This window comes from Enterobacter sp. ECC_219_Taxon_10, assembly GCF_058354905.1.
In genome coordinates this window covers 4,395,694-4,621,685 of record NZ_CM178005.1, presented here as the reverse complement: position 1 = coordinate 4,621,685, position 225,992 = coordinate 4,395,694, and the positions used below count along the sequence as shown (strand labels likewise).

At 55.7% G+C, this 225,992-nt stretch carries 220 protein-coding genes, 2 tRNA genes and 4 rRNA genes (2 of these 226 only partly in view); 129 read left to right on the top strand and 97 right to left on the bottom strand.

The window, feature by feature from the left end:
• The 7 genes from AC4ICF_RS22025 to AC4ICF_RS21995 all read left to right on the top strand — a co-directional run.
• Positions 1 to 669 carry the 3' portion of an Ig-like domain-containing protein gene (locus tag AC4ICF_RS22025; RefSeq protein WP_316380212.1) on the top strand. The gene continues 4,239 nt to the left of window position 1, outside the view, so 669 of the gene's 4,908 nt are visible here — the last part of the coding sequence; the start codon falls outside the window, past its left edge; it ends in the stop codon at positions 667 to 669.
• A gap of 86 nt (positions 670 to 755) precedes the next feature.
• Positions 756 to 6,143, top strand: a complete 5,388-nt coding sequence (locus AC4ICF_RS22020) for an Ig-like domain-containing protein (protein ID WP_316380213.1) — start codon at positions 756 to 758, stop codon at positions 6,141 to 6,143.
• A gap of 44 nt (positions 6,144 to 6,187) precedes the next feature.
• A complete protein-coding gene (locus AC4ICF_RS22015; protein WP_096928588.1) occupies positions 6,188 to 7,093 on the top strand; it encodes an OmpA family protein in 906 nt (301 codons plus the stop codon).
• Between the two features lie 215 nt (positions 7,094 to 7,308).
• Positions 7,309 to 9,567, top strand: coding sequence for a type I secretion system permease/ATPase (locus AC4ICF_RS22010; protein ID WP_439209917.1), 2,259 nt, complete (start codon positions 7,309 to 7,311; stop codon positions 9,565 to 9,567).
• A complete protein-coding gene (locus AC4ICF_RS22005) occupies positions 9,564 to 10,799 on the top strand; it encodes an HlyD family type I secretion periplasmic adaptor subunit (protein WP_116342823.1) in 1,236 nt (411 codons plus the stop codon). The genes AC4ICF_RS22010 and AC4ICF_RS22005 overlap by 4 nt, the downstream gene beginning before the upstream one ends.
• A gap of 1 nt (position 10,800) precedes the next feature.
• Positions 10,801 to 12,261 (top strand): TolC family protein, encoded by a 1,461-nt coding sequence (locus AC4ICF_RS22000; protein ID WP_316380215.1) that lies wholly within the window; start codon positions 10,801 to 10,803, stop codon positions 12,259 to 12,261.
• Positions 12,262 to 12,311: 50 nt separating this feature from the next.
• On the top strand, positions 12,312 to 12,998 hold the full coding sequence (locus AC4ICF_RS21995) for a response regulator transcription factor (RefSeq protein WP_116342818.1): 687 nt from the start codon (positions 12,312 to 12,314) through the stop codon (positions 12,996 to 12,998).
• A gap of 82 nt (positions 12,999 to 13,080) precedes the next feature.
• Here the strand turns inward: AC4ICF_RS21995 and AC4ICF_RS21990 are convergent, their stop codons facing one another.
• A complete protein-coding gene (locus AC4ICF_RS21990) occupies positions 13,081 to 15,927 on the bottom strand; it encodes a transporter substrate-binding domain-containing protein (protein WP_316380216.1) in 2,847 nt (948 codons plus the stop codon).
• 451 nt (positions 15,928 to 16,378) lie between these two features.
• On the opposite strand from AC4ICF_RS21990, the gene AC4ICF_RS21985 reads away from it, so the two are divergent.
• On the top strand, positions 16,379 to 17,605 hold the full coding sequence (locus AC4ICF_RS21985) for a tetratricopeptide repeat protein (RefSeq protein WP_166712580.1): 1,227 nt from the start codon (positions 16,379 to 16,381) through the stop codon (positions 17,603 to 17,605).
• Here AC4ICF_RS21985 and AC4ICF_RS21980 read toward each other — a convergent pair.
• Positions 17,596 to 17,970 carry a Biofilm associated protein A gene (locus tag AC4ICF_RS21980; protein ID WP_243865752.1) on the bottom strand — a complete coding sequence of 125 codons (375 nt, stop codon included), beginning with the start codon at positions 17,968 to 17,970 and terminating at the stop codon, positions 17,596 to 17,598. The two genes, AC4ICF_RS21985 and AC4ICF_RS21980, sit on opposite strands and share 10 nt — an antisense overlap.
• Positions 17,971 to 18,216: 246 nt before the next feature.
• Between AC4ICF_RS21980 and AC4ICF_RS21975 the strand changes: the two genes are divergently transcribed.
• Both AC4ICF_RS21975 and AC4ICF_RS21970 read left to right on the top strand, forming a co-directional pair.
• Positions 18,217 to 21,774, top strand: a complete 3,558-nt coding sequence (locus AC4ICF_RS21975) for a response regulator (protein WP_316380217.1) — start codon at positions 18,217 to 18,219, stop codon at positions 21,772 to 21,774.
• Positions 21,771 to 22,553: an aminoglycoside adenylyltransferase family protein gene (locus tag AC4ICF_RS21970; RefSeq protein ID WP_316380218.1), complete on the top strand. Its 783-nt coding sequence runs from the start codon at positions 21,771 to 21,773 to the stop codon at positions 22,551 to 22,553. The genes AC4ICF_RS21975 and AC4ICF_RS21970 overlap by 4 nt, the downstream gene beginning before the upstream one ends.
• A gap of 21 nt (positions 22,554 to 22,574) precedes the next feature.
• On the opposite strand, the gene gorA is transcribed toward AC4ICF_RS21970, so the two are convergent.
• Both gorA and AC4ICF_RS21960 read right to left on the bottom strand, forming a co-directional pair.
• Positions 22,575 to 23,927: a glutathione-disulfide reductase gene (gene gorA, locus AC4ICF_RS21965; RefSeq protein WP_116342808.1), complete on the bottom strand. Its 1,353-nt coding sequence runs from the start codon at positions 23,925 to 23,927 to the stop codon at positions 22,575 to 22,577.
• A 71-nt stretch (positions 23,928 to 23,998) separates the two neighbouring features.
• The gene (locus AC4ICF_RS21960) at positions 23,999 to 24,841 is read right to left on the bottom strand and encodes a 23S rRNA (adenine(2030)-N(6))-methyltransferase RlmJ (RefSeq protein ID WP_316380219.1); all 843 of its coding nucleotides are present in this window, start codon (positions 24,839 to 24,841) and stop codon (positions 23,999 to 24,001) included.
• A 177-nt stretch (positions 24,842 to 25,018) separates the two neighbouring features.
• Here AC4ICF_RS21960 and prlC point away from each other — a divergent pair, with 177 nt between their 5' ends.
• Positions 25,019 to 27,061 (top strand): oligopeptidase A, encoded by a 2,043-nt coding sequence (prlC, locus tag AC4ICF_RS21955; protein ID WP_302220503.1) that lies wholly within the window; start codon positions 25,019 to 25,021, stop codon positions 27,059 to 27,061.
• Positions 27,062 to 27,068: 7 nt separating this feature from the next.
• Positions 27,069 to 27,833 carry a 16S rRNA (guanine(1516)-N(2))-methyltransferase RsmJ gene (rsmJ, locus tag AC4ICF_RS21950; RefSeq protein ID WP_316380220.1) on the top strand — a complete coding sequence of 255 codons (765 nt, stop codon included), beginning with the start codon at positions 27,069 to 27,071 and terminating at the stop codon, positions 27,831 to 27,833.
• A gap of 78 nt (positions 27,834 to 27,911) precedes the next feature.
• Here rsmJ and uspA read toward each other — a convergent pair whose 3' ends face one another.
• Positions 27,912 to 28,349: a universal stress protein UspA gene (gene uspA, locus AC4ICF_RS21945; RefSeq protein ID WP_003861223.1), complete on the bottom strand. Its 438-nt coding sequence runs from the start codon at positions 28,347 to 28,349 to the stop codon at positions 27,912 to 27,914.
• A gap of 283 nt (positions 28,350 to 28,632) precedes the next feature.
• Here uspA and uspB point away from each other — a divergent pair, with 283 nt between their 5' ends.
• Positions 28,633 to 28,968, top strand: coding sequence for a universal stress protein UspB (uspB, locus tag AC4ICF_RS21940; protein WP_003861224.1), 336 nt, complete (start codon positions 28,633 to 28,635; stop codon positions 28,966 to 28,968).
• Between the two features lie 43 nt (positions 28,969 to 29,011).
• Here uspB and AC4ICF_RS21935 read toward each other — a convergent pair whose 3' ends face one another.
• Positions 29,012 to 29,419: a hypothetical protein gene (locus tag AC4ICF_RS21935; protein ID WP_316380221.1), complete on the bottom strand. Its 408-nt coding sequence runs from the start codon at positions 29,417 to 29,419 to the stop codon at positions 29,012 to 29,014.
• Between the two features lie 184 nt (positions 29,420 to 29,603).
• Positions 29,604 to 31,103, bottom strand: coding sequence for an inorganic phosphate transporter PitA (pitA, locus tag AC4ICF_RS21930; protein WP_116342802.1), 1,500 nt, complete (start codon positions 31,101 to 31,103; stop codon positions 29,604 to 29,606).
• 228 nt (positions 31,104 to 31,331) lie between these two features.
• Here pitA and AC4ICF_RS21925 point away from each other — a divergent pair, with 228 nt between their 5' ends.
• Positions 31,332 to 32,528: a BaiN/RdsA family NAD(P)/FAD-dependent oxidoreductase gene (locus AC4ICF_RS21925; RefSeq protein WP_163330616.1), complete on the top strand. Its 1,197-nt coding sequence runs from the start codon at positions 31,332 to 31,334 to the stop codon at positions 32,526 to 32,528.
• 54 nt (positions 32,529 to 32,582) lie between these two features.
• Here the strand turns inward: AC4ICF_RS21925 and AC4ICF_RS21920 are convergent, their stop codons facing one another.
• The 5 genes from AC4ICF_RS21920 to AC4ICF_RS21900 form a co-directional block, all read right to left on the bottom strand.
• Complete coding sequence (locus AC4ICF_RS21920; protein ID WP_116342800.1) at positions 32,583 to 34,403, bottom strand: integrin alpha; 1,821 nt, start codon at positions 34,401 to 34,403, stop codon at positions 32,583 to 32,585.
• A gap of 108 nt (positions 34,404 to 34,511) precedes the next feature.
• Positions 34,512 to 35,543 carry a fimbrial protein gene (locus AC4ICF_RS21915; protein WP_316380223.1) on the bottom strand — a complete coding sequence of 344 codons (1,032 nt, stop codon included), beginning with the start codon at positions 35,541 to 35,543 and terminating at the stop codon, positions 34,512 to 34,514.
• The gene (locus AC4ICF_RS21910) at positions 35,543 to 38,059 is read right to left on the bottom strand and encodes a fimbria/pilus outer membrane usher protein (protein ID WP_316380224.1); all 2,517 of its coding nucleotides are present in this window, start codon (positions 38,057 to 38,059) and stop codon (positions 35,543 to 35,545) included. Before AC4ICF_RS21910 ends, AC4ICF_RS21915 begins: the two co-directional genes overlap by 1 nt.
• 36 nt (positions 38,060 to 38,095) lie before the next feature.
• Positions 38,096 to 38,779 (bottom strand): fimbrial biogenesis chaperone, encoded by a 684-nt coding sequence (locus AC4ICF_RS21905; RefSeq protein WP_163330619.1) that lies wholly within the window; start codon positions 38,777 to 38,779, stop codon positions 38,096 to 38,098.
• 55 nt (positions 38,780 to 38,834) lie between these two features.
• Entirely contained in the window at positions 38,835 to 39,392 is a 558-nt protein-coding gene (locus AC4ICF_RS21900) for a fimbrial protein (protein WP_163330620.1), read from the bottom strand.
• Between the two features lie 635 nt (positions 39,393 to 40,027).
• On the opposite strand from AC4ICF_RS21900, the gene AC4ICF_RS21895 reads away from it, so the two are divergent.
• Entirely contained in the window at positions 40,028 to 41,053 is a 1,026-nt protein-coding gene (locus tag AC4ICF_RS21895; RefSeq protein ID WP_316380225.1) for a TerC/Alx family metal homeostasis membrane protein, read from the top strand.
• A gap of 500 nt (positions 41,054 to 41,553) precedes the next feature.
• Here the strand turns inward: AC4ICF_RS21895 and AC4ICF_RS21890 are convergent, their stop codons facing one another.
• Positions 41,554 to 42,216, bottom strand: a complete 663-nt coding sequence (locus AC4ICF_RS21890) for an HAD family hydrolase (RefSeq protein WP_116342789.1) — start codon at positions 42,214 to 42,216, stop codon at positions 41,554 to 41,556.
• 240 nt (positions 42,217 to 42,456) lie between these two features.
• Here AC4ICF_RS21890 and AC4ICF_RS21885 point away from each other — a divergent pair, with 240 nt between their 5' ends.
• A complete protein-coding gene (locus AC4ICF_RS21885; RefSeq protein ID WP_407065507.1) occupies positions 42,457 to 42,984 on the top strand; it encodes an NlpC/P60 family protein in 528 nt (175 codons plus the stop codon).
• A 5-nt stretch (positions 42,985 to 42,989) separates the two neighbouring features.
• Here AC4ICF_RS21885 and AC4ICF_RS21880 read toward each other — a convergent pair whose 3' ends face one another.
• Both AC4ICF_RS21880 and AC4ICF_RS21875 read right to left on the bottom strand, forming a co-directional pair.
• Positions 42,990 to 43,784, bottom strand: a complete 795-nt coding sequence (locus tag AC4ICF_RS21880; RefSeq protein WP_163330665.1) for an SDR family NAD(P)-dependent oxidoreductase — start codon at positions 43,782 to 43,784, stop codon at positions 42,990 to 42,992.
• 32 nt (positions 43,785 to 43,816) lie between these two features.
• Positions 43,817 to 44,698, bottom strand: coding sequence for a LysR family transcriptional regulator (locus tag AC4ICF_RS21875; RefSeq protein ID WP_316380227.1), 882 nt, complete (start codon positions 44,696 to 44,698; stop codon positions 43,817 to 43,819).
• 99 nt (positions 44,699 to 44,797) lie between these two features.
• Here AC4ICF_RS21875 and AC4ICF_RS21870 point away from each other — a divergent pair, with 99 nt between their 5' ends.
• The 8 genes from AC4ICF_RS21870 to arnF all read left to right on the top strand — a co-directional run bounded on the left by AC4ICF_RS21870 (position 44,798) and on the right by arnF (position 52,994).
• A complete protein-coding gene (locus AC4ICF_RS21870; RefSeq protein ID WP_061096823.1) occupies positions 44,798 to 45,304 on the top strand; it encodes a phenolic acid decarboxylase in 507 nt (168 codons plus the stop codon).
• A gap of 323 nt (positions 45,305 to 45,627) precedes the next feature.
• A complete protein-coding gene (arnB, locus tag AC4ICF_RS21865) occupies positions 45,628 to 46,767 on the top strand; it encodes a UDP-4-amino-4-deoxy-L-arabinose aminotransferase (RefSeq protein ID WP_316380283.1) in 1,140 nt (379 codons plus the stop codon).
• Between the two features lies 1 nt (position 46,768).
• Positions 46,769 to 47,752: an undecaprenyl-phosphate 4-deoxy-4-formamido-L-arabinose transferase gene (gene arnC, locus AC4ICF_RS21860; protein WP_116342777.1), complete on the top strand. Its 984-nt coding sequence runs from the start codon at positions 46,769 to 46,771 to the stop codon at positions 47,750 to 47,752.
• Positions 47,749 to 49,731: a bifunctional UDP-4-amino-4-deoxy-L-arabinose formyltransferase/UDP-glucuronic acid oxidase ArnA gene (gene arnA / locus AC4ICF_RS21855; protein WP_192983761.1), complete on the top strand. Its 1,983-nt coding sequence runs from the start codon at positions 47,749 to 47,751 to the stop codon at positions 49,729 to 49,731. The genes arnC and arnA overlap by 4 nt, the downstream gene beginning before the upstream one ends.
• Complete coding sequence (gene arnD, locus AC4ICF_RS21850; RefSeq protein WP_116342773.1) at positions 49,728 to 50,630, top strand: 4-deoxy-4-formamido-L-arabinose-phosphoundecaprenol deformylase; 903 nt, start codon at positions 49,728 to 49,730, stop codon at positions 50,628 to 50,630. The genes arnA and arnD overlap by 4 nt, the downstream gene beginning before the upstream one ends.
• Positions 50,627 to 52,282: a lipid IV(A) 4-amino-4-deoxy-L-arabinosyltransferase gene (gene arnT, locus AC4ICF_RS21845; RefSeq protein ID WP_316380229.1), complete on the top strand. Its 1,656-nt coding sequence runs from the start codon at positions 50,627 to 50,629 to the stop codon at positions 52,280 to 52,282. The genes arnD and arnT overlap by 4 nt, the downstream gene beginning before the upstream one ends.
• A complete protein-coding gene (gene arnE / locus AC4ICF_RS21840; protein ID WP_116342769.1) occupies positions 52,282 to 52,617 on the top strand; it encodes a 4-amino-4-deoxy-L-arabinose-phosphoundecaprenol flippase subunit ArnE in 336 nt (111 codons plus the stop codon). Before arnT ends, arnE begins: the two co-directional genes overlap by 1 nt.
• Positions 52,614 to 52,994: a 4-amino-4-deoxy-L-arabinose-phosphoundecaprenol flippase subunit ArnF gene (gene arnF, locus AC4ICF_RS21835; RefSeq protein ID WP_163330627.1), complete on the top strand. Its 381-nt coding sequence runs from the start codon at positions 52,614 to 52,616 to the stop codon at positions 52,992 to 52,994. The genes arnE and arnF overlap by 4 nt, the downstream gene beginning before the upstream one ends.
• Here the strand turns inward: arnF and acpT are convergent.
• From acpT to AC4ICF_RS21735, 20 genes are all read right to left on the bottom strand, one after another.
• Positions 52,951 to 53,559 (bottom strand): 4'-phosphopantetheinyl transferase AcpT, encoded by a 609-nt coding sequence (gene acpT / locus AC4ICF_RS21830; RefSeq protein ID WP_316380230.1) that lies wholly within the window; start codon positions 53,557 to 53,559, stop codon positions 52,951 to 52,953. The two genes, arnF and acpT, sit on opposite strands and share 44 nt — an antisense overlap.
• Positions 53,560 to 53,561: 2 nt before the next feature.
• Positions 53,562 to 54,791, bottom strand: a complete 1,230-nt coding sequence (locus AC4ICF_RS21825) for a beta-ketoacyl-ACP synthase (RefSeq protein WP_116342763.1) — start codon at positions 54,789 to 54,791, stop codon at positions 53,562 to 53,564.
• Positions 54,788 to 55,519: a 3-ketoacyl-ACP reductase FabG2 gene (locus AC4ICF_RS21820; protein WP_316380231.1), complete on the bottom strand. Its 732-nt coding sequence runs from the start codon at positions 55,517 to 55,519 to the stop codon at positions 54,788 to 54,790. The genes AC4ICF_RS21825 and AC4ICF_RS21820 overlap by 4 nt, the downstream gene beginning before the upstream one ends.
• Positions 55,516 to 55,989 (bottom strand): hotdog family protein, encoded by a 474-nt coding sequence (locus AC4ICF_RS21815; RefSeq protein WP_316380232.1) that lies wholly within the window; start codon positions 55,987 to 55,989, stop codon positions 55,516 to 55,518. Before AC4ICF_RS21815 ends, AC4ICF_RS21820 begins: the two co-directional genes overlap by 4 nt.
• On the bottom strand, positions 55,986 to 57,155 hold the full coding sequence (locus AC4ICF_RS21810; RefSeq protein WP_316380233.1) for a beta-ketoacyl-[acyl-carrier-protein] synthase family protein: 1,170 nt from the start codon (positions 57,153 to 57,155) through the stop codon (positions 55,986 to 55,988). The genes AC4ICF_RS21815 and AC4ICF_RS21810 overlap by 4 nt, the downstream gene beginning before the upstream one ends.
• A 1-nt stretch (position 57,156) precedes the next feature.
• Positions 57,157 to 57,735, bottom strand: coding sequence for a DUF3261 domain-containing protein (locus AC4ICF_RS21805; protein ID WP_116342755.1), 579 nt, complete (start codon positions 57,733 to 57,735; stop codon positions 57,157 to 57,159).
• Positions 57,732 to 60,056 (bottom strand): MMPL family transporter, encoded by a 2,325-nt coding sequence (locus AC4ICF_RS21800; protein ID WP_316380234.1) that lies wholly within the window; start codon positions 60,054 to 60,056, stop codon positions 57,732 to 57,734. Before AC4ICF_RS21800 ends, AC4ICF_RS21805 begins: the two co-directional genes overlap by 4 nt.
• Positions 60,025 to 60,630 carry a LolA family protein gene (locus AC4ICF_RS21795; RefSeq protein WP_316380235.1) on the bottom strand — a complete coding sequence of 202 codons (606 nt, stop codon included), beginning with the start codon at positions 60,628 to 60,630 and terminating at the stop codon, positions 60,025 to 60,027. The genes AC4ICF_RS21800 and AC4ICF_RS21795 overlap by 32 nt, the downstream gene beginning before the upstream one ends.
• Positions 60,627 to 61,049 (bottom strand): acyl-CoA thioesterase, encoded by a 423-nt coding sequence (locus tag AC4ICF_RS21790; protein ID WP_028014706.1) that lies wholly within the window; start codon positions 61,047 to 61,049, stop codon positions 60,627 to 60,629. Before AC4ICF_RS21790 ends, AC4ICF_RS21795 begins: the two co-directional genes overlap by 4 nt.
• 3 nt (positions 61,050 to 61,052) lie before the next feature.
• Positions 61,053 to 62,744, bottom strand: a complete 1,692-nt coding sequence (locus AC4ICF_RS21785) for a glycosyltransferase family 2 protein (protein WP_316380236.1) — start codon at positions 62,742 to 62,744, stop codon at positions 61,053 to 61,055.
• On the bottom strand, positions 62,735 to 63,088 hold the full coding sequence (locus tag AC4ICF_RS21780; protein ID WP_116342747.1) for an ApeI family dehydratase: 354 nt from the start codon (positions 63,086 to 63,088) through the stop codon (positions 62,735 to 62,737). The genes AC4ICF_RS21785 and AC4ICF_RS21780 overlap by 10 nt, the downstream gene beginning before the upstream one ends.
• Positions 63,075 to 64,436: a class I adenylate-forming enzyme family protein gene (locus tag AC4ICF_RS21775; protein WP_316380237.1), complete on the bottom strand. Its 1,362-nt coding sequence runs from the start codon at positions 64,434 to 64,436 to the stop codon at positions 63,075 to 63,077. The genes AC4ICF_RS21780 and AC4ICF_RS21775 overlap by 14 nt, the downstream gene beginning before the upstream one ends.
• Positions 64,429 to 65,016, bottom strand: coding sequence for a COG4648 family protein (locus tag AC4ICF_RS21770; RefSeq protein ID WP_166712542.1), 588 nt, complete (start codon positions 65,014 to 65,016; stop codon positions 64,429 to 64,431). The genes AC4ICF_RS21775 and AC4ICF_RS21770 overlap by 8 nt, the downstream gene beginning before the upstream one ends.
• A 6-nt stretch (positions 65,017 to 65,022) precedes the next feature.
• Positions 65,023 to 65,274, bottom strand: a complete 252-nt coding sequence (locus AC4ICF_RS21765) for an acyl carrier protein (protein ID WP_116342741.1) — start codon at positions 65,272 to 65,274, stop codon at positions 65,023 to 65,025.
• A gap of 10 nt (positions 65,275 to 65,284) precedes the next feature.
• Complete coding sequence (locus AC4ICF_RS21760) at positions 65,285 to 65,542, bottom strand: phosphopantetheine-binding protein (protein ID WP_028014701.1); 258 nt, start codon at positions 65,540 to 65,542, stop codon at positions 65,285 to 65,287.
• Complete coding sequence (locus AC4ICF_RS21755; protein ID WP_316380238.1) at positions 65,523 to 66,338, bottom strand: lysophospholipid acyltransferase family protein; 816 nt, start codon at positions 66,336 to 66,338, stop codon at positions 65,523 to 65,525. Before AC4ICF_RS21755 ends, AC4ICF_RS21760 begins: the two co-directional genes overlap by 20 nt.
• Positions 66,335 to 67,057 carry a beta-ketoacyl synthase chain length factor gene (locus AC4ICF_RS21750; protein WP_316380239.1) on the bottom strand — a complete coding sequence of 241 codons (723 nt, stop codon included), beginning with the start codon at positions 67,055 to 67,057 and terminating at the stop codon, positions 66,335 to 66,337. The genes AC4ICF_RS21755 and AC4ICF_RS21750 overlap by 4 nt, the downstream gene beginning before the upstream one ends.
• Before the next feature lie 65 nt (positions 67,058 to 67,122).
• The gene (locus tag AC4ICF_RS21745) at positions 67,123 to 68,187 is read right to left on the bottom strand and encodes a class I SAM-dependent methyltransferase (protein ID WP_116342736.1); all 1,065 of its coding nucleotides are present in this window, start codon (positions 68,185 to 68,187) and stop codon (positions 67,123 to 67,125) included.
• Positions 68,188 to 68,255: 68 nt separating this feature from the next.
• The gene (locus AC4ICF_RS21740) at positions 68,256 to 68,645 is read right to left on the bottom strand and encodes a lipoprotein (RefSeq protein WP_061096845.1); all 390 of its coding nucleotides are present in this window, start codon (positions 68,643 to 68,645) and stop codon (positions 68,256 to 68,258) included.
• Between the two features lie 313 nt (positions 68,646 to 68,958).
• Positions 68,959 to 70,008 (bottom strand): AI-2E family transporter, encoded by a 1,050-nt coding sequence (locus AC4ICF_RS21735; RefSeq protein ID WP_233003196.1) that lies wholly within the window; start codon positions 70,006 to 70,008, stop codon positions 68,959 to 68,961.
• A gap of 145 nt (positions 70,009 to 70,153) precedes the next feature.
• Here AC4ICF_RS21735 and AC4ICF_RS21730 point away from each other — a divergent pair, with 145 nt between their 5' ends.
• Positions 70,154 to 71,371 (top strand): MFS transporter, encoded by a 1,218-nt coding sequence (locus tag AC4ICF_RS21730; protein WP_316380240.1) that lies wholly within the window; start codon positions 70,154 to 70,156, stop codon positions 71,369 to 71,371.
• 4 nt (positions 71,372 to 71,375) lie between these two features.
• Here the strand turns inward: AC4ICF_RS21730 and AC4ICF_RS21725 are convergent, their stop codons facing one another.
• Together AC4ICF_RS21725 and AC4ICF_RS21720 are read right to left on the bottom strand one after the other, a co-directional pair.
• Positions 71,376 to 71,933: a DcrB family lipoprotein gene (locus AC4ICF_RS21725; RefSeq protein WP_316380241.1), complete on the bottom strand. Its 558-nt coding sequence runs from the start codon at positions 71,931 to 71,933 to the stop codon at positions 71,376 to 71,378.
• 72 nt (positions 71,934 to 72,005) lie between these two features.
• Entirely contained in the window at positions 72,006 to 72,671 is a 666-nt protein-coding gene (locus AC4ICF_RS21720; RefSeq protein ID WP_014885561.1) for a 7-cyano-7-deazaguanine/7-aminomethyl-7-deazaguanine transporter, read from the bottom strand.
• A 167-nt stretch (positions 72,672 to 72,838) separates the two neighbouring features.
• Between AC4ICF_RS21720 and tusA the strand changes: the two genes are divergently transcribed.
• On the top strand, positions 72,839 to 73,081 hold the full coding sequence (gene tusA, locus AC4ICF_RS21715) for a sulfurtransferase TusA (protein WP_008503071.1): 243 nt from the start codon (positions 72,839 to 72,841) through the stop codon (positions 73,079 to 73,081).
• Between the two features lie 63 nt (positions 73,082 to 73,144).
• Here tusA and yhgN read toward each other — a convergent pair whose 3' ends face one another.
• Complete coding sequence (yhgN, locus tag AC4ICF_RS21710) at positions 73,145 to 73,738, bottom strand: NAAT family transporter YhgN (RefSeq protein WP_003861574.1); 594 nt, start codon at positions 73,736 to 73,738, stop codon at positions 73,145 to 73,147.
• Positions 73,739 to 73,915: 177 nt separating this feature from the next.
• Between yhgN and asd the strand changes: the two genes are divergently transcribed.
• The 6 genes from asd (at position 73,916) to glgP (ending at position 84,619) form a co-directional block, all read left to right on the top strand.
• Complete coding sequence (asd, locus tag AC4ICF_RS21705) at positions 73,916 to 75,019, top strand: aspartate-semialdehyde dehydrogenase (RefSeq protein WP_316380242.1); 1,104 nt, start codon at positions 73,916 to 73,918, stop codon at positions 75,017 to 75,019.
• Positions 75,020 to 75,250: 231 nt separating this feature from the next.
• On the top strand, positions 75,251 to 77,437 hold the full coding sequence (gene glgB, locus AC4ICF_RS21700; protein WP_116342733.1) for a 1,4-alpha-glucan branching enzyme: 2,187 nt from the start codon (positions 75,251 to 75,253) through the stop codon (positions 77,435 to 77,437).
• The gene (gene glgX, locus AC4ICF_RS21695; RefSeq protein ID WP_163330636.1) at positions 77,434 to 79,407 is read left to right on the top strand and encodes a glycogen debranching protein GlgX; all 1,974 of its coding nucleotides are present in this window, start codon (positions 77,434 to 77,436) and stop codon (positions 79,405 to 79,407) included. Before glgB ends, glgX begins: the two co-directional genes overlap by 4 nt.
• A gap of 17 nt (positions 79,408 to 79,424) precedes the next feature.
• Entirely contained in the window at positions 79,425 to 80,720 is a 1,296-nt protein-coding gene (gene glgC / locus AC4ICF_RS21690; RefSeq protein ID WP_023333724.1) for a glucose-1-phosphate adenylyltransferase, read from the top strand.
• Positions 80,720 to 82,153 carry a glycogen synthase GlgA gene (gene glgA / locus AC4ICF_RS21685; protein ID WP_061096850.1) on the top strand — a complete coding sequence of 478 codons (1,434 nt, stop codon included), beginning with the start codon at positions 80,720 to 80,722 and terminating at the stop codon, positions 82,151 to 82,153. Before glgC ends, glgA begins: the two co-directional genes overlap by 1 nt.
• Positions 82,154 to 82,171: 18 nt before the next feature.
• Positions 82,172 to 84,619: a glycogen phosphorylase gene (gene glgP / locus AC4ICF_RS21680; protein WP_116342729.1), complete on the top strand. Its 2,448-nt coding sequence runs from the start codon at positions 82,172 to 82,174 to the stop codon at positions 84,617 to 84,619.
• 87 nt (positions 84,620 to 84,706) lie between these two features.
• Here the strand turns inward: glgP and glpD are convergent, their stop codons facing one another.
• Positions 84,707 to 86,215, bottom strand: a complete 1,509-nt coding sequence (gene glpD / locus AC4ICF_RS21675; protein WP_116342727.1) for a glycerol-3-phosphate dehydrogenase — start codon at positions 86,213 to 86,215, stop codon at positions 84,707 to 84,709.
• Between the two features lie 300 nt (positions 86,216 to 86,515).
• Here glpD and glpE point away from each other — a divergent pair, with 300 nt between their 5' ends.
• The 3 genes from glpE to AC4ICF_RS21660 are packed head-to-tail and all read left to right on the top strand — an operon-like array spanning position 86,516 to position 88,501.
• Positions 86,516 to 86,848 (top strand): thiosulfate sulfurtransferase GlpE, encoded by a 333-nt coding sequence (glpE, locus tag AC4ICF_RS21670; RefSeq protein WP_096928555.1) that lies wholly within the window; start codon positions 86,516 to 86,518, stop codon positions 86,846 to 86,848.
• Between the two features lie 47 nt (positions 86,849 to 86,895).
• The gene (glpG, locus tag AC4ICF_RS21665; protein WP_166712536.1) at positions 86,896 to 87,726 is read left to right on the top strand and encodes a rhomboid family intramembrane serine protease GlpG; all 831 of its coding nucleotides are present in this window, start codon (positions 86,896 to 86,898) and stop codon (positions 87,724 to 87,726) included.
• A 16-nt stretch (positions 87,727 to 87,742) separates the two neighbouring features.
• A complete protein-coding gene (locus AC4ICF_RS21660; RefSeq protein ID WP_028014684.1) occupies positions 87,743 to 88,501 on the top strand; it encodes a DeoR/GlpR family transcriptional regulator in 759 nt (252 codons plus the stop codon).
• A 61-nt stretch (positions 88,502 to 88,562) separates the two neighbouring features.
• Here AC4ICF_RS21660 and malT read toward each other — a convergent pair whose 3' ends face one another.
• Complete coding sequence (gene malT / locus AC4ICF_RS21655) at positions 88,563 to 91,268, bottom strand: HTH-type transcriptional regulator MalT (protein ID WP_061096855.1); 2,706 nt, start codon at positions 91,266 to 91,268, stop codon at positions 88,563 to 88,565.
• Positions 91,269 to 91,853: 585 nt separating this feature from the next.
• Here malT and malP point away from each other — a divergent pair.
• Together malP and malQ are read left to right on the top strand one after the other, a co-directional pair.
• Positions 91,854 to 94,247, top strand: a complete 2,394-nt coding sequence (malP, locus tag AC4ICF_RS21650; RefSeq protein ID WP_316380243.1) for a maltodextrin phosphorylase — start codon at positions 91,854 to 91,856, stop codon at positions 94,245 to 94,247.
• 9 nt (positions 94,248 to 94,256) lie between these two features.
• Positions 94,257 to 96,338, top strand: a complete 2,082-nt coding sequence (malQ, locus tag AC4ICF_RS21645) for a 4-alpha-glucanotransferase (protein ID WP_491466133.1) — start codon at positions 94,257 to 94,259, stop codon at positions 96,336 to 96,338.
• An 80-nt stretch (positions 96,339 to 96,418) separates the two neighbouring features.
• Here the strand turns inward: malQ and gntT are convergent, their stop codons facing one another.
• The 3 genes from gntT to gntX form a co-directional block, all read right to left on the bottom strand.
• Complete coding sequence (gene gntT / locus AC4ICF_RS21640) at positions 96,419 to 97,735, bottom strand: gluconate transporter (protein WP_116342718.1); 1,317 nt, start codon at positions 97,733 to 97,735, stop codon at positions 96,419 to 96,421.
• 307 nt (positions 97,736 to 98,042) lie between these two features.
• Positions 98,043 to 98,618, bottom strand: a complete 576-nt coding sequence (gene nfuA / locus AC4ICF_RS21635; protein WP_003861601.1) for a Fe-S biogenesis protein NfuA — start codon at positions 98,616 to 98,618, stop codon at positions 98,043 to 98,045.
• A 61-nt stretch (positions 98,619 to 98,679) separates the two neighbouring features.
• The gene (gene gntX, locus AC4ICF_RS21630; protein WP_316380245.1) at positions 98,680 to 99,363 is read right to left on the bottom strand and encodes a DNA utilization protein GntX; all 684 of its coding nucleotides are present in this window, start codon (positions 99,361 to 99,363) and stop codon (positions 98,680 to 98,682) included.
• 36 nt (positions 99,364 to 99,399) lie between these two features.
• On the opposite strand from gntX, the gene bioH reads away from it, so the two are divergent.
• Together bioH and AC4ICF_RS21620 are read left to right on the top strand one after the other, a co-directional pair.
• On the top strand, positions 99,400 to 100,173 hold the full coding sequence (bioH, locus tag AC4ICF_RS21625) for a pimeloyl-ACP methyl ester esterase BioH (RefSeq protein WP_316380246.1): 774 nt from the start codon (positions 99,400 to 99,402) through the stop codon (positions 100,171 to 100,173).
• A 112-nt stretch (positions 100,174 to 100,285) separates the two neighbouring features.
• Complete coding sequence (locus AC4ICF_RS21620; protein ID WP_023309499.1) at positions 100,286 to 100,555, top strand: YdgH/BhsA/McbA-like domain containing protein; 270 nt, start codon at positions 100,286 to 100,288, stop codon at positions 100,553 to 100,555.
• Positions 100,556 to 100,588: 33 nt separating this feature from the next.
• On the opposite strand, the gene feoC is transcribed toward AC4ICF_RS21620, so the two are convergent.
• From feoC to greB, 5 genes are all read right to left on the bottom strand, one after another.
• Entirely contained in the window at positions 100,589 to 100,825 is a 237-nt protein-coding gene (gene feoC, locus AC4ICF_RS21615; protein ID WP_039263074.1) for a [Fe-S]-dependent transcriptional repressor FeoC, read from the bottom strand.
• Positions 100,826 to 100,836: 11 nt separating this feature from the next.
• Positions 100,837 to 103,155, bottom strand: a complete 2,319-nt coding sequence (gene feoB, locus AC4ICF_RS21610; RefSeq protein WP_116342714.1) for a Fe(2+) transporter permease subunit FeoB — start codon at positions 103,153 to 103,155, stop codon at positions 100,837 to 100,839.
• Between the two features lie 30 nt (positions 103,156 to 103,185).
• Complete coding sequence (gene feoA / locus AC4ICF_RS21605; RefSeq protein WP_006177893.1) at positions 103,186 to 103,413, bottom strand: ferrous iron transporter A; 228 nt, start codon at positions 103,411 to 103,413, stop codon at positions 103,186 to 103,188.
• 338 nt (positions 103,414 to 103,751) lie between these two features.
• On the bottom strand, positions 103,752 to 106,082 hold the full coding sequence (locus AC4ICF_RS21600) for a Tex family protein (protein ID WP_163330644.1): 2,331 nt from the start codon (positions 106,080 to 106,082) through the stop codon (positions 103,752 to 103,754).
• An 85-nt stretch (positions 106,083 to 106,167) separates the two neighbouring features.
• Complete coding sequence (greB, locus tag AC4ICF_RS21595) at positions 106,168 to 106,641, bottom strand: transcription elongation factor GreB (protein WP_014885539.1); 474 nt, start codon at positions 106,639 to 106,641, stop codon at positions 106,168 to 106,170.
• Positions 106,642 to 106,870: 229 nt separating this feature from the next.
• Here greB and ompR point away from each other — a divergent pair, with 229 nt between their 5' ends.
• Positions 106,871 to 107,590, top strand: a complete 720-nt coding sequence (ompR, locus tag AC4ICF_RS21590; RefSeq protein ID WP_001157751.1) for an osmolarity response regulator transcription factor OmpR — start codon at positions 106,871 to 106,873, stop codon at positions 107,588 to 107,590.
• The gene (envZ, locus tag AC4ICF_RS21585; RefSeq protein ID WP_233003202.1) at positions 107,587 to 108,933 is read left to right on the top strand and encodes a two-component system sensor histidine kinase EnvZ; all 1,347 of its coding nucleotides are present in this window, start codon (positions 107,587 to 107,589) and stop codon (positions 108,931 to 108,933) included. The genes ompR and envZ overlap by 4 nt, the downstream gene beginning before the upstream one ends.
• 90 nt (positions 108,934 to 109,023) lie before the next feature.
• On the opposite strand, the gene pckA is transcribed toward envZ, so the two are convergent.
• From pckA to AC4ICF_RS21560, 5 genes are all read right to left on the bottom strand, one after another.
• Complete coding sequence (gene pckA / locus AC4ICF_RS21580; RefSeq protein WP_045259359.1) at positions 109,024 to 110,643, bottom strand: phosphoenolpyruvate carboxykinase (ATP); 1,620 nt, start codon at positions 110,641 to 110,643, stop codon at positions 109,024 to 109,026.
• A gap of 381 nt (positions 110,644 to 111,024) precedes the next feature.
• A complete protein-coding gene (gene hslO, locus AC4ICF_RS21575) occupies positions 111,025 to 111,909 on the bottom strand; it encodes an Hsp33 family molecular chaperone HslO (protein ID WP_161495995.1) in 885 nt (294 codons plus the stop codon).
• A gap of 18 nt (positions 111,910 to 111,927) precedes the next feature.
• Positions 111,928 to 112,329, bottom strand: a complete 402-nt coding sequence (gene hslR / locus AC4ICF_RS21570; protein WP_316380247.1) for a ribosome-associated heat shock protein Hsp15 — start codon at positions 112,327 to 112,329, stop codon at positions 111,928 to 111,930.
• Entirely contained in the window at positions 112,326 to 113,009 is a 684-nt protein-coding gene (gene yrfG / locus AC4ICF_RS21565; RefSeq protein ID WP_014885534.1) for a GMP/IMP nucleotidase, read from the bottom strand. The genes hslR and yrfG overlap by 4 nt, the downstream gene beginning before the upstream one ends.
• Positions 113,010 to 113,076: 67 nt before the next feature.
• Positions 113,077 to 115,212 carry an intracellular growth attenuator family protein gene (locus AC4ICF_RS21560; protein WP_163330646.1) on the bottom strand — a complete coding sequence of 712 codons (2,136 nt, stop codon included), beginning with the start codon at positions 115,210 to 115,212 and terminating at the stop codon, positions 113,077 to 113,079.
• A 322-nt stretch (positions 115,213 to 115,534) separates the two neighbouring features.
• On the opposite strand from AC4ICF_RS21560, the gene nudE reads away from it, so the two are divergent.
• On the top strand, positions 115,535 to 116,095 hold the full coding sequence (nudE, locus tag AC4ICF_RS21555; RefSeq protein ID WP_008503041.1) for an ADP compounds hydrolase NudE: 561 nt from the start codon (positions 115,535 to 115,537) through the stop codon (positions 116,093 to 116,095).
• A gap of 88 nt (positions 116,096 to 116,183) precedes the next feature.
• Here nudE and mrcA read toward each other — a convergent pair whose 3' ends face one another.
• Positions 116,184 to 118,736: a peptidoglycan glycosyltransferase/peptidoglycan DD-transpeptidase MrcA gene (gene mrcA, locus AC4ICF_RS21550; RefSeq protein ID WP_116342705.1), complete on the bottom strand. Its 2,553-nt coding sequence runs from the start codon at positions 118,734 to 118,736 to the stop codon at positions 116,184 to 116,186.
• Between the two features lie 120 nt (positions 118,737 to 118,856).
• Here mrcA and AC4ICF_RS21545 point away from each other — a divergent pair, with 120 nt between their 5' ends.
• The 12 genes from AC4ICF_RS21545 to trpS all read left to right on the top strand — a co-directional run bounded on the left by AC4ICF_RS21545 (position 118,857) and on the right by trpS (position 128,825).
• A complete protein-coding gene (locus tag AC4ICF_RS21545; protein WP_491466132.1) occupies positions 118,857 to 119,633 on the top strand; it encodes a DNA utilization protein HofM in 777 nt (258 codons plus the stop codon).
• Entirely contained in the window at positions 119,630 to 120,124 is a 495-nt protein-coding gene (locus tag AC4ICF_RS21540) for a PilN domain-containing protein (RefSeq protein WP_316380248.1), read from the top strand. Before AC4ICF_RS21545 ends, AC4ICF_RS21540 begins: the two co-directional genes overlap by 4 nt.
• Positions 120,125 to 120,127: 3 nt before the next feature.
• Positions 120,128 to 120,583 carry a HofO family protein gene (locus AC4ICF_RS21535; protein ID WP_316380249.1) on the top strand — a complete coding sequence of 152 codons (456 nt, stop codon included), beginning with the start codon at positions 120,128 to 120,130 and terminating at the stop codon, positions 120,581 to 120,583.
• The gene (locus AC4ICF_RS21530; protein ID WP_163330650.1) at positions 120,573 to 120,977 is read left to right on the top strand and encodes a HofP DNA utilization family protein; all 405 of its coding nucleotides are present in this window, start codon (positions 120,573 to 120,575) and stop codon (positions 120,975 to 120,977) included. Before AC4ICF_RS21535 ends, AC4ICF_RS21530 begins: the two co-directional genes overlap by 11 nt.
• A complete protein-coding gene (hofQ, locus tag AC4ICF_RS21525) occupies positions 120,889 to 122,127 on the top strand; it encodes a DNA uptake porin HofQ (protein ID WP_316380250.1) in 1,239 nt (412 codons plus the stop codon). The genes AC4ICF_RS21530 and hofQ overlap by 89 nt, the downstream gene beginning before the upstream one ends.
• Positions 122,128 to 122,413: 286 nt before the next feature.
• Positions 122,414 to 122,935, top strand: coding sequence for a shikimate kinase AroK (gene aroK, locus AC4ICF_RS21520; protein ID WP_003861630.1), 522 nt, complete (start codon positions 122,414 to 122,416; stop codon positions 122,933 to 122,935).
• A gap of 57 nt (positions 122,936 to 122,992) precedes the next feature.
• Positions 122,993 to 124,081 carry a 3-dehydroquinate synthase gene (gene aroB / locus AC4ICF_RS21515; protein ID WP_116342694.1) on the top strand — a complete coding sequence of 363 codons (1,089 nt, stop codon included), beginning with the start codon at positions 122,993 to 122,995 and terminating at the stop codon, positions 124,079 to 124,081.
• Between the two features lie 92 nt (positions 124,082 to 124,173).
• Positions 124,174 to 125,475, top strand: a complete 1,302-nt coding sequence (gene damX, locus AC4ICF_RS21510) for a cell division protein DamX (RefSeq protein ID WP_316380251.1) — start codon at positions 124,174 to 124,176, stop codon at positions 125,473 to 125,475.
• 67 nt (positions 125,476 to 125,542) lie between these two features.
• A complete protein-coding gene (dam, locus tag AC4ICF_RS21505) occupies positions 125,543 to 126,355 on the top strand; it encodes an adenine-specific DNA-methyltransferase (protein WP_166712515.1) in 813 nt (270 codons plus the stop codon).
• A 41-nt stretch (positions 126,356 to 126,396) separates the two neighbouring features.
• The gene (gene rpe, locus AC4ICF_RS21500; RefSeq protein WP_024907923.1) at positions 126,397 to 127,074 is read left to right on the top strand and encodes a ribulose-phosphate 3-epimerase; all 678 of its coding nucleotides are present in this window, start codon (positions 126,397 to 126,399) and stop codon (positions 127,072 to 127,074) included.
• A complete protein-coding gene (gph, locus tag AC4ICF_RS21495; protein ID WP_116342688.1) occupies positions 127,067 to 127,828 on the top strand; it encodes a phosphoglycolate phosphatase in 762 nt (253 codons plus the stop codon). Before rpe ends, gph begins: the two co-directional genes overlap by 8 nt.
• Positions 127,821 to 128,825: a tryptophan--tRNA ligase gene (trpS, locus tag AC4ICF_RS21490; protein ID WP_116342686.1), complete on the top strand. Its 1,005-nt coding sequence runs from the start codon at positions 127,821 to 127,823 to the stop codon at positions 128,823 to 128,825. Before gph ends, trpS begins: the two co-directional genes overlap by 8 nt.
• A 108-nt stretch (positions 128,826 to 128,933) precedes the next feature.
• Here the strand turns inward: trpS and cysG are convergent, their stop codons facing one another.
• The 3 genes from cysG to nirB form a co-directional block, all read right to left on the bottom strand.
• Positions 128,934 to 130,307 (bottom strand): siroheme synthase CysG, encoded by a 1,374-nt coding sequence (cysG, locus tag AC4ICF_RS21485; RefSeq protein WP_316380252.1) that lies wholly within the window; start codon positions 130,305 to 130,307, stop codon positions 128,934 to 128,936.
• A gap of 135 nt (positions 130,308 to 130,442) precedes the next feature.
• Complete coding sequence (nirD, locus tag AC4ICF_RS21480; protein ID WP_116342682.1) at positions 130,443 to 130,769, bottom strand: nitrite reductase small subunit NirD; 327 nt, start codon at positions 130,767 to 130,769, stop codon at positions 130,443 to 130,445.
• Positions 130,766 to 133,309, bottom strand: a complete 2,544-nt coding sequence (gene nirB / locus AC4ICF_RS21475; protein WP_320719759.1) for a nitrite reductase large subunit NirB — start codon at positions 133,307 to 133,309, stop codon at positions 130,766 to 130,768. Before nirB ends, nirD begins: the two co-directional genes overlap by 4 nt.
• Positions 133,310 to 133,548: 239 nt before the next feature.
• On the opposite strand from nirB, the gene AC4ICF_RS21470 reads away from it, so the two are divergent.
• A complete protein-coding gene (locus tag AC4ICF_RS21470) occupies positions 133,549 to 134,865 on the top strand; it encodes a cytosine deaminase (RefSeq protein ID WP_302221013.1) in 1,317 nt (438 codons plus the stop codon).
• 3 nt (positions 134,866 to 134,868) lie between these two features.
• Here the strand turns inward: AC4ICF_RS21470 and tsgA are convergent, their stop codons facing one another.
• Positions 134,869 to 136,053 carry an MFS transporter TsgA gene (tsgA, locus tag AC4ICF_RS21465; protein ID WP_316380254.1) on the bottom strand — a complete coding sequence of 395 codons (1,185 nt, stop codon included), beginning with the start codon at positions 136,051 to 136,053 and terminating at the stop codon, positions 134,869 to 134,871.
• Positions 136,054 to 136,331: 278 nt separating this feature from the next.
• On the opposite strand from tsgA, the gene ppiA reads away from it, so the two are divergent.
• The 4 genes from ppiA (at position 136,332) to argD (ending at position 139,495) form a co-directional block, all read left to right on the top strand.
• On the top strand, positions 136,332 to 136,904 hold the full coding sequence (gene ppiA / locus AC4ICF_RS21460; protein WP_116342674.1) for a peptidylprolyl isomerase A: 573 nt from the start codon (positions 136,332 to 136,334) through the stop codon (positions 136,902 to 136,904).
• A gap of 105 nt (positions 136,905 to 137,009) precedes the next feature.
• Positions 137,010 to 137,594 carry a putative adenosine monophosphate-protein transferase Fic gene (locus AC4ICF_RS21455; protein WP_116342672.1) on the top strand — a complete coding sequence of 195 codons (585 nt, stop codon included), beginning with the start codon at positions 137,010 to 137,012 and terminating at the stop codon, positions 137,592 to 137,594.
• A gap of 30 nt (positions 137,595 to 137,624) precedes the next feature.
• Entirely contained in the window at positions 137,625 to 138,188 is a 564-nt protein-coding gene (gene pabA, locus AC4ICF_RS21450) for an aminodeoxychorismate synthase component 2 (RefSeq protein ID WP_192983698.1), read from the top strand.
• Between the two features lie 86 nt (positions 138,189 to 138,274).
• Positions 138,275 to 139,495 carry a bifunctional acetylornithine/succinyldiaminopimelate transaminase gene (argD, locus tag AC4ICF_RS21445; RefSeq protein ID WP_233003211.1) on the top strand — a complete coding sequence of 407 codons (1,221 nt, stop codon included), beginning with the start codon at positions 138,275 to 138,277 and terminating at the stop codon, positions 139,493 to 139,495.
• On the opposite strand, the gene AC4ICF_RS21440 is transcribed toward argD, so the two are convergent.
• Positions 139,492 to 141,579 (bottom strand): YccS/YhfK family putative transporter, encoded by a 2,088-nt coding sequence (locus AC4ICF_RS21440; protein WP_116342665.1) that lies wholly within the window; start codon positions 141,577 to 141,579, stop codon positions 139,492 to 139,494. The two genes, argD and AC4ICF_RS21440, sit on opposite strands and share 4 nt — an antisense overlap.
• 57 nt (positions 141,580 to 141,636) lie before the next feature.
• On the bottom strand, positions 141,637 to 142,269 hold the full coding sequence (gene crp / locus AC4ICF_RS21435; protein ID WP_000242758.1) for a cAMP-activated global transcriptional regulator CRP: 633 nt from the start codon (positions 142,267 to 142,269) through the stop codon (positions 141,637 to 141,639).
• Between the two features lie 311 nt (positions 142,270 to 142,580).
• Between crp and AC4ICF_RS21430 the strand changes: the two genes are divergently transcribed.
• The gene (locus tag AC4ICF_RS21430; protein WP_116342663.1) at positions 142,581 to 142,985 is read left to right on the top strand and encodes an OsmC family protein; all 405 of its coding nucleotides are present in this window, start codon (positions 142,581 to 142,583) and stop codon (positions 142,983 to 142,985) included.
• A gap of 66 nt (positions 142,986 to 143,051) precedes the next feature.
• On the opposite strand, the gene AC4ICF_RS21425 is transcribed toward AC4ICF_RS21430, so the two are convergent.
• From AC4ICF_RS21425 to AC4ICF_RS21415, 3 genes are read right to left on the bottom strand one after another with little or no spacing between them, the layout of a single operon-like run.
• Positions 143,052 to 143,921 (bottom strand): phosphoribulokinase, encoded by an 870-nt coding sequence (locus AC4ICF_RS21425; RefSeq protein ID WP_116342661.1) that lies wholly within the window; start codon positions 143,919 to 143,921, stop codon positions 143,052 to 143,054.
• Between the two features lie 30 nt (positions 143,922 to 143,951).
• A complete protein-coding gene (locus AC4ICF_RS21420; protein WP_013099053.1) occupies positions 143,952 to 144,170 on the bottom strand; it encodes a YheU family protein in 219 nt (72 codons plus the stop codon).
• Positions 144,167 to 145,189, bottom strand: a complete 1,023-nt coding sequence (locus AC4ICF_RS21415) for a hydrolase (RefSeq protein ID WP_302221003.1) — start codon at positions 145,187 to 145,189, stop codon at positions 144,167 to 144,169. Before AC4ICF_RS21415 ends, AC4ICF_RS21420 begins: the two co-directional genes overlap by 4 nt.
• 228 nt (positions 145,190 to 145,417) lie before the next feature.
• Between AC4ICF_RS21415 and mdcA the strand changes: the two genes are divergently transcribed.
• The 8 genes from mdcA to mdcH all read left to right on the top strand — a co-directional run bounded on the left by mdcA (position 145,418) and on the right by mdcH (position 152,466).
• Entirely contained in the window at positions 145,418 to 147,073 is a 1,656-nt protein-coding gene (gene mdcA / locus AC4ICF_RS21410) for a malonate decarboxylase subunit alpha (protein ID WP_316380255.1), read from the top strand.
• Positions 147,073 to 147,930, top strand: coding sequence for a triphosphoribosyl-dephospho-CoA synthase (locus tag AC4ICF_RS21405; RefSeq protein WP_316380256.1), 858 nt, complete (start codon positions 147,073 to 147,075; stop codon positions 147,928 to 147,930). Before mdcA ends, AC4ICF_RS21405 begins: the two co-directional genes overlap by 1 nt.
• A 9-nt stretch (positions 147,931 to 147,939) precedes the next feature.
• Positions 147,940 to 148,239 (top strand): malonate decarboxylase acyl carrier protein, encoded by a 300-nt coding sequence (mdcC, locus tag AC4ICF_RS21400; RefSeq protein ID WP_316380257.1) that lies wholly within the window; start codon positions 147,940 to 147,942, stop codon positions 148,237 to 148,239.
• Positions 148,232 to 149,065 (top strand): biotin-independent malonate decarboxylase subunit beta, encoded by an 834-nt coding sequence (locus tag AC4ICF_RS21395; RefSeq protein ID WP_316380258.1) that lies wholly within the window; start codon positions 148,232 to 148,234, stop codon positions 149,063 to 149,065. Before mdcC ends, AC4ICF_RS21395 begins: the two co-directional genes overlap by 8 nt.
• Entirely contained in the window at positions 149,065 to 149,865 is an 801-nt protein-coding gene (gene mdcE, locus AC4ICF_RS21390) for a biotin-independent malonate decarboxylase subunit gamma (protein WP_316380284.1), read from the top strand. The genes AC4ICF_RS21395 and mdcE overlap by 1 nt, the downstream gene beginning before the upstream one ends.
• Positions 149,866 to 149,990: 125 nt before the next feature.
• The gene (locus tag AC4ICF_RS21385; RefSeq protein ID WP_316380259.1) at positions 149,991 to 150,950 is read left to right on the top strand and encodes an AEC family transporter; all 960 of its coding nucleotides are present in this window, start codon (positions 149,991 to 149,993) and stop codon (positions 150,948 to 150,950) included.
• Between the two features lie 2 nt (positions 150,951 to 150,952).
• Entirely contained in the window at positions 150,953 to 151,570 is a 618-nt protein-coding gene (locus AC4ICF_RS21380) for a malonate decarboxylase holo-ACP synthase (RefSeq protein ID WP_316380260.1), read from the top strand.
• Complete coding sequence (gene mdcH, locus AC4ICF_RS21375) at positions 151,570 to 152,466, top strand: malonate decarboxylase subunit epsilon (protein ID WP_316380261.1); 897 nt, start codon at positions 151,570 to 151,572, stop codon at positions 152,464 to 152,466. The genes AC4ICF_RS21380 and mdcH overlap by 1 nt, the downstream gene beginning before the upstream one ends.
• Positions 152,467 to 152,507: 41 nt before the next feature.
• On the opposite strand, the gene AC4ICF_RS21370 is transcribed toward mdcH, so the two are convergent.
• Both AC4ICF_RS21370 and AC4ICF_RS21365 read right to left on the bottom strand, forming a co-directional pair.
• A complete protein-coding gene (locus AC4ICF_RS21370; RefSeq protein ID WP_163330664.1) occupies positions 152,508 to 153,440 on the bottom strand; it encodes a LysR family transcriptional regulator in 933 nt (310 codons plus the stop codon).
• A gap of 15 nt (positions 153,441 to 153,455) precedes the next feature.
• On the bottom strand, positions 153,456 to 155,360 hold the full coding sequence (locus tag AC4ICF_RS21365; RefSeq protein ID WP_116342641.1) for an ABC transporter ATP-binding protein: 1,905 nt from the start codon (positions 155,358 to 155,360) through the stop codon (positions 153,456 to 153,458).
• Positions 155,361 to 155,498: 138 nt separating this feature from the next.
• On the opposite strand from AC4ICF_RS21365, the gene kefG reads away from it, so the two are divergent.
• The 4 genes from kefG (at position 155,499) to slyD (ending at position 158,748) form a co-directional block, all read left to right on the top strand.
• Entirely contained in the window at positions 155,499 to 156,050 is a 552-nt protein-coding gene (kefG, locus tag AC4ICF_RS21360) for a glutathione-regulated potassium-efflux system ancillary protein KefG (RefSeq protein WP_014885493.1), read from the top strand.
• Entirely contained in the window at positions 156,050 to 157,855 is a 1,806-nt protein-coding gene (gene kefB, locus AC4ICF_RS21355) for a glutathione-regulated potassium-efflux system protein KefB (RefSeq protein ID WP_316380262.1), read from the top strand. The genes kefG and kefB overlap by 1 nt, the downstream gene beginning before the upstream one ends.
• 13 nt (positions 157,856 to 157,868) lie before the next feature.
• On the top strand, positions 157,869 to 158,069 hold the full coding sequence (locus AC4ICF_RS21350; RefSeq protein WP_013099038.1) for a YheV family putative zinc ribbon protein: 201 nt from the start codon (positions 157,869 to 157,871) through the stop codon (positions 158,067 to 158,069).
• A 94-nt stretch (positions 158,070 to 158,163) separates the two neighbouring features.
• On the top strand, positions 158,164 to 158,748 hold the full coding sequence (gene slyD, locus AC4ICF_RS21345; protein ID WP_023331458.1) for a peptidylprolyl isomerase: 585 nt from the start codon (positions 158,164 to 158,166) through the stop codon (positions 158,746 to 158,748).
• A gap of 51 nt (positions 158,749 to 158,799) precedes the next feature.
• On the opposite strand, the gene AC4ICF_RS21340 is transcribed toward slyD, so the two are convergent.
• Positions 158,800 to 159,018, bottom strand: a complete 219-nt coding sequence (locus tag AC4ICF_RS21340; RefSeq protein ID WP_008503009.1) for a protein SlyX — start codon at positions 159,016 to 159,018, stop codon at positions 158,800 to 158,802.
• Between the two features lie 238 nt (positions 159,019 to 159,256).
• Here AC4ICF_RS21340 and fkpA point away from each other — a divergent pair, with 238 nt between their 5' ends.
• The 11 genes from fkpA (at position 159,257) to bfr (ending at position 167,460) form a co-directional block, all read left to right on the top strand.
• Positions 159,257 to 160,078, top strand: a complete 822-nt coding sequence (gene fkpA / locus AC4ICF_RS21335; RefSeq protein WP_116342637.1) for an FKBP-type peptidyl-prolyl cis-trans isomerase — start codon at positions 159,257 to 159,259, stop codon at positions 160,076 to 160,078.
• Positions 160,079 to 160,243: 165 nt separating this feature from the next.
• A complete protein-coding gene (locus AC4ICF_RS21330) occupies positions 160,244 to 160,966 on the top strand; it encodes a helix-turn-helix transcriptional regulator (protein ID WP_014885489.1) in 723 nt (240 codons plus the stop codon).
• Positions 160,966 to 161,352 (top strand): sulfurtransferase complex subunit TusD, encoded by a 387-nt coding sequence (tusD, locus tag AC4ICF_RS21325; RefSeq protein ID WP_116342635.1) that lies wholly within the window; start codon positions 160,966 to 160,968, stop codon positions 161,350 to 161,352. The genes AC4ICF_RS21330 and tusD overlap by 1 nt, the downstream gene beginning before the upstream one ends.
• Positions 161,352 to 161,711, top strand: a complete 360-nt coding sequence (gene tusC, locus AC4ICF_RS21320) for a sulfurtransferase complex subunit TusC (protein ID WP_116342633.1) — start codon at positions 161,352 to 161,354, stop codon at positions 161,709 to 161,711. Before tusD ends, tusC begins: the two co-directional genes overlap by 1 nt.
• A 7-nt stretch (positions 161,712 to 161,718) precedes the next feature.
• A complete protein-coding gene (gene tusB / locus AC4ICF_RS21315) occupies positions 161,719 to 162,006 on the top strand; it encodes a sulfurtransferase complex subunit TusB (protein ID WP_041911943.1) in 288 nt (95 codons plus the stop codon).
• A 124-nt stretch (positions 162,007 to 162,130) separates the two neighbouring features.
• Entirely contained in the window at positions 162,131 to 162,505 is a 375-nt protein-coding gene (gene rpsL / locus AC4ICF_RS21310; protein ID WP_000246815.1) for a 30S ribosomal protein S12, read from the top strand.
• 96 nt (positions 162,506 to 162,601) lie between these two features.
• Positions 162,602 to 163,072: a 30S ribosomal protein S7 gene (gene rpsG / locus AC4ICF_RS21305; protein WP_003861706.1), complete on the top strand. Its 471-nt coding sequence runs from the start codon at positions 162,602 to 162,604 to the stop codon at positions 163,070 to 163,072.
• Positions 163,073 to 163,168: 96 nt separating this feature from the next.
• A complete protein-coding gene (fusA, locus tag AC4ICF_RS21300) occupies positions 163,169 to 165,283 on the top strand; it encodes an elongation factor G (RefSeq protein ID WP_029882142.1) in 2,115 nt (704 codons plus the stop codon).
• 69 nt (positions 165,284 to 165,352) lie between these two features.
• Complete coding sequence (gene tuf / locus AC4ICF_RS21295; protein WP_014068448.1) at positions 165,353 to 166,537, top strand: elongation factor Tu; 1,185 nt, start codon at positions 165,353 to 165,355, stop codon at positions 166,535 to 166,537.
• Positions 166,538 to 166,716: 179 nt separating this feature from the next.
• The gene (gene bfd / locus AC4ICF_RS21290; protein ID WP_008503493.1) at positions 166,717 to 166,911 is read left to right on the top strand and encodes a bacterioferritin-associated ferredoxin; all 195 of its coding nucleotides are present in this window, start codon (positions 166,717 to 166,719) and stop codon (positions 166,909 to 166,911) included.
• Between the two features lie 72 nt (positions 166,912 to 166,983).
• Positions 166,984 to 167,460, top strand: a complete 477-nt coding sequence (gene bfr, locus AC4ICF_RS21285; protein WP_233003706.1) for a bacterioferritin — start codon at positions 166,984 to 166,986, stop codon at positions 167,458 to 167,460.
• A 16-nt stretch (positions 167,461 to 167,476) separates the two neighbouring features.
• Here the strand turns inward: bfr and AC4ICF_RS21280 are convergent, their stop codons facing one another.
• From AC4ICF_RS21280 to AC4ICF_RS21225, 12 genes are read right to left on the bottom strand one after another with little or no spacing between them, the layout of a single operon-like run.
• The gene (locus AC4ICF_RS21280; RefSeq protein WP_316380263.1) at positions 167,477 to 168,247 is read right to left on the bottom strand and encodes a prepilin peptidase; all 771 of its coding nucleotides are present in this window, start codon (positions 168,245 to 168,247) and stop codon (positions 167,477 to 167,479) included.
• Between the two features lies 1 nt (position 168,248).
• Positions 168,249 to 168,731 (bottom strand): type II secretion system protein M, encoded by a 483-nt coding sequence (locus AC4ICF_RS21275; RefSeq protein ID WP_316380264.1) that lies wholly within the window; start codon positions 168,729 to 168,731, stop codon positions 168,249 to 168,251.
• Positions 168,724 to 169,863: a type II secretion system protein GspL gene (gene gspL / locus AC4ICF_RS21270; protein ID WP_316380265.1), complete on the bottom strand. Its 1,140-nt coding sequence runs from the start codon at positions 169,861 to 169,863 to the stop codon at positions 168,724 to 168,726. The genes AC4ICF_RS21275 and gspL overlap by 8 nt, the downstream gene beginning before the upstream one ends.
• A gap of 4 nt (positions 169,864 to 169,867) precedes the next feature.
• Positions 169,868 to 170,848 carry a type II secretion system minor pseudopilin GspK gene (gene gspK / locus AC4ICF_RS21265; RefSeq protein ID WP_316380266.1) on the bottom strand — a complete coding sequence of 327 codons (981 nt, stop codon included), beginning with the start codon at positions 170,846 to 170,848 and terminating at the stop codon, positions 169,868 to 169,870.
• Positions 170,845 to 171,423 carry a PulJ/GspJ family protein gene (locus tag AC4ICF_RS21260; protein WP_233003702.1) on the bottom strand — a complete coding sequence of 193 codons (579 nt, stop codon included), beginning with the start codon at positions 171,421 to 171,423 and terminating at the stop codon, positions 170,845 to 170,847. Before AC4ICF_RS21260 ends, gspK begins: the two co-directional genes overlap by 4 nt.
• Positions 171,420 to 171,773, bottom strand: coding sequence for a type II secretion system minor pseudopilin GspI (gene gspI, locus AC4ICF_RS21255; RefSeq protein WP_439209913.1), 354 nt, complete (start codon positions 171,771 to 171,773; stop codon positions 171,420 to 171,422). Before gspI ends, AC4ICF_RS21260 begins: the two co-directional genes overlap by 4 nt.
• Complete coding sequence (gene gspH, locus AC4ICF_RS21250) at positions 171,770 to 172,270, bottom strand: type II secretion system minor pseudopilin GspH (RefSeq protein ID WP_316380268.1); 501 nt, start codon at positions 172,268 to 172,270, stop codon at positions 171,770 to 171,772. The genes gspI and gspH overlap by 4 nt, the downstream gene beginning before the upstream one ends.
• Positions 172,271 to 172,272: 2 nt before the next feature.
• Positions 172,273 to 172,716 (bottom strand): type II secretion system major pseudopilin GspG, encoded by a 444-nt coding sequence (gene gspG / locus AC4ICF_RS21245; RefSeq protein ID WP_233003699.1) that lies wholly within the window; start codon positions 172,714 to 172,716, stop codon positions 172,273 to 172,275.
• A 9-nt stretch (positions 172,717 to 172,725) separates the two neighbouring features.
• Positions 172,726 to 173,925 carry a type II secretion system inner membrane protein GspF gene (gene gspF / locus AC4ICF_RS21240; protein ID WP_439209919.1) on the bottom strand — a complete coding sequence of 400 codons (1,200 nt, stop codon included), beginning with the start codon at positions 173,923 to 173,925 and terminating at the stop codon, positions 172,726 to 172,728.
• Positions 173,925 to 175,397 carry a type II secretion system ATPase GspE gene (gene gspE, locus AC4ICF_RS21235; protein WP_316380269.1) on the bottom strand — a complete coding sequence of 491 codons (1,473 nt, stop codon included), beginning with the start codon at positions 175,395 to 175,397 and terminating at the stop codon, positions 173,925 to 173,927. Before gspE ends, gspF begins: the two co-directional genes overlap by 1 nt.
• A complete protein-coding gene (gene gspD, locus AC4ICF_RS21230) occupies positions 175,394 to 177,373 on the bottom strand; it encodes a type II secretion system secretin GspD (RefSeq protein ID WP_316380270.1) in 1,980 nt (659 codons plus the stop codon). Before gspD ends, gspE begins: the two co-directional genes overlap by 4 nt.
• Positions 177,374 to 178,042, bottom strand: a complete 669-nt coding sequence (locus tag AC4ICF_RS21225; RefSeq protein WP_316380271.1) for a type II secretion system protein N — start codon at positions 178,040 to 178,042, stop codon at positions 177,374 to 177,376. It lies immediately after the preceding gene.
• 37 nt (positions 178,043 to 178,079) lie between these two features.
• On the opposite strand from AC4ICF_RS21225, the gene AC4ICF_RS21220 reads away from it, so the two are divergent.
• The 33 genes from AC4ICF_RS21220 (at position 178,080) to AC4ICF_RS21060 (ending at position 195,012) form a co-directional block, all read left to right on the top strand.
• Positions 178,080 to 179,537, top strand: coding sequence for a peptidoglycan-binding domain-containing protein (locus AC4ICF_RS21220; protein WP_316380272.1), 1,458 nt, complete (start codon positions 178,080 to 178,082; stop codon positions 179,535 to 179,537).
• Positions 179,534 to 179,938, top strand: coding sequence for a type II secretion system protein GspB, cryptic system variant (locus tag AC4ICF_RS21215; RefSeq protein WP_316380273.1), 405 nt, complete (start codon positions 179,534 to 179,536; stop codon positions 179,936 to 179,938). Before AC4ICF_RS21220 ends, AC4ICF_RS21215 begins: the two co-directional genes overlap by 4 nt.
• Before the next feature lie 244 nt (positions 179,939 to 180,182).
• The gene (rpsJ, locus tag AC4ICF_RS21210) at positions 180,183 to 180,494 is read left to right on the top strand and encodes a 30S ribosomal protein S10 (RefSeq protein ID WP_001181005.1); all 312 of its coding nucleotides are present in this window, start codon (positions 180,183 to 180,185) and stop codon (positions 180,492 to 180,494) included.
• A gap of 32 nt (positions 180,495 to 180,526) precedes the next feature.
• Positions 180,527 to 181,156 carry a 50S ribosomal protein L3 gene (gene rplC, locus AC4ICF_RS21205; RefSeq protein ID WP_003863274.1) on the top strand — a complete coding sequence of 210 codons (630 nt, stop codon included), beginning with the start codon at positions 180,527 to 180,529 and terminating at the stop codon, positions 181,154 to 181,156.
• Positions 181,157 to 181,166: 10 nt separating this feature from the next.
• Entirely contained in the window at positions 181,167 to 181,772 is a 606-nt protein-coding gene (gene rplD, locus AC4ICF_RS21200; RefSeq protein ID WP_000424395.1) for a 50S ribosomal protein L4, read from the top strand.
• Positions 181,769 to 182,071 (top strand): 50S ribosomal protein L23, encoded by a 303-nt coding sequence (rplW, locus tag AC4ICF_RS21195; protein WP_000617546.1) that lies wholly within the window; start codon positions 181,769 to 181,771, stop codon positions 182,069 to 182,071. Before rplD ends, rplW begins: the two co-directional genes overlap by 4 nt.
• Positions 182,072 to 182,088: 17 nt before the next feature.
• Positions 182,089 to 182,910, top strand: coding sequence for a 50S ribosomal protein L2 (gene rplB, locus AC4ICF_RS21190; RefSeq protein ID WP_000301859.1), 822 nt, complete (start codon positions 182,089 to 182,091; stop codon positions 182,908 to 182,910).
• A 16-nt stretch (positions 182,911 to 182,926) separates the two neighbouring features.
• Entirely contained in the window at positions 182,927 to 183,205 is a 279-nt protein-coding gene (gene rpsS / locus AC4ICF_RS21185) for a 30S ribosomal protein S19 (protein ID WP_001138117.1), read from the top strand.
• A gap of 14 nt (positions 183,206 to 183,219) precedes the next feature.
• Positions 183,220 to 183,552 (top strand): 50S ribosomal protein L22, encoded by a 333-nt coding sequence (gene rplV, locus AC4ICF_RS21180; protein WP_002919773.1) that lies wholly within the window; start codon positions 183,220 to 183,222, stop codon positions 183,550 to 183,552.
• A 17-nt stretch (positions 183,553 to 183,569) separates the two neighbouring features.
• Positions 183,570 to 184,271 (top strand): 30S ribosomal protein S3, encoded by a 702-nt coding sequence (gene rpsC / locus AC4ICF_RS21175; protein ID WP_000529945.1) that lies wholly within the window; start codon positions 183,570 to 183,572, stop codon positions 184,269 to 184,271.
• Positions 184,272 to 184,283: 12 nt separating this feature from the next.
• Complete coding sequence (rplP, locus tag AC4ICF_RS21170) at positions 184,284 to 184,694, top strand: 50S ribosomal protein L16 (protein ID WP_002919759.1); 411 nt, start codon at positions 184,284 to 184,286, stop codon at positions 184,692 to 184,694.
• Positions 184,694 to 184,885 carry a 50S ribosomal protein L29 gene (rpmC, locus tag AC4ICF_RS21165; RefSeq protein WP_003863282.1) on the top strand — a complete coding sequence of 64 codons (192 nt, stop codon included), beginning with the start codon at positions 184,694 to 184,696 and terminating at the stop codon, positions 184,883 to 184,885. The genes rplP and rpmC overlap by 1 nt, the downstream gene beginning before the upstream one ends.
• Positions 184,885 to 185,139: a 30S ribosomal protein S17 gene (rpsQ, locus tag AC4ICF_RS21160; protein ID WP_008503489.1), complete on the top strand. Its 255-nt coding sequence runs from the start codon at positions 184,885 to 184,887 to the stop codon at positions 185,137 to 185,139. Before rpmC ends, rpsQ begins: the two co-directional genes overlap by 1 nt.
• 166 nt (positions 185,140 to 185,305) lie before the next feature.
• The gene (gene rplN / locus AC4ICF_RS21155) at positions 185,306 to 185,677 is read left to right on the top strand and encodes a 50S ribosomal protein L14 (RefSeq protein WP_002919748.1); all 372 of its coding nucleotides are present in this window, start codon (positions 185,306 to 185,308) and stop codon (positions 185,675 to 185,677) included.
• A gap of 10 nt (positions 185,678 to 185,687) precedes the next feature.
• Entirely contained in the window at positions 185,688 to 186,002 is a 315-nt protein-coding gene (gene rplX, locus AC4ICF_RS21150) for a 50S ribosomal protein L24 (protein ID WP_003863287.1), read from the top strand.
• Between the two features lie 14 nt (positions 186,003 to 186,016).
• Positions 186,017 to 186,556: a 50S ribosomal protein L5 gene (gene rplE, locus AC4ICF_RS21145; protein ID WP_001096202.1), complete on the top strand. Its 540-nt coding sequence runs from the start codon at positions 186,017 to 186,019 to the stop codon at positions 186,554 to 186,556.
• A 14-nt stretch (positions 186,557 to 186,570) separates the two neighbouring features.
• Entirely contained in the window at positions 186,571 to 186,876 is a 306-nt protein-coding gene (rpsN, locus tag AC4ICF_RS21140) for a 30S ribosomal protein S14 (RefSeq protein ID WP_003863291.1), read from the top strand.
• A gap of 30 nt (positions 186,877 to 186,906) precedes the next feature.
• Entirely contained in the window at positions 186,907 to 187,299 is a 393-nt protein-coding gene (rpsH, locus tag AC4ICF_RS21135; protein ID WP_006178918.1) for a 30S ribosomal protein S8, read from the top strand.
• A gap of 12 nt (positions 187,300 to 187,311) precedes the next feature.
• Entirely contained in the window at positions 187,312 to 187,845 is a 534-nt protein-coding gene (rplF, locus tag AC4ICF_RS21130; RefSeq protein ID WP_003863296.1) for a 50S ribosomal protein L6, read from the top strand.
• Positions 187,846 to 187,854: 9 nt separating this feature from the next.
• Complete coding sequence (rplR, locus tag AC4ICF_RS21125; protein WP_003863297.1) at positions 187,855 to 188,208, top strand: 50S ribosomal protein L18; 354 nt, start codon at positions 187,855 to 187,857, stop codon at positions 188,206 to 188,208.
• A 14-nt stretch (positions 188,209 to 188,222) separates the two neighbouring features.
• On the top strand, positions 188,223 to 188,723 hold the full coding sequence (rpsE, locus tag AC4ICF_RS21120; RefSeq protein WP_003863299.1) for a 30S ribosomal protein S5: 501 nt from the start codon (positions 188,223 to 188,225) through the stop codon (positions 188,721 to 188,723).
• A gap of 6 nt (positions 188,724 to 188,729) precedes the next feature.
• The gene (gene rpmD, locus AC4ICF_RS21115; protein WP_003863301.1) at positions 188,730 to 188,909 is read left to right on the top strand and encodes a 50S ribosomal protein L30; all 180 of its coding nucleotides are present in this window, start codon (positions 188,730 to 188,732) and stop codon (positions 188,907 to 188,909) included.
• Positions 188,910 to 188,912: 3 nt separating this feature from the next.
• The gene (rplO, locus tag AC4ICF_RS21110; protein ID WP_014885468.1) at positions 188,913 to 189,347 is read left to right on the top strand and encodes a 50S ribosomal protein L15; all 435 of its coding nucleotides are present in this window, start codon (positions 188,913 to 188,915) and stop codon (positions 189,345 to 189,347) included.
• Between the two features lie 7 nt (positions 189,348 to 189,354).
• On the top strand, positions 189,355 to 190,686 hold the full coding sequence (gene secY / locus AC4ICF_RS21105; protein WP_003863305.1) for a preprotein translocase subunit SecY: 1,332 nt from the start codon (positions 189,355 to 189,357) through the stop codon (positions 190,684 to 190,686).
• Positions 190,687 to 190,717: 31 nt separating this feature from the next.
• Entirely contained in the window at positions 190,718 to 190,834 is a 117-nt protein-coding gene (gene rpmJ, locus AC4ICF_RS21100; protein WP_000868187.1) for a 50S ribosomal protein L36, read from the top strand.
• A 146-nt stretch (positions 190,835 to 190,980) separates the two neighbouring features.
• A complete protein-coding gene (gene rpsM / locus AC4ICF_RS21095; protein ID WP_013099021.1) occupies positions 190,981 to 191,337 on the top strand; it encodes a 30S ribosomal protein S13 in 357 nt (118 codons plus the stop codon).
• Positions 191,338 to 191,353: 16 nt separating this feature from the next.
• On the top strand, positions 191,354 to 191,743 hold the full coding sequence (rpsK, locus tag AC4ICF_RS21090; protein WP_003863312.1) for a 30S ribosomal protein S11: 390 nt from the start codon (positions 191,354 to 191,356) through the stop codon (positions 191,741 to 191,743).
• Between the two features lie 32 nt (positions 191,744 to 191,775).
• Positions 191,776 to 192,396, top strand: coding sequence for a 30S ribosomal protein S4 (rpsD, locus tag AC4ICF_RS21085; RefSeq protein ID WP_004868345.1), 621 nt, complete (start codon positions 191,776 to 191,778; stop codon positions 192,394 to 192,396).
• Positions 192,397 to 192,421: 25 nt separating this feature from the next.
• Positions 192,422 to 193,411 carry a DNA-directed RNA polymerase subunit alpha gene (locus AC4ICF_RS21080; RefSeq protein WP_002919219.1) on the top strand — a complete coding sequence of 330 codons (990 nt, stop codon included), beginning with the start codon at positions 192,422 to 192,424 and terminating at the stop codon, positions 193,409 to 193,411.
• Between the two features lie 40 nt (positions 193,412 to 193,451).
• Positions 193,452 to 193,835 carry a 50S ribosomal protein L17 gene (rplQ, locus tag AC4ICF_RS21075; protein ID WP_001216368.1) on the top strand — a complete coding sequence of 128 codons (384 nt, stop codon included), beginning with the start codon at positions 193,452 to 193,454 and terminating at the stop codon, positions 193,833 to 193,835.
• 107 nt (positions 193,836 to 193,942) lie between these two features.
• Entirely contained in the window at positions 193,943 to 194,311 is a 369-nt protein-coding gene (locus AC4ICF_RS21070) for a DnaJ family domain-containing protein (protein WP_316380286.1), read from the top strand.
• A gap of 2 nt (positions 194,312 to 194,313) precedes the next feature.
• The gene (zntR, locus tag AC4ICF_RS21065) at positions 194,314 to 194,739 is read left to right on the top strand and encodes a Zn(2+)-responsive transcriptional regulator (protein ID WP_316380274.1); all 426 of its coding nucleotides are present in this window, start codon (positions 194,314 to 194,316) and stop codon (positions 194,737 to 194,739) included.
• A gap of 57 nt (positions 194,740 to 194,796) precedes the next feature.
• Complete coding sequence (locus AC4ICF_RS21060; RefSeq protein ID WP_316380275.1) at positions 194,797 to 195,012, top strand: alternative ribosome-rescue factor A; 216 nt, start codon at positions 194,797 to 194,799, stop codon at positions 195,010 to 195,012.
• Here AC4ICF_RS21060 and mscL read toward each other — a convergent pair whose 3' ends face one another.
• From mscL to def, 5 genes are all read right to left on the bottom strand, one after another.
• Positions 195,013 to 195,423 (bottom strand): large-conductance mechanosensitive channel protein MscL, encoded by a 411-nt coding sequence (mscL, locus tag AC4ICF_RS21055; RefSeq protein ID WP_014833515.1) that lies wholly within the window; start codon positions 195,421 to 195,423, stop codon positions 195,013 to 195,015.
• A gap of 145 nt (positions 195,424 to 195,568) precedes the next feature.
• The gene (gene trkA, locus AC4ICF_RS21050; protein WP_014885463.1) at positions 195,569 to 196,945 is read right to left on the bottom strand and encodes a Trk system potassium transporter TrkA; all 1,377 of its coding nucleotides are present in this window, start codon (positions 196,943 to 196,945) and stop codon (positions 195,569 to 195,571) included.
• A gap of 22 nt (positions 196,946 to 196,967) precedes the next feature.
• Positions 196,968 to 198,254 carry a 16S rRNA (cytosine(967)-C(5))-methyltransferase RsmB gene (gene rsmB / locus AC4ICF_RS21045; protein WP_316380276.1) on the bottom strand — a complete coding sequence of 429 codons (1,287 nt, stop codon included), beginning with the start codon at positions 198,252 to 198,254 and terminating at the stop codon, positions 196,968 to 196,970.
• 52 nt (positions 198,255 to 198,306) lie between these two features.
• A complete protein-coding gene (gene fmt, locus AC4ICF_RS21040) occupies positions 198,307 to 199,254 on the bottom strand; it encodes a methionyl-tRNA formyltransferase (protein WP_316380277.1) in 948 nt (315 codons plus the stop codon).
• A gap of 25 nt (positions 199,255 to 199,279) precedes the next feature.
• A complete protein-coding gene (gene def / locus AC4ICF_RS21035) occupies positions 199,280 to 199,789 on the bottom strand; it encodes a peptide deformylase (protein WP_006812188.1) in 510 nt (169 codons plus the stop codon).
• Between the two features lie 129 nt (positions 199,790 to 199,918).
• Between def and dprA the strand changes: the two genes are divergently transcribed.
• From dprA to AC4ICF_RS21005, 6 genes are read left to right on the top strand one after another with little or no spacing between them, the layout of a single operon-like run.
• The gene (gene dprA / locus AC4ICF_RS21030) at positions 199,919 to 201,043 is read left to right on the top strand and encodes a DNA-protecting protein DprA (protein WP_316380278.1); all 1,125 of its coding nucleotides are present in this window, start codon (positions 199,919 to 199,921) and stop codon (positions 201,041 to 201,043) included.
• Positions 201,015 to 201,488 (top strand): DUF494 family protein Smg, encoded by a 474-nt coding sequence (gene smg / locus AC4ICF_RS21025; protein WP_008503477.1) that lies wholly within the window; start codon positions 201,015 to 201,017, stop codon positions 201,486 to 201,488. Before dprA ends, smg begins: the two co-directional genes overlap by 29 nt.
• A 26-nt stretch (positions 201,489 to 201,514) precedes the next feature.
• Positions 201,515 to 202,069 (top strand): DNA topoisomerase family protein, encoded by a 555-nt coding sequence (locus tag AC4ICF_RS21020; protein ID WP_116344084.1) that lies wholly within the window; start codon positions 201,515 to 201,517, stop codon positions 202,067 to 202,069.
• A complete protein-coding gene (gene tsaC, locus AC4ICF_RS21015; protein ID WP_166712485.1) occupies positions 202,062 to 202,634 on the top strand; it encodes an L-threonylcarbamoyladenylate synthase type 1 TsaC in 573 nt (190 codons plus the stop codon). Before AC4ICF_RS21020 ends, tsaC begins: the two co-directional genes overlap by 8 nt.
• A 4-nt stretch (positions 202,635 to 202,638) precedes the next feature.
• Positions 202,639 to 203,457, top strand: a complete 819-nt coding sequence (aroE, locus tag AC4ICF_RS21010; RefSeq protein WP_316380279.1) for a shikimate dehydrogenase — start codon at positions 202,639 to 202,641, stop codon at positions 203,455 to 203,457.
• Positions 203,454 to 203,702, top strand: coding sequence for a DUF1488 family protein (locus tag AC4ICF_RS21005; RefSeq protein ID WP_116344081.1), 249 nt, complete (start codon positions 203,454 to 203,456; stop codon positions 203,700 to 203,702). The genes aroE and AC4ICF_RS21005 overlap by 4 nt, the downstream gene beginning before the upstream one ends.
• Here AC4ICF_RS21005 and AC4ICF_RS21000 read toward each other — a convergent pair.
• Positions 203,678 to 204,232 (bottom strand): gamma carbonic anhydrase family protein, encoded by a 555-nt coding sequence (locus AC4ICF_RS21000; RefSeq protein WP_316380280.1) that lies wholly within the window; start codon positions 204,230 to 204,232, stop codon positions 203,678 to 203,680. The two genes, AC4ICF_RS21005 and AC4ICF_RS21000, sit on opposite strands and share 25 nt — an antisense overlap.
• 473 nt (positions 204,233 to 204,705) lie before the next feature.
• Between AC4ICF_RS21000 and AC4ICF_RS20995 the strand changes: the two genes are divergently transcribed.
• From AC4ICF_RS20995 to rrf (AC4ICF_RS20970), 6 genes are all read left to right on the top strand, one after another.
• Positions 204,706 to 206,245, top strand: a 16S ribosomal RNA gene (locus tag AC4ICF_RS20995).
• Positions 206,246 to 206,330: 85 nt separating this feature from the next.
• A tRNA-Glu gene (locus tag AC4ICF_RS20990) sits at positions 206,331 to 206,406 on the top strand.
• 182 nt (positions 206,407 to 206,588) lie between these two features.
• Positions 206,589 to 209,492, top strand: a 23S ribosomal RNA gene (locus AC4ICF_RS20985).
• Positions 209,493 to 209,564: 72 nt separating this feature from the next.
• Positions 209,565 to 209,680: ribosomal RNA gene (rrf, locus tag AC4ICF_RS20980) — 5S ribosomal RNA — on the top strand.
• 14 nt (positions 209,681 to 209,694) lie between these two features.
• Positions 209,695 to 209,770, top strand: a tRNA-Thr gene (locus tag AC4ICF_RS20975).
• Between the two features lie 43 nt (positions 209,771 to 209,813).
• Positions 209,814 to 209,929 (top strand): 5S ribosomal RNA (gene rrf, locus AC4ICF_RS20970).
• The 16S, 23S and 5S rRNA genes sit together here with 2 tRNA genes alongside, the layout of an rRNA operon.
• A gap of 106 nt (positions 209,930 to 210,035) precedes the next feature.
• Here rrf (AC4ICF_RS20970) and AC4ICF_RS20965 read toward each other — a convergent pair.
• The 7 genes from AC4ICF_RS20965 to AC4ICF_RS20935 all read right to left on the bottom strand — a co-directional run bounded on the left by AC4ICF_RS20965 (position 210,036) and on the right by AC4ICF_RS20935 (position 219,451).
• Positions 210,036 to 210,794 carry an amino acid ABC transporter ATP-binding protein gene (locus AC4ICF_RS20965; RefSeq protein WP_014885454.1) on the bottom strand — a complete coding sequence of 253 codons (759 nt, stop codon included), beginning with the start codon at positions 210,792 to 210,794 and terminating at the stop codon, positions 210,036 to 210,038.
• Between the two features lie 7 nt (positions 210,795 to 210,801).
• Positions 210,802 to 211,905, bottom strand: coding sequence for an amino acid ABC transporter permease (locus AC4ICF_RS20960; protein WP_316379829.1), 1,104 nt, complete (start codon positions 211,903 to 211,905; stop codon positions 210,802 to 210,804).
• A 9-nt stretch (positions 211,906 to 211,914) separates the two neighbouring features.
• Entirely contained in the window at positions 211,915 to 213,096 is a 1,182-nt protein-coding gene (locus AC4ICF_RS20955; RefSeq protein WP_316379830.1) for an amino acid ABC transporter permease, read from the bottom strand.
• A gap of 67 nt (positions 213,097 to 213,163) precedes the next feature.
• On the bottom strand, positions 213,164 to 214,189 hold the full coding sequence (locus AC4ICF_RS20950) for an amino acid ABC transporter substrate-binding protein (RefSeq protein WP_116343552.1): 1,026 nt from the start codon (positions 214,187 to 214,189) through the stop codon (positions 213,164 to 213,166).
• A gap of 472 nt (positions 214,190 to 214,661) precedes the next feature.
• The gene (locus AC4ICF_RS20945; RefSeq protein WP_008502867.1) at positions 214,662 to 214,883 is read right to left on the bottom strand and encodes a lipoprotein; all 222 of its coding nucleotides are present in this window, start codon (positions 214,881 to 214,883) and stop codon (positions 214,662 to 214,664) included.
• A 303-nt stretch (positions 214,884 to 215,186) separates the two neighbouring features.
• Entirely contained in the window at positions 215,187 to 218,300 is a 3,114-nt protein-coding gene (locus tag AC4ICF_RS20940) for an efflux RND transporter permease subunit (protein ID WP_491466131.1), read from the bottom strand.
• Positions 218,301 to 218,311: 11 nt separating this feature from the next.
• The gene (locus AC4ICF_RS20935; protein WP_116343550.1) at positions 218,312 to 219,451 is read right to left on the bottom strand and encodes an efflux RND transporter periplasmic adaptor subunit; all 1,140 of its coding nucleotides are present in this window, start codon (positions 219,449 to 219,451) and stop codon (positions 218,312 to 218,314) included.
• A 384-nt stretch (positions 219,452 to 219,835) separates the two neighbouring features.
• Between AC4ICF_RS20935 and envR the strand changes: the two genes are divergently transcribed.
• The gene (envR, locus tag AC4ICF_RS20930) at positions 219,836 to 220,552 is read left to right on the top strand and encodes an acrEF/envCD operon transcriptional regulator (protein WP_316379831.1); all 717 of its coding nucleotides are present in this window, start codon (positions 219,836 to 219,838) and stop codon (positions 220,550 to 220,552) included.
• On the opposite strand, the gene AC4ICF_RS20925 is transcribed toward envR, so the two are convergent.
• The 6 genes from AC4ICF_RS20925 to prmA all read right to left on the bottom strand — a co-directional run.
• Entirely contained in the window at positions 220,468 to 222,549 is a 2,082-nt protein-coding gene (locus AC4ICF_RS20925) for a putative bifunctional diguanylate cyclase/phosphodiesterase (protein ID WP_316379832.1), read from the bottom strand. The two genes, envR and AC4ICF_RS20925, sit on opposite strands and share 85 nt — an antisense overlap.
• 141 nt (positions 222,550 to 222,690) lie before the next feature.
• The gene (locus AC4ICF_RS20920) at positions 222,691 to 222,855 is read right to left on the bottom strand and encodes a DUF2556 family protein (protein WP_014885446.1); all 165 of its coding nucleotides are present in this window, start codon (positions 222,853 to 222,855) and stop codon (positions 222,691 to 222,693) included.
• 179 nt (positions 222,856 to 223,034) lie between these two features.
• Positions 223,035 to 223,331, bottom strand: coding sequence for a DNA-binding transcriptional regulator Fis (fis, locus tag AC4ICF_RS20915; protein WP_000462905.1), 297 nt, complete (start codon positions 223,329 to 223,331; stop codon positions 223,035 to 223,037).
• Between the two features lie 23 nt (positions 223,332 to 223,354).
• The gene (dusB, locus tag AC4ICF_RS20910) at positions 223,355 to 224,320 is read right to left on the bottom strand and encodes a tRNA dihydrouridine synthase DusB (protein WP_008502861.1); all 966 of its coding nucleotides are present in this window, start codon (positions 224,318 to 224,320) and stop codon (positions 223,355 to 223,357) included.
• A gap of 330 nt (positions 224,321 to 224,650) precedes the next feature.
• A complete protein-coding gene (locus AC4ICF_RS20905; RefSeq protein ID WP_316379833.1) occupies positions 224,651 to 225,391 on the bottom strand; it encodes a carbonic anhydrase in 741 nt (246 codons plus the stop codon).
• 138 nt (positions 225,392 to 225,529) lie between these two features.
• A protein-coding gene (gene prmA, locus AC4ICF_RS20900; protein WP_233002698.1) for a 50S ribosomal protein L11 methyltransferase crosses the window boundary here: on the bottom strand, positions 225,530 to 225,992 show its 3' portion. The gene runs 419 nt beyond the window's last position; only the last 463 of its 882 coding nucleotides appear in the window; its start codon lies off the right edge, out of view — the gene reads right to left on this strand; it ends in the stop codon at positions 225,530 to 225,532.

Sequence of the window (225,992 nt, the reverse complement as noted above, 5' to 3'; positions counted from 1 at the left end):
CAGACGGTGAGTGCTTTCCTCAGCAACCGTAACGTCCCGGTGTCGTTTACCAGCCCGGATGATACACCGGTTTACCGGATGGAGATCCACCACGAGGAGCAACCAACAAGCACCGGGTTTGGTTTCAGCATCGATAACCTGGTGGTGAGCGGAACGGCGAAAACCGTCACCCCGGGTGAGTTCCTGGCGGATAACCAGGGCGATGTCTGGTACGGGGACGCAGCGGACAACCTGTATCAGGTTGCGGACGTGGCCAGCCTGACCGGTGCGGTGATTCAGGGTGGAGAAGGCACCGACACGCTGAAGCTGCTGGGGGCGGATCAGCACCTCGACCTGAGCGCGTTGACCCACCCTGTCCAGTCAGTGGAAGTGTTCGACATTACGGGAACAGGCAACAACACCCTGACGCTGAGTGCGGGGGATGTGCTGGAAAACGCCACGCAGAACCTGTTCCACGACAACGACTTCAACCAAATGATGGTGAAGGGCGACGCGGGGGACACGGTGAATCTGAGCGACCTGCTGCCGAACGGTATGGACCCGGGTAACTGGACCGATGGCGGGACGGTGAATGTTGGGGGAGTGGAGTATCAGTCTTATCAGATGGATAGCCTGAATACCGAGATCCTCGTTCAGATGGGAGTCACGGTCACGCTACAGAACCATTAATTGATGCCAGGAAAGTGAGGCTCCTGCACCGGAGCCTCCAGAACGTTTTAGACCAAAACATAAACAGAATTCATTTGGAAAATTGTATGAAAAAGACCATTACTTCTAACAACAATACCGAAAATATCGCCGCAATGGCGACATTGCCACCGCTGCCGACAGACGTTTTACTGTGGAACGACTACCAGTTCCCGCGTGAAATTCACAACGGCGATCCGAGCGAAGATAACACTCCAACCTTTAGCGGTAAGGGTGAGGCGGGCATGACGGCGGTGATCGACCTCGGTGGCGGTCAGAGCGTTCGCGTACCGGTCAGTTCAGAAGGTATCTGGAGCTGGACCCCTGCGCCTGCGCTGGCTGACGGGTCTTATACCTGGTCAGTCGCTCTGGAAGACAATCAGGGCAACCGCGGTCCGTCTACCCCGCCAATCAGCTTCACCATCGATACGGTAGGTAATGCGGTCTCCATCAGCCACGCTGAAGATAACACCGGTACGCTGACCAACCCGCTGGCAAGCGGCAGCAGCACGGATGATGTTAACCCGGTTATCGTGGGGACGGCGACGCCGGGCTCCCTGGTGACCCTGTACGTTGATGGCGAACCTGTTGGCTCGATGACCGCTGATCCGGTCACCGGCGAGTGGGCGATTGAGATCAACCCGGCGCTGGAATCGGGTAAAACCTACGAAATCACCGCGGGCGAGTATAGCGGCCCAGGCGAAATCCCTGCGCCGACGCGTCCGTTCCTGTTGACGGTAGATACCGTTGTGCCGACCGGCACCTTCGATCGTATTGAAGACAACGAAGGCCGTTATAAGGGTGATGTGGCCAACCCGGGCGTGACCGATGACACCACCCCAACCCTGCACGGTACCGGCCGTCCGGGGGATATCGTGTTCGTGCGCAACGGCAGCGACATCATTGATTCAGTCACTGTTCGCCCTGACGGCAGCTGGGAATACACCCTGCCTGAGCAGACGAACGGCACTGCGCTGGACGTCAGCGTGGTCTTCCGTGGCCCGACCGGTGTGGAAAGCGCACCGACCGCACCGTGGAAGCTGGTGATTGATACTGAAGCACCAAACAAACCGATTATTGGCGACGTCGAGGACGACCAGGGTCCGGATGTCGGCCCTATTCACAACGGTGACACCACGGATGATTCGCAGCCGGTATTCAGCGGCGAAGGCGCCGTGCCTGGCGATACCGTTGAACTGATTGTTGATGACGAAGTCGTGGGGACCGCGATTGTCGGTGACGACGGTAAATGGGAAGTGACCCCGGAGAAACCGCTGCCGGAAGGCGAACATGAAGCGGTAGTCGTGATCACCGATCCTGCGGGCAACGCCAGCGAGCCGTCCGATCCGATCGACTTTATCGTCGACACGCAGCCGCCGGCAAAACCGACGATCGATACCGTTTATGATGACGCAGGTCAGCATACCGGCAATATCGCTAACGGTGGTATTACGGACGACAGCACCCCGGACTTTACCGGTACAGCCGAGAAGGGCAGCCTGGTGTTTATCATTGTGAACGGGAAAACCGTTGACTCTGTGACCGCTGACGCCTCAACCGGGATCTGGACCTGGACGCCAGCACTGGGCATGGCCAACGGCCATTACGATGTCACCGTTGTGGCGCAGGACAAAGCGGGGCTGCGTTCCGAGCCGTCTGATGCGTTCTCGTTTGACCTGCTGGCGGGCGGTATTCCGACGGCTCCGGCCATTACTGACGTGATCGACGACGTTGACGCGCACGTGGGTACGGTACAAAACGGCGGCATCACGAACGACGCACGCCCGACCATTACCGGTACCGCACAGGATGGCACCACGGTCTATCTGTACGATGGCACTAACCCGGATCCGATCGGCAGTGCCGTGGTAACAGCTGGCCGCTGGACCATTGACTTTGATTCTGATCTGCCGCAGGGCGAGCACCGCTTCCGTGCCGTGGCCGAAGACAGAACCGGTAACCGCGGTCCGGAAACCGGCGAGTGGGTGATTATTGTCGATTCCGTTGATCCGCTGGCACCTACGGACATTGAGCTGTGGGACGACTTCGGCACGCCGGGTCTGATCGCCAATGACGACACCACCGATGACAACACCCCAACCTACCGTGGTAAGGGTGAAGCGAACGGTACCGCGATTATCGATCTGGGTAACGGTACTACCGTGCGCGTACCGGTAGACGAGAAAGGTAACTGGAGCTACACCCCAGCACCTGCGCTGGCGGATGGCGACTATACCTGGAAAGTCTCTATCGAAGACAAAGCAGGTAACGTGGGTCCGGCTTCTGACCCTATCCACTTTATCGTGGATACCAGCCGTAACGGTGTTTCCATCAGCCACGTTGTGGACGATCAGGGCGACTTCGTCGGTAATCTGGGCAGCGGTAGCCACACTGACGACACGACCCCAACAGTGGTGGGCCATGCGACGGCGGGTGCCCTGGTGAAAGTGTACGTTGATGGCAAATACATCGACAGCGTGCGCGCTGACGCCGTAACCGGTGCATGGCAGTACACCCTCAGCCCGGCGCTGACAGCGGATGCAACCTATAAGATCACCGCCAGCGAAGACGCAGGCGCAGGTGAGAGTGCACAAACCGCACCGTTCGAACTGACGCTGGATACGCGTGTGCCGACAGGTTCTCTGGATCGCGTCGCGGATGACGTGGGTCTGGTTCAGGGCGATCTGGCGAACCCGGCCGTGACCGATGACACCACCCCAACCCTGTACGGTAAAGGTGTGGCAGGTGATGTGGTGTTTATCTACGACGGTACCCGACTGCTTGACTCCGTCACCGTAGGGCCAGCAAATACCTGGAACTACACGCTGCCACAGCAGAACAACGGCACTGAGCTGTCTCTGACAGCGGTATTCCAGAGCCCGACCGGCGTGAAGAGCGCACCAACGGCTGCGTGGAGCCTGACCATTGATACCGAAGCGCCAAACGCGCCGGTTATTACCGGCTCCTGGGATGATGTCCAGGGCGGTGTATATAACGGTCTGGTGGGTAATGGCGGTGTAACCAACGACAGAACGCTGGATTTACGCGGCACGGCGGAAGCAAATAGTGTTGTTTACATTGTGATCGATAACTATGGCACTGTTGCGGGTTCCGTGACGGCGGATGCGAAAGGTAACTGGGCATTCCCTGTCACGACTAACTACAACCAGCAGTACGACTTCCATGCGTACTCTGTCGATCCGGCGGGCAACCGTTCAGTGGACTCTGCGAAGTTCTCGATTACAGTTGATACGGTCAATAACGCACCTGTCATTACCGGCTCCTGGGATGACGTTCAGGGCGGTGTGTATAACGGTCTGGTGGGTAACGGTGGCGTAACCAACGACAGAACGCTGGATTTACGCGGCACGGCGGAAGCGGGCAGCGTGGTGTATATCATCAACCCGGCAAACGGTGGGGTGCATGGTTCAACCACGGCGGGTGCGAATGGACAATGGTCTTTCCCGCTGACCACCAACTATAACCAGACGTATAACTTCCAGGCTTACTCTGTTGATAAAGCCGGGAACCGTTCGGAGAACTCCACCAACTTCGCGATTACCGTGGATACCGTGGTGGCCGCACCGAACGTAACGGTTATCTCTGATAACGTGACCGGCGGTAAAGTCGGTAACCTGGTTGACGGAGATCGTACTAACGATAACCGTCCGACCATTACCGGTAATGGTGCCGAAGCGGGTGCGAAGATTGAGATCGTGCTGGCGCTGGGTAACCAGGGATGGACGAGCGGTACAAACCTCGTCTACACCACCACGGCCAAAGCCGATGGTACCTGGAGCCTTGAAATTCCGAAGGCATTGCAGGATGGCACCTGGTACTTCCGTGCTAATCAGACTGACCTGGCGGGCAACAAGAGCGCTCTGGGGAACCAGCACTATGTTGTTGTCGATACCGTGGCTGCCGCGCCGAACGTAACGGTTATTACTGATAACGTGGCGGGCGGTAAAGTCGGTAACCTGGTTGACGGAGATCGTACTAACGACAACCGTCCGACCATCACCGGTAACGGTGCGGAAGCGGGCGCGAAGATCGAAATCGTGCTGGCGCTGGGTAGTCAGGGGTGGACGAGCGGTACAAACCTCGTTTACACCACCACCGCCAAAGCGGACGGTACCTGGAGCCTGGAAATTCCGAAGGCATTGCAGGATGGAACCTGGTATTTCCGTGCTAATCAGACTGACCTGGCGGGCAACAAGAGTGCTCTGGGTAACCAGCACTATGTAGTGGTTGATACGGTTAACGCAGCACCGACCATTACCAGCGTGATGGATAACGTCGGGAATGAAACCGGCAATGTTGCCAACCTGGGTAAAACGGATGACAGCACGCCAACGTTGAACGGTACGGCGGAGGCAGGCAGTACGGTCTATATCGCCGTGAATGGTGGCACCTACTCGACCACCGCCTCGGCGACGGGTAGCTGGAGCTTTACACCGTCTGCACTGCCGCTGGGTAACCATACCTTTAGCGTCTTCTCGATTGATCAGGCGGGTAACAGGAGTGCGGGTGTTTCCCGTAGCCTGACGGTAATCTCACCGAAAACAAGTGGCTTTGAGGACTTTAATGCGCTGACCCCACAGAGCTATGGGAAGGGGCTGGTTACACTGGCGAGTGGTCTGAAATTTACGTTAAGCGATAACTATTATCCGGGTTACGGTGGTTCAATTTATCAGTGGGGTGTAGGGAATAGCCGTAAACTGGCACTGACCGGTGATATCACCATGCATTTTGATGGTGTGAATGCGGTAAGCATGAAGCTTTCCGGTGCAAACGACTCAATTCAATCGAGTGTCGTGAAATCCACCTTCATTGTCTACGATACTGCAGGCAAGGTGATTTCATCCGGGTATCTGCCTTCTGGGGAAGCGACCTTCTCCGCCACCGCACCAGCGGGACGCGAGATTGGCAATATTGTCTTCCATATGGGGCGTGGGGCCAGCAGTGGTCTGTCGGGCGGTGGTAATACCATCAACACCGATCAGTACATGATTGATGATGTTCGCTGGACGGTTAACACCACCCGCACTGCCTCCAGAAGCATGATGATGAGCACGGAAGAGCAGCATGACGACAACACCCATGCCGTCAGCACGCTGAACGGTCATGAGATCAATCTGGATAACCTCCAGCACAAGACCATTGATCTGACCAACAGCAAGCAGGACAAGCTGAATATCAGTCTGAACGACGTGCTGACTCACGCTGAGAAAGATCTGTTTATCGCCGATGGCAATAAACAGATGATGGTTCAGGGTAACAAAGGTGATGTTGTGAACCTGAGCGATCTGCTGCCAGACAACAGCGATCCGGGTAACTGGACCAATGCAGGCAACGTTAAAGTTTCCGGCGTGGAATATCAGGTTTACCAGGTGGAAAACCTTGATGTTGAACTGCTGGTGCAGAACGGCGTCACCGTCAACGTGAATAATCACTAACTAAAACTTTTCCAGGCCCCCGGGAGGGGGCCTGTGGAGGATTTATGACTTTTTTCAAGACCTCTTTATTCGCGGCGCTGTTTACTACCTCCGCATTTGTTATCCACCCGGCGCTGGCGGCGGAGAATTTTGGTAAGACCTATCAGCCTGTCGCTCCCGTCGGCCAGACGCAGACGCAGGTGGTTTACTACCGTGATGCCAGCAACACCGCAGGTGGCGCAGCGCATATTTATGTCGATAACGAATTCCACGACGCACTGCTGCCGGGCGGCTATACCGTTTTCTGTCTGGCGCCGGGCAAGCATAATCTGGGCGCGTACCAGAATGATGCACCGCAGTATCGCGGCAAAGAGCAGGGCTACAACGTCGAGATGAGCGGCGGCCAGACCTATTTCGTGCGCGTCAGCTCAACCATGAATGCGGTGCCGGAAGCCCGTACGCGCGAGCAGGCGGAAAAGGATCTCGCTGGTCTGCGTGAGCAGACGCACGTGCTGTCCCGTGCCTCAAGCGTAGAGGCCTGTAAGAACCTTGCGCCACAGTACAAAGATTACACCCTCTCGGGCGATGTGATGTTCCGCTTCGGTAAGGGAAATGAGAAGGGCGTTTCCGCTCAGGGTCGCCAGGCAGTAAAAGATCTGGTGGCGACGATCAAACGTGAAAACGTTGAACTGAAACAGATCCAAGTGATCGGCCACACGGACGCCATCGGCAGCGATCGTAGCAACTATGCGCTTGGCCTGAAGCGCGCGCAGACTGTCCGCACCATGCTGGCTGAAAACGGTCTTCCGGCTCGCCTGATGACGGCGACCAGCGTGGGCAGCAATGAGCCTGTAGTCAATGACTGTGACGCCTCGAACAAGAGCGCGTTGATCTCCTGTCTGTCGCCTAACCGCCGTGTTGTGGTACGCGTAAGCGGCGATCAGAACGTGACTGCTCCTGCGCAGAAATAATCGCTAAACCCTGCCTTCCCGTAACGGGAGGGCACCATCTTTTCCCCCTGTTTCCTCTCTAAAACCTGTTTCGTGACAAAAAATAACCAGTTCCATTGAGACAGGTCTCATTAAGGCAAGACCATTCCGCGTGACAGAATATTCCTAATTCATCTCAAAAAGTCATTTTATCTTTTTGATTTAACTGTCTTTTAACAACCAGGAACACGCGAATTATGGAATCCTCAATGGCCAATACCCAGGAGGAACAGCTGCACACTATCGCCCGTGATACCCGACTCAATGACGACACTCTGCTCAGAAGCATTGCCTGGCTGTCCGATCATTATGGTCTGGGTAAGAGCGACGATGTCTTGCTGGCTGGTCTGCCTGTTGAACAAACTCTCACACCCTCTTTAGCGCTTGATGCGCTTAAAAATGCCGGTATCACCGGGGGGCTCATCAAGCGTAATAGTGCGGAACTGCCCGAGCAGGTTTTCCCCATGATTCTGCTGCGCAAAGGTGCGGGCGGCATGGTGCTGCTTGCGCGCGAGCGTCGTAAAAATGCCGACGATAAATGGGATCTGTTCTACTCCCTGATCATGCCGGAAGTGGGCGACGAGCCGGTTGAGCTGAACCATGAGGCGCTCAGCGAGCTGTATGTCGGTTATGCCATTGCGGCGAAACCAACTGCGCGCATTGACAGCCGGGTCAGCGATATCGCGCCGCCGCAACCAAAAGGTCACTGGCTGTTCAGTACCCTGTGGCGCTATCGCAGCTACTACCGCAGCGCGGCGCTGGCGTCGGTGCTGGTCAACGTGCTCGCGCTGGCAACGGTATTCTTCACCATGAACGTGTATGACCGCGTTATCCCTAACCAGGCCTTTACGACGCTCTGGTCGCTGGCGGCTGGCGTACTGGTGGCGATGGTCTTTGAGGCCATTACCCGTACCGTGCGGGCGCATCTGCTCGACACCGCCGGCAAGAAAGCGGATTTGATTGTCGGCAGCGTTCTGTTCCGTCAGTCGCTGGCGGTCAAAATGGAGCATAAACCGGCCTCCTCCGGCTCGTTTGCCAACCAGCTGCGCGAGTTTGAATCCGTGCGTGACTTCGTCTCATCAGCCACCCTGGCGGCCATTGCCGACTTACCTTTTGTGCTGCTGTTTATCAGCATTATTTTTGCCATCGGCGGTACGCTGGCCTTTATTCCAATGCTGATGTTGCCGATGATCCTGATCGTCAGCCTGCTTATCCAGTGGCCGCTGGCGAAGGTAATGAAAGCCAGCCTGCAGGAAGCCTCGTTAAAGCAGGGCGTACTGATTGAATCCATTGAAGGCATGGAAACCCTGAAATCGGTCGGCGGTGAATCCTGGATGCAGAGCCGCTGGCAGAAATTCAGCGCCATGCAATCTTCCAGCGCGGCGGCGTCAAAACATTATTCGACGCTGGCGATGAACTCGGTGAGTTTCCTGCAGCAGCTGCAGACGGTGATGCTGATCGTCACCGGTGTATACCTGATCGATGCCGGTAACCTGACCCAGGGTGCGCTGATCGGTACCGTGATGCTGGCGGGTCGCGTGACCGCGCCATTAAGCCAGGTGATTGGTTTAGCCGTGCGTTATCAGCAAGCGAAAGCCGCGCTGGGCTCGCTGAACAGACTAATGGAACACCCGACCGATCGCAGCAGCGACATTGATTACATCAAACAGCCTGAGCTGAATGGCGATATTGAGCTGAAAGGCGTGACCTTCTCCTACCCGGCACCGCCGATGCAGCCGAACCCGGAGATCCTCAAAGGGGTCAACCTGACGATCAAACCGGGCGAGCGCGTGGCGATTGTCGGTAAAATTGGCAGCGGTAAATCGACCCTGCTGCGCATCATCGCGCGCCTTTACACCCCGGTGAAAGGGCAGCTCTTCAGCAGCGGTCTGGATGTGAACCAGATTGAGCCCTCCGACTGGCGTAATAATGTGGGCTTTGTCGGCCAGGAAGCGCGCCTCTTTTACGGCACCCTGCGTGAAAACATTATGATTGGCCGTCAGAACGCCTCCTCTGATGAATTCCTGCACGTGCTGCGTCTGACGGGGCTGGATCAGATTGCAGCGCGTCACCCGCGCGGTATTCACATGCCTGTTGGTGAGCAGGGCAACAGTTTGTCCGGCGGCCAGCGTCAGCTGGTATCACTGGCGCGTACGCTGCTGGCGAAACCAAATCTCTTGCTGCTGGATGAACCGACCAGCGCGATGGATTCCCAGACGGAAGCCCTTTTCTTACAACATCTGAAAGTCGCGACCGCCGGACACACGCTGGTGGTGGTTACCCATCGCCCGTCGCTTCTGGCGCTGGTCGATCGCATGGTCATTATTGATGACGGCAAAATTGTGGCCGATGGTCCTAAACAGCAGGTGCTGGCCGCTCTGAACGGCGCACCCGCAAACGACAGTACCCCTGCAAAAGCCGCTACAGGAAAACAGCCCGTGGAGGCCAGCGCATGAAATTCTTAAAACGTAACAACAGCAAGGCATTATCCGCGCGTGATGCCGCCTGGATGAGCGATATCCAGGAAGCGCTATTCTCCCAGACCACGCCAAAGTCGCGCCTGGTGCTATGGCTGATTCTGGTGGTGTTCGTCGGGTTTTTAACCTGGGCGCATTTCGCCAAGGTGGAAGAGATCACCAAAGGCGACGCGAAAATCGTCTCGAAAAGCCGCGAGCAAATTATCCAGAGCCTGGAGGGCGGGATTCTCGAAGAGCTGAACGTCCGTGAGGGTGACATTGTCGAGCCGGGGCAGGTACTGCTGAAAATAGACCCGACCCGCGCCCAGTCCAGCTATCAGGAGACGCTGCGTAAAGTGGTGGCGCTGGAAGCGACCGTTAACCGCCTGCGTGCAGAGGCCTACGGCCTGCCGCTGACGTTTAGCGACCGGGTGAAACAGTACCCTTCCGAAGTGGACCTGGAAACCCGCGCCTACAACAGCCGCAAACAGGCGCTGGAAGAAGGGGTGGCCTCGCTCGAGAAAAGCTACCGCCTGGCGCAAAACGAAATTGCCATGTCCGAGCCGCTGGCCGCGCGCGGCCTGCTCTCAGAAGTGGAGCTGCTGCGTATGCGTCGTCAGGCGAATGACCTGCAATCGCAAATTGTCGAGCGTCGTAACCGCTATCAGGCGGATGCCAACGCCGAGCTGATTCGCCAGGAGCTGGATCTGGTGCAGGCCGAAGAGAGCCTGACAGGACGTGCCGACGTGGTGAGCCGGACAACCATCTCCGCGCTGGTAAAAGGCACCGTGAAAAACGTGCGTGTCACCACCATCGGCGGCGTTATCCAGCCCGGTGAACACATTATGGAAATCGTGCCGCTGGAAGACCAGCTGCTGGTTGAAGGGAAAATCAAACCGTCTGACGTCGCCTTCCTGCATGCCGGATTACCGGCAATGGTGAAAATCACCGCATACGATTTCGGCATCTACGGTGGCCTGAAAGGGCACGTGTCTCTGGTCAGCCCGGATACGCTGAAGGATGACGCCAAAGCCGCCGCTGGCCGCCCTGACGACACCTATTACCGGGTGATGGTATTAACTGACAGCAGCACGCTGAATGCGGGCGGTAAATCTCTGCCTATCATTCCCGGCATGATTGCCACGGTTGAAATCCGTACCGGTGAAAAAACCATTCTCGATTATCTGTTGAAACCTATCTTCAAAGCGAAGGAAGCGTTCCGCGAGCGTTAATATGAAAAGTAACTCTATTTTTATGCAGCACCGCCTGGCGGCGCTGTTAACGGCCGCGGCTTGCCTGGCATCGGCTAAAAGTACCGCCAATAGTGACGGCTTATTAGCCTTTGCGCCTGATGCCCCTGCGGTAAAATCTCGCATGGTGATGGCCTCGACACCGCCCGCACCCGCTGCGCCGTTAGTGGAGCAGGCGCCGGTGACACACGCGGCCGCCGCGCCGAAACGTGATAATACGGCCCGCACGCCCAGCGAAAGGGAAATTCGCGCCCTGTTTAATGATGCGGTGAATACCGCGCTCAGTATCAGCCCCGAAGTGCGCGGCGCAAATTACAATACGGAAGCGGCAGAAGCGAATGTTGACGAAGCGAAAGGCCAGCGCTGGCCGCAGATTGATGTCGGCACCCGTTCCAAAAGTTATCAGTTTGGTGGTGGTGAGCGTCGCTACAGCGACAGCCGACCGGCGGTCACCGTGAATATGGCGACCACACTGCTCGATTTTGGCCGCACCAGTAACACCATCAAAAGCCGTGAAGCCCTGCATGACGCGGCGAAAAATAACGTCGATGCCCAGGCGGAAGAGATCGCCTGGCAGGTCAGCAGCGCGCTCATCGAACTGAGCAAGCAGCGCCAGATCATCAGCCTGAGCCAAAAGTATGTGGCCCGCATGAATGAGCTGGTCAACATGCTGGACGGGATCGTGAAGGTCGATCAGGGGCGCCGCAGCGAGCTGACGCAGGCTCGGGGGCGCTTGCTTCAGGCGCAATCATCTCTGGACACGGCCGTCTCACGTGCGCGAGATACTGAAATTACCCTTAACCGCCTGCTGGGGGACAAAAAAGTACCCCTGCCTACGGCGACGACCTGGAACCTGAAACCGGGTGAACTGACGACACAGCTTTCGGCCATCGACACGCATCCGACGATTCGCCAGGCTCAGGCGGAGACCGCGTCGGCGCTGGCGGATGCGGATGTCGCGCGCTCGGCCTCTTACCCGACAGTGACCTGGAACGTGGGCAAAAGCACCGGGCGTGACGAACTGGGGCGTGAACAGTCCTGGGAGACGGGTGTGAACGTGAGCTGGCCGATTTTCCGCGGCGGTTCTCAGCGAGCCGCTGCACTCTCTGCCGCGCGTCGTGCGGACGCCAGCAGAGAAACCATAGAAAAACAGTTACGCGATTTGGATAACCGCGTGCGCGCGGCGGATCAGGACGCCCGCAGCATGCTGGAACGCGCTGAGTTGTACCATGACTTAGCCTTTGAATCCGATCGCATTCGCCATGATTTCTTCGATCAATGGTACCACCTTGGCAGACGAACCCTGCTGGATGTGCTGAGTGCAGAAAGTGATTATTACGGTAACCAGGTTGCAGAAGCCACCAACCGCTTTGACGCTTACGCTGCTATTTTTCGTAGTTATGCCAGTGCGGGAACATTATTGCAGTGGCTGAGAAAGCAGTAATCAGCCATTTTTATAATGACCCACACAGCAGGCACAGAAAGAGAGTGCAGATGAATCAGTATTCAGGAAAGAAAATTTATATCGCCTTACTCGACGATCATCCGATTGTCCGCAAAGGGCTGGAAATTATTTTCAGCCAGGAGCCGGATTTCGAACTGAAGGGCAGCTTTGCCAGCCGCATTGATCTGATTAACTTTTTACGTACCAACCGGATTGATGTGCTTATCCTCGACTATTTGCTCGGGGATGAAGACATTGACGGATTGCCGATGATTAAGCAGTTAATGAGCAATTTTCCCTGGCTGAAAATTTTGATCTCATCGACGCTGGAAAATACCGCCATTGTTCGTATGGCGCTGAAGGCAGGCGTGCGCGGGCATATCGGCAAAAGCCGTGACGCCTCGGAAGTGGTGGATGCCGTGCGCCGCGTGGCGGCTGGGCATATCTGCCTTTCCGAAAGCATGGAGAAGGAGTTTTATCTTATCTCCGAGCCATCTGCATCCGGTGACGCTGAAGATGAACAGCATGTAATTGACGGCATTGGCCGTCTGGACCAGCTTTCTGCCCGGGAACTGGAGGTGTTACGCCTTTTCCTTTCCGGTATGTCGGTGCTGCAAATTTCTGAGAAGTTCAGCCGGAGCCGCAAAACGGTTAGCGGCCAGAAGAAATCCGCAATGAAAAAGCTGGGCGTGAAGACCGACCCGGAACTGTTCCTCTGGCACGACCAACTGCTGTGAGTGTTGTCCGGCGGCGCTACGCTTGCACGGGCCTACAATAAATCGTTCAATTAATTGATATTATTGTCGATTGTAGGCCAGCTCAGCGCGGCGCCACCCGGCAAGAAGTACTGTTACGCAGCGCCGTCGCCAGATCGCTAATAGAGCACGGCTTAAACAGACAATCGTTCATTCCCGCCTGCAAACACCGTTCCTTAATCTCATGCATCGCATTGGCGGTAAAACCAATAATCCATGCCGGTGTCCGGCCCTGCTCACGCTCAGCGTTACGCATCATGCCCGTTAGCTGATAACCGTTGATGCCCGGCATATTGCAGTCGGTGATAACCACATCAAAGGCAGTATCGGCCCAGATTTTGAGGGCCTCATCGCCACCGGAAGCCAGATGCGCGTGCTGCCCCAGCCAGGCCAGCTGTTTGGCCAACAGGATGCGGTTTGCGGGATTGTCATCCACCACCAGCACGTTAAGCGCCGGTAACTTTTCATCTTCCGCATCAGGCTGGGCAGGCGGCGTAACGGCACGGGTAACTTTAGGCAGGGAGAAGGTCGCCCTGACGGTGGTACCGACATGCTTTTCGCTGGCGAGCGTGAGCGTGCCATTCATGCTTTCACAGATGGTTCGGCTGATATATAACCCAAGGCCGGTGCCCGCCCGACGATTGTCCGCCTGGCTGAATGGCTTAAAGAGTGCGGCCTGCTGGCTGGCATCAATACCGATACCGCTGTCCTGCACCTCAATGACAAACTGGATGTTATCGGTGCCGGGCTCCACACGCTGCGATAAGGTCAGCGTCACGCTGCCGCGGTCGGTAAACTTGATGGCGTTGCTGAGCAGGTTGGAGAGCACCTGCTTAATACGCAACGGGTCGGCATAGACCTCATACAGCGCCTCTGTCGGGAAGACCTTATTCAACTGGATATTTTTTTCTATCGCCACGCCCTGGAACACCCGCATCATGTTGTCGATGAGTTTGCCGAACTGCACGGGTTCCGGGTTAAAATCGAGATGCCCTCCCTCGATACGGGAGATATCCAGGATATCGCCAATCAACCCCACCAGACCCTCTGCCGAGTCGTAGGCGACTTCCAGCGCCTGAAGATCGTGCTCGCCCTTGCGCCCTTTTTTCAGAACGATGTCCAGCATGCCGATAATGGCGTTCATCGGGGTGCGGATCTCATGGCTCATGGTTGACAGGAACACCGATTTTGCCCGGTTAGAGTCTTCGGCGCGATCTTTCGCCTCGCTCAGTTCCGCCAGCAGCGATTCACGTTCGGTCAGCATCTCGCGCAGCTGGGTGAGCTGCTCGTTCAGTTGCCTGCGCAGCGCCGCTTTACGCACAATCTGCCGACGTAAATAGAGCGCCCATCCCAGCGCTAATAGCACCAGAACGGCGCTGAAGACACCCGTGGCAATCAGCACTTCGCGATAGCGATACCAGAAGCTGTCGACCACCACCAGCTCGTTGGGTCGCCAGCGGTTCGCCAGGTTTTCCATCTCAATGGGTGAGATACTCAGCAGGACTTTATCCAGAATGCTCTGCAGTTCCGGGCTTGCCAGGCCAACGCCAAAGGAGATCCAGGCGGGGGAGTCGCCAACAATCGAAACCACCTTCAGCTTGTCCTGAAAATTGGTGTAGATCTGGTAATCCGTCATCACCAGAATACCTATTGCCGCGTCGGCATCGCCGTTGGTGATGCTGGCGAGCAGCTGCGATTCATTGCCCACGTGAACAATTTTGATCTCCGGGTAACGTTCGCGCACCAGCTGCTCCACGCCGATGTTTTTCACCAGCGCCAGGCGTTTGCCGCGCAGGTCGGCCAGCGTGTTAATGTCGTTACGTGAGGATGATGTGGCAAGAGCAAACGCGCTGCGTAAGTAGGGCCGCGTGAAGAGGACCTGACCCTTGCGCGCCTCGCTCGGCGTCACTGACGCGAGCATGTCAGCCTGCCCGTGGTTGACCTGGGCTATCAAATCATCGGTGGTATTGCCGGTCTCAAAGCTAAAGCGCAAGCCGGTGCGCAATGACACCACGGAGAAGAGATCCGCCACTACCCCGCGCAGCATCCCCTTGTTATCGATAAAGGAGACCGGGGCGGCATTATCCTGGCTGTAGATGAGCACGTTCACCACCGGATGCCGGGCGATCCACGTTTTCTCCTGGTCGGTAAAGACCAGCGACTTGGTTCCCTGTGCAATATCGACCCGATCGGGCTGCCAGCGGCGATAGAGATCCAGCTTTTCCTCTTCGGGTACCGCGCGGATGGTCGCGTTAATCAACTGGTTAAGCAGCGGGTTATTCTGGCTCAGGGCGAACCCCACTTCACGGTTGGGCAGCCGCGAGATGCGATCGATATGAATATTGTTTAAATAGTTTCGGCTCAGCGAATAGCTGTTACCGAGATAGGCGCGTGAATGCCCAAACGCCACGGCGCTCAGCGCTTCCTGATAGCTGTCAAACAGGCGAAAGCGCGCGTTGGGATAGGCCGCTTTCACCTGTGCCAGAGGCAGGTAGTCCCGGACCATCGCGACGTCGGTGTTAGCAAGGTCGTCCGCGAGAGGCTGGGTATCCCGGTCGTTCGCCCCCAGCACCGGTTTATCGCTGGCATAGGGCGTTGAGAAGACAAATGCGTCGTTGGCGTCAAAGGCGGAGACAGAGGGGATAAGATCGATATCACCGCGCGCCAGCGCCTGCCACAGCTCTTCCTGCGAGTCGTACATTTTAACCTGCACCGGCAGATTAAGCTGCCAGGACACCAGGCCGAGATAGTCGGCGCTCAGCCCCTCATATTCATGGCGTATGTTGCGCATGCCGAAAGGAGGCACGTCATAACGTGTGATACCCACCGTCAAGTTTTGCATATGCTTTAGCAGCGTTGCCTGCTCTTCGGTGAGCGGCAAGCGACTCATGCCCTCAATGGGGGTGCGCATCAGAATCTTATATTCTTCGCTGTGTGCCGGAGGCATCACGAATAAAAATAAAACCAGAAGCAAAAAACGACGAAGGTAGTGACGCATAACTTTTTATAACGCTCCTGAGCATAAGATACTGAAAGTGATATTCTGATTAAACGTTAAAAGCATTGTTATAAGACAAGGCTTGGTTATTATTCTGGCGATTGTGAATAACGAAAAGCACAATGTCTGGTCAGGAACGTTATTATTTCTACGCTATCCTCTCAATACTAATATAAGCGTGCATTTTCGCCTGCTTTTTGCTGCTTAAATCCTGCGCCATCATTGACTGCCGGGAACATCAAGACGGGTCTTGTCGCTTACTTTACAGACGAATGGGAAAATCATACGCACGATTATTTGATTTTGAGCCTGGACAATGCGTCGATCCCTTCAACCTCATTCATCTGCTGCAAAACAAGAAGCAATGCGTCAGACATTTGCTGCCCTGGCGGAGCAGTACCGTCATGCAATGGCCGTGACGGATTATGCAACGGCCTCGCGCTGCTGCGAAAAAGCGCTGGCCGTTCTGCCGCATAATATGTCGGTACAGAGCGATTACGCCCTTAGCCTGATGCGTGAGGGAAAACATGACAAGGCGTACAAAGTCTACCGCAAGATTTATCAGTCGCCCCGTCGTCATGAAGCGTCTGAAACCTGGCTCGATGGCCTGGCGGAACTGTGCGGCCATATGGGCAAAACGGATGAAATGCGCGCGTATGGTCTGGAGTCATTGACCCTCTCTGACCAGCGTTTTCGTCAGGGAACCGCCTGGCCGCTGCCCCAGACACCACCGCCACCTTTTCAGGCGGATTGCCCGGAAAAAAACATTATCGCGTTCAGTCTGTATGGCGATCTGCCGCGCTACTGCGAAACCTTAATTAAAAACATTGAGGCCGCCGCAGAGTTGTTTCCCGGCTGGCGCTGTCGCGTGTATCTGGATGACTCCGTGCCCCAGCACGTCTGGCAGCGGCTGGCGCAGGCGGGTGCCGCGCTGGTGGATATGAGCCAGGAAAAGCGCATCTATCCCACGCTGTGGCGTTTTCTGGTGATGGATGACCCGCAGGTCGAGCGTTTTTTAGTGCGTGACGCTGACTCTCTGCTCTCTGAACGGGAACAGGTTTGCGTGGAAGACTGGCTGCGCTCGCCGTTTTATTTCCACCATATGCGCGACTATTTCACCCATACCGAGCTGTTGCTGGCAGGGATGTGGGGCGGCTGTGGCGGCGCGATCCCAGACGTGGAAGGAATGATGCGTCAGTTTGTGGCGAGCTACCGGGGAAGCGCCCGTTTCACCGACCAGTATTTCCTCAAAGTGGCGATCTGGCCTACGGTCCGGCAGAGCATTTTGAATCATGATGAGATCTTCGCCTTTCACCATGCTCAACCGTGGCCTGCACATCCGCCTGTTCGCTGGCAGACTGAGCACTTCCACGTGGGCAGCAACGCCGGGTTTACCGTGCTGGCGGGGCCGAGCGAGAAAGCCAGCGGTGAAAAGCAGGCTGTCGTATTACGGATTGAGGGGGAGAGCTATCGCTATACGGCGTTGGTGCGTGATGGGCAGTGGCGATTGCCTATCCCATTCTTCCTTGCTGACGGTTTTCGCGCGGGCGAGGTGCAGGTTGAGGTTATTACGCAACCTGATTACGTCTGAGGCGCAACGTCTAGTCCTGTCTGGACCAGTAGCTCCGTCTCAATACCCGAATGGTGATAAACCTCATATTGCACGCCGTTCACGGTAACGGAGCCTCTGGCTTTCATCCATTCTCCTGGCTCTGATTCTGCAGGAAGCAGATCGGACAGATTGACCCGCTGCCCGGGAGGGCCTTTTATCAGTAGCTGCTGATTAACGTCGTCGATAAAAAGACGCTCTTCCCCCTGAATGAAAATATCGCCGAGCGCGATTTCGACCAGTGCAGGAAATTGATCGTCAGTCGCCATCTCTTTATGGGCATCGGCAGTGTTTTCGCCGTGGGCAGTTAACGTGTTATTCATTTTTTGTGGAACCTGTTTACGCATAGCAAATCTGCTGCGTTTTTACCTTCCAGCAGGGGAGGGGACAATAAGTCCGGTCTTATAAAAATCCGCTGACGATAGTTTTTAAAAACAAGACCGACCTTAATCCCGACTTGCCCACCTATTGCTAAAATTCCTGCAAATTATGGCGGTTATCCAGACAATGCAGAACGAAGCGCGGTTGCTAAAATTAACGCTGTGCCAGCCTGCTGATTTCCAGCCCTCACTTTTCAGGGAACGACTCCAACGATGCGTTTTATCACCGCCCGGTTAATTAGCCTTTTTATGCTGCTTTGCAGTATCGGGCAGATTCAGGCCCAGGAACTGACCCTGCAACGCCGCGTGCAGGTCAATGCGCCGCATGTCCAGTTTAGTGGTGACGTGCAGCAATGGCTGAAACACAATCAGACGCTTCACGTGGGCGTCTGGGGGCCGCCGCATCCTCCTCTCAGCGAAGGCATGGGGCACGGACTTTTCAGCGGGATTGCGGCCGATTATCTAGCGCTGCTGGAAGATAGCCTGAAGGTCAACGTCAAACTCCACTATTACAACCAGAGTCGTGATGCTTTCCAGGCGCTGCGTCGCCATGAAATTCAGATGGTGGCGATGTGGAACCCGGAGCTGTGGCCAAACGCCGAACTGGTGACCACGCCGCCATGGCTGCTGGATAAGTCGGTCTTAATGACCACTCGCGAGCGAGCCGATGGCGCGCCTGAAGAGAGCCCAAAGACATTAGGTTTGATGACTGATACCAACGCCAGCCCGGCGCTGCGTCGCCACTATCCCGGCAGTACGCTCCGTTTCCAGTCCTGGTATCCTTCAGCAGTCAGCGCGCTGGCGTTTAAACAGATAGATGCCCTGTGGATTAACCGGGCCAGTGCGGAGTACCTTACCCAGTATCATCAGGCTCAGGGGATACGCTGGCGCTACAGCCCGGCGCTGCCCAATCTGAACATGAGTTTTGGTGTAGATCGCCAGCTGCCGCAACTGGTGGAAGCCATCGACGCGGTCTTCAAACATATCCCCTTAGCCAGCCGTTTGCGTATTACCACCAGTTGGGGGCTTAACCGGAGCTTCGTCATTACCGCCAATCCGCTGGCGCTGGATCGGGAGGAGGAGAACTGGCTGCGTGAGCATAGTCAGATCCAGGTGATTCTGGATAGTCGCCAGCGCCCGCTCTCGTTTCTGGAGGATGGCACGCCAGCGGGTCTGGTGGTTGATCTGCTCAACCAATTTAGCGAGCAGTATGATATTCACTTCACGATATTGACCGCCGGTAGCGACGACGAACTCAACGCGTTAAAGCAGAATAACCCGGATGCGCTGGTGCTCAGGCAGGTGGCTGACGTGTCGCAAAAAACGTCCGCGGCCATGGCGATGACCTCGCCGTTGCTCACCACGCCGGCCGTGGTGGTGATGGATCAGACGATCAAACGACCGGACGATTTTGCCCAGCTGAAGGGTGAAAAGTTGGCGATTATGGCCGACGATCCGCTGCGCCCCTGGCTGGAAACCTGGTATCCTACAATCAAACTGGTGTCGTTGACCCACATGGACGACGCGCTGGCGCGGTTGAAAAAAGGCGAAGTGCGCGGTGTGATCGCGCCGCAGTTTATCGCCAACTACCTGGTAACGCGCCATCATCCCACCCGTTTTCATCTGGCCGTCACGGTGCCTGTCCCCCTCATCGATGTCGTCATTGCCGCGCAAACCGGGACCAGCCAGCCAGTTAATATTCTCAATAAAGCGCTGGCAGATATGCAGCCGCAGGCACTGATGCAGCTGGCGGGTGACTGGCGACAAGCGGCCATCGACAATAGCGAAACCTGGGCGCAAAGTTCATTACTCAATTCTCTGGTCTGGGGCGTACTGCTTCTGCTGGTGGTGACAGGGTGTTGGTTATGGATACAGTATCTGCGCGCCGCGCTTCGCCGTGGCAATGTCTTGCAGCGCCAGCTTACCGAACAGTTACGTTTTACCCAGGCGCTGATCGACGCCTCGCCCGTGGCGCTCTACGTTCGCGATCGTAACGGCCATCTGCTGCGCTACAACCAGGCCTGGGCAGATACCATCGGCCAGCCGGGCGATGCCTTCCAGGGGCAGCCAGTAACCGCGATCGACATGGTAGAACCGGCGGTGCTGGCGAACCTGGAGGCGAAATACCAGCAGGCGTTACAGGATGGGCAACCGCAGAACTGGGCTGACAGTTTTACGATAAACAACCAGACGCGCTACCTGCAGGGCTGGATTGTGCCGTGGCACGACAGCCAGGGTGAAATTGGTGGTCTGATTGGCGGCTGGCTGGATGTCACTGAAAAAGAGCTGCTGATTGCTCAGCTCTCTGAGACCAAAAGTAATCTGGAGCAGGCGATAGGCAGCAAGAATGCCTTTATGCAGACGATGGGGCATGAAGTGCGCACCCCGCTCAGCGTCATCACCGGCCTGCTGGAGATGGAGCTTCAGGCGCTCGATGCGCGGCATGAGCATAATGAAAACCTGAATCTGATTTGGGAATCCTCCCTCAACCTGCTTTCGCTGATCGGCGATATGTTTGACGTCTTCCGTGCAGATAACCCGCAGCTGAACGGAACGATGCGCAGCACGCATCTGCCCCAGTTAATCCACAGTACCGTGGCGCTTTACCGGCAGCAGGCTGAAGCGAAAGGGATCACCCTGAACGTGCTGATCGAGCTCTCTGTCGAGCGTTTTACCACCGATCCGCTGCTGATTATTCGCATCCTCTCCAGCCTGCTGCGTAACGCCATCAAGCATTCGAATGGTCAGGATATTGACGTTGAAGTGTATGAGGGCAGCAAAGAGCCGAATGCCACGACGATCCCGCTGGTCATCGAAGTGTGCGATCGGGGCGAGGGCATTGACGAGCACCTGATTGAGGACATTGCCAGACGAGCGCACCACGTGACGCTGAAATCAGAGTGGACCGACACCGGGTTCAGTTTACCGGCCTGCCTGTATATGGCCCATGCCGCCGGTGCGGAGGTACGTATCGACAGTGAACCGCATGAGGGCTGCGTGGTGAGCCTTCACTTCAACGCGGTGCCTGCCGCCAGCAAAGTGCTAACCCCTCCGCCTGTCGAACATATGCGCAGCCTGCATATTCTTGGGGTCGACGACTATCCGCCAGCACGCCGTGCGCTGCGGCAGCGGCTGGAGTCCTGGGGGCACCGGGTTTCGCTGGCGACACAGGGGGCGGAGGCGCTGTCGATGTGGCAGCAAAATCCTGGCCGCTACGATGTGATTATTACCGACTGCACGATGCCGGAGATGGACGGCTATGAGCTGGCGCAGCAGATCCGTCATACCGAACAGCTTTATGGTCATCCGCCTGTCCCGATATTCGGCCTGACGGCGATGAGCGGCGCAGAAACGGCAGCGCGCTGTATCGATGCTGGTATGAATGAATATCTGGAGAAACCGCTGACGGCGGAAAAACTCCAGACGCTGCTGGATCGTTATTTTGCCGGCAGCAGCGCGAAGCCTGCCCTGGAGAGCGATGCCACGCGGGCGCTGCAGGCCGAAATGGTGGAGGTGAACAGACAGGATGCCAGCCAGTTGACGCAGTGGCTCGCACAGAAAAATCGCGATAAGGTTGGCCGTATGGCGCACCGTATCAATGGTGGCGCAAGGATGATGAGCATGACATCTTTGCAGCAAGCCTGTGAACAGCTGGAAACGGCCTGTAACGACGATCGACCCTGGCAAGAGATTGACCTTCTGGTCAACCGCGTGCTGGAAGAGATAACCCGGTTTAATCAGCAGCTATCGTCAGACGAAGAGGTAGGATGAACGAGCCCCCCTGCGCACAAAAACAGCTACAGAGCGCCTGCGCGCTCATCGAAAGCGTTCTCGGAAGCGAGCTGATGGCAATTCACTTATACGGTTCGGCGATGGACGGCGGCCTGAAGCCGCTGAGCGATATCGACCTGCTGGTCACAGTACGTTCGCCGCTGCGGGATGAACAACGCCATACCTTGATGCAGAAGCTGCTGGCGATTTCGGCCTGGCCCGGCACGTCGGAGATTTACCGGGCGCTGGAAGTAACGGTCGTAGTCTGGTCGCAGATTGTGCCATGGCACTTTCCGCCCGTGCGGGAACTGCAGTTTGGAGAATGGCTACGGGATGATATTACAAACGGGAAATACGAACCGGCGCAGCCCGACCCCGATCTGGCGATTTTACTGACCAAAGCGCGTCAGAACAGTCTCCCTCTGCGGGGAAAAGCGGCCTGCGAGTTGTTCGAGGTTGTACCAGAAAACGATCTGCTGGAGACCTTTCGTCAGACTCTGGCGCTGTGGAGCAGTGCTGACGATCTTAAGGGTGATGAAAGACACATCCTCCTGACGCTGGCGCGTATCGGGTATAGCGTTGAGACGGGTAAGATCGCGGCTAAAGACGAGGCCGCTGCCTGGCTGCGGCCGCAATTGCCCGAAGCTCATGCGAAACTGCTTGAGGAGGCGCGTGCAGAGTATCTCGGGTTGGCCACCGTGGACTGGGCAGAAAAAATGCCGCAGGTTGCGGCATTTGTCCGTGATGTCAAAAAAGCGATACAGGAAAAAATGGCGTAGTGCCATCCTGTAACGCTCTGGTTAGCGCATCGTCACAAACTCTTCCGCCGCCGTCGGGTGGATCGCCACGGTATTGTCGAAGTCTTTTTTGGTTGCGCCCATCTTCAGCGCCACCGCAAAGCCCTGCAGGATCTCGTCCATGCCGAAGCCGATGCCGTGGATGCCGACAATCTTCTCTTCCGGGCCCACGCAGACCAGCTTCATGCGGCACGGCTGGCGGTGGGAGGTAACCGCGGTATACATCGCGGTGAACGCCGATTTATACACTTTCACCTGGTCGTCGCCATACTGCTCGCGCGCCTGCGGCTCGGTTAAGCCGACGGTGCCGATTGGCGGGTGGCTGAAGACCACGGTTGGGATATTGCTGTAGTCCAGATGCTCGTCCGGCTTGTTGTTGAACAGGCGCTCGGAAAGACGACGTCCCGCCGCAACGGCGACCGGCGTCAGCTCAACGGCACCGGTGTTATCGCCGACCGCGTAAATGCCCGGAACGCTGGTGTTCTGGAACTTATCGACGACGATGTAGCCTTTATCGTTGGTTTTCACGCCCGTTACAGCCAGGTTGAAGCTGTCGTTCGCCGGTTCACGACCAATCGCCCAGATCAGGCAATCAACGGTCTGGCTGCGGCCATCTTCCAGCTCAAGCGTCAGGCTGCCGTCCGCGTTTTTCACCACCGCTTTTGGCACGGCATTAGTGTGCAGGGTCGGGCCTTCGGTGTTCATCACTTCGACCAGGGTATCGACAATCAGCGGGTCAAAGCTGCGCAGCGGCGCGTGCTTACGCACGAACAGGTGCGCTTCTGCGCCCAGGCCGTTAATCACGCCGGCCAGTTCCACCGCGATGTACCCCGCGCCAACAACGGCAACGCGTTTTGGCAGGGCAGGCAGCTCGAAGAAACCGTCGGAGTCGATGCCGTATTCAGCGCCCGGAATGTTCGGGTGGCTCGGACGGCCGCCGGTGGCGATCAGGATGTGATCGGCGGTGATCGTCTCGCCGTTCACTTCGATCGTTTTCGCGTCCACAAAGCGGGCAAAGCCGTGGATCACGTCAACGTTATTTTTACCCAGCACGTTGTCGTATGAGGTGTGAATACGGTCGATGTAGGCGGTACGGCTGGCGATCAGCTTGTCCCAGTCGAAGTGATTGATAGTGGTGTCAAAGCCGTAGTCCGGGCCATACATATGGATAGCTTCACGGATTTGCGCCGCGTGCCACATCACTTTCTTCGGTACACAACCCACGTTCACGCAGGTGCCGCCCAGCGCTTTGGCTTCAATCAGCGCACACTTCTGGCCGTACATGGCCGCGCGGTTGATGGAGGCGATGCCGCCGCTGCCGCCGCCGATTGCGATGTAGTCATAATGCTTAGTCATAGCTTTTGTCCTTAATCGTGAATTGCCGCGATTGTATACCTGAAATCAATAGTTTCCACCGATGGCTGCGATTACTCCGGCACGATCCAACTGACGGTGGCGTGGCCTGTACCCGCTGGCACCAGCGTTTTATGCAGCCACGGCAGCACGTTGTTCATCTGCGCTTCGAGCTTCCACGGCGGGTTGATCACAATCATCCCGGAGGCGGTCATGCCGCGCTGGTCGCTGTCCGGGCGTACCGCCAGCTCAATCTGCAGGATTTTGCGGATGCCGGTCGCCTCCAGATCTTTGATCATGCGTTTGATCTGCGCGCGCAGCACTACCGGGTACCACAGGGCGTATGTCCCGGTGGCGAAGCGTTTGTAGCCTTCGTGGATGCCGGTCACCACCGCCTGATAGTCGGTTTTGATTTCGTACGGCGGGTCTATCAGCACCAGGCCGCGACGGGAAACCGGCGGCAGCCTGGCTTTCAGCTGCTGGTAGCCGTCGGATTTTTCCACGCGGGCGCGGCTGTCTTTCTGGAATTCAGAACGCAGCAGCGGGAAGTCGCTCGGATGCAGCTCGGTCAGCTGGAGGCTGTCCTGCTCGCGCAGCAGCTGGCGTGCAATCAGCGGCGAGCCCGGGTAGTAGCGAAGCTGGCCGTTGCGGTTGAAGTGATTCACCACGCCGATGTACGGCTCCAGCTCGGCAGGCAGATCGTCCTGTTGCCAGATGCGGGCAATCCCTTCCATATATTCGCCGGTACGCTCAGCATGTTCGCCGCTCAGTTGGTAACGGCCCGCGCCCGCGTGGGTGTCCAGATAGAGAAACGGCTTCTCTTTCTCTTTGAGCGATTCGATGATCAGGCTCTGAACGGTGTGTTTAAGGACGTCGGCGTGGTTGCCTGCGTGGAAGCTGTGGCGATAACTGAGCATGGGTATTGATATTCCGCTGAATTGACGATTTGCCACAGTTTACAGCAGAACGGCACAGATTACCCGTAGGCCCGGTAAGCGCGGCTATTGAAATCCTCTACACTTAACCCCATTACTGAACAATATGCACAGCGCCGGATGCGCGCTTCATTCACCTATTTCAACAGGACAGCGTTTATGACCAATCCATTACTGACGCCTTTTTCGTTGCCGCCGTTTTCTAAAATCCTCCCTGAGCATGTTGTTCCAGCCGTTACCCGGTCGCTGGAAAACTGCCGTGCGGCGGTAGAAAGCGTGGTTGCGCAGGGCGGGCCGTACACCTGGGAAAATCTGTGTCAGCCGCTGGCCGAAGTGGACGACGTGCTGGGGCGCATCTTCTCCCCGGTGAGCCACCTGAACTCGGTTAAAAACAGCCCGGAACTGCGCGAAGCTTACGAACAAACTCTGCCGCTGCTCTCTGAGTACAGCACCTGGGTTGGTCAGCACGAAGGGCTGTACAAAGCCTACCGTGACCTGCGCGACGGCGACCACTATGCTGAACTGAACACGGCGCAGAAAAAATCCGTCGATAACGCCCTGCGTGATTTTGAGCTGTCCGGTATCGGTCTGCCAAAAGAGAAGCAGGTTCGCTACGGTGAAATCGCCGCGCGCCTGTCCGAGCTGGGCAACCAGTACAGCAACAACGTCCTCGACGCCACCATGGGCTGGACAAAGCTGATTACCGATGAATCCGAACTGGCCGGTATGCCTGAAAGCGCGCTGGCGGCGGCAAAAGCCCAGGCCGAAGCGAAAGAGCAGGAAGGTTTCCTGTTAACGCTGGATATCCCAAGCTATCTGCCGGTGATGACCTACTGCGACAACCAGACCCTGCGTGAAGAGATGTATCGCGCGTACAGCACTCGCGCCTCCGATCAGGGTCCGAATGCCGGTAAGTGGGACAACAGTCCGGTGATGGCGGAGATCCTCGCCCTGCGCCACGAGCTGGCCCAGCTGCTCGGCTTCGACAGCTACGCCGATAAATCCCTCGCCACCAAAATGGCGGAGAACCCGCAGCAGGTACTCGACTTCCTGACCGATCTGGCGAAACGCGCCCGTCCTCAGGGCGAGAAAGAGCTGGCCCAGCTGCGCGCCTTCGCGAAAGCGGAGTTCGGCGTAGACGAGCTGCAGCCGTGGGATATTGCCTACTACAGCGAAAAACAGAAGCAGCACCTCTACAGCATCAGCGACGAGCAGCTGCGCCCGTACTTCCCGGAAAACAAAGCCGTTAACGGCCTGTTCGAAGTGGTGAAACGCATCTATGGCATCACCGCCAAAGAGCGTACTGATATCGACGTATGGCACCCGGACGTGCGCTTCTTCGAGCTGTATGACGAGAAAAACGAGCTGCGCGGCAGCTTCTACCTTGACCTCTACGCGCGTGAAAACAAGCGCGGCGGGGCGTGGATGGACGACTGCGTGGGCCAGATGCGTAAAGCCGACGGCTCCCTGCAGAAGCCGGTCGCCTACCTGACCTGTAACTTCAACCGTCCGGTGAACGGCAAGCCTGCGCTGTTCACTCACGACGAAGTGATTACCCTGTTCCACGAGTTCGGTCACGGCCTGCACCATATGCTGACCCGCATCGAAACCGCAGGCGTTGCCGGCATCAGCGGCGTGCCGTGGGATGCGGTCGAGCTGCCAAGCCAGTTTATGGAAAACTGGTGCTGGGAGCCGGACGCGCTGGCGTTTATCTCCGGTCACTATGAAACCGGCGAACCGCTGCCGAAAGCGCTGCTGGATAAAATGCTGGCGGCGAAAAACTACCAGGCGGCAATGTTCATCCTGCGTCAGCTGGAGTTCGGCCTGTTCGACTTCCGCCTGCACGCGGAGTTTAGCCCGGAGCAGGGCGCGAAAATCCTTGAAACCCTGGCCGAGATTAAAAAGCAGGTTGCCGTTATTCCAGGGCCAACCTGGGGCCGCTTCCCGCACGCGTTCAGCCACATCTTCGCGGGCGGCTACGCGGCGGGCTACTACAGCTACCTGTGGGCCGACGTGCTGGCGGCGGATGCCTTCTCTCGCTTCGAAGAAGAGGGGATCTTCAACCGCGAAACCGGCCAGTCGTTCCTCGACAACATCCTGACCCGTGGCGGGTCTGAAGAGCCAATGGTGCTGTTCAAACGCTTCCGCGGCCGCGAGCCGCAGCTGGATGCGATGCTTGAACATTACGGGATCAAAGGCTGATTGTTACGTGAAGATCTGCTTAGTTGATGAAACGGGCGCCGGAGACGGCGCCTTATCCGTTCTGGCGGCCCGCTGGGGGCTGGAGCACGACGAAGAGAACCTGATGGCGCTGGTGATGACGACAGCGCATCTCGAATTACGCAAGCGCGACGAACCGAAGCTCGGCGGGATTTTTGTCGACTTCGTTGGCGGGGCGATGGCGCACCGGCGCAAGTTCGGCGGCGGTCGCGGCGAAGCGGTGGCCAAAGCGGTCGGCATTAAAGGAAGCTATCTCCCGGACGTGGTGGACGCCACGGCGGGGCTGGGGCGTGATGCCTTTGTGCTGGCGTCGGTGGGCTGTCATGTGCGCATGCTGGAGCGCAATCCGGTGGTGGCCGCGCTGCTCGACGACGGGCTAGCGCGAGGCTACGCAGACCCGGAAATCGGCCCGTGGCTGCAGGAGCGCTTGCAGCTTATCCACGCTTCAAGCCTGACGGCGCTGACCGATATCACCCCGCGCCCGCAGGTGGTCTATCTCGACCCTATGTTCCCGCATAAGCAGAAAAGCGCGCTGGTGAAGAAAGAGATGCGGGTGTTTCAGTCGCTGGTGGGGCCGGATTTAGACGCAGATGGCCTGCTGGAGCCGGCTCGTCAGCTCGCGACGAAGCGGGTGGTGGTGAAGCGTCCGGACTACGCGCCGCCGCTGGCGGACGTTGCCACGACCAACGCGGTGACCACTAAAGGACACCGGTTTGATATTTATGTCCCCTCACCCCAACCCCTCTCCCCATAGGGGCGAGGGGCTCGATCGTTCCCTCTCCCCTATGGGGAGAGGGTTAGGGTGAGGGGTAAGCTAAGGTTTGTGCCTTACTTACTCGTCTTCTTCGTCACGCAGTGGAACAATCAGCATATCCACGTGAACGGTGTTAATCAGCTGGCGCGCGGAAGACATCAGCTTGCTCCAGAAGTCCTGATGGTGTCCGCATACCACCAGATCCATATCGTATTTCTTAATCGCATCAACCAGTACCTGGCCCAGGTCGCCGCTGCCGCTCAGGGTTTCGGTGATTGGATAGCCCGCGTTGGTGGACAGTTCGCTCAGGGCATGGTGAGTCTCTTCGGAGATGCGTTTCTGCATATCGCCGAGATTTACGTCGATCAGACCGGTGTAGAGGTCGGAGTAATTCACATCAACGTGAATCAGGGAGACTTTCGCGTTGTAGGGACGTGCCATGGATACTGCTTTATCAACCAGCACTTTGCTCTCCGGAGAGAGGTCTACCGCGATGAGAATGTGTTTGTAAGCCATAGTGTTACTCCTTCCTTAAGTTATCGATGACTAAATGAGAATGCCGTCGTCTGATACTTTCATTACGGCCCAGTTAAACATATTTTTCAAGCTTTGGTGTTGATAACGATTAACCTTGTGGCAAAAAAATTAACGGATCTCCTACACTATTTAATGAGCCGTTCGGATATTAAAACGCGAACCGGATCGACTTTTGGTCATTCTTTCACTGAACTGTCTGTCAGGGCATTGGGGTGCGGTAGCTCAGGAGCCTTGCTTCGTGGGCGGACGCCGGGGAGGATGTATGATTAGCACCGTCGCATTGTTTTGGGCGTTATGCGTAGTTTGCATAGTGAATATGGCGCGCTACTTCTCATCGTTACGTGCGCTGTTAGTGGTACTTCGTGGTTGCGATCCGTTGCTGTATCAGTATGTGGACGGTGGAGGGTTCTTCACCTCGCATGGACAGCCCAGCAAGCAGATGCGTCTGGTCGGGTATATCTACTACCAGCGCTACCGCGATCATCACGATGAAGAGTTTATCCGTCGCTGCGAGCGTCTGCGTCGTCAGTTCATTTTGACCAGCGCCCTGTGCGGGCTGGTCGTGGTCAGTATGATTGCATTGATGATTTGGCACTGAGCATTACAGCAGGCGGGGTAAGCCCCGCCTTGTTACATCTGGCTCAGGGCTTAACGGAGAACTGGAGATTTGAAACAGTATCCTCAATCGAGATGACCTTCCCGCTATAGGTAATTTTCACTTCTCCGTTTGCATCAATGCTGGCAGAGGTAATTGTGCCTGTACCTTCAATGACCGGATGCTTCATAGCGAGCTGATGGATAATGTCAGTATCTTCCCCTGCTATCTTTTGCGAGAGATAGTAGCGGTAGATTGTTGGCACGGTTGCGCCGCCTTGGTTGTTCACGGTCATATAGAGCCAGACGCGGTCAGATAATTTATAAACGCGTTGAAGTTCATCACTCGCTTGCCGGTTGGGCTGGTGGTTGAGCCAAAAAAATCCAATGACCAGAGCTAAAAGCGATAGTGTCACAAGGCGATGAATCCATTTAGTAGCCGTTTTGAATGACATAATCTGTTTCGTCCGTGGAATGTTTGTCCTGAGATGACTCTCTACTAGGATAATTATTTGTGCAGGGAAAATCTGAACGAATAATGTTCAGATTGTACTGATGACAGCAATGGGTTGAGTAAAACAACAGCCATAAAAAAAGCGGGCCAGTTTCCTGACCCGCTTTTTTGTCGCCTTCAAGCGATTAAATCAGCTTCAACGAAATCCAGTACAGACCGCCAGACAGCAGGATGGACGCCGGAAGGGTGAACACCCAGGCCATCAGAATGTTGGTCACGGTTTTGCGCTGCAGACCGCCGCCGTCAACAATCATGGTACCTGCCACGGACGAGGAGAGTACGTGAGTGGTGGATACCGGCATACCGGTATAGCTCGCCAGACCGATAGATACCGCCGCCGTCATCTGCGCGGACATACCCTGCGCATAGGTCATGCCTTTCTTACCGATCTTCTCGCCGATGGTGGTCGCTACACGACGCCAGCCAATCATTGTACCAATACCCAGTGCCAGCGCGACGGCCATGATGATCCAGATAGGCGCGTACTCGATGGTGTTGAGCATGTCGCTTTTCAGTTTCTTCAGCAGACGTTTGTCGTCAGCATTCACCTCTGGCAGCTTCGCGACTTTATCGGTCACGTCAGAGATGCAGAGCATGATACGACGCAGTTGACCACGCTGTTCAACGGCCAGTTTGTCGTAGCTTTCGATATTACCCAGCATGCCCTTGGCGCGTTCCAGCGCGTTAATCGCGTTAGCCGGATGGCAGTGGAATTCGCCCGGTGCCGTCGTCGCACCTGATTCCGGGGAAGGAATCAGCTGATCAACGCCGGTCGCTTTTTTCAGCAACTCAGGGTGCTGCTGGAAATAGGTCTCAACGTTGTTGACCGCATCACGGGTACGGGTGATTTCGTAACCAGAAGCGTTCATGTTCACCACGAAGCCCGCCGGTGCGACGCCGATCAGAACCAGCATCACCAGACCAATGCCTTTCTGCCCGTCGTTCGCGCCATGAGAGAAGGCCACGCCGATAGCGGAAATGATCAGGGCGATACGCGTCCAGAACGGCGGCTTTTTCTTGCCGTCTTTCTTCTCACGCTCAGCTGGCGTCAGGTGGATACGCGCGCGTTTCTTCGTGTTGCTCCAGTAGCGACGCAGGATGAAAATCAATCCACCCGCAACCACCAGGCCCACGATAGGGGAGATGATCAGAGAGCCGAAAATACCCAGTACTTTAGGCAGGTTCAGCGCATCAACAACCGATGTCCCGGTCATCAGGGCGTTGGTTAACCCGATACCGATAATCGCGCCGATGAGGGTGTGAGAGCTGGATGCAGGCAGGCCGAAATACCAGGTACCGAGGTTCCAGATAATGGCAGCAAGCAGCATTGAGAACACCATGGCAAGGCCATGACCGGAACTCACGTTAAGCAGCAGATCCGTTGGCAGCATATGCACGATGGCATACGCAACGCTCAGTCCGCCCAGGAGGACACCAAAAAAGTTAAATACCGCCGCCATAACGACCGCAAGCTGCGATCGCATTGCGCGAGTGTAGATAACCGTTGCTACTGCGTTTGCAGTGTCGTGGAAGCCGTTGATCGCTTCGTAAAACAGTACAAAAACCAGAGCAAGCAATAGTAAAAGCCCGGTATGTAAATCCAGGCCGGCAAACAAATGTAGCATAGGACGTTACGCCATTTTGAGGACATGAACGCGGCGCATTATCCAGGACAAATGCGCAACGGGCAAAGTGAAATATAGACTTTTTTTGACATACCACCTGATTTGAGAAAAGTGCCTGAAAGGATAATCGTTAAATTTCAATGGAATGGCTTTGTAATATCTTTTTACGCTGGTGTGACCACAGAGGAAACTTTACAATCCGCGGCAGTTAACGAAGAGGGTTTTGACGTGGAAAGGTTTGATGCCGTGGTAATTGGCGCCGGTGCGGCGGGTATGTTTTGTGCGGCGATGGCCGGACAGGCGGGTCGTCGCGTACTGTTGCTGGACAACGGAAAAAAGCCAGGCCGCAAAATCCTGATGTCGGGCGGCGGGCGCTGCAACTTCACCAATCTTTATGTCGAACCCGCGGCCTATTTGAGCCAGAACCGTCATTTTTGCAAATCTGCGCTGGCGCGATATACCCAGTGGGACTTTATCGACCTGGTGGGTAAGCACGGCATCGCGTGGCATGAAAAGACCCTGGGGCAGCTGTTCTGCGACGACTCCGCGCAGCAGATTGTCGATATGCTGGTGGCCGAGTGCGAGAAGGGCGGCGTGGTGATGCGCCTGCGCACGGAAGTGCTGGAGGTGGCTCGCGACGAGCAGGGCTACACGCTGCAGCTGAACGGTGAAACCGTCAGCGCCGATAATCTGGTGATCGCCAGCGGCGGCCTCTCGATGCCGGGTCTGGGCGCGTCACCGTTCGGCTATAAAATCGCCGAACAGTTTGGCCTGAAGGTTCTGCCAACCCGCGCCGGGCTGGTGCCGTTCACGCTGCATAAGCCGCTGCTGGAGCAGCTTCAGACGCTTTCCGGCGTCTCTGTACCTTCAGTCATTACTGCCGAAGACGGGACGGTATTCCGCGAAAACCTGCTCTTTACCCACCGCGGTCTCTCCGGCCCGGCGGTACTGCAAATCTCCAGCTACTGGCAGCCGGGGGAATTTGTTACGGTGAATCTGCTGCCGGACTGCGATCTCGGCGCGTTCCTTAACGAGCAGCGTACCGCGCACCCGAATCAGAGCCTGAAAAACACCCTGGCGATGCAGCTGCCAAAACGTCTGGTGGAATGTTTGCAGGTGCTGGGGCAGATCCCGGACGTGTCGCTCAAGCAGCTTAACAGCCGCGAGCAGGAAGCGTTGGTGGATACGCTAACGAACTGGCGCGTTCAGCCAAACGGCACCGAGGGGTATCGCACGGCGGAAGTGACGCTGGGCGGCGTTGACACGAATGAGCTTTCTTCACGCACGATGGAAGCGCGTAACGTACCGGGGCTCTACTTTATCGGCGAAGTGATGGACGTTACCGGCTGGCTCGGCGGATATAATTTCCAGTGGGCGTGGTCGAGCGCCTGGGCGTGCGCGCAGGCGCTGCAAAACGCGCAATAAATTGCCGGGGAGTCTCCTCCCCGGCAGTGTTGCTCCATTCAGATGATGTAAGAATTAATCCGGGATGATGTAATCCGCAATGCGGAAGGTGACTTTACCCGTCCAGCTGTTATCACGGTAAGAACCAATGGCGAGACTGTCCTGAGTGAAGCCATTGAAGTTCCCGGCCGCAATGGAGGCACCGAATTTTTCATACTGATTTTTACCCCAGTAGACTTTCGCAACACCTTCACTCACCAGCGTATTAATATCGATCATGCCTTCATCATCAGCGTAATCATCCAGGCTTTTACCGCCGTTGATCACATACACGGCGCCGACCTGAGTGCCGCTGGAGTTCAGCGCATTCGGATCGCCAATCACCAGATCCTTCTTACCGTCACCGTTCAAGTCCACATTACCGAGAATGCTGTTCCCGAACCCTGCCAGCTTGCTGCCAGGCCTGTCGGCGTAGATAGCATAGCCATCTCGTACGCTAAATTTTTTGTTGTAGTTCAGCCGGGTGTGCGCCGCATCAAGGAACAGGGATGATGGCAGCTTACTGCCGTCGGTCTTACCTTTGATAATCCAGACCAGCCCGGAACGTTTTTTATCGATACCCATGTCGGCAGGGGCGCTAATCGCAAAAGCGTTATAATGTGTACTCAGGAAGTTACCTAACGGCGTAATGGTGCCGTTATTGGGCTTATCCTGTGTATAGGCGCTATGATCGTTACTCCCTTCACCTCCGCCGGACTGACCGCCAAGGAAAGCTGCCCCCATACCGTGAATGCGGGTTGCCTGCGTCGCGTTTAACGAGGCAATGTCGAGATTCCCCTGGTTGAAGCTGCTGCCGTAGACAAGATAAGCCGTACCGCGCCCATCAGTGCCGCTGTTTTCGGATTTACGGCCTTCATTGACGGATTCCGGGTCGACGATCAGATAATCACTGAAGCCGTCGCCGTTAATATCCCCGACATCGCTGATCTGCTGTCCAAGGTTGTAGTTAAGCGGTTTCTCCGGACCGTTGGTGGCGGTCATCTGCGGACGAATATAGGCGCCGGTTGCGGCAGGGATCTCCCAGTCGCCCAGGTTGTTGCGCTTAATATCGATATTCTGCCACTGGTCGCCTGGCTTTTGGGCGCCGTAGATAATGACCGCGCCGCCGCGTCCGCCAGTGCCTTCGATATCGCCGATAGCGAGATCGACCATCTTGTTAGCCACTGCAGAATTTTTATATTTAATTGGGCCTACCGCGGCGCCAAACCAGCCGCCGGTATTCGCATTGCCTGAAGAATTCACCGTACGGATGCGAATACCCAGGCGAGCGTCGCCGTTGTCGATATCATTGAGGTCAATCTGATTAGAAAGACGCGCGCCTGTACGGTGATGCGGCCCGCCCCAGATAATATAGACCTGATCATGCCAGTGGGAGGCGATAACTAAATCGTCATATCCATCACCGTTAATATCACCAATTTTGCGTACCGCAACGCCCATCCATTTTGTCGTCACTGAGCCGGGCTTATTCGCTTTATTGCTGTGGAAGATTTTAAGCGCGTTTTGCGGATCGAATTCACCTACGTTGTTCACTTCCTGCATGGTTTTACCGCCGGAAGTTCCGAAAATAACGTAGGCAATCCCTTTCGCGCCATCCCCCCAGGGGGCCGTGATCACAATATCTTCGCCCGCGATATGTGTGCCGTTGTCCTTATCGGAAAACTTACCGATAGTGGTCATTGTCATACCGAAATAGTCATTACTCTTTTCACCCTTGATGGCAAAAGGCGCTGAGTAGGGCTCAATATCGCTGGCGATGGCCTGAGATGCCGTGAAGCCTGTACCTAATAAGGCCGCAATGCAAAATGCTATGCGCGTTTTACTTTTTAGTTTCATGCTATATATCCTTATACAAATCCATTTTTAAATACCCGGCAACTCATTTCTATAGCGCTATGAGTTGCAGTGAAATAAGACCTTTCTTTAGTGGATTAAGTTTTTTCTTTATTTGAACTCGAAATCCAGCGTTGATGTGGCTTCAAATTTCCCCGGTTCTGGAGATTTTTCTCCTTGTTGCACGGGCGTAGCTACAATAGTGACATTACCCTCCTGTGTCGGAATGGCCGAACTGCTGCCATCAATTTTATTACCGTTGTGTTCAAGTTTTATCCCTAAATCGTTGCGATCCCCTCCTTCTTTATTACGGGTTCTGATAAAACCAGCGTCATTAAAATCGGAGGTGCGGAATTTAATCTTAGCCTTGCTGACATCCGCTTCGTCATCACAGGTTACGTTGAGCGGAATGCTTTTTTGTTTACTGTTGGCTTCAGGCGTAAATTCATTTGCTGGAATATCACCAAACGGGATGTTAATGGGTTCTCCGCCATTAATCGTACAATTTGGCGGGATAGTAATACTCATTTCAAATCTGAGTTTCACAAATGGTTTAGTGGGATCGAAATCACCTGATTTTTTTCGGGCGTAAACTGTAAGTAGCTCTTGTGCAGGGTATACATGATGGCCTGTGATCTTCTTGGTTAACTTTACTGAAACCGTCCCGCTAGAACCCGTTTTAAACGGATGTTCTTCATTAACATCGTCACAGTCGAGATTCGTTATGTTTTGATTATCTACCCCTGAAAGATTTTGCAAATCAACAGTCGCTTGATTTTGGATAGTACCACCAATGTCTATCCTAAAGCCGATATCAATACCTTTCTCTTCATCAAATGGATAGTAAATAAACTCGCCATTACGTTTACCACTTCCCGATTTCAGCACGTCACTGGTAAATTTAAAGAAGACACTTTCTCTAACGGACGAGTTTTTACAGGAGCATATGCCCGAAAAGTTTTGATTATTATCCCATCCCTCCTGTACAGATCCTGGTATATTTTCGGCAGTGAGATTTTTGCTAATCGGAAAAACGGTTGCTCCGCCAATTGGCCAGCAACTGCCCGGAATATCAGCAAAGGCAGGCGAACCCATCAATCCGCCTGCAGCCAGGCACACGAGTAACGCTAATTTTTTCATCATCAATTCCTTAAATCATTAACGGGTTTTTTGCAGATCTGCGTTAACTGCACAATTCCGCTAATCGTGGGTTCCTGGCCAGAAAGCTGATAGTTAACCTGGCAGCGCTGATTGGGTTTCTTACCCCAGCTCACGTCTAACGTTCCTTTTTCCGCCATCCCTGTGAGGAATACGCTGCCTTCATCACCCACAATGCTGCTGGTGGTGTTTTGAGAAACAACGGCGCCGAACGGAACGGGTTTACCCTGCGCATCTTTCAGGGTCATCATCAGGCGTTTACCCACCGCGGTGGTAAAACGTGCCCGAACGATGGCTCCCCGGGTGGGAACGACTTTATGGCTATTGCTTTCCAGCTCAACATCATCTGGCAGCGTGTCGGGTCTCAGCTGGATTGTGCTCTCCTGATAAGGGGCCAGGTACGGCACCACGGCATATCCCCGGGAGTCGGTACGCACGCCAGCGTGGTTACGGACGCTGACACCTGCGGCATCCGGCGCTTCAACCAGAGCGACCGTTTCACCCAGCGACTGCGCCAGCGTGACGCCATGCGGGTGAACCAGCACGCCGCCTCGCAGGTTATAATTCAGCCGCTGTGCGTCCCGGCTATAGCCATACCCGGCGCCAACCTGCGCATAGCGTCCGCTATAGCTAAGCGATGCATCGCTGCTGTTTGCCTGGCTGCCTGGGTTGATGTTCTGCTGTACGCTCCAGTTCAGGTTATTGTCCTCAAGGGCGCTGCCGCTCAGGGAAACGCTGTGGCCAGGCGAGCGGTTATCTGCTGCGGAGAATGAGTAACCGGCACGTGCAGAGCGGAGCCATTTGTCCAGAGGAACGCTCACGCTCAGGCTGAACAGATTGTCCTGGTTATAGCGACGCTGGTTATCCTCTTTTGTTACGTTCAGATAGTGGCTGTAGTTCAGGCTATAGCTGATACCGTTCCAGCTATTGCCATAGCCCAGCGAGGCAGAGGTCGTGCGTTTTTTGCTGGTGTGGTAATCCTCGCTGACCAGCATGGAGGAGAGGTAGCCGAGGTTGTCTCCCAGATTTTGGTTCAGCGTCAGTTCTGTACGGCTGCGACGTCGCTCCGGGATGGAGTTTTGCGAGTGGTAGCTGCTCAGCGTTTCACCCAGCGTGTAGTAATCGGACGTTGAGTAGCGATAGCCCGCAATCGCAACGTTAGTGCCGGTAGAGAGCAGGTTTTTGTTATAGCGAAGGCGTAGAGACTGCCCCCGGTTTTTCTCTGCATGCTTCGTGGTTGCCCAGGCCTGGGTAATATCAAATGACAGTGCGCCAAAATCACCCATGTTTTTTCCCATGCCAAAGAGCAGGGACTGGTATTGACTGGCGGCCTGCATGCCACCGTATATCGAGGTTTCCCATGGAAGACCGTAAATCAGGCTCCCTTGCGAAAACGGCGCATTCTCAGCATCGCTGCTGCTGGAACGATAGGTGCCGCTAATGACTTCATATTTATATTGTCCTTCCCGCTGCATTACCGCTAACGACGCGTAGGGGACTAAAGAGACTTGCTCGCTGCCATCCGCCTCTTTCACAACCACTTTCAGCTCGCCGCTGCTGCCGAGGTAAAGATCGTTGATGACAAATTCGCCGGGCGGGACATAGCTTTGATAAATGCTGTAGCCATTCTGATAAATGGTGATCTGGGCATTAGTACGGGCGATACCGCGGATTACGGGGGCATAGCCCCGCATGCTTCCCGGAAGCATCTGTTCGTCGGAATAGAGCTGCACGCCGCGAAATGGGGTGCTGTCGAAGACGTCAGAGGTTGAACTATTATCCCCGACAATCAGCTGGCTATTCAGGGCGCTGATATCGCGCTGTAAATAGGTATAGACCGATTCCCAGCGACCGGCTTGCCCCTGGCTATTGCTCCAGGTCGAAAAATTGCGTAAACGCCATGGGCCAACGTTCAGACCCGGACGCAGGCTAAGGTACTGGCTATCGGTTCCCGTCCCGTTATTCGAGGTCCAGCTGGCGCCGCTGTAGTTGTAGCTGAGCGTCAGGCCCGGAATTCCCTGCTCCCGACGCGCGGGATCGATGTAGCCGTGAGCCTGGCTGTCCAGGGCCGCCTGGGGAATGCTAAGTCTTAACGCCTGCTCGCTGAAGTCAAACTCGCTGCTCGCGTGCGGGATTGCCGCCAGTTTTGCACAGCCCTGAGTATCATCCTGCAGCAGCGGGAAGGCAGCCGTTTTTACGCCAAACGACTGAAGCGTCTCCCTGCTAAGGCACGGAGCGAGAATATTTTTATGCTGCGCGTTCTCTTCGAGTCGAAACGTAATATCGCGCGTGTCGATCATTTTATTGTTAAGAAAGAGGTCAACGCGATAAACGCCGGGTGTCTGGCTATCTTTATTCTCAAAGAGAGAAAGGTCGACAGCGGTGCGCGGCGCGCCGCCTGTTTCCAGAAAGGCCGGGTCGAAATAATCACTGGCGTATAGTGCGCTGGGTAATATCCAGGCAAAGCAAAGCGCTGGACGAATGCCCCAAAATATAGTCATGAAAAATACCCCTGCGAGGTTATTGTTTTAAAATTGTTATTCTATTTTTTGTGTGATTAACTGGCTGTTGCCGCCATAATCATTGATATATTTCCATTGTACGGTTGCGTTGTTTTTTAGTTGCGCGTTATTCACAGTGATTTTTTTACTGCTTTTAGGTGCCAGCATATCAATCTCTGACCATTTTTTGTTATTGATCTTCACCTCCGCAAATGAAATGTAATAAGACGAGTTATTGCGTACGATGAGTTCATTATTTTTAACAGACCACTGGACATTCTTGCCAATGTCCCTCGTTTCATCTGCTAAATTCGCCGGGCGGTAAAATAATTTGATTCGGGTATTTACCGCTATCTGGAGTTTGTTGACATCCTCTCTTGAAGAAGACGGGATCGATTTTACGTTGAGCCAGAAAAGCGATTCACGATCCTGCGGCAACGCGGCGCCGTTATAGATAATACGTAGTGCGTTGGCTTTACCTCCATCAAGACGAAATAGCGGTGGCGTCACAATAAACGGGGCTTTGGTACCCTGTGTATCATTGCCTTGTACCCAGCTTTGTACCAGGAAAGGGCTGGCAGTATTGTTTCTGACATTAATATTGCTCTCTTTCTTGTCGGCATTATATACCACTCGCGTATTCGATAAGGTCACACTGGCGTGTGACAAACAAGAGCCCAGGAGCAAGGCCAGCAGCGTCAGGTAGCGTTTCCTTAACATAAAACATCCTTGCGTTCCGGGCTATTATTCATAGCCCGGAACTGAGTTGAGTAGTTTATTTATAGATAATGGTGTAATCCGCAACCGCATCTGCTTTACCGGCGGTCACAGTATCAATGGTCGATTTATAACGGGCTGAATACAGCAGGGTGGCTGTCCCCGTGGTGCCATCACCGGTAATAGGAACAAACTTATTTGGGTTTTCACCCAGTCTCATAGGTGTTCCATCTTCATTCAGGAATTCAATACCCAAACCCGTTGCGGCGTCGGCACCGGTTTTAAGCGCGAGCAGATTGTTATCATTAGAATCATAAGCACCGCCAAATCGTGCTCCGGCTTCTTTAAGAACGGCGGTATCGCAGTTGGACAGATCTATCTGGATGCGGTGAATACCCGCAACGTCACCTTTTTCTTTAAACGCCGAAGACGAGATGGTACCCATTTGAATCGTTGGGTTACCTCCCTGACCATTAATATCGACATCACAGGTGCTCGCGGTAATGGTGCCCGTGAAGTTGATTTGTCCTGCACCCTTACCAGGATCTGCCGCATGGCTGGAAGGACTGGCAGCGGCAGCCAATAATAATCCCATGGCAATGACGGATTTATTCATCTTTAAACTATTCCTTAGTGTGTAAATGTTAGAACATTATTATTTCAGGTTTGTAACTCAACAGAGTTGCTGTGTCCGCGAAACGCGGATATTCCGTTAATGCGAAAAGTTAACGTGGGTATTCAGCATTGCTTACCAGTACGTGTGAACAATTTCCATCGCCAGAAGTCTGAATATATTTCGTAATCAGGTTAACAAGAGATTAAAAAAAATAAAGTGATAACGCTGTGATTTGTCTTTTGTCTCTTTAAAATCAATTGGTTATGATTTTCTTATCAGGGTTTTATCAGCATTTTTTTGTGAGAATTTTACGGCTTATTTACTACTCGCAGAATATTGTGTTCTGCTCTGACAATAAAATTCTCAGAATAATGAAAGAATAATCTACGAAAGAATAATTTGCCTTTCTGAAAAGGACGCATATGAGGGGTCGTCGTAATGCAGGACAGGATGACATCGCGCTATGAGTTTTTTTACTGCTTCTCTCTCTGGCGATTTTAACATCACATTTACATTGTCGGGCCGGTGCGAAGAAGTGTTATTATTATTCTCTTGCCCGGTGATACGGGCGTTTTCTTCTTTTTGTTGCAAACGTTATCTCTGCCAGCGCGCAGATGAATGTTAAGGATAGATTCATGGCTTCTGCTCATCTCGGTTTCCCGACTGAAACCGTTGTTGTCTTTGTGGTGATGGCCGTTGGGGCGATGTTTATCGACCTCTTCATGCACCGTCACGATAAACCTGTTTCGCTCAAAAGTGCGGCCATGTGGTCCGTTTTCTGGTTCTCGATGGCGATGGCCTTCGCCGGGTTTCTGTATATCCACCACGGCGCCGAGATGGCGAGCCTGTTCCTCACCGGTTACGCACTGGAAGAGGTGCTCTCTATCGATAACCTGTTCGTGATGATGGCGATCTTCGCCTGGTTCGGCGTGCCGGATAAGTACCGTCACCGCGTGCTCTACTGGGGCGTACTGGGGGCGATAGTCTTCCGCGGTATTTTCGTGGCGATCGGCACCAGCCTGCTGAGCTTGGGGCCGTACGTGGAGGTCATTTTCGCGCTGGTCGTCGGCTGGACGGCGGTGATGATGCTCAAACGCAATGAAGAGAGTGATGAAGTGGAGGATTACTCCGGGCATCTCGCTTATCGCTTGGTGAAACGCTTTTACCCGGTCTGGCCAAAAATCAGCAGCCACGCCTTTATTCTGACCCAGAAAGAGGTAGATGCGGAGCTGGAGAAGCCGGAAAACCAGGACGTGACGGTAGGTCGCGTGAAGAAGGCGAAACGCTATGCGACGCCGTTGCTGCTTTGCGTGGCGGTAGTGGAACTCTCTGACGTGATGTTCGCGTTTGACTCCGTGCCGGCCATTATTGCCGTGAGCCGCGAGCCGCTGATTATCTACAGCGCCATGATGTTCGCCATTCTCGGCCTGCGTACGCTCTACTTTGTTCTGGAAGCGCTCAAGCAGTATCTGGTGCACCTTGAGAAAGCGGTGGTGCTGCTGCTGTTCTTCGTGGCGTTCAAGCTGGGGTTAAATGCCACCGACCACTTCTGGCACCACGGTTACAGCATTGGCGCGACGGCCAGCCTGTTTGTGGTGTTAGGTGTGCTGGCGCTGGGGATTATTGCGAGCGTGATGTTCCCGGGGAAACGTACTGCCTGATACATCGCTTTTCTCCCTCTCCCTGTGGGTTGAGGGTTCCCCACAAAATAATGCCAGCACGGACGACCCCCTCTCCCTTGAAGGAGAGGGCTGGGGTGAGGGGGAACATACGGCTCAGGTGGTCATTCCGTTCACTTCACGTTCCTTGCTACTCTGTGAGGACATGACCGGTGAACGTGCCAGGGCGGCTCAATCGCCACCGCCCTGGCAACCCGGGCTCCCGGCGGTAAATCGCCGCTTCGCGGTGCCCTCGGCTTATTCCTTTCGGCTTGTCGGGTACGGGCGGAGGCAACGTCCATGTAAAGCCCGCCCTCTCGGCGCATCCCTGCGCCTCGCCCCGGCCTGCAGGAAACGCCTCAGCGATTTACAGCCGGACCAGGGCGTCGCTGCAAGCCATTCATTTTCCTGAAGCAATATTCATCGCTTCGGGTAGAGAAATTACTGGGGAACCCTAAGCCCTGTGGGAAAGGGCCGGATTGAGCGCACCAGACCGCACCTGATTAACCCTTAATCGGCGAATTCCGGCGCTTGCGCGGATGGTGGAAGTGCCGCCAGTGCGGATCCTGCGCCGCCGCCAGCAGTTCGTGGTCGCCGCGGGTGTCTCCCCAGGCGCGCAGATGATAGGCGTTCAGATCGCCGTACACTTTTTCCAGCCTTGCCACCTTCTGGGCGCAGCGGCAGTTATTTCCCGTGATGCGCCCCGTCAGCTTGCCGTCCTTCACTTCCAGCTGCGTGCCAATTAGCTTGATGCCAAGCTTGTCCGCCCACGGCTGGAGCACCAGCGCCGGCGACGCGGAACAGATAGTCACTTCCGCCCCTGAATTCACCTCAGCCGCCACAGCCAGAACCCCTTCGGGGCGCATCAGCTTGTTCCAGTATTTTTCGCAAAAGGCTTCCGCCTGCTGGCGTAGCCAGCGTTCGTCCACGCCCGTCAGGAACGTTTTGATCAGCACTTCCTTCAGCTCATCGCGCGTCAGCTTGCGGCGCACGCAGTGGAGCGTGGGCAGCGCCATGCGCACCAGGCGACCCGCAAAGTAGCGTTTTCCAAAGGCAAAACGCAGGAAAGGGATAAAGCTGTCGTGGTGCGTGAGCGTCCCATCGAAGTCAAAGACAGAGAGCACGCTGGATTTCGCCACCGTCTCGTCGGCAATCATATTGGTCATAAATACGTCTTAGCTGAAATACACATTCTGTCGATCAGTTTACCTGCTTTACCTGAACAGTCCTTACATCACCACCCTTTTTTTTCGCAATCTTGCGATCTGAAAGTGAGTCCAATTTTGGCCTCAATAATGATTGGTGAAAAAATGAGCTATCTATATTATCGCCACATCGAAAGATATTTAGGGGGAACGTTGGCCCCCACAGGTAAGGAAAAATTCACTCTTAGCTCCTGTTCAGATATGACATTCAGATCGCTTATTTCAATCCTCACGTTAAGTTTTGCTTCGTTTTCCGCACTGAGTTTTCAGCTGCCCGCCTCCATGATCTCGGTGAAGAGTGGCTTTGCGGAATCGCCGGTGAAGTCGGCCCTGCTTCACCAGGAGACGGGCCCACTCCTCTCCCGGATACTGGATCAATACCAGAAATGGAAAGGGACCCACTATCAGTGGGGCGGCACCACGCACCGCGGGGTGGATTGCTCCGCGCTCATGCAGCATCTGTTCAGCGATGCGGCGAATCTTCACTTACCGCGCACGACGAGCGAGCAGATCCATCGCGGTGTGCAGGTGGAGCAATACCGTCTGAAGGCGGGAGATTTAGTCTTCTTCCAGACAGGCCCGAACCGCAAGCACGTCGGCGTTTATATTGGTAACAGCCAGTTTATTCATGCCTCCAGCAGCCAGGGCGTAACGGTTTCAACCCTGACTGATGGCTACTGGCAGGATCGTTACATTACCGCCCGTCGTGTCGCGGGCAGCGCGGCCTGACGACATTAAATAATGTCATCAACAACGCCACCGTCGACGCGCAATGCCGCGCCCGAGGTGGCGGAGGCCTGCGTCGAACAGACATAAATCACCATATTCGCCACCTCTTCAACCGTGGCGGCGCGCTGGATAACCGAGCTGGGGCGGTTGGCCATCACAAACTCTTTCGCCAGTTGCTCCAGCGATTTGCCTGTTTTCTCGATCTCATCTTTCATCATTTCAGCGAAACCGTCCGACATCGTCGGGCCCGGCAGCACGCTGTTCACCGTCACGCCGCTTCCCGCCACGAACTTCGCCAGCCCGCGCGCCAGCGAGAGCTGGGCCGTTTTGGTCACCCCGTAGTGGATCATGTCTGCCGGGATATTGCAGGCCGACTCGGAGGAGATAAACACCACGCGGCCCCAGCCTTTTTTCACCATGCCCGGCAGCAGGGCGCGGGAGAGGCGTACGCCGGACATCACGTTGGTCTGCCAGTAGCGTTCCCAGGTTTCATCGTCGGTGCCATAGAAATCCTGCGGGCCGTAAATTCCGGCGTTGTTCACCAGAATATCGACGTCGCTCGCGACCTTCAGCAGGGATTCAACCCCTTCCGCGGTGCTGAGATCGGCAATGGCGGCACGCACCTGCACGCCGGGCACAACCTGCTGCAGCTGCTGAATACCCTTGTTCACCGAGTCGGTGCTGCGGCCATTAACGATCACTTCCGCGCCGCTTTCCGCCAGGCCTCTGGCAATGGCGAACCCGATCCCACCGGTTGAGGCGGTGACCAGGGCCACTTTCCCCGCAAAGTCGATTTTCATCATCAGCTCCTTATCGTTTTAACGTTCGGACCTTAAAGCGTAGCAGGTGATGATGACGGCTCCTGGCTAAAAAGACGCAGCAGCGTCTCGACCTGCTCATCCAGCGGGGCGAGGGTGCGTTTCACGATCAGATGCAGCGGCGTGGCCCGACGAACGCCGTGGCTCAGCGGGAGGATTTTTAGCACGCCTTGCTCCAGCTGGGGCTGAACGCGCTCTTCGGGCAGCCAGCCGTAGCCGACCTGAGAGACGACCGCCTCTATGGCGGCATCAACGGTCGAGAATGTCCACGACTCGCCCGCAGCCCGCGCGGCGTTCTGGCTGTCCGCTATCTGGATAAGCGGCCACGGGCGCAGCATCTCATCACTCAGCGGCGCGTCGAGGCCAAAGAGGGGATGCTGGTGATGCGCGACGGCGACAAAGTCGATATTCATCAGCCATTCGCCGAGCCCGGTAATGTCCTGGCGGCGGGTTAAGACCATCACATCGGCCTCGTTGTTCATGACATCGGCGCGGGTATTTTCAAGCACCTCCGTGAGGCGGACCTGAGTTTGCGGATACTGTTGCTGGAACTGGCGCAGAATGGCGAACAGGCGGCGGCGGGGGAAAATGGAGTCCACCACCAGATCCAACCGCGTGCGCATCCCGTTACGAAGGGTCGCCGCGCGCGTCTCGACGTACGAAAACGCTTTTAGCAAAGGTTTCACCTGGCTGAGAAGCAGTTCTCCGGCCGGGGTTAACACCGCCCGGCGCCCCTCTGGCGCCAGCAGCGCCACGCCCAGCCGCTCCTGCAGCAGCGACAGGTTATAGCTTACCGATGACTGGCTGCGGTGGGTTTCTTCCGCGGCTTTGGCAAAGCTGCCCGCGTCCACCACTTTTTCCAGTAAAGCCCACTGTTCCAGCGTCGTCTTGTGCATAACGTATCTAAATTTTGGATGAATTTGATTAAAACATAGCGTTATTCATTCATTTTTTGAAGGTTTAAGATCGTCTCATCAAAACGAAGGAGACATTTTATGAACACATTCGACAAACACGACTTGAGCGGCTTCGTTGGTAAACATCTGGTATATACCTACGATAACGGCTGGAATTACGAAATTTACATCAAAAATGAAAACACCATCGACTACCGTATTCACAGCGGTCTGGTGGGTAATCGCTGGGTGAAAGATCAGCGGGTGTATATCGTTCGCGTCGGTGAAAGCATCTATAAAATTTCCTGGACCGAGCCAACCGGCACCGACGTCAGCCTGATTGCGAACCTGGGTGACCGACTGTTCCACGGCACCATCTTCTTCCCACGCTGGGTCATGAATAACCCGGAAAAAACCGTCTGCTTCCAGAACGATCACATTCCGCTGATGAACAGCTATCGCGACGCTGGCCCGACCTATCCAACGGAAGTGATTGATGAATTCGCAACAATCACCTTTGTACGCGACTGTGGTGCCAATGATGAAAGCGTGATTGCCTGTGCGGCCAGCGAGTTACCGGAAAACTTTCCCGATAACTTAAAATAAGCGCGACAATTAACTAAAAAGAAAAGTTCCCGGCTATTTCTTCTTTTTAAGAAATAGCCGGGATTTTTTTTGTTTGTTGATGTCTGGTTTAAAATAACATTTTGTAAAAATTGAATTGGATCACGAAATAAATAATTCATAATTATATAAGTGACTGTTTATAAATGAAATGATGGTGTTTTTGTTACATCTGGAATACGCATCTTAATTTTTCCCTAAGAAATGAACGATACCTTGATATGAGTTTATGGTTCGTTGAAATAAACGAACAGGCAATTGGTTAATATCAAGCGCGTGCCATTCTTATTGCAAGGAAATTAATGATGAGTGATTTTTTGCCTTTTTCCCGCCCGTCGATGGGTAATGAGGAATTAGCGGCGTTGCAGGAGGTTTTAACCTCCGGCTGGATCACCACCGGGCCTAAAAATCAGGAACTTGAAGCGGCATTTTGTCAGCAGACGGGGAACCAGCACGCGATTGCCGTCTGTTCGGCGACGGCGGGCATGCACGTCACGCTGATGGCGCTGGATATTGGCCCGGGCGATGAGGTCATTACCCCCTCTCAGACCTGGGTCTCCACGCTGAATATGATCGTGTTGCTGGGCGCCACGCCGGTCATGATCGATGTGGACAAAGAGACATTGATGGTCACGCCGGAAGCGGTTGAAGCCGCCATTACCCCGCGTACCAAAGCGATTATTCCGGTGCATTATGCCGGCGCGCCGTGTGATATCGACGCCATTCATGCCGTCGGCGAGCGTCACGGTATTCCGGTGATTGAAGACGCGGCCCATGCCGCCGGAACGTACTACAAGAACCGTCACGTGGGCTGGAAAGGCACGGCGATTTTTTCCTTCCACGCCATCAAAAACATGACCTGCGCGGAAGGCGGTTTAGTCGTCACGGATAATGCCCGGCTGGCACAGCGGATCCGCAGTCTGAAATTCCACGGTCTGGGCGTTGATGCCTATGACCGCCAGACGCACGGCCGTGCGCCGCAGGCGGAAGTGATCGCGCCGGGGTATAAATACAACCTGGCGGATATCAACGCCGCGCTGGCGCTGGTACAGCTGGGCAAGCTGAAAGAGGCCAATAAACGCCGTGAGGAAATCGCGCAACGCTACCTGCGCGAACTTGCCGATACGCCGTTCCAGCCACTCACCATTCCGTCATGGCCGCACGTACACGCCTGGCATCTGTTTATTATTCGCGTTGATGAAGCGCGCTGCGGGATCTCACGCGACGGCCTGATGGCGGCGCTGAAGGAGAAAGGCATCGGCACCGGCCTCCACTTCCGAGCGGCGCATACGCAAAAATACTATCGCGAGCGCTTTCCTGATGTATCGCTTCCGAATTCGGAATGGAACAGCGCGCGTATTTGTTCTCTCCCTCTTTTCCCGGACATGACTCATGACGACACAACCCGCGTCATTACCGCGCTCCATCAGCTTGCAGGACATTGATATGTTCAGCGCACCGCCTGTACAAAAAGTTTCGGTGGTCATCCCTGTTTATAACGAGCAGGAGAGCCTGCCCGAGCTGATCCGCCGCACCACGGCCGCCTGCGACACGCTGGGCAAAGCCTATGAAATTCTGCTGGTGGATGACGGCAGCAGTGATGATTCCGCGCTGATGCTGACCGAAGCCGCCCAGGCCGAAGGCAGCCATATTGTTGCCGTGCTGCTCAACCGTAACTACGGCCAGCACTCCGCCATTATGGCCGGGTTCAGCCACGTGACGGGCGATCTGATCATCACTCTGGATGCGGATCTGCAAAACCCGCCGGAGGAGATCCCGCGCCTGGTGGCGAAAGCTGATGAAGGCTATGACGTGGTTGGCACGGTGCGTCAGAACCGTCAGGACAGCCTTTTCCGTAAGCTGGCCTCGCGAACCATCAACCGTCTTATTCAGCGTACCACCGGTAAAGCGATGGGCGATTACGGCTGCATGCTGCGCGCCTACCGCCGCCATATTGTCGACGCCATGCTTCACTGCCATGAGCGCAGCACCTTTATTCCGATCCTCGCCAACACCTTTGCCCGCAAGGCAACGGAAATTCCGGTCCTGCACGCCGAGCGCGAGCACGGGGAATCGAAGTACAGCTTTATGCGTCTCATCAACCTGATGTATGACCTCGTCACCTGCCTGACCACCACGCCGCTGCGCCTGCTGAGCGTGTTCGGCAGCATCATCGCCCTGGCCGGGTTTACGCTGTCCGTCCTGCTGGTGGTGCTGCGCCTGGTCTTTGGCCCGCAGTGGGCGGCGGAAGGGGTCTTCATGCTCTTTGCCGTGCTGTTTATGTTCATCGGTGCCCAGTTCGTCGGAATGGGCCTGCTCGGTGAATACATTGGCCGTATCTACAACGATGTTCGCGCACGTCCGCGCTACTTTATTCAACGTGTTGTCCGTCAGGAACACAAAGCATCTCAAGAGGAAACCCACCCATGAAAGCCGTTGTATTTGCCTATCACGATATGGGGTGCGCGGGCACGCTGGCCCTGCTGGAAGCGGGCTATGACATTGCTGCAATCTTTACCCATCCGGACGCGGCGGGAGAGAACCACTTCTTCGGCTCCGTGGCGCGTATCGCCGCCGAGCGTGGTATTCCGGTTTATGCCCCGGACGACGTCAACCACCCGCTGTGGGTGGATCGCATCCGCGCGCTCGCCCCGGATGTCATCTTCTCGTTCTACTATCGCAACCTGATCTGCGACGAGATCTTAGGTTTAGCCGCCAAAGGGGCCTTTAACCTTCACGGCTCTCTGCTGCCCGCCTACCGTGGCCGCGCGCCGCTGAACTGGGTGCTGGTCAACGGTGAAACCGAAACCGGCGTGACGCTGCACCGCATGGTGCACCGCGCGGATGCCGGGGCCATCGTCGCCCAGCAGCGCGTGGCAATCGACGCGGATGAAACGGCGCTTGAGCTGCATCAGAAACTCTGCACCGCGGCGCAAAGCCTGCTGCGTGACGCGCTGCCAGCCATCCTCAACGGCACCTTCAGCGAGACCGGGCAGGACGAAAGCAAGGCCAGCTGCTTTGGCCGCCGCACGCCGGAAGATGGTCGTCTGGACTGGAACAAACCCGCCCGCCAGCTGCATAACCTGGTGCGCGCCGTGACCGACCCGTGGCCGGGCGCGTACAGCTTTGCGGGCGTAAGCAAATTTATCGTCTGGAAATCCCGCGTGCGTGACGACATCCCGGCCGCTAAACCGGGCACAGTCGTCTCCGTCTCTCCGCTGGTGGTGAGCTGCGGCGAGCAGGCGCTGGAGATCGTCACCGGTCAGACCGACAACGGCCTGTACGTTCAGGGCACGCAGCTGGCGCAGTCTCTGGGGCTGGTGGCAGGAGCGCTGATCACCAGCGCGCCGGTGGTTGCCATCAAGCGCCGCACCCGCGTGCTGATCCTCGGCGTGAACGGGTTCATCGGTAACCACCTGACCGAACGTCTGCTCAGGGATGATAACTACGAGATTTACGGTCTGGATATTGGCTCTGACGCCATCAGCCGTTTCCTCAACAACCCGCGCTTCCACTTCGTTGAAGGGGATATCAGCATCCACTCCGAGTGGATCGAATACCACATTAAAAAATGCGACGTGGTGCTGCCGCTGGTCGCCATTGCCACGCCAATCGAGTACACCCGTAACCCGCTGCGCGTGTTCGAGCTGGACTTCGAGGAGAACCTGAAGATCATCCGCGACTGCGTGAAATACGACAAGCGCATCATCTTCCCGTCCACCTCTGAAGTGTACGGCATGTGTACCGACAAAAACTTCGATGAAGACACTTCCAGCCTCGTGGTGGGGCCGATCAACAAACAGCGCTGGATCTACTCTGTCTCCAAACAGCTGCTGGACCGCGTGATTTGGGCCTACGGCGAGAAAGAGGGCCTGCGCTTTACCTTGTTCCGTCCGTTCAACTGGATGGGGCCGCGTCTGGATAACCTGAACGCGGCGCGTATCGGCAGCTCCCGCGCGATCACCCAGCTGATCCTGAACCTGGTTGAAGGTTCGCCTATCAAGTTGATTGAAGGGGGGAGCCAGAAACGCTGCTTTACGGATATCAGCGACGGTATCGAAGCCCTGTTCCGCATCATCGAAAACAAAGATAACCGCTGCAACGGTGAGATCATCAACATCGGTAACCCGGAAAACGAGGCGAGCATTCGCGAGCTGGCAGAGATGCTGCTGGCCAGCTTTGAGCGCCACCCGCTGCGCGATCGCTTCCCGCCGTTTGCCGGTTTCCGCGAAGTGGAAAGCAGCAGCTACTATGGTAAGGGCTACCAGGACGTCGAGCACCGTAAGCCAAGCATCCGCAACGCGAAGCGCTGCCTGAACTGGACGCCGACGGTGAAGATGGAGCAGACCATTGATGAGACGCTCGACTTCTTCCTGCGCACCGTGGAGCTGTCGGAACAGGCCTCATGAAAAAAGTCGGTTTACGCATTGATGTCGACACCTTCAGGGGAACGCGTGACGGCGTGCCCGGACTGCTGGAACTGCTGAGCAGGCACGGTGTGCGTGCCAGCATTTTCTTCAGCGTGGGGCCTGACAACATGGGACGCCATTTATGGCGTCTGGTTAAACCGGCATTTCTGTTCAAAATGCTGCGCTCGCGCGCGGCATCCCTCTACGGCTGGGATATTTTGCTGGCCGGCACCGCCTGGCCCGGCAGACGCATCGGCGCGGGTAATGAAGCGGTGATTCGCGAGGCGGCGCAGCATCATGAGATTGGCCTGCATGCCTGGGATCACCATGCCTGGCAGGCCTGGGCAGGCGTCTGGGATATCTCACGCCTGTCCCGTGAGGTCGAACGTGGAATGCTGGAGCTTGAGGCAATCATTGGCCAGCCCGTACGCTGCTCCGCCGTGGCGGGATGGCGTGCCGACCAGCGGGTGGTCAAAGCCAAAGAGCATTTCGCGTTTCGCTACAACAGCGACTGCCGCGGAACCGGGCCATTTTTGCCGCTGTTAGGCGAAAATCGCTACGGTACCGTGCAAATTCCGGTCACGCTTCCTACGTGGGATGAGGTGGTGGGACGCGAGGTGAAAGCGGAAGAATTTAATCGCTATATTCTGGACCGCATCCATCGAGACGCCGGTACGCCGGTGTATACCATCCATGCCGAAGTGGAAGGGATTGCGTATCAGCATGATTTCGATGCGCTGCTGACGATGGCCGCTCAGGAGGGCATTGAATTCTGCCCGTTGAGCGAGCTGCTGCCGGACGACCTCAGCACCCTGCCCGTGGGCAAAGTGGTCCGTAGTGAACTGGCTGGCCGGGAAGGCTGGCTTGGCTATCAACAAATCGTGAGTCCGGTTCCATGAAAACAGCCCGTTATGGCGTAGCGCTTCTCGCACTGTTTATCGTTTACTACCTCATTCCGGTCGATATCCGTCTGCTGTGGCAGCCCGATGAAACGCGCTATGCGGAAATCAGCCGCGAAATGCTGGCATCGGGTGACTGGGTTGTCCCGCATTTTCTGGGGCTGCGTTACTTTGAAAAGCCGATTGCTGGCTACTGGATCAACAGTATCGGGCAATGGCTGTTCGGGCACACGAACTTTGCCGTACGCGCCGGGTCGATCTTCTCCACGGGGCTCGCGGCGCTGCTGGTTATCTGGATGGCATGGCGGCTCTGGAGGGATAAGCGGACAGCCATATTCTCCGGCCTTATCTTCCTGACCCTGTTTCTGGTGTACGGCATCGGCACGTATGCTGTTCTGGATCCTATTATCACCCTGTGGCTGGTGGCGGCGATGTGCAGCTTCTGGCTGGCGTCGCAGGCCCAAACCGTGGCCGGAAAAGCGGGTGGCTATGTGCTGCTTGGGCTGGCCTGCGGAATGGGGGTGATGACCAAAGGCTTCCTGGCACTGGCGGTTCCGGTGATTGGCGTGCTTCCGTGGGTCATCGCCCGGAAGCGCTGGAAAGAGGTGCTGATTTTTGGCTGGCTCGCGATCCTCAGCTGCGTGCTGATTGTTCTGCCGTGGGCGCTGGCCATTGCGCACCGTGAGCCTGATTTCTGGCGTTACTTCTTCTGGGTTGAGCATATTCAGCGTTTTGCCCAGAGCGACGCACAGCATAAAGCCCCGTTCTGGTACTACGTGCCATTCCTGATCGCCGGCAGCCTGCCGTGGCTGGCGCTGCTGCCCGGCGCGCTGCGTCTCGGCTGGAATGACAGACAAAACGCGGGCGGCGGGTTCTATCTGCTGGGTTGGGTGGTGATGCCACTGCTGTTCTTCAGCATCGCCAAAGGCAAGCTGCCAACCTATATCCTGCCCTGTTTCGCTCCGCTGGCTATCCTGATGGCGCGCTATGCCTGCCTCGCGGCGAAAAAAGGCGCCAGAGCGTTACGCATTAACGGCGGCATTAACCTGGCGTTTGGCGTCATCGGCGTGATGGCGGCGCTGGTGGTTTCGCCGTGGGGGCTGGCTAAGCATCCGGTCTGGACGTCGGTTGAACTGTATAAAGTCTTCTGTGCGGTGGTAGCGTTCCTCATCTGGGCCGCGGTAGGCTGGTTTACGTTCCGGCAGAGCCAGCAGCGCTGGTGGCTGGCGGCGCTGTGTCCAGCAGGCCTGGCGCTGCTGATTGGTTTTGCCATTCCTAACCTGGTGGTGGACTCCAAACAGCCCCAGTCGCTGGTCGATACCGTGCGGGAGCCGTTGAAGGAAAGCCGATTCGTGCTGGCCAATAACGTGGGCGTGGCCGCGGGCCTGGCGTGGGAGCTGAAACGCAATGACATCACGCTCTTTGGTCAGAGCGGCGAGCTGCGCTACGGGCTGGATTATCCCGATGTGAAAGACCGTTTTGTCAGTGAGGACGACTTCGCGCAGTGGCTGGCAACGCATCGTCAGCAGGGGCGCGTGTCGCTGGTGATGCTGCTCTCAAAGCGCGACGATCTTTCACAGGCGAATTTACCGCAGCCGGACAATCTCTATATCCAGGGGCGTCTGGCCCTGCTGGAGTATCTGCCGAAGTGATGACCTGGACCTGGCTCGTACTGGCAAGCCTGCTCAGCTGCGCGGGGCAACTGTGCCAAAAACAGGCCACCCGTCCGGCGAAGGCCGGGCGGCGTGGCGCGCACATCGCGCTGTGGCTTGGCCTGGCAATGTTGGCGCTGGGCGGCGGTATGCTGGTCTGGCTGGTGGTGCTGCAGCGTCTGCCCGTTGGCGTCGCTTATCCGATGCTGAGCCTCAATTTTGTCTGGGTAACGCTGGCGGCGAAGGTCTTCTGGCGTGAGCACGTTGCTGTGCATCACTGGCTGGGAGTCGGGTTCATCATCATTGGGATTATCGTGCTGGGAGGAAGCCTGTGAAAGGCGCGTTCTGGGCGTTATGCAGCGTGCTGTTAGTCAGCGCCGCGCAGCTGTTGCTACGCGATGCCATGCAGGCTCTGCCACCAGTCAGCGATTTTCTGACGTTTATCTCTGCGCTGTGGCACGTCTCGCCCGGCACGGGTGCGCTGCTGCTGGGATTGACGGGATACGTGGCCTCCATGGGCTGCTGGTATCTGGCGCTGCATCGCATGGCGCTCAGCAAAGCCTATGCCTTGCTGAGCCTCAGCTATATCCTGGTATGGGGCGCGGCGATCCTGCTGCCCGGCTGGGGAGAAGGCTTCTCCTGGCGCGGGCTGGCGGGCGTCGGGTTTATTATGCTGGGTGTACTGGTGATTTTCCTGCCCCGACGTGAATAATCGACTCGGTGGTCAGGGTGTAAGGGGTTGCAGTACAGACGGCAAGGCTCAGAGAACCGAGCTGTAACTGGCTGACCGCGTGCGACTGGGCCGTGCTGTCGATGCTGACAATCTGCCAGGCGCTGCCGCCACGCTGTTTCACAATCGCTTCTTTTCGCGTCCAGATACGCCAGAAAGCGGAAAGCCGTTCCTCAGGCGCTTCACGCTCCAGCTCGTCATGCTCTGTCAGGCTGAAAACGGCGTTGGCCAGCGCCTGCCAGTTCTTGCGGGGGCGAATCACTTCGATATCGCAGCCCACTTCACCTTCATCGCTCATCAGTAAGGCGATATCGTCACCGCTATGGCTCAGGTTGAACCACAGCGGATTCCCCTTCTCAAAGGCCGGTTTCCCCTGCTCGCCGTAAATGATGTCGGGGAGCGGGTGAGGGGATAATGTTCTGGCGAGCAGCGTCCGGCCTGCCAGCCAGGAGGCATGTCGTGCACCCGGAGGTGCCCTGTCTGCGAGCGTTGACGCCAGCGGGTCCGCGCAAAGGGTGGAAATTTTTCCCAGTACAAACCGGTACATAGTTACGCCCAGCGTTTAATAATAATCGAGGTATTGATGCCGCCAAACGCGAAGTTATTGCTCTGCAGATACTCGCAGTCAATCTGACGGGCTTCTCCCATAATATAATCTAAAGCCCCGCATTGCTCATCCGGCTGCGTTAAATTGAGCGTCGGGGCAAACCAGCCTTCGCGCATCATCTGCAGGCTCATCCACGCTTCCAGCGCGCCGCAGGCCCCCAGCGTGTGGCCTAAATAGCTCTTCAGCGAGGAAACCGGCACGCTGTCACCATAGATGGCGGCAGTAGCCTGGCTTTCGGCGATATCGCCGCGGTCGGTGGCGGTACCGTGCGCGGAGATATACCCCATATCCCGGGCGCTTAATCCCGCCATCGCCAGCGACTGCTCCATGCAAATCTGCATGGTGTCGCGCTGTGGCTGGGTGATATGGGCCGCGTCACAGTTGGTGGCGAAGCCCACGATCTCACCGTAGATGGTGGCCCCGCGCGCTCTGGCGTGCTCCAGCTCTTCCAGAATCAGGGTGCCTGCGCCTTCCCCAATAACCAGACCATCGCGCTGCGTATCAAACGGCGACGGGGTGGTTTTGGGTTCGTCGTTGCGCTGGCTGGTGGCAAACAGTGTGTCAAACACCGCCGCTTCTGACGGACAAAGCTCTTCCGCGCCCCCCGCGACCATAACGGTCTGATACCCGTGGCGAATCGCCTCCCAGGCGTAGCCTATCGCCTGGCTGCCGGAGGTACAGGCGCTCGACGTCGGGATGACGCGGCCGCGTAATCCAAAGAACAGGCCGGTATTCACGGCGGTGGTGTGCGGCATCATCTGGACATAGGTTGTCCCGGTGATGTTATTGGTGTGCTTTTCGGTGAGCATGGTCGCGAATTCGCTGACCGGGCCGGTGCTACCTGTCGAAGAGCCGTAGGCGATACCGGTTTGCCCGTTGGTGAGCACCGCTTCGCCAATCAGCCCCGCCTGCTCCAGCGCCAGCTCGGTGGCGCGGGTCGACATCAGCGACACCCGGCCCATGGCGCGGATACGCTTGCGGGTATAGTGTTCCGGCAGCGCGAAATCGTCGATCGGCGCGCCCAGCAGGGTGTGCAGACCTTCGTACACCTGCCATTCCGGCATTTTACGCACGGCGTTTTCATACGCCAGCAGCCGGCTGGAAACAGATTGCCAGCTCTCGCCAAAGGCGGTCACGCCGCCCATGCCCGTAATCACCACGCGACGCGTCATAGCATTCCTCCGTTAATGGAAATGACCTGTCGGGTGACGTAGCCCGCAATATCCGACATCAGATAGCTTGCCAGCCCGGCGACCTCCTCAGCCTGGCCAATACGTTTCATTGGGATGATGGACATCGCTTCCTTCAGCGCAGCCTCCTCCATCTCAATCATGCCGGTATCAATCAGCCCCGGGGCAATGCAGTTCACGGTGATTTTGCGTTTTGCCAGCTCGATCGCCAGCGCTTTGGTGGCGCCGATAATGCCCGCTTTTGCCGCACTGTAGTTCACCTGCCCGCGGTTGCCCATCACGCCGGACACGGACGATAAGGTGATAATGCGTCCCCCTTTACGGGTGCCGATCATCGGCATAATGCAGGGGTGAATGACGTTATAAAAGCTGTCGAGATTGGTGTGGATCACGCTGTCCCAGTCGTCTTCACTCAGTGCCGGAAAGGCACCGTCGCGGGCGATCCCGGCATTGCTGACCACGCCATACCATGCGCCATAAGCTTCAATTTCTTGCTCCAGCACCTCGCGGCACTGTTCGCGGTTTCCCACGTCAAACGAGAGTAAACGACCGCTGCCGCCCGCCTGCGTGATGGCGTCCAGCGTCTCCTGCGCGCCTGCGGCATCACGGTGGTAATGCACGCCGACGGTGAACCCGTCAGCGGCAAGCTGGCGGGCGATGGCGCGACCAATGCCTTTGCTGGCCCCTGTGACCAGAACGGAACGACTCATGCGTGGGATCCCTGATTAAAAAGCGATATTAATTCTTCTGCACTCGGCTGGAAGGTGTTGACCCGGCCCGTGGCCAGCGTCTCTTCATCTGCGGAAATCGTACATTCAAAACTGCCGAAGCGTTCGTCCTGCATCAGCAGCTTAACGGTAATGTCCAGCGTTAAGCCTTTGGCGAAACGCCCGCTAGCGCAGACCAGCTCGCGCGCGCCGAGCACCATGCCCAGCGCGATATGCTCTTGCCCCTGCTGCTGACGATGCCAGCCTGACCAGACGCCAACGGTCTGCGCCATCAATTCGAGCGCGTACCAGCCCGGCAGGTCGCCATCGGCATTGAGAAACGGCGCCAGCACGCTTTGCCTGTCAACCGCGATGCGGCAGACCGCCGTGTCGTCCGTGACATTCTCAACGGACCCCAGCAGCATCATCGGCGCCTCGTGCGGCAAATAGGCTTCGGGTGATAGATAGCTCATGACGCTCTCCCCAGCAGAATGCTGGCGTTGTTGCCGCCAAACGCGAACGAGTTAGACAAAATCACCGGCTTTTTCAGGGCGGCGCGCTGGTGCAGCAGGCCGCACGGCGCGAGCGTGTCGTCCGGGGCATAGCGGGAAAAATCCTGCGGCGGCAAGGGCAGATCGCGCGTCAGAATCAGCCAGCTCAGTGCCGCTTCGGTGATACCGGCAGCGCCTAGCGTGTGGCCGGTCAGGTGTTTGGTTGAGCTGCACGGCACGCTCTCCCCGAAGAGATCGTGTACCACCTGCGATTCAATCTGATCGTTGAGCGGCGTGGCCGTGCCGTGCAGGTTGATATAGCCGATGTCGCCCGGCTGCATGCCCGCTTCGTTGAGCGCCTGAGTGATAGCCCTTATCGCCCCTTCGCCCTGAGGATGCGGGGCGGAAATATGGTACGCATCGCTGGATTCGCCCGTCCCGAGCAGCGCCACGCCCGCGGGTTCCCGGCTCAATACCATCAGCGCCGCCGCTTCACCGATGGTGATCCCCCGGCGGTCGCGCCCAAACGGCTCGCAGAGCGTAGGGGAGAAGGATTCAAGGCTGTTAAAACCGTTGACGGGCATTCGGCTCAGGGTATCGGCCCCGCCGACAATGGCGATGTCCACCAGCCCGGCTTCAATCAGGCGTTTGCCGCCAATCATCGCCCGCGCGCTGGAGGAGCAGGCGGTGGAGATCGTATAGGCCGGGCCTTCAAGCTGCAGCCAGTTGGCAAGGAAGCGGGACGGATCGCCCAGCTCCTGCTGCGGATACTGCCATCGCGTGCTGGTCTCGCCGTCGGTCATGCGCCTAACGTGCTCATCGCCTTCATCCAGCCCGGAAGTGCTGGTTCCCAGCACCACGGCCACGCGGTCGCGACCGACGCGGGCGATGGCCTCGTCAATGGTTGACTGAATCTGCGCCAGTGCGGCCAGCAGCAGCTGGTTATTGCGGGTGCGGTGTGCACAGAAGCTGTCCGGGATGGGCGGCAGCTCGCCTTCCACGGCGCCCAGTACCGCTTCGGGTGCTCCCTGCAACCAGCCGGCCCGGGCGTGCATACCCGGCGCCACGCCTGCCGCCAGGTTCGCGGCAATCTCATCAGGCGAGTTGCCCAGCGCGTTGACCATGCCAACAGCGGATATATAGATCATCTCAGTCACCCAGATATTGAATGGTGATGTGGTATTTGAATACGTGTTGCTCGATGCTGATCGGCTCGCGCTTGCCTTTGCGCTGGAGGTAGACAATCTCCGTCACCAGCTTGCCGCTGGCGTTACGCAGCTCGCGCCGATCGCCATTGTCCGTCAGCGTCCAGCCCTTCGGCAACTGCGGCTGCCAGGCGCTAATCGGCCAGTGGCTGAGCATCACGTCGGCCAGCACCTGGCTGGCTGGCGGCAGCTGCGGCACGACGATGGACTGCTCGGTATGAATACCGTTCTCATCGTACGTTGCCAGGAACAGACGGATCCCAACGGAAGAGAGCCCGGCCAGCGTGACCTTATGCGCATCCGCGTTGAGCATCACCAGCAGGGACTGCGTTTGTCCGTTAAAGCTGCCGGTCAGCAGCTGCTGGGAGCTTACCGCCGGGCTGATGCCGGGCGGCGGGAGCGTAACTTTGGTGCCCGGCTGGAGCCAGGCCTGAGGCCGCGTCTCTTTAGTATCGGTCGAATGGCTACAGCCTGCCAGCAGCAGCGCCGCAGCCAGCGCAACGGCGCGATAAACAGCGTTCATTTACGTTTTCTCTCTTTCTTTTCCGGCATCGCCAGCGGGGCCAGCAGGAAGGCGGTGAAAATCCCGCTCACCAGCACAATACCAAAGCTGCTGATGGCCTGGGTGGTGCTGAAGACGAGCATGCCCAGCGTCAGCAGGGTGGTCATCATCGCCAGGGTAATCGCCAGCATCGAGGTCAGCGGCGTACCGCGCGGGTTGCTGAAAAATAGCGTGTAGTTAATGCCAATGCCGAGCACCAGTACCAGCGCCAGCAGTGAAAACAGATTTACCGGGTGGCCCGTTGCGGCCAGGACCGCCAGACCGCAGCTCAGCGACAGTGCGGACGGCACCAGGCTTATCAGTCCCTTACGCCAGCCGAGGCGCAGCATCGCCCCGCAGGCAATCACCGCCAGCGCAGCAAACAGTAGCCCCGTCAGCAGCGTGCGGTAGAGGGCAAAGAGGCTGTCAAAGCTGGCTTTGCGGTCCACCCAGACGACGCCGTCATGGCGCGCGGCCAGCTCACCGAGCGCCGCGCTGTTTTTCGCGCCGTCCACCGGCACCAGCACGCCGCTTTCCCCGCCCGGCAGGGTCAGCCAGAGCAGTCGCCAGCCTTCGCTGGCCGGACTGTTAAGCCACGCGTCCACGCTGACCGGCATGGCGTCCAGATTCGGGGATACGGCGTTGAGCCCGGCGCTTTTCAGCATGTTCGTTACCGCCGGGGCAGCGTCGCGCAGCAGCGTAAGATCGCTTTTCTGGCGGGCCAGCGAGTTCAGCGGCAGGGTACGCCAGCGGGTGAGATCGCCCGCTTTTTGCGCCTCGGCCAGCGCCGGGGTGAAGGCTTCCAGCCGCTCCAGCGTTTGCTGGGGCGAAGCACCGTGCACCACAAACCATTTCTGATCGACGCTTTGGCCGGTCAGGGCGGTAATGGCTTTCTCTTGCGCCAGAATATCTTTTGGCAGCGCCTGCAGCTGGGCGATATCGTCGTCCACCTTCAGGGTGCTCATCCCCGCGGCGGAGAGCAGCGCCAGCGCGACGGGCAGACCAACGGACAGTTTTTTACTGCGTCGCCAGGCGGCCAGCCAGCGCAGCATCAGGACCATAAAGGGAACCGGGCGCACCGGCAGACCCCGGCACAGCCACGGATGCCAGAAAATCACCGTCAGGCAGGAGGCGCTCAGCCCCACGGCGGCGAACACCGCCATCTGGCGGATCCCGGGGAAGGGGGCCAGCATCATAATCAGGTAGGCGGCGACGGTCGTCAGCAGCGCCAGCAGCAGCGCATTGCGTACCTTGGCCAGGCTCTGCCAGGGGGAAAGCTCCGCGCCGTGCACCATCCGTTCGGTCAGGTAGTAGAGCGTGTAGTCTGCGGAAATACCGATGATGCTCATGCTCATCACCAGCGTCATCAGGTGCAGTTCGCCAAAGAGCAGCAGCGTCACCGCCGTGCCCGCCAGCGCGCCGATGGCAATCGAGAGCACGCTCAGCAGCAGCGGGCGCAGAGAGCGGAACACCGCGACGATAAGCAGGAACACCCCAAGCAGGGTGGCGATACCCAGCGTCGAGACGTCGCGTTTGGCCTGCTGGCTGGCGTAATCGCTGTAGAAGACCGTTCCGCGGGAAAGCAGTTGGGCCTGCGGGTAACTCGCTTTCAGCGTCTGTTGCAGCGCGTTAAGCGTCGTCACGAGCCGGTGGGTCTGCTGCATATCAAATGACGAGCCTGCCAGCTCGCCGTGCAGCAGGTACCAGTAGTTCCCCGCCTCATCTTGCGTGACCAGCCAGCCGTCCATCAGCCGCAGCTTCTGGCCGTTTTGCGCCAGGGCGAGCTGCGAGCCGCGCATCAGCATCAGCGGATCGTTTTGCAGCTCTTTGCCGCTGACGCCGGAAAAGGCCGAGTAGAGCTGGGATAAAATCCACTGCGCCTGCGCGTCTCCGCCGTTTTGCAGACGGGCGCGGGTGGCGGGATCGATCAGGCCGTTGCGGTGCTGCCAGAAGAACTCTCCCCAGGCTTTCTGCCCGGCGGCGTCCATCGGGCCTTTAACCTCGCTGAGCGAGTGACTGTTTTGCAGCAGCGTCAGCCACTGCTGCGCCACGCGCGGATCGGGCTCTTTGCCGGGGCTGACCAGCCAGACCAGCTGGCGGTCGAGACGCTGCATAAACCCGTCGTTGAGCGCCGGCGGGATCGCCCCCAGCGTCTGCTTCGGCAGCATGGCCAGCACGCTGCTGTTCAGACGCGCGCCGGGCAGCAGTGACAGCAGCACGCCCAGCAGGATCAGGCATGCCGCGGCCCACAGCAGCGCCGGGCGCAGGGATTTACGGTGCGGCAAAGCGTTGGCGTTCGTCATCGGTCAGGCTGGCGGGCGTCAGTTGGTGGTTTGAAAGAGCGATATCGGTACGGTCGCCCTGCTTGTCGTTCAGGCGAATCGTCTCCAGATAGGTCGCGCCGCCCAGATCGAGGGAGGCAAAAATCTTGTCCAGCGGCGTCGTTTTTGGCGTAAGTACCAACGACCAGCGGCCCGCTCCCAGGTCTTTAAAATCGATGCGGAAGTTCTCTTCCAGCACCTTGCGGTCGGCCTGGAACAGGGCCCGCAGCAGGTGGTTGAACTGGAACATCTGCGGATTATTGTCGGCAGTGATGGTCTGCGGCGGCTGGCCGTTGATCGCCTGAACCATCCGCTTGTCGTCCAGCAGGAGCGTCATCGGAAACGGCGCTTTTTGATCCCACAGCAGGCCACTGTCGCGGGCGATCAGCATCTCGCCCTGCGAGCGCAGCGGCTGCGGCATATCTTTTATCGTGCGAACCTGTTCGAAGTGCGCGCGCACCACGGGCTGCTCGGTGAAGCGCTGCTGCAGTTCATCCAGCGTCACGGCGCTGACCAGCGGGCTGACGAGCAGCGTCAGCAAAGGCAACCATTTCATGGCGTGACTCCCATACGTTCAAACAGTACTGCCGGACTGACAAAGCACATTTCGCGGGTGGCTTCTTCCACCGCCACCTGGATGGTGTACCCGGTGGTGGTGCGCTTGCCGGTCTGCGCATCGAAAATTTGATAGGCAATGCGCAGCCGGTTTTCATACTCTTCAATCTGCGCGCGGACGCGAATACGCTGCTCAAAGGTCACCGCATCGCGGTATTTCACCCGGGTGTCGACGACGGGCCAGACGTAGCCGGAGGCTTTCATCTGGCGATAGCCATAGTCAAACTGATTGAGCAGCGCCTCGCGGGCGATCTCAAAGTAGCGGAAATAGTTACCGTGCCAGACCACGCCCATCATATCGACGTCGTGGAACGGAACGGTGATCTCGACTTCAGTCGTAAAGCGGGGATCGGTCAGCACCCTTTACTCCTTCTCTCTGGACTCTGGCAGATGCCAGAAATCGAAAAAATTAAACCAGTCGAGCGGCGACATCAGGGCGTAATGCTCCAGCCGCTGCGCGTAGCGATCGACGGCATCCTGCAGCGCCTGCTGGCGTTCCCCGCGCGGCAGGATCAGCGGGTCGGCAAACGGTTCGCCGTGCAGGACAAGCTTGCCCTGCTGGCGCAGGGCAAAAATCAGCACCACCGGGCAGCGGAGAATCGAGGCCAGGATAAACGGCCCCTGAGGGAACGGCGCGGGCTGGCCCATGAACCGGCTCCAGATCACGCGCCACTCGCCGCCACGCTGCGGATTCACCGCGATGCGGTCGCCCACAATCGCGACCCATTCTCCGCGCTCAAGCTTCTCTTTGATGGCAATCGCGGTGTCCGGGCCGATGTCGGTGACCGACATTAAATTCACGCCCGCCTGGGGCGCCATTTCGCTCATAATCTGCTTAAAGCGCCGGGCGTTTTCGCTGAAGACCAGGGCATTGATGATCTTGCTGCCGTCCAGCTGGGCCAGCGCCCGGCAGGCCTCTACGTCACCAAGATGCGAGGCCAGCAGCAGCTTGCCCTGCGGCGCCGCGATATTAAGCGTTTCGCGCGCGCCGGGGGCAAAGACCACGTCGCGATTAAACTTCAGCTCGCCGCGCCAGCTGGCAACTTTGTCCAGCATCGCGTTGCCGAAGCGCATGAAATGGAAAAAGCTGTTGAGCCGTGAGGGAACAGGCATGTCCCGCTGCATCAGCACCTGCTTCACGCGTGCAATCCACTGCCGCGAAGCCTGCCGCGCCGGACGCGCGATAAGCCAGTAGACGCCGATCACTGGCCACAGCAGCACGGTAAAGGCCCGCCGCCCCAGCAACTGCCAGACGCGCAGCATCAGGCGCATGCCCCATAGCCCCTTGACCTCGTCCTGCTGCGCCCAGTGCTGGCCGCGTCGACGGAAGAGCAGGCCGGGAATGCGGGGCAGCATGCCGAAGAACAGCCGGGTATGCATCAGGGAGATCCGCACGTTATCTTTTAACGCGTCGAAGTGGGATAACCCGTCCTGCGGGTAGGTCACACGGGTGGGCAGGAAGACGCTGGTGTTGCCCTGCCAGTAGAGACGGACCATCACTTCGGTGTCAAAGTCCATCCGTTTACCGAGCGTTTCACGCGCGGCCAGCCGCAGCGTGGGCGAGACCGGGTAGACCCGAAAGCCGCACATGCTGTCTTTAAGCTGCAGGGATAAGGTCTCAATCCATACCCAGACGTGGGTGACCCAGCGCCCGTAGAGCCGCGAGCGCGGAATGGAATCATCGTAAATGGGCTGGCCGGAAATCAGCGCGTCCGGGTGGCGCTCCGCCAGCGCCAGCAGTTTGGGGATATCTTCAATGGCGTGCTGGCCGTCCGCATCCACCTGCACGGCGTGGGTATAGCCCGCGCGAGCGCACTCCTCCAGCCCCCTGATGACCGCAGCACCTTTCCCGGCGTTTTGCCCCAGACGGATCAGCGTCATATGCGGCTGCTCCGCCGCCAGGCGTTCGAGCTCCTGACGGGTGATCGCTTCGCTGCCGTCATCCACCACCAGGCACGGCAGGCCGAACGGGGCGAGACGTGACAGCACGCTGGCGATCATGGCACCGTGGTTGTAGCACGGGATCAGCACGCAGGGGCGAAAGATCACTGACATAGACGAATTTTCCCGCTGCTGGCGGTATGGCGCTCCGCCCCGGCGTGACGCTGGTAGCTGAAGGTCAACATCTGACGTTCGGCATGCCACTCAAGCACCAGCGTCACCGTAGTTTCCGGCAGCAGAGGGGCCTGAAACTTCACGTTTTGAATGCTGTGAAAGCGGTAACCCGGCGCCAGTAACGTCGTGGCGTAGTGCATGACCCAGTCAAGCTGCGCAACGCCGGGCAGCAGCGGCTGTACGGCAAAATGGCCCTGAAACCAGAACAGAGACGCGTCGAGATGCAAAACGATCTCCAGCTTCTCCGGCTGTGCCTGATGGCGCTCAATTTCATGAATTTTCATGAAATAACTCCTCTAACTGCGCATAGACACGCTTGTTCATACTGTTTACCGGCATCTCATCCACAATCCGCCAGTAGCGCGGCACCGCGACCGGTTCAAGCCACGGCAGCAGAGCGCGACGCCAGGCGAACTCCTGCGCTTTTTTATCCTGCAGCTGCCAGCGCTGACGAACCGCCTCATCCAGCACCAGCAGGGCGCCGATTCCCTGGCGGCCCCCGCGCGTGACCGGCAGCGCAGCCGCTTCGCAAACGCCGTCGAGCTCCAGCAGGCGGCGTTCTATTTCGTTAAGCGAGATGCGCTTTTCTTCAATTTTGACCACCCGCCCGCGACGACCGGCGATGCTGAACAGCCCCTCGCTGTCGAAGTGGAGGATATCGTCCAGCTGGAGTCCTTCAGCCTCATGGATCAGTGGTGACGTGACGCGGCACGCTTCTTCTTCCTGATGGAAGCTTACGCCGGGGAAGGGCAGCCATGGCAGGTTATCTTCCTGGCGATGGCGCCAGGCGAGGATCCCGGTTTCGGTGCTGCCATAAATTTCATCCGGCCAGATGTTAAGCCAGCCAGCGGTGGTTGAGACGTCACGCCAGGGCAGCATTCCGCCCGCGGAAATCAGCATCCTGACGGGCGGCGCGGCCAGCTCAGTATCCAGGCGTTTCAGGAACGCCGGGCTGCTGATGAACAGGTAATGCCTGTCATGAGGAAGGGCGGCCAGTTGCTCTGCGTAATAGAGCATCGCGGCATGCAGCGGCAGGCCAAGCGCCATCGGCAATACAATGCGGAATGTCAGACCGTACAGGTGTTGCGGTACGACGGAGGCGACAACGCTACAGCCAGCCAGACGCGCGCCGAAGCGGTCAGCCAGCAGGCGGGCTTCGCGATCCAGGCTGACGATGTGCTTAATCACCCGACGCGGCGTCCCCGTGGAGCCGGAGGTGAAAAGCTCAACAAAGCGGCTTTCGGCAATATCCGGCAGGGGCATCCAGTGGGCGATCGTCTGATGGCGGGAAGCCACCACAATCAGCTTTCCAGGGTAACCGAGGGGCCTGTCGCTCAGAACGCCGCTAAACAGCGACTGCTGCTCTTCAAGCAGCGAAATACGGCTATGGCCGGGAATGACCGGCGTTTTACCCGCATGCAGCGAGGCCAGCAGCGCAACGATAAACAGGTAGCTGTTTTCAAAGCACAGCGCCCAGCGCTCGCCTTCTTGCTGACGCAGGGTGTCGACCAGCAGGGTCACGTCGTGGCGCAGCTGGCCCAGCGTCCAGGTACGATCGTCAAGCCAGGCGACGGGCGTGTCGTCAGGGCGGGGCGCGTTTAACCACTGGCCCAGCGGAAGGGGGTTAGTCATTGTGCATCTCTTTTTTTATCACCCGTTGACGCACCAGCCACTCTGTCGCCATCAGCGTTCCCATCAGGATGTAAGCCACCATACCGTTCCACAGCGTCCACAGATGCATGTCACCGTGCAGGACGGTAAACAGCGCCATCGCCCCGTTGCCGATGAAAAATCCGCACCAGACGAGGGTCACCTTGTAGGTATAGCGCACACCCTCCGGGGGCAAATTTGGCTCACGCAGGCGCGCCAGCCGTTCGACAAGCGGCATCGCGGTCCAGAGCGAACCCCCGAACACGGCCAGCATCACAAGATTGACGACCACAGGGTAAAACAGCAGCCACTGGTGGGTTTTCAGCAGGTAGCTTGCCGCGCAGAGCGCGATGCCCGCCAGCGCCACGCACTGCACCACATACCGCATCGGGCCGGTGTTCCGCCGCGCCTGTTGCAGCCGCAGCAGCAACAGCAGTGCCATCACGGGCAGCAGCCACGGCAGGCTGTTATGCGTCAGCCCAAATCCAATCAGGAAGGGCCACGCCAGCAGCATCAGCCCCGTCAGAAGGGGGATAACCGGCAACGTCCGTCCACCACGCACGGTGTTTTACTCTTCGCGCAGAAGCTGTTCGACGGCGTCTACCACATCCTGAACGGTACGAACCGATTTGAAGGTTTCCGGCTTGATTTTCTTACCGGTTTTCTTCTGCAGATGGACAATCATGTCCACCGCGTCAATGCTGTCCAGCTCCAGGTCTTCGTAAAGACGGGCTTCGGGCGTAATGTCCTGCGGGTCGATTTCAAAGAGTTTGATCAGAAGGCCGCAGACTTCCTGATAAATGGTTTCTTGTTCGGTCATAGTTCACGTCTCAGGCGCGTTGGGCATGGATAAAGGACGCCAGGGTGGCGACGGAAAAGAAGTGCTGGCGCATCTCCTCGCTTTCGGCAGAAAGCACCACGCCATACTGGTTTTTCACCGCCAGACCGAGCTCCAGCGCGTCGATAGAGTCGAGACCCAGCCCATCGCCAAACAGCGCGGCATCGGTATCAATATCCTCTGCGGTAAGCTCGTCCAGATTCAGCGTGGTGATAATGAGATTCTTAATTTCAAGATAAAGCGCTTGCATCATTAATTCCTGACAAAGATTGAAGGCCTGATGTTAATCGATGCTCCAGATGCCGGTTTAACTGCCTTGCCGCCAGCGCCGGTTCTTGTTCATTTGCATCGTAAAATTCGTCGATGTTCACGCGATCGCGCACATCCACGGTAAAGACAGGTTTTGCGGGCGGTACGTCATACCAGCGGCTTTTTTTATCCAGCAGGTGCTCGCTGCAGTGGATCAGCACGATCCGCAGATCGCTGCGGCAGCGCACAGCGATATTTGCCGCGCCGCGCTGGAGGGCGATAGCCTCACCTGGCCGGGTACGCGTGCCTTCCGGGAAGATTAACAGCGTGTCGCCGTGGGCCAGACGCTGCCGGCTGGCAGCGAGCAGAGGCTCGGCTTCGCTGTTAATCAGGTAATCCGCCGCGCGGATAACGCCGCTGACAAAGGGATTGCGCAGTAACGCGCTCTTCACCAGACAGTCGGTTTCGGGCATCACCGACGCCAGAATCACGTAGTCAATTAGCGTTGGGTGGTTAGCCACCACCAGACAGCCCCGATCGCCGCGAAGCGCGTCAAGATTGTGAATGCGATAGTCCAGCACCCCGGTGCCGCGGGCAACGGTTAAGAAGCCGCGGAAGCTGGCCGCAATGCTGCGGCGCGCCAGGCGACGGCGTTTGGCGCGATCGCGCTGAACAATCAGCAGCAGGTTGAACCAGATCAGCGACAGCAGCAGGCCGCCCGCGCCAAACAGCACGAAGCAGAGTCCGGTCATCGCCAGACGCCATAGCCAGTTGATCCGGGCGGCCAGGCGGTTCATTGGCGCGCCCACTGCCACAGCAGGCGTTCGCCGGGCACCACAAACTGCCGCTCCTCGCGGAGATAGCGTTGCAGGAACATCAGGCTTTGCGGCAGAGTAGGCTCCTCGCCCGTGCTGCCGCTGCGGGTTTCGCACTGCCATTCGCTGCCGGATTCAATCACCAGCGCCAGCGCGTACGGCCAGGTGGGCATCTGCGGCGGCAATGCCGGGTGGTAAAATTCCGGCAGCGTGCCGTCAAAATCCACCAGCAAGACGCGGGAGTAGCCCGCCTGCAGCAGGCTCAGCACTTCACAAAGGGCCTGCTGGAAGGTGTCCAGCCCGGCAGAAATGGATGAAGAGACAACAGGCTGGCGAGCGGTAATAGTAAGATTGCCCACAGCGGAGTTGTGCACGGACATGGCGAAGTCGGTGGGCGAGACGGCCTGACCGGTTGCCAGCGCATGCAGAATACGGTAATTGCGCTCCAGTTCGCCGTGGCGGCTGGAATAGACGACGGCATCAACGGCGTGGCTTTGCAGCATGGCAAGACCAATATCCACCGCCAGCTTACTGCCCGAGTTAAGGCGGCGCGCGGTCATCATGGGTAACGCAGTCAGCCGGGGAAGCGGGGCCGTTGGGTCTATAGTCGACTGCAGGCGCGACCACGCCTGCCACTCTGCGGCATCGCTTAGTCCTGGCGCTCTTGCCTGCCAGTCAATAATGTTCAGTGAAAATTTCATCTACGCGCGTCCGCGGAATACCGTATTCAAAGGGCAGGCTGGGCCACCCGGGCAGCCAGGCTGCGCTATTGTTCACGTTTGGTGCATATTAACAGGGTATGACCTACCCCAAGGTTATCCAGCCGCTGTTCAATGCAGAAGCCCGCCCTCTCCAGGTAGTGATAAAACTTCTCTACGCTGTAAAAACGGCTATTACCATTCGCCATACAGGTGAAATAGAGCGAGGTGGCATTCAGGCTGAAAGCCGCCGCTTCATATTTCTGGGCATCCCAGAAAAGCTCCATGATGCACAACCGTGCGCCTGGCTTCATGACCTGTGCGACGCGCGTCAGCATGGCGACAATCTGATCCGGAGAGAAACAGTCCAGAAACTGGCTCATCCACCAGACGTCGGCATCTCCCGGCAATGCCGCCGGACTAAGCATATCGACAGCATGGAATCCAATACGATGAGAAAAACCTGCTTTTTCGATGTTTTCCTGCGCCAGCGCTATCTGCTGCGGGAGATCGAGGATCGTCACGGCAACATTATCGTCATAGCGGCAGCAGCGTAACGACCATTTACCCGTATTTCCGCCCACATCGTACAATTTTGTCGGCGAGCTTGCGAATATATATGGCAACGCGGCGTCAAAAGCGGCGTCAGAATAGTAGTGATCGAAGGCGAACCAGCTCTCTTTTGCCCGGGCAGGAAGCTGGGATAAGGCCGGATAGATGGTTGGCCAGTCGCCAAACACGGATAATCCGGCCGGTTTTTCTTCCTGCAGGGCGTCGGCCAGGTGAAATAACCCCTGGTAACAGACGTCCTGCGTGAAATCCATATTAACGCGGGTCATGGGATCGTGGAGTAAGAAATGGCCCACTTTCGCCAGGAAATAACGACTTTCTTTCCAGGTAATTATCCGCCCGCTTAATCCCATGTCTAACAATACGCTGACGGCATAGTTGCTCAGGGTACTGTTTTCGGTTATTTCTTCGAGGCTCGCCCCCTTATTACCCTGTTTATCGAGCCAGGCGAGGACACCCGAGTTACGCAGACAAAGCGCGGTCTGAAATAACATCGGAGCAAAAGCGATGCGTTGCGCTTCGGTAATGGCATCCAGGGCGCTGAGCGTGTCCTTTTCGTACATTGTTGCGTAACCTTTCAGGGCAAGAAATGAGGTTATCGGGCCATGTCCGGCCCGACTTTAGAAAAATATTACAGCGCGGCACCCGCAGAGAGATTCAGCTGAATATCGTGGTCGAGGTTGTTCACCCAGCGGTTATAATTTTTGTGAATTTTACCGTCTGCCGCTTTCAGATTCAGGCTACTTTCGTAATTAATTGAATAGCTTGTCGCAGAGTAGGGAATACGTACCTGGACCGAGTGATCGCGTGCCTGCAGACGCCCCTTAATAACGCCCGGGCCCGCTTCCGTCATGATCCAGTCACGCTTCTGGCCTGCTTTCAAAATTGCCGTTTTCACCTGATCGGCAGTATGACCTGCGCTCACGACAGAGTGAACCTGAGCGATTGGGGCGGTACGCGCACAGCCAGCCAGAGCGCCAACGAATACTGCAGCAGCGCACCATTTAACGATCTTTTTCATCAACAACTCCATATCAATAATAACAATTAAAGGTAGTGTTTTTTACAAATAAGTATCACCAGACCTACGGATTAAGTCAGGTGTCTTTTTTAATCAATATTAATGTTTGCATTAGGTTGACGCTAAGGCGGGGTATAATATCACGCAAAATAATTAATCATTCCGTTTTTTTTAATTTGTGTTAAAGCGAAATGTGGGTGAGGTGAATAAAAACGGGAACATATGCCTTAACGCAAATAAAAATACCGCGACGGTGAGCGTCGCGGTAATTAAGGCGTTCTATTGACGGTCTAAGCCTGATGACATAGACAAGTTATCCCGGTAACCGGCTTTTTGGCCGCCCTGGCCCCAGCAGGATCGCCAGCTTGCTGCCCCCTTTGGTGGTTTCCATCCAGATTTTACATACGCTGGTCAGCGGTACCGACAGCAGCATGCCGACCGGGCCCAGCAGCCATCCCCAAATCAGCAACGATAAAAACACCACCAGCGTCGACATGCCCAGCCTGTGCCCCATCATGCGTGGTTCAAGAATGTTGCCCAGCACCATATGCACGACGAGGAAGAGCGCTCCGACCAGCATGCATTCGTAGAAACCGTTAAACAGAAACGCCTGGATCATCGGCGGCACGGCGGAAAGCACCGCGCCAATATTCGGCACGTAGTTCAACAGAAACGCCAGCACCCCCCACATCAGCGCGAACTGTACGTCCATCAGCATCAGCCCCAGCCAGACGATAATGCCGGTCCAGACGCTGAGCAGCGTTTTCAGTGCCAGATATTTGGAGACCCCCTTTAAGGCGCGGTGTAGGCCGGCAATGTGTATTTGCGGGTTATTTAAAGCAAAGCGCAGCTTATAGGGGACGTGGCGGACTTCGAACAGCATGAACACTACCGTCATGACCAGCAGCAGTATGCTAGCCATCGCGCCGGAAAGACCGGTCATCAGCGTGGTGGCGTAGGTCATGACCTTCTCGGAATCCATCCTGCGCAGCATACGTTCGGGTGAGATATGCAGGTTAAGAAAGGGCATCATCTCCTGCAGCGCGATGATTTTACGCGTCAGCTCCTTATTGTACTGCGGCAACATGGTGGAGAACTCGCTCAGCGAGGCCGCCAGTACCCCGAAGAGCGCCGTCAGGCCAATCAGCATCACGATAACCACGATGGTGATGGCCACCGGACGGCTCACGCCCCGGCGTAAAAACCAGGTCACCAGCGGATTCAGAACAATGGCAAAAAACAGGGCCAGCAGGAGCTGGACGATAATGTCAGCGGCAGCATGAATGCCCGCAAGAATAACCACCAGACAGGCGAGCTTTAGTAAGATGTGGAGTCCTGCTTTATCGGGCTGGGGAGCTAACATGCGCGTTCCTTAAGATGATGACCCGATAAGTGTAGTGCCTGGGGGCCGCTTCGTCTGGCGCCGATAATCTGAAAGTCGGGGCTGATTTTCTTATTGCGCCGTGGTAATAGTGAAACACTGTTGCAAAAAATTCAGGTAAACCCCCATGCCCGAAGCTGCCGCCGAACCGGCGCTGAGCGGATTGCGCCTCAATCTGCGTATCGTTTCCGTCGTTATTTTCAACTTTGCCAGTTACCTGACGATCGGCCTGCCGCTGGCGGTTTTGCCGGGCTATGTCCATGACGTGATGGGTTTTAGTGCGTTCTGGGCGGGGCTGGTCATCAGCCTGCAGTATTTCGCCACGCTCCTGAGCCGCCCGCACGCCGGGCGCTACGCCGACCTGTTTGGTCCTAAAAGCATCGTGGTGGTGGGATTGTGCGGCTGTTTCCTGAGCGGCCTGAGCTATCTGCTGGCTGCTGCTGCTGGCGCCTGGCCGCTGGTTAGCCTGGCGCTGCTTTGCCTGGGCCGCATCATACTTGGCATTGGGCAAAGCCTGGCGGGAACCGGCTCGACGCTATGGGGCGTTGGGGTTGTAGGTGCGCCGCACATTGGCCGGGTGATCTCCTGGAACGGGATTGTCACCTATGGCGCGATGGCGCTCGGCGCGCCGCTTGGCGTGGCCTGTTATGCCTTTGGCGGGCTGTATGGATTGTCGCTCACCATTATGGCGGTCGCGCTTGTGGCGATACTGTTTGCGCTGCCGCGCCCGAAAGTGAGGGCCAGCAAGGGCAAGCCGTTGCCGTTTCGAGCCGTGCTGGGGCGCGTCTGGCCGTACGGTATGGCGCTGGCCCTGGCGACCACCGGCTTCGGCGTAATTGCAACCTTCATTACCCTCTTTTACGACGCCAAAGGCTGGGAGGGCGCGGCCTTTGCGTTAACTCTCTTTAGCGGTGCGTTTGTTGGCGCACGCCTGCTTTTCCCGAACGGTATCAACCGCCTGGGCGGGCTGAATGTGGCGATGATCTGTTTTGCGGTTGAGATTGTCGGGCTGCTGTTAACCGGCATAGCCAGCGCACCCTGGATGGCGAAAATTGGTGTCTTCCTTGCAGGGGCGGGTTTTTCACTGGTCTTCCCGGCGCTGGGGGTGGTGGCGGTGAAAGCGGTGCCGCAGCAGAACCAGGGGGCGGCGCTGGCGACCTATACGGTGTTTATGGATATGTCGTTGGGCATTACCGGGCCGCTGGCAGGGCTGGTGATGGCCTGGGCGGGGGTACCGGTGATCTACATTGCCTCGGCAGGTCTGGTTATTCTTGCCTTACTGCTGACGTGGCGGCTAAAAAAATGGCCCCCGGTGCAGGCACCGGAGGCCACGTCATCGTCGTGAAAGGTTACTGGATCACGATGGTGTTAATGATGTTTTCAGCGGCCGTCTGCGCTTTCTGCTGGTCTTCCGCTGGCAGAGTGATCTGCAGGGTCAGCAGTTTGTTATCCACCTTACCCAGCACCACAGAAGAGTAAGCGGTCTGGCCTTTTGCGGAGATGATGCTGTCCAGCTGTTGCAGCTTATGGCCTTTCAGCTCAATGGATTTATTGGTCACCACCTGCAGCTGCGGATCGCGGCCGCGCTGCTGGTCTTCCAGACGTTTGGACAGGACGGCCAGTTCTTCGCTGGTGTCGTCGCCCACAATCACAATGACCGCTTTCTGGCCGGTTGCGTCGGAGTATACGTGCATATTATTCGCCTGGGTGCCCAGCTTGCCGCTCTGGTCAGTCATATCTGCTGGCAGAGAGAAACTGAGTTTGCCATCCATCAGATTCACCGGCTGACCGGTCGCGTTGCTCTCTGCGGATGCGCCCTGAGCAGGCGTTTTCGTGTCGCTGTTATCACAGGCTGCAAGACCCGCAACCAGCAGGCCAATCCCGACATATTTAACCAGATTGCGCATTGACTTCTTCCTTTCGATAAACGGCCATAGCGGCTCATTCGTCCATCTTATCACAACTGATAAAGCGAACCCTTAACCAGCCTGCAATGCCGTGATTTCAGATTTATCTGCCAGCCTTTTCAGCAGCATATTCAGCAGCACGCCGTACATCGGCAGGAAGAACACAATGCTGATGAGCACCTTGAAGCAGTAGTCCACCAGCGCGATTTCCATCCAGTGTTCGGCCATGAACGCATCCGGGCTGCGCCAGAAGGCGATGAAGAAGAAGGCCAGTGTATCGCTCACGTTACCAAACAGCGTGGAGGCGGTGGGTGCCATCCACCAACGGTGATTCTGACGCAGGCGGTTAAACACGTGCACGTCGAGGATTTGCCCCAGCGCGTAGGCCATAAAGCTTGCGGCAGCGATACGGGCAACAAACAGGTTGAAGTGGGTTAACGCCTCAACGCCCTGCCAGCTTCCCATATAAAACAGGGATGACACCACGTATGAAATGAACAGCGCCGGAAGCATGACCGCAAAAATAATGCGGCGCGCCAGCGGTGCGCCAAAGATACGCACGGTCAGATCGGTGGCGAGGAAAATAAACGGAAAACTGAACGCGCCCCAGGTGGTATGAAAACCAAAAATGGAGATCGGGAGCTGCACCAGATAGTTGCTGGAGGTGATCACCAGCAGGTGAAAAAGCGAAAGCCAGAACAACGCTTTTACGCGCTGTGATTCAGAGAACTGCGTCATATTGTGACCTTTTTATACGTTGGGGTGAGGGAACCCAATAAAAACCGCAGCATGATACTGCTTTGGCTGGACATTGCAATGGTTAGTTTTTGCGCAATCGTTAACCTGGTTTGCATTGCCCGCGCCGGGGCGTAAACTACAGCCGTTTTTACCTGACCGAGAAGATCATGACCGACCTGTTTTCCAGCCCAGACCACACCCTTGATGCCCAGGGCCTTCGCTGCCCGGAGCCGGTAATGATGGTACGCAAAACCGTGCGCAACATGCAGACGGGTGAAACGCTGCTGATTATTGCCGACGACCCGGCCACCACGCGCGATATTCCCGGCTTTTGTACCTTTATGGAGCATGAGCTGGTGGCACAGCAGACCGAGGCGCTGCCGTACCGGTATTTGATTCGTAAGGGGTAGGTGGGCTGTCCTCTGCGGCCTGATGCCCTCACCCCGGCCCTCTCCCACGGGAGAGGGAGAAAGTCATCCTTTCATCCACGCCCTGATTCCGTCCAGGAACATCTGCGTCGCCATCATTACCAGAATCAGCCCCATCAGACGCTCCAGCGCGTTCACCCCTTTCTCACCCAGCAGGCGCAGGAACAGGGACGACTGCAGCAGGATAATAAACGTCCCGCCCCAGGCGATCAGCAGGGCAATCACCAGATGGCTCATCTGGTTCGGATACTGGTGCGACAGCAGCATCAGCGTCGCCAGAATCGTCGGCCCGGCGACGAGGGGAATCGCCAGCGGCACAATAAACGGCTCTTCACCCGCGGGCAGGCCGCTGCTGCTGCCTTCCGCGCTCGGGAAAATCATCTTAATGGCGATCAGGAACAGAATAATCCCGCCGGAAATCGAAACGGTTTCGGCACGCAGGTTAAGGAAGGCGAGGATTTTTTCACCGGCAAACAGGAAGATAAACATCACCAGCAGGGCAATAAGCAGCTCGCGGATCATGATCGCCCGGCGACGCTTTGGCTCGGTGTGCTTCAGCACCGACATGAAGATTGGCAGGTTGCCCAGTGGATCCATTATCAGGATCAATAAAACCGCTGCTGAAATGATTTCACTCATGTAAATTATCCCTGAAACTCTCTATGGTTATTATGATAATTAGCTGTATTTCTGATTGCCGGGCAATCATCGATTAATTTCGCTTGCGACTTTGGCAGCATTTTGTAATGTGAAGCATATCCCAGTTCAATACTGGCTTGCACAATCAGCACACACCCTCAGCAGGAAAAAAATGCTATGAAAAACGTTGGTTTTATCGGCTGGCGCGGTATGGTCGGCTCTGTACTCATGCAACGCATGGTTGAAGAGCGCGATTTCGACGCTATCCGCCCGGTCTTCTTCTCCACTTCTCAGCTCGGCCAGGCTGCTCCGTCCTTTGGTGGTACCACAGGCACGTTGCAGGATGCTTACGATCTGGAGGCGCTGAAGGCACTTGATATTATTGTGACCTGCCAGGGCGGCGATTATACCAACGAAATCTATCCAAAGCTGCGTGAAAGCGGCTGGCGGGGCTACTGGATTGACGCGGCCTCTTCGCTGCGTATGAAAGACGATGCCATCATTATTCTCGACCCGGTTAACCAGGGCGTCATCACCGACGGCCTGAATAACGGCGTGAAAACCTTTGTCGGCGGTAACTGCACCGTCAGCCTGATGCTGATGTCCCTCGGTGGCCTGTTCGCGCAGGATCTGGTGGAGTGGGTCTCCGTGGCGACCTACCAGGCCGCGTCCGGCGGCGGCGCGCGCCACATGCGCGAGCTGCTGACCCAGATGGGCCAGCTGCACCACAGCGTTGCGGCCGAGCTGGCAAACCCGGCGTCCGCTATTCTTGATATCGAACGTAAAGTGACCGAGCTGACCCGCAGCGGCGAGCTGCCGGTGGATAACTTTGGCGTACCGCTGGCCGGTGGCCTGATCCCGTGGATCGACAAACAGCTGGATAACGGTCAAACCCGCGAAGAGTGGAAAGGCCAGGCCGAGACCAACAAAATCCTCAATACCGCGTCGGCGATCCCGGTTGACGGTCTGTGCGTGCGTATCGGCGCGCTGCGCTGCCACAGCCAGGCCTTCACCATTAAACTGAAAAAAGATGTGTCTATTCCGACCGTGGAAGAGCTGCTGGCCGCGCACAACCCGTGGGCGAAAGTGGTGCCAAACGATCGCGATATCACCATGCGTGAGCTGACCCCGGCAGCCGTTACCGGCACGCTGACCACGCCGGTTGGCCGTCTGCGCAAGCTTAACATGGGGCCGGAGTACCTCTCCGCGTTCACCGTCGGCGACCAGCTCCTGTGGGGCGCCGCCGAGCCGCTGCGCCGCATGCTGCGTCAGCTGGCGTAATAATTTGTTAACTACCGGGGGTGATTTTCACCCCCTTTTTTTTGCGTAATACATGGAGTAACGCGCGTATGTCTTATTTTTATCAGGAGTCGTGTAGAGCGTTGGCTATGCTTTAAGGAAGAGTCATTTCTTACCTGAGGTTAGGACGGGACTAAGTGGATGCCCGTTCAGGTCACATTAAAGTCGTCCCAGGCGCTAAAAAAGGACGACATAAAAAACAGGATGAATACCATGTCCGATCGTGTGGATAGAGACGTGATTAATGCGCTTATTGCGGGTCACTTTGCCGACCCCTTTTCCGTGCTGGGGATGCACCATACAGAGGCCGGGCTGGAAGTCCGGGCGTTGTTACCGGATGCCACCGAAGTGTGGGTCATCGAGCCCAAAACCGGCCGCAAGGTGGGCAACCTGGAGTGCCTCGACTCTCGCGGCTTTTTCTCGGGCGTCATGCCCCGCCGTAAAAACCCCTTTCGCTATCAGCTCGCCGTTATCTGGCACGGCCAGCAAAACCTGATCGACGATCCCTACAGCTTTGGCCCTCTGCTGAAAGAGATGGATGCCTGGCTGCTCTCCGAAGGCACGCATCTTCGCCCTTATGAAACGCTGGGTGCCCATGCGGATACTATGGACGGAATTACCGGTACGCGGTTTGCCGTGTGGGCGCCTAACGCCCAGCGCGTCTCCGTTGTCGGGCAGTTCAACTACTGGGACGGTCGCCGCCACCCGATGCGCCTGCGCCGTGAGACGGGCATCTGGGAGCTGTTTATCCCCGGGGCGCACAACGGCCAGCTCTATAAATTCGAAATGATCGACGCCCACGGCAAGCTGCGCATTAAAGCCGACCCGTATGCCTTCGAGGCGCAGATGCGCCCGGATACCGCGTCGCTGATATGCGGCCTGCCGGAGAAGGTCGTCCAGACGGAGGAGCGTAAGCAGGCTAACCGCTTTGATGCGCCGATCTCCGTTTATGAAGTGCATCTCGGCTCCTGGCGCCGCCACACCGATAACAACTTCTGGCTCAGCTATCGGGAGCTCGCCGACCAGCTGGTGCCGTACGCCAAATGGATGGGCTTTACCCACCTCGAACTGCTGCCGGTTAACGAGCACCCGTTCGACGGCAGCTGGGGCTATCAGCCCACCGGGTTGTACGCCCCGACTCGCCGCTTCGGCACGCGGGATGACTTCCGCTATTTCATTGATGCCGCGCACGCCGCCGGGCTGAACGTGATCCTCGACTGGGTGCCGGGCCATTTCCCGTCGGACGATTTTGCGCTGGCAGAGTTTGACGGCACGAAGCTGTACGAGCACAGCGACCCGCGCGAAGGCTATCACCAGGACTGGAACACGCTGATCTACAACTACGGGCGCCGTGAAGTCGCGAACTACCTGGTCGGGAATGCGCTGTACTGGATCGAGCGATTTGGCATTGACGCCCTGCGCGTGGATGCGGTGGCCTCGATGATCTACCGCGACTACAGCCGCAAAGAGGGTGAGTGGATCCCGAACGAGTACGGCGGTCGTGAAAACCTGGAAGCGATTGAGTTCCTGCGCAATACCAACCGCATTATTGGCGAGCAGGTGGACGGCGCCGTGACTATGGCGGAAGAGTCGACGGACTTTGCAGGCGTCTCCCGCCCACCGTCATCAGGCGGCCTGGGGTTCTGGTATAAGTGGAACCTGGGCTGGATGCACGACACCCTCGACTACATGAAGCTCGACCCGGTTTATCGTCAGTATCACCACGATAAGCTCACTTTCGGGCTGCTCTACAACTACACCGAAAACTTCATGCTGCCGCTGTCGCACGATGAAGTGGTGCACGGCAAAAAATCCATTCTCGACCGCATGCCCGGCGACGCGTGGCAGAAGTTTGCCAACCTGCGCGCCTACTACGGCTGGATGTTTGCCTTCCCGGGTAAAAAACTGCTGTTTATGGGCAATGAGTTCGCCCAGGGGCGCGAGTGGAACCACGACTCAAGCCTCGACTGGCACCTGCTGGAAGGTGGCGACAACTGGCATCACGGCGTGCAGCGTCTGGTGCGCGATCTGAACCTGACCTACCGCCACCACAAAGCGCTGCACGAGCTGGACTTCGACCCGTACGGCTTTGAGTGGCTGGTGGTGGACGATCACGAGCGCTCGGTGTTTGTCTTTGTGCGTCGCGATAAAGCGGGCAACGAGATCATCGTCGCCAGCAACTTCACGCCGGTGCCGCGTGAACACTACCGCTTCGGCATTAACCAGCCGGGCAAATGGCGCGAGATCCTGAATACCGATTCCATGCACTACCACGGCAGCAACGCCGGCAACGGCGGGCTGGTGCAGAGCGATGCCGTCGAAAGCCACGGGCGACCAAACTCCCTGAGCCTGACGCTGCCGCCGCTTGGCACCATCTGGCTGATGCGGGAGGGAGAATGACGCAGCTTACGGCAGGTAAACCCGAACCGCTCGGCGCGAGCTATGACGGAAAGGGGGTGAACTTCACGCTCTTTTCTGCTCACGCGGAGCGGGTCGAGCTCTGCGTGTTTGACGGGGAGGGTAACGAGCACCGTTACGATTTACCGTCCCGCACGGGAGACATCTGGCACGGTTACCTGTCGGGCGGGCGTCCGGGGATGCACTACGGTTTTCGCGTACACGGCCCGTGGGAGCCCTCTCAGGGGCACTGGTTTAACCCGGCGAAGCTATTGATTGACCCGTGCGCGCACCGCGTGGACGGCGAGTTCAAAGACGACCCGCTGTTCCACGTCGGCTACGGCGAGCCCGACCACCGCGACAGCGCGCCCGTCGCGCCAAAAAGCGTGGTGGTGCACGATCTCTACGACTGGGAAGACGATGCCCCGCCGCGCACGCCGTGGGGCAACACCGTCATTTATGAAGCGCACGTCAAAGGGCTGACCTACCTGCACCCGTCGATCCCCAAAGAGATGCGCGGCACCTATCAGGCGCTTGGGCATCCGACGATGGTCGCTTACCTGAAGCATTTGGGCATCACGGCCCTGGAGCTGCTGCCCGTAGCGCATTTCGCCAGCGAGCCGCGCCTGCAGCGCCTGGGGCTGAGCAACTACTGGGGCTACAACCCGCTGGCGATGTTCGCCCTGGAACCGCGCTATGCCGCGCATCCGGAGAAGGCGCGGGATGAGTTTCGCGACGCGGTGAAGGCGCTCCACGCCGCGGGAATTGAGGTCATTCTGGACGTGGTGCTGAACCACAGTGCGGAAAGCGATCTTGACGGCCCAACGCTCTCACAGCGCGGAATCGATAACCGTAGCTATTATTGGATCAGGGACGACGGCGATTACGAGAACTGGACCGGCTGCGGTAACACCCTCAACCTCAGTCACCCGGCGGTCACGCATTACGCGTACGAGTGCCTGAAATACTGGGTTGAGACGTTCCACGTGGACGGTTTCCGTTTCGACCTGGCGCCCGTGATGGGGCGCACGCCGGCATTCAGCCAGCAGGCGCCTCTGTTTGAGGCAATCAAAAACTGTCCGGTGCTTTCACAGGTGAAGCTTATCGCGGAGCCGTGGGACATCGGTGACGGCGGTTATCAGGTGGGGAACTTCCCGCCGCTGTTTGCCGAGTGGAACGACCACTACCGCGATGCCATCCGCCGCTTCTGGCTGGCGCGCGATCTGTCACTGGGCGAGTTCGCCGGGCGCTTTGCCGGCTCCAGCGATCTCTTTAAGCGCGACGGCAAACGTCCGTCGGCCACCGTCAACCTGGTGACGGCGCACGACGGTTTTACGCTGCGCGACTGCGTTTGTTTCAATCAGAAACACAATGAGGCCAACGGCGAAGAGAATCGCGATGGCACTAACAATAACCATAGCTTCAATCATGGTATAGAAGGATTAGGCGGAAGTCTGGATGTGATCGAGCGGCGACGCGCCAGCGTTCATGCGCTGCTGACGACGCTTTTGCTGTCGCAGGGCACGCCGATGCTACTGGCGGGCGACGAGCACGGCCATAGCCAGCACGGCAACAACAACGCCTATTGTCAGGACAATACCCTGACCTGGCTCGACTGGGGGGAGGCGAACAGCGGGTTGACCCATTTCACCGCGGCGCTGATCCACCTTCGCCAGCAGATCCCCGCCCTTACCGCCGACCGCTGGTGGGAAGAGGGTGACGGCAACGTTCGCTGGCTGAATAAAGACGCGCAACCGTTGAGCGCGCAAGAGTGGCAACACGGCATCACCTGTCTGCAAATTCTGCTCTCGGATAAGTGGCTGGTGACGCTGAACGCGACGGACGACGTCGCAGAGATTGTTTTACCTGACGGGGAGTGGCGAGCCGTTCCCCCCTTTGCCGGAGCGGATAATCCGGTAGTAATGGCTGTCTGGCACGGGCCTGCGCACGGAGTGTGCGTATTCCAAAGATGATAAAAAAGGAGTTAGTCATGGTTAGATTAGAGAAGAACGATCCCTTAATGTTGGCACGCCAGCTACCCTTAAAGACGGTTGCCCTGATACTCGCGGGCGGGCGTGGCACCCGTCTGAAAGATTTGACCATCAAGCGTGCCAAGCCGGCCGTTCACTTTGGTGGTAAGTTCCGCATCATCGACTTTGCGCTCTCCAACTGCCTGAACTCGGGCATTCGCCGCATTGGCGTCATTACGCAGTATCAGTCGCACACCCTGGTGCAGCACATCCAGCGCGGCTGGTCATTCTTCAGCGAAGAGATGAACGAGTTTGTCGATCTGCTCCCGGCGCAGCAGCGCGTTCACGGCGAAAACTGGTACCGCGGCACGGCGGATGCCGTGACCCAAAACCTCGACATCATTCGTCGCTACAGCGCGGAATACATCGTGATCCTCGCCGGGGACCACATCTACAAGCAAGACTACTCGCATATGCTGATCGACCACGTCGAAAAAGGGGCGCGATGCACCGTGGCGTGTCTGCCGGTGCCCGTTGCCGAGGCGACGGCGTTTGGCGTGATGCACGTGGATGCGGACGATAAGATTATCGACTTCGTCGAAAAACCGGCGAACCCGCCCACCATGCCGGGGGATGACACCAAATCGCTCGCCAGTATGGGGATCTATGTCTTTGATGCGGATTATCTTTATGAGCTGCTGGAAGAAGACGACAAAGACGAAAACTCCAGCCACGACTTCGGCAAAGACATCATCCCAAAAATAACCAAAGCTGGCATGGCCTATGCACATCCTTTCCCATTGTCCTGCGTACAGTCCGACCCGAATGCGGAGCCTTACTGGCGCGATGTGGGAACGCTGGAAGCGTACTGGAAAGCCAACCTGGACCTGGCGTCCGTGACGCCCGAGCTGGATATGTACGACCAGAACTGGCCGATTCGTACCCATATGGAATCCCTGCCGCCTGCGAAATTTGTTCAGGACCGCTCCGGCAGCCACGGCATGACGCTGAACTCGCTGGTCTCCGGCGGGTGCATTATCTCCGGTTCGGTGGTGGTGCAGTCCGTGCTGTTCCCGCGCGTGCGTATAAACTCATTCTGTAATATCGATTCGGCAGTCCTGCTGCCGGATGTCTGGGTAGGGCGTTCGTGTCGTCTGCGTCGCTGCGTGATCGACCGGGCCTGCGTCATTCCTGAGGGAATGGTGATTGGTGAAAACGCGGAAGAAGACGCGCGTCGCTTCTACCGTTCTGAAGAGGGGATCGTGTTAGTCACACGGGAAATGTTGCGGAAGCTGCAGATCAAACAGGAGCGATGATGCAGGTTTTACACGTATGTTCTGAGATGTTTCCGTTGTTAAAAACGGGCGGTCTGGCAGATGTTCTGGGTGCATTACCCGCGGCGCAGATCGCCGGAGGGGTAGATACCCGAGTCCTGCTGCCCGCCTTCCCGGATATCCGGCGCGGCATACCTGATGCAAAGGTCGTGACCCGCCGTGAAACGTTTGCCGGACGCATCACCCTGCTGTTTGGGCATTACAACGGCGTAGGGATCTACCTGATCGACGCGCCGCACCTGTACGACCGACCGGGCAGCCCGTATCACGATACGAACCTGTTCGCTTATACCGACAACGTGCTGCGCTTTGCGCTGCTCGGCTGGGTGGGGGCGGAGATGGCCGTCGGGCTGGATCCGTTCTGGCGTCCGGATGTAGTGCATGCGCATGACTGGCACGCCGGGCTGGCGCCTGCATATCTGGCGGCAAAAGGGCATCCGGCAAAATCGGTGTTTACGGTGCACAACCTGGCGTATCAGGGCATGTACTACGCCCATCATATGAATGACATCGATCTGCCATGGTCGTTCTATAACATGCACGGTCTGGAGTTCAACGGGCAAATTTCGTTCCTGAAGGCCGGGCTGTACTATGCCGATCACATTACGGCGGTGAGCCCCACCTACGCGCGTGAAATCACCCAGCCGGAGTTTGGCTACGGTCTGGAAGGGCTGCTGCAGCAGCGCCATCGCGAAGGCCGCCTGTCGGGCATTCTGAACGGTGTGGATGAACAGATCTGGAGCCCGGAAACCGATCTCCTTTTGGCGGCGCGCTATGGCCGCGACTCGGTGGAAGACAAAGCCGAAAACAAACGCCAGCTGCAGATTGCGATGGGGCTGAAGGTCAACGACAAGGTGCCGCTGTTTGCGGTGGTCAGCCGCCTGACCAGCCAGAAAGGGCTGGATCTGGTGCTGGAAGCGCTGCCCGGTTTACTGGAGCAGGGCGGACAGCTGGCGCTGCTCGGCGCAGGCGACCCGGTGCTGCAGGAGGGTTTCCTCGCCGCCGCTGCGGAACATCCGGGTCAGGTGGGCGTGCAGATTGGCTATCACGAAGCGTTCTCGCACCGAATTATGGGCGGCGCGGACGTGATTCTGGTGCCGAGCCGTTTCGAACCCTGCGGCCTGACGCAGCTCTATGGCCTGAAATACGGCACGCTGCCGCTGGTGCGCCGCACGGGCGGGCTGGCGGATACGGTGTCGGATAGCTCCCTGGAAAACCTGGCGGACGGTATTGCCAGCGGGTTTGTCTTTGAAGACAGTAATGCCTGGTCGCTGCTTCGGGCGATTCGGCGTGCTTTCGTCTTGTGGTCCCGTCCATCCCTTTGGCGTTACGTACAGCGTCAGGCGATGTCCATGGACTTTAGCTGGCACGTTGCAGCGCAGTCGTACCGCGATCTCTATCAACGCTTGATGTAACGAGGCGAAGTTACTGATATGAACGCTCCATTTAGCTACTCTTCACCCACGCTCAGCGTTGAGGCGTTAAAGCACTCCATCGCCTACAAGCTGATGTTCACCATCGGGAAAGACCCGGTCATTGCCAACAAGCACGAGTGGCTGAACGCCACGCTGTTTGCGGTGCGTGACCGCATGGTCGAACGCTGGCTGCGCTCAAACCGCGCTCAGCTTTCGCAGGAGACGCGGCAGGTTTATTACCTGTCGATGGAATTTTTGATTGGCCGCACCCTCTCTAACGCGCTGCTGTCGCTCGGTATCTACGACGACGTCAAAACCGCGCTGGAAGAGATGGGGCTGGATTTAGAAGAGCTGATTGACGAAGAGAACGACCCGGGGCTGGGCAACGGGGGGCTGGGGCGTCTCGCCGCCTGCTTCCTCGACTCGCTGGCGACGCTGGCGCTGCCGGGCCGCGGCTACGGTATTCGCTATGACTACGGCATGTTCAAACAGAACATCGTCGATGGCCGTCAGAAAGAGTCCCCGGACTACTGGCTGGAGTACGGCAACCCGTGGGAGTTTAAGCGCCACAATACGCGCTACAAAGTGCGCTTTGGCGGGCGTATCCAGCAGGAAGGAAAAAAGTCCCGCTGGGTAGAAACTGAAGAGATCCTCGCCGTGGCCTATGATCAGATCATTCCCGGCTACGACACCGACGCGACCAACACGCTGCGCCTGTGGAACGCCCAGGCCAGCAGCGAGATCAACCTCGGTAAATTTAACCAGGGCGACTACTTTGCGGCGGTGGAAGATAAAAACCACTCTGAGAACGTCTCCCGCGTCCTGTACCCGGATGACTCCACCTACTCCGGCCGCGAGCTGCGCCTGCGTCAGGAGTATTTCCTCGTCTCCGCGACGATTCAGGACATCCTCAGTCGCCACCATCAGCTGCACAAAACCTACGCCAACCTGGCGGAGAAAACGGCGATTCACCTTAACGACACCCACCCGGTGCTCTCCATTCCCGAGCTGATGCGCCTGCTGATCGACGAGCATAAGTTCAGCTGGGACGACGCGTTTGAGGTGACGTGTCAGGTGTTCTCCTACACCAACCACACGCTGATGAGCGAAGCGCTGGAAACATGGCCGGTGGATATGCTCGGCAAAATCCTGCCGCGCCATCTGCAGATTATCTTTGAGATCAACGACTATTTCCTCAAGACGCTGCAGGAGCAGTATCCGAACGATACCGGCCTGCTGAGCCGAGCCTCGATTATTGATGAATCCAACGGCCGTCGCGTGCGTATGGCCTGGCTGGCGGTGGTGATCAGCCACAAGGTGAACGGGGTGTCTGAGCTCCACTCAAACCTGATGGTGCAGTCGCTGTTCGCCGACTTCGCGAAGATCTTCCCGACGCGCTTCTGCAATGTCACCAACGGCGTCACGCCGCGCCGTTGGCTGGCGCTGGCGAACCAGCCGCTGTCCGACGTGCTGGATGAGAATATCGGCCGCACCTGGCGTACCGATTTGAGCCAGCTGAGCGAGCTTAAGCAGCACATTGATTTCCCGACGGTGAATAAAGCCGTGCGGGAAGCCAAGCTGCGGAACAAAAAACGTCTGGCGGTCTGGCTGGCGATGCACCTCAACGTGGTGGCAAACCCCAAAGCGCTGTTCGACGTGCAGATCAAACGCATCCACGAGTACAAGCGACAGCTGATGAACGTGCTGCACGTGATCACCCACTACAATCGCATTAAGGCCGATCCAACCGCCGAGTGGGTGCCGCGCGTGAAGATCTTCGCCGGAAAGGCGGCTTCCGCTTACTACATGGCGAAGCACATCATTCATCTCATCAACGACGTGGCGAAGGTGGTGAACCAGGATCCGGATATTGGCGACAAGCTGAAGGTGGTGTTCATCCCTAACTACAGCGTCAGCCTGGCGCAGCTGATCATCCCGGCGGCGGATCTCTCTGAGCAGATTTCCACGGCGGGCACGGAAGCGTCCGGCACCAGTAACATGAAGTTTGCCCTTAACGGTGCGCTGACCATCGGCACCCTGGACGGGGCGAACGTCGAGATGCTGGAGCACGTCGGGGAAGAGAATATCTTCATTTTCGGTAACACCACGGAAGAGGTGGAGGCGCTGCGCAGGAAAGGTTACTCGCCGCGTGAGTTCTATGAAGGGGATGAAGAGCTACGTCAGGTTCTGACGCAGATTGCGACCGGCGTGTTCAGCCCCGACGAGCCGGGCCGCTATCGCGATCTGGTGGATTCGCTGATTAACTTTGGCGACCACTACCAGGTGCTGGCGGATTATCGCAGCTACGTGGACTGCCAGGATAAGGTGGATGAGCTATATCGCCAGCAGGAGAAATGGACCAGCGCAGCGATGCATAACATCGCCAACATGGGGTATTTCTCTTCTGACAGGACCATCAAGGAGTATGCCGAGACGATCTGGCATATTGATCCGGTGAGGTTGTAAAAACAAAGCCGGGTGGCGGCTTCGCCTTACCCGGCCTGGTCGATCCCGTAGGCCCGGTAAGCGCAGCGCCACCGGGCATTTTTTCAATTACGACGCCAGCGAAAGCTCACGCTTGCCCGCATGCTGCTGCAGCCATTGCGCCACGCGAGACTGCTGCTCTGCGTTCAGCCACATCCCTTCTTTAGTACGACGCCAGATGGCATCGTCCAGGCGGCGAACCCATTCGTGCTCGACCAGGTAGCGCAGTTCGGCTTCATACAGCTCGTGGCCGAAATGTTCACCCAGATCGGCAAGCGATTTCGCGTCGCCCAGGAACAGCTCGGTATTGCTGCCGTAGGTGCGGGCATAGTGGCGCGCCATCCCTTCGGTAATGAACGGGAAGCGACGGCGCAGCTTCGCGGCGTAATCGTCGCGGTTTCCGCCGATATCTCCACCGGGCAGTACCGCCTCTTTGGTCCACGCCGGGCCAATGCCCTTGTAGTACGGCGCCAGTTTTTCCAGCGCGTGCTCGGCCAGCTTGCGATAGGTGGTGAGCTTGCCGCCAAACACCGACAGCAGCGGTGCCTGACCGTCTACGTCGTGGATATCGAGCGTATAGTCGCGGGTAATCGCCTGCGGCGAGTCAGACTCGTCATCGCACAGCGGACGCACGCCGGAGTAGGTCCAGACCACGTCATCCCGTGACAGCTGTTTCTTAAAGTGCGCGTTATACACTTTGAGCAGGTAGTTCACTTCGCTCTCGTCGATCTCGACGTTCTTCGGATCGCCTTTATACTCCACGTCGGTGGTACCGATGATCGAGAATTCGTCCATCCACGGGATCACAAACACGATGCGCTTGTCTTCGTTTTGCAGAATGTACGCCTGCTTCTGGGTATGCACGCGCGGCACCACAATGTGGCTGCCCTTGATCAGGCGAATGCCGTACGGTGAAGGCAGGTGCATGCCGTCGTCGAAGAACTGCTTCACCCACGGGCCGGTGGCGTTCACCAGGCCGCGCGCTTTCCAGCTGAATTTCTCGCCGGTATCAATGTCTTCTGCTTCCACAATCCACAGGCCGTTTTCGCGGCGTGCGGCGGTCGCGCGGGTCCGGGTTTTCACCTCGCCGCCTTTCTTCTCGACCATCTGCGCATTCGCCAGCACCAGACGCGCATCGTCCACCCAGCAGTCGGAATATTCGAAACCGCGCACGATTTCCGGCTTAAGGACCGATTCTGAGCCAAAACGCAAACCGTTCGAACCCGGCAGGCTGGTGCGTTTACCCAGATGATCGTACATAAACAGACCGATGCGGATCATCCACGCCGGACGCAGGTGCGGGCGGTGCGGCAGGCGGAAGCGCATCGGGATCGCCAGATGCGGGGCCATTTTCAGCAGCACTTCACGTTCGGCCAGCGCTTCGCTGACCAGGCGGAATTCGTAGTGTTCCAGGTAGCGCAGGCCACCGTGGATCAGCTTGGAGCTGGCGGACGACGTCGCGCAGGCGAGGTCGTTAGCTTCCAGCATCAGCACGGATAAACCGCGTCCTGCGGCATCAACCGCAATACCGGCACCGTTGATGCCACCGCCTATCACAATCAGATCTTTGGTTTCCATAACACCCTCATGCACTTTCGTTAAAGCTCAAAAATGTTCGATATCGCTCATAATAGCAAAGGAACGCGCTTTTGGTAACATCAAAAAAACAATTTAGAGTGATATGGATAACATAATGGCGTTTACCCGCCGTCAGGACGTACACTACGGGGTAAAATAGTGCGGTGAAACTTCACCCCCTCACCCTAACCCTCTCCCCTGAGGGGCGAGGGGATGGTTTGCTCCCTCTCCCTTTCAGGGAGAGGGCTGGGGTGAGGGTCAGCAGGCGGCATAAAACCTGAATAAGCGAAAGAGAACACCATGGATCAGTTTGAATGTATTAACGTAGAAGAAGCCCACCAGAAGATGCACCAGGGAAAAGCGGTGCTGGTGGACATCCGCGATCCGCAAAGTTTTGCGATGGGCCACACGCCGGGCGCGTTCCATCTCACCAACGACACGCTGGGCGCGTTTATGCGCGATAACGACTTCGACACGCCGGTAATGGTCATGTGCTACCACGGCAACAGCAGCAAAGGCGCGGCGCAATATCTTATTCAGCAGGGCTACGACGCGGTATACAGCGTCGATGGCGGCTTCGATGCCTGGCATCGTCATTTCCCGGCAGAAGTGGAATACGCGTTTGAGCGCTAATCCCGCTATACTGTTCCCTTTTGTGTGGAAATAAGCGACCGCTGCCCATGTTGATGATCACCTCTTTTACCAACCCGCGCGTCGCCCAGGCGTTTGTCGACTATATGGCGACGCAGGGCGTTATTCTGACCATTCAGCAACATACTCAGACCGACGTCTGGCTGGCCGACGAGAGCCAGGCAGGGCGGGTAAACGAAGAGCTGGCGCGTTTTCTTGAGAACCCTGGCGACCCGCGCTATCTGGCGGCCAGCTGGCAATCCGGCCAGACCGGCAGCGGACTGCATTACAGCCGTTTTCCCTTCCTTGCCACGATTCGCGAGCGCGCGGGCCCGTTTACGCTGCTGCTGATGGCGGCCTGTATTATCGTCTTCATTATTATGAACGTGGTGGGCGACCAGAGCGTAATGATCGCGCTGGCGTGGCCGTATGACCCATCGCTGCAGTTTGACGTCTGGCGCTACTTTACCCACGCGCTGATGCACTTCTCGGTGATGCATATCCTCTTTAACCTGCTGTGGTGGTGGTATCTCGGCGGCATCGTTGAGAAGCGGCTCGGCAGCGGTAAGCTGATTGTCATCACCGTGATTAGCGCCCTGCTGAGCGGCTACGTGCAGCATAAATTCAGCGGCCCGTGGTTCGGCGGGCTGTCGGGTGTCGTCTACGCCCTGATGGGCTACGTCTGGCTTCGCGGGGAGCGCGACCCGGAAAGCGGCATCTATTTACAACGCGGATTAATAGCCTTTGCGTTAATATGGCTAATTGCCGGATGGTTTGATCTGTTTGGTATGTCTATCGCCAATGGTGCGCACGTCACCGGCCTGGCGGTCGGGCTGGCAATGGCGCTTGCCGACACGCTCCATGCGCGAAAACGAACATAATTCTCAGGGATAATTGATGAAACAAACACAACGTCATGACGCCATTATCGAACTGGTCAAAAAACAGGGATACGTCAGCACCGAAGAGCTGGTCGAGCAGTTTGCCGTCAGCCCGCAAACCATCCGTCGTGACCTGAACGATCTGGCCGATCAGAACCGTATTTTGCGCCACCACGGCGGGGCAGCGCTGCCGTCCAGCTCGGTCAACACCTCCTGGCACGACCGTAAAGCCACGCAGACGGCTGAAAAAGAGCGCATTGCCCGTAAAGTGGCGAGCCAGATCCCGAATGGCGCGACTCTGTTTATTGACATCGGCACCACGCCGGAAGCGGTCGCCCATGCCCTGCTGGATCACGAGAACCTGCGCGTGGTGACCAACAACCTGAACGTCGCCAACACTCTGATGCAGAAAGACGATTTTCGCATCATCCTCGCGGGGGGCGAACTGCGCAGCCGCGACGGCGGGATTATCGGCGAAGCGACGCTCGATTTTATCTCTCAGTTCCGCCTCGACTTCGGCATTCTGGGGATCAGCGGCATCGACACCGACGGCTCGTTGCTGGAGTTTGATTACCACGAGGTGCGCACCAAGCGCGCGATTATTGAAAACTCGCGTCACGTGATGCTGGTGGTGGATCATTCGAAGTTTGGCCGTAACGCAATGGTGAACATGGGCAGCATCAGCATGGTGGATGCGGTCTATACCGACGTGATGCCGCCGGCGGGCGTGATGCAGGTAATTAAAGATAATAATTTGCAGTTAGAGTTGTGTTGAAAAGCCTCTCACCCTCTCCCTGTGGGAGAGGGCCGGGGTGAGGGCATCAGGCCGCACAAAACTAAACTCCGTATCCCATCATCTTCAACAGTTGCTGCGCATGCTGCACCGCATCCTGACGGTGCGCCACGCCCAGCTTCTGATACAGATTGCGAATATGCGTTTTGATGGTGGTTGCCGCCACCGCCAGCTCTCCGGCAATCTGCTCATTGCTGTACCCTGAATAGATCAGCCCCAGCACCTGCCATTCGCGCTGGGTGAGCGGGCTGGTGCGGATAAGCTCCGGCACTTCCGGGTGGTTCAGCAGGCGTTCAACGAAGTTCTCATCGAAATGCGCAAACTTGTGACGGTGGTGCTGATTAATCTCGCGCAGAATGCGCTGGGCGCGATGCTGATCCAGCTCCGGCAGCGTGTTCAACTGAATCAGCTGGCGCAGTTGCTGCGCCATCACTTCACCTTCAATCACGAAGTGGCTGATAAACCCGGTGCGGTTCGCCAGCTGCAGGGCTTCCAGCAGCACGCGCTGGGCGTCGTTTTTGCGCCCCGCCTGCCAGTAAAGCTGATTAAGCAGCAGCAGGTTGCGGTTCAGGTCGCTCATCAGGCGCAGGCTGCGGGCGTTTTCGTTTAACTCTTCCAGCACAATTTCGGCAGGCTCAAAGTCACCCAGCAGGATCTGCACGCGGGCGATGTTGCGCCACTGGCTTTGCAGGAAGTGGTTATTGGCAAATTCCGGTTTTGGCGTCTGACGCAGCCAGTTGGCGGCGGATTTTTTGTCCCCCGTCATCTGCCAGTAAATCACCCGCACCTTGTCGGCGTTTGATACCCAGTCGCTGTGGTACTGACCGTTGCCGAGCAGGTTTTCCAGACGGTTAAGGTGATTGCGGGCATTATCCAGATCGCCGCGCGCCAGCGAGCACTGCACCAGCAGAGCCAGACACTGCAGCTGCTGCTGCGGCTGGAAGCCAGAAAGCACGTTCACACCCTGACGGGCGCAGCTTTCTGCTTCATCCAGGCGCGACCATGCCCACAGGAGCTGAGCGCGAATACGCAACAGGAACTCGTGCATCGGCAGCTGTTCCAGGTGCTGTTCACGAATCAGCTGGAACGCTTTTTCCTGATTTTCCCAGGCCGCCTGCAGGAACCCCTGAGCGAATAAAATCTCGCTTTGCTGGATCAGGCTCCACAGCGCGTAGTGCCACACATCATGGCGGCGCGCCATCTGCTCGGTTTGCTGCATCAGCGAAAGGGAACGCGTCAGTTCACCCTTGCAGTGCAGCACTTCGCCGTGCACCGAGGTCGCCACAATCCGGCTGTAAAAATTCGCCAGCGGCAGTTCATCCAGCGCGACCATCGCCAGCCGTTCCGCTTCATCCGCATCGCCGTCGTTAATCGCGACCTGCGCCCGCAGGGCGTTAAATTCGCCATGCAGGGTGATATCCATTTCGCTTTCCATCTCCTGCTCGGCGCGCGCCAGCAGGGTATTCACTTCGCTGTAGCGGTGCTGGCTCTGCATCAGCCAGGCCTGGAGCAGCACCAGACGCGGGTTCTCCAGCAGGCTCTCCCACGGCAGGGCTTTCAACGACTCTTCCAGCAGCGTCAGCTCGCTGTGGTTAAACAGCCCCCACGCGTGGTTAAGCAGGATATCGCGCAGCATGCTGGCGTCACCGGCGGCAAGCGCGTGGTGAATGGCCTCGCTCGGGAAGCCTTGCGCCATCCAGCTTTCGGCGGCGGCGCGGTGGATTTCCGGCAATTCCGTGGCAAGCTCCCACTGGCAGCGCTGGCGCAGGAAGCTGCCAAACAGCGGATGGTAGCTGAACCACTCGCCGGGATCGTCCATGCGCGTCAGGAACAGGCCCTGACGTTCAATCTCTTCCAGCTGCAGCTGGCCGTTTTCACAGCCGGTAACGCGCACAATCAGCGCGTCGTTCATGGAACGCAGCAGGGAACTTTTCAGCAGGAAATTACGGGTCGATGGATCGACGCTGTTCAGCACTTCATCCACCAGGTAATCAGAAAGATGGCTGGCGTTGATGCCGGCCAGACGACGCGCAGACTGGTGCGTCGGGCTGTTGTTTTGCCGGGCAGAGAGGGCAATCAGCTGTAGCGCCGTCGCCCAGCCCGCGACGTCATCACACAGGCGGCTGCTTTCAGCGGCCTCAATCGGCGAGGTCAGGCGGCAGTCGAAGAACTGTTTCGCTTCCTGGTGGGTGAAGGCCAGCTGTTGGCTGCCCACTTCCAGAAGCTGATCGCGCACGCGCAGGTTGGCAATTCCCAGCTGCGGCAGGTTGCGTGACAGCACGACTAAGGTCAGGTTTTCCGGCTGATGACGCAGGAAGAAGCGCATCGACTCGTGGATCACCGGGTTCGTAATCAGATGATAGTCATCAATTACCACGTACAGCGGGCGATGCCATTCGGCCAGTTCGATAAATAGCTGAGAGAAAAGGGAGGACAGGCTGGCGTACTGGCGCTTTTGCACCATCGCTTCACTGGCGACGCAGTGTCCATTGGTTGCCTGTTGAATAGCGGCAATCAGATAGCTGGCAAAACGCTCTTGCTGGTTATCGCCCTCATCAAGAGAGTACCAGCCAAGATCGCTTTTACCTGCGGCCCATTGTGAAATGAGCGTTGTTTTTCCATAACCTGCAGGGCTCGTAACCAGCGCCAGTCGGAAATTATGCGCGCCGGAAAGTTTAGCCAACAGGCGCTCGCGGACCACTGTATGGTCAAGACGAACCGGGCGACTTAATTTAGACGGAATCAACATAGGTTTCACTTCACTGTGGGGAACGAGAGAATTTATTTTTTTTGCGCTTCGTAATTAATAGCTATAAGGTCGGTCAGAAAGAGAACTATTGCAAGTTATGTCTGGCTTTTGTGGCTCTGAATTTGCACTCTGTCACAAAACATTCCGGCCAGTGTCGGAACTTTTTTAAAAAGGCTTTGATGCCGCGTGAATGCTGGCTTGTATGGATGTCACCCGGTCGGGCTGAAACTGGTTTCAGAAAGGTATAATGACGCCGAATTTAATAAACTTCGGGTAAAGTTGAGTGAGATTAATAATCTCCTTAGGTATGAGCCCATTGCTGAAATATTATTCTCCGTAAGCAATCATTTCCGGGCGGATTAATTTCACCCGAAACTGCATTTCATTTCTTTGACATTCTCCCCGGTTACTTTTTTAACTTCCTGGCACGCTACGGCTATGCTCTCAGAGTGGCCTCGATCACACTTTTATGCTCATCCCCGCTACTCCTCCCTGTCTAATCCCCCACGGGAGGAGGAAGAGGTGAAATGAGCCAGGCACACTAGCGCCAACTTGTGTTTTCTTTCTAAAGGATGCCGATCCCCTATGTCACAGCCTACCTTCAACAAAGCTCAATTCCAGGCTGCCCTGACGCGTCAGTGGCAGCGTTTTGGCCTTCATGCTGCAAACGAGATGACGCCTCACCAGTGGTGGCAGGCGGTGAGCGGGGCGCTCGCAGAGCAGCTGGATGCTCAGCCCGTGGCGAAGCCCGTCAAAGGCCAGCGTCACGTCAACTATATCTCGATGGAGTTCCTGATTGGCCGCCTGACCGGCAACAACCTGCTGAACCTTGGCTGGTATCAGGAGGTGGGTGATGTGCTGAAAGAGCACGACATTAACCTGACCGACCTGCTGGAAGAAGAGATTGACCCGGCGCTGGGTAACGGCGGTCTGGGTCGTCTGGCGGCCTGCTTCCTTGATTCCATGGCGACCGTCGGCCAGTCGGCGATTGGCTATGGTCTGAACTACCAGTACGGTCTGTTCCGTCAGTCGTTTGCCGACGGCCATCAGATGGAAGCGCCGGACGACTGGCACCGTAACACCTACCCGTGGTTCCGCCACAACGCGCAGCTGGATGTGCAGGTCGGCATCGGCGGGAAAGTGACGAAGCAGGGGCTCTGGGAGCCGGCGTTCACTATTACCGGAGAAGCCTGGGATCTGCCGGTGCTCGGCTACCGTAACGGCGTGGCGCAGCCGCTGCGTCTGTGGCAGGCGAAGCACGCGCATCCGTTTAACCTGACCAAATTCAACGACGGTGATTTCCTGCGCGCCGAACAGCAGGGCATTGACGCCGAGAAGCTGACGAAGGTCCTCTACCCGAACGACAATCATCTGGCGGGTAAAAAGCTGCGCCTGATGCAGCAGTACTTCCAGTGCGCCTGCTCCGTGGCGGACATTCTGCGTCGCCATCATCTGGCGGGCCGCAAGCTGGCGCAGCTGCCGGACTTCGAAGTTATCCAGCTCAACGACACGCACCCGACTATTGCCATCCCGGAACTGCTGCGCGTGCTGATCGACGAGCATCAGCTGAGCTGGGACGACGCCTGGGCCATCACCAGCCGCACCTTCGCCTACACCAACCACACCCTGATGCCAGAAGCGCTCGAGTGCTGGGATGAAAAGCTGGTGAAAGCGCTGCTGCCGCGCCATATGCAGATCATCAACAAGATTAACGACCAGTTTAAAGCGCTGGTGGAGAAAACCTGGCCGGGCGACAAAGCCGTCTGGGCCAAGCTGGCAGTGGTGCACGACAAACAGGTGCGCATGGCGAACATGTGCGTAGTCAGCGGCTTTGCCGTTAACGGCGTGGCGGCGCTGCACTCCGACCTGGTGGTGAAAGATCTGTTCCCGGAATATCACCAGCTGTGGCCGACCAAATTCCACAACGTGACCAACGGCATCACGCCGCGTCGCTGGATCAAGCAGTGTAACCCGCTGCTGGCCGGCCTGCTGGACAAGACCCTGAAGAAAGAGTGGGCCAACGATCTGGACCAGCTGATCAACCTGGAAAAACAGGCCGACGACGCGAAATTCCGCGAGCAGTACCGTGCGATCAAGCTGGAGAACAAGGTTCGCCTGGCGGAGTTCGTGAAAGTGCGTACCGGGATTGAGATCAACCCGCATGCCATTTTCGACATTCAGATCAAACGTCTGCATGAGTACAAGCGCCAGCACCTGAACCTGCTGCACATTCTGGCGCTGTACAAAGAGATCCGCGAGAACCCGCAGGCCGACCGCGTGCCGCGCGTGTTCCTGTTCGGTGCGAAAGCGGCGCCGGGCTACTACCTGGCGAAAAACATTATCCTCGCTATTAATAAAGTGGCGGCGGCGATCAACAGCGATCCGAAAGTGGGCGACAAGCTGAAGGTGGTGTTCCTGCCGGACTACTGCGTCTCGGCGGCTGAAATGCTGATCCCGGCGGCGGATATCTCCGAGCAGATCTCGACCGCAGGGAAAGAAGCGTCCGGTACCGGGAACATGAAGCTGGCGCTGAACGGCGCGCTGACCGTCGGCACGCTCGACGGGGCGAACGTTGAAATCGCCGAGAAGGTCGGTGAAGAGAATATCTTTATCTTCGGCCATACCGTGGAAGAGGTGAAAGCCATCAAGGCCAAAGGCTACGATCCGGTGAAATGGCGTAAGAAAGACAAAGTGCTGGATGCGGTTCTGAAGGAACTGGAAAGCGGCAAATACAGCGACGGCGACAAGCACGCGTTTGACCAGATGCTGCACAGCATGGACAAACACGGCGGCGACCCATACCTGGTAATGGCGGACTTCACGGCCTACGTTGAAGCGCAGAAACAGGTCGACGTGCTGTACCGCGACCAGGAGGCGTGGACCCGGGCGTGCATTCTGAACACCGCGCGCTGCGGCATGTTCAGCTCTGACCGCTCAATCCGTGATTATCAGGCCCGTATCTGGCAGGCAAAACGCTAAGGAAGCGCGATGGAGAGTAAACGTCTGGACAGTGCCGCGCAGGCGGCGGGAATTAGCCTCAGTTACATCAACGCGCACGGCAAACCGCAGTCTATTGGTGCGGACACCAAAAGACGTTTGCTGGATGCGATGCACAAAACCGACGCGAAAGCGTCGGTTGCCCCGGTGCCAAACGTGAAGGTCTTTACCGCAGGCAAAAAGATGCCGCTGGCGGTGGAGGGGCGCGGCGAGTTTAGCTGGCTGCTCACCACCGAAGAGGGGCATCAGCATAAAGGCCACGCCACCGGCGGCAAAACGTTAAACCTTCCGGCGAAGCTGCCGGAGGGCTATCACAGCCTGACGCTCACCCAGGACGAACAGCGTTTTCACTGCCGGGTGATCGTCGCGCCAAAACGCTGCTATGAGCCGCAGGCGCTGCTTGAAGGCAAAAAGCTGTGGGGCGCCTGCGTGCAGCTCTATACGCTGCGTTCCGACAGCAACTGGGGCATCGGCGATTTTGGCGACCTGAAGAACATGCTGGCATCCGTGGGCGAGCGCGGTGGGGCCTTTATTGGCCTCAACCCAATTCACGCGCTCTATCCGGCGAATCCGGAAAGCGCCAGCCCGTACAGCCCGTCTTCCCGACGCTGGCTGAACGTGATTTACATCGACGTTAACGCGTTAGACGACTTTAAAAACAGCAAAGAGGCGCAGGCGTGGTGGAAGCTTGATACCACCCGGCAGATGCTGAAGCAGGCCCGCGACGCGGACTGGGTGGACTATTCCACCGTCACGGCGCTGAAAATGGCCGCGCTGCGTCTGGCGTGGAAAGGCTTTTCGCAGCGCGATGACGAGCAGATGGCGGCCTTCCGCCAGTTTGTGATGCAGGAAGGCGAAAGCCTCTACTGGCAGGCGGCATTTGATGCGCTGCACGCATATCAGGTGAAAGAGGACGAAATGCGCTGGGGCTGGCCGGTCTGGCCGGAAGCGTATCAGACCGTGGATACCCCTGAAGTCAAAGCCTTCTGTAAAAATCATGCCGATGAGGTGGACTTCTACCTGTGGCTGCAGTGGCTGGCGTACAGCCAGTTTGCTGCCTGCTGGCAGGTGAGCCAGGGCTATAAGATGCCGATCGGTCTGTATCGTGACCTGGCCGTGGGCGTGGCGGAAGGCGGCGCGGAAACCTGGTGCGACCGTGAGCTCTACTGCCTGAAGGCGTCTGTGGGCGCGCCGCCGGATATCCTCGGGCCGCTCGGGCAGAACTGGGGCCTGCCGCCGATGGATCCGCACGTGATGGCGGCGCGCGCCTACGAGCCGTTTATCGACCTGCTGCGCGCGAACATGCAGAACTGCGGGGCGCTGCGCATTGACCACGTGATGTCCGTGCTGCGCCTGTGGTGGATCCCGTACGGTGAAACGGCCGATCACGGGGCGTACGTCCAGTATCCGGTTGACGATCTGCTGTCGATCCTGGCGCTGGAGAGTAAACGTCACCAGTGCATGGTGATCGGTGAAGATCTCGGTACCGTGCCGGTGGAAATTGTCAGCAAGCTCCGCGACAGCGGCGTCTACTCCTATAAAGTGCTCTATTTTGAAAACGACCATGAGAAAACCTTCCGCGCGCCGAAAGCGTACCCTGAACAGTCAATGGCAGTCGCGACGACGCATGATCTTCCTACGCTCAGGGGCTACTGGGAAAGCGGCGACCTGACCCTCGGCAAAATGCTGGGACTGTATCCTGATGAAGAGGTTCTGCGCGGTCTGTATCAGGATCGTGAGCTGGCGAAGCAGGGGCTGCTGGATGCGCTGCATAAGCATGGCTGTCTGCCGAAGCGTGCAGGGCATAAAGCGTCGCTGATGGCGATGACCCCAACGCTCAACCGTGGCCTGCAGCGCTATATTGCCGACAGCAATAGCGCGTTGCTCGGCCTGCAGCCGGAAGACTGGATTGATATGGCGGAGCCGGTGAACGTTCCGGGCACCAGCTATCAGTACAAGAACTGGCGACGCAAGCTGTCCACAACGCTTGAGAAGATGTTTGCCGATGACGGGGTGAACAGGCTGATTAAGGATTTGGATAAGCGCAGAAGGGCGGTGGGTAAGAAGCGGTAGTTTCACCCTAACCCTCTCCCTGTGGGAGAGGGAATAGAATGTAGGCCGGGTAAGCGTCAGCGCCACCCGGCTTTTTTACATCAGACAACCATATTCAACAGCAGCACCCCGACCAGACCACACACCGAAATAATGGTTTCCAGCGCGGACCAGGACTTGATGGTTTCACCGATCGTCAGGTTGAAGTACTCCTTGAACAGCCAGAAGCCAGGGTCGTTAACGTGAGAGAAAATCACGCTACCGGAACCGACGGCGATAACCATCAGCTCGGGGCTTACGCCCGTGGTCGCAATCAGCGGAGCAACGATACCGCCTGCGGTGATCGCCGCAACGGTCGCAGAACCCAGCGCAATACGCAGAACTGCAGCAATAGACCAGGCCATCAGGAGCGGCGACACGTTGGTCTCATGCATCATGGCAGCGATGTATTTGTCCACGCCGCTGTCGACCAGCACCTGCTTGAACGCACCGCCGCCGCCGATGATCAGGAGCATCATGGCAATGATTTTGATGGAAGAGGTCAGCGTGTCGTTGATTTGATCCATTGAACGACCGCGGTTAAGACCGAAGGTGAACATCGCGATCAACACCGCAATCAGCGTTGCCATTACCGGGTCACCCAGGAATTCCGCAACGGACAGGAAAGCATGACCTTTCGGCAGGATCATCTCCGCCACGGCGCGCATCGCCATCAGGATCACCGGCACCAGAGAGGTCCAGACGCTGACGCCAAAGCCCGGCATCTCTTCTTCGGTGAAGGTTTTGGCGCTGTACAGACCTTCCGGGATAGGCTTATCAATGCCTTTCAGGAAGCGGGCATACACCGGGCCCGCCAGAATCACGGTCGGGATCGCCAGAATCGTACCGAACAGCAGGGTTTTACCCATATCGGCGTGGAAGATGGTGGCGATAGCGGTTGGACCCGGGTGTGGCGGCAGGAAGCCGTGGGTCACGGACAGGGCCGCAGCCATTGGCACACCCACAAACAGCAGCGGGATGTTCGCTGCCGCAGCGATGGTAAACACCAGCGGCAGCATCAGCACGAAGCCCACTTCATAGAACAGCGCGAAACCGACGGTAAAACCGGTTAACACCACTGCCCACTGAATGTGCTGTTTACCGAATTTGGCAATCAGGGTGGTGGCAATACGCTGCGCGCCACCGCAGTCCGCCAGCATTTTGCCGAGCATGGCACCGAAACCCATGATCAGCGCCAGGCTGCCGAGCGTGCCGCCGACGCCGGCTTTGATAGAGCTGATAACTTTAACCAGCGGCATCCCCTGCATCAGACCGACTGCAAGTGCCACCAGAACCAGAGCGATAAATCCGTTCATTTTGAAACGGATCATCAAGAGCAGTAATAACACAACACCGATAGCAACGATGACTAATGGCATGATTTACCTGGCCTTTGAATTGTTATGGGTAACGTCATTGTTTCAACGACAAATTCCGATTGTCCCAACTGGGAACAGAGTGGTTAACGGCACTCATACTGATGCCTGCGAAACAGTTAAGTTTAGTCGGCTGTTATAAGGGTGCTGAGTGCCCACGAGAATGATACGGGTAACATATCGCGGTTGAGAATCACCCAGTGAGGCAAAATTTGAATTATGAGACGCAGGTCAACATATCGAGGTGGGAAGGTAAGGGAGGTTGGCCCGGTAAGCGTGGCGCCACCGGGCAATACGGGCGGGTACTGAATTAGTAGTAAGAGTGCTCGCCGCGCTGGTGCTCGGTCAGGTCACGCACGCCTTTCAGTTCCGGGAACTCGTTCAGCAGCTGCTTCTCGATCCCTTCTTTCAGGGTCACGTCGACCATAGAGCAACCATTACAGCCGCCGCCGAACTGCAGGATCGCCAGGCCGTCTTCCGTGATTTCCATCAGGGAAACGCGACCGCCGTGGCCAGCCAGCTGTGGGTTGATCTGGGACTGAAGCAGATACTCAACGCGCTCCATCAGCGGCGCATCGTCAGACACTTTACGCATTTTGGCGTTTGGCGCTTTCAGGGTCAGCTGAGAACCCAGCTGGTCGGTGACGAAGTCGATCTCCGCATCTTCAAGATACGGCGCGCTCAGTTCATCGACATAAGCGGTGAGCTGTTCAAATTTAAGGGCAGTGTCAGTTGCTTCCACAGCATCCGGAGGACAATAAGAGACACCACATTCTGCATTCGGAGTGCCTGGATTGATCACAAACACGCGGATCTGCGTCCCTTCTTCCTGATTTGCCAGCAGTTTGGCAAAGTGCGCTTGTGCAGAATCGGAAATACGGATCATAGCTTTGGCCTAATAGTTGACTAAATTACCTGGGTATAATCATACGCCCATTGAAGAAGGGCTACAAGGTACGGCACAGACACCATACCTGAACCGACGCGGCGCCGCTTTGCAAAAGCAGTCGGGAAAGTTCAGCAACGGTACTGCCTGTGGTGACGACGTCATCCACGATGGCGATATGGAGGCCTTTGACCGGCAATTCAAGGCGAAAGGCGTTTTTCAGGTTCCTTTTGCGAAGCCGGGCGTTGAGCTGATGCTGGATGGCGGTGGCATGTACGCGGGTAAGCGCGCAGGCATCATAGCGACAGCCTAGCCACCGGGCGAGCGGGCGGCAGAGCAGGTCGCTTTGATTATAGCCGCGCCGCCAGTGCCGACGTCGGTATAAGGGGACATTCACCACCCTATCGATTTTCGGCAGAGCGCGGGTTCGTCGCGCCTGTAAAACTGCCAGCAATAGCAGGCGGGCAAGGGGCTGCGCCAGCGAACTCTGGCCGGAAAACTTCAGGGCGTGAATAAGCCCGCTCAGCGGTGGAACATAATCATCCACGGCTACCAGCGCGCTCCACGGCGGGGATTTTTTCAGGCAGCGGCCGCAGGGCAAATAGCGGTTAGCCGCCGGTAAACCACATTGCGGGCAGGTTGTGATACGCCTTGCCAGTGAGCGCGTGCAGACGGAACAGACGCCCCACGCGCTGAGGGCAAGCGGCATTTTGCATAGCCAGCACAAGCCAGGCACTGTTAGCATGTGCAACCTCCATGTGAAAAAAGAGAACAGTAACTGATGAAGACGCTGTGGTGGCAGACCGTAGGGACAGGAAATTGCCATCTTGTGCTGCTGCACGGATGGGGCCTGAATGCGGAAGTGTGGCATTGCATAAGCGAGGAACTTGCCTCGCAATTTACGTTACATCTGGTTGATCTACCGGGCTACGGTCGCAGCCGCGGCTTTAGTGCGATGTCGCTTGATGAGATGGCGCAGCAGGTTGTGGACGCCGCGCCGCAAAATGCCATCTGGCTGGGCTGGAGCCTGGGCGGGCTGGTGGCAAGCCAGATTGCGCTCTCCTGGCCCGAGCGCGTTAAGGCGCTGGTCACCGTGGCCTCGTCGCCATGCTTTAGCGCGCAAGAGGCGTGGCCCGGCATCAAACCTGACGTGCTGGCGGGCTTCCAGCAGCAGCTGAGCGACGATTTCCAGCGGACCGTCGAGCGATTCCTCGCATTGCAGACAATGGGGACGGAAACCGCGCGTCAGGATGCCAGAGCGCTGAAGCAGGTGGTGCTCTCCCTGCCGATGCCGGACGTCGAGGTGCTTAACGGCGGTCTTGAGATCCTGAAAACGGTCGACCTGCGGGAGCCGCTGACTGCGCTGGCCATGCCGCACCTGCGTATCTATGGCCATCTGGACGGGCTGGTGCCGCGCAAAGTGGTTCCACTTCTGGATTCCCTCTGGCCGGACAGCGAATCCCGGGTCATTGCCAAAGCCGCGCATGCTCCGTTTATCTCTCATCCGACGGAATTTTGTTCAGCGCTGGTTGCGTTAAGTCAACGTTTAGACTGATTATTTTCTATCCAGCCTGGAAAAAGTTACACACCGCAACCATACTCCAGATGTCGTTGCGGTTGTTCTGCCTACGATAATCAAAAACAACAATCCTATGGAGAGTCAGGCTATGAAACTTGTTACAGGTATTGTCACTTCTCTGGTTATTGGGTCACTGTCATTTGGCGTTTTTGCGGCGAAAGAGCTGGAAAAAGATAAAGTTGCCGGGATGAATCTGACGAAAATTGGTGAGATTTCTACGTCTGACACCACCGCGCCGATGGATGCAAGAAAAGAGCTGTCGAAGAAAGCGGATGAGCTGGGCGGGACGTACTACGTCGTCACCAGTGCAGAAAAACAGACCAAAAACGTACGCGCTACCGCGGACGTCTATAAGTAATACGATAATGCCGGGCAGCAATGCCCGGCTTTGTTAGCGCAGTGCCCACCATTCCCTGAGGCAGGCCTTTCCTTCCGGGCAGCTTTTACAACTGCCGGAGAGGCAGCCGTCCGCTTCTTCCTGAATCCGCACGGCTTTACCCATCGCTTCCAGGCGTTCCAGCATGGCATCGATCATCGGCTGCGGCGTATGCAGGCTGAGGCTGAGCTGTTTTGCCTCCATCCGCCCCTGAAGCGCCAGCAGGTCACGAACCTGAATCAACGATGCCATCTGGTTTCCTCTTAGTGACAGTCGCCAGCCGGGCTGCTGCAGCAGGTTGCGGCGGTTTTACGATTCGCCAGCAGGTCGATGTCGACGCGGCTGCGTGCCCGGCGTAGCAGACCGAGAATCATTACGTTAAACAGCACAACCGCCAGAATGCAGACCAGGCTGTAGCGCGGGTGCTGGCTGAAGTTAACGGTCTGATAAAACAGCGTCGCCAGCGAGTAAGCGATATTCAGCCCCCACAGGATGGAGAAGCCCATCCAGCCGCGGCTGGACTCGCGGGCAATCGCTCCCATGACGGAGATGCACGGGATATAGAGCAGGACAAAGATGAGATAGCTGTAGGCCGCAGACGCGCTGCCAAACTTCTCGCCCATCACGCCCATGGCACCGGTCGCCATTTCGCCGTCGCCTTTGCTGGCCTCAATCGGGTTCGCCAGCACGCTCAGGCTGAAGGTATCTTTCAGGCTCTGCCAGGTCTCCTCAACGGCACCCAGCAGTTCGTCACCGAGGTGAAACTCCGCCGGGTTAAATTCCTGCTCCTGAATGTTCTCTGCGGTGTAGAGCGTGTTCAGGGTCCCGACGACCACCTCTTTCGCCATCGCCCCGGTGAACAGTCCCACGGTCGCCTGCCAGTTATCTTCCTGCACGCCAATTGGTTTAAAGACCGGCGTGATGACGCGGCTGACGGAGGCGAGGGCAGAGTCGTTGATGTTATCCGCCGTCTGTCCACTCAGGGTGAAGCTGTTCAGCGCGCTCAGGAAAATACTGACAATGACAATCACCTTACCGGCGCGCAGCACAAAGCCTTTCAGGCGCTGCCAGGTCTGGATCGCCAGGCTTTTCAGATGCGGTACGTGGTAGACCGGAAGCTCCATCACAAACGGCGACGCTTCACCACGCATGATGGTGTGCTTGAGCATTAAGCCGGTCAGGATCGCCATCACGATGCCCAGCACATACAGCGAGAAGACCGCCAGCGCGCCCTGCTGACCAAAGAAGGCGGCTGCAAAGACCGCAAAGATTGCCAGACGCGCGCCGCAGGACATAAATGGCGCCATCATGATGGTCATCAGACGTTCACGCGGCGCATCCAGGGTGCGCGCGCCCATCACCGACGGCACGTTACAGCCGAAGCCGACGATCAGCGGGACGAAGGATTTACCCGGCAGACCCAGCGCCTGCATCAGGCGGTCCATCACGAACGCGGCGCGCGCCATGTAGCCGGAATCTTCAAGGAACGAGAGGAACAGATACATCATGCCGATCTGCGGCACCAGCGGCAGCACGGTGTTGATACCGCCGCCGATCCCCTGAGCGAGGAAGATGGTTAGCCATTCCGGGAAGTGCAGGGTGTAACCCAGCCACTGAATACCATGAACGAAAACGGCGACAGAACCCGCGTCAAAAATCGGCTGGAGCGCGCCACCAATGTTAATGGCAAGCAGGAACATCACGTACATCACCAGCAGGAAGATCGGCAAACCGAGGAAGCGGTTGAGCACAATCTTATCCACCGCCGCCGTAAAGCGGCTGGGTTCCGCGGTAAGGGCATTGCTGACCACGTCACAAATTGACGCAATGGCCTGATAACGCGCATCGGCGATGTGCAGCGCCGGGTCGTCCAGCTCGCCGCTGAGACGGGCGAGGGTCACGTCCAGCTTATCTGCCGCATGTCCGGCATAGGCGCGGCTATAGATATCCCCTTCCAGCATCTGCAGGCCGAGCCACAGACGCTGTTTCGCAGGCATATTTTTGTCCATCTCCTGCGCCAGCAGATCGGCTTCGCGCAGCAGCGGCTGGGCGTAGTGCACCAGCTCAACGTCGCGGTTTCCCGCGTGGCGGTCAATCGCCAGCTTCAGCGCGTCGATACCGCGAGCGCGGGTCGAGACCAGCGGAACGACAGGGCACCCAAGGCGCGCAGAGAGGGCATCGACGTCAATGCGCAGCTTTTGTTTCTCTGCAATGTCGAGCATGTTGAGCGCCACGATGCAGGGGATCCCCAGCTCCAGCAGCTGCAGCGTCAGGTAAAGGTTTCGTTCGAGGTTAGAGGCGTCGACCACGTTGATCAGCAGATCGGCATCGCCGCCAAGAATGTAGTGGCAGGCAATTTGCTCATCGAGCGATGTCTGGGATGAAATCGTGGTTAAGGAATAGGTACCGGGAAGGTCGACCAGGGTCACCTGATTGTCCGTTGTCGTGAACTGACCTTCTTTACGTTCAACCGTTACGCCTGCCCAATTTCCCACGCGCTGGCGCGCGCCGGTTAACTGATTAAATAAGGTTGTCTTGCCGGAATTAGGATTGCCAATTAAGCCAATAGTTAATTTTTTCATTGTATTAGACCCACCGAAACCGCTGGCTTGTTAACGGGATAAAGATTCAACTTCAATTAATGCGAGGTCTTTTTTGCGCAGAACCAGATTCACGCGCCGGGTTTCGATATGGACAGGATCGCCCAACGGCGCTACGCGCACGACCTGGAATGATGAGCCGGGCAGCATGCCCAGTGACAGCAGCTTCTGCCGATAGGCCGGGCTAATTTCGCGGGTAAAACCGGTAATTTTCCATGCACTGTCTGGAGTGAATTGCATAATGCCTGATTCCACGAGAGGTTAAATAATCTACACTGCGATGATAATGAGAATAGTTTTTATCAGCAATAATAAAAATGTGACGGGATGTTGTTAATCGTATTAATTTGCGGTCTGATTGACCTTGCTCAATATTTGCTGAATTGCCGGGAAAATGAAAAGAGGGATATTTGTTAACGGGGTGATAATTAGTGGTTTAAATATGGCTGTGCAATCGGTTTCATATATTTCGAGATGTTTTATTCCCCTCACCCCGGCCCTCTCCCCAAAGGGGCGAGGGTGTTAAAGTTCCCTCTCCCCTTTGGGGAGAGGGTTAGGGTGAGGGGGGCGTTGTTGCCTTAGCGTTTCTTACCCATCGCGGCCGCCAGCGCGTCCATCATCGCGCTATTGCCCGCAGGCTGTGCATCACGCCCGCGCGGTTTTGCGGCTTTCGCGGCCGGACGCTGCTGCTCGCGGCCTCCACCGTTGCCGCCACGGCGCGCGTTGGTGTCGCCCGGTTGCTCGTCCAGACGCATGGTCAGGGCGATACGCTTGCGCTGCAGATCCACTTCCAGCACTTTCACCTTCACGATGTCGCCCGCTTTGACCACGGTGTGCGGGTCTTCAACGAACTTGTCGGCAAGGGACGAGATATGCACCAGACCGTCCTGGTGCACGCCGATATCCACAAACGCGCCGAAGTTGGTGACGTTGGTCACCGCGCCTTCCAGCACCATGCCCGGCAGGAGATCGTTCATGGTCTCGATGCCGTCAGCAAAGGTCGCCGTTTTGAACTCAGGACGCGGATCGCGGCCCGGTTTTTCCAGCTCTTTGATGATATCGGTGACGGTAGGCACGCCAAATTTTTCGTCGGTGAAGTCCACCGCTTTCAGGTTGCGCAGGGCGCCGCTGTCGCCCATCAGGTCTTTAAGCGCCTGCTGAGTAGCGGCCAGGATGCGCTCAACAACCGGGTATGCTTCCGGGTGAACGGTAGAAGCATCCAGCGGGTTATCGCCGTGATTGATGCGCAGGAAGCCCGCGCACTGCTCAAACGCTTTCGGCCCCAGGCGGCTCACTTTAAGCAGCTGCTGACGGTTCTGGAACTGGCCGTTCTCGTCACGCCAGGCCACGATGTTCTGCGCCATCATGCGGGTTAAGCCCGCCACGCGGGTCAGCAGAGGAACGGAGGCGGTGTTCAGGTCCACGCCGACGGCGTTTACGCAGTCTTCCACCACCGCATCCAGCTTGCGCGCCAGCTGCGTCTGGCTCACGTCGTGCTGGTACTGGCCCACGCCGATGGATTTCGGGTCGATCTTCACGAGTTCGGCCAGCGGATCCTGCAGGCGACGGGCAATAGAGACCGCACCGCGCAGGGAAACGTCCAGGTCCGGGAACTCCTGCGCCGCCAGCTCAGAGGCGGAGTAGACCGATGCGCCCGCTTCGCTGACGATCACTTTCTGCGCCGTCACTTTCGGGAACTGCTTCTGCACGTCGAGGTAGAAACGCTCGGTTTCGCGTGATGCGGTGCCGTTACCGATGGCAACCAGCTCCACGTTGTACTTCTCGCACAGCGCCGCCACCACGACGGCGGCTTTCGCTGCCTGTCCGGTATGCGGGTAAATGGTGTCGGTGGCGACCAGCTTGCCGGTGCCGTCAACCACAGCGACCTTCACGCCGGTACGCAGGCCCGGATCGAGACCCATGGTGGCGCGCAGGCCGGCAGGAGCGGCCATCAGCAGGTCGTGCAGGTTACGGGCGAAAACGTTAATCGCTTCATCTTCAGCGCGCTCGCGCACGGTGCCCATCAGCTCGGTTTCCAGGTGCATCAACACCTTGATGCGCCAGGTCCAGCTCACTACGCCTTTGCGCCAGCTGTCCGCCGGGGCATTGTTCAGGCGCAGGCCGAGATGGTCGATAATGATCTGCTCGCAGTGGCTCTCTTTCGGCGGCTCGTCAAACTGCGGGTCGGCGTTCAGGGAGAGCTGGAGCACGCCTTCGTTGCGGCCGCGGAACATCGCCAGCGCGCGGTGAGAAGGGGTGGTTGAAATCGGTTCGTGGTGATCGAAGTAGTCGCGGAACTTCGCGCCTTCTTCCTCTTTGCCCGCGACGACGGTAGAGACGATGTGGGCATTCTTCCACAGGTAATCACGCACTTTGGCCAGCAGGGCAGCGTCTTCCGCGAAGCGCTCCATCAGGATGTAGCGCGCGCCGTCCAGAGCGGCCTTGGTGTCCGCGACGCCTTTGTCGGCGTCGATGAATTTCGCCGCTTCGGTGTCCGGGTCGTGAGACGGCTCATTCCACAGCAGGTCGGCCAGCGGCTCAAGGCCCGCTTCGATGGCAATCTGCCCGCGCGTGCGGCGCTTCGGTTTGTACGGCAGATAGAGATCTTCGAGTTCGGTTTTGCTCAGGGTGCCGTTAATGGCGCTTTCCAGCTCGCTGGTCAGCTTGCCCTGTTCGCCGATGGATTTGAGGATCGCCTGACGACGTTCTTCCAGCTCGCGCAGATAGCCCAGACGGGTCTCCAGGTTACGCAGCTGCGTGTCATCCAGACCGCCGGTGACTTCCTTACGATAGCGTGCAATAAACGGCACGGTGTTCCCTTCATCAAGCAGGCGAACGGCAGCTTCTACCTGTTCGGCTCTGGCCTGAAGTTCACCCGCAATAATGCGGCAGAGCGAATCTTTCATCATGGCTTTATCATCTTGTGGGTCAAAATCAGGGGATAGTTATACGGGCTGACACGGCAAAATGCCAGCCGGGGAGGGCGCTCTCGGACTATTTTACGTAGACGATCTCATTGACGTACCAGCTGGCTTCACCGGCTGGGGTTTGAACGACGGCCAGATCGCCCACTTCCTTTTTCAGCAGCGCGCGGGCCATCGGGGAGTCGATGGAGATGTAATCTTTACGACCAAAAATTTCATCGTAGCCGACAATGCGAAAACGCAGGGTGTCACCGTCATCGTTTTCAATTTCCACCCACGCGCCGAAGAACACTTTGCCCTCCTGCTGTGGGGAGTAATCGACAATTTTGAGATTCTCGAGGCACTTCGTCAGGTAGCGAACCCGGCGGTCAATTTCGCGCAGCCGCTTTTTGTTGTACTGGTAATCCGCATTCTCGCTGCGATCGCCCAGGCTGGCCGCCCAGGTCACCTTTTTGGTCACCTCAGGACGCTCTTCGCGCCACAGGTAATCCATCTCTTTCTTGAGTTTCTCGTACCCTTCGCGGGTGATCAGGGGCGTTTTCATGGTGCAGCCTTTAATGCCGGTTAACTGTCTTTGCGCACAATACGTAGCGCACAGTGTAACAGACAGGATTAATAATGATTTATGTGATGAAATGAACAGATAAGCTGCTGTTAAATATGCTTTGTAACAATTTCGACTAGAATTTATACCAGAATTAACTGGTCGAATACGTGCACTTTTTTAGAATACGCTGTTACAAAGACTATCCGAACCTTTGGGAGTACACACAATGCAAGAGAACTACAAAATTCTGGTCGTGGATGACGACATGCGCCTGCGCGCGCTGCTGGAGCGTTATCTGACCGAGCAGGGCTTCCAGGTTCGTAGCGTCGCGAACGCTGAGCAGATGGACCGTCTGCTGACCCGTGAATCTTTCCACCTGATGGTTCTCGACCTGATGCTGCCGGGCGAAGACGGGCTTTCTATTTGCCGCCGTCTGCGCAGCCAGAGCAACCCGATGCCGATCATCATGGTGACGGCGAAGGGCGAGGAAGTTGACCGTATCGTGGGCCTCGAAATCGGCGCGGACGACTACATTCCAAAACCGTTTAACCCGCGTGAACTGCTGGCGCGTATTCGCGCCGTGCTGCGCCGTCAGGCGAACGAACTGCCTGGCGCACCGTCGCAGGAAGAAGCGGTGATTGCCTTCGGCAAGTTCAAGCTGAACCTCGGCACGCGCGAGATGTTCCGTGAAGACGAACCAATGCCGCTCACCAGCGGCGAGTTTGCGGTACTGAAAGCGCTGGTCAGCCACCCGCGCGAGCCGCTTTCCCGTGACAAGCTGATGAACCTGGCGCGCGGTCGCGAATACTCCGCAATGGAACGCTCCATCGACGTGCAGATCTCTCGCCTGCGCCGCATGGTGGAAGAAGATCCGGCGCATCCTCGTTATATTCAGACCGTGTGGGGTCTGGGCTACGTATTTGTCCCGGACGGCTCTAAAGCATGAGGCGAATGCGCTTCTCGCCGCGAAGCTCGTTTGCCCGCACCCTGCTGCTGATCGTCACCCTGCTGTTCGTCAGCCTGGTGACGACCTACCTGGTGGTGCTGAACTTTGCGATCCTGCCGAGCCTCCAGCAGTTTAATAAGGTCCTGGCCTACGAAGTGCGTATGCTGATGACCGATAAGCTGCAGCTGGAGGACGGTACGCAGCTGGTTGTTCCCCCGGCATTTCGCCGTGAAATTTACCGTGAGCTGGGCATTTCGCTCTACTCGAATGAGGCGGCGGAAGACGCTGGCCTGCGCTGGGCGCAGCACTACGAATTTCTCAGCCAGCAGATGGCGCAGCAGCTGGGTGGCCCAACGGAAGTGCGCGTTGAGGTCAACAAAAGCTCGCCCGTCGTCTGGCTGAAAACCTGGCTGTCACCCAACATCTGGGTGCGCGTTCCGCTGACCGAAATTCATCAGGGCGACTTCTCGCCGCTGTTCCGCTACACCCTGGCCATTATGCTGCTGGCGATAGGTGGCGCGTGGCTGTTTATCCGTATCCAGAACCGACCGCTGGTCGACCTGGAGCACGCGGCGCTGCAGGTCGGTAAAGGCATCATTCCTCCTCCGCTGCGCGAATATGGTGCCTCTGAAGTGCGTTCGGTAACGCGCGCGTTTAACCATATGGCGGCAGGCGTGAAGCAACTGGCGGACGACCGTACGCTGCTGATGGCAGGCGTCAGTCATGACCTTCGCACCCCGCTAACGCGTATTCGTCTGGCGACGGAGATGATGGGGGAAGAGGACGGCTATCTCGCCGAGTCCATTAACAAGGACATCGAAGAGTGTAACGCCATCATCGAGCAGTTCATCGACTACCTGCGCACCGGCCAGGAAATGCCAATGGAAATGGCCGATCTGAACGCGGTGCTGGGCGAAGTGGTGGCCGCAGAAAGTGGTTATGAACGTGAAATTGACACTGACCTTCAGGACGGAGAAATTCAGGTTCGTATGCACCCGCTCTCCATTAAGCGTGCGGTGGCTAACATGGTGGTCAATGCGGCGCGTTACGGTAACGGCTGGATTAAGGTCAGCAGCGGGTCTGAACTCAACCGCGCCTGGTTCCAGGTGGAAGACGACGGTCCGGGCATTAAGCCCGAGCAGCGTAAGCATCTGTTCCAGCCGTTTGTGCGCGGCGATAGCGCGCGCAGCACCAGCGGTACGGGCTTAGGCCTGGCGATTGTGCAGCGTATTATCGATAACCATAACGGATTGCTGGAGATCGGTACCAGTGAGCGGGGTGGGTTGAGCATTCGCGCCTGGCTACCGGTACCGGTGACGCGGGGGCAGGTGAAAGAGGGATAGTGCGGTCTGATGCCCTCACCCCGGCCCTCTCCCACGGGGAGAGGGAGAAAACATTAAAAAAGGCAACTTTCGTTGCCTTTTTGCTTTTACCTACAGCTTCGGACCCGCACTCACCAGCGCTTCACCCGCCGGGGTATCGGTATACTTCTCGAAGTTCTCAATAAACAGCTTCGCCAGCGATTCCGCCTTCTCGCGCCACTGCTCCGGCGAACCGTAGGTATTGCGCGGGTCGAGGATACGCGTGTCCACACCCGGCAGTTCCGTCGGAATGGCCAGATCAAACATCGGCAGCGTGAAGGTTTCGGCATTATCCAGTGAACCATCCAGAATGGCGTCGATAATGGCGCGGGTATCTTTGATAGAGATACGCTTGCCGGTACCGTTCCAGCCGGTGTTGACCAGGTAGGCCTGCGCGCCGGATGCCTGCATGCGTTTCACCAGCACCTCAGCGTACTGCGTCGGGTGCAGCGACAGGAATGCCGCGCCGAAGCAGGCGGAGAAGGTTGGGGTTGGCTCCGTGACGCCACGCTCGGTACCCGCCAGTTTGGCAGTAAAGCCAGAGAGGAAGTGGTACTGCGTCTGGCTGGCGGTCAGGCGGGACACCGGAGGCAGCACGCCGAACGCATCCGCCGTCAGGAAAATCACCTTCGTGGCATGGCCCGCTTTTGACACCGGCTTCACGATATTGTCGATGTGGTAGATCGGGTAAGAGACGCGGGTGTTTTCGGTTTTTGACGCATCGTCGAAGTCGATAGAGCCGTCGGCACGTACGGTGACGTTTTCCAGCAGCGCGTCGCGACGGATCGCATGGAAGATATCCGGCTCGGCCTCTTCAGACAGGCGAATGGTCTTCGCGTAGCAGCCGCCTTCGAAGTTAAACACGCCGTCATCGTCCCAGCCGTGCTCGTCATCGCCAATCAGACGGCGTTTTGGATCGGTGGAGAGCGTGGTTTTCCCTGTGCCGGACAGGCCGAAGAATACCGCCACGTCGCCTTTCTCGCCGACGTTCGCCGAGCAGTGCATGGAGGCAATACCGCGCAGCGGCAGCAGGTAGTTCATGACCGAGAACATCCCTTTCTTCATTTCGCCGCCGTACCAGGTACCGCCAATCAGCTGGATACGCTCGGTCAGGTTGAAGGCAATGAAGTTCTCAGAGTTCAGGCCCTGCTCTTTCCACTGTGGGTTGGTGCATTTCGCACCGTTCATCACGATGAAGTCAGGTGTGAAGTCCTGCAGCTCTTCGTCGGTCGGACGAATAAACATATTCTTAACGAAATGCGCCTGCCAGGCCACTTCGGTAATGAAACGCACGGAAAGGCGGGTATCGGCGTTAGCGCCGCAGAAAGCGTCGACAATGAACAGGCGCTTGCCGGAAAGTTGATGGGTGACGAGCCCTTTCAGGTGCTGCCAGGTTTCCGGGGAGAGCGGTTTGTTGTCGTTCTTCCCTTTGCCTTTGTCAGCCCACCACAGCGTATCGCGGGTGGTTTCGTCGCGGACGATATACTTATCTTTCGGCGAACGACCGGTAAAGATACCGGTATCGACGGCGATAGCACCAAGGTTCGTCAACACACCGCGCTCGTATCCTTCCAGTGCTGGATTGAGCTCTTCCTGATACAGCGTATCGTAATCGGGGTTGTAGACGACTTCCTGGACGTCGTGAATACCATAAGCCTTGAGATCTTGCGGGGTTAAACCAGTAACACGCATATCACTGCTCCTTAGCCAATATGTACTGCCTGAAATTGTAGGGTTTTTCTGGGGATGTTAACCGCGACGGGGCTCATAGATTTGTGCATCTGGATAAAACCCTTACTAACGGAAAACGCTGCGACTCCAGTCACAGTGCAGGCGGATTATCGCAGGAATCGCTTTTTGGTTGGGGAAAATGTTCCGAAAAGGTTAAAGACTGGTGATTTTATCGGAAAGAATGTGAATGTAATCGCATACATGTAAGAAAATTACGTAAGAGTTACATTATGAAAACGATTCAGCTTTTGGGGCTGCGCCTCACCCCGGCCCTCTCCCCAAAGGGGAGAGGGGGTTCACGTTCCCTCTCCCCTTTGGGGAGAGGGTGAGGGGGAAAGAGGTTTAGTGAACCTGTGGATCCGCCGGGGAGGCGTTGTTGCGGATCTCAGCGATATCCATCGAATTGAACACGTAGTGCGTACCGCAGTAGTCACAGTGCATATCAATTTCGCCGTCTTCAGCCATGATGCTGTCGATCTCTTCATCCGGCAGGGTTTTCAGTGCGCCAGCGCAGCGCTCGCGTGAGCAGGTGCACTTAAACTCCACGGACTGCGGATCGTACACGGTCACTTCTTCTTCGTGATACAGACGCCACAGCACGTCGGTCGCCGACAGGTTGAACAGCTCTTCCGCTTTGATGGTTTCGGTCAGCGTCGCCAGGTGTTCAAAGTCATTGGTCTGTGCGTCCTGCGCAGGCAGAACCTGGAGCAGCATGCCGCCCGCAGCAGGCTGGCCGTCCACTTCACCGGTGCGGATGAACAGACGCGTTGGGAGCTGTTCGGAGCGCATGAAGTAGTCTTCCAGGCAGGCTGCCAGGGTATCGCCTTCCAGACCGACCACGCCCTGATAGCGTTCACCTTCCTCCGGGGAGATGGTGATCACCAGGTAGCCATTGCCCACCAGCGTTTTGAGGTCTGCATTTTCAGGCACGTCGCCCTGAACGCGCGCTACGCCGCGCATCTGCTGCTGGTTATTGCCGTTGATCACCGCCAGCGTCATCGGGCCGTCACCCTGCAGCTGCACGGTGATATCGCCGGCAAACTTCAGCGTCGCGGTCAGCAGGCTGGTGGCAACCAGCAGTTCGCCCAACAGGGTCTTCACCGGCAGCGGGTAGTTGTGGTTTTCCAGAATCTGTTTCCAGGTTTCGGATACGGTGACCAGCTCGCCGCGCACGGCGAATTGTTCAAACAGATAGCGGTGTAATTGGTCGTGTTGGGCCATTTTCATCTCTCGTGCGGGTGAGGGTTACTCGCTCTCACCGTGTTTAAATTTCATCAGATCGCGGCGCTCTTTTTTATCCGGTCGCCGGTCCGGGTGGGGCATGGTCAGCGCATTCATTTTGCGCGCCAGCGCGGTTTTCTCGCGCTTTTCAACGCTTTCAGGCGTCTCTTCGTAAAGCTGTACGGCTTCCGATGCGGGCCGTCGCTGTTCGGTAATGCCTTTAATCACTACCGTACGTTCGTCGTTGCCCTGGCGCAGCGTTAAGGTGGCGTTCAGCTCAACCAGCTTGCTCGGCTTGCTGCGCTGGCCGTTGTAATGCACTTTACCGCCGTCAACCATCTCGCGGGCAAGGGCGCGCGTTTTATAAAAACGGGCTGCCCACAGCCATTTATCCAGTCTTACCCCGTCTGAGGGCTTTTCTTTCATGGCGTCTCCTTCACGGTTAGTGAGGGGATCATCTGGCGGTAGTCGTTCAGCCCCGGATGGCGCAGATAGCGTTTTTCAGCCAGGCCAGAGTCAGGATTGGTAACACCCAGACAATAGCGAATGCCAAACGTTGCCGCGGAATCCAGAATGGGCTCGCTGTCGTCAATGAACAGTGTGCGTTCCGGCTGCAGGCCGGTCTCTTCCTTCACCGCATGCCACAACCGCTGATCCTCTTTCGGATAACCAAATGTGTGGGTAGAAAGTAATAAATCAAGGTGCGACGCCAGCCCCGTGTGCTCCAGCTTCACGGCCAGGTTATGTGGATGCGCGTTAGTAAGCAAAATACGGCGCTTGCCGCTGGCTTTCAGCGCGTCCAGGAATGGAACCGTATCTTCGCGCAGCACGGCGCGTGGTCCCTGGGCGGTGGTCATGGCACAAATATCCAAACCGAGGCGCTCGCTCCAGTAGTCCAGACAGTACCAGTTTAGCGTATGTTGCACCGCGCTATATTGCGAACGAATGAACGCCTGCGCTTCTGCCGGGGAGATGCCCTGCTGTTCACCATAGGTTTCCGGCACCAGCTTTTGCCAGAAATAGTTGTCAAAGGCGAGATCGAGCAGCGTGCCGTCCATATCCAGCAGAACGGTGTCGACCTGCTGCCAGTCGATATCAAGATGCATAGGGGGGAACTCCAGCCAGAAGAAACGTGCGCGACAGGGTAGCACATCTTGTCGCGCAACGACGTTATCAGATCAGGCTCTCAGAGGAGGGGATCAGCTTAGGATTGAGGCAATTCTCGTAATATTGCTGGATCTCAGCCAGACGCGTTCGCGAGCGCTGGTAGCGGCGCAGCGCCATAAAACCGTTCCAGAAAATGGCGATCAGCATGGCGACCATCAGCAGAGAGGTGCCAATGTAACGCCACAATCCTGCGCTGTCCGGCATCCGGTGCAGGCCGATATGGCGGGTGCCATTAGCGTCTGTGTAGATGCTTGTGACAATCCCTTCGGCACTGAACGGCGTTTGCATCAGCATCTGCGCCAGGCGCTGGAACTGGCTCCACTGCTCCTGCGCCGGGTAGTCGTAAAGCGCAACCTGCGGGTAAGGCTGATCGACCAGGTCGCTGCCTTCATCGCTTGCAATCACAAAGCCGCCCGGCGCCGGGCTGTTGAGCGCCTGAGCCGCCCGGGTGGTTTCGCGCATCATAAACGGCGATGTCGACGTCGCGACCAGGTTATCCAGCGACTCCGCGCTGACCGGACGCAGCAGCACGTTGACGCCATCCAGTCGTCCCGCTTCGGCGCGTTTCACCAGCGAGTCCCAGTCTTTACTGTTCCCGAGGTTAACCAGCGCGTTTTTGAGGCGTACGCACTCATCCTGCGTGGAGCATAAATCCTGGGTTTTCAGAACGATATCGCCAAAATCATCCAGCAGAATCATACCTGATTTCTGAATGGCGGAACGCAGCGCGGGGCTGACGCGTGAGTCATCGTCCGGTTTCGGGTGCAGCTGGCGGTTAACCGTCTGGGTCAGCGCCGTGGCTTTATTCACCACTTCAGATTCCGGCAGCGGCAGCGGCGGCGCGTCGTTCCAGATAATTTGCGAACAGTCGAACGGCATGAACGGCGAGTTCTGGCGCGTGTTCCACGCCCCCGGAGTATGGATGTTACACATCCCGGTGCCCTTCAGGCGCAGCGTATCGCCCACCCGCACGCCCGCTTCATCGAGCTGATTGACGCTGGTCGCCTCGATGGTCTGCGCGCCTTTGATCCACGAAAGGGTAAATTTGATGGGCATATCCAGCGGCACGAAAAGCAGCAGCATGATAAACACCAGCCCGGCGCCGCCGGCGATGACCGTGCTGCGGAGCCAGTGCTGAAGCGGGAAATTTTTCACTTCATCATGCAGAGACAGGAAGCGCCCCTGACGCACAACGTGGCGGTCAAGGTAGATATCAATATCGGTTTTCTGCCCTAAATCCTGCGCAATCCACGGCTGCCAGTGGCGCGGATAGATAAGGTCAATAATACCGAGTGAAATATTGTTGAGATGCTCCTGATCGTTCTCACCGAACAGGCCCCAGCGCTTTGGCGTGCCGCGCAGGCAGTGGATCTCCCGCAGCGAGGTTTTGGTCGGCGGGGCAAAGAGTCCCCACAACCCGGCCGCCAGAAGCAACACTGCGCCACCCGCCAGCCACGGGACAAAGACGTCCGGCGTCAGCAGGCAGACAAAAAAGAGCAGGAAAGCGGCAACGATCAGGATGGCTTCACGAATACCGTCCGGACGACTCAGAGCGTACTCTTCATGCGTTTCCTGACGAATATTCAGCAGTTCAATCTGCTCGGTCTCTTCACCACGAATAGAGGCCTGCGTTGAGCTCGTGCGCTCCAGCGCAAAGCGCGGGGCTTCGTGAAGATAGTCATTCAGGGTATGGCCGTTGAGCGAGATCACCAGCGGCAGCGAATCGGTGTGAATCAGCTCAACGCTGTTTTCGTCGTTAATGTACTGCTCCCAGGAAGGGGGCAGATGCACCTCAACGGAATCAAGGTAGTAGCGCCACTTGTTGGGGTCGTCAGTCGTAATGCCGTAGCGCGTGATGGAGCGCGTCACGCAGAGCACGGTGTCACTTTGCGCGTTCAGCTTAAGCGCGACAGGCGCAGCGGTGGCTCCCGTCGGCCCAGGCGTTAACTGAGAACGGTTCAGCGTTTCGAGATAGTTTTCAACTGCATCGCGCTCGTCTTGCGTGAGCTTACGGGTTGTCGCACCCGCGAAGGCATTTAAAAAGGGCAGCCGGTAGCGACGCTGTACGCGTCGCCTGTACAGCCACCCTGCAATCAATGCGCTGACCAGCATAGCAGCGAGAACAATCAAAATGGTGCTCATGCTTTCCCCATCTTACTTATCTTACAGGTGTAGTCAGTAGCACCTTTACATTGAATGAGAATCTGTGGCTGGCTATCGGCAAGTATGGAGTCGAACTTGAGCATTCTGAAGCGCATCCCAGTGACCGGTGATGATAGCAAAGCCTGCCATGGCGCGATATCAGCAAATTCCTGGAAACATTTCAACCTCTTGACATTTGTTTTGAATTGAGGATTGATCCCTGCTACGTTGCATAAATGTAAATAAAGAACGATTGACATTGCCGAAACCGTGCGGCATATCGCACAATAAAGCCAGTTCACACTGCTAAGACCCCATCAAGATGAGCAAACCACTACAAAAACCCACCATTCTGAATGTTGAAACTGTCGCTAAATCGCGCCTGTTTAATGTCGAGAGTGTGGACCTGGAGTTCAGCAACGGTGTGCGTCGTGTTTATGAACGTATGCGACCCTCCTCGCGCGAAGCGGTTATGATTGTGCCTATCGTCGACGATCATCTGATTTTGATCCGCGAATACGCCGTGGGGACGGAATCTTACGAGCTTGGGTTCTCGAAAGGGCTCATCGATCCGGGCGAAACGGTCTTTGAAGCGGCAAACCGCGAGCTGAAAGAAGAGGTGGGTTTTGGTGCGAACGAGCTGTCGTTCCTGAAAAAGCTGAGCATGGCACCGTCTTATTTTTCCAGCAAAATGAATATCGTGGTGGCTGAAGATCTCTATCCTGAATCGCTTGAGGGAGACGAGCCGGAGCCGCTGCCGCAGGTTCGCTGGCCGCTGGCGCACCTGATGGATTTGCTGGAAGACCCTGACTTTAACGAGGCGCGCAACGTGAGCGCGCTGTTCCTGGTCCGGGAGTGGCTGAAGGGGCAGGGGAGACTGTAGTGGCCTGATGCCCTCACCCTAACCCTCTCCCACGGGAGAGGGAGCAAACACAAAAACGGCAACCCGAGGTTGCCGTTTTGCTTTGTTGTCAGAACAGCTCGTGCGTCTCGCCGTTATCAATAATCTCCGTTCCCACCTCGTGCACCGCCTGCGTGGTTGGCTGCGTGCCCTCAATGAAATATTCGGCGCGGCTATTACCACCGTTTGCGAGCTGACCGGTGCTGCGGTCAATATTGACCGTCACCACGCCCGGCGGCGGCGTCAGCGGCTGCTCCGGCACGCCTTCAAGAACGGATTTCATGTAGGCATCCCAGGCCGGCTGCGCGCTTTTGGCGCCGCCTTCGTAGCCGGAAATCTGATCTTTAATCGCGCCGGATGCCGTGGTACGGCCTAAATCACGGCGATGATCGTCGAAACCGATCCAGACCGACGTCACCACGCCCGGCCCGTAGCCGGAGAACCACGCATCTTTCGAGCTGTTGGTTGTCCCGGTTTTACCGCCGATATCGTGGCGCTGCAGATCGCGCCCTGCACGCCAGCCGGTACCCTGCCAGCCCGGTTCACCGAAGATGTTGGTGTTCAGCGCGCTCTTGATCAGGAACGCCAGCGGCGTGTTGATAACGTGCGGGGCGTACTCCTGCGCGCCGGTTTGCGCCACCAGCGACTGGTTAGCCTGCTCCAGCTGCGGCTGCGGTAAGACGATATTCGGCTGCTCCTGAGACACGGCAGGGTCTTCCATGTCCTTGTTTTCGAGCACCTCGGATTTCGGCGTATTGCCGTAAATGACCGGAATATCACACTCAGGGCAGGCGATTTTCGGCTTCGCTTCAAACAGCACGCCGCCCTGGTCGTTCTCGATTTTACTGATGAAGTACGGGTCAACCAGGAAGCCGCCGTTAGCCATCACCGAGTATCCGCGCGCGACCTGAAGCGGCGTAAAGGAGGCTGAACCTAATGCCAGCGACTCGGTGCGAACGATATTCTGCGCCGGGAAGCCGAAGCGCTGCAGGTACTCTGCCGCATAGTCGACGCCCATCGCGCGCATGGCACGCACCATCACCACGTTTTTCGACTGCCCAAGACCCTGACGAAGACGAATTGGACCGGCGTACTCCGCTGGGGAGTTCTTCGGCTGCCAGTCGGAACCGGCACCGGCATCCCAGCGGGAGATTGGCACGTCGTTAAGAATGCTGGCAAGGGTCAGTCCCTTATCCATCGCAGCCGTGTAGAGGAACGGTTTGATGTTGGAACCGACCTGACGCAGGGCCTGCGTGGCGCGGTTAAATTTGCTCTGGTTGAAATCGAACCCGCCGACCAGCGCCATTACCGCCCCGTTCTGTGGGTTGATAGAGACCAGGGCCGAGTTGACATCCGGTACCTGCGCCAGCCACCAGGCATCGCCAACCTTGCGTACCCAGATCTGCTGCCCGGTCTGTACCACGTCGGTCACTTTGCGCGGCGTTGGCCCCTGCAGGGTGTCTGAACGGTATGGACGCGCCCAGCGAATACCGTCCATACGCAAGGAAACGGACGTGCCGTCCGCCAGCGTCGCAACGGCTTCCTGAGGATCGGCCTGAGTGACCACGGCTGGAAGGAGCGGACCGTATGTTGGCAGCGCTTTCAGCGTGCTGGTGATTTTTTTGCTGTCCCAGGCGCTCTCACCCACTTTCCAGAGCACGTTCGACGGGCCACGATAGCCATGACGCATATCGTAGTCCATCACGTTATTGCGCACCGCGTCCTGAGCCGCCTGCTGCACTTTACGGGTGACGGTGGTGTACACGCGATAGCCGTCTTCATAGGCCTTGTCGCCATAACGACTCACCATCTCCTGGCGCACCATTTCGGTCAGATAAGGGGCAGAGAAAGCGATCTCAGGGGCGTGGTAATTGGCGTCAATAACGTCGTTACGCGCCTGGTCGTACTCGCTCTGGCTGATATAGCCTTCGCTCAGCATACGTGAAAGGACGACGTTACGACGTGAGGTGGCGCGATCGAGCGAGTAGAGCGGGTTGAACGTAGAGGGCGCTTTTGGCAGACCGGCAATGGTTGCCATTTCGCTTAAGGTGAGCTGCTCAACAGGCTTACCGAAGTACACCTGTGCGGCAGCCCCCACGCCATAGGCACGGTAGCCCAGGTAGATTTTATTGAGGTACAGCTCAAGGATCTCGTCCTTGCTCAGCAGCTGCTCAATACGGATCGCCAGGAACACCTCTTTGATCTTACGTGTCAGCGTCTTTTCGGGGCTGAGGAAGAAGTTACGCGCCAGCTGCTGCGTAATGGTACTCGCCCCCTGGGAGGCATGACCGGAGAACAATGCAATGCTTGCGGCACGGAAAATCCCCACCGGATCGACACCGTGGTGCTCGTAGAAACGGCTGTCCTCTGTGGCGATAAAAGCTTTCACCATCACGGGGGGTATTTGGTTTAAGGTCAGCGGGATACGACGCTTCTCGCCATACTGCGCCATCAGTTCGCCATCGGCGCTATAGACCTGCATCGGGATCTGGAGGCGCACATCGCGGAGCGTGGCGACATCAGGTAGCTGTGGCTCAATATATTTGTACAAACCGTAAATCGAGCCTGCTCCCAGCAGAATGCAACAGACTGCAAGGATGAATAAATACTTTACGAACTTCACCGGAGATTTCCCATTTGGTTTCACTTGGGCAGTTTCTAAACAATCGCGCGGTAGTATAAAGGCAAGCCTGATTCATTGATATAGCCGTCAAGGCGACGGGCGATAAGGAGATCGTGAAGCATGGCTTTCAAAACATGGCAAACGGGCGTGCATATTCAACAGGATAGGGTGCTGATTGCGGCGCTGGCCCGGGAGAGAGGCGGCTGGTGCTTACGCCGCTGGTGGGCCATTCCTCTGGCCGAAGGCATCATTCGTGACGGCAAAATTTGTCAGCCAGAAGCGCTGGCCGATGCCTTACGCGGCTGGCGGAAAGCGCTACCGCACTACCACCGGGTGTTTCTCTCCTTCCCTGCTGCACGGACTCTGCAAAAATCGTTGCCCCGTCCAGCACTTGCATTGCGCGACAGCGAGCAGCTCTCGTGGCTGGGGGCGGCGCTCTCGCGCGAACTGGAGATGTCTGCAGAGTCCCTCTGTTTCGACTACACCCAGGACACCTTCAGCAATACGTTCCACGTGACTGCTGCACAAAACAAAGAGGTTGAAACGCTTCTGACTCTGGCGAAAACGCTACGTTTGCGGCTGGCTACCATCACTCCGGATGCCAGCGCGCTGGCGAACCTGCTGCCTGCGGTAGCGCCGACGCAGTGCGTCGCCTGGCGGGATGCGCATCAATGGCTGTGGGCCATGCGCCATCAGTGGGGGCGTCGTTATACCGCTGAAGCAGAAAACGTCACTGAGCTGGCGGCGCTGCTGGCTCTCAGCCAGAACGACATCGCGCTCTTTGATGCCGAACGAACCCCATGGGAAACGCTGCAGCGCTGGCATGCGCTTCTTCCCGAATGCGGGGCTGACTATACCGTCGCGCTGGCGCTGGCCATGAGCGAGGTGCCTGAATGAACATGACCAACTTCCTGCCCTGGCGTCAGCAGCGGCGCGCGCGATGCCTGCGTTTCTGGGGCGGCGTGTTTGCCGGCGCATTGCTGCTCATGCTGCTGGCCGTTTTTAGCGTAAGGATGAACCATCTGGTAACGCTGCGCGCGCTACAGGCTCAACTGGCGGGTACGCAGTCCGTGCAGCGTGGCCTTGTGTCTCGCCAGCGACCCACAGCAGAGGCGCAGAAACCTGCTGGCACGCCGCCGCGCCGCGCATGGCAACGGGTGCTGGAGACACTTTCTGGCGCTATGCCTGCGCAGGTCTGGCTGACAGAGCTGCGTTATCAGCCTCCAGCTCTGATGTTGATCGGATATGCCACGACCCTGCCGGCGCTCTCTGCCTTACGTAATGGGCTGGGGCACATAGACGGCTTTACGACCGGGCCAGAGGGGGAACTCCGGCAGGATAGCCAGGGGCGCTGGATGTTCACTCTGCACCTGAAAAGCGAGGGGTAACGCGTGGACACCTTGTTAGAACGCTGGTGTGAAAGTCGTCCCTGGTGTCGGCTGGTCTGCGGGGGGCTGGCTATTCTCCTGATGGGGCTGGCAGCATCGGGCCTATTACTCCGGCCAGTAGAGCAGCAGTGTGCGGAGCGACAGCAGCAGTTGATCCAGGCCGCGCGGACTAACGCGTCGCTGTGGCCCAACGCCAGTCAGGCGCCGTTTAGCCCGCAAACCCGGACGGCACTGGAGCTAAAGCCCTTTTCACCGCTCGATTTTCAGGGGGAGGGCACAAGGCTCCTTCACTGGAAGCCGTTGCAGAACGGCGGTGAACTGGCGCTGGAGGCGGAGTGGCAGGCGATCCCTTCTCTTTTTTCCCGGCTGGCGCAGCGGGATGTATGGGTCGCTGCTTTTACGCTTTCGCCACAAAGTACGGCGTTACGCCTGCGGCTGGAGCTGGAACATGCGAAATAGCGCGAGATATCTGCTGGTTTGCTCGGCGCTGCTGTTGACCGGCATGCGCGATCCCTTTCGCCCGCCGGATGACCCCTGCGCCACAGCCGAGCTGGCACAGTGGCACTACCGCGGAATGGTAGGAGGGCAGCAGCGCGTTGGCATTTTACAGGATGGGCAACGGCGCTGGCATCGCCTGAAAGCGCAGGAACGTTTCCCGGCGGGCTGGCGGATAACGGCCATCAATGAAACGGAACTGGTTGTTGATGTGGGTGACACATGCGATCCCGAAGAATGGGCGTGGCAACGAGAAGGAAAGGATAAAAATGAAGTTAAGGATAGTGCTGTTGCTGCTGGCGTTCAGCCGCCCGCTGTGGGCCGCCGTGCCAAAGCCGGTCACGCTGGTGGTGGATGACGTGCCGGTGGTTCAGGTGCTACAGGCGCTGGTTACGCAGGAGAACCGTAATCTGGTGGTATCGCCGGATGTCAGCGGCATGCTCTCGCTTAACCTGACGCGCGTCCCCTGGCGGCAGGCGTTACAGACGGTTGTCACCAGCGCCGGGCTCGTTTTGCGTGAGGAGGGCGGTATTTTTTATGTTCATACCGCGGCATGGCAGCGCGAGCAGCGGGAACGTTTAGAGCAGGAGCGGGCGCGTCGTCAACTTGATGCACCGCTGGTCTCAAAAAGCATCCCATTTTCTTATGCGGATGCCGGAGAATTGCAAAAAGCTGCGGAAACGCTCCTGAGTCCAAAGGGGAGTTTATCTGTCGACAAACGCACTAACCGTCTGCTGGTCAGGGATAGCCAGGCGGTGCTGGAGGCGCTGCAGCAGTGGGCGGCTCAGATGGATATTCCCGTCGAGCAGGTTGAGCTGGCGGCGCACATTGTCACCATTAATGAAAAAAGCCTGCGTGAGTTGGGGGTGAAGTGGAATCTTGCCGAGGCCACTGAGGCGGGCAAGGTTGGACAGATCACGACGCTTGGCAGCGATCTTTCTGTGGCCAGTGCTACCACGCATGTGGGGTTTAACATCGGGCGGATTAACGGCAGGCTGTTGGATCTGGAGCTCTCTGCGCTGGAGCAAAAACAGCAGGTCGATATCATCGCCAGCCCGCGGCTGCTGGCCTCGCACATGCAACCGGCCAGCATCAAGCAGGGAAGCGAGATCCCGTATCAGGTTTCAAGCGGTGAAAGCGGGGCGACCTCGGTGGAGTTCAAAGAGGCGGTACTCGGAATGGAGGTCACGCCGGTAGTATTGCCCGGCGGGCGCGTGCGCCTGAAGTTACACATCAGTGAAAACATGCCGGGACAGGTGTTGCAGCAGGCCGATGGCGAAACGCTGGCTATCGACAAGCAGGAGATAGAAACCCAGGTGGAGGTAAAAAGTGGAGAAACGCTGGCGCTGGGCGGAATTTTTTCGCAAAAGAACAAAACCGGCAGCGACAGCGTGCCCGGGCTTGGGAACATCCCCTGGCTGGGACAGCTTTTTCGCCATGATGGAAAAGATAATGAGCGGCGTGAGTTAGTGGTGTTTATTACGCCACGTCTGGTCGGTATTCACTAACGGGTAACGATCCCCGCAATGATTTTGCATTCAGTTTGTTGCAGATGTTTGACGTGGGGCATGAATTAGCATACAAGGAGTACCGATTTGAGTTGGACTTACGTCTTATTACCTTATGCGCCCGGCGCGGTGATTTAATCAGTTGCCAAACAAGCCGGAGTATTGAGATAATTTTTAGTCTGACTCTCGCTCTATTGCATATGAGGTTTCAGTTCATGTCCTGCTACGCCGGGTGTCTGCGAAGCGGGGATTACCATTAACGAATAGTCTTAGTAGTACCGATAAAATGGCAGAGAAACGCAATATCTTTCTGGTTGGGCCTATGGGTGCCGGCAAAAGCACTATTGGGCGTCAGTTAGCTCAACAACTCAATATGGAATTTTACGATTCTGATCAAGAGATTGAGAAACGAACCGGAGCTGATGTGGGCTGGGTTTTCGATGTAGAAGGCGAAGAAGGTTTCCGTGACCGAGAAGAAAAAGTGATCAACGAACTCACGGAAAAACAGGGCATCGTACTGGCAACAGGCGGCGGCTCTGTGAAATCTCGCGAAACCCGCAACCGTCTCTCCGCCCGTGGCGTAGTGGTCTATCTCGAGACGACCATTGAGAAACAGCTGGCACGTACGCAGCGCGATAAAAAGCGCCCGCTGCTGCAGGTTGAAACGCCACCACGCGAAGTTCTGGAAGCGTTGGCCGATGAACGCAATCCGCTGTATGAAGAGATTGCCGATGTGACCATTCGTACTGACGATCAGAGCGCTAAAGTGGTTGCAAACCAGATTATTCATATGCTGGAAAGCAACTGATTCTGGCTTTATATACACTCGCCTGCGGGTAAAAGCATTAAAGGTGGATGTCGCGTCATGGAGAGGATTACAGTTACTCTCGGGGAACGTAGTTACCCTATCACCATCGCGGCTGGTTTGTTTAACGACCCAGCTTCCTTTTTACCACTAAAAGCGGGTGATCAGGCGATGCTGGTCACCAATGAGACGCTGGCTCCGCTTTATCTCGACCGCGTACGCCACCTGCTTGAGCAGGCAGGCGTAAAAGTCGACAGTGTGATTCTGCCCGATGGCGAGCAGTATAAAAGCCTGACGGTGCTCGATACCGTCTTTACCGCATTGCTGCAAAAACCGCACGGTCGCGATACAACACTGCTTGCCCTGGGCGGCGGTGTTGTGGGCGATCTGACCGGCTTTGCGGCCGCAAGCTACCAACGTGGCGTCCGTTTTATTCAAATCCCGACCACGTTGCTGTCTCAGGTCGACTCCTCTGTGGGTGGCAAAACGGCAGTTAACCATCCCCTCGGCAAAAACATGATTGGCGCGTTCTACCAGCCTGCGTCGGTGGTGGTGGATCTCGACTGTCTGAAAACCCTGCCGAAGCGCGAGCTGGCTTCTGGCCTGGCTGAAGTGATCAAATACGGCATTATTCTGGATGGCGAGTTCTTTAACTGGCTTGAAGAGAATATGGATGCGTTGCTGCGCCTGGATGAGGCGAAACTGGCATACTGCATTCGTCGTTGTTGTGAGCTGAAAGCAGAAGTTGTCGCCGCAGACGAGCGTGAAACGGGCTTACGTGCTTTACTGAATCTTGGGCATACGTTTGGCCACGCCATTGAAGCAGAAATGGGTTACGGCAACTGGCTGCACGGTGAAGCCGTCTCGGCCGGCATGGTCATGGCAGCCCGCACCTCTGAACGCCTTGGGCAGTTTAAACCGGAAGAAACGGCACGTATCATTGCACTGCTTGAACGTGCGGGTTTGCCGGTAACCGGGCCGCAAGAGATGTCGGCGCAAGCGTATTTACCCCACATGATGCGCGATAAAAAAGTATTGGCAGGTGAGATGCGTCTTGTACTCCCGCTTGCAATAGGGAAGAGTGAAGTGCGCGGCGGAGTGTCGCACGATGTCGTTCTTGGCGCTATTGCTGATTGCCAGCAGGCGTAACAACTAGAAAGGTCAGGCCACTGTTACCGGTGGTCGTTTAGCTTCAGGCGAAATGCAAAGACGTAGGCATAAGCCTTTGAGTGGGGTGTTAAATGGATGAATTCAAACCAGAAGACGAGCTGAAACCCGATCCCAGCGATCGTCGTACTGGTCGTTCTCGTCAATCTTCAGAACGTGATAACGAGCCGCAGATCAACTTTGACGATGTTGATCTGGATGCAGACGATCGTCGCCCTTCGCGCAGCCGTAACGCGCGTGATGAGCGAGAAGAAGAGGATTATGAGTCCGAAGAAGATTCAATGGACGAACAGCCTGTAGAGCGTCGCCCGCGTAAACGTAAAAAAGCCGCTGCGCAAAAAACGGCCTCCCGTCAGTACATCATGATGGGGCTTGGCGTTCTGGTGCTTGTACTGCTGATTGTTGGCATTGGCTCCGCGCTGAAAGCACCGTCCACCAACTCAACCGAACAAACCGCCTCCGCAGAGAAGAGCATTAATCTCTCCGGTAATGATGCGACGGATCAGGCGAATGGTGCACAGCCAGCGCCGGGTACCACTTCTGCTGAGCAGACTGCCAGCAACACAACGACGCCGCAGGATGTTTCTCTGCCGCCCGTTTCGTCAACGCCTGCTCAGGGCCAGGCCCCTGTCACGCCTCAAGGCCAGCAGCGTGTTGAAGTTCAGGGAGACCTGAACAATGCGCTGATGCAGCCGCAAAACCAGCAGCAGGTTGATAACGTCGTGGTTAACTCTACGCTGCCAACTGAACCTGCAACCGTCGCGCCGATTCACGGTTCTACCGCTCAGCTGCAGACTGCAGCAACGGAAACCAAGCCGCGCCAGACGCAAACTGCAACACGTCCTGAACGTAAGCAGGCTGTCATTGAGCCTAAGCGTGAAACCAAACCTCAGGCCGTGGTAAAAGCGCCTGAATTGAAAGCCGCACCGGCACAGCCGAAACGCACAGAAACGGCTGCAGTAAGCGAACCAGCTAAAGCGCCAGTCACGCAGACTGCGCCGAAAGCGACGGCAACTACAACGGCACCTGCTGCCACCGCTGCGCCTGCCGCAACGGCGACGGCTTCCAGTGCAGCAGCAGGTAAAACCGCTGGCAACGTCGGTTCGCTGAAATCTGCGCCATCTAGCAACTACACGCTGCAGTTGAGCAGTTCGTCTAACTATGACAACCTCAACGGCTGGGCGAAGAAATCGAATCTGAAAAACTATGTGGTTTATCAGACGACCCGTAACGGTCAGCCGTGGTATGTGCTGGTAAGCGGTGTTTACGCTTCCAAAGATGAAGCGAAACGCGCCGTGGCGTCGCTGCCTGCTGATGTTCAGGCTAAGAACCCATGGGCGAAGCCGATTCATCAGGTGCAGGCCGATCTGAAGTAATGTTTAAAGCGCAGGATGCTGTCGGAGCTTTCTCCACAGCCGGAGAAGGTGTAATCAGTTAGTCAGCATGAAAAAAAATCGCGCTTTTCTGAAATGGGCAGGGGGGAAATACCCCCTGCTCGATGATATTAAAAAGCACCTGCCAAAAGGCGAGTGTCTTATCGAGCCCTTCGTGGGCGCGGGATCGGTGTTCCTGAACACCGATTTTTCTCGTTATATCCTGGCGGATATCAACAGCGACCTTATCAGCCTCTATAACATTGTTAAGCTGCGTACCGATGAGTATGTGGAAGAGGCGCGCAAGCTGTTTACCCCAGAGAACAACAACCCTGACGTCTACTACCAGTTCCGCACGGAGTTTAATCAGAGCCAGGATCCGTTCCGCCGCGCGCTGCTGTTCCTTTATCTCAACCGCCATGGTTACAACGGCCTGTGCCGGTATAATCTGCGCGGTGAATTTAACGTGCCGTTTGGTCGCTATAAGCGCCCGTATTTCCCGCAGGACGAGCTGTATCACTTTGCGGAAAAAGCGCAGAATGCAGAATTCCACTGCCTCTCCTATGAAGAGTGTATGGAACTGGCAGGCGTAAATTCGGTGGTTTACTGCGATCCTCCTTACGCGCCGCTGTCTGCGACGGCGAACTTCACCGCCTACCACACCAACAGTTTCAGCCCGGCCGAACAGGCCCGTCTGGCGGAGATGGCGGAAAAGCTGGTCAGCAAAAGAATTCCGGTGTTAATTTCAAATCACGATACCCCTGATACGCGCGAATGGTACAAAGCCGCGAAGCATTTTCAGGTTAAGGTGCGGCGTAGCATTAGCAGCAACGGCGGCACACGTAAAAAGGTGGACGAACTCCTGGCTCTTTATCGCCCCTGAGCCGTTTTGCCCGCCGGTAAATACATTTCAAGGAGATGCGGATGAAACAGTTTTTGATTGCCCCCTCAATTCTGTCGGCCGATTTTGCCCGCCTGGGTGAAGACACGGCTAAAGCTCTCGCAGCTGGCGCAGATGTCGTCCATTTCGACGTTATGGATAACCACTACGTTCCCAATCTGACCATCGGTCCGATGGTGCTCAAGGCGCTGCGTAACTACGGCATTACCGCACCGATCGACGTTCACCTGATGGTGAAGCCTGTCGATCGCATCGTGCCAGATTTCGCCGCAGCGGGCGCCAGCATCATCACCTTCCATCCGGAAGCCTCCGAGCACGTTGACCGCACGCTGCAGCTGATCAAAGAGAACGGCTGTAAGGCGGGGCTGGTGTTTAACCCGGCTACGCCGCTGAGCTATCTGGACTACGTTATGGACAAGCTGGACGTGATTTTGCTGATGTCCGTTAACCCGGGCTTTGGCGGCCAGTCGTTCATCCCCCACACGCTGGATAAGCTGCGCGAAGTGCGCCGTCGCATTGACGAGTCAGGCTACGATATTCGTCTGGAAGTGGACGGCGGTGTGAAAGTGAATAACATTGGCGAAATTGCGGCAGCGGGCGCGGATATGTTCGTTGCAGGTTCGGCAATTTTCGACCAACCGGATTATAAAAAAGTCATTGATGAAATGCGCCGAGAGCTGGCGAAGGTAAGTCATGGATAAATTGCAGGCAATTCGGGGTGTGGCATTCGACCTCGACGGCACGCTGGTCGACAGCGCGCCGGGCTTAACGAGCGCCGTAGACCAGGCGTTGTACGCTCTTGAACTGCCCGTTGCGGGCGAAGATCGTGTTATTACGTGGATTGGCAACGGTGCCGATGTCCTGATGGAGCGCGCGTTAACATGGGCTCGTCAGGAACGCGCGTCGCAGCGTTCCGCGCAGGGTAAACCGAGCGTCGATCACGCCGATATCCCGCAGGATGAGCAGCTGCGTATTCTTCGTAAGCTGTTCGACCGCTTCTACGAAGAGACCGTCGAGGAGGGGAGCTTCCTGTTCCCGGACGTCCTGGAAACCTTGAGCGCGCTGCATGCCAAAGGGATCCCGCTGGGGCTGGTGACCAACAAGCCGACGCCGTTTGTTGCGCCGCTGCTGGAGGCGCTGGATATTGCGAAATACTTCTCCGTGATTGTAGGCGGGGATGACGTGCAGAACAAAAAGCCGCATCCGGAACCACTGTTGCTGGTGGCAGGAAAATTATCCTTAACGCCTGCGGAGCTGCTCTTTGTCGGGGATTCACGTAATGATATTCTGGCTGCCCGAGCGGCTGGGTGTCCTTCCGTCGGATTAACCTATGGCTACAACTACGGTGAAGCCATCACGCTGAGTGAGCCGGACGTTGTGTTCGACCACTTCAAAGATTTGTTGCCCGCACTCGGGCTTTCGCACAGTGAACATCAGGAATTGAATAATGACTAAGCCCATCGTTTTTAGTGGCGCACAGCCTTCAGGTGAATTGACCATTGGTAACTACATGGGTGCGTTACGTCAGTGGGTCAGCATGCAGGATGACTACCATTGCATTTACTGCATCGTCGATCTCCATGCGATTACCGCCCGTCAGGATCCTGAGAAGCTGCGCAAAGCCACCCTGGACACCCTGGCGCTGTACCTGGCCTGCGGTATCGACCCAGAGAAGAGCACCATTTTCGTTCAGTCTCACGTGCCGGAGCACGCACAGCTGGGCTGGGCGCTTAACTGCTACACCTATTTCGGCGAGCTGAGCCGTATGACTCAGTTCAAGGATAAATCCGCGCGCTACTCTGAAAACATTAACGCCGGCCTGTTCGACTATCCGGTGCTGATGGCGGCTGACATCCTGCTGTATCAGACCAACCAGGTGCCGGTGGGTGAAGACCAGAAGCAGCACCTGGAGCTGAGCCGCGATATCGCCCAGCGCTTTAACGCGCTTTATGGCGACGTGTTTAAAGTGCCAGAGCCGTTTATTCCGAAATCCGGCGCGCGCGTCATGTCGCTGCTGGAGCCGACCAAGAAGATGTCCAAGTCTGACGATAACCGCAACAACGTTATCGGCCTGCTGGAAGATCCGAAATCGGTCGTTAAAAAGCTCAAGCGCGCGGTCACCGATTCCGACGAGCCGCCAGTAGTGCGCTACGACGTGCAGAACAAAGCGGGCGTCTCCAACCTGCTGGATATCCTCTCCGGCGTGACCGGGCAGAGCATTCCTGAGCTGGAACAGCACTTCGAAGGCAAGATGTATGGCCACCTGAAAGGTGAAGTGGCAGAAGCCGTTTCCGGCATGCTGACCGAGCTGCAGGAGCGTTATCACCGCTACCGCAACGACGAAGCTTTCCTGCAGAAGGTGATGAAAGACGGCGCGGAAAAAGCCAGCGCGCGCGCGTCCGAAACCCTGAAAGCGGTGTATCAAGCGATTGGGTTTGTGGGCAAACCTTAAGCCTGCTTTGCCGGGTGACGCTAACGCTTACCCGGCCTACGAGATCGTGTAGGTCGGGTAAGGCGGAGACGCCACCCGACAAATACCATCTTGCTTCCGATCTCTGCGTTAGTGATTCGAGAACCAGTTCAGCTTATCGCGCAGTTCAACCACGCGACCCACCACAATCAGCGCCGGGCTTTCGACCTGCTGCGCCAGTTCACCGAGCTGCGTCAGCACGCCATTCACCACGCGCTGCTTGATTGACGTACCGTTTTCCACCAGCGCAACGGGCATATCCGCCTCCATGCCGTGTTCCAGCAGTTTCGCCTGAATGGTGGCGGCCTGGTTTAGCCCCATGTAGAACACCAGCGTCTGCTTTTCAGCGGCCAGATTATGCCAGTCCAGCTCGCAGCCGGTTTTGAGGTGGCCCGTCACCAGACGCACGCTCTGGGCGTAATCACGATGGGTGAGCGGAATGCCAGAGTAAGCTGAACACCCGGACGCAGCCGTTATGCCCGGCACCACGGAGAACGGAATGCCGGCATTGCACAGGGTTTCCAGCTCCTCGCCGCCGCGACCAAAGATAAACGGATCGCCGCCCTTCAGGCGCACCACGCGCTTACCTTTCTGCGCTTCGCGCAGCAGGATCTGGTTAATCTCCTCCTGCGGCACGCAGTGGTAGCCTGCGCGCTTGCCGACGAAGACGCGGTCGGCGTCGCGACGCACCAGGTTCATGATGTCATCGGAGACCAGGCGGTCATAAACCACGATATCCGCCTGCTGGATCTGCTGAAGCCCTTTCAGCGTCAGCAGGCCCGCATCGCCCGGACCAGCCCCGACCAGCACCACTTCACCACGGTGATCCAGCGGCTCGCTCAGCAGCTGCTCGGTCGTCTCTTCCACCGCTTTCGCATCCTGATTGGCCAGCGACTGCGCCAGCCTGTCGTTCACAAAGAATTTTTCCCAGAAGCGACGGCGCTCGCCAACGGTCGAGAAGGTTTGCTTCACGCGGGAGCGAAGCTGCCCGGCGTAATGGGCTATCTGACCAAGGTGCTGCGGCAAAATAGCTTCCAGCTTTTCCCGCAGCAGGCGGGCGAGAACGGGCGAGCGTCCACCGGACGACACCGCAATCATCAGCGGTGAACGGTCGATAATCGACGGCATGATAAAGCTGGCCTCTTTCGGCGCATCCACCACGTTGCAGAAGATACGGCGCGCTTCGCAGGCGTCGCTGACGCGCTGGTTCACTTCATCGTCATCTGTCGCGGCAATGGTCAGCCAGCAGGTATCCAGCAGGGACTCATCAAACTCTCCCTGCACCAGCGTGAGCATCCCTTCCTGAGCCCAGACGTCAAACTGCGGGGCGAAAGTAAGGGCATTGACGGTCAGTCGGGCTCCGGCTTCCAGCAGCAGGCGCGCTTTGCGTTCAGCCACATCGCCGCCGCCCACAAGCAGGCAGTCGCGATGGCGTAATTGACAGAAAATCGGCAGGTGGTCCACGACGTTACCTCACAGCATTCAAGGAGGGGGTAAGAATTGACGTCAGGATAACAGCAGGAATCGTACAGAACATACGGTTTTTCCTGCCGTTACCCATAAGGGGTCATAAGCCTTTCCTATTGAAAAGGTGGAGGGTTACGCTTTGAGCTGCACCTTGCCGTCCTTAACGCGGACGTCGTAGTGCTTCACGGAGAAGCTTTCATCTTCCATGCAGTAACCGTCGCTTAAGCGGAAACGCTGCTTTTTCAGCGGGCTGGCGACCCACAGCTCACCCTGATGCTCGGCAATCAGTCCACGTGAGAGCACGCTGGCCTCGAAGAACGGGTCGATATTGCTGATGGCAAAGACCTGTTCATCGTGGCGAGGGCGGAAAATGGCGACCTGCTCGTTGCCCAGCAGCGCACACACGCCGGTGGCGGGCAGAATATCGTTAATCTCGCAGATGTTTACCCACTGGCTCATGCGTTTTCCTCCACCAGCGTCACCGGAATGCGTTCATACGGTGTTGCCGGGCGATGCTGTTCACGCTCCGGTACAACCTGCACGTTCGGGTCGCGCTGGGTGCTGTTGATAAAGTGTTTGAAGCGCGTCTGCGCCGCCGGGGTGTTGACGGTTTCGGTCCACTCGCAGATCACCGCCTCGCGCAGGCGAGCCATCTCGGCTTCCAGCTGTTCGTTCAGGCCCAGCTTGTCGTCGATGATGACGGACTTAAGGTAGTCGATACCGCCTTCCAGGTTATCCAGCCAGGAAGCGGTACGGGTCAGCTTATCGGCGGTACGAATGTAGAACATCATAAAGCGGTCGAGATACTGGATCAGCGTATCGCGATCGAGATCCGCCGCCAGCAGGTCCGCGTGGCGTGGTTTCATCCCGCCGTTGCCGCACACGTACAGGTTCCAGCCTTTCTCGGTGGCGATGATCCCCACGTCTTTACCCTGCGCTTCCGCACATTCGCGGGTACAGCCGGAGACGCCGAACTTCATTTTGTGCGGGGTACGGATGCCTTTGTAGCGGTTTTCCAGCTCAACGCCGAAGCCCACGCTGTCGCCGACGCCGTAGCGGCACCAGGTGCTGCCCACGCAGGTTTTCGCCATTCGCAGCGCTTTGGCATACGCGTGGCCGGTTTCGAAGCCTGCTTCTATCAACTGACGCCAGATTTCCGGCAGATCATCCTTCTGCGCGCCAAACAGGCCGATACGCTGGGAGCCGGTGATTTTGGTGTACAGATTAAATTCACGGGCGATACGGCCCACGGCGACCAGACCTTCCGGGGTGATTTCGCCACCAGCGGAACGCGGAATGACGGAATAGGTACCGTCTTTCTGGATGTTCGCCAGGAAGTTATCGTTGGTGTCCTGCAGCGGCGTGTGTTCTGGTTTGAGCACGTACTCGTTCCAGCAGGACGCCAGCAGCGAGCCGACGGTTGGTTTACACACTTCACAGCCGTAGCCCTGGCCGTGCTTCGCCAGCAGTTCGTCGAAGGACTTAATGCCCTCCACGCGGATCAGGTGGTACAGCTCCTGGCGAGAATACGCGAAGTGCTCGCACAGGTTGTTGTTCACTTCGATGCCCTGTTTCGCCAGCTCGGCGTTCAGTACCTGCGTCACCAGCGGAATACAGCCGCCGCAGCCGGTACCGGCTTTGGTTTCGGCTTTCAGCGCCGCAACGGTGTGGCAGCCTTTGTTGATGGCTGAGATCAGCATGCCTTTAGTAACGTCGAAGCAGGAGCAAATCTGCGCGCTGTCCGGCAGTTTATCCACGCCGATAGACGGCTTGCCGCTGGAGGCGTGGGCCGGAAGGATCAGCGCGTCCGGGTTTTCCGGCAGCTCAATGGCGTTCAGCACCAGCTGGAGCAGGTTACCGAAGTCGCTGGTATCGCCCACCAGCACCGCGCCGAGCAGGGTTTTGTTGTCCTGGCTGACGATGAGACGCTTGTAGACCTCTTTGCTTTCGTCGAGGTAAACGTAGCTGCGGGAGTTCGGGGTGCGGCCGTGCGCATCGCCGATACCGCCCACGTCGACGCCCAGCAGCTTCAGCTTGGCGCTCATGTCTGCGCCGGTAAAGGCGTTTTCGCTGCCGAGGATATGGTCCACGGCGACCTGGGCCATTTTGTACCCTGGCGCGACCAGACCGTATACGCGGTTGTTCCAGCTGGCGCATTCGCCGATGGCGTAAATATCCGGGTCGGAAGTCTGGCAGGTGTCGTTAATCATGATCCCGCCGCGCTGCGCTACCGCCAGACCGCACTGGGTCGCCAGCTTGTCGCGCGGGCGGATCCCGGTGGAGAAGACGATGAAGTCCACTTCCAGCTCGCTGCCGTCGGCAAAGCGCATGGTTTTACGCGCCTCTGTGCCTTCCTGCACGATCTCTTTGGTGTTCTTGCTGGTGTGAACCTTCACGCCCATGCTTTCAATTTTACGCTTAAGCTGGTCGCCACCCATGTGGTCCAGCTGTTCGGCCATCAGCATTGGCGCAAATTCGATAACGTGGGTTTCAACCCCGAGGTTTTTGAGCGCGCCAGCCGCTTCCAGACCCAGCAGACCGCCGCCGACCACCGCGCCGCGTTTGCTTCGGCGCGCGCAGGATTCGATGGCGTTGAGGTCCTCAATCGTGCGATAAACGAAGCAATCCTGAGTCTCCGAGCCTTTAATGGGTGGGATCCACGGATACGAGCCCGTCGCCATGATCAGCTTGTCGTAAAAAACCGTACGCCCGGCGCTGGAGTGGATCACTTTTTCCTGACGGTTAATGGTGATGGCGCGTTCGCCCACCAGCACTTTTACGCCATGCTTCTCGTAGAATCCTTCGCGCACCAGAGAGAGCTCTTCGGCGGTATGATGGGAGAAGTAGGATGACAGGTGCACACGGTCGTACGCCTTGCGGGGTTCTTCACAGAACACGGTAATATCGAACTGCTCAGCATCGGCTTTATCAAGAAGATCCTCAATAAAGCGGTGGCCGACCATGCCGTTACCGATGATAGCGAGTCTGACTTTGCTCATTTTTGCCTCGATTTCTTTTCTATTACTGCCTACCTTAACGATTCAGCAGGTGCGCTTATTGATGTAAATCAAATACGTCTTCGCCTACTCCTTAGGGGGTATGCGGCTGATTTGTCAGGATTTTTATAAGTTATGGAAATCGCAGGCTTTTCGATGTCGTCGATTTTGTGTACAAAACAATGGCGGATTTTTAAACAAAAATACGCGTAAACAATGTTGCGTTTATCAGGGGATATGAAATGTCTACAACACCGCTTTGGCTTGTTCAGAATGTTCGCTTACCCGGCCGGGAAGGACTGTGGCAGCTTGCCATTGAGAACGGCCGATTTGGTGACATCACCCCAATGGACGACACCCACGCCGAAAGTTATGAAGTATTGAACGCGCGCGGCGGGCTTGCTATTCCACCGTTTATTGAGCCGCATATCCATCTTGATACCACCCAGACGGCGGGCGAGCCGAACTGGAACCAGTCTGGCACGCTATTTGAGGGCATTGAGCGTTGGGCCGAGCGCAAAGCGTTGCTCAGCCATGAAGATGTGAAAGCGCGTGCCTGGAAAACGCTGAAGTGGCAAATTGCCAACGGCATTCAGTTTGTGCGTACCCACGTTGATGTTTCCGACCCGACGCTCACCGCCCTGAAGGCGATGCTGGAGGTGAAGCAGGAGGTTGCCCCGTGGGTGACGCTGCAAATCGTCGCGTTCCCGCAGGAAGGTATTCTCTCTTACCCGAACGGCGCGGCGTTGCTGGAAGAGGCGCTAAAACTGGGGGCTGATGTGGTGGGGGCGATCCCACACTTCGAGTTCACCCGGGAGTATGGCGTGCAGTCGCTGCATATCGCTTTCGATCTGGCGAAGAAATATGACCGCCCGCTGGATATCCACTGCGATGAAATTGACGACGAACAGTCGCGTTTTGTCGAGACAGTGGCAGCGCTGGCCTATGAGGCCGGCATCGGCCCGCGGGTGACCGCCAGCCACACCACCGCTATGCACGCTTACAACGGCGCTTACACTTCGCGGCTTTTCCGCCTGCTGAAGATGTCGGGGATTAACTTCGTGGCTAACCCGCTGGTGAATATCCACCTGCAGGGGCGTTTTGACGATTATCCGAAGCGCCGCGGCATCACCCGGGTGAAAGAGCTGCAGGAGGCAGGCATCAACGTCTGCTTCGGCCATGACGACGTCTTCGACCCGTGGTACCCGCTCGGCACCGGCAACATGTTGCAGGTGCTGCACATGGGGCTGCACGTGTGCCAGATGATGGGCTATCCGCAGATCGACAGCGGCCTGAATCTGATCACCCATAACAGCGCCCGTACTTTTGGCCTGAGCGATTACGGTATTGAGACGGGAAATCCGGCGAACCTGATTATTCTGCCTGCGGAGAGCGGGTTTGAAGCCGTGCGCTGCCAGGTGCCGGTGCGCTGGTCAATCCGTCAGGGGAGGGTGATTGCTACTACGCAGCTGGCGCAGACGTGGATCCAGATGGATATCGGGGGAGAAGAGGTGAGCTTTGCCAGAAACAGCCCCTCTGCCGAGCGCAAAGGGGCGTAGGGATTAGTGAGACGTCGCTGTCGCGTTGTGCTGGCGGTGGCGGGTCACAAAGCCCAGAACGAAGCACATGATGAACACCACGGCATACAGACCGTTAGCGGTGTGCAGCGCCGCCAGCGGGCCGCTGTGGGCAACGATCGGGCCCGTTACCACGAAGGTGAGCATGGTGCCGATGGTGCCGCAGGTCAGCACGAAGTTAACCAGCTTCGGCGAGGCCACTTTGGTCTGCAGGGAGCCCAGGGTGATGATCGAGGTGTAAATCGCGCTGGAGAAGAAGCCCAGGGTCAGAATGAACCACGGCATATGCTCCGGTGAACCGTTGATGAACAGGTACATCAGCACGGTCGCCAGGCCTGCGAGCACGGTCAGAATGCGCTGCAGGTCGAAGAAGCGCAGGATGAAGCTAAACGCCCACATGCCGAACATGTAAGACATCCAGAAATCGCTCACCAGTTTACCCGCATCGTTCAGGCTCATGCCCAGGCCTTTGGCGTATTCCGGTACCCAGGAGATAAAGCCCAGCTGGCCCAGGATGTAGCACAGGGCGGCGATGGAGAGGAACAGCACGCCGATGCCCCATTTCTCTTTCGCGACGGGCTCTGCAGTAGTTTGCGCTTTCTTGCCCAGCACCGGGAACTCACAACCGAAGGTCAGGATAAAGATCGCCACGTAGACGAGGCCGATGCAGGCGTATACCCAGTACCACTCAATGCTGCGCGCCAGCAGAACGGCGGCGACCATCGGGAAAATCATTCCGGCCATGCTGAAGAAGGAGTCGGTAAACAGCAGGCGCGCGCCGCGCTGACGGCCTTCATACATATGGGTAATCAGGAACGTACCGATCGACATGGTGATCCCGCTAACCAGACCAAGCACGAACATGGCGGCGGAGAACAGTGCAATGCTGTGGCTCAGCATCAGGCCCGCCACGGCGGCGACCATCAGCACAAAGCCAAAGCGCAGCTGTGTTTTCAGCGGGACAATTTCCATCAACCAGGCATTCAGGAAGATAGAGATCAGGATCCCCGCGTTGAGGAAGGTGAAGGTATTACTCATGCTGGAAACGGGCAGCTGGAAGTAGTCTGCGATATTTCCCATCACCATCCCGGTGACGATCACCAACGCGCCGGTAAGGGCGTAGGAGAAAAAGCTGATCCATGTGAGCTTGATGCGATTGCTGTTAGTCATGTCTGGCCTGTTCAGAAAAAGAAAAGCGCCGAAGGGGCGCTGAGAGCGGGCAGATTTTAGTCGCTAAAGTGATCCATTCCTATCTTTTAAGGGTAATGATTATGTCATTGCAGGTTTTAATGTGATCTAAATCACATTAAGTGACGGTCTAACCAATCGTTTGCGCAGTAATAATTGTTTCAATTTCGTAAAATTAGGTAAAAGGCTGGTCTACGTTCATACTGCTCTTTAGAATCAAGCCATTCGCTTTTTATACTGCGCTTTGTTAAGGAATTCTCATGCTCAAATCAACACTGGCGGCTGTCGCAGCTGTGTTTGCTCTTTCTGCCGTTTCCCCTGCTGCGCTGGCAGCAAATGGGGACCCTCACGTTCTGTTGACCACCTCTGCCGGGAACATTGAGCTGGAACTGAATAGCCAGAAAGCTCCGGTTTCTGTGAAAAACTTCCTCGACTACGTGAACAGTGGTTTCTACAACAACACCACCTTCCACCGCGTGATCCCTGGCTTCATGATTCAGGGCGGCGGCTTCAACGAGCAGATGCAGCAGAAACAGCCGAACCCGCCTATTAAAAACGAAGCGGACAATGGCCTGCTGAACAAGCGCGGCACTATCTCCATGGCGCGCACTGCGGATAAAGACAGCGCTACCAGCCAGTTCTTCCTGAACGTGGCGGATAACGCCTTCCTCGACCACGGCCAGCGCGACTTCGGCTATGCGGTCTTCGGTAAAATTGTGAAAGGGATGGACGTGGCGGACAAGATTTCGCAGGTACCGACTCATGACGTTGGCCCGTACCAGAATGTGCCGTCCAAACCTGTCGTGATCCTCTCCGCGAAAGTTCTGCCATAAGCCTCTTCGACACGGGCGATCCTCGCCCGTGCTGTGTCCCCTCCCTGCGAAAGCGCGTTTTGCTGCTTATACTTGTGGCAAACGGACTATTCAGGGAGGCGTTAAGTGAAAAAACTCACCGACAAGCAAAAATCCCGTCTCTGGGAGCAGCAGCGTAACGTCAATTTTCAGGCCAGTTGTCTCCTTGAAAAAGGTAATGGTCCTTCAGAGCCCGGCATTGAGACGCTGGAGCTTGGGCCTTCAGCGCCCGGGTTACCGCATCTGTGCCTTATTCACCGTCATCTGTATCACAGAGAGATGAGGCAGGCAGGCGAATTCCGTACCGACGATATTTTTAAGGGTGACATTCCCTTTTGCCATTTTGAGTACATCGAGAAGATGGGTAATGAGCTGATGGCGGCGCTGGAAAGCGAAAAGTATCTTGTGGGTCTGGAAAAAGCGGCGTTTGTTGACAAAGTGAGTCACTACTACTGTGAAATCAACATGCTGCATCCCTTTATCCGCGGTAATGGCATTGCGCAGCGCGTCTTCTTTGAGCAGCTGGCTATCCATGCAGGTTACGCGCTGAGCTGGCGGGATATCGATCCTGAGCAGTGGGTAGCGGCGAACCGAAGCGGCGCCATGGGCGATTTGAGCGCATTGAGCGCTATCTTTGCCAAAGTAGTGAGCGAAGCGCGGGAATCTGAGTAGAATAGGGCGGCATTTTTTTCGGGAGCCGCCATGATTCTGCTGATTGATAACTACGATTCCTTCACCTGGAACCTTTACCAGTATTTTTGCGAACTGGGTGCAGAGGTGGTTGTCCGCCGCAACGACGAGCTCAGCCTGGCCGATATCGAGTCGCTGGCTCCGCAGAAAATCGTCATTTCGCCGGGGCCGTGTACGCCATCGGAATCGGGCATTTCTCTGGACGTTATTCACCACTATGCCGGCAGGCTGCCGATCCTGGGCGTCTGTCTAGGTCATCAGGCGATTGCCCAGGTATTTGGGGCTACCATCGTGCGTGCCGCAAAAGTGATGCACGGCAAAACCTCGCCGGTTACCCACACCGGCACGGGCGTATTCACAGGGCTTAATAACCCGTTAACCGTGACGCGCTACCATTCGCTGGTGATTGACCCGCCGACGCTGCCCGACTGCTTTGACGTGACCGCCTGGAGCGATACCCAGGAGATCATGGGGATTCGCCACCGCGAGTGGGATCTCGAAGGCGTGCAGTTCCACCCGGAAAGTATCCTCAGCGAGCAGGGGCACGCGCTGCTGGCAAATTTCCTTAATCGCTGAATATTTGTTGCCTTGCTGTGATTTTTTATGCATATTTTGTGATTATATTTTCACAATAAATGTGACATAAAATGGATGGGCATGACATGGCAACTGAACAACCAGCAATTACCCGCGCGACATTCGATGAAGTGATTCTGCCGATTTATGCACCGGCTGAGTTTATCCCGGTGAAGGGGAAGGGCAGCCGCGTCTGGGATCAGCAGGGCAAAGAGTATGTGGATTTCGCGGGCGGTATTGCGGTTACGGCGCTGGGTCACTGCCATCCTGCGCTGGTGGAGGCGCTGAAAACCCAGGGCGAAACCCTGTGGCACACCAGTAACGTGTTCACCAACGAACCGGCGCTGCGCCTGGGCCGTAAGATCATTGATGCCACCTTTGCCGAGCGCGTGCTGTTTATGAACTCCGGCACCGAGGCCAACGAAACCGCCTTCAAGCTGGCGCGCTACTACGCGACAACGCGTCACAGTCCTTACAAAACCAAAATCATCGCCTTCCATAACGCCTTCCACGGACGCTCTTTCTTTACCGTCTCCGTTGGCGGCCAGCCGAAGTATTCCGACGGCTTTGGCCCAAAACCGGCCGACATCGTCCACGTGCCGTTTAACGATCTGCATGCGGTGAAAGCGGTGATGGACGACCACACCTGCGCGGTAGTGGTGGAGCCGATTCAGGGCGAAGGCGGCGTGACGGCGGCGACCCCGGAGTTCCTGAAAGGGCTGCGCGCGCTGTGCGACGAACATCAGGCGCTGCTGGTGTTTGATGAGGTGCAGTGCGGGATGGGGCGTACCGGAGACCTGTTTGCCTACATGCACTACGGCGTGACGCCGGATATTCTGACCAGCGCCAAAGCGCTCGGCGGTGGTTTCCCGGTGAGTGCGGTACTGACGACGCAGGAGATCGCCTCCGCGTTTCACGTCGGATCTCACGGCTCCACCTACGGCGGTAACCCGCTGGCGAGCGCTGTGGCGGGAGCCGCGTTCGACATCATCAACACGCCGGAAGTGCTGAACGGCGTTAGCGCGAAACGCGAGCTGTTTGTGAAACACCTGAAAAAGATTGATGAACAGTACGACGTGTTCAGCGAGATCCGCGGAATGGGGCTGTTGATTGGCGCCGAGCTGAAGCCGCAGTACAAAGGCCGCGCGCGCGATTTCCTTCACGCTGCCGCGCATGAAGGCGTCATGGTGCTCAACGCTGGGCCGGACGTGATGCGCTTTGCGCCGTCGCTGGTGGTGGAAGAAAAAGATATTGAAGACGGGTTAACCCGCTTTGCCGCGGCGGTCGCGAAGCTCGTTAAAGGCTAATACTCGGTTCGCTTTAACCGGCGCGTTAACCAAATCCCGTGATGCGGGCGCTGACGCCATGCCACCGACGAAATGGTGTGCATGGTGTTCAGATGTCCCAGCACACGCTGCAAATGCTGCTCCAGCGTGCTCATCGGCCCGTGGGTTAACGTCTCCGGCGCTTCCAGAATGTTCGAGTCGCCCGATTCGCCCGGCGCGTCATACTCCAGACGCTGCTGACACCTCTGCAACGCAATTTCACACGACTGCAAATAGCGCTGCGCCAGATCCGGCGTCAGCATCGTGTGCTCGCGCGCCAGCGTCGTCATGGCGTTAATGTGCTCGACGATAAACTGGCTGTGCGTCACCCACAGCTTCATGTCCGCCAGATAATGTGAATTAAAGCCCGGCTCCTGCATCGCCTGATTCAGCGAGTTAAAGAGGGCGTTATGCGCCTGGTTGACCTTCATACGTTCGTAGGCAAGCGGGGAAGGCTGCGGATCGTCGCTCAGGATCAGACGAATGGCCTGCTGATCGGCCTCCAGCGCGTCGTGGGCGTTTTGCCTCAGCAGGCCGCTCTGCCACTGTGGCCACAGCCAGACCATACCGCCAAAGGCGATCAGGCAGCCAATCAGCGTGTCGATCAGGCGGGCAACGATGAACTGTTCGCCGTTAAGCGTAAGCAGCTGCAGGGTATATACCGCCGTTACCGTAAAGCCCACCATCGCCCAGCCGTAGTTTTTGCGAATGATTAGATAGCTCACCAGGGTGATAGCCAGCATGCCCGCCAGGGTATAGCCCTCGGGCACGTGAAAGTGCAGCGTCACGCCTGCAATAATCAGCCCCGCCATCGTGCCGCCCGCACGGTGCAGAATGCGCACCCGCGTGGCGCCATAGCCATTCTGGGTGACAAACAGCACGGTCATTAAGATCCAGTAGGGTTTCGGCAGGTGCAGCGCCATGCCCATCAGGCTGGCGATACTGAGCATGACGCTAATTCGTGCGGCGTTGCGCAGGGCGGACGATTTAAGAGAAAGATAGCTTTTGAGCGCCGGCAGCAGCGGCAGACGTTTTTGTTTATCCGCCATCAGGTCGCGGGGATAAAGCGGTCGCTGGGTGCGCAGCACGCGGGCGATGCGGCTGAAGTGCCAGGCGGCAAACTGGCCGACCGGATTTTCCGGGTGCTGACGGGCAATTTTCTCCAGCGCGCCGAGCTGTTTGTCCATGTTAAAGCGCGTGGGGTAGCGGTGATAAAGTATATCGTCAGCCAGCACCCGCAGGCGCGCGGAGACGGTCTGCGCGTTCCAGCGAATCACCGCTTCGGCATGGCTGCGCTCAACCAGCTTTTGCACCTCCTGCGGGTGATGAAGGCTAACGGAGATATGCTCCTGAAGGTCCAGCCCCACCTGGAAGGTACGCAGCAGCCGTTTGTACTCGTGGTTCTTGTTTGCGGCGAGCATATGCAGCTGCTGATAGCACTGGCTTATCAAATCCACCACTTTTTGCTGGCGCGTCAGCAGCGGCGGTAAGGATTTTTCCGGATCGGTATGCTGGGTGAGCAGGGTGTATTTGGCTTCGCAGTAATCCGCAAGCTGCACGTAGAGCAGGCTCAGAGATTCTCGCAGCGGCTGCTCTCGCCATAGCCAGAACCAGAACCAGTTAAACAGCCCGTACCACAGCGTGCCGAGGGCGTAGATCAGCAGCGGCTCCCACACGGGCATATTCCCGGCGAGGCTCAGGGTAAAGATGGCCGCAATGAGTGACGCTGGAAGCAGGCGAGCGTGCAGCGAGCTGATTTCCGCCGTGACGCCGAGGGTCATCGCCAGCACGGTCAGGATCAGCGGCAGGGGAATATCGCGAGCCAGTAACAGCTGCACCGCGAGGCTACAGCCTGCAAACAGGCAGCCGCCGATAATCAGGCGTTTGAAAAAGCGCTTATGCGGCGTGTCCAGACCGGCAATGTTGCAGCAGGCGGGCACGAGGGAAAACAGCAGGCCCTGCTGAAGATGACCCAGGAGCAGGCCCACGGCCACGGGAAGACACAACACCAGCGTTTGTCGCAGTGCGTAGTTAACTTCCGGGTGATAGATCAGCCTGCGCCACATGGGGAAAAGAGACAAAAACGGCGTGACACCTCGCGATGGCACGCCGTTTAAGCAGGATTAACGGGTTCCGTAAACCACGATGGTTTTACCGTGGGCGGAGATCAGGTTTTGATCTTCCAGCATTTTCAGAATACGGCCCACTGTTTCACGGGAGCAACCGACGATCTGACCAATTTCCTGACGGGTAATTTTAATTTGCATGCCGTCCGGGTGGGTCATAGCGTCTGGCTGTTTCGCCAGGTTCAGCAGGGTTTGCGCGATACGGCCGGTCACGTCCAGGAAGGCGAGGTTACCCACTTTCTCTGACGTCACCTGCAGACGGCGCGCCATCTGGGAAGAAAGACGCATCAGGATGTCAGGGTTTACCTGAATCAGCTGACGGAATTTCTTGTAAGAAATTTCAGCCACTTCACATGCTGTCTTTGCACGAACCCAGGCGCTACGTTCCTGGCCTTCTTCAAACAGGCCCAGTTCACCGATAAAATCGCCCTGGTTCAGATAAGAAAGGATCATCTCTTTCCCTTCCTCATCTTTGATCAGCACTGCCACCGAGCCTTTGACGATGTAATACAACGTTTCCGCTTTTTCACCCTGGTGAATCAGCGTGCTCTTCGATGGGTACTTATGAATGTGGCAATGAGACAAGAACCATTCGAGAGTCGGGTCTGTTTGCGGTTTGCCAAGCACCATGCGCTGTTATCCTCTGTTATAAGCTGTCACCAGAGTCATCAGATGCATCCGGACTCTGGGGTTGCAATCGAATTCTTACCCATACCCTGGGAAGTCGGCTGTCGTAACGTTTCGCAGCCAGTAAAGTTTGATGTCCTCTGCATACATGTGTAACGTCAATGTATTACTGTAGCATCCTGAGTGTTTTAGCATAGCTTTCGCCGCGTGTCTCCTGGTGTCTCGCTTCAGCATGATGCAGGTCGCCTTCCATTGCGAGAAATGTAACGCACGCGTAATCTGTCACCAAAAATGCAACGTTGGAGTTAATGAATATGCAAGCGCGCGTGAAGTGGGTTGAAGGTTTAACGTTCCTGGGGGAGTCCGCGTCAGGACACCAGATTTTGATGGATGGTAACTCCGGCGATAAAGCGCCGAGCCCAATGGAAATGGTGCTGATGGCGGCAGGTGGATGCAGTGCGATTGACGTGGTGTCGATTCTGCAAAAAGGTCGTCATGACGTAACGGATTGCGAGGTTAAACTCACCTCAGAACGTCGCGAAGAGGCGCCACGCCTGTTCACCCACATAAATCTGCACTTTGTTGTCACCGGGAAAGCGCTGAAAGACGCGGCGGTTTCACGCGCGGTGGACCTGTCTGCGGAGAAATACTGCTCTGTGGCGCTAATGCTGGAGAAAGCGGTAAAAATTACGCATTCGTATGAAGTGATTGAGGTGTGATTCACGGGGCATCGTGCGTGTTGATGCCCTCACCCTAACCCTCTCCCACGGGGAGAGGGAACATGTTTACGCGATCTGCTTCCCTTCCATCAACCGCTGAACCAGCGGCGTCATGATGAGCTCCATTGCCAGCCCCATTTTTCCACCCGGCACCACTAACGTATTCATGTGCGAAATAAACGAGCCCTGCAGCATCGCCAGCAGCCAGGGGTAATCAATGCCTTCAAGATTGCGGAAGTGGATCACCACAAAGCTCTCGTCCAGCGACGGGATGCTTTTCGCCGCGAACGGATTGGAGGTGTCCACCGTCGGCACGCGCTGGAAGTTAATGTGGGTGCGGGAGAACTGTGGCGTGAGGTAATTGATGTAGTCTTCCATGGAGCGCACCACGGAGTCCATCACCGCCTCGCGCGAATGGCCGCGCTCGCTCATGTCACGCGTTAGCTTCTGGATCCACTCCAGGTTAACGATAGGGACCACCCCGACCAGAAGATCCACGTGGCGCGCCACGTCGTGCTGAGGCGTAACCACGCCGCCGTGCAATCCTTCATAAAATAATACATCGGTGGGTTCCGGCAGCGGTTGCCAGGGGGTAAAGGTGCCCGGTACCTGGTTCCAGGGTACGGCTTCATCGTAGGTGTGAAGATACTTGCGGGACTGCCCGGTACCGCTCTGCCCGTATTCGCGGAAGGTTTGCTCCAGCAGACCGAAATCATTGGCTTCCGGGCCGAAGTAGCTGATGTGTTTACCCAGATCGCGCGCCTTGCGGATCGCCATGTCCATCTCCGGGCGCGTATAGCGGTGAAAGCTGTCGCCTTCGACCTCCGCCGAACGGAGATTCAGCTGGGCGAAAATCTTGCGAAAAGCGAGGCTGGTGGTGGTGGTTCCCGCACCACTCGACCCCGTAACGGCAATAATGGGATGTCTGGCAGACATAGCAACTCCCTGACTGAAAAGGTTGGAAGATCAGCCGTGAAACGCGTTGCGGGGCATGATATTGACCGTCTCATGCAGTTCTGACCACACCAGCACCACGTCGCCGCTTTTCAGCTGGCGTTTAACATCGTTGACCTTTTGCTCAAGCGAACGCTCATGTTCACCATAATCGGTGCCTTCGCGTAATACAAAGCTTTCAATCAGATTATCGAGCGTTTCGGGAGCCAGATCTTGCCAGGGAATGATCATTTTGCACCGTCCAGGTAAGGAGTAAGCCAGTCAGGAATACGCGCCTCCAGCCACATTTTCGGGCGGCGCAGCGTGCCGCCGATAAACCCAACGTGGCCGCCATGTTCAGTTAACTGATAGTGAACGTTGTCGGGCAGGAATTCCTGCGCGGGGATCGAATGGTGATCCATAAACGGGTCATCCTTGGCGTGAATGATCAGCGTCGGCTGCGTGATTTTGCTGAGCAGCGGCATGGCGCTGCACTGACGATAATAGTCAATTGCATCGGCGAAGCCGTGGATTTTCGCAGTGATCAGATCGTCGAACTCGCGAATACGACGCACCTTTTTCAGCTGGCGCAGGCTTACCGGCAGGGTATCCGGGTAGGCCTTGAGCTTACGCGCCGCGTTGGCCTTCAGCAGGTTAAGCAGGTAGCGCTGATAGACGCGGGAAAAGCCTTTATCCATATGGTAGCTGCACTGCTCCAGCATAAACGGCGCGGAAACAATCACTGCAGCATTCAGCGGTACGCTGTCGCCCTCTTTGGCCAGCAGGCAGGCGAGCATATTTCCGCCCAGCGAATAGCCCACGGCGGCCGTTGGCACGGTGCCAAAGTTGTCCCGCAGCCAGTGTAAAAACCACGTTCCGTCTTCGGTTTCACCCGAGTGATAAATGCGTTTCTGCCGGTTCGGCTCGCCGCTACAGCCGCGAAAATGCATCACCACGCCGAGCCAGCCGCGCGCTTTTGCTGCCTCAATTAACCCATGTGCATACGGGCTGTGCAGGCTCCCCTCGAGACCGTGAAAGACCACCAGACGGGGCTTATGACGCGCCTGTTCCGGCGCTTCGCTCCAGGCGAGATCCAGAAAATCACCGTCTGGCAGGTCAAGCCGCTGCCAGTGCGGAGTGAACTGAACCTTGCGGCGGATCAGCCGCGGCAGCATGGTCTGCAAATGGGGATTGGCCACGCCGCGCAGGGGCACGAACTCGGTGCTGTCTTCGGCCGCAATGTCGAAGTCTGAAGGAATGATTTGGGTCATAAGCGCGATGCTGATTCTTGTCGGAAATTTACGATACTTTCCGAATTGTACCCCGTTTAGCCTGGATTTCCGAACCAGGAACTGATCCCGATCACAAATATTTACCTTGATTATTACTCTCAGGCTAATGATTCCGCCCTACGCTTAATTGATGCCTTTCTCGCCAGAGCGCAGACTTTACTCAACGTTAAGCAAATCAGAATGATGTGCTGAATCAGGAGGTTAATAATGTTATCTGGGCAAACACCCGCGCGGCAATGGAACACACGACGCAGCGAGAAAGCGCGTCGACTGACGTCCGTACCGGTGCAGGGGAAAGTACTGCCAACCGGCGATATTGTCGGCATGCTGGAAAAACTGATCGCACCGGGCGACAAAGTCGTACTGGAGGGCAACAACCAGAAGCAGGCGGATTTTCTGTCCCGCTCGCTTGCCGAAGTGAACCCGCAAATCGTCCACGACCTGCATATGATCATGCCGAGCGTTGGCCGCAGCGAGCATCTGGATATCTTTGAAAAAGGCATCGCCCGCAAGCTGGACTTCTCCTTCTCCGGGACACAAAGCCTGCGGATCTCCCAGTTGCTGGAAGATGGTCAGCTCGAAATCGGCGCGATCCATACCTACATCGAACTGTACTCACGCCTCTATGTCGACCTTTCGCCCAACGTGGCGCTGATTGCCGGTTTTAAAGCGGACCGCAAAGGCAACCTCTACACCGGGGCGAGTACCGAAGATACCCCGGCGCTGGTGGAAGCCGCTGCGTTCCACGACGGTATCGTCATCGCACAGGTGAACGAGCTGGTGGACGACGAGTGCGATCTGCCGCGCGTAGATATTCCAGGCTCCTGGATTGACTACGTGGTCGTTGCAGATAAGCCGTTCTTCATCGAACCGCTGTTCACCCGCGACCCGCGCCTGATTAAACAGGAACATATTCTGATGGCGATGATGGCCATCAAAGGCATCTACGCGGAGCATCAGGTGCAGTCCCTGAACCACGGTATCGGCTTTAACACTGCGGCGATTGAGCTGCTGCTACCTACCTACGGCGAACAGCTCGGTCTGAAGGGCAAAATCTGTAAGCACTGGACGTTGAATCCACATCCGACGCTGATTCCGGCCATTGAAAGCGGCTGGGTCGAAAGCGTGCACTGCTTCGGCGGCGAGCTGGGGATGGAAGAGTACATCCGCGCCCGTCCGGACGTGTTCTTTACCGGTGCCGACGGCTCCATGCGTTCCAACCGCGCCTTCTGCCAGCTGGCAGGCCAGTACGCGGTGGATATGTTCATCGGCTCTACGCTGCAGGTTGACGGTTACGCCAACTCCTCAACCGTGACTCGCGGTCGTCTTTCTGGCTTCGGTGGTGCGCCAAACATGGGCCATGACCCGCATGGTCGCCGCCACGCCACGCCGGCCTGGCTGAACATGATCACCGAGCCTGACCCAATGCAGCGCGGTAAAAAACTCGTCGTGCAGATGGTGGAAACCTTCCAGGCGGGCGTGAAGCCAACCTTCGTGGAAAAACTCGATGCCGTAGACGTGGCGAAAGCCTCCGGCATGCCGCTGGCACCGGTGATGATTTACGGCGATGACGTGACGCACGTGCTGACGGAAGAGGGGATTGCCTACCTCTACCGGGCGAAAGATCTGGAAGAGCGTCGTGCCATGGTCGCCGCCGTCGCGGGGATCACCGATATCGGCCTGGGTGTGGACGCCAGGCGCGTGGCGGAACTGCGCCAGAGCGGCAAGGTGGTGTATCCGGAAGATATGGGGATTCGCCGCACCGACGCCACCCGCTCTCTGCTGGCTGCGGGCAGCGTGTCTGACCTCGTGGAGTGGTCCGGCGGTCTGTATAACCCACCTGCGAAATTCCGGAGCTGGTAATGACACTTCTGCCCCAGATTCAGGCTGAAGGCGGTGCCGAATGGCTGGCGCGAACCGCCACGCAGTGTCTGATTGACGAAGCACGTTTAAGCCCGAAACCCGGTCTGGTGGACAGTCGGGGGAACGGCGCGCACCACGATTTATCCCTTGCGCTGATGGAGCGCTCCGCGCGCAGCCTGACCCCCACGTTTCAGGCGCTGGCGCAGCAAAGCTGGCTGCGTCCGGCAGATATTGCGCTTCGACAAACCGTTGGCCGTCTTGGCCGCGAAGGCGAGAAGCAGATGATGGCGGCCACCGACGGGGTGAATACCCATCGTGGCGCGATCTGGGCGCTGGGATTGCTGGTAAGCGCGGTGGCGATGTTGGGCGGGGATGCAACTGCGCAGGCCGTCGCGAACACTGCCGCGCAGCTGGCGAAACTCCCGGACGAGGCGGCACCGAAAGTGTTCAGCAAAGGCCTGCGAGCCACGCACCGCTACCGCGTGCCGGGCGCGCGTGAAGAGGCGCAGCAGGCATTCCCGCACGTTATGCAGCGCGCATTGCCGCAGCTTCGCCTCAGCCGTCTCAACGGCAGCAGCGAAACGTACGCCAGGCTCGACGCGCTGATGGCCATCATGACCTCGCTCACCGATACCTGCGTGCTGTCCCGCGCCGGAATGGAGGGGCTGGACGCCATGCAGAGCGGTGCCCGCGCTGTACTGAACGCCGGAGGCTGTGCAACGTCCGAAGGCCAGCAGGCGCTGGCGAACCTGGACCGTCAGATGCTGGCGCTTAACGCTTCACCGGGCGGCGCTGCCGACCTGCTTGCCGCCGCGCTGTTTCTCGATCGTGTCGAAACGCCTTATTCAAAGCATTAAGAGGATGTTATGGAAAAAATTACATTGACCGTGCCCGCCAGCCGCGCGTTAAGCGGCAGGGCGCTGGCAGGCGTCGTCGGCTCCGGGGATATGGAGGTGCTCTTCACCGCCGAACCGGGCCAGACCTTAATCGTTGATATCACCACCTCCGTCGACAACAGCCGTGGCCGCTGGGAGGCGCTGTTGAACCGCCTGCACACCGTCAGCAGCCTGCCTGCAGGCAAACTGACCATCCACGACTTCGGCGCGACGCCGGGCGTGGCGCGCATTCGCATCGAACAGGTTTTTGAGGGGGTGAGCCATGCGTGATGACAGCAGCTTTATCGAACTAAAAGCGCGCCAGCGCGCGCAGGCCCTGCTGGATGACGGCAGCTACCGCGAACTGCTGGATCCGTTTGAAGGCATTATCTCGCCGTGGCTTGGGCCACAGGGCATTGTCCCGCAGGCCGATGACGGCATGGTGGTGGCGAAAGGCACCATCAACGGTCAGCCTGCGGTCGTGGTCGCGATTGAAGGCGCGTTCCAGGGCGGCAGCATGGGCGAAGTGTCTGGCGCCAAAATGGCGGCGGCGCTGGAGCTGGCGGCGGAAGATAACCGCAACGGCATTCCGACGCAGGCGGTGCTGTGCCTCGAAACCGGCGGCGTGCGTCTGCAGGAGGCTAACCTCGGCCTGGCGGCGATTGCCGATATCCACGCAGCGATTGTAGACCTGCGTCGCTACACGCCCGTCATCGGGATTGTGGCCGGGACCGTGGGCTGCTTCGGCGGGATGTCCATTGCCGCGGCGCTATGCAGCTACCTGATCGTGACCCGCGAAGCGCGTCTTGGCCTCAACGGTCCGCAGGTTATCGAGCAGGAAGCGGGCATTGAAGAGTACGACTCCCGCGACCGTCCGTTTATCTGGAGCATGACCGGCGGCGAAGTGCGCTATCAAAGCAGGCTGGTGGATGCCCTGGTGGGCGACGGCGTAAACGCGGTGAAGGCGGCGATGAACGAGGCGATTGCGAAGGGCGTACCGGCGAAACACCGCACCGATAACTACGACGATTACCTGAACCGTCTGACCAATTTCGACACCCGCAAACAGGCCGATGCCGAACAGATTCACGCGCTTTTTGCCCGGGAGGTGAAATGATGAGTAACACAATGAGCCGCGGCGAGCTTTGGCTGAAAACTCTCGCCCCGAACGCCAAACGTATCGCGGGGCTCTGCCCGTCCGTTCAGGCGGCAGACGGCGAGCTGAACGGTGAGACGGTGCGCTTTGTGGCCGTGGTGCCGGATGCCAACAACCACTTCCCGCGGGCGGCGAAAGGCGAAGTGGGTCTGCTGGAAGGCTGGACGCTGGCAAAAGTGGTCAGCGAAACCGTAGCGGCGGATGCCGATAAGGCCGTGAAGCGCCCGATAGTGGCGGTGATTGACGTCCCAAGCCAGGCCTATGGCCGTCGCGAAGAGGCGTTTGGTATTCATCAGGCGCTGGCGGGAGCCGCTGCTGCGTATGCTAACGCGCGCCTGGCTGGTCACCCGGTGATTGGCCTGATCGTCGGCAAGGCGATGTCCGGCGCGTTCCTGGCGCACGGCTACCAGGCCAACCGTCTGATCGCCTTCAACGACAAGGGCGTGCTGATCCACGCGATGGGCAAAGAGTCTGCGGCGCGTATCACGCTACGTACCGTCGAGGCGCTGGAAAAACTGGCGGCAACCATTCCGCCCATGGCGTACGACATCAGCAACTATGCCACGCTGGGACTGCTCTCCAGCCTGCTGGACATCAGCAACCCGGATGCCCCATCCGATAACGATCTGGCTCAGGTGAAAACCACCCTGCAACAGGCCATCAGTGACGCTCGTCAGGACGCGACGCTTAAAAATCGTCTCGGTGCTGACAACCGCCGCAGCTCGGCGCTCGTACGCGAACGTATGCGAGCCAGCTGGTAAGTAAAAAAAAGACCTGCCAGAGATGCAAACCCCGTGGGCGCGCCTGCTGCGCCCGCGCGGGAGCCTGCATCCTGAAAATAATAATCATCGCGCCAGTGCTTAAACTTTTTTACTACAGGTGATTTATGACTTACGTAATTGTTCATGCTCTTGCACCGATTTTCGTCATCATGCTGCTGGGATTCTGGGCCGGTAAGGCAAAGATGGTCGATAACAAGAATGTTTCCCTGCTGAATATCTTCGTGATGGATTTTGCACTGCCTGCCGCGCTGTTCAGCGCCACCGTGCAAACCCCGTGGACCGGCATCGTGGCGCAGTCACCGCTGATTCTGGTGCTGACGCTGGCGATGTGGATTACCTATGCGGCCATCTACTTCCTCGCCACCAACGTCTTTAAGAAATCCCCGCAGGACGCAGCCGTGCTGACCCTGACGGTAGCCTTACCGAACTACGCAGCGCTTGGTCTGCCGATTCTGGGCAGCGTGCTGGGTGAAGGATCTTCTACGTCTCTGTCCGTCGCGGTCTCTATTGCCTGCGGCTCAGTGCTGATGACCCCGTTCTGCCTGTTGATCCTGGAGCGTGAGAAAGCGCGTGCCGAGGGGAATAATTCCGGCTCAACGCTCTCCATGCTGCCGGTACTGATGTGGCGCTCTATTAAGAAACCGATTGTGATGGGCCCGCTGCTGGGTGTAATTCTCTCCGCCATCGGCATCAAAATGCCGGAACTGGTGCTTGCGGCGATTAAACCGCTGGGGCTGTCCGCCACCGCTGCCGCACTGTTCCTGACCGGGGTAATCCTCTCTGCCCGCAAACTGCAGATCAATACCATGGTGATTACCTCGACCCTCGCTAAACTGCTGATTCAGCCTGCGATTGCCTGGGGTATTGTGCTGATCTTCGGTCTGCACGGCTCCGTGGCAATTACCGCTATCCTGATGATCGCGCTCTCCGCGGGCTTCTTCGGCGTGGTGTTCGGTAACCGTTTTGGCGTGCAGTCGCCGGATGCTGAGGCCGTGCTGCTGTTAAGCTCTGTACTGTGTATCCTGTCGCTGCCGCTGTTTATCTCGCTGACTTCAGGAATGTAATCATGACCACAACATTACGCCCGCACGACCTCATCTGGCTTACCGCGCGCGACGCGCTGGAAGGCATCACCGAATCCTGGGTGGAGGCGGCCTGGCATACTGGCCTGCCGGTAGTGGTGCGGCGTGATGTTGATAGTGAAGGCCGCATTCCCGTTGGCGTGCGCGGTCTGCGTCGCGACCAGCGTGCGGCCGGATGGGTGAAGCCGGAAAACGTGCTGCGCGTGATATCGCCTGAAGATCTGTGCGTTACCGCCGATCTGCTGCATTCGCCGTTTGTCACCCAGCCGCCGGTTCAGGTGGCGCTGCAGCTTGCTCAGCAGGCATGGCCGTGGACGTGGGGTATTACCGGCAGCACCGGCTACGCGCTGGCGACCGGCATTCCGGTTATACATGCCGACAGCGATCTTGATCTGCTGATCCGCGCGCCGCAGCCGATTTCCCCCGATGCTTTTACCGCATGGCAGTCGCAGCTGAGCCGCGCATTGTGCCGGGCGGATACGCAGGTCGATACGCCCGAAGGAGGCTTCGCGCTGGCGGAGTGGTTGCGCGACGGAAAAACGCTGCTGAAAACTCGCCGCGGACCGCGCCTGGTGGCGGATCCGTGGCGCAGGGAGGAGTGATGAAAATATTGTTTACCTTTCCGGGACAGGGCACGCAGCATGAAGGGATGCTGCAAAACCTGCCGGGAGCGGAGCTGGAACAGGCGCGAGAGGTACTTGGCGCCGAAGCGGATACGCTGGACGGCGCAGACGCGTTAACCCATACCCGCGCGGTTCAGCTTTCGCTGCTGATTGCCGGTGTGGCCTGGGGGCGCGAGCTGGAGCGCCGTGGCGTGACGCCGGATATCGTCAGCGGGCTGTCCATCGGCGCTTATCCGGCGGCGGTTATCGCAGGCGCGCTGGACTTTTCGGACGCGCTGAAGCTGGTGGCGCTGCGCGGTGATCTGATGGAGCAGGCTTACCCGCACGGCTACGGCCTGACGGCAATCATGGGCTTAACCCTGCCGCAGGTGGAAACGCTGATTGAAGGCACCGGAACCTACATTGCCAACCTGAACGCTGAAACGCAGATCGTGATTGCCGGAAGCGATGACGGGATGGCGCAGGTGGCGGCACGCGCGCTGGCAAAAGGGGCGAGCAAGGCCAGACGGCTGGCGGTAAGCGTGCCGTCCCACTGTGAACTGCTGGCGGAACCGGCACAAAAGCTGGCGTCGGCGTTTGAGTCCGTCACGCTGGCTCGTCCACGCTGCGCCTACCTGAGCGGCAGTACCGGCCGCGTGCTCTGGCAGCCGGAAAAAATCGCTGACGATCTGGCGATGAACATGGCACGAACCGTGCGCTGGCAGGAGGCGGTGATTTCCGCTAACGAACGTGAAGCCCGACTGGCGATTGAAATGCCGCCCGGCGGCGTACTGACCTGCCTGACGCGGCAGGCTGCGTGGGAAGGAGAGACCATTTCGCTGGAGCGCAGCGGGGTGGACGTGGCGGTGCATCTGGCGAAGCGACTTCGTGCGTGAGTTTTTAGCCCGGTAAGGCGCAGCCGCCACCGGGCAATATATCAGACACTTTCCTGCAAGCTGCGCGCATACATCCGCCCCTCGGCGGCCAATGCCCGCAGGCTCGGATCATGCTCACGGTTGCGGGCAAAGACAATCGCGATCAGCTGCTGCATCTGGTACGGCTCCGCCAGCTTGAGGAGCTGCACGGAATTCTCGTACACCTTCTTCATCCTGCCCGGCATCAGCGTAAAACCAACGCCAGCCTGCACCAGGCTCAGCATCGAGAAAATGTCATTCACCCGGGTAACAATCTCCGGTTCGAACCCGGCGATATGAAACGCTTCCTGAAACCCTGCATACGTGGCGAACCCTTCTGCAAGAGCGACAAATTTCTGGTCTTTGTAATCACGCAGATCCGCGGGGCCGCGGGTATTCAGCGTGGCGGAAGCCGGTGCAGCAAGGAAGATGTCGTCATGGAATAGCGGCAGCACTTCGAGGCTGTTACGGTCGATGTCGCTTTCGGAAATGGAGATAAGAATCGCGTCCAGCGAGCCTTCGTCCAGCATGTGCAGCAGGGTGTCGTTGGAGCCCATCGTCAGATCCATTTCGAGATCGGGACGGCGCAGCTTCATACCCATGATAAGACGCGGCACGGTTTCCAGCGTCAGCGAGTAGAGCGTGCCCACGCGCAGCCGCCCCTGACCAACACCGGCAATTTTGCGGGACTCTTCCAGCCCGCGCTCCATCACCTGCATCACCTCCTGACAATACTCCAGCAGCGTCCAGGCGGAGGGGAGCGCAATCAGGTTACGCCCCTTATGGGTAAAGAGGGGGCAGCGCACGTTCTCTTCCAGGGTGTGCAGCGCGCGGTGTACGCTGACGCCGCTCAGGCCCAGCGTTTCGGCGGTCCGCGCGATGTTCCCCTTCTCCATGAAGGTCATGAAGATGCTGAGCTTACGGAATGTAATGTCGCACGTGGTATCGAAACGCATAACCCTCCCGATGGTTTAATCTGCCTGCAGCATCGCTTCCAGCTGTTCCTGCGCGTCCAGCCACGCCATCTCGCACGCTTCGAGGCTCGATTTAGTCTTCGCCTGCGTTTGCAGGCAGTCCGTCAGTTCAGCTTTTCGGCTCTGGTCATACAGACCGCTGTCGCCGAGCTTCTCTTCAACGGTGGCAAGCGTGGCGTTGAGCTTTTCCATCTCTTTTTCGAGACGGGCAATCTCTTTACGCAGCGGCTGGGTCTGGGTGCGCAGCTCCGCTTCGCGGCGCTTCTGGTCTTTACGCGACTGCGCGCTGTTGGCGTTGTCTTTGGCTGACTCTTCCGGCTGGTTTTCCTGCTTCTGCACGTCCGTCAGCCACTGCTGGTAGTCTTCCAGATCGCCGTCGAACGGTTCGACTTTGCCGCCGTGTACCAGATAAAGATCGTCCGTGGTGGAGCGGATCAGGTGACGGTCGTGTGAAACCACAACCAGCGCGCCTTCGAACTCGATCAGCGCTTCGGTCAGGGCCTGGCGCATGTCGAGATCCAGGTGGTTGGTCGGTTCATCGAGCAGCAGCAGGTTGGGCCGCTGCCAGACGATCAGCGCCAGCACCAGACGGGCTTTTTCGCCGCCGGAGAAACGCTCGGTGTTTTCGGTCACCTTATCGCCCTGGAAACCGAAGCCGCCGAGGTAATCGCGCAGCTTCTGCTCCATCTCCTGCGGCGCCAGACGCGCGAGGTGCTGAATCGGGGATTCATCCGCGCGTAAAAATTCCAGCTGATGCTGGGCGAAGTAGCCCAGCTTGATGCCCTTCGCCAGCCCGATTTCACCGCTGACAGGGTTAAGCTCGCCGGCCAGCAGTTTGATGAGCGTTGATTTACCTGCGCCATTACGCCCCAGCAGGCCAATGCGCGAACCCGGCACCAGGTTGAGCTTGATGGAGTCGAGGATGGTGCGCTCCCCATAGCCCGCGCTGACCTTTTCCATCTTCAGCAGCGGATTAGGCAGGCTTTCCGGCGCGCGGAAGCTGAAGTGGAACGGGTTATCCACGTGTGCCGGGGCAATCATTTCCATGCGTTCCAGCATCTTGATGCGGCTCTGGGCCTGCTTGGCTTTTGAGGCTTTGGCCTTGAAGCGATCCACAAAGCTCTGCAGATGCGCCACGCGCTGCTGCTGGCTTTCATACATTGACTGCTGCTGGGCAAGGCGCGTCGCGCGCTGGCGCTCAAAGGAGCTGTAGTTGCCGGTGTACTCGAACATCGTTTGCTGTTCGATATGAATGATTTTATCCACCACCGGGTCGAGGAAGTCGCGGTCGTGGGAGATGAGAATCAGAGTGCCCTGATAGCTCTTAAGCCACTTCTCCAGCCAAATAACCGCATCGAGATCGAGGTGGTTAGTGGGTTCATCGAGTAGCAGCAGGTCAGAGCGGCAGATCAGCGCCTGCGCCAGGTTGAGGCGCATGCGCCAGCCGCCGGAGAAATCGCTGACCGGACGTTCAAGCTGTTCGTTGCTGAAGCCCAGTCCGTGCAGCAGGCTGGAGGCGCGGGAGCGAATTGTCCATGCGTCAATGGCGTCCAGCTTGCCGTGAACGGTAGCGATGGCGTGACCGTCGTTGCGCTCGTTCGCGGCGTTGAGTTCCGCTTCGAGCTTACGGTATTCACGGTCGCCGTCGATAACATAGTCGAGCGCCGGTTCGCTCAGGGCGGGCGTCTCCTGGTTCACCCAGGCGAGCTGCCAGTTTCCCGGATAAGTAAAGCTTCCGCCATCTGCGCTAATCTCGTTTTTCAGCAGCGCCAGCAGGGTGGATTTACCGCAGCCGTTTTTGCCGACCAGACCCACTTTCTGGCCCGGGTTGATGGTAGCAGTGGCGTTATCCAGCAGGACGCGCACGCCGCGACGAATTTGTAACGAGGAGAAAACAATCATAGAAGCGCCGTATGTTCCGACTATGTTAATTTGTCATTATGATAATGTAAGGTGTGGGCCGTTTTCCGCACCGGGCCGCCATGGTAGCCCAAAACAACGACGATACACAAAAACAGAAACAAGACCGGGAGGGGAATGATGTCTCAGACAGCAAAAGTGCTGCTGCTGTATGCCCATCCGGAATCTCAGGACTCGGTGGCAAACCGGGTGCTGCTTAAGCCGGCCACACAGCTCAGTAACGTAACGGTGCACGATCTCTACGCGCACTATCCTGATTTCTTTATTGATATTCCTTACGAGCAGGAACTGCTGCGTCAGCATGACGTGATTGTGTTCCAGCATCCGCTTTATACCTATAGCTGCCCGGCGCTGCTGAAAGAGTGGCTGGATCGCGTGCTGAGCCGGGGTTTTTCCAGCGGGGTGGGGGGCAACCAACTGGCGGGAAAGTACTGGCGCAGTGTGATCACCACCGGTGAACCCGAAAGCGCTTACCGTCACGACGGGCTGAACCGCTATCCGATGAGCGATATCCTGCGGCCTTTCGAGCTGACTGCGGCCATGTGCCGCATGCACTGGATGAGTCCGATTATTGTCTACTGGGCACGGCGTCAGGATCCGAAAGAACTGGCAAGCCACGCCAGAGCCTACGGCGAATGGCTGGCATCACCGATTCCGGCAGGAGGTCGTTAATGGAAGGATCGAATTTGCTCCTCGCCGGGGTGCTGTTTTTATTTGCGGCCGTTGTCGCGGTGCCGCTTGCCGCTCGTATCGGCATTGGGGCGGTGCTGGGGTATTTGCTCGCAGGGATCGCCATTGGCCCCTGGGGACTGGGTTTCATCAGCGACGTGGATGAAATTCTCCATTTCTCGGAGCTCGGCGTGGTGTTCCTGATGTTCATCATCGGCCTCGAACTGAACCCCTCGAAGCTGTGGCAGCTTCGACGCTCTATCTTTGGCGTGGGCGCCGCGCAGGTGCTTTTCAGCGCCGCGATTCTGGCTGGCTTGCTCATGTTGACCCATTTTTCCTGGCAGGCGGCGGTCATCGGCGGGATAGGCCTTGCCATGTCGTCGACGGCGATGGCGCTGCAGCTGATGCGCGACAAGGGTATGAACCGCAATGAAGCCGGACAGTTGGGCTTTTCGGTCCTGCTGTTTCAGGATTTAGCGGTGATCCCGGCGCTGGCGCTGGTGCCGCTGCTGGCGGGCTCGGGCGACGATCACTTCGACTGGGCAAAAATTTCCATGAAGGTGCTGGCCTTCGCGGGCATGCTGATTGGTGGACGTTTCCTGTTACGTCCGGTGTTCCGCTTTATTGCTGCCTCGGGCGTGCGCGAGGTATTTACCGCGGCGACGCTGCTGCTGGTGCTCGGCTCGGCGCTGTTTATGGACGCGCTGGGGCTGTCGATGGCGCTCGGGACCTTTATCGCCGGGGTGCTGCTGGCGGAGAGCGAATATCGTCACGAACTGGAAATTGCCATCGATCCCTTTAAAGGACTGCTGTTAGGCCTGTTCTTTATTTCTGTGGGAATGGCGCTCAATCTTGGCGTGCTCTATACCCATCTGCTGTGGGTCATTGTTAGCGTCGCCATTCTGGTGGCGGTGAAGACGCTGGTACTGTACGTCATGGCGCGTATCTACGGGCTGCGCAGTTCAGAACGCATGCAGTTTGCCAGCGTGTTGAGTCAGGGAGGCGAGTTCGCGTTCGTGCTGTTTTCTACCGCCTCCTCACAGAAGCTGTTTAAAGACGACCAGATGGCGCTGCTGCTGGTAACGGTGACGCTGTCGATGATGACCACGCCGCTGCTGATAAAGATGGTGGATAAACTCCTGTCGCGGCGCCTGAATCCGGCAGACGATGAAGATGAAGCGCCGTGGGTGGAAGACGATAAGCCGCAGGTTATTGTCGTGGGCTTTGGCCGCTTCGGGCAGGTGATTGGCCGCCTGTTGATGGCGAACAAAATGCGCATTACGGTGCTGGAGCGCGATATCAGCGCGGTTAACCTGATGCGTAAATATGGCTACAAAGTCTATTACGGCGATGCGACCCAACTTGAGCTTCTGCGCTCGGCCGGGGCGGAAGCCGCAGAGTCTATCGTCATCACCTGCAACGATCCGGAAGATACGATGAAGCTGGTGGAGCTGTGTCAGCAGCACTTCCCGCACCTGCATATTCTGGCGCGTGCCCGGGGACGTGTTGAAGCTCACGAATTGTTGCAGGCGGGTGTGAAACACTTCTCACGCGAGACGTTCTCCAGTGCGCTGGAGCTGGGGCGCAAGGCGTTAATTTCCCTGGGGATGCATCCTCACCAGGCGCAGCGCGCCCAGATGCATTTCCGCCGGCTGGATATGAGAATGCTGCGTGAGCTGATGCCGGTACATACCGATACGGCGCAGATCTCACGCGTGCGGGAAGCGCGTCGCGAGCTGGAGGAGATCTTCCAGAGAGAGATGCAGCAGGAACGACGCCAGCTCGACGGCTGGGATGAATTTGAATAAAGGGTAACGAAAGATGGCTGTACGTAAACGCTTTATCGCGGGTGCAAAGTGCCCGTCCTGCCAGGCGCAAGATACCCTGGCGATGTGGCGGGAAAATAATATTGATGTTGTTGAGTGTGTTAAGTGCGGTCACCAGATGCGTGAGGCCGACAAAGAAGCACGCGATCACGTTCGCAAAGAAGAGCAAGTGATCGGCATTTTTCATCCAGACTAGCGATATGCTCTGAGTTTTTTTAAGCTTAAGGGTACACGGGTGCAGATTTCCGCTACAATCTGCGCCAGCAATTTTCCCACGCTCAGGAGATATCATGAAAGTAGCAAAAGACCTGGTGGTCAGCCTGGCCTATCAGGTACGTACAGAAGACGGTGTGTTGGTTGATGAGTCTCCGGTGAGTGCGCCGCTGGACTACCTGCATGGTCACGGTTCCCTGATTTCCGGCCTGGAAACTGCGCTGGAAGGTCATGAAGTTGGCGACAAATTTGACGTTGCTGTAGGCGCGAACGACGCTTACGGTCAGTATGACGACAATCTGGTCCAGCGCGTTCCTAAAGACGTGTTCATGGGCGTTGACGAGCTGCAGGTTGGCATGCGCTTCCTGGCTGAAACTGACCAGGGTCCGGTTCCTGTTGAAATCACTGAAGTTGAAGACGACCACGTTGTGGTTGACGGCAACCACATGCTAGCTGGCCAGAACCTGAAGTTCAACGTAGAAGTTGTTGCGATCCGTGAAGCGACCGAAGAAGAGCTGGCTCATGGCCACGTTCACGGTGCGCACGGTCACGACCACGATCACGATCACGGCCACGACGGCTGCTGCGGTGGTCACGGCCACGACCATGGTCATGACCATGGTAAAGGTGGTTGCGGTAACGGCGGCTGCGGTTGCCACTAATTCCGTCATGCGGAAAATAAAAAAGCGGGATAATCCCGCTTTTTTTACGCCTCAATAATGAGGTGGTGGCGTCTCTTCTGACTGCGAGGCAATGTTTGACGGCTGCGTCGCCTTCAGCTTTTCCGTCAGCAGGCGCATATGATCCCGCAGTTTCGCCATTTCAAGTTCGTGCGCGGTCACGGTCTGGTTAAGCTCTTCGATGGTGATGTCCTGAAAAGCCAGGCGGCTTTCCAGCTCAGCCATTCTCGCTTCTATCGTTGTATCCTTCATCATTCACCTCGTTTATATCTGATATGCCATATTGGCCCAGCGGCGGCGCAGTTTAACTGAGTTTATCCTTAAGTACAGTCTCTATACCGTTGGCAAGAAACTTATTTAAACAAAAATAGTCTGAAAAGTGGCGAGAATTGGAAGTGTCTGTCTGTAGATTTCTTCCGCAACGTTTTATAGTACGTCACTCATTTACGTTTAACGCTGGGGTGAGAGTCCCCAGGCCCTGGAGATATGGATGAAATCACTGTTTAAAGTAACGCTGCTGGCGACGACGATGGCTGTTGCACTGAACGCGCCGCTGTCATTCGCTGCTGATACTGCTGCGAAGCCTGCTGCCACTGCAGACAGCAAAGCGGCGTTCAAAAATGACGACCAGAAATCCGCCTACGCACTGGGCGCATCTTTGGGCCGTTACATGGAAAACTCTCTGAAAGAACAAGAGAAACTGGGCATCAAACTGGATAAAACCCAGCTGATCGCGGGTGTTCAGGACGCCTTTGCTGATAAGAGCAAGCTCTCTGACCAGGAAATCGAACAGACCCTGCAGGCGTTCGAAGCGCGCGTGAAGGGTGCCGCTCAGACCAAGATGGAAGCGGACGCTAAAGACAACGAAGCGAAAGGCAAAGCCTACCGCGATACCTTTGCTAAAGAGAAGGGTGTGAAAACCTCTTCTACTGGCCTGGTGTATAAAGTTGAGAAAGAAGGTACCGGTGATGCGCCTAAAGACAGCGACACCGTTGTGGTGAACTACAAAGGTACGCTGATCGACGGTAAAGAGTTCGACAACTCTTACACTCGTGGTGAGCCTCTTTCCTTCCGTCTTGACGGTGTGATCCCTGGCTGGACTGAAGGCCTGAAAAACATCAAAAAAGGCGGCAAAATCAAGCTGGTTATCCCACCGGATCTGGCCTATGGCAAAACTGGCGTTCCGGGTATCCCGGCTAACTCCACTCTGGTCTTCGACGTAGAGCTGCTGGACATCAAACCAGCGCCGAAAGCGGATGCGAAACCGGAAGCGCAGGCAGATCAGAAAGCTGCGACAGACGCGAAGAAGTAATGTGATGCAAACCGCCGCCTTTTAAGGCGGCGGTTTTTTATTGTGGGGCAGATATAATTAACACTGGAAAGCGTTAGGCACGCTGTATTAATTTAGTTGTCCGTGTAGATAATGAGCCTGCCCTGAAAACCTAACGACAGGCTCCTGAAAAGGAGTGTTTTTTTCATGTCCAGGTCGCTTTTAACCAACGAAACCAGTGAACTTGATTTGCTGGATCAACGTCCTTTTGACCAGACCGACTTCGATATTCTGAAATCCTATGAAGCGGTAGTGGACGGGTTAGCGATGCTCATTGGTTCCCACTGCGAAATCGTATTGCACTCCCTGCAAGATCTGAAGTGTTCCGCCATCCGCATTGCTAATGGTGAGCATACCGGCCGTAAAATTGGTTCGCCAATTACCGACCTTGCATTGCGTATGTTGCATGACATGACCGGCGCGGACAGCAGCGTCTCAAAATGTTATTTCACCCGCGCCAAAAGCGGCGTGCTGATGAAATCAGAAACCATCGCGATTCGAAATCGCGAGCATCGTGTGATTGGGCTGCTGTGCATCAACATGAACCTTGATGTGCCTTTCTCCCAGATCATGAGCACCTTTATTCCGCCAGAAACGCCAGACGTCGGCTCTTCTGTTAACTTTGCCTCCTCCGTTGAAGATCTTGTGACGCAGACGCTTGAGTTCACCATTGAAGAGGTCAATGCCGACCGCAACGTATCGAACAACGCCAAGAATCGCCAGATCGTTCTCAATCTCTACGAGAAAGGGATTTTTGATATTAAAGATGCCATCAACCAGGTGGCCGATCGTCTGAACATCTCAAAGCATACGGTTTACCTCTACATCCGTCAGTTCAAAAGCGGCGATTTCGTGGGGCAAGATAAGTAATGCGTTTTGCGTTAATGGTAACGGGCCCCGCGTATGGGACTCAGCAGGCCAGCAGCGCGCTGCAGTTTGCGCATGCGCTGCTGGCGGCCGGACACCAACTGGCGAGCGTCTTCTTCTATCGGGAAGGGGTGTATAACGCGAACCAATTTACGTCACCGGCGAGTGACGAGTTTGACCTGGTCCGCGCCTGGCAGGCGTTAAATGAAAAGCAGGGCGTAGAGCTGCATATCTGCGTAGCGGCGGCGCTGCGTCGCGGCGTGACGGATACAGCCGAAGCCGAACGCCTGGGGTTATCGGGCGCTAACCTGCAGCCTGGTTTTTCATTGAGTGGTCTGGGCGCATTGGCCCAGGCGGCGTTAACCTGCGACAGAGTGGTGCAATTCTGATGAAGCGTGTGGCATTTGTTTTTACTTCTGCGCCGCACGGCAGCGCCTCTGGCCGCGAAGGACTGGATGCGCTGCTTGCGACATCGGCATTGACAGAAGATATCGGTGTCTTCTTTATGGGGGACGGCGTGCTTCAGCTTCTGGCGGGCCAACAGCCGCAGGCCATTCTGGCACGCGACTACATTTCCACCTTCAAAGTGCTGCCGCTTTACGATATTGAAACCTGCTATGTCTGTGCCGACTCCCTAACGGTACGCGGTTTAAGCGATAAGACGCCTTTTGTGCTGGATGTGACGACCTTGCCTGCCGCAGCACTGCGTGAACAGCTTTCCCACTACGACACCATTCTGACTTTCTGAGGCTTCCATGCTCCATATTCTCAGCCATTCACCATGGCAATGTGATATCGACACGTTGTTGAGCATGCTGCGCGAAGGTGACGATCTGCTGCTGATTCAGGATGGCGTGCTCGCTGCGCTTGAAGGCGGCCGTTTCGTTGAAATTCTCACGAATGCCCCCATAACTGTCTCTGCGCTGAAGGACGATCTGGATGCGCGGGGTCTTTCTGGTCAAATTTCAGCCAAAATTGACGTGGTTGGCTATACTGATTTCGTCAATCTTACTGTGACGCACGCCAGTCAAATGAACTGGTGATTTGAGATCGCTGTATATTTCTTGACACCTTTTCGACGTAGCCCTAAAATTTCGCGTCCTCATATTGTATGAGGTCGTTTTATTACGTGTTTACGAAGCAAAAGCTAAAACCAGGAGCTATTTAATGGCAACAGTTAACCAGCTGGTACGCAAACCACGTGCACGCAAAGTTGCAAAAAGCAACGTGCCTGCGCTGGAAGCCTGCCCGCAGAAACGTGGCGTATGTACTCGTGTATATACCACCACTCCTAAAAAACCAAACTCCGCACTGCGTAAAGTATGCCGTGTGCGTTTGACTAACGGTTTCGAAGTGACTTCCTACATCGGTGGTGAAGGTCACAACCTGCAGGAGCACTCCGTGATCCTGATCCGTGGCGGTCGTGTTAAAGACCTTCCGGGTGTTCGTTACCACACCGTTCGTGGTGCGCTGGACTGCTCAGGTGTTAAAGACCGTAAGCAGGCTCGCTCCAAGTACGGCGTGAAGCGTCCTAAGGCTTAATGGTTCTCCGTTAAGTAAGGCCAAACTGATTTATCTTAATGTCAAACTAAACTCGTAGAGTTTTGGACAATCCTGAATTAACAACGGAGTATTCCCATGCCACGTCGTCGCGTCATTGGTCAGCGTAAAATTCTTCCAGATCCGAAGTTCGGATCAGAACTGCTGGCAAAATTTGTAAATATCCTGATGGTAGATGGTAAAAAATCTACTGCAGAAGCAATCGTATACAGCGCGCTGGAGACCCTGGCTCAGCGTTCTGGTAAAAATGAACTGGAAGCTTTCGAAGTCGCTCTCGACAACGTTCGCCCAACTGTAGAAGTTAAGTCCCGCCGCGTTGGTGGTTCTACTTATCAGGTTCCAGTTGAAGTTCGTCCGGTTCGTCGTAATGCCCTGGCAATGCGTTGGATCGTTGAAGCTGCTCGTAAACGCGGTGATAAATCCATGGCTCTGCGTCTGGCGAACGAACTTTCTGATGCTGCAGAAAACAAAGGTACTGCAGTTAAGAAACGTGAAGACGTTCACCGTATGGCAGAAGCCAACAAGGCGTTCGCACACTACCGTTGGTAATCCCTTCGGAGTATTAGTCACCAGGCGGGCGCTTCAGAGAAGCCGCCCGCTCTGGGTAACTTAACTGAACGCCTAAAGAAACAAACGAGGAATCAAATGGCTCGTACAACACCCATCGCACGCTACCGCAACATCGGTATCAGTGCGCACATCGACGCCGGTAAGACCACTACTACCGAACGTATTCTGTTCTACACCGGTGTAAACCATAAAATCGGTGAAGTTCATGACGGCGCAGCCACCATGGACTGGATGGAACAGGAGCAGGAGCGTGGTATTACCATCACCTCCGCAGCGACTACTGCATTCTGGTCAGGTATGGCTAAGCAGTACGAACCGCATCGCGTAAACATCATCGACACCCCGGGCCACGTTGACTTCACCATCGAAGTAGAACGTTCCATGCGTGTTCTTGACGGCGCGGTAATGGTTTATTGCGCAGTTGGTGGTGTTCAGCCACAGTCTGAAACCGTATGGCGTCAGGCGAACAAATATAAAGTTCCACGCATCGCGTTCGTTAACAAAATGGACCGTATGGGTGCTAACTTCCTGAAAGTTGTTGGCCAGATCAAAACCCGTCTGGGCGCGAACCCTGTTCCGCTGCAGCTGGCAATTGGTGCTGAAGAAGGCTTCACCGGCGTTATCGACCTGGTGAAAATGAAAGCCATCAACTGGAACGATGCAGACCAGGGCGTTACCTTCGAATACGAAGATATCCCGGCTGAGATGCAGGACCTGGCTGACGAATGGCACCAGAACCTGATCGAATCCGCTGCTGAAGCTTCTGAAGAGCTGATGGAGAAATACCTGGGTGGTGAAGAACTGTCTGAAGAAGAGATCAAAAAAGCTCTGCGTCAGCGCGTTCTGAACAACGAAATCATCCTGGTAACCTGTGGTTCTGCGTTCAAGAACAAAGGTGTTCAGGCGATGCTGGATGCGGTAGTTGACTACCTGCCATCCCCGGTTGACGTTCCTGCGATCAACGGCATCCTGGACGACGGTAAAGATACTCCGGCTGAGCGTCACGCAAGTGATGACGAGCCGTTCTCTGCACTGGCGTTCAAAATTGCTACCGACCCATTCGTGGGTAACCTGACCTTCTTCCGCGTTTACTCTGGTGTGGTTAACTCCGGTGACACCATCCTGAACTCCGTGAAAGCGGCGCGTGAACGTTTTGGCCGTATCGTACAGATGCACGCTAACAAACGTGAAGAGATCAAAGAAGTTCGTGCGGGCGACATCGCTGCAGCTATCGGTCTGAAAGACGTGACCACTGGTGACACCCTGTGTGACCCGGATCACCCGATCATTCTGGAGCGTATGGAATTCCCTGAGCCGGTAATCTCCATCGCAGTTGAACCAAAAACCAAAGCTGACCAGGAAAAAATGGGTCTGGCTCTGGGCCGTCTGGCGAAAGAAGACCCATCATTCCGCGTATGGACTGATGAAGAATCTAACCAGACCATCATCGCTGGTATGGGTGAACTGCACCTGGACATCATCGTTGACCGTATGAAGCGTGAATTCAACGTTGAAGCGAACGTGGGTAAACCTCAGGTTGCTTACCGCGAAGCGATTCGCGCGAAAGTTACCGATATTGAAGGTAAACACGCTAAGCAGTCTGGTGGTCGCGGTCAGTACGGTCACGTTGTGATCGACATGTACCCACTGGAGCCGGGCTCTAACCCGAAAGGTTACGAGTTCATCAACGACATCAAAGGTGGTGTAATTCCTGGCGAATACATCCCAGCCGTTGATAAAGGCATCCAGGAACAGCTGAAAGCGGGCCCTCTGGCTGGCTATCCGGTTGTTGACATGGGTATCCGTCTGCACTTCGGTTCTTACCACGACGTTGACTCCTCTGAACTGGCGTTTAAACTGGCTGCGTCTATTGCCTTTAAAGAAGGCTTTAAGAAAGCAAAACCAGTTCTGCTTGAGCCAATCATGAAGGTTGAAGTAGAAACTCCTGAAGAGAACACCGGTGACGTTATCGGTGACTTGAGCCGTCGTCGCGGTATGCTGCGTGGTCAGGAATCCGAAGTAACTGGCGTTAAGATCCACGCTGAAGTTCCGCTGTCCGAAATGTTCGGATATGCAACTCAGCTGCGTTCTCTGACCAAAGGTCGTGCATCATACACCATGGAATTCCTGAAGTATGATGATGCGCCTAACAACGTTGCTCAGGCCGTTATTGAAGCCCGTGGTAAGTAATCCACAGGATTAAAACCTAAGTCCCGTGCTCTCTCCAGAGGGGAGAGCACTATAGTAAGGAATATAGCCGTGTCTAAAGAAAAATTTGAACGTACAAAACCGCACGTCAACGTTGGTACTATCGGCCACGTTGACCATGGTAAAACTACCCTGACCGCTGCAATCACTACCGTTCTGGCTAAAACCTACGGTGGTTCTGCTCGTGCATTCGACCAGATCGATAACGCGCCAGAAGAAAAAGCTCGTGGTATCACCATCAACACTTCTCACGTTGAATACGACACCCCGACTCGCCACTACGCACACGTAGACTGCCCAGGCCACGCCGACTATGTTAAAAACATGATCACCGGTGCTGCGCAGATGGACGGCGCGATCCTGGTTGTTGCTGCGACTGACGGCCCAATGCCTCAGACCCGTGAGCACATCCTGCTGGGTCGTCAGGTAGGCGTTCCTTTCATCATCGTGTTCCTGAACAAATGCGACATGGTTGATGACGAAGAGCTGCTGGAACTGGTAGAGATGGAAGTTCGTGAACTGCTGTCTCAGTACGATTTCCCAGGCGACGACACCCCAATCGTTCGTGGTTCCGCGCTGAAAGCGCTGGAAGGCGAAGCAGAGTGGGAAGCGAAAATCATCGAACTGGCTGGCTTCCTGGATTCTTACATCCCAGAACCAGAGCGTGCGATTGACAAGCCATTCCTGCTGCCAATCGAAGACGTATTCTCCATCTCCGGTCGTGGTACCGTTGTTACCGGTCGTGTAGAGCGCGGTATCATCAAAGTTGGTGAAGAAGTTGAAATCGTTGGTATCAAAGAGACTGCGAAGTCTACCTGTACTGGCGTTGAAATGTTCCGCAAACTGCTGGACGAAGGCCGTGCCGGTGAGAACGTTGGTGTTCTGCTGCGTGGTATCAAGCGTGAAGAAATCGAACGTGGTCAGGTTCTGGCGAAGCCAGGCTCAATCAAGCCACACACCAAGTTCGAATCTGAAGTGTACATCCTGTCCAAAGACGAAGGCGGCCGTCATACTCCGTTCTTCAAAGGCTACCGTCCACAGTTCTACTTCCGTACAACTGACGTGACCGGTACCATCGAACTGCCAGAAGGCGTAGAGATGGTAATGCCAGGCGACAACATCAAGATGGTTGTGACTCTGATCCACCCAATCGCGATGGACGACGGTCTGCGTTTCGCAATCCGTGAAGGCGGCCGTACCGTTGGCGCGGGCGTTGTTGCTAAAGTTCTGGGCTAATTAATTATCCCTGAATAAAAAAAGGACGCTTCGGCGTCCTTTTTTGTTTTCTACCGTAAAGTCACTGTCATAAAAATTCGCATTATTTGTCCGCTCCCGCCCCGTATTCCGGCGCTTGTGCTATTGTAATCATAACCATTCTCACTTACACTTTGCGCATATTTTGAACGGGAGTCTCTATGTACGTTTGTTTATGTAATGGTGTAAGCGACAAAAAAATACGTCAGGCCGTTCGCCAGTTTCAGCCACAGTCATTCCAGCAGCTTCGCAAGTTTGTTCCGGTGGGAAATCAATGCGGTAAATGCGTTCGCGCAGCGCGTGAGATTATGCAGGACGAACTGATGCAGATCCCGGAATACAAAGAGATCGCGTAAGCGCCCATCTTTTTTTTGACATCCCCGTAGCCCGATCTACGCTTCAATGAGTGGAAGCGGAGGGACTATATAATGAAAGGTGATGTTAAAATCATAAGTTATCTCAATAAATTATTGGGAAATGAGCTTGTCGCAATCAACCAGTATTTTCTCCATGCAAGAATGTTCAAAAACTGGGGTCTTACACGTCTGAATGACGTTGAGTACCATGAATCTATAGATGAGATGAAACACGCTGATAAATATATCGAGCGTATTTTATTTCTTGAAGGTATTCCTAACCTGCAGGATCTCGGCAAGCTGGGCATCGGTGAAGATGTCGAGGAGATGCTGCGTTCTGACCTCAGGCTGGAACTTGAAGGTGCTAAAGACCTTCGTGAAGCCATTGCCTACGCGGACAGCGTTCATGACTATGTGAGCCGCGATATGATGATCGAAATTCTGGCAGACGAGGAAGGTCACATAGACTGGCTGGAGACCGAACTCGATCTTATCGATAAACTCGGTATCCAGAATTATTTACTGGCGCAAATCCGCGAAGAGGAATAACACCGTCTTAAGGTGCTCAGGTTATAAACCAGTAAAAATAGCCGAAGCCGCTCGCCGCCAACGCTGGTCCGAAAGGAATCACTGGCGAAACGTGCGGCTTTTTCACCATTAGCACCAGACCCCAGATGACGCCGATTAGCGACGCCGCCAGCAGGATGACCGGTAAGCTCTGCCAGCCTGTCCAGGCACCTGCTGCCGCAAGCAACTTGAAATCTCCGAACCCCAGTCCCTCTTTATGGCGCAGAAGCCAGACCAGCCAGTAAAGTGCCCATAGAAAAAGATAGCCAGCCGCAGCACCCGTGACCGCATCCTCGCAGGTCACCACGCCACTGTGGAGATTAAACAGCAGGCCAAGCCACAGGAGCGGTAGGGTGAGCGTGTCAGGGAGCAAATAGTAACGGTAATCGATCACGCTCAGGGTCAGCGCAAACCAGAAATAGAGAAAAATCGCCAACGCTAAGACAGGTGAGGTGGGGTGCTGATAAACGCTGTAGATCGATGCCAGCAGGCACAGCGCCTCAAACATCAGATATCGAAAAGGAATTATGCCGCGGCAGTATCGGCAGCGCCCTCTCAGTAGTAGCCAGCTTAGCAATGGGAGGGTGTCCCCCCGTTTCACCACATTATTGCAATGGCTGCAGTGTGAGCCCGGCGACCACAGCGTAAGCCGCGTTTTACCCACATGATCCCTGAGGTCGCGTTGCACGATCATTGGCAACCGGTCAACGACGCGCCCCATCAGGCTACCTGCAGTCAGTCCGATTGCCAGAAACAGTATCAATTGCATCTTATTTTCCTCGGGTGCCCAGCGGAAGCGTCATACGCGTGAGGATAATGCTGCTGTCACCTTGCTTACTGGCGTGAAATTCCAGCGTATCGATGGGAAGCCCCTTTTCAAGTTGCAGCTGCCACAGCCATGACATAAACGCCTCCACGTCGATCGCCGCAGCGGTGACCTCCAGCGTTTCATCCTTCTGACTAATCTTCACCGTGAGGCCTGCCTGTTTTGCATCGGCAACGACTGCATTTACTAAGGTTTTAGCCCCATTGCGTATAGGCAGTAGACCCCGTCCGGAGGCCTGTTTCTCCAGCCAATCCGTGTCGCGCTTCAGCTTTTGACAACGTAGTTGCAGCGTGTCGACGGCGCGAGACAGCGGAAGATAGAGGCCGAAGCTGTACAGGATGAAAGGAGTAAGGACGATTAACGCCACGTACAGTACTCGTTCGTTTCCGTTTTTCTGTGATAGCCAGTTCTTTAAGCGATTAATCATTGCGTAGCGTCCACAATCCTTGTTGATGTTTTTCAATTCGCAGCGATAGTCCTGACGCGTCAGCGGCAATAAATTGTTTGACGGTGGCCTCATCAGGGGCAAAAAGCAAAATCCGTAGCAAACCTTGTTTGCGATCGTAGTCCACGCCCTCAAGCGATAACGTCGGAAACGTCGACATACCCTCATGTAACCGCTGCAGAATCGGGAGCGGTGCGGGAAAGGTGCGTTGCAACTGCGACGGGAGAAAGGCCTTCATGTTGTTTCGGTGCGGGTTGTCGGGTATGTAGCTTTGCCACAGCGCCTGCTGTCGGTTTTTCAATTGCTGTTCAAGAGTATGGAGTTGCCAGTAAAGTCCCGCCTGGGTAAGGAGCGCAACACCAGCGGCCAGCAACACGCAACCGACGGCCACTTTTTTCAGGCGGCCCATGAGAAGTCTCGCCTTGTCGCCATCGGTAACGCGCCCGTGCAGCAGGTTGACTGTGTGGGCTTGAGGATACAGGGCAAGCAGCGGCTGCAGCGCGTGTACGCTATCGTCATGACCGATATTCGTAAGTTGGCCATAACACAACAGCCGCGTGGGTCGATAGTGAGCAAGCAAATGTTCAAGCCAAATGTCGGACAGCCGACAGGCACGCCCTTCGTGTGTTCTGACCAGCCAGGCGTCTTTATCGCGCCAAAGCGTCCAGCCCTCTTCGGTCACAGGCAGTGCGAGCGCGTCGAGCGTCACGTGACAAAGGTTAAAACCGGCATCAAGAAAAGGCATTAACCTGGCCTTGAGCCAGGCGAGATCAATACCCACGACCCTGAGTTCCTCGTTGTGGTGACATAGGATCGTCCAGTGGTGTACTGGTTGCCCCTCATCCAGTGTCTCATCCGCCAGCCACTGTAATTTTTGGGCGGTCAACTCGTAGCCGCTTGTCGGGACGGTTAACGTTCTGAAGGTTGCCTTCTGTACCGGAAGGAGGAGGTGAGTCGGACGGTCTGCCTGTTGGCGCGCCAGCCCCGACAGCGAGGCGCCCGGCTCCAGCGAGTGTATCTCGCAGCGGCTCTGCTCATCATACAGCGTCCATTCCAGAGGGCCATCCGGCGCTTCGGAAAGACGAATGAGTAAAGTAGAAGAGGTCGTTAACATCCTTTTAATCTTCCTCGCCCGCAATGAGCTGGCGCTGATAAATCTTAAACGTGCTGTTTTTGTCGTCATAAAGCAGTGTGGTGATCATTCCGGCGTTCAGTTCGCCCTGTTGGGCGGAAGCGACAATGCGAAAATAGCTGCTGCGGGTGGTCAGTAATTTCTTGACCACGTCCACTAGCGGCCTGGCAGCGCTAAACTCTTTTTGTGCCAGCCAGGTAAATTCGTCCACGCTTTTCCAGCCCCCCTCGGGACGTTTGTTTAGCAATGCTTTGGCATCTTCGACAGTGAGGTCATTACTAAACAGGGCGGCAAGCAGCGGGGCGTCCTCCTCTTTAAGGCGGTTAATATTGATAGAAAGGCTTGAGCTAAACTGGGCGCAAATGTATGGAGACAATTTTTGATAAAGTGCCGGCGTCATTCCTTTTACCCTGCGAACTTCGCTGGGAAGATAAAACAGCTGGTTTGCCGGTAATGGTTTAAGCGCCTCTTGCTGATAGTACTCGTCTTCCGCGCCGTACCGCCGCGGTGTTGTATCTGGGTCTATTGCATCGGCCAGCGAGTCCACAATCTCTCTCGCCTGCATTTTCTCTACTCCTGATTGTTCGAGCAGTGCGGTGAATACGGTGATGCTATAGGGTGGGGTCGCTAACGGTTCTGTCGGAGCTAAGGCCAGCGCATTGAGGTTATAGCAATGCTGAGCGTCTTCATAACGCCAGTTCACCTGCGTGGTGTCGCTGAGGATCCGCTTACCGGCAGGCTCCGGCTTTTCTTCATGAACGGTTTTGCTTTGCAACGCCTTTTGTAGATCTTCACGCGCCTGCGCCTCCGAGTAGAAGAGCGCGTATTTGACCTGCAGCGTATCGTTAATCCTGCGACTTCTCTGCAGCTGTGTCTGGAAGCTTATCGTCATATCAGCCGCCAGTGCGGCCATTAGCGCCATAAATAGCAGAGTTATCAATAGTGCCGATCCCTTTTCACGTTTCATTTCGCCGCCTCCATAAGAGGACTATTTTCCTGCACTTTCGGGAACCAGGGCGGCAGAATGTAGATGCGGCGGATTTGCTCCTGATCCTGTAGCTCAAGCGTGAGGCTGATTGTAGATAGCGTGCCGCCGTCTTCACTGGCCTGGAAGCGGGCGGTGAAATGCGATACGTCATTTAGCATCGGTCTCGGCGGCATCTGCTTATCGCTATCAGCCGTTGGGCGTACGGCGCGATACAGTACGCCATTTTTCACAAACCAGTGGACGGTTACCAGATTGGGCGTGACGTCAAACGGCGCGGTGCTATCCGGTGCCAGCGTCGAAAAGATCATCCCTTCCGTCTCGATAAACATTGGCTGGTTGGTCTGGCGATTATTACGCGGTACATACTGAGTCAGATCGCGGTTGAGCATCCGTTCGGTGCGCTGTAGCGCGTTGAATTTTTCCGCAACCGTCTGTGCCCGTTGGTGCTGTTCCGTCGCCTGTGAGAAAACGAGTGATGCCAGGAAGCTCAACGTGGAGAAAATAGCGATGGCCAGCATAACTTCCAGCAGCGTAAAGCCTGTCTCCTTGCTCATTTTTTTGGCTCCTGAGCAGCCTCGGGCACGGTCCATGAATACAGTTGCCGCGTGCGTCCATCCGGTGATGTCACCTCAATCAGAGTGCGGCCGATTGGCGGCTCTCCCGCGGTGGTCTGGGTCATTTGCCAGCTGAAGTTATAGCCGCTTTGCTCTGCCTGGCCGTGTGCAGGACCCGCTTCAATGAGTGCATTGTCGGCGGTCCACAGCGCCAGCGTCTCCTGGCGCAGCGTATCGGTGGCAGTGAGTTGCCATTGCATGCTGCTGAGCAGAGCGATGACAGTAGTGGCCATAATCACCATTGCCAGCAACACCTCAAGCAGCATCATGCCGCTTTGCCGAGGATTCATGGCTGCTCCTGGGCGACCGTCAGCGTCAGCGGAAGGCTACCCTCGCTGGCGAGCGTCAACACCCGGCGACGATCGCTATCCCGGAACGTCAGGGTAAACGGTACCAGCTGGCCGTCGGGTGTAATGACAATTTGCGGCTGTCCGTATTCAGAAGCCGGTGCGATCTCAATGTAAAAACCATCAAGCCAGTGGCCGGTGAGATGTAATGAATCAGCTTTTTCGATCTCGACCCATCTCCAGCCCATGTGGGGATCGTATTTCGGATGCGCGTAAAACCATCCTTCCTGTGTCACACGGATCCCAATGGCGGTGTTTTCCAGCAACGCCTCATCGGCGGCAAATTCCACAATCTGCCGGAAAGCATCCACTTTTTGCCGCAACCTTCCAGTCTCGCTCAGGCGAGCGTTCTGCGAGGAGACGATAATTGATGCCATGACGGCGATAATCGCGACCACCAGCATTACCTCCAGCAGTGTAAATCCTTTTTGCCGCTCCATGCTTAAGGCGTCTTCTTATCGATTTCCCAGTTGTTAATATCATCGGCGGTACCCGTTTCACCGTCCGGCCCCGTTGAACTGATGTCTATAGCGCCATGCTCCCCCGGGCTAATTAACAGGTAATCGTTACCCCACGGATCGGTTGGTAGTCGGCGGATATAGCCGCCCGCGCTGTAGTTTTCCGCACGGGGCGCGAGTGTCGGCGCGGTGATAAGCGCATTTAGACCCTGTTCGGTGGTGGGGTAGCGATGGTTGTCGAGCTTGTACATGTCCAGTGCACTTTCCAGCGCCACAAGATCGCTCACCGCTTTTTGTCGATCCGCCCGGTCTTTGTTGCCCATCAGATTGGGAACAACGAGACTGGCCAGGACACCGAGAATCACGATGACCACCATTAGTTCCATCAGCGTAAAACCCTGCTGTTTATGGCTGTACGTTCTTTCCATTGCCTTTCCTTAGTTCATTAACGAGTTGAGCTGCAAGATGGGTTGCATCACCGATACGACGATAAACAGAACAATCATTGCCATTATGACGATCAGCGCGGGCTCAAAGATGGCCAGCGTTATCGCGATGCGATTTTGTAACTGAACGTCCTGGTTTTCGGTGGCCCGCTGCATGAGCTCGCCGAGCTGACCACTTTTTTCACCCGAGGCAATCATATACAGCATCATGGGCGGGAAAATGGCGGTCTTTTCTAACGAGCGGCAGACGCTGTTTCCCTGCCGTACACTTTCGGCGGCTTCAGCCAGGCGCTGGCGGATCTCCAGATTGCTCACCCCCTCGGCCGCAAGCGACATCCCCTGTAACAGCGGGACACCGCTACCGTTGAGGATGCTTAAGGCGCGCAAATAGCACGCGCTATTGACGGCGCATACCAGCGGCGCCGTCAGGCGAACGGTGATCAACGCCCGATGAAAACGCAGGCGATTGCCCTTTTTTCGCAGCCAGCGGACAAATAATGTTGCCGCCAGCACGAGGCTTAGCAGGAGTACCGGACCGTAAGTAGACAGCGCTCCACTGATAGCCAGAAGAATGCGGGTCGTAAGCGGTAGGGCGTGCTGCAGATGAACAAACTGTTCGGCGACTTTGGGCACTACCGTTGTGAGCAGAATCGCTACCACCAGGATAGCGACCGTCGTTAACAGGGTGGGGTAGATCAGCGCCTGCATTAGTTTGCCGCGCATCCTCTGTCGTGCTTCGTTGTAATCTGCGAGTCTTTCAAGCACTTTCCCGAGTTGTCCCACCGTTTCCCCCGCTTTTACCAGCGTACAAAATACCGCGTCGAACAGGCGCGGGTGCGATTGCATCGCTGTGGAGAGGGATTGTCCTTCGAGAATGGCCTGGCGCAGTGCGTTAATGATCGTCGATAGATTTTTGTTCTCTTTTTGCTGCTGAATAGCCGCCAGCGCCTCATCCAGTGGTAGTGCGGCGGCGACAAGCGTAGCGAGCTGTCGGGTAAAAAGGGTTAGCTCGCTGTGGCGGATACGTTTGGTTGACCATCGCAACGTCCTCGAGACTTTTTGCGACCGGATTACCTGCGGAAGCAAGCCCTGACCACGCAGCCAGGCGACCACTTCTCGCTCGCTTTGCGCGTCCAGTGTACCTTTTGTCGCGTTACCCTGAAGGTCTGTTGCCTGCCAGAAAAATTTCATCACAGATTCTCCGGTGTGATCTGCGCTTCCGACGTGACGCGCAAGACCTCTTCAAGCGAGGTGAGCCCTTCAACGGCCACCCGCACGCCGTTAGCAAGCAGGCTGTGGTGCCGCTGCTGGCGAAGCTGTTCCAGCCGCTGTTCGTTTGCCTCTTCATGGATCGCAGCGCGCAGTTCAGATGTAATCAGCAACAGCTCGTGGATGGCCAGCCGCCCGTGATAGCCGCTGTGGCGGCAGGCCGGACACCCCTTTGCTTGCCAGAGTTGCCTGGCGTTAGCCCCTTGCGCCTGCAGCAGTGCCCGCTGTGCATCAGTGAGGGGATGCGGCGTTTTACAATGCGGGCACAGTCGCCGCACCAGCCGCTGCGCAATAATGCCCACCAGCGAGGAGGAGAGTAAAAACGGCTCAATGTTCATATCCCGCAGGCGGGTGATTGCACCTGCGGCGCTATTGGTGTGTAACGTCGATAAGACAAGGTGGCCTGTCAGCGAGGCCTGTACTGCAATCTGGGCAGTTTCACCATCGCGTATCTCACCCACCATCACCACATCCGGATCCTGACGCAGGATGGCGCGAAGCCCGCGGGCAAAAGACATATCCACACGGCTGTTCACCTGCGTCTGACCAATACCCTCCAGTTCGTATTCGATTGGATCTTCAACCGTGAGAATATTGCGCCCCGGATTATTCAGTGCGGAGAGGATGGCGTAGAGCGTGGTGCTCTTACCTGAGCCCGTCGGCCCGGTGACCAGGATTATGCCGTGCGGCAGGGCGATCAGGCGTTTAAGATTGTCGGCATCGTCGGGCGACATATCCAGGCTGTCGATGGAAAGCCGCAGGCTGCTTTTATCCAGCAGGCGAAGCACCACGCGCTCACCGTGCTGAGAGGGGAGGGTTGAGACTCGGACGTCAATGTTACGATGACCAATCTTTAGTGTGATACGCCCGTCCTGAGGTAAACGTTTCTCGGCGATATCCAGTTTCGCCATCACCTTAATGCGCGAGATGAGCAGCGCGGCTAGTTTTTTATTAGGCTGAACAACGGGATGCAAGACGCCGTCCACACGAAAGCGAATGCTCATTGTCTTTTCAAACACTTCGATGTGGATATCGGAAGCATGTTCTTTAATTGCTTCGCCCAGTACGGCGTTGATAAGCCGGATCACGGGCGCGTCAGACTCTTCATTGAGGAGGTCTTCGTTTGTAGGTATCTCCTCCGAGAGTGCATTAAGGTCGTCCGAGTTATTGAGATCTTCAGCGATCAGCTGGGCGGTACCGCTGTCCTGTTGGAAAATCTGCTCCAGTCTCTCTTCAAACTGCTGCGGTGATAGGCGAGTGAATGTTCGACATTCCACCCCAGAAGTGGCTGCGTCCAGTAGCGGCTCCAACTGCGTATCATCGGCATAGATCAGCTCGCCGTGATGGATGACGACTCCCTGCTGCTGCGCCTTTCGCCAGGTGAAGTGTGTCATTTTTCGTCCGGGCCGCTAAAAGGGTTGCTGGTGCGCGGGTTAGCCGGTTTGTCGAAAATGTGGCTATCTAGCTGCTCAATATCATCGACGCCTGGCAGTGTGCCGTCACGTTTTGTCTTCCGTTCTTTTTGCAGATCGCTGAAGCGTGAGTATTTCTCTTGCGAGAGCGAACGATACACATCGTCACTGCGAATGATGGTAGGACGGATAAACACCATCAGATTGCGTTTGCTCTTTTCATTGGAGGTATAACGGAACAACTGTCCAATCAACGGGATGTCGCCCAGCAGCGGGACCTTAGAGACTTCTTGCTTACTGGCATCATCCATCAAGCCGCCAAGCACCACCGTTTCGCCGCTTTTCACCAGAACCGCGTTCTGGATAGTACGCGTATTAAAGGTTGGGCCGAGCGATGACGAGTTTGCGGAGGAGTCAACGCTTGATACCTCCTGCTCAATCTCCATCAGTACGGCATCGCCTTCGTTGATTTGTGGTGTTACCTTCAGCTTGGTGCCCACCGTTTTACGTTCAACCGTGTTGAACACGTTATCGCCGGAGGTGGTTTGTGAGCCAGAAAGCACCGGCACATCCTGACCGACGTTGAAGGAGGCTTCTTTGTTATCCAGAGTGACAATGCTCGGCGTGGATAAAATATCGTTCTTATTATCGGAGCTCAGCGCAGTAAGGAGCACTGCCCAGTCGCCGTTGAAGAAGCCAGCTGCCAGGCCGCTATAGTTGCTGAAGAGATTGTAAGCGGGGTTATCGCTGGTAATACCACCCTGTTTTTTAAATTCATCGATCCCCTGCGCGGCGTTAAATATCGGCAGGCCCGAATTGCTGAACTGCTGGGCACCGACGTTTTTATTCGCCCATTGCACGCCAAGGTTCATTCCTTTCCCGTCCTGTACTTCAACGATGATCGCTTCGACAAGAACCTGAGCGCGGCGGATATCCAGTTTCTCAATGACCGGCGCCAGCTGCTGCAGTATGCTCTGATTGGCCGTGATTACCAGCGAGTTGGTCTGCTCATCCGCAGTTATAGAAACGGAGGTATTGCTGTCGACCGTTTTTCCCGCTGCGCTTTTATCCTCTTTTAGCTTTTGTGAAATGCCGGTCAGTACCTCGACCAGCTTCTCGGCTTTGGCATACTTCAGATACCAGACGCGGGTATTCCCCTGTCCCTGTTCTTCGCGATCCAGTCTGGAAACCAGTTGTGAGATACGCGCACGTGCACGGTCAGAGCCGCTGATGATAAGGGTATTGCTGCGTTTGTCGGCAACAATACGTGCCTGTAACGTGGCGGGTCTGGTCTCTTTGCCGCTCTCGCGTGATAGATCGTTTAACACGTCTGCCAGGTCGACAGCGGAGGCATAGCGAAGGGGGATTATTTGTTCTTTCTCGCTGCCCATGACATCTACCCGCTTTACGACCTCAAACAGACGATTAACGGTAGATGCTTTACCGGTGATGATGAGTACATTCGATGGTTCATAATGAACCACATTACCCACCTTACCGCCTTCGAGCATCTGGCGAAGAAGAGGTGAGAGCGCGCGTGCAGGAACATTTTCCAGCGGCACAATGCGTGTCACTAATTCATCGCCCTGACCTGGTCGGTCGCTAGACGAAAGCCTGCCGGGCAGCGCTTTGACCTTTTCCGAACGTACGACCTTTAAAAAACCGTTATCGAGCGTGATGATAGAGAATCCATACAGATCGAGGACGCTCAAGAAAAATTGATAATACTCGGCTTCATTGAAGGTATCGGCGCTTCTGATTGAGATGGTGCCTTTCACATCGGGATCTATAAGAATGGTTTTACCGATGTTTTGCCCGACGACATCGACAAAAGAACGGATATCCGCGTCGTTAAAATTGGCCGTGTAATTGGCAGCCTGCGCCGGTTGGCCGCATAGGGAGATCAACAGTACGAGTGAAATGCTCTTTAAAAGAAAGCGGGGCGTAATTCGCTCCATTTAGTTTTCCTTAACATCCTGGAACTGCGTACTAGAGTGTGAATTATCAGTCAATGCAGGCGTTGAGGAGTGCGCCAGGTTCTCGTGAGATGCGGATTTCAGCAGCGATAATTGCTTTATCTTTCCTGCACGAGAAAAAATTACCTGATTTTTCGTAATCGCAACGATGTGTACTGATGGCTCCGAACGTAGCGACTGATTTATCGCATAAATATTCTGCTGCGAACCTTCTTTGAGGATAGCTCGTGAGGCGTCATTGTGAGAGCTAAATATAATTCCGCTCAATATTACCCCTGATAAAAAAACATCTAAGTGACTTTTCGTTGCGGCAGGCTGGAAATCTGCCGCAGGCTGCGCGGAGAGACGCCAGGCCTGTGTAGAGGGCGTACGTAAAAACGGCAAGGCAATCTGCGACTCTTGCGCTAATTGTCGATTATTATGCCATTTACTATACGAAATATAGATTGAACTAAATGTGATCATGATGCTGATGAATATTAATAAAACAAATGTATGCTGTAAAAGCTGCTCATGCTTCAGGAATATGTTCTTTGTAATCATGATGACTTTATTAAATTTGCTGTGGCGTAATTCTGCTTCACTGTTAATATGCTGGATAATATAATTGCGCCGGTGAGGCGGCAAGATATTTACTTTGCTGTCAGTCATTTTAGGAAAACGATAATATACAATTATGTGATTATTCATGGATGAAATAAATAATATTCTTACTCCTCGGCAGAAACATATTATTTCTTATGGTCTCGAAACCCTGCAACGCGAGGCGTGGCTCGCCATCGAAGGGATAAGCGGCGCAGGGAAAACCACTATTGGATTGGCTATGGCGAAGTCTTTTGCCGGACGTGCGCTGATGCTTACTCCCGTCAACGTTAGCGGATACCGACAGGAATGGACGGTGATTTATGACAGCGAGGCCGACTGCAATCTGATTGGACGGTTACTTCCGGTTACTGCGGCGTGGCCCAGCCTTCTGGGCGAATTGCATACCGGATCGGAAGGAGCGCTTCTGATTGTTCTCGACAATTGTCATTGCCTCACGCATTTTGCTAGCACGGTCCAGCAGGTTAAGGCTATTTTTCCTGGCGCACGTTTCGTTACGTTGGGAGCGTTTACCCCCCGGCAGCGTCGTCAAGCGGTATGCAGACAGCCTGTGTGGTTGTCTATCCCTCAACCCACTCGGGAGGAGAGTGAGCACGTTATCGTCTGTCATGCTGGTATAGATTCTGCGTTACCGGTGTCGTTTATTAACCGGATCGCCAGCGTAAGTAGGGGAAATCTTCGTCTGTTGGCAAGAGCCGGATGGTGTCTTCGCCAGGTTATACCCCCTGATGCAGCGCTTCCGCTGGAGATAACCCAGGATGCACAACGAGCGGTACTCCGTTGTTTACCCGCACGTCGTAATCGTCTGGCGTGTTTCTTTACATTCGTTCTGCTGGCTACTGCGGGGATGGCCGTAGGCTGGTCTTCTGCCAATACCTTATCCCACTGGTTTCCGGCATTTTCATCGCCGTTTCTGGTTTTGCCTTCGCATGCTGACGCCAGCCAGGTCGATCTGACAGATGAGATCATGTCGACTCAGGATGCGATGGGACTTTTGTATCACGTCTGGGGCTACGATGCCGAAAAGGGAGAAGCGTGGTGCGATCAGGCCTACCGTGCAAATTTAACCTGCCTGTCGGGTACTTCGACGCAGGAGGCGCTGGAGAAACTGGGGGTTCCGTGGATTGCGCAACTGCACGTTGCTGAAAAGATCGTACCGGTGGTGATTATCGGCGTAAGCGACAGCGAGCTTATTGCATTGGCGGGGCAAAAAACCTGGCGCCTCAGAAAGGATTGGTTTAACGAGGTCTGGCGCGGGCATTACACCTTAATGTGGAAACTGTCTCCCGACGGCAAGTCTATGATTACCCGCAAAAGCAGCGTCGACGACATTCTATGGCTGGATATCATGCTTAGCCGCGTGCTGAATACCGAGGCCGAGAATACTGGTGAATGGACGGGGCTGCTCACCGAAAAGGTACGCCAGTTTCAGTCTCAAAACCACCTGGTAACAGACGGCATGATCGGCCAGGGGACGCTGATACGGCTTTGGCAGGCGTTGGGTGAAAGCCCCGAATTACTTCGGGAACAGGAGACGAAATGATGTTCAGACTCTATTGCTCGGCCCGGCAGGTGGCTTTTGAGCCTGCGCCGGGGCACCAGCGTCGCACGCTAGTTCGCCTCGCACTCATGTTTATCGGCAGCATCGGCTATCTTTTCCTCTTTATTCTGGCGGGCTATTACGTGCGCAACTGGCTCTGGTGCTCGCCGTCAATCACTCCAGCAGCACAACATTATGTCCTTTCGAAGGAGCATTTCATCTATAAACAAAAGCCGCTGCCGGAACCTGTGCCTGAAGAGAATGAGGTGGAGGCTGACTCGGCCGCTGCTCAAACAGACGAGGACGAGGCTGGGGAAGATGTATCTACTTACAACAGGCAGCATGATAACACCTCGCTTGAGGCGCGGGTAAAGCAGGCGATGGCAGAAATTGACAGTAAGTAAGCCCGGCTAACCCGTGGTTGATTATTATCGACACAGTTAGCTTGCAATAATGCGGCAAATACGTATAATGCGCGGGCTTGTCGTAATTGACGGCGGGTTCAATCAGAACCAGAGTAGCTCATTTTGTTACTCAACAATGCTCCCAATTGGGGAGCTACGTAAGAACGGTTACACTCTCCCATCAATCGTAATGGGTTTGAGGAGTAATCATTTTCGTTTATAAAATAATTGGAGCTCTGGTCTCATGCAGAACCAAAGAATCCGTATCCGCCTTAAAGCGTTTGATCATCGTCTGATCGATCAATCAACCGCGGAAATCGTCGAGACTGCTAAGCGCACTGGTGCGCAAGTCCGTGGTCCGATCCCGCTGCCGACCCGCAAAGAGCGCTTCACCGTTCTGATCTCCCCGCACGTCAACAAAGACGCGCGCGATCAGTACGAAATCCGCACTCACAAGCGTCTGGTTGACATCGTTGAGCCAACTGAGAAAACCGTTGATGCTCTGATGCGTCTGGATCTGGCTGCCGGTGTAGACGTGCAGATCAGCCTGGGTTAATCAGGTCATCGAGCGATTGAGAGGTTGAAACAATGATTGGTTTAGTCGGTAAAAAAGTGGGTATGACCCGCATCTTCACTGAAGATGGCGTTTCTATCCCAGTAACCGTAATCGAAGTTGAAGCAAACCGCGTTACTCAGGTTAAAGATCTGGCTAACGATGGCTACCGCGCTATTCAGGTTACCACTGGTGCTAAAAAAGCTAACCGTGTAACCAAACCAGAAGCGGGTCACTTCGCTAAAGCTGGCGTAGAAGCTGGCCGTGGTCTGTGGGAATTCCGTCTTGCTGAAGGCGAAGAGTTCACCGTAGGTCAGGACATTAGCGTTGAGCTGTTTGCTGACGTTAAAAAAGTTGACGTAACCGGTACCTCTAAAGGTAAAGGTTTTGCTGGTACCGTTAAGCGCTGGAACTTCCGTACCCAGGACGCTACTCACGGTAACTCCTTGTCTCACCGCGTTCCGGGTTCTATCGGTCAGAACCAGACTCCGGGCAAAGTGTTCAAAGGCAAGAAAATGGCAGGTCAGCTGGGTAACGAACGTGTAACCGTTCAGAGCCTGGACGTAGTACGTGTTGACGCTGAGCGCAACCTGCTGCTGGTTAAAGGTGCGGTCCCGGGTGCAACCGGTAGCGACCTGATCGTTAAACCAGCTGTGAAGGCGTAAGGGGATAGCAATGGAATTAGTATTGAAAGACGCGCAGAGCGCGCTGACTGTTTCCGAAACTACCTTCGGTCGTGATTTCAACGAAGCGCTGGTTCACCAGGTTGTTGTTGCTTATGCAGCTGGTGCTCGTCAGGGTACTCGTGCTCAGAAGACTCGTGCTGAAGTAACTGGTTCTGGCAAAAAGCCATGGCGCCAGAAAGGTACCGGCCGTGCGCGTTCAGGTTCTATCAAGAGCCCGATCTGGCGTTCAGGTGGCGTGACCTTCGCTGCGCGTCCACAGGACCACAGTCAAAAAGTTAACAAAAAGATGTACCGCGGCGCGCTGAAAAGCATCCTGTCCGAACTGGTACGTCAGGATCGTCTGATCGTTGTCGAGAAGTTCTCTGTTGAAGCGCCTAAAACTAAGCTGCTGGCACAGAAACTGAAAGACATGGCTCTGGAAGATGTGCTGATCATCACCGGTGAGCTGGACGAGAACCTGTTCCTGGCCGCACGTAACCTGCACAAGGTTGACGTACGCGATGCGACTGGTATCGACCCGGTTAGCCTGATCGCCTTCGACAAAGTCGTAATGACTGCTGATGCTGTTAAGCAAGTTGAGGAGATGCTGGCATGATTCGTGAAGAACGTCTGCTGAAGGTGCTTCGCGCACCGCACGTTTCTGAAAAAGCGTCTACTGCGATGGAAAAAACAAACACCATCGTTCTCAAAGTTGCTAAAGACGCGACCAAAGCAGAGATCAAAGCTGCTGTGCAGAAACTGTTTGAAGTCGAAGTCGAAGTCGTTAACACCCTGGTAGTTAAAGGGAAAGTTAAACGTCACGGACAGCGTATCGGTCGTCGTAGCGACTGGAAAAAAGCTTACGTCACCCTGAAAGAAGGCCAGAATCTGGACTTCGTTGGCGGCGCTGAGTAAGTCGGAGGAGTAATACAATGGCAGTTGTTAAATGTAAACCGACATCTCCGGGTCGTCGCCACGTAGTTAAAGTGGTTAACCCTGAGCTGCACAAGGGCAAACCTTTTGCTCCGTTGCTGGAAAAAAACAGCAAATCCGGTGGTCGTAACAACAATGGCCGTATCACCACTCGTCACATCGGTGGTGGCCACAAGCAGGCTTATCGTATTGTTGACTTCAAACGCAACAAAGACGGTATCCCAGCAGTTGTTGAGCGTCTTGAGTACGATCCGAACCGTTCCGCGAACATCGCGCTGGTTCTGTACAAAGATGGCGAGCGCCGTTACATCCTGGCCCCTAAAGGCCTGAAAGCTGGCGACCAGATTCAGTCTGGCGTTGATGCTGCAATCAAAGCAGGCAACACCCTGCCGATGCGCAATATCCCGGTTGGTTCTACCGTTCATAACGTAGAAATGAAACCAGGTAAAGGCGGTCAGCTGGCACGTTCCGCTGGTACTTACGTTCAGATCGTTGCGCGTGATGGTGCTTATGTCACCCTGCGTCTGCGTTCTGGTGAAATGCGTAAAGTTGAAGCAGACTGCCGCGCTACTCTGGGCGAAGTTGGCAATGCTGAGCATATGCTGCGCGTTCTGGGTAAAGCTGGTGCTGCACGCTGGCGTGGTGTTCGTCCTACCGTTCGCGGTACTGCGATGAACCCAGTCGATCACCCACATGGTGGTGGTGAAGGTCGTAACTTTGGTAAGCACCCGGTAACTCCGTGGGGCGTTCAGACCAAAGGTAAGAAGACCCGCAGCAACAAGCGTACTGATAAATTTATCGTACGTCGCCGTAGCAAATAATTTTAGAGGATAAGCCATGCCACGTTCTCTCAAGAAAGGTCCTTTTATTGACCTGCACTTGCTGAAGAAGGTAGAGAAAGCGGTGGAAAGCGGAGACAAGAAGCCCCTGCGCACTTGGTCCCGTCGTTCAACGATCTTTCCTAACATGATCGGTTTGACCATCGCTGTCCATAATGGTCGTCAGCACGTTCCAGTCTTTGTTACCGACGAAATGGTTGGTCACAAACTGGGTGAATTCGCACCGACTCGTACTTATCGCGGCCACGCTGCTGATAAAAAAGCGAAGAAGAAATAAGGTAGGAGGAAGAGATGGAAACTTTAGCTCAACATCGCCATGCTCGTTCTTCTGCACAGAAGGTTCGCCTTGTTGCTGACCTGATTCGCGGTAAGAAAGTGTCGCAGGCCCTGGACATCCTGACCTATACCAACAAGAAAGCTGCGGTATTGGTCAAGAAAGTACTGGAATCTGCCATTGCTAACGCTGAACACAACGATGGCGCTGACATCGACGATCTGAAAGTCGCGAAAATTTTCGTAGATGAAGGCCCAAGCATGAAGCGCATTATGCCGCGTGCGAAAGGTCGTGCAGATCGCATCCTGAAGCGCACCAGCCACATTACTGTGGTTGTGTCCGATCGCTGAGACTCTGGAGACTAGCAATGGGTCAGAAAGTACATCCTAATGGTATTCGCCTGGGTATTGTAAAACCATGGAACTCTACCTGGTTTGCGAACACCAAAGAATTCGCTGACAACCTGGACAGCGATTTTAAAGTACGTCAGTACCTGACTAAGGAACTGGCTAAAGCGTCTGTATCTCGTATCGTTATCGAGCGTCCAGCTAAGAGCATCCGTGTGACTATTCACACTGCTCGTCCTGGCATCGTTATCGGTAAGAAAGGCGAAGACGTAGAAAAACTGCGCAAGGTCGTAGCGGATATCGCTGGCGTTCCTGCACAGATCAATATCGCTGAAGTTCGTAAGCCTGAACTGGACGCTAAATTGGTTGCTGACAGCATCACTTCTCAGCTGGAACGTCGTGTTATGTTCCGTCGTGCTATGAAGCGTGCTGTACAGAACGCAATGCGTCTGGGCGCTAAGGGTATCAAAGTTGAAGTTAGCGGCCGTCTGGGCGGCGCGGAAATCGCACGTACCGAATGGTACCGTGAAGGTCGCGTACCGCTGCACACTCTGCGTGCTGACATCGACTACAACACCTCTGAAGCGCACACCACTTACGGTGTAATCGGCGTTAAGGTATGGATCTTCAAAGGTGAGATCCTGGGTGGTATGGCTGCTGTTGAACAACCGGAAAAACCGGCTGCTCAACCTAAAAAGCAGCAGCGTAAAGGCCGTAAATAAGGAGCGTCGCTGATGTTACAACCAAAGCGTACAAAATTCCGTAAAGTGCACAAAGGCCGCAACCGTGGTCTGGCGCAGGGTACGGATGTTAGCTTCGGCACTTTCGGTCTGAAAGCTGTTGGCCGTGGTCGTCTGACTGCACGTCAGATCGAAGCAGCACGTCGTGCAATGACCCGTGCAGTTAAGCGTCAAGGTAAGATCTGGATCCGTGTATTCCCGGACAAACCGATCACCGAGAAGCCGCTGGAAGTTCGTATGGGTAAAGGTAAAGGTAACGTGGAGTACTGGGTTGCCTTGATCCAACCGGGCAAAGTCCTTTATGAAATGGACGGTGTTCCGGAAGAGCTGGCCCGTGAAGCCTTCGGCCTGGCAGCAGCGAAACTGCCTATCAAAACCACCTTTGTAACTAAGACGGTGATGTAATGAAAGCAAAAGAGCTGCGTGAAAAAAGCGTTGAAGAGCTGAACGCTGAGCTGCTGAACCTGCTGCGTGAGCAGTTCAACCTGCGTATGCAGGCTGCAAGTGGCCAGCTGCAACAGACTCACCTGCTGAAGCAAGTGCGTCGCAATGTTGCACGCGTTAAGACTTTACTGACTCAGAAGGCGGGTGCGTAATGACCGATAAAATCCGTACTCTGCAAGGTCGTGTTGTTAGCGACAAAATGGAGAAATCCATTGTTGTAGCTATCGAACGTATTGTGAAACACCCGATCTACGGTAAATTCATCAAGCGTACGACCAAACTGCACGTACATGACGAGAACAACGAATGTGGTATCGGCGACAAGGTTGAAATCCGTGAATGCCGTCCACTGTCCAAGACTAAGTCCTGGACGCTGGTTCGCGTTGTAGAGAAAGCGGTTCTGTAATACAGTACGCCTTCTCAATACGAATAAACGGCTCAGCGATGAGCCGTTTATTTTTTCTACCCATATTGCAGAAGCGGTGTTATAATGCCGCGCCCTCGATATGGGGCTTTTTAACGGCTCTGATTTTAGAGTCTCAGGTAGTAGTTGACATTAGCGGAGCACTAAAATGATCCAAGAACAGACTATGCTGAACGTCGCCGACAACTCCGGTGCACGTCGCGTAATGTGTATCAAGGTTCTGGGTGGCTCGCACCGTCGCTACGCAGGCGTAGGCGACATCATCAAGATCACCATCAAGGAAGCAATTCCACGTGGTAAGGTCAAAAAAGGTGATGTGCTGAAGGCGGTAGTGGTGCGCACCAAGAAGGGTGTTCGTCGCCCTGACGGTTCTGTCATTCGCTTCGATGGTAATGCATGCGTTATTTTAAACAATAACAGCGAGCAGCCTATCGGCACGCGTATCTTTGGGCCGGTAACTCGTGAACTTCGTACTGAGAAGTTCATGAAAATTATCTCTCTGGCACCAGAAGTACTCTAAGGAGCGAATCATGGCAGCGAAAATCCGTCGTGATGACGAAGTTATCGTGTTAACCGGTAAAGATAAAGGTAAACGCGGTAAAGTAAAAAATGTTCTGTCTTCCGGCAAACTTGTCGTTGAAGGTATCAACCTGGTTAAGAAACATCAGAAGCCGGTTCCGGCCCTGAACCAACCAGGCGGCATCGTTGAAAAAGAAGCTGCTATTCAGGTTTCTAACGTTGCAATCTTCAATGCGGCTACCGGCAAGGCTGACCGTGTAGGCTTTAGATTCGAAGACGGCAAAAAAGTCCGTTTCTTCAAGTCTAACAGCGAAACTATCAAGTAATTTGGAGTAGTACGATGGCGAAACTGCATGATTACTACAAAGACGAAGTAGTTAAGAAACTCATGACCGAGTTTAACTACAATTCTGTCATGCAAGTCCCTCGGGTCGAGAAGATCACCCTGAACATGGGTGTTGGTGAAGCGATCGCTGACAAGAAACTGCTGGATAACGCAGCAGCTGATCTGACAGCAATCTCCGGTCAAAAACCGCTGATCACCAAAGCACGCAAATCTGTTGCAGGCTTCAAAATCCGTCAGGGCTATCCGATCGGCTGTAAAGTAACTCTGCGTGGCGAACGCATGTGGGAGTTCTTTGAGCGCCTGATCACTATTGCTGTTCCACGTATCCGTGACTTCCGTGGCCTGTCCGCGAAGTCTTTCGACGGTCGTGGTAACTACAGCATGGGTGTCCGTGAGCAGATCATCTTCCCAGAAATCGACTACGATAAAGTCGACCGCGTGCGTGGTTTGGATATTACCATTACCACTACTGCGAAATCTGACGAAGAAGGCCGTGCTCTGCTGGCTGCCTTTGACTTCCCGTTCCGCAAGTAAGGTAGGGTTACTGAATGGCTAAGCAATCAATGAAAGCACGCGAAGTAAAGCGCGTAGCTTTAGCTGATAAATTCTTCGCTAAACGCGCTGAACTGAAAGCGATCATTTCTGATGTGAACGCTTCCGACGAAGATCGTTGGAATGCGGTTCTCAAGCTGCAGTCTCTGCCGCGTGATTCCAGCCCGTCTCGTCAGCGTAACCGCTGTCGTCAAACAGGTCGTCCACATGGTTATGTGGGCAAGTTTGGGTTGAGCCGTATCAAACTGCGTGAAGCCGCCATGCGCGGTGAAGTGCCAGGCTTGAAAAAGGCTAGCTGGTAATTACCAATTGAATCACGGGAGTAAAGACAGATGAGCATGCAAGATCCGATCGCGGATATGCTGACCCGTATCCGTAACGGTCAGGCCGCGAACAAAGTTGCGGTCACCATGCCTTCCGCCAAGCTGAAAGTGGCAATTGCCAACGTGCTGAAGGAAGAAGGTTTTATCGAAGATTTTAAAGTTGAAGGCGACACCAAGCCGGAACTGGAACTTACTCTCAAGTATTTCCAGGGTAAAGCTGTTGTAGAAAGCATTCAGCGTGTCAGCCGCCCAGGCCTGCGCATCTATAAGAAAAAAGATGAGCTGCCAAAAGTTATGGCTGGCCTTGGTATCGCAGTTGTTTCTACCTCTAAAGGTGTTATGACTGATCGTGCAGCGCGCCAGGCTGGTCTTGGTGGCGAAATTATCTGCTACGTAGCCTAATCGGAGGAAAGAATGTCTCGTGTTGCTAAAGCACCGGTCGTTATTCCTGCCGGCGTTGATGTAAAAATCGACGGTCAGGTTATTACGATCAAAGGTAAAAACGGCGAGCTGACTCGTACCCTCAACAAAGCTGTTGAAGTTAAACATGCAGATAACGCTCTGACCTTCGGTCCACGTGATGGTTTCGTGGATGGATGGGCTCAGGCTGGTACCGCGCGTGCCCTGCTGAACTCAATGGTTGTTGGTGTTACCGAAGGCTTCACTAAAAAGCTTCAGCTGGTTGGTGTAGGTTATCGTGCAGCTATCAAAGGGAATGCAGTAGGCCTGTCTCTGGGCTTCTCACACCCTGTTGAGCATCCGCTGCCGGCCGGTATCACTGCAGAATGTCCGACTCAAACTGAAATCGTGCTGAAAGGCGCTGATAAACAGCTGATCGGCCAGGTTGCAGCAGATCTGCGCGCCTACCGTCGTCCTGAGCCTTACAAAGGCAAGGGTGTTCGTTACGCCGACGAAGTCGTGCGTACCAAAGAGGCTAAGAAGAAGTAAGGTAACACTATGGATAAGAAATCTGCTCGTATCCGTCGTGCGACCCGCGCACGCCGCAAGCTCAAAGAGCTGGGTGCAACTCGCCTGGTGGTACATCGTACCCCGCGTCATATTTACGCACAGGTAATTGCACCGAACGGTTCTGAAGTTCTGGTAGCTGCTTCTACTGTAGAAAAAGCTATCTCAGAACAATTGAAGTACACCGGTAACAAAGACGCCGCTGCAGCTGTAGGTAAAGCTGTTGCAGAACGCGCTCTGGAAAAAGGCATCAGCAATGTTTCCTTTGACCGTTCCGGGTTCCAATATCATGGTCGTGTCCAGGCACTGGCAGATGCTGCCCGTGAAGCTGGCCTTCAGTTCTAAGGTAGAGGTGTAAGATGGCTCACATCGAAAAACAGGCTGGCGAACTGCAGGAAAAGCTGATCGCGGTAAACCGCGTATCTAAAACCGTTAAAGGTGGTCGTATTTTCTCCTTCACAGCTCTGACTGTAGTGGGTGATGGTAATGGTCGCGTTGGTTTTGGTTACGGTAAAGCGCGTGAAGTTCCAGCAGCGATCCAGAAAGCGATGGAAAAAGCCCGTCGCAATATGATTAACGTCGCGCTGAACAACGGCACCCTGCAGCACCCAGTTAAAGGTGTTCACACGGGTTCTCGTGTATTCATGCAGCCAGCTTCAGAAGGTACCGGTATCATCGCCGGTGGTGCAATGCGCGCCGTTCTGGAAGTTGCTGGGGTTCATAACGTACTGGCTAAAGCATATGGTTCCACCAACCCGATCAACGTGGTTCGTGCAACTATTGATGGCCTGGAAAATATGAATTCTCCAGAAATGGTCGCTGCCAAGCGTGGTAAATCCGTTGAAGAAATTCTGGGGTAATTGACCATGGCAAAGACTATTAAAATCACTCAAACCCGCAGTGCAATCGGTCGTCTGCCGAAACACAAGGCAACGCTGCTTGGCCTGGGTCTGCGTCGTATTGGTCATACCGTTGAGCGCGAGGATACTCCTGCTGTTCGTGGTATGGTCAACGCGGTTTACTTCATGGTTAAAGTTGAGGAGTAAGAGATGCGTTTAAATACTCTGTCTCCGGCCGAAGGCTCTAAAAAGGCGGGTAAACGCCTGGGTCGTGGTATCGGTTCTGGCCTCGGCAAAACCGGTGGTCGTGGTCACAAAGGTCAGAACTCTCGTTCTGGCGGTGGCGTACGTCGCGGTTTCGAGGGTGGCCAGATGCCACTGTACCGTCGTCTGCCGAAGTTCGGCTTCACCTCTCGCAAAGCAGCGATCACAGCGGAAATCCGTCTGTCTGACCTGGCGAAAGTTGAAGGCGGCGTTGTAGACCTGAACACGCTGAAAGCGGCTAACATTATCGGTATTCAGATCGAGTTCGCGAAAGTGATCCTGTCTGGTGAAGTTTCTACTCCGGTAACTGTTCGTGGCCTGCGTGTTACTAAAGGTGCTCGTGCTGCTATCGAAGCTGCTGGCGGTAAAATTGAGGAATAAGTAGCAGATGGCTAAGCAACCGGGATTAGATTTTCAAAGTGCCAAAGGTGGATTTGGCGAGCTGAAACGCAGACTGCTGTTTGTTATCGGCGCGCTGATTGTGTTCCGTATTGGCTCTTTTATTCCGATCCCTGGTATCGATGCCGCTGTACTTGCCAAACTGCTTGAGCAACAGCGAGGCACCATCATTGAAATGTTCAACATGTTCTCTGGTGGTGCTCTCAGCCGTGCTTCTATCTTTGCACTGGGTATTATGCCGTACATTTCGGCATCTATTATTATCCAGCTGCTGACGGTCGTTCATCCGGCCCTGGCAGAGCTGAAGAAAGAAGGGGAGTCTGGACGTCGTAAGATTAGTCAGTACACCCGTTACGGTACTCTGGTGCTGGCAATATTCCAGTCGATCGGTATTGCTACCGGTCTGCCGAATATGCCTGGTATGCAGGGCCTGGTATTAAACCCAGGCTTTGCATTCTATTTCACCGCTGTTGTTAGTCTGGTCACAGGGACTATGTTCCTGATGTGGCTCGGCGAACAGATTACTGAGCGTGGTATCGGTAACGGTATCTCAATCATTATCTTCGCCGGTATCGTTGCGGGACTCCCGCCGGCCATCGCCCATACTATCGAGCAAGCGCGTCAAGGCGACCTGCACTTCCTCCTGTTGCTGTTGGTTGCAGTATTAGTATTTGCAGTGACGTTCTTTGTTGTCTTCGTTGAACGTGGTCAACGCCGCATTGTGGTGAACTACGCTAAACGTCAGCAAGGTCGTCGTGTCTATGCTGCACAGAGCACACATTTACCGCTGAAAGTGAATATGGCGGGGGTTATCCCGGCTATCTTCGCTTCCAGTATTATTCTGTTCCCGGCAACCATCGCGTCATGGTTCGGGGGCGGTACTGGTTGGAACTGGCTGACAACAATTTCGCTGTATTTGCAGCCTGGGCAACCACTTTATGTGTTACTCTATGCGTCTGCGATCATCTTCTTCTGTTTCTTCTACACGGCGTTGGTCTTCAACCCGCGTGAAACAGCAGATAACCTGAAGAAGTCCGGTGCATTTGTACCAGGAATTCGTCCGGGAGAGCAAACGGCGAAGTATATCGATAAAGTAATGACCCGCCTGACTTTGGTTGGTGCGCTTTATATTACTTTTATCTGCCTGATCCCGGAGTTCATGCGTGATGCAATGAAAGTACCGTTCTACTTCGGTGGGACCTCACTGCTTATCGTTGTTGTCGTGATTATGGACTTTATGGCTCAAGTGCAAACTCTGATGATGTCCAGTCAGTATGAGTCTGCATTGAAGAAGGCGAACCTGAAAGGCTACGGCCGCTAATTGGTCGCCTGAGAAGTTACGGAGAGTAAAAATGAAAGTTCGTGCTTCCGTCAAGAAATTATGCCGTAACTGCAAAATCGTTAAGCGTGATGGTGTCATCCGTGTGATTTGCAGTGCCGAGCCGAAGCATAAACAGCGCCAAGGCTGATTATTTCGCATATTTTTCTTGCAAAGTTGGGTTGAGCTGGCTAGATTAGCCAGCCAATCTTTTGTATGTCTGTACGTTTCCATTTGAGTATCCTGAAAACGGGCTTTTCAGCATGGTGCGTACATATTAAATAGTAGGAGTGCATAGTGGCCCGTATAGCAGGCATTAACATTCCTGATCAGAAACATGCTGTGATCGCATTAACTTCGATCTACGGCATCGGCAAGACCCGTTCTAAAGCCATCCTGGCTGCAGCGGGTATCGCTGAAGATGTTAAGATCAGTGAGCTGTCTGAAGGACAAATCGACACGCTGCGTGACGAAGTTGCCAAATTTGTCGTTGAAGGTGATCTGCGCCGTGAAATCAGCATGAGCATCAAGCGCCTGATGGATCTTGGTTGCTATCGCGGTTTGCGTCATCGTCGTGGTCTGCCAGTGCGCGGTCAGCGTACTAAGACCAACGCACGTACCCGTAAGGGTCCGCGCAAACCGATCAAGAAATAATCGGGGTGATTGAATAATGGCAAAGGCACCAGTTCGTGCACGTAAACGTGTAAGAAAACAAGTCTCTGACGGCGTGGCTCATATCCATGCTTCTTTCAACAACACCATCGTTACTATTACTGATCGTCAGGGTAACGCATTGGGTTGGGCAACAGCCGGTGGTTCCGGTTTCCGTGGTTCTCGCAAATCCACTCCGTTCGCAGCTCAGGTTGCAGCAGAGCGTTGCGCTGAAGCCGTAAAAGAATACGGCATCAAGAATCTGGAAGTTATGGTTAAAGGTCCGGGTCCGGGTCGTGAATCTACTGTTCGCGCTCTGAACGCCGCTGGTTTCCGCATCACTAATATTACTGATGTGACTCCGATCCCTCATAACGGTTGTCGTCCGCCGAAAAAACGTCGCGTATAACGCTCGTTTTTTAGGTTAGTTGGAGATAGAAAATGGCAAGATATTTGGGTCCTAAGCTCAAGCTGAGCCGTCGTGAGGGCACCGACTTATTCCTTAAGTCTGGCGTTCGCGCGATCGATACCAAGTGTAAAATTGAACAAGCTCCTGGCCAGCACGGTGCGCGTAAACCGCGTCTGTCTGACTATGGTGTGCAGTTGCGTGAAAAGCAAAAAGTTCGCCGTATGTACGGTGTGCTGGAGCGTCAGTTCCGTAACTACTATAAAGAAGCAGCACGTCTGAAAGGCAACACGGGTGAAAACCTGCTGGCTCTGCTGGAAGGTCGTCTGGACAACGTTGTATACCGTATGGGCTTCGGCGCTACTCGTGCTGAATCACGTCAGCTGGTTAGCCACAAAGCAATCATGGTAAACGGTCGTGTTGTTAACATCGCTTCTTATCAGGTTAAAGCGAATGACGTTGTTAGCATTCGTGAGAAAGCGAAAAAGCAATCTCGCGTGAAGGCCGCTCTGGAGCTGGCTGAGCAGCGTGAAAAGCCAACCTGGCTGGAAGTTGATGCTGGCAAGATGGAAGGTACGTTCAAGCGTCAGCCTGAGCGTTCTGATCTGTCTGCGGACATTAACGAACACCTGATCGTCGAGCTTTACTCCAAGTAAAGCTTAGTACCAAAGAGAGGACACAATGCAGGGTTCTGTGACAGAGTTTCTAAAACCGCGCCTGGTAGATATCGAGCAAGTGAGTTCGACGCACGCCAAGGTGACCCTTGAGCCTTTAGAGCGTGGCTTTGGCCATACTCTGGGTAACGCACTGCGCCGTATTCTGCTCTCATCGATGCCGGGTTGCGCGGTGACCGAGGTTGAGATTGATGGTGTACTTCATGAGTACAGCACCAAAGAAGGCGTTCAGGAAGATATCCTTGAAATCCTGCTCAACCTGAAAGGGCTGGCGGTGAGAGTTCAGGGTAAAGATGAAGTTATTCTTACTCTGAATAAATCTGGCATTGGCCCTGTGACTGCAGCCGACATCACCCACGACGGTGATGTTGAAATCGTCAAGCCGCAGCACGTGATCTGCCACCTGACCGATGAGAACGCAGCTATTAGCATGCGTATCAAAGTTCAGCGCGGTCGTGGTTATGTGCCGGCTTCTGCCCGAATTCATTCGGAAGAAGATGAGCGCCCAATCGGCCGTCTGCTGGTCGACGCATGCTACAGCCCTGTAGAGCGTATTGCCTACAATGTTGAAGCAGCGCGTGTAGAACAGCGTACCGACCTGGACAAGCTGGTCATCGAAATGGAAACCAACGGCACAATCGATCCTGAAGAGGCGATTCGTCGTGCGGCAACCATCCTGGCAGAACAACTGGAAGCTTTCGTTGACTTACGTGATGTACGTCAGCCAGAAGTGAAAGAAGAGAAACCAGAATTCGATCCGATCCTGCTGCGCCCTGTTGACGATCTCGAATTGACTGTCCGCTCTGCTAACTGCCTCAAGGCAGAAGCTATCCACTATATCGGTGATCTGGTACAGCGTACCGAGGTTGAGTTGCTGAAAACGCCGAACCTGGGTAAAAAATCTCTTACCGAGATTAAAGACGTGCTGGCTTCACGTGGTCTGTCTCTGGGCATGCGCCTGGAAAACTGGCCACCGGCAAGCATTGCTGACGAGTAACCGGATCACAGGTTAAGGTTTTACTGAGAAGGATAAGGTCATGCGCCATCGTAAGAGTGGTCGTCAACTGAACCGCAACAGCAGCCATCGCCAGGCTATGTTCCGCAACATGGCAGGTTCACTGGTTCGTCATGAAATCATCAAGACGACCCTGCCTAAAGCGAAAGAGCTGCGTCGCGTAGTTGAGCCGCTGATTACTCTTGCCAAGACTGACAGCGTTGCTAATCGTCGTCTGGCATTCGCCCGTACTCGTGATAACGAGATCGTGGCAAAACTGTTTAACGAACTGGGCCCGCGTTTCGCGAGCCGTGCCGGTGGTTACACTCGCATTCTGAAGTGTGGTTTCCGTGCAGGCGACAACGCGCCGATGGCTTACATCGAGCTGGTTGATCGTTCAGAGAAAGCAGAAGCTGCTGCAGAGTAATCTGCAGTAACGTAAAAAAACCCGCCTCGGCGGGTTTTTTTATATCCGCAGTATCCCCATTTCTCTACAATGCCTGTATCAATTTTGTTCATCCCCTGGAGCTGATGATGTGGTTGCTTGACCAGTGGGCAGAACGCCATATCCGCGATGCCCAAAATAAAGGCGATTTCGACAATCTTGCCGGAAGCGGCGAACCTCTGGAACTGGAAGATGATTTGCATATTGCGCCTGAACTCCGGGCTGGATATCGTTTATTAAAAAATGCCGGCTGCCTTCCTCCTGAGCTTGAGCAGCGCAGAGAGGCTATTGAACTTGCCGATCTGCTAAAAGGGATCCGTCAGAACGATCCTCGACATACAGAACTTAGCCGCAGGCTTGCGCTGATCGAGCTCAAGCTGCGCCATGCAGGAATGAACACGGAATTCCTGCATGGGGAATACGGTGAAAGATTGCTGAAGAAGATAAATGAGGAGTAGCGATGTACCGTATCGGTGAACTTGCAAAGCTCGCGAACGTAACGCCGGACACTATTCGATATTACGAAAAGCAGCAAATGATCGATCATGAGGTACGCACAGAAGGTGGCTTTCGGCTTTATACCGATAACGATCTGCAGCGTCTGAGATTCATACGCTATGCGCGACAGCTTGGCTTCACGCTGGATTCGATCCGCGAGTTACTATCGATCCGCATCGATCCTGAGCATCACACCTGCCTGGAATCCAAAAGCATCGTGCAGGCCCGGCTTGATGAAGTTGAAGCCCGTATTCAGGAACTACAAACCATGCAGCGTTCTCTGCAAAGGCTTAATGATGCCTGTTGCGGAACGGCCCACAGCAGTATTTATTGCTCAATTCTGGAAGCCCTTGAACAAGGGGCCAGTGGAGAAACTCGGGGATGTTGATTTTTAATCTACCCGGGTCTAGACTTCCGTCGTCATAAACCATGCTCAGGAGAAATTATGAGCCGCTATCAGCACACTAAGGGACAAATTAAAGACAATGCCATTGAGGCTTTACTTCACGACCCGCTTTTTCGACAGCGCGTTGAAAAGAATAAAAAAGGGAAGGGAAGTTATCTGCGCAAAGATAAACATGCAAAACGGGGTAACCGGGAGGCCAGTGGCAAGCAAGCGAATCGCTTATTTACCACTGGCCTTCCTGCTTTTGGTTACTGATTAAACGCGGTTGTTCTGCTCTTTTAACAGATCGCGGATTTCCGTCAGCAATACTTCTTCTTTCGTTGGTGCTGGTGCGGCCGCGGGCTCTTCTTTTTTACGGTTGAGCCTGTTGATCAGCTTGATAGCCATAAAAATAGCAAACGCCACAATCACGAAATCAAATACGTTCTGGATAAACACGCCGTAGTGCATTACTACTGCCGGGATATCACCCTGTGCTTCACGCAGCGTGAATGCGAACTGTTTGAAATCAATGCCCCCGATTAGCAGCCCTAAAGGTGGCATGATGATGTCTGCAACTAATGATGAAACAATCTTGCCGAATGCCGCACCAATAATGACACCCACTGCCAAATCCACCACGTTCCCGCGCATCGCAAATTCGCGAAATTCTTTAATAAAACTCATTATGTTCTCCTTGTGCCAGCTGACGACTATAAGTTTAACAAATGATTAGCCAATTGCCATTCGGGATAATTAAACGTTATGAAAATAAAAGGCACAGCAATAAAGTGGGTAAAGTGCAGGTGCTCTATTGAGAGCACCCGACATATTAAAGGAAGAATGGACTTGGCTGGAATAAACGCTCGACGTCGGTAATAAATTTTTTATCGGTAAGGAACATAATTACGTGATCGCCTTGCTCAATACGTAAATTATCATTGGCGATCATGACATCATTTCCACGCACGACGGCACCGATAATTGTGCCCGGCGGCAGCTTAATTTCGTCGATGGCGCGGCCCACAACGCGAGAGGTGGTTTCATCTCCATGGGCCACCGCTTCAATCGCTTCTGCCACACCGCGGCGGAGCGATGAAACGCCGACAATGTCCGCTTTACGTACATGGCTCAGCAGAGCGGAAATGGTCGCCTGCTGCGGTGAAATAGCAATATCAATCACGCTGCCCTGAACCAGGTCGACATACGCCTTACGTTGGATAAGTACCATGACCTTCTTTGCCCCCATACGTTTGGCGAGCATGGCGGACATAATATTCGCCTCGTCATCGTTGGTGACGGCAATAAAGAGATCAACTTGATCAATATGCTCTTCTGCCAGTAATTCCTGATCTGACGCGTCGCCATAAAATACGATCGTATTTTGCAGTTTTTCCGCCAGCTCAGAAGCACGTTGCTGATCGCGCTCGATCAATTTCACGCTGTAGTCTTTTTCAAGCCTTCGCGCGAGACCCGCGCCGATATTGCCACCACCGACCAGCATAATGCGTTTATAAGGCTTTTCGAGACGCTGCAATTCGCTCATTACTGCACGAATATGCTGAGAGGCCGCAATAAAGAAGACCTCATCCCCTGCTTCGACAATGGTGGAGCCCTGCGGGCGGATAGGCCTGTCGTGGCGGAAAATGGCGGCGACGCGTGTATCAATGTGAGGCATGTGCTCGCGCATGGTGGACAACGCGTTGCCGATCAACGGACCGCCGTAATAGGCCTTTACGACGGCAAGACTGACTTTACCTTCGGCAAAGTTCACAACCTGCAGTGCGCCTGGATATTCGATCAGACGATAGATATTGTCGATAACTAGCTGTTCCGGTGCGATAAGATGATCAATGGGAACCGCTTCTGAATTAAACAGTTTTTCTGCATCGCGAACATAGTCCGGAGAGCGGATGCGCGCGATTCGGTTTGGCGTGTTGAAAAGCGAGTAGGCCACCTGACAGGCCACCATATTGGTTTCGTCAGAACTGGTCACCGCAACGAGCATGTCGGCATCGTCGGCACCCGCCTCGCGGAGTACGCGTGGGTGTGAGCCATGACCCTGCACAACGCGAAGGTCAAATTTGTCCTGTAAAACGCGCAGACGATCGCCGTTGGTATCAACGATTGTGATGTCGTTGTTTTCGCCAACCAGGTTTTCCGCCAGCGTTCCGCCCACTTGTCCTGCGCCCAGAATGATAATCTTCATATCTCGTGACCTGTTCTCAACATCACTCTTTGATTAGCTTAGCGTAAAAGAAGCCATCACCCTCTTCCGCGCCCGGCAGGTTTTGCTGTCCTGGGCATTCAGGCGTTCCCGTATCGCGCAGCGTAGCGTCCGGGGTACGCTTAAGGAAGTCTGCGATTTGCTGGCTGTTTTCTTCCGGCAGTACGGAGCAGGTTGCATAGACCAGCGTTCCGCCGGGTTTAAGATGTGGCCAGATTGCGTCAAGTATGTCCGATTGCAGTTGGGCAAGTTCCTTAATATCACGATCGCGGCGTAGCCACTTGATGTCCGGATGACGACGAATTACGCCTGTTGCAGAGCAGGGTGCATCCAGCAAAATGCGGTCGAACTGGGTTTCACCACACCATTCCGCAGGTTTGCGTCCATCGCCTTGTTTAACCTGTGCCTTCATGCCCAGGCGCTTGAGGTTGTCGTAGACGCGTGAAAGACGCTGCTCATCAACGTCCACTGCCATCACGCTGGCCTGTGGAGCCACTTCCAGAATGTGTGTCGTTTTTCCGCCAGGCGCCGCGCACAGATCGAGGATCTGCTCACCATTTTTGGGTTCAAGCCAGGTCATACAACCCTGAGCAGAGGCATCTTGCACGGTCACCCAGCCTTCATTAAAACCAGGTAAAGCATGTACCGGTGCAGCGGAGGCTAAACGCACGGCATCCGGATAGGCTTCATACGTGAATCCACTCATTCCAGCGTCTTCCAGTAATGCCAGCCATGCGTCACGGGTGTGGTGATTGCGATTGACGCGTAACCACATCGGCGGGCGTTGATTATTCGCTTCGGCAATGTTTTGCCACTGCTTCGGATACGCTTTTTTAAGACGATTCAGCAGCCAGTCCGGGTGGAGAAAACGTGTTTCGCTTTGCGCAAATTCAGCCAGAAGCTCATCCTGCTGACGCTGGAACTGACGCAGTACGCCGTTGATTAATCCTTTCAACTGAGGACGTTTTATCGCAACGGCGCCTTCCACTGTTTCAGCAAGCGCGGCGTGAGGTGGAATGCGGGTATGAAGAAGCTGATAAAAACCCACCATGATCAAATAATGAACGGTGCGCTGCTTGCCCGTCATTGGGCGTGACATCAGCTTATTAATGAGCCACTCAAGCTGAGAAAGGGTGCGCAGAACGCCAAAGCAAAGCTCCTGGAGCAGGGCTTTGTCTTTATCTGATACTTTTTGTTGCAGGGGAGGCAGGACGTTACTCAATGACTGGCCCTGCTCGATAACCTGCTCAACGGCCTGAGCCGCCATACTGCGTAGATTTTGTTTTTTCATAACCGTAAAAATAAAAATGCCCGGAAACACCGGGCCTTAAGCATATGTTTGTTCAGGCAAGGCGATTGCCCGGGATAAACCATTCGCGACGGGAATTTAAAAGATCCTGAGCGCTCATGGCTTTCTTCCCGGCCGGTTGCAGCGATTCAAGATTCAGAATCCCTTCTGCAGTCGCAACCTGGATACCGTTCTTGCTGGCGTCGATAATCGTGCCGGGTTCCGCAGCCGTATTGCCGTTAATGACTGACGCTTTCCAGATTTTCACTGGCTGCTCATCAATCTCCATCCAGCTCATCGGCCACGGATTAAAGGCGCGGATGCAGCGTTCAAGTTGAGCGGCAGACAAGGACCAGTCGATCCGGGCTTCTTCTTTACTCAGTTTTTCAGCATACGTCACCAGCGCCTCATCCTGAACCTCAGGTTTTGCCGTATTGTCAGCAAGCTGCTGCAGCGTCTCGATAAGCCCTTGCGGACCGAGGCCTGCTAGTTTGTCATACAGCGTAGCGCTGGTATCGTCTGCAGTAATAGGGCACGCCAGTTTATGCAGCATGTCGCCGGTGTCTAAACCTACGTCCATCTTCATGATTGTGACGCCGGTTTCTGCATCCCCCGCCCACAGGGAGCGCTGGATAGGTGCCGCACCACGCCAGCGTGGGAGCAGTGAGCCATGCACGTTGATACAACCCAGACGAGGCATATCAAGCACCGCTTTCGGCAGAATTAAACCGTAAGCCACCACCACCATGACGTCGGCATTCAGGTCAGCGACCAGTTGCTGATTTTCCTGAGGGCGTAAGGATGCGGGCTGAAAAACGGGAAGCCCATGCTCTTCTGCCAGTACCTTTACCGGGCTGGGCATCAGTTTTTTACCGCGGCCAGCCGGACGGTCCGGCTGGGTAAAGACGCCAACAACCTGGTGACCAGAAGATAACAGCGCGTCAAGATGACGCGCTGCAAAATCAGGGGTTCCCGCGAAGATAATACGTAGTGTTTTAGACACGATGATCCTTGTATCCGGGGGGACGTTATGCGCGAGAGCGCAAACGATCCAGTTTCTCTACTTTTTGACGAATACGCTGTTGCTTCAACGGCGAGAGGTAATCGATAAACAGCTTACCGACCAGGTGATCCATCTCATGCTGAATGCAAATTGCCAGCAGGTCATCTGCTTCCAGTTCGAACGGGTTACCGTCACGATCCAAAGCGCGGATTTTCACTTTTTCGGCACGTGGCACCAAAGCGCGTTGTTCAGGAATGGACAGGCAGCCTTCCTCAATGCCCGTTTCACCGCTCTTTTCAAGCAATTCAGGGTTGATCAGCACCAGACGCTCATCGCGATTTTCGGAAACGTCGATCACGATAATACGTTTGTGAATGTCCACCTGCGTCGCCGCCAGGCCAATGCCTTCTTCGGCGTACATGGTATCGAACATATCATCAACGATACGCTGGATTTCTGCATTCACTTCTTTGACCGGTTCAGCGACGATGCGAAGGCGCTCGTCCGGAATATGTAACACTTGCAAAACTGCCATAAATTTCCAGAGTCGTGTTCAGGAGTTGATAAGAATATTACTTCTATTCTAGACAAATCCCGGGTCGATTGACAGCATCAGTGACCAATCGCAATGATTGCGCAGGCCGCTTATGGCAGGGGGGAAAGGATGACGTCTATCGAGATATGGCTACGGCTAATACACACAGGTTCACTATGTGGCGATGGAATGCTGGAAGCGGCTGTGCAACTGCAGAAGCATGAAAACCTCGACGTGCCTGTCGTCAAAAGCGCCGGTCTGACAGCAAAACAGGTTGAACGGTTCTTTGCCCCAGATGAAAGTGAGCTGGAGCGTAGTCTGGCGTGGCTTGAGCAGCCGGGAAATCATTTATTGACGGCAAACCATCCACTTTATCCTCCTTTACTTCGAGCAATTCCTGATTATCCTGGGGCGTTATTCGTAAAAGGTAACCCTGAAACCCTTAATGCTGTCCAGCTGGCGGTAGTAGGCAGCCGTGCACCGTCATGGTATGGAGAGCGATGGGGAAAAATTCTGTGCGAACAACTTTCGCAATGTGGTTTCACGATCACCAGTGGGCTGGCCTGCGGTATTGACGGTGTTGCCCATAGTGCAGCGCTATCAGCAAAAGGGCGTAGCGTGGCCGTACTGGGGAACGGCCTGTTTAGCATTTATCCCCGTCGGCACCAGGCGCTGGCTATGCGATTAATCGAAGCTGACGGGGCGATAGTGTCTGAGTTTCCCCTTTCGGCGCAGCCCCGACCGGCAAACTTTCCGCGTCGTAACCGAATCATCAGCGGGCTTAGCCATGGAGTATTGATCGTTGAAGCGGCAGTGCGAAGCGGTTCGCTGGTCACGGCACGATGCGCGCTCGATCAGGGCAGGGAGGTTTTCGCCTTACCCGGCCCGATAGGTAACCCGGGGTGCGAAGGACCACACTGGCTGATAAAGCAGGGGGCGACGCCGGTAACAGAAGTGCGGGATATTCTTGAAAATTTGCAATATGGCTTGCAATGTCTGCAGGAAGATCCCGAAAAGCGACATTATTCATCAGATCAGGGAAAGGTGGCATTGCCATTTCCCAAGCTCCTGGCTAACGTAGGAGATGAGGTAACACCTGTTGACGTTGTCGCTGAACGTGCCGGCCAACCTGTGCCAGTAACGGTAGCACAGCTACTCGAACTGGAGTTAGCAGGGTGGATCGCAGCTGTACCCGGCGGCTATGTCCGATTAAGGAGGGCATGCCATGTTCGACGTACTGATGTATTTGTTTGAGACTTACATCCATAACGAAGCAGAAATGCGAGTGGATCAGGACAAATTGACACAGGATCTTACCGATGCGGGGTTTGAGCGGGAAGATATCTATAACGCGTTGATGTGGCTGGAAAAGCTGGCTGATTATCAGGAAGGCCTCGCCGAGCCGATGCAGCTTGCTTCTGACCCATTGTCAGTACGCATTTATACCGCTGAAGAGTGTGAAAGGCTGGATGCCAGCTGCCGGGGATTCATCTTATTCCTTGAGCAGATTCAGGTGCTAAACCTCGAAACGAGAGAAATGGTGATAGAGCGCGTCATGGCGCTGGATACGGCAGAATTTGAACTGGAAGATCTCAAATGGGTGATTCTGATGGTTCTGTTTAATATCCCGGGCTGTGAAAATGCCTATCAGCAAATGGAAGAATTACTCTTTGAAGTGAATGAAGGTATGCTGCACTAATTCAATGTGCAGCACCAAGAGTTGTTATGGCCAAATCAGCACTATTCACGGTGCATAAAAACGAGCCCTGCCCGCAGTGCGGGGCTGAGCTGGTTATTCGGTCCGGGAAACACGGCCCGTTTCTCGGTTGTTCACACTATCCGGAATGTGATTATGTCCGTCCTCTGAAAAGCCAGGCGGATGGACATATCGTCAAAATTCTGGAAGGACAGCTATGTCCTCTTTGTGGTGGTGAATTAGCGCTACGTCAGGGCCGTTTCGGTATGTTTATTGGCTGTAGCCGTTACCCGGAATGTGAGCATACGGAACAAATTGATAAGCCTGATGAAACGGCTATTGCGTGTCCCCAGTGTCAGCGCGGTCAGCTGGTACAACGCCGTTCCCGTTATGGTAAGACCTTTCATTCCTGCGATCGCTACCCTGAATGCCAGTTCGTTATCAATTTCAAACCGGTAGCGGGCGTCTGCATTCATTGCAACTATCCGCTACTTATCGAGAAGAAAACGGCGCAGGGTATGAAACGCTTCTGCGCCAGTAAACAATGTGGAAAGCCGGTTACGGCGGATCAAAATAGTGAATAATAACCTGCCATCAGGCTCCATTGCGCATGCAGTGGACGTACTGAAAAATGAAGAAGTCATCGCCTATCCAACTGAAGCTGTTTTTGGGGTCGGTTGCGATCCTGACAGCGAGACGGCTGTGAGCCGTCTGCTTGCCTTGAAACAAAGACCCGTCGAGAAAGGGCTGATTTTGATAGCTGCGAATTACGAGCAGCTTAAGCCCTACATCGATGACTCTATGCTGACGCCAGCGCAGCGCGAGACTATTTTTTCCGCATGGCCCGGTCCAGTGACCTTTGTTTTCCCGGCACAGCCGACAACGCCACGCTGGTTGACCGGACGCTTTGATTCCCTTGCCGTTCGCGTAACTGACCACCCGCTGGTAATAGAGCTTTGTCTGGCATTTGGTAAACCGCTGGTCTCAACCAGCGCCAACCTGACCGGATTGCCACCTTGTCGTACAACCGAAGAAGTGCTGGCACAGTTCGGGAACGACTTCCCGGTTGCTGTTGGAGAGACGGGAGGGCGCCTGAATCCGTCTGAAATTCGCGACGCTTTGACAGGCGAACGTTTTCGCCAGGGGTAATCTCATGGAAACCTATGCTGTTTTTGGTAATCCGATTGCGCACAGCAAGTCACCGCTGATCCATCAGCAATTTGCGAAGCAGCTGCAGATTAATCATCCCTATGGTCACGTACTTGCACCGGTGGATGCATTTATTCCAACGCTGGAGGCTTTTTTCGCCGCCGGCGGTCAAGGCGCTAATGTGACGGTCCCTTTTAAAGAGGAAGCCTTCGAACGTGCGGATGAGCTTACCGAGCGTGCTTCGCTGGCTGGTGCAGTAAATACCCTGAAACGGCTTGAAGATGGACGCCTTCTGGGTGACAACACCGACGGAATAGGTTTGCTGAGCGATCTGGAACGACTGTCGTTTATTAAACCCGGTTTCCGGGTCCTGCTGATTGGTGCGGGTGGCGCATCGCGGGGAGTACTGTTGCCTCTGCTTTCTCTGGACTGTGCGGTGACCATTACCAACCGAACCTTTTCCCGGGCAGAAGCGCTGGCGGCGTTGTTTGCGCATACCGGCAGCGTAAGTGCGGCAGCGCCTGGCGATCTTGCCGGGCGTGAATTTGATCTGGTCATTAATGCCACCTCCAGCGGCATTAATGGAGAGATCCCGGCAATCCCCGCTTCTCTGGTAAGCCCTCATATGTACTTCTATGACATGTTTTATCAGAAAGGGAAGACGCCTTTTCTGAACTGGTGCGAGCAACACGGTGCGAAACAGCTAGCTGATGGACTGGGGATGCTGGTGGGTCAGGCTGCGCATGCGGTGCTGCTCTGGCATGGCGTGTTGCCTGCAGTCGAACCGGTTATTGAAAAGTTAAAGCAGGAGCTTTCGGCGTGAATCAGGCTATTGATTTCCCGGACAGAGAGAACTGGGATGAGAGTAAACAAGCGGTCTGTTTCCCGGTGCTGGTGCAGGGTATGCAATTGACCTGCGCCATTCATGGGGAAACGCTGTTGCGTCGCTTTGGCGGTTCAGATCCTATAGACATATTTTGCGAAAATCGCTGGGATCTGGAAGACGAAGCCAGCGATTTAATTCGCGATCAGCAGGAAGACGATCAGGGCTGGGTTTGGTTGTCCTGATCCAAATAGTCATTCTTCCATTTTACGTAGTTGTTCGCTGAGTACTTCAGTCCTTCGATCTCTGCCTCCTTAAGGGGACGGACCTGTTTTACCGGGCTTCCCAGATAGAGATAGCCGCTCTCCAGACGTTTGTTCTGCGGGACCAGGCTACCGGCCCCAATCATTACGTCATCTTCTACTATGACGCCATCCAGCAAAATCGATCCCATGCCAACCAGCACCCGATTACCGATAGTGCAGCCGTGAAGCATCACTTTATGACCGACGGTAACCTCTTCTCCAATGATGAGAGGATTGCCCTGCGGGTTATAGGAGGATTTGTGGGTGACATGCAGAACGCTACCGTCCTGAATATTGGTACGGGCACCAATCGACACATAGTTAACGTCTCCCCTGATCGCAACGAGTGGCCAGATACTGACGTCATCGGCCATTCGGACATCACCAATGACCACGCTGGTGGCATCGATCATCACGCGATCGCCTTTTTGGGGGAACAGATCTTTATAAGGGCGTAATACTGCGGACATAACTACCTCTGAGGATGAGCGTTATACGGAAGACTTGATCATATTATTGGATCGAGGCAAGGCAAAAAACGTCAATATTTAAGCAGATCGGGCGGGATTTCAGCGAAAAGCGCGGAAAATCAGCAGTCGGAAAAAAAGATCTAAAAAATACTTGTGCTAAAAATTGGGATCCCTATAATGCGCCTCCATCGACACGGCGGATGTGAATCACTTCACAGACAACCCGGTCGGTTGAAGAGAAAAAAATCCTGAAATAACGGGTTGACTCTGAAAGAGGAAAGCGTAATATACGCCACCTCGCAACGGTGAGCTGAAAGCCGCGTTGCAACTGCTCTTTAACAATTTATCAGACAATCTGTGTGGGCACTCAAAGTGACATGGATTCTTAACGTCGCAAGACGAAAAATGAATACCAAGTCTCTGAGTGAACATGCGTAATTCATTACGAAGTTTAATTCACGAGCATCAAACTTAAATTGAAGAGTTTGATCATGGCTCAGATTGAACGCTGGCGGCAGGCCTAACACATGCAAGTCGAACGGTAGCACAGAGAGCTTGCTCTCGGGTGACGAGTGGCGGACGGGTGAGTAATGTCTGGGAAACTGCCTGATGGAGGGGGATAACTACTGGAAACGGTAGCTAATACCGCATAACGTCGCAAGACCAAAGAGGGGGACCTTCGGGCCTCTTGCCATCAGATGTGCCCAGATGGGATTAGCTAGTAGGTGGGGTAACGGCTCACCTAGGCGACGATCCCTAGCTGGTCTGAGAGGATGACCAGCCACACTGGAACTGAGACACGGTCCAGACTCCTACGGGAGGCAGCAGTGGGGAATATTGCACAATGGGCGCAAGCCTGATGCAGCCATGCCGCGTGTATGAAGAAGGCCTTCGGGTTGTAAAGTACTTTCAGCGGGGAGGAAGGCGATAAGGTTAATAACCTTGTCGATTGACGTTACCCGCAGAAGAAGCACCGGCTAACTCCGTGCCAGCAGCCGCGGTAATACGGAGGGTGCAAGCGTTAATCGGAATTACTGGGCGTAAAGCGCACGCAGGCGGTCTGTCAAGTCGGATGTGAAATCCCCGGGCTCAACCTGGGAACTGCATTCGAAACTGGCAGGCTAGAGTCTTGTAGAGGGGGGTAGAATTCCAGGTGTAGCGGTGAAATGCGTAGAGATCTGGAGGAATACCGGTGGCGAAGGCGGCCCCCTGGACAAAGACTGACGCTCAGGTGCGAAAGCGTGGGGAGCAAACAGGATTAGATACCCTGGTAGTCCACGCCGTAAACGATGTCGACTTGGAGGTTGTGCCCTTGAGGCGTGGCTTCCGGAGCTAACGCGTTAAGTCGACCGCCTGGGGAGTACGGCCGCAAGGTTAAAACTCAAATGAATTGACGGGGGCCCGCACAAGCGGTGGAGCATGTGGTTTAATTCGATGCAACGCGAAGAACCTTACCTACTCTTGACATCCAGAGAACTTTCCAGAGATGGATTGGTGCCTTCGGGAACTCTGAGACAGGTGCTGCATGGCTGTCGTCAGCTCGTGTTGTGAAATGTTGGGTTAAGTCCCGCAACGAGCGCAACCCTTATCCTTTGTTGCCAGCGGTTAGGCCGGGAACTCAAAGGAGACTGCCAGTGATAAACTGGAGGAAGGTGGGGATGACGTCAAGTCATCATGGCCCTTACGAGTAGGGCTACACACGTGCTACAATGGCGCATACAAAGAGAAGCGACCTCGCGAGAGCAAGCGGACCTCATAAAGTGCGTCGTAGTCCGGATTGGAGTCTGCAACTCGACTCCATGAAGTCGGAATCGCTAGTAATCGTGGATCAGAATGCCACGGTGAATACGTTCCCGGGCCTTGTACACACCGCCCGTCACACCATGGGAGTGGGTTGCAAAAGAAGTAGGTAGCTTAACCTTCGGGAGGGCGCTTACCACTTTGTGATTCATGACTGGGGTGAAGTCGTAACAAGGTAACCGTAGGGGAACCTGCGGTTGGATCACCTCCTTACCTTAAAGAACCTGCCTTTGTAGTGCTCACACAGATTGTCTGATGAAAAGTAAGCAGCAAGGCGTCTTGCGATTGAGACTTCAGTGTCCCCTTCGTCTAGAGGCCCAGGACACCGCCCTTTCACGGCGGTAACAGGGGTTCGAATCCCCTAGGGGACGCCACTTGCTGGTGCGTGAGTGAAAGTCACCTGCCGTCATATCTCAAAACTGACTTACGAGTCATGTTTGAGATATTTGCTCTTTAAAAATCTGGATCAAGCTGAAAATTGAAACGACACACAGTTAATGTGTGTTCGAGTCTCTCAAATTTTCGCAATCAGAAGTGAAACATCTTCGGGTTGTGAGGTTAAGCGACTAAGCGTACACGGTGGATGCCCTGGCAGTCAGAGGCGATGAAGGACGTGCTAATCTGCGAAAAGCGCCGGCGAGGTGATATGAACCTTTGACCCGGCGATGTCCGAATGGGGAAACCCAGTGTGATTCGTCACACTATCGTTAACTGAATACATAGGTTAACGAGGCGAACCGGGGGAACTGAAACATCTAAGTACCCCGAGGAAAAGAAATCAACCGAGATTCCCCCAGTAGCGGCGAGCGAACGGGGAGCAGCCCGGAGTCTGAATCAGCTTGTGTGTTAGTGGAAGCGTCTGGAAAGTCGCACGGTACAGGGTGACAGTCCCGTACACGAAAGCACACAGGTTGTGAACTCGAAGAGTAGGGCGGGACACGTGGTATCCTGTCTGAATATGGGGGGACCATCCTCCAAGGCTAAATACTCCTGACTGACCGATAGTGAACCAGTACCGTGAGGGAAAGGCGAAAAGAACCCCGGCGAGGGGAGTGAAAAAGAACCTGAAACCGTGTACGTACAAGCAGTGGGAGCACCTTCGTGGTGTGACTGCGTACCTTTTGTATAATGGGTCAGCGACTTATATTCTGTAGCAAGGTTAACCGTATAGGGGAGCCGTAGGGAAACCGAGTCTTAACTGGGCGTTAAGTTGCAGGGTATAGACCCGAAACCCGGTGATCTAGCCATGGGCAGGTTGAAGGTTGGGTAACACTAACTGGAGGACCGAACCGACTAATGTTGAAAAATTAGCGGATGACCTGTGGCTGGGGGTGAAAGGCCAATCAAACCGGGAGATAGCTGGTTCTCCCCGAAAGCTATTTAGGTAGCGCCTCGTGAACTCATCTTCGGGGGTAGAGCACTGTTTCGGCTAGGGGGCCATCCCGGCTTACCAACCCGATGCAAACTACGAATACCGAAGAATGTTATCACGGGAGACACACGGCGGGTGCTAACGTCCGTCGTGAAGAGGGAAACAACCCAGACCGCCAGCTAAGGTCCCAAAGTCATGGTTAAGTGGGAAACGATGTGGGAAGGCACAGACAGCCAGGATGTTGGCTTAGAAGCAGCCATCATTTAAAGAAAGCGTAATAGCTCACTGGTCGAGTCGGCCTGCGCGGAAGATGTAACGGGGCTAAACCATGCACCGAAGCTGCGGCAGCGACACTATGTGTTGTTGGGTAGGGGAGCGTTCTGTAAGCCGTCGAAGGTGGCCTGTGAGGGCTGCTGGAGGTATCAGAAGTGCGAATGCTGACATAAGTAACGATAAAGCGGGTGAAAAGCCCGCTCGCCGGAAGACCAAGGGTTCCTGTCCAACGTTAATCGGGGCAGGGTGAGTCGACCCCTAAGGCGAGGCCGAAAGGCGTAGTCGATGGGAAACAGGTTAATATTCCTGTACTTGGTGTTACTGCGAAGGGGGGACGGAGAAGGCTATGTCAGCCGGGCGACGGTTGTCCCGGTTTAAGCGTGTAGGTGTGTGTTCCAGGCAAATCCGGTTCACTTTAACACTGAGGCGTGATGACGAGGCACTACGGTGCTGAAGTGATAAATGCCCTGCTTCCAGGAAAAGCCTCTAAGCATCAGGTAACACGAAATCGTACCCCAAACCGACACAGGTGGTCAGGTAGAGAATACCAAGGCGCTTGAGAGAACTCGGGTGAAGGAACTAGGCAAAATGGTGCCGTAACTTCGGGAGAAGGCACGCTGATATGTAGGTGAAGCCCCTGCGGGTGGAGCTGAAATCAGTCGAAGATACCAGCTGGCTGCAACTGTTTATTAAAAACACAGCACTGTGCAAACACGAAAGTGGACGTATACGGTGTGACGCCTGCCCGGTGCCGGAAGGTTAATTGATGGGGTTAGCGGTAACGCGAAGCTCTTGATCGAAGCCCCGGTAAACGGCGGCCGTAACTATAACGGTCCTAAGGTAGCGAAATTCCTTGTCGGGTAAGTTCCGACCTGCACGAATGGCGTAATGATGGCCAGGCTGTCTCCACCCGAGACTCAGTGAAATTGAACTCGCTGTGAAGATGCAGTGTACCCGCGGCAAGACGGAAAGACCCCGTGAACCTTTACTATAGCTTGACACTGAACACTGGTCCTTGATGTGTAGGATAGGTGGGAGGCTTTGAAGCGTGGACGCCAGTCTGCGTGGAGCCGTCCTTGAAATACCACCCTTTAATGGCTGGTGTTCTAACGTGGACCCGTGATCCGGGTTGCGGACAGTGTCTGGTGGGTAGTTTGACTGGGGCGGTCTCCTCCCAAAGAGTAACGGAGGAGCACGAAGGTTAGCTAATCCTGGTCGGACATCAGGAGGTTAGTGCAATGGCATAAGCTAGCTTGACTGCGAGAGTGACGGCTCGAGCAGGTGCGAAAGCAGGTCATAGTGATCCGGTGGTTCTGAATGGAAGGGCCATCGCTCAACGGATAAAAGGTACTCCGGGGATAACAGGCTGATACCGCCCAAGAGTTCATATCGACGGCGGTGTTTGGCACCTCGATGTCGGCTCATCACATCCTGGGGCTGAAGTAGGTCCCAAGGGTATGGCTGTTCGCCATTTAAAGTGGTACGCGAGCTGGGTTTAGAACGTCGTGAGACAGTTCGGTCCCTATCTGCCGTGGGCGCTGGAGAATTGAGGGGGGCTGCTCCTAGTACGAGAGGACCGGAGTGGACGCATCACTGGTGTTCGGGTTGTCATGCCAATGGCACTGCCCGGTAGCTAAATGCGGAAGAGATAAGTGCTGAAAGCATCTAAGCACGAAACTTGCCCCGAGATGAGTTCTCCCTGAGACTTTAAGTCTCCTGAAGGAACGTTGAAGACGACGACGTTGATAGGTCGGGTGTGTAAGCGCAGCGATGCGTTGAGCTAACCGATACTAATGAACCGTGAGGCTTAACCTTACAACGCCGAAGGTGTTTTGGCGGTGAGAGACACAAACAATATTCAGCCTGATACAGATTAAACAGAATTTGCCTGGCGGCTTTAGCGCGGTGGTCCCACCTGACCCCATGCCGAACTCAGAAGTGAAACGCCGTAGCGCCGATGGTAGTGTGGGGTCTCCCCATGTGAGAGTAGGGAACTGCCAGGCATCAAATTTAGCGTGCTGATATGGCTCAGTTGGTAGAGCGCACCCTTGGTAAGGGTGAGGTCCCCAGTTCGACTCTGGGTATCAGCACCACTTTATACTTAGGTTAAAGTTCGGCAAGAAGTAAAAGAATTTGTTTGGCGGCTTTAGCGCGGTGGTCCCACCTGACCCCATGCCGAACTCAGAAGTGAAACGCCGTAGCGCCGATGGTAGTGTGGGGTCTCCCCATGTGAGAGTAGGGAACTGCCAGACATCAAATAAGTGAGAAGGCCATCCGAAAGGATGGCCTTTTTGCGTTTATGCCCAGAAAAAACGGTAGGCCGGGTAAGGCGAAGCCGCCACCCGGCAGAGCAAACGGCTAATGAATCACCTGCGACAGGAATGCTCGCGTACGTTCTGACTTCGGATGCGCAAAGAACTCATCCGGCGGCGCCTGCTCAACAATCTCTCCGCGGTCCATAAAGATCACCCGGTCAGCTACCGTTCTGGCAAAACCCATCTCATGCGTTACGCACAACATCGTCATACCGGATTGCGCCAGCCCAATCATGGTATCCAGTACCTCTTTCACCATTTCGGGATCCAGCGCAGATGTCGGTTCGTCAAACAGCATGATTTTGGGTTTCATGCACAGCGAACGGGCGATAGCCACACGCTGCTGTTGCCCGCCCGAGATCTGGCCGGGAAACTTATTGGCATGCTCCGCGATACGAACGCGTTCCAGGTAGTGCATCGCCAGCGCTTCCGCTTCCTGTTTCGGCATTTTTCGGACCCAAATAGGCGCAAGCGTACAGTTCTGCAGAACGGTCAGGTGTGGAAAAAGATTAAAGTGCTGGAATACCATACCCACTTCCTGGCGCACGCGTTCGATATTGCGGATATCTTCATTCAGCTCGATGCCATCTACAACAATGCGTCCTTGCTGATGTTCTTCAAGATGGTTAATACAGCGAATGGTTGTGGATTTACCTGAACCGGAAGGGCCGCAAAGGACGATGCGTTCGCCTTGCTTTACCTTAAGATTAATGTCTTTCAGGACATGAAACTGTCCATACCATTTATTCACATTTTCCAGCGTAATCATCGCGTCGGCGGGTGTCATAGTTATTTGGCTCATAATTTCCTCAGTGCGGTGTACGCCCGGTGTTAAAGCGCTTTTCCAGATGCTGGCTGTAGCGCGACATGCTAAAACAAAAGATCCAGTAGATCAGAGCGGCAAAGACATATCCTTCGGTGGACATGCCCAGCCAGACAGGGTCAACGGTTGCCTGTTGAACGCTGCTAAAGAGATCGAACAATCCGATGATGATCACCAGGCTGGTATCTTTAAAGAGAGCAATGATCGTATTGACCAGCCCAGGGATAACCAGCTTGAGCGCTTGCGGAAGGATCACCAGCCCCTGCGTCTTCCAGTAACCGAGCGCCAGCGATTCCGCCGCTTCGTACTGGCCTTTGGGCAACGCCTGCAGGCCACCGCGTACAACTTCAGCGACATAGGCGGACTGGAAGAGAATCACCCCGACCAGGGCACGGATCAGTTTGTCTATCGTTGTACCCTCTGCCATAAACAGCGGCAGCATGACCGACGACATAAACAGTACGGTGATGAGCGGTACTCCGCGCCAGAACTCAATGAAGATAACGGAGAGCACGCGAACGACCGGCATTTTTGAACGGCGTCCCAGGGCCAGTAAAATTCCCCACGGTAGCGCGCCGGCTATCCCCACTGAAGCGATAATCAATGTCAACGTCAGACCGCCCCACTGGCGTGTTTCAACGCGTTCCAGCCCCAGGAAACCGCCATACATCAGCACCCAGACAATAATCGGATAAACCACTGCCCAGACGGCAATATAGCGTCCACGATGAGGTAGCTTTTTCCAGAACATGACCGCGACAGAGAGCAGGCCGATAACCAGCGCCAGATTAATCCGCCAGCGCTGTTCATGGGGATACAATCCATACATGAACTGACCGAAACGTTCATGAATAAATACCCAGCAGGCACCGGCTTTTGTGCAGTCAGCTCGGGTTGAACCGACCCAGTTGGCCTGTAAAAACGCCCAGTTCAGCAGGGGAGGAATCAATTCCCACATGAGCCACAGGCAGACAATCGTCAGCAGGCTGTTGCTCCAGCTGGAGAACAGATTCTTGCGCGCCCAGAGAATGAAACGTCCACCTGTCGAGCTGGCAGGGCGCGAGGAGTGCGACAGTATCGCTTTTGTCATCATAGATCCTTAGCGCTCGACCAGTGCTATACGACGGTTATAAAGGTTCATCAGCAATGAAATCACCAGGCTGATGATCAAATAGACAGACATGGTGATGGCGATGGTTTCAATGGCTTGTCCGGTCTGGTTAAGCACGGTTCCGGCGAACAGAGACACCATATCCGGATAACCAATGGCAGCAGCCAGCGATGAGTTTTTGACAATGTTAAGATACTGGCTGGTCAGAGGCGGAATAATCACCCGTAGAGCCTGAGGAATAATGACCTGGCGAAGCGTCACGGTATTCGGCAAACCGAGTGAGCGTGCCGCCTCGTGCTGACCGTAAGGCACAGCCTGAATCCCGGAACGGATGATTTCCGCAATAAATGCGGAGGTATAAATCGAAAGCGCCAGCGTTAATGCGGCCAGTTCAGGAATTAATACCATCCCTCCCTGGAAGTTGAACCCGCGCAGATGGGGAATATCCCAGTGCAAGGCCGCACCAAAAAGCCAGTGAGCAACTAACGGTAAGCCAACAAGTAGCACAGCGCCAGTTGGCCATGTTTTACGAAGCTGCCCGGTTTTAATCTGGTGCTTACGGTTATAGCGAAACAGGCCGACAGAAATGGCGAGTGCAATAACAACGGCGACGATAAAGGCGTAAAGCCCTTCGGATACCTGAGGAGAGGGGATGTATAACCCACGGTTACTCAGAAAAAACAGCTCAAACGCATCGACGGCCTGGCGGGGGCCAGGAAGGTTACGCAGCACCGCGAAATACCAAAAAAATATCTGCAGCAGCGGTGGGATGTTGCGGAATGTCTCAATATAAATGGTTGAAAGTTTCCGCAGGAGCCAGTTTTCAGAAAGGCGCGCCAGCCCAATAAAGAAGCCCAGGATGGAAGCGAAGACAATACACAGTGCGGATACCAGCAGCGTATTCAGTAAACCGACCACAAACACGCGTCCGTACGTGTCACCTTCCTGGTAGTCAATAAGGTGCTGAACAATCCCAAACCCTGCGCTGCGATCCAGAAACGCAAACCCGGAGGTGATACCGCGATTATTCAGGTTCGTGATGGTGTTATGGATGAGATACACGGCGATAAGAACAACCGCAACAATAGCAATAATCTGGAATAGCCAGGCGCGGACCGCGGGATGAGAAAAGGATAGCGATCCTTTTACGGCTGAGCGGCGATGGGACATAAAGAAACCTCAGTAACCATGACTCTGGAGTGGGCACTGCCCGAGCAGTGCCCGTTACAGCTATGACTTAACGTACTGGTGGCGCGTACTGAATACCGCCGTTATTCCAGAGATTGTTCTGGCCGCGTTTGATCTTCAGCGGGCTTTCCGATCCCACGTTACGCTCAAAGATCTCAGCATAGTTACCCACCTGTTTGATGATGTTGTAAGCCCACTTGTTATCCAGCTTCAGGTCCTTGCCGAAATCACCTTCTTTACCGAGCAGGTGCGCCATATCCGGGGTAGAAGGATTCGCCGCTTTCTCATCGACGTTTTTCGAGTTGATGCCCATCTCTTCTGCGTTCAGCATGGCAAACAGCGTCCAGCGAACAATGGAGAACCAGTCTTCATCGCCACGGCGTACAACGGGGCCGAGAGGTTCTTTGGAGATCACTTCAGGCAGGACAACCCACTCTGCCGGGTTGCTCAGCTTAATGCGTAAGGCATACAGCTGTGACTGGTCAGAGGCCAGCGTGTCGCATCGACCGGATTCCAGCGCTTTGGCTGACTCATCCGAGCGGTCGAAAGTCACAGGGGTGTATTTCATCTTATTTGCTTTGAAATAATCCGCGACGTTCAACTCGGTATCGGTGCCCGCCTGGATACACACGGTGGCGCCATCGAGCTCTTTGGCGCTTTTCAGGCCCGCTTTGTTGTGGGTGAGGAAGCCGATGCCGTCGTAATAGGTCACGCCGGTAAATGTCATCCCCATGCCTGCATCGCGGGAAGAGGTCCAGGTGGTATTACGGGAGAGCATATCGACTTCACCGGACTGCAGCGCCGTAAAGCGTTCTTTCGCCGTCAGCGGGGTGTATTTTACTTTGCTGTCATCACCAAAAACCGCAGCTGCGACGCCACGACAGACATCCACATCAATACCGGTAAATTTGCCGTTCGCATCGGCATAAGAGAAGCCAGGCAAACCATCACTGATACCGCATTGAACAAAACCTTTCTTTTTAACGGCATCCAGTGTCGTTCCCGCATGGGCTTGACCGGCTACGGCAAACAACATGCCTGCAGCGGCCAGGCTGGCTATCATCGTCTTTTTCATAATGCATCCTGTGTGGCGAAATTTATCGTTATAGAAGCGTTTTAAGCGCTTAACCTGTCTGTGGCGTTGGCCAACGTTTATAAAGCAAACGTAATGCCAGTTTTGCGTTCGACGAAATAAGAGACGAGTGAACGCTTAATGCTGAGTGTAGACAGGCTTAAATAAAACGAGCGCCCCGAAACGGTGCGAAATTACAACCTGTGCCACAAATCGGAGCAAAAGTTTTGAGTCGGGTCAGGAAAAAGAAGAGGTAGTTTCCAGGGTGAATATTGGCAGGGTATTCAATAATATTAATGTGTGAAAATCATCACGATAGAATAAGTAATTTGAATGAGTATGCGAAAAACTTGTGACTGACTTCAGTCTTGGATTAATTACGTGAATAAATACGGGGCTATTTTTTTACTTATTTGAAAATACTGCACCCATTAAAAGCAAAAGCGCGGCCAGAGCCGCGCTTTCTGAACAGATGTTACTTCGTCAGGGCAACAATACCCAACGTCAAACCTGCCACTGCGGCAGCACCGCCGGCGATAGCACCTGCTGTTTCCCAGTTATCCTGGGTGGTGCCCTTCATACAGGTATTGGTATGAACCAGTCGACCCTGGTCATCGTAAACCGGTACACATGGAGAGTCGTGCGCGCAACCAGCAAGCAGCGCAGCGAGAAGTGCAACGGAAATGAATCTTTTCATGATGTTACCTCAGTATTATTTCTCATTCGCTACAAAGCCAGGAGGGCTATTAACGAACTGGAGATTATTTTACCACCAGGGTAAGTCCCCGTTACACGAGGAATAATCTCAAATTATGTAGTTTGTAAAAATCATGGAGAAAAGTCGGGTTCAGGATGAATTCATGGAGAAATTATGAAGTGGCAAGATGGTGTTTTTACTTAATGCAAACTCATGCATTTTTAATAATCAACCCTCTAATATCTAATCCATTGTTTATATTAAAAATAAAAAAGGCACCAAAAGGTGCCTTTCAGAGATACATTACTCTTTATGGCTGGTGAAGCGTCGCCGGACCACCACAAAGAAGACGGGCACGAAGAAAATTGCCAGAAGCGTTGCGGAAAGCATGCCTCCCATCACGCCCGTACCGACGGCATTTTGCGCACCGCTCCCGGCCCCGGTACTGATCACCAGCGGCATGACGCCAAGGATAAAGGCCAGGGAGGTCATCAGGATCGGACGAAGGCGCATTCTTGAGGCTTCCAGGGTGGCTTCAACGATCCCTTTACCTTCTTTCTCCATCAGGTCTTTAGCAAATTCGACGATCAGGATGGCGTTTTTCGCCGATAGCCCAATCGTCGTCAGCAGGCCGACCTGGAAATAGACGTCATTGTTTAACCCGCGCAGCGACGCCGCGAAAAGGGCCCCGATGACGCCCAGCGGCACAACCAGCATAACGGAGAAGGGAATGGACCAGCTTTCATACAGCGCAGCCAGGCACAGGAACACCACGATCAGTGAAATGGCGTACAGTGCAGGTGCCTGGTTACCGGAAAGGCGCTCCTGATAAGACATTCCCGTCCAGTCATAGCCGATGCCGGAAGGCAGTTTTGCCGCCAGGCTTTCCATCATCACCATGGCCTCACCGGTGCTTTTTCCAGGGGCTGATTCACCGAGGATTTCCATGGACGGCATGCCGTTGTAGCGTTCCAGACGAGGAGAACCGTAAACCCAGTGAGCGCTGCTAAAGGATGAGAACGGCACCATTTCCCCATTCGCGCTGCGTACGTAGAGGTTGTTGATGTCCCCCGGCAGCATACGGAATTTCGCATCCGCCTGGACGTAAACTTTTTTCACGCGGCCATGATCGATAAAGTCATTCACATAGGTACCACCTAATGCCGTCGATATCGTCTGATTGACGTCAGATATGCTAATACCCAGCGCCTGCGCTTTCTCCTGATCGACATCCAGCTTGAACTGAGGGGTATCCTCCAGACCGTTAGGACGCACGCGAACCAGCAGATCAGGGTGCTCTTTCACCATGCCGAGCAGCTGATTACGCGCCTGCGTCAGCTGGGTATGCCCCAGGTTTGCCTGATCGATAAGTTCAAAGTCGAAGCCCGTTGCGGTTCCCAGCTCGATAATAGCCGGCAGGTTAAACGGGAACACAAGGCCGTCTTTAATCTGGCTGAATGCTTTTGTCGCACGGCCGACGATTGCCTCAACGCTATTTTCTTCCCCCGAACGTTCTTCCCAGGGCTTCAGGCTGACGAAGGCAATACCGGAGTTCTGGCCCTGGCCGCTAAAGCTAAAGCCGTTCACCGTAAACACGGATTCAACGTTCGCCTTCTCTTTATTCAGGTAGTAGTCCTGAACCTGGTCGAGAACCTGCTGAGTCCGCGTCTGGGTCGCACCAGCCGGGAGTTGAACGATTGTCATAAACACCCCCTGATCCTCTTCGGGCAGGAAGGAGGTGGGTAAGCGCAGAAACAGCACCGCCATCCCACCAACAATTATGACGTACACCACCAGATAGCGACCGGTCTTACGCAAAATACCGCTCACGCTGTTACTGTAGTGCTCCACGCTCTTATCAAAGAGTGCATTAAACCAGCCAAAGAACCCCCCTTTTTTCTCATGATGATCGCCAGAGACGGGTTTAAGCAACGTTGCGCACAGTGCGGGCGTCAGGATCAGCGCAACCAGCACGGAGAGCGCCATGGCGGAAACGATAGTCAGTGAGAACTGGCGATAGATGGCTCCCGTCGAGCCGCCAAAAAAGGCCATCGGAACAAAGACCGCCGAGAGGACCATAGCGATCCCCGCCAGCGCGCCCTGGATCTGCCCCATCGACTTCTGCGTGGCCTCTTTCGGTGGCAGCTTGTCCTCTACCATCACGCGCTCAACGTTCTCGACCACCACGATGGCGTCATCAACCAATAGCCCTATCGCCAGCACCATCCCGAACATCGTCAGGGTATTGATAGAGAAACCGAACGCCGCCAGAACCGCGAAGGTACCCAGAAGAACCACCGGCACCGCGATAGTTGGGATGAGCGTCGCCCGCAGGTTTTGCAAGAACAAATACATGACCAGGAAGACCAGAACGATCGCTTCAAACAGGGTCTTCACCACTTCATGAATAGAAATTTTCACAAATGGGGTGGTGTCATAGGGGTAGACGACTTTAAGCCCCTGCGGGAAGAACTGTTGCAGTTGTGCCAGTTTGCTCTTGATGGCTGCCGCTGTATCCAGCGCGTTTGCCCCGGTTGCCAGCTTAATCCCCAGACCGGTGGCGGCCTGCCCGTTGATTTTGGTCACCATGTTGTAGTTTTCGCCACCCAGCTCAATGCGAGCGACATCCTTCAGGTGAACCATCGAGCCATCCTGATTTACCTTGAGCGTCACGCGGCCAAACTCCTCCGGTGATTTCAGGCGGGTTTGCGCGATGATGGAGGCATTCAGCTGCTGCCCGGGCACAGACGGCGTGCCGCCCAACTGGCCTGCCGCGATCTGATCGTTCTGCGTTTTCAACTGGTTGATAATATCCAGCGGCGTCAGCTGGTATTTATTCATTGCATTGCTGTCGAGCCAGATGCGCATCGCATACTGGGCACCAAACAGCTGAACGTCGCCGACGCCCGTCGTTCGGCTGATGGCATCTTTGACGTTCGAGGCGACATAGTCGGAGATATCATCCTGAGTAAGGTTTTTGTTGTCCGAAACAAAACCGGCGACCAGCAGGAAGCTGCTGCTGGATTTCTCAACGCCAATCCCTTGCTGCTGTACCTCTTGCGGCAGCAGCGGCATGGCGAGCTGCAGCTTGTTCTGCACCTGCACCTGGGCGATGTCCGGATCCGTTCCTGACTCGAAGGTCAGCGTAATGGTGACGTTACCCGCTGAATCGCTGGTGGAAGACATATACATCAGGTTATCGATACCGTTCATGTTCTGTTCGATAACCTGGGTCACGGTATCCTGCACCGTCTGGGCGTCAGCGCCGGGGTAGGTTGCGGAAATCGCCACGGCAGGCGGGGCAATCGTCGGATACTGGGCGACGGGCAGTTTGAGAATAGCCAGGCCGCCAGCAATCATTAGAATGATGGCAAGCACCCAGGCGAAAACTGGCCTCTGAATAAAGAAATTAGCCATGTCGTCGTTCCTTAACCGGCGGGAGTCGTGGTGGTATCTGGCGTGGCGACGACGGTAGCGCCGGGTCTGACTTTTTGTAATCCGCTGACGATCACGCGGTCACCGTTTTTCAGCCCTTCCGTCACCAGCCAGCGATCGCCAATGGCCTGGGGCGCAACGACGGTACGTGATTCAACCTGGTTTTTATCGTTTACCACCAGCACGGTTGCGTCGCCTCGCGGCGTGCGGGTCACGCCCTGCTGCGGAACCAGAATGGCATCTGGCTGTGTTCCCTCATCTATACGGGCGCGAACAAACATCCCAGGTAACAGCATGTGTTGAGGATTCGGGAAAATGGCGCGCAGCGTGATTGAGCCGGTGCTTTCATCCACCGTAACGTCGGAGAACTGCAGGGTGCCTTTCAGCGGATAGGGCTGGCCATTCTCCATCAGCAGCTCAACGCTGCTGGCCGTATCTCCTTTTTGCAGGCTTGTCTGCTTCAGTCGCATGAATTCATTGCTTGACTGGGTGACATCGACATAAATCGGATCGAGTTGCTGGACCGTAGCCAGCGCCGCGGCCTGTCCGTTCGTGACGAGCGCCCCTTCCGTTACGCTGGATTTACCGATGCGGCCATCGACAGGGGACGTCACTTTGGTATACGCAAGGTTGATACGTGCGCTTTCAACGCCCGCTTTTGCGGCGACGACGCTGGCATCTGCCTGCTGAGCAGTGGCCACGGCCTGGTCATACTCCTGCTTGCTGACGTACTGCGTCCCCACCAGAGGCAGATAACGTTTCACCGTCAGGTGTGCAATTTTGGCCGCCGCCTGCGCCTTTGCCAGCTCGCCTTTCGCGCTGTCGTAAGCCGCCTGATAGGTCGCAGGATCAATCTGATACAGTGAATCCCCTGCTTTTACATCGCTACCTTCCGTGAAGTTGCGACGCAGAATAATACCGCTAACCTGTGGACGAACCTCCGCAACGCGGAACGCATCGGTTCTGCCCGGTAGTTCAGTTGTGACAGCCAGCGGCGCGCTTTTCACGATATGGACGCTGACCTGAGGCGCCTGCGCATGTTGTTGATGATTTTCCTGGCCATCGCATCCAGTGAGCAGCACAGCGCAGACAATGAAACCGGCTAAGGGTAAACGTCTGAAATGATTCGTCATTACTGTTCCTTTAAATACCCATTAACCGATGTTTGCCGTAGATCGGTAGTTGGGGCAGAGGGAAAAAATAAAATGTAGCTGCGTATAATAATGAGGGTATTTAATGTTTTTTAATTTATAAGTGCGAATAACGAGGCCCTGGAGGAAAATCAGAATCAGTCCCGTAGAAAATACGGATATACTTCTGTCCGGTAAATCAGATTAATAGAGCTTAATGGATAAAGTATTCATTTCATGAATTTGATTTTAAGAATGTATTTGCATTAATTATAGATTAAGTAAATTGACTTTTTTTGTGCAAAAATAAAACGGGTTTTAGTGAATACTTTCAGCCATCCGAACCTGATGTTACATATATACCCAGTGAGTTAAGAGTAGCTGCCAATGGCGCGTAAAAAGAAAGAAGAGGCTCAACAAACCCGACAGCAGTTGATTGAAGCGGCTATCGGGCAGTTTGCGACGCGGGGCGTAGCCAGCACGACGCTGACCGATATCGCAGATGCCGCAAAGGTTACTCGCGGTGCTGTCTACTGGCACTTTAACAGTAAAGCAGAAATATTTAATGCCATTTGGGAACAGCAATTACCGCTGCGTGACATCATTCGCGACAGGCTCTCTTTCTCCGAAAGTGATGATCCATTGTTAATGCTTCGTGAGCAATGTATTACTGCGCTGCAATATATCGCGCACGAACCTCGTCAATGTGCGCTGTTACAAATCTTGTATCATAAGTGTGAATTTACTAGCGATATGATTTCGGAAAGTGAAATTCGGAAACGCATTTGGTTTAATTATGATTTTTTGCGCGTCACTCTGGAGAATTGTATTTCTCAGAACATTGTTTCGTCGCAGGTGAACGTTGAACTGACCATGATCGTATTCCACGGTTTCTTTAGCGGCATCATTAAAAACTGGTTAATGAATACCGACAGTTTTAATCTTTATCAGCAGGCGCCAGCCCTGGTCGACAGTATTCTGGCGACACTCCCTGTCTTGCGAGTGTCGCCTCGTGATGACTACAGCTCAGCGCCAGGCAACATTTCACCCCGTGCGCAAAGCGCCTCGATGGTCTGCGCGCTGGTGGGTTTACCTAACAGATAACCCTGTAAGGTATGACAGCCCAGCTCCGTCAAAAAGGCTTGCTGCGCTTCGGTTTCCACACCTTCAGCCACGACTTTCAGGTTGAGCGTTTTCGCGAGGGCTACAATCGCAGAGACAATGGTGGCATCCTCGCTTTCCCCGCTTAACTCTTTCACAAACGCTCTGTCTATCTTCAGTTCACAGGCCGGTAAACGCTTGAGATACAGCAGGCTCGAATATCCGGTCCCAAAATCATCAATCGAAGCTTTCACACCTGCATCCGTCAGCTCTGTCAGCACCCGAACGCTCTCATCGGGGTTGCTCATTGCCGTGGTTTCCGTGACTTCCAGGATCAACATCTCCGGCGGGAGGTGATGACGCTCCAGGCAGTCGAGCACTGTTTTAACCAGCGAGGGCTGTTCAAACTGCAACGTCGACAGGTTTACCGCCATTGACCAGTTCCGATGCCCCTGAAGATGCCATTCTCTTAATTGGCGACAGGCTTCATTGATCGCCCAGTTACCAATAGGAATGATAAGCCCGGTTTTTTCCGCCAGCGGCAGGAAAACATCCGGCGTCAGTAAACCCTGCTTCGGATGCTGCCAGCGCAGCAGCGCCTCAAACCCGAGGAGGGGGCCAGCGGGCGCGTGAAATTTTGGCTGATAAAGCAGGCGCAGTTCATTGCGATCGATGGCCATCCACAGATCGTTCATTAACTGAAGATGGGTCTGCGCCAGCGTGTTCATAGAGGGCTGGAAAAAGTGATACCCGTTTCGGCCCATATGCTTGGTGTGGTACATCGCCGCGTCGGCGTTAAACATCAGCTCACGTTCGGTTTTGCCGTCGTGAGGGTACAGGGCGATACCAATGCTAAGTGTTACCACCAGTTCGTAGGGTTCGAGAGTGAACGGGCTATCGATCGCCCGCACCAGCGAATTTGCCAGCGAGGCTGCATCGTCCGGACCTTCTCCCTCAGCAAGCAGAACAAACTCATCACCGCCAATACGTGCAAGGGTAAACTGGCCCTTCAGGAGATGCAGCAGACGCTGCGTAACGGCGACCAGCAGCCTGTCACCGACATCATGGCCGTAGGCGTCATTGATGGCTTTAAAACCGTCGAGATCCATGAACATCAGGGCGAAATGGGTACCTTCACGGTCTGCTTTGCTGATGGCCTGATCGAGCCGGTCCTCCAGCAGGATACGGTTGGGCAGACGCGTCAGCGTATCGTGCAGCGCCAGTTGCGCAAGTTCCCGGTTCGCTTCTGCCAGCGACGAGGCCAGAAGGGCGGTACGTGCCTGCAGGCGAGCATCCAGCATCGACACCAGCAGGGTGATCCCAAGAATAGAGAGCGCGACGACGCTGACCAGCACGGCCAGCCAGCTGCCGTTAATACCCTCATGGTGAACCATTGTGGACATTGGAAACTGCGCGGCTTTCATCCCGGCGTAGTGCATACCGGCGATGGCAATTCCCATCGTGATGGCGGCTCCCAGGCGCATCAGCACCACCTGCGCGGCTTCGTGGCGCAGGCGGAAGGTCAGCCACAATGCTGCAAGCGAAGCGGCAAGCGCAATCATGACCGAAATGGCTACCCACAACGTGTCCCAGATGATCCCTGGCATCACCTCCAGTGCCGCCATACCGGTGTAATGCATGGCAACAATCCCGATTCCCATCACCAGAGCGCCGGGGAGCAGGCGGCGCAAGCGCAGCTGTTCACAGCTGACGAGCCATAGCGCAAACAGTGACGACCCTATGGCAATGACCATGGATAACATCGTCAGGCTCGCGTTGTAACTCATGCTCATGGAGAGATCCATCGCCAGCATGCCGATAAAGTGCATGGCCCATACGCCAATGCCCATTGCAACACTGCCTCCCGCCAGCCAGATGCGCGCTGCGACGCCCTGACTCCCGGCGACACGTGCAGCCATATTCAGCGCGGTGTAAGCCGCAAGGATGGCAACAACGAAGGAGAGGACTACAAGGATAGGGTTGTATTGGCTAACCAGCATGGTCGGTTCTACTCGAGTGTGACGTTACGCGGGAGAGGTTGAGAAGGGCGAGACATTATCACCGTCAGGTAACGGCTCAAAGGAATTTAAATCCCCGTTTTTAGTGGGTAATACGGGGGGAGAGGGAGGGGCGTCAGGTCGTTAATCGAGTTCTGAACAGTTCACTAATTTCAGCGGATTCACGGAGTTCATATTGCGGCACTTGTCGGTTTCGGTGCTCATCAGTTCAATCCACTGCATCAGGAGGGCATCGAAAAGGAAAACCGAGATTGCAAAGACAACCAGCCACCAGTATTTACGAATCATTATGTCATTCCGCGTGAAGAGAACCACTGAAGTGGTGGAAATATACACGAAAAGAAACGGTTTAAAAGCGGGATAAGCGAAGGTTTACAAAGCGTTGACGGTGACAGAACAAGGCAATAAAAAAGGCGCATCCCCATGCCAGGTAGCGCCTTTTTAAACAAGCATTTAACTGATTAGTATCAGTTCATGCCGTATTTTTTCAGTTTCTTACGCAGAGTACCACGGTTGATACCCATCATCAGCGCAGCGCGGGTCTGGTTACCGCGGGTGTATTGCATCACCATGTCCAACAGTGGCTGTTCAACTTCGGCCAGTACCAGCTCATACAGGTCATTAACATCCTGACCATTCAGTTGAGCAAAATAGTTCTTCAGTGCCTGTTTAACCGAGTCACGCAGGGGCTTTTGAGTTACCTGATCCTGAGAGTTAACGGTAGAAACGGTCAGTACGTCAGAATTTACGCGTTGTTCGAACATAGTTCTGTCAGCTCTTTATTTCATTACGCAAGATTTTCGAAGTATGCCTCCAACGCCTCCAGCTGTTCGCTGGCATCCTCAATGGCGTTGAATGTGCGCCGAAACTGGTCATCTGGAGCGTGCTCCTGGAGATACCAGGAGACGTGTTTACGCGCAATTCGGTACCCTTTTGCCTGACCGTAGTGGTCATGCAGTTCCCGAACATGCGAACAAAGCAAGCGCTTTACCTCTGCCAGAGGCAGCGGGGCAAGCAGCTCCCCAGTGTCCAGATAATGCTGGATTTCCCGGAAGATCCAGGGTCTTCCCTGAGCTGCACGTCCTATCATCAGAGCATCAGCTCCCGTATAGTCGAGTACAGCCCTGGCTTTAAGCGGGTCAGTTATGTCGCCATTCGCGATAATCGGAATGGAAACCTTCTGCTTAACTGCCCGAATGCTGTCGTATTCAGCTTCACCATTGAACAAACAGGCGCGAGTGCGTCCATGGATGGTCAGGGCCTGAATACCACAATCTTCGGCCAGTTGGGCAATCTCTACACAGTTACGGTGTTCCGGCGACCAACCCGTGCGAATCTTCAACGTAACAGGAACGTCCACTGCGCTGACAACCGCCGTCAGGATAGCTTTCACCTGGTCGGGGTATTGCAGAAGGGCTGAACCTGCAAGCTTGCGATTCACCTTTTTGGCCGGGCAACCCATATTGATATCAATAATCTGGGCACCACTTTCCACGTTAATACGCGCGGCATCTGCCATCTCTTCAGGCACGCTTCCGGCAATTTGCACGGTGCGAATCCCTGGTTCATCAATGTGCACCATCCGAAGGCGGGATTTATCGCTTTCCCAAACCTGCGGGTTAGACGACATCATCTCGGATACGGTTAAACCGGCTCCCATCTCATAGCACAGCGTCCTGAACGGCCGGTCGGTAATACCTGCCATAGGGGCTGCGATCAGGCGATTTCTAAGCTGGTGGTGTCCGATGCGCATGAGTTAAGAAATGACCATACTGTGACTGCAAGGCGGCGTATATTACGCATTTTTTGCACGAGATGAAAGGCCAAACTTTGAACAATCCACTGTTATAGATCAAGGAATCGCCGCTCAATCTTTACGTTGAAAATTATTCATTATTTAAATCATTAGGTTATGCGTGAATGGTTGTTTTATGGGCGCTTACAATTTCCCGTAACTTCTCATCAATTCTGAAGAAATGCGACATATGAGCGGGATAATCTGCTGTTTTTAGCAGCAGGCTATCCCGCTTGTTTGCGATCTACGTCGCATTTTAGAACATGATCTCAGGGCAAAAAATGCAGGTTATTCGACCACAAGACGACCATGCAGGGACTGTACCGGACGGTTATTATCGTGATGCATTGTGTGGGTGAATTTCTCAAGCTGTTCAGCGGAGACCGTCAGAGGATGTTTAAGCACGATCCAGGTGACGCCTTCTGAACAGGGTGGCGTGGTGAGCGAACCGCTAAAACGCCAGTACGTTTTATCTTCCGGCAGCAGCTTATTCATGTTGAGATCCTGTTTGATGGAGACGTTCAGCTCAGCCTGCTGAGGCATCACGTTCCACAGTTTATCAAGCTCCGGATTCTCGGCCCCTTTGTCGAACATGACCGCAACCACTGCCAGTTCTCCCTTCTCATTTTTATGCACCAGATGCATTTCCATCGCGTAATGCTTGCCATGCACGGTATTTTCGCTCGGCGCGTGGAAATGGAACTGTTGTAGCGTCCAGGATTGCTTATCCAGAGTGATGCTGTCGCGGGTGTCGGCCTGCTCGCTTGCCTGAATGGTATGGCCATTGTTTGTTAGCGTTACAGGGCCGTCAACGTAGTGCGTTTGCAGCGGAGTGAGATGGGCGTTAGCGGTCGAATCAATATTTATGGGAGACTGGTTCATTCCGCTGTTACAGGTTTTGTACGCTTCATCCAGTTCGCCCCAGTGCTCCGGTGAACTTTCACCTTTGTAGCTCCAGTGTGATGCGCATGCTGAAGCCGAGATCATGCTCAGCGCTAACAGCGCTGCCTTGCTATAAACGTGTTTCATAATATTCTTCCTGTGAATTTTTATTATCCAAATCAAAATATATCAATATGATTTGTATGGGTATTTTACCGGAGGCAGGCAAAGGGAGGGAGGAATATTCGAGGAGAAAAGGCGTGGTCAGAGGACCACGCCAAATACTTAATTTTTACGACCGGTAATACGGCACCACTCTTCCTTCTCCACTACAGGGTCGAGAGCGAAAAGATCGGCGTAGGCTTCGCAAACGCTGTCCGCCTGGCTTGCCAGGATGCCAGAAAGTCCCAGCAGACCGCCCTCAACGGGCAGCACGCTGATTAATGGCGCCAGTTCACGCAGCGGGCCCGCGAGAATGTTAGCGACCACCACATCGGCTTTCATGGCTTCTGGCTGCGCATCAGGCAGATATAACTCCAGGCGATCGGAGACGCCGTTACGCTCGGCATTATCGCGGCTGGCCTGAATGGCCTGCGGATCGATATCGATCCCGATGGCTTTCGCCGCTCCCAGTTTCAGGGCGGCAATCGCGAGGATCCCGGAACCACAGCCGAAGTCGATCACCGTCTTACCTTCCAGATCCAGACCATCCAGCCACTGCAGGCACAGGGACGTGGTTGGGTGGGTA

Excerpts from the sequence above, each read along its gene's own strand:
- AC4ICF_RS22020 (WP_316380213.1), top strand. The coding sequence starts at position 756 with ATGAAAAAGACCATTACTTCTAACAACAATACCGAAAATATCGCCGCA.
- AC4ICF_RS22015 (WP_096928588.1), top strand. The coding sequence starts at position 6,188 with ATGACTTTTTTCAAGACCTCTTTATTCGCGGCGCTGTTTACTACCTCC.
- AC4ICF_RS22010 (WP_439209917.1), top strand. The coding sequence starts at position 7,309 with ATGGAATCCTCAATGGCCAATACCCAGGAGGAACAGCTGCACACTATC.
- AC4ICF_RS22005 (WP_116342823.1), top strand. The coding sequence starts at position 9,564 with ATGAAATTCTTAAAACGTAACAACAGCAAGGCATTATCCGCGCGTGAT.
- AC4ICF_RS22000 (WP_316380215.1), top strand. The coding sequence starts at position 10,801 with ATGAAAAGTAACTCTATTTTTATGCAGCACCGCCTGGCGGCGCTGTTA.
- AC4ICF_RS21995 (WP_116342818.1), top strand. The coding sequence starts at position 12,312 with ATGAATCAGTATTCAGGAAAGAAAATTTATATCGCCTTACTCGACGAT.
- AC4ICF_RS21990 (WP_316380216.1), bottom strand. The coding sequence starts at position 15,927 with ATGCGCACCCCCATTGAGGGCATGAGTCGCTTGCCGCTCACCGAAGAG.
- AC4ICF_RS21985 (WP_166712580.1), top strand. The coding sequence starts at position 16,379 with ATGCGTCAGACATTTGCTGCCCTGGCGGAGCAGTACCGTCATGCAATG.
- AC4ICF_RS21980 (WP_243865752.1), bottom strand. The coding sequence starts at position 17,970 with ATGCGTAAACAGGTTCCACAAAAAATGAATAACACGTTAACTGCCCAC.
- AC4ICF_RS21975 (WP_316380217.1), top strand. The coding sequence starts at position 18,217 with ATGCGTTTTATCACCGCCCGGTTAATTAGCCTTTTTATGCTGCTTTGC.
- AC4ICF_RS21970 (WP_316380218.1), top strand. The coding sequence starts at position 21,771 with ATGAACGAGCCCCCCTGCGCACAAAAACAGCTACAGAGCGCCTGCGCG.
- gorA (WP_116342808.1), bottom strand. The coding sequence starts at position 23,927 with ATGACTAAGCATTATGACTACATCGCAATCGGCGGCGGCAGCGGCGGC.
- AC4ICF_RS21960 (WP_316380219.1), bottom strand. The coding sequence starts at position 24,841 with ATGCTCAGTTATCGCCACAGCTTCCACGCAGGCAACCACGCCGACGTC.
- prlC (WP_302220503.1), top strand. The coding sequence starts at position 25,019 with ATGACCAATCCATTACTGACGCCTTTTTCGTTGCCGCCGTTTTCTAAA.
- uspA (WP_003861223.1), bottom strand. The coding sequence starts at position 28,349 with ATGGCTTACAAACACATTCTCATCGCGGTAGACCTCTCTCCGGAGAGC.
- uspB (WP_003861224.1), top strand. The coding sequence starts at position 28,633 with ATGATTAGCACCGTCGCATTGTTTTGGGCGTTATGCGTAGTTTGCATA.
- AC4ICF_RS21935 (WP_316380221.1), bottom strand. The coding sequence starts at position 29,419 with ATGTCATTCAAAACGGCTACTAAATGGATTCATCGCCTTGTGACACTA.
- pitA (WP_116342802.1), bottom strand. The coding sequence starts at position 31,103 with ATGCTACATTTGTTTGCCGGCCTGGATTTACATACCGGGCTTTTACTA.
- AC4ICF_RS21920 (WP_116342800.1), bottom strand. The coding sequence starts at position 34,403 with ATGAAACTAAAAAGTAAAACGCGCATAGCATTTTGCATTGCGGCCTTA.
- AC4ICF_RS21915 (WP_316380223.1), bottom strand. The coding sequence starts at position 35,543 with ATGATGAAAAAATTAGCGTTACTCGTGTGCCTGGCTGCAGGCGGATTG.
- AC4ICF_RS21910 (WP_316380224.1), bottom strand. The coding sequence starts at position 38,059 with ATGACTATATTTTGGGGCATTCGTCCAGCGCTTTGCTTTGCCTGGATA.
- AC4ICF_RS21905 (WP_163330619.1), bottom strand. The coding sequence starts at position 38,779 with ATGTTAAGGAAACGCTACCTGACGCTGCTGGCCTTGCTCCTGGGCTCT.
- AC4ICF_RS21900 (WP_163330620.1), bottom strand. The coding sequence starts at position 39,392 with ATGAATAAATCCGTCATTGCCATGGGATTATTATTGGCTGCCGCTGCC.
- AC4ICF_RS21895 (WP_316380225.1), top strand. The coding sequence starts at position 40,028 with ATGGCTTCTGCTCATCTCGGTTTCCCGACTGAAACCGTTGTTGTCTTT.
- AC4ICF_RS21890 (WP_116342789.1), bottom strand. The coding sequence starts at position 42,216 with ATGACCAATATGATTGCCGACGAGACGGTGGCGAAATCCAGCGTGCTC.
- AC4ICF_RS21885 (WP_407065507.1), top strand. The coding sequence starts at position 42,457 with ATGACATTCAGATCGCTTATTTCAATCCTCACGTTAAGTTTTGCTTCG.
- AC4ICF_RS21880 (WP_163330665.1), bottom strand. The coding sequence starts at position 43,784 with ATGAAAATCGACTTTGCGGGGAAAGTGGCCCTGGTCACCGCCTCAACC.
- AC4ICF_RS21875 (WP_316380227.1), bottom strand. The coding sequence starts at position 44,698 with ATGCACAAGACGACGCTGGAACAGTGGGCTTTACTGGAAAAAGTGGTG.
- AC4ICF_RS21870 (WP_061096823.1), top strand. The coding sequence starts at position 44,798 with ATGAACACATTCGACAAACACGACTTGAGCGGCTTCGTTGGTAAACAT.
- arnB (WP_316380283.1), top strand. The coding sequence starts at position 45,628 with ATGAGTGATTTTTTGCCTTTTTCCCGCCCGTCGATGGGTAATGAGGAA.
- arnC (WP_116342777.1), top strand. The coding sequence starts at position 46,769 with ATGTTCAGCGCACCGCCTGTACAAAAAGTTTCGGTGGTCATCCCTGTT.
- arnA (WP_192983761.1), top strand. The coding sequence starts at position 47,749 with ATGAAAGCCGTTGTATTTGCCTATCACGATATGGGGTGCGCGGGCACG.
- arnD (WP_116342773.1), top strand. The coding sequence starts at position 49,728 with ATGAAAAAAGTCGGTTTACGCATTGATGTCGACACCTTCAGGGGAACG.
- arnT (WP_316380229.1), top strand. The coding sequence starts at position 50,627 with ATGAAAACAGCCCGTTATGGCGTAGCGCTTCTCGCACTGTTTATCGTT.
- arnE (WP_116342769.1), top strand. The coding sequence starts at position 52,282 with ATGACCTGGACCTGGCTCGTACTGGCAAGCCTGCTCAGCTGCGCGGGG.
- acpT (WP_316380230.1), bottom strand. The coding sequence starts at position 53,559 with ATGTACCGGTTTGTACTGGGAAAAATTTCCACCCTTTGCGCGGACCCG.
- AC4ICF_RS21825 (WP_116342763.1), bottom strand. The coding sequence starts at position 54,791 with ATGACGCGTCGCGTGGTGATTACGGGCATGGGCGGCGTGACCGCCTTT.
- AC4ICF_RS21820 (WP_316380231.1), bottom strand. The coding sequence starts at position 55,519 with ATGAGTCGTTCCGTTCTGGTCACAGGGGCCAGCAAAGGCATTGGTCGC.
- AC4ICF_RS21815 (WP_316380232.1), bottom strand. The coding sequence starts at position 55,989 with ATGAGCTATCTATCACCCGAAGCCTATTTGCCGCACGAGGCGCCGATG.
- AC4ICF_RS21810 (WP_316380233.1), bottom strand. The coding sequence starts at position 57,155 with ATGATCTATATATCCGCTGTTGGCATGGTCAACGCGCTGGGCAACTCG.
- AC4ICF_RS21805 (WP_116342755.1), bottom strand. The coding sequence starts at position 57,735 with ATGAACGCTGTTTATCGCGCCGTTGCGCTGGCTGCGGCGCTGCTGCTG.
- AC4ICF_RS21800 (WP_316380234.1), bottom strand. The coding sequence starts at position 60,056 with ATGACGAACGCCAACGCTTTGCCGCACCGTAAATCCCTGCGCCCGGCG.
- AC4ICF_RS21795 (WP_316380235.1), bottom strand. The coding sequence starts at position 60,630 with ATGAAATGGTTGCCTTTGCTGACGCTGCTCGTCAGCCCGCTGGTCAGC.
- AC4ICF_RS21785 (WP_316380236.1), bottom strand. The coding sequence starts at position 62,744 with ATGTCAGTGATCTTTCGCCCCTGCGTGCTGATCCCGTGCTACAACCAC.
- AC4ICF_RS21780 (WP_116342747.1), bottom strand. The coding sequence starts at position 63,088 with ATGAAAATTCATGAAATTGAGCGCCATCAGGCACAGCCGGAGAAGCTG.
- AC4ICF_RS21775 (WP_316380237.1), bottom strand. The coding sequence starts at position 64,436 with ATGACTAACCCCCTTCCGCTGGGCCAGTGGTTAAACGCGCCCCGCCCT.
- AC4ICF_RS21765 (WP_116342741.1), bottom strand. The coding sequence starts at position 65,274 with ATGACCGAACAAGAAACCATTTATCAGGAAGTCTGCGGCCTTCTGATC.
- AC4ICF_RS21760 (WP_028014701.1), bottom strand. The coding sequence starts at position 65,542 with ATGCAAGCGCTTTATCTTGAAATTAAGAATCTCATTATCACCACGCTG.
- AC4ICF_RS21755 (WP_316380238.1), bottom strand. The coding sequence starts at position 66,338 with ATGAACCGCCTGGCCGCCCGGATCAACTGGCTATGGCGTCTGGCGATG.
- AC4ICF_RS21750 (WP_316380239.1), bottom strand. The coding sequence starts at position 67,057 with ATGAAATTTTCACTGAACATTATTGACTGGCAGGCAAGAGCGCCAGGA.
- AC4ICF_RS21745 (WP_116342736.1), bottom strand. The coding sequence starts at position 68,187 with ATGTACGAAAAGGACACGCTCAGCGCCCTGGATGCCATTACCGAAGCG.
- AC4ICF_RS21740 (WP_061096845.1), bottom strand. The coding sequence starts at position 68,645 with ATGAAAAAGATCGTTAAATGGTGCGCTGCTGCAGTATTCGTTGGCGCT.
- AC4ICF_RS21735 (WP_233003196.1), bottom strand. The coding sequence starts at position 70,008 with ATGTTAGCTCCCCAGCCCGATAAAGCAGGACTCCACATCTTACTAAAG.
- AC4ICF_RS21730 (WP_316380240.1), top strand. The coding sequence starts at position 70,154 with ATGCCCGAAGCTGCCGCCGAACCGGCGCTGAGCGGATTGCGCCTCAAT.
- AC4ICF_RS21725 (WP_316380241.1), bottom strand. The coding sequence starts at position 71,933 with ATGCGCAATCTGGTTAAATATGTCGGGATTGGCCTGCTGGTTGCGGGT.
- AC4ICF_RS21720 (WP_014885561.1), bottom strand. The coding sequence starts at position 72,671 with ATGACGCAGTTCTCTGAATCACAGCGCGTAAAAGCGTTGTTCTGGCTT.
- tusA (WP_008503071.1), top strand. The coding sequence starts at position 72,839 with ATGACCGACCTGTTTTCCAGCCCAGACCACACCCTTGATGCCCAGGGC.
- yhgN (WP_003861574.1), bottom strand. The coding sequence starts at position 73,738 with ATGAGTGAAATCATTTCAGCAGCGGTTTTATTGATCCTGATAATGGAT.
- asd (WP_316380242.1), top strand. The coding sequence starts at position 73,916 with ATGAAAAACGTTGGTTTTATCGGCTGGCGCGGTATGGTCGGCTCTGTA.
- glgB (WP_116342733.1), top strand. The coding sequence starts at position 75,251 with ATGTCCGATCGTGTGGATAGAGACGTGATTAATGCGCTTATTGCGGGT.
- glgX (WP_163330636.1), top strand. The coding sequence starts at position 77,434 with ATGACGCAGCTTACGGCAGGTAAACCCGAACCGCTCGGCGCGAGCTAT.
- glgC (WP_023333724.1), top strand. The coding sequence starts at position 79,425 with ATGGTTAGATTAGAGAAGAACGATCCCTTAATGTTGGCACGCCAGCTA.
- glgA (WP_061096850.1), top strand. The coding sequence starts at position 80,720 with ATGCAGGTTTTACACGTATGTTCTGAGATGTTTCCGTTGTTAAAAACG.
- glgP (WP_116342729.1), top strand. The coding sequence starts at position 82,172 with ATGAACGCTCCATTTAGCTACTCTTCACCCACGCTCAGCGTTGAGGCG.
- glpD (WP_116342727.1), bottom strand. The coding sequence starts at position 86,215 with ATGGAAACCAAAGATCTGATTGTGATAGGCGGTGGCATCAACGGTGCC.
- glpE (WP_096928555.1), top strand. The coding sequence starts at position 86,516 with ATGGATCAGTTTGAATGTATTAACGTAGAAGAAGCCCACCAGAAGATG.
- glpG (WP_166712536.1), top strand. The coding sequence starts at position 86,896 with ATGTTGATGATCACCTCTTTTACCAACCCGCGCGTCGCCCAGGCGTTT.
- AC4ICF_RS21660 (WP_028014684.1), top strand. The coding sequence starts at position 87,743 with ATGAAACAAACACAACGTCATGACGCCATTATCGAACTGGTCAAAAAA.
- malT (WP_061096855.1), bottom strand. The coding sequence starts at position 91,268 with ATGTTGATTCCGTCTAAATTAAGTCGCCCGGTTCGTCTTGACCATACA.
- malP (WP_316380243.1), top strand. The coding sequence starts at position 91,854 with ATGTCACAGCCTACCTTCAACAAAGCTCAATTCCAGGCTGCCCTGACG.
- malQ (WP_491466133.1), top strand. The coding sequence starts at position 94,257 with ATGGAGAGTAAACGTCTGGACAGTGCCGCGCAGGCGGCGGGAATTAGC.
- gntT (WP_116342718.1), bottom strand. The coding sequence starts at position 97,735 with ATGCCATTAGTCATCGTTGCTATCGGTGTTGTGTTATTACTGCTCTTG.
- nfuA (WP_003861601.1), bottom strand. The coding sequence starts at position 98,618 with ATGATCCGTATTTCCGATTCTGCACAAGCGCACTTTGCCAAACTGCTG.
- gntX (WP_316380245.1), bottom strand. The coding sequence starts at position 99,363 with ATGCTAACAGTGCCTGGCTTGTGCTGGCTATGCAAAATGCCGCTTGCC.
- bioH (WP_316380246.1), top strand. The coding sequence starts at position 99,400 with ATGAAGACGCTGTGGTGGCAGACCGTAGGGACAGGAAATTGCCATCTT.
- AC4ICF_RS21620 (WP_023309499.1), top strand. The coding sequence starts at position 100,286 with ATGAAACTTGTTACAGGTATTGTCACTTCTCTGGTTATTGGGTCACTG.
- feoC (WP_039263074.1), bottom strand. The coding sequence starts at position 100,825 with ATGGCATCGTTGATTCAGGTTCGTGACCTGCTGGCGCTTCAGGGGCGG.
- feoB (WP_116342714.1), bottom strand. The coding sequence starts at position 103,155 with ATGAAAAAATTAACTATTGGCTTAATTGGCAATCCTAATTCCGGCAAG.
- feoA (WP_006177893.1), bottom strand. The coding sequence starts at position 103,413 with ATGCAATTCACTCCAGACAGTGCATGGAAAATTACCGGTTTTACCCGC.
- AC4ICF_RS21600 (WP_163330644.1), bottom strand. The coding sequence starts at position 106,082 with ATGATGAAAGATTCGCTCTGCCGCATTATTGCGGGTGAACTTCAGGCC.
- greB (WP_014885539.1), bottom strand. The coding sequence starts at position 106,641 with ATGAAAACGCCCCTGATCACCCGCGAAGGGTACGAGAAACTCAAGAAA.
- ompR (WP_001157751.1), top strand. The coding sequence starts at position 106,871 with ATGCAAGAGAACTACAAAATTCTGGTCGTGGATGACGACATGCGCCTG.
- envZ (WP_233003202.1), top strand. The coding sequence starts at position 107,587 with ATGAGGCGAATGCGCTTCTCGCCGCGAAGCTCGTTTGCCCGCACCCTG.
- pckA (WP_045259359.1), bottom strand. The coding sequence starts at position 110,643 with ATGCGTGTTACTGGTTTAACCCCGCAAGATCTCAAGGCTTATGGTATT.
- hslO (WP_161495995.1), bottom strand. The coding sequence starts at position 111,909 with ATGAAAATGGCCCAACACGACCAATTACACCGCTATCTGTTTGAACAA.
- hslR (WP_316380247.1), bottom strand. The coding sequence starts at position 112,329 with ATGAAAGAAAAGCCCTCAGACGGGGTAAGACTGGATAAATGGCTGTGG.
- yrfG (WP_014885534.1), bottom strand. The coding sequence starts at position 113,009 with ATGCATCTTGATATCGACTGGCAGCAGGTCGACACCGTTCTGCTGGAT.
- AC4ICF_RS21560 (WP_163330646.1), bottom strand. The coding sequence starts at position 115,212 with ATGAGCACCATTTTGATTGTTCTCGCTGCTATGCTGGTCAGCGCATTG.
- nudE (WP_008503041.1), top strand. The coding sequence starts at position 115,535 with ATGAGCAAACCACTACAAAAACCCACCATTCTGAATGTTGAAACTGTC.
- AC4ICF_RS21545 (WP_491466132.1), top strand. The coding sequence starts at position 118,857 with ATGGCTTTCAAAACATGGCAAACGGGCGTGCATATTCAACAGGATAGG.
- AC4ICF_RS21540 (WP_316380248.1), top strand. The coding sequence starts at position 119,630 with ATGAACATGACCAACTTCCTGCCCTGGCGTCAGCAGCGGCGCGCGCGA.
- AC4ICF_RS21530 (WP_163330650.1), top strand. The coding sequence starts at position 120,573 with ATGCGAAATAGCGCGAGATATCTGCTGGTTTGCTCGGCGCTGCTGTTG.
- hofQ (WP_316380250.1), top strand. The coding sequence starts at position 120,889 with ATGAAGTTAAGGATAGTGCTGTTGCTGCTGGCGTTCAGCCGCCCGCTG.
- aroK (WP_003861630.1), top strand. The coding sequence starts at position 122,414 with ATGGCAGAGAAACGCAATATCTTTCTGGTTGGGCCTATGGGTGCCGGC.
- aroB (WP_116342694.1), top strand. The coding sequence starts at position 122,993 with ATGGAGAGGATTACAGTTACTCTCGGGGAACGTAGTTACCCTATCACC.
- damX (WP_316380251.1), top strand. The coding sequence starts at position 124,174 with ATGGATGAATTCAAACCAGAAGACGAGCTGAAACCCGATCCCAGCGAT.
- dam (WP_166712515.1), top strand. The coding sequence starts at position 125,543 with ATGAAAAAAAATCGCGCTTTTCTGAAATGGGCAGGGGGGAAATACCCC.
- rpe (WP_024907923.1), top strand. The coding sequence starts at position 126,397 with ATGAAACAGTTTTTGATTGCCCCCTCAATTCTGTCGGCCGATTTTGCC.
- gph (WP_116342688.1), top strand. The coding sequence starts at position 127,067 with ATGGATAAATTGCAGGCAATTCGGGGTGTGGCATTCGACCTCGACGGC.
- trpS (WP_116342686.1), top strand. The coding sequence starts at position 127,821 with ATGACTAAGCCCATCGTTTTTAGTGGCGCACAGCCTTCAGGTGAATTG.
- nirD (WP_116342682.1), bottom strand. The coding sequence starts at position 130,769 with ATGAGCCAGTGGGTAAACATCTGCGAGATTAACGATATTCTGCCCGCC.
- nirB (WP_320719759.1), bottom strand. The coding sequence starts at position 133,309 with ATGAGCAAAGTCAGACTCGCTATCATCGGTAACGGCATGGTCGGCCAC.
- AC4ICF_RS21470 (WP_302221013.1), top strand. The coding sequence starts at position 133,549 with ATGTCTACAACACCGCTTTGGCTTGTTCAGAATGTTCGCTTACCCGGC.
- tsgA (WP_316380254.1), bottom strand. The coding sequence starts at position 136,053 with ATGACTAACAGCAATCGCATCAAGCTCACATGGATCAGCTTTTTCTCC.
- ppiA (WP_116342674.1), top strand. The coding sequence starts at position 136,332 with ATGCTCAAATCAACACTGGCGGCTGTCGCAGCTGTGTTTGCTCTTTCT.
- pabA (WP_192983698.1), top strand. The coding sequence starts at position 137,625 with ATGATTCTGCTGATTGATAACTACGATTCCTTCACCTGGAACCTTTAC.
- argD (WP_233003211.1), top strand. The coding sequence starts at position 138,275 with ATGGCAACTGAACAACCAGCAATTACCCGCGCGACATTCGATGAAGTG.
- AC4ICF_RS21440 (WP_116342665.1), bottom strand. The coding sequence starts at position 141,579 with ATGTGGCGCAGGCTGATCTATCACCCGGAAGTTAACTACGCACTGCGA.
- crp (WP_000242758.1), bottom strand. The coding sequence starts at position 142,269 with ATGGTGCTTGGCAAACCGCAAACAGACCCGACTCTCGAATGGTTCTTG.
- AC4ICF_RS21430 (WP_116342663.1), top strand. The coding sequence starts at position 142,581 with ATGCAAGCGCGCGTGAAGTGGGTTGAAGGTTTAACGTTCCTGGGGGAG.
- AC4ICF_RS21425 (WP_116342661.1), bottom strand. The coding sequence starts at position 143,921 with ATGTCTGCCAGACATCCCATTATTGCCGTTACGGGGTCGAGTGGTGCG.
- AC4ICF_RS21420 (WP_013099053.1), bottom strand. The coding sequence starts at position 144,170 with ATGATCATTCCCTGGCAAGATCTGGCTCCCGAAACGCTCGATAATCTG.
- AC4ICF_RS21415 (WP_302221003.1), bottom strand. The coding sequence starts at position 145,189 with ATGACCCAAATCATTCCTTCAGACTTCGACATTGCGGCCGAAGACAGC.
- mdcA (WP_316380255.1), top strand. The coding sequence starts at position 145,418 with ATGTTATCTGGGCAAACACCCGCGCGGCAATGGAACACACGACGCAGC.
- AC4ICF_RS21405 (WP_316380256.1), top strand. The coding sequence starts at position 147,073 with ATGACACTTCTGCCCCAGATTCAGGCTGAAGGCGGTGCCGAATGGCTG.
- mdcC (WP_316380257.1), top strand. The coding sequence starts at position 147,940 with ATGGAAAAAATTACATTGACCGTGCCCGCCAGCCGCGCGTTAAGCGGC.
- AC4ICF_RS21395 (WP_316380258.1), top strand. The coding sequence starts at position 148,232 with ATGCGTGATGACAGCAGCTTTATCGAACTAAAAGCGCGCCAGCGCGCG.
- mdcE (WP_316380284.1), top strand. The coding sequence starts at position 149,065 with ATGAGTAACACAATGAGCCGCGGCGAGCTTTGGCTGAAAACTCTCGCC.
- AC4ICF_RS21385 (WP_316380259.1), top strand. The coding sequence starts at position 149,991 with ATGACTTACGTAATTGTTCATGCTCTTGCACCGATTTTCGTCATCATG.
- AC4ICF_RS21380 (WP_316380260.1), top strand. The coding sequence starts at position 150,953 with ATGACCACAACATTACGCCCGCACGACCTCATCTGGCTTACCGCGCGC.
- mdcH (WP_316380261.1), top strand. The coding sequence starts at position 151,570 with ATGAAAATATTGTTTACCTTTCCGGGACAGGGCACGCAGCATGAAGGG.
- AC4ICF_RS21370 (WP_163330664.1), bottom strand. The coding sequence starts at position 153,440 with ATGCGTTTCGATACCACGTGCGACATTACATTCCGTAAGCTCAGCATC.
- AC4ICF_RS21365 (WP_116342641.1), bottom strand. The coding sequence starts at position 155,360 with ATGATTGTTTTCTCCTCGTTACAAATTCGTCGCGGCGTGCGCGTCCTG.
- kefG (WP_014885493.1), top strand. The coding sequence starts at position 155,499 with ATGTCTCAGACAGCAAAAGTGCTGCTGCTGTATGCCCATCCGGAATCT.
- kefB (WP_316380262.1), top strand. The coding sequence starts at position 156,050 with ATGGAAGGATCGAATTTGCTCCTCGCCGGGGTGCTGTTTTTATTTGCG.
- AC4ICF_RS21350 (WP_013099038.1), top strand. The coding sequence starts at position 157,869 with ATGGCTGTACGTAAACGCTTTATCGCGGGTGCAAAGTGCCCGTCCTGC.
- slyD (WP_023331458.1), top strand. The coding sequence starts at position 158,164 with ATGAAAGTAGCAAAAGACCTGGTGGTCAGCCTGGCCTATCAGGTACGT.
- AC4ICF_RS21340 (WP_008503009.1), bottom strand. The coding sequence starts at position 159,018 with ATGAAGGATACAACGATAGAAGCGAGAATGGCTGAGCTGGAAAGCCGC.
- fkpA (WP_116342637.1), top strand. The coding sequence starts at position 159,257 with ATGAAATCACTGTTTAAAGTAACGCTGCTGGCGACGACGATGGCTGTT.
- AC4ICF_RS21330 (WP_014885489.1), top strand. The coding sequence starts at position 160,244 with ATGTCCAGGTCGCTTTTAACCAACGAAACCAGTGAACTTGATTTGCTG.
- tusD (WP_116342635.1), top strand. The coding sequence starts at position 160,966 with ATGCGTTTTGCGTTAATGGTAACGGGCCCCGCGTATGGGACTCAGCAG.
- tusC (WP_116342633.1), top strand. The coding sequence starts at position 161,352 with ATGAAGCGTGTGGCATTTGTTTTTACTTCTGCGCCGCACGGCAGCGCC.
- tusB (WP_041911943.1), top strand. The coding sequence starts at position 161,719 with ATGCTCCATATTCTCAGCCATTCACCATGGCAATGTGATATCGACACG.
- rpsL (WP_000246815.1), top strand. The coding sequence starts at position 162,131 with ATGGCAACAGTTAACCAGCTGGTACGCAAACCACGTGCACGCAAAGTT.
- rpsG (WP_003861706.1), top strand. The coding sequence starts at position 162,602 with ATGCCACGTCGTCGCGTCATTGGTCAGCGTAAAATTCTTCCAGATCCG.
- fusA (WP_029882142.1), top strand. The coding sequence starts at position 163,169 with ATGGCTCGTACAACACCCATCGCACGCTACCGCAACATCGGTATCAGT.
- bfd (WP_008503493.1), top strand. The coding sequence starts at position 166,717 with ATGTACGTTTGTTTATGTAATGGTGTAAGCGACAAAAAAATACGTCAG.
- bfr (WP_233003706.1), top strand. The coding sequence starts at position 166,984 with ATGAAAGGTGATGTTAAAATCATAAGTTATCTCAATAAATTATTGGGA.
- AC4ICF_RS21280 (WP_316380263.1), bottom strand. The coding sequence starts at position 168,247 with ATGCAATTGATACTGTTTCTGGCAATCGGACTGACTGCAGGTAGCCTG.
- AC4ICF_RS21275 (WP_316380264.1), bottom strand. The coding sequence starts at position 168,731 with ATGATTAATCGCTTAAAGAACTGGCTATCACAGAAAAACGGAAACGAA.
- gspL (WP_316380265.1), bottom strand. The coding sequence starts at position 169,863 with ATGTTAACGACCTCTTCTACTTTACTCATTCGTCTTTCCGAAGCGCCG.
- gspK (WP_316380266.1), bottom strand. The coding sequence starts at position 170,848 with ATGAAACGTGAAAAGGGATCGGCACTATTGATAACTCTGCTATTTATG.
- AC4ICF_RS21260 (WP_233003702.1), bottom strand. The coding sequence starts at position 171,423 with ATGAGCAAGGAGACAGGCTTTACGCTGCTGGAAGTTATGCTGGCCATC.
- gspI (WP_439209913.1), bottom strand. The coding sequence starts at position 171,773 with ATGAATCCTCGGCAAAGCGGCATGATGCTGCTTGAGGTGTTGCTGGCA.
- gspH (WP_316380268.1), bottom strand. The coding sequence starts at position 172,270 with ATGGAGCGGCAAAAAGGATTTACACTGCTGGAGGTAATGCTGGTGGTC.
- gspG (WP_233003699.1), bottom strand. The coding sequence starts at position 172,716 with ATGGAAAGAACGTACAGCCATAAACAGCAGGGTTTTACGCTGATGGAA.
- gspF (WP_439209919.1), bottom strand. The coding sequence starts at position 173,925 with ATGAAATTTTTCTGGCAGGCAACAGACCTTCAGGGTAACGCGACAAAA.
- gspE (WP_316380269.1), bottom strand. The coding sequence starts at position 175,397 with ATGACACACTTCACCTGGCGAAAGGCGCAGCAGCAGGGAGTCGTCATC.
- gspD (WP_316380270.1), bottom strand. The coding sequence starts at position 177,373 with ATGGAGCGAATTACGCCCCGCTTTCTTTTAAAGAGCATTTCACTCGTA.
- AC4ICF_RS21225 (WP_316380271.1), bottom strand. The coding sequence starts at position 178,042 with ATGACTGACAGCAAAGTAAATATCTTGCCGCCTCACCGGCGCAATTAT.
- AC4ICF_RS21220 (WP_316380272.1), top strand. The coding sequence starts at position 178,080 with ATGGATGAAATAAATAATATTCTTACTCCTCGGCAGAAACATATTATT.
- AC4ICF_RS21215 (WP_316380273.1), top strand. The coding sequence starts at position 179,534 with ATGATGTTCAGACTCTATTGCTCGGCCCGGCAGGTGGCTTTTGAGCCT.
- rpsJ (WP_001181005.1), top strand. The coding sequence starts at position 180,183 with ATGCAGAACCAAAGAATCCGTATCCGCCTTAAAGCGTTTGATCATCGT.
- rplC (WP_003863274.1), top strand. The coding sequence starts at position 180,527 with ATGATTGGTTTAGTCGGTAAAAAAGTGGGTATGACCCGCATCTTCACT.
- rplD (WP_000424395.1), top strand. The coding sequence starts at position 181,167 with ATGGAATTAGTATTGAAAGACGCGCAGAGCGCGCTGACTGTTTCCGAA.
- rplW (WP_000617546.1), top strand. The coding sequence starts at position 181,769 with ATGATTCGTGAAGAACGTCTGCTGAAGGTGCTTCGCGCACCGCACGTT.
- rplB (WP_000301859.1), top strand. The coding sequence starts at position 182,089 with ATGGCAGTTGTTAAATGTAAACCGACATCTCCGGGTCGTCGCCACGTA.
- rpsS (WP_001138117.1), top strand. The coding sequence starts at position 182,927 with ATGCCACGTTCTCTCAAGAAAGGTCCTTTTATTGACCTGCACTTGCTG.
- rplV (WP_002919773.1), top strand. The coding sequence starts at position 183,220 with ATGGAAACTTTAGCTCAACATCGCCATGCTCGTTCTTCTGCACAGAAG.
- rpsC (WP_000529945.1), top strand. The coding sequence starts at position 183,570 with ATGGGTCAGAAAGTACATCCTAATGGTATTCGCCTGGGTATTGTAAAA.
- rplP (WP_002919759.1), top strand. The coding sequence starts at position 184,284 with ATGTTACAACCAAAGCGTACAAAATTCCGTAAAGTGCACAAAGGCCGC.
- rpmC (WP_003863282.1), top strand. The coding sequence starts at position 184,694 with ATGAAAGCAAAAGAGCTGCGTGAAAAAAGCGTTGAAGAGCTGAACGCT.
- rpsQ (WP_008503489.1), top strand. The coding sequence starts at position 184,885 with ATGACCGATAAAATCCGTACTCTGCAAGGTCGTGTTGTTAGCGACAAA.
- rplN (WP_002919748.1), top strand. The coding sequence starts at position 185,306 with ATGATCCAAGAACAGACTATGCTGAACGTCGCCGACAACTCCGGTGCA.
- rplX (WP_003863287.1), top strand. The coding sequence starts at position 185,688 with ATGGCAGCGAAAATCCGTCGTGATGACGAAGTTATCGTGTTAACCGGT.
- rplE (WP_001096202.1), top strand. The coding sequence starts at position 186,017 with ATGGCGAAACTGCATGATTACTACAAAGACGAAGTAGTTAAGAAACTC.
- rpsN (WP_003863291.1), top strand. The coding sequence starts at position 186,571 with ATGGCTAAGCAATCAATGAAAGCACGCGAAGTAAAGCGCGTAGCTTTA.
- rpsH (WP_006178918.1), top strand. The coding sequence starts at position 186,907 with ATGAGCATGCAAGATCCGATCGCGGATATGCTGACCCGTATCCGTAAC.
- rplF (WP_003863296.1), top strand. The coding sequence starts at position 187,312 with ATGTCTCGTGTTGCTAAAGCACCGGTCGTTATTCCTGCCGGCGTTGAT.
- rplR (WP_003863297.1), top strand. The coding sequence starts at position 187,855 with ATGGATAAGAAATCTGCTCGTATCCGTCGTGCGACCCGCGCACGCCGC.
- rpsE (WP_003863299.1), top strand. The coding sequence starts at position 188,223 with ATGGCTCACATCGAAAAACAGGCTGGCGAACTGCAGGAAAAGCTGATC.
- rpmD (WP_003863301.1), top strand. The coding sequence starts at position 188,730 with ATGGCAAAGACTATTAAAATCACTCAAACCCGCAGTGCAATCGGTCGT.
- rplO (WP_014885468.1), top strand. The coding sequence starts at position 188,913 with ATGCGTTTAAATACTCTGTCTCCGGCCGAAGGCTCTAAAAAGGCGGGT.
- secY (WP_003863305.1), top strand. The coding sequence starts at position 189,355 with ATGGCTAAGCAACCGGGATTAGATTTTCAAAGTGCCAAAGGTGGATTT.
- rpmJ (WP_000868187.1), top strand. The coding sequence starts at position 190,718 with ATGAAAGTTCGTGCTTCCGTCAAGAAATTATGCCGTAACTGCAAAATC.
- rpsK (WP_003863312.1), top strand. The coding sequence starts at position 191,354 with ATGGCAAAGGCACCAGTTCGTGCACGTAAACGTGTAAGAAAACAAGTC.
- rpsD (WP_004868345.1), top strand. The coding sequence starts at position 191,776 with ATGGCAAGATATTTGGGTCCTAAGCTCAAGCTGAGCCGTCGTGAGGGC.
- AC4ICF_RS21080 (WP_002919219.1), top strand. The coding sequence starts at position 192,422 with ATGCAGGGTTCTGTGACAGAGTTTCTAAAACCGCGCCTGGTAGATATC.
- rplQ (WP_001216368.1), top strand. The coding sequence starts at position 193,452 with ATGCGCCATCGTAAGAGTGGTCGTCAACTGAACCGCAACAGCAGCCAT.
- AC4ICF_RS21070 (WP_316380286.1), top strand. The coding sequence starts at position 193,943 with ATGTGGTTGCTTGACCAGTGGGCAGAACGCCATATCCGCGATGCCCAA.
- zntR (WP_316380274.1), top strand. The coding sequence starts at position 194,314 with ATGTACCGTATCGGTGAACTTGCAAAGCTCGCGAACGTAACGCCGGAC.
- AC4ICF_RS21060 (WP_316380275.1), top strand. The coding sequence starts at position 194,797 with ATGAGCCGCTATCAGCACACTAAGGGACAAATTAAAGACAATGCCATT.
- mscL (WP_014833515.1), bottom strand. The coding sequence starts at position 195,423 with ATGAGTTTTATTAAAGAATTTCGCGAATTTGCGATGCGCGGGAACGTG.
- trkA (WP_014885463.1), bottom strand. The coding sequence starts at position 196,945 with ATGAAGATTATCATTCTGGGCGCAGGACAAGTGGGCGGAACGCTGGCG.
- rsmB (WP_316380276.1), bottom strand. The coding sequence starts at position 198,254 with ATGAAAAAACAAAATCTACGCAGTATGGCGGCTCAGGCCGTTGAGCAG.
- def (WP_006812188.1), bottom strand. The coding sequence starts at position 199,789 with ATGGCAGTTTTGCAAGTGTTACATATTCCGGACGAGCGCCTTCGCATC.
- dprA (WP_316380278.1), top strand. The coding sequence starts at position 199,919 with ATGACGTCTATCGAGATATGGCTACGGCTAATACACACAGGTTCACTA.
- smg (WP_008503477.1), top strand. The coding sequence starts at position 201,015 with ATGTTCGACGTACTGATGTATTTGTTTGAGACTTACATCCATAACGAA.
- AC4ICF_RS21020 (WP_116344084.1), top strand. The coding sequence starts at position 201,515 with ATGGCCAAATCAGCACTATTCACGGTGCATAAAAACGAGCCCTGCCCG.
- aroE (WP_316380279.1), top strand. The coding sequence starts at position 202,639 with ATGGAAACCTATGCTGTTTTTGGTAATCCGATTGCGCACAGCAAGTCA.
- AC4ICF_RS21000 (WP_316380280.1), bottom strand. The coding sequence starts at position 204,232 with ATGTCCGCAGTATTACGCCCTTATAAAGATCTGTTCCCCCAAAAAGGC.
- AC4ICF_RS20965 (WP_014885454.1), bottom strand. The coding sequence starts at position 210,794 with ATGAGCCAAATAACTATGACACCCGCCGACGCGATGATTACGCTGGAA.
- AC4ICF_RS20960 (WP_316379829.1), bottom strand. The coding sequence starts at position 211,905 with ATGACAAAAGCGATACTGTCGCACTCCTCGCGCCCTGCCAGCTCGACA.
- AC4ICF_RS20955 (WP_316379830.1), bottom strand. The coding sequence starts at position 213,096 with ATGTCCCATCGCCGCTCAGCCGTAAAAGGATCGCTATCCTTTTCTCAT.
- AC4ICF_RS20950 (WP_116343552.1), bottom strand. The coding sequence starts at position 214,189 with ATGAAAAAGACGATGATAGCCAGCCTGGCCGCTGCAGGCATGTTGTTT.
- AC4ICF_RS20945 (WP_008502867.1), bottom strand. The coding sequence starts at position 214,883 with ATGAAAAGATTCATTTCCGTTGCACTTCTCGCTGCGCTGCTTGCTGGT.
- AC4ICF_RS20940 (WP_491466131.1), bottom strand. The coding sequence starts at position 218,300 with ATGGCTAATTTCTTTATTCAGAGGCCAGTTTTCGCCTGGGTGCTTGCC.
- AC4ICF_RS20935 (WP_116343550.1), bottom strand. The coding sequence starts at position 219,451 with ATGACGAATCATTTCAGACGTTTACCCTTAGCCGGTTTCATTGTCTGC.
- envR (WP_316379831.1), top strand. The coding sequence starts at position 219,836 with ATGGCGCGTAAAAAGAAAGAAGAGGCTCAACAAACCCGACAGCAGTTG.
- AC4ICF_RS20925 (WP_316379832.1), bottom strand. The coding sequence starts at position 222,549 with ATGCTGGTTAGCCAATACAACCCTATCCTTGTAGTCCTCTCCTTCGTT.
- AC4ICF_RS20920 (WP_014885446.1), bottom strand. The coding sequence starts at position 222,855 with ATGATTCGTAAATACTGGTGGCTGGTTGTCTTTGCAATCTCGGTTTTC.
- fis (WP_000462905.1), bottom strand. The coding sequence starts at position 223,331 with ATGTTCGAACAACGCGTAAATTCTGACGTACTGACCGTTTCTACCGTT.
- dusB (WP_008502861.1), bottom strand. The coding sequence starts at position 224,320 with ATGCGCATCGGACACCACCAGCTTAGAAATCGCCTGATCGCAGCCCCT.
- AC4ICF_RS20905 (WP_316379833.1), bottom strand. The coding sequence starts at position 225,391 with ATGAAACACGTTTATAGCAAGGCAGCGCTGTTAGCGCTGAGCATGATC.